The sequence below is a fragment of the Sulfitobacter sp. OXR-159 genome (assembly GCF_034377145.1).
GTDB lineage: Bacteria > Pseudomonadota > Alphaproteobacteria > Rhodobacterales > Rhodobacteraceae > Sulfitobacter.
Genome location: NZ_CP139707.1, coordinates 2547333 through 2767317, shown reverse-complemented (window position 1 = coordinate 2767317; position 219985 = coordinate 2547333). Strand labels below are relative to the sequence as shown.

The window sequence follows — 219985 nt, the reverse complement described above, 5'->3', positions numbered from 1 at the left end:
TTTCCCCAGCCCGAGCGGAGCCAGCCCCATGACCATCACCCATCTCGTCACCCATTCGGGCGGCTTTCACGCGGATGAGCTTTTGTCCTCCGTCATTCTGACGCGGCTCTACCCGGAAGCGACGCTGCTGCGCAGCCGTGACGCCCAGTGGATCACGCCGGGCGCGGGGCGGATCATCTATGACGTAGGCCGCGATTATGACGCCGAGGCGTTGATCTTTGACCACCACCAGCGCCCCGGCCCGCTGCGCGAAGATGGCCAGCCTTTCAGCTCTTTCGGGCTGATTTGGCAGCACTATGGCCGCGACTATCTGCGCAGCTTTGACCTGCCCGAGGCGGATGTGGAGGATATTCACCGCAGCTTCGACCAAGGTTTCGTGCTGCCGGTTGACCTCATCGACAATGGCGCGCTTGAACCCTCGGTGGCGGGGCCGCTGGCGGGCATGACCCTGCCAGTGTTGTTGGAGACACTGAAACCCGTTTTCGATGAACGGGGCGAGGATGCCGACGACCGGGCTTTCATGGCCGCTTTGCCAGTTGCCCGCGCCTTTGTCGAAGCCGCGATCAAAGGCAAAGCCGCCAAACGCCGGGCCGAGTTGATGGTGATGCAGGCCATTGAGGCGGCAGGCAGCGGGCGCGTGTTGGAACTGCCGACGGGCATGCCCTTCCGCTCGGCGGTGGAAAAGGCCGGAGCGGATCATCTGCTTTTCGTCGTGCACCCGCGCGGGGACGATTGGGCCCTGACCACGATCCGCAAAAGCGGCGATAGCTTCGAGGCCCGCGCCGATCTGCCCGAGGCTTGGGCCGGGCTAACGGATGCCGAATTGGAGGCTGCAAGCGGCGTGCCGGGGGCAAAATTCTGCCACAACGCGCGCTTCATCGCCGTGGCGGCAACCCGAGAGGCAGCGCTGCGCATGGCTGAACTGGCGGTCGCGGAAGCCAGCTAAGTCCGAGGCCCCAAAGGGCCCCGGCAGGGGTCACATATAGGCGTCGGAGGTCAGGAAAAACATCGTTTCGCTGACCTGTATCTCATGGGCGAAAGTCCATGTCGGCGCGTGGCGCTGGTAGCGGTCGGAGGCCATGAGCGCGCGAAAGCCCTCTGCGGTCCCCGGCCCCCATGCGCCGTCGATGGCCCCCGTGTAGTAGCCTTCGTGTTTGAGGCTGTCTTGCACCATACGGCGCGCGCCCAGATCGCGGCTCTGGAATAGGGCCTGCACCTCGGCAAGGGTCACCCCCGCCGATTGCGCGTAGAGCGGGCTGACACGGAATGACGCAGCACCGATAGCGGCGGCGGTGAAAAATCCTCTTCGCTTCATCGTAATTCCTCTCAAACTATACCGAAGCCGAAATACGAACTCATCGGCCTCAGCGCCCCTCCCCGGGGCGGCATATACAATGCGGCTTTGATGGAATTGAATTGCGGTTTTTTCTTGTCCGATATTCGCTATTTAGGGGAATTTTCGGAAATAGTTCCCGTAAATGGGTAGACCCGCTAGCGCTGATCGTCGAGCCAGATCGACAGGAATCCTTCGGCCTGGGCAGCCGTTTCGGCCTCTTGCAAAGCCTGCTTGCGGGCCTCGGCGCGGCGGTTGCGGATCAGGTCAATGCGCTTGGCCTCGGCGAAGAGCCCGTTCAGCCTGTCGTGGATGCCCGCGCTGTCGGCGCGCAGCCGCTCGGCTTCGGCCTCTTTCCGGTGGATCGTTTCCGAGACGTTGCGGATGAAGGCCGAGACCACGCGCGTCGATTCCACGGCATCGGGGTCGCCACGATCGTTAAGCTGCTCCATCAGGCTGTGGCGTTCGTTTTCGATCTGGGTCAGGGCGCGGTTCACCTCGGCCATCTCCAGCGCCACATTCTCCATCTCAAAGCGTTTGAGCCGCGAGAGTACAGCCAGCCCGTCGCCGCGACGCGGTTTCACGGCTTTGCGCCCTGCGACAGGACAATGAGCCGCTCGCGCATCCGCTCCAGCACCTCAGGATCAAGCAGCGGTAGCCCCACCATCGGGGGAACATGGCCGATTACCCCGTGCCGACGCATGGAATTGGGCAGGCGGGCTTCCGCTTCGGCGGCCTTGTCGACCTTTTCTGCGTCTTTTTCGTCGTCCGTGCTGGCGGCCAGTCCCGGCCCGGCAAGAAGCGCGGCGAGCGCAATCAGGGCTAGGGGCAGGGGGCGCATCATACCGCGGGCAGTTCGCGCTGCGAGGCCTCCACGGCGGAGAAGTTCGGCTGCTTTGTTGTGGGAATATTGCCGCGGCCCAGCTCGATGCAGATGCTCGGCGGGTGGCCCGCCACGATGGCCACGATCACGTCGCGGATCACGGTATATATCGCGCCGTCTTCCTCTTCGATCTGCTCCAACCGGCCCGCGATGGGCTGTACCATGCAGTAGGCAAGGAAGACCCCAAGGAAGGTGCCCACCAAGGCCCCGCCGATCATTGCGCCAAGGATCTCTGGCGGCTTGTCGATTGAGGACATGGTTTTGATCACCCCCAGCACCGCCGCGACGATGCCGATGGCGGGCAGCCCGTCGGCCATGCTCTGGATCGCGCTGGCAGAGACGAGTGATTCATGGTGGTGTTTCTTGATCTTGCGGTTCAACACGTCTTCCATTTGAAAACGGTCGTCGAATTGCATCGACATCATGCGGAAGCTGTCGGCGATGAGGTCGGTCAGAAAATGGTCTTTCATCAGCTTGGGGTAGCGTTGAAAGATCGGGCTGGCCTCGGGGTTTTCGATATGCTCGTCCATCGCGACGATGCCCTTGGTCTTATAAAGACGCGCCAGTTCGAACATCAGCGCTAGCAGATCGTTGTAATCCGCCGCCTTCCAACGCGGCCCCTTGATCACCCGCATCACCCCGACCAGCGATGACTTCACCACCGAGAAGGAATTGGCGATCACGAAGGCCCCGAGAGAGGCGCCGCCGATCATCATGCCTTCATAGGGAAGGGCGTGCAGGACGATGTCCATATTGCCCCCCGACAGCATGAAGCCGCCAAAGACCAGACCGAAGACCATTACAAGACCAAGCAAGAGTGTCATTGCTGCACACGCCTCCAAAAAGAAACTATTCTTACTTTATCCTTGAGCGAATGGGTCTATACAAGTATTATCTAGGAAAGAACTTGGGTTTCTATGATGAATAGTGGTTTTTCGGTCAAAGAAGAGTTGAGGAATGATGTCGACGCTCTGCAAGAGCCCGACGCCTTCGCCTATTTCGTCGACCCCTCTGAGCTTTCGGTGCTCGTGCAGGGCTGGCCCGAGGAGATGCGGCTGCTGCTTTGCATGGATGCGGGTGGGCTTTGTGAGTTCGTGGTCTTTCACAATGACGAAGAGCACGCGGTTTTCGACCGGGTTGCGGATATCCTTGATCGTCCCGTGGGCAGCTTTGCCGTCAGCCCCGAAGTTGAGGGGCATCCCTGCCGCAGGTTGTTGTTTTCTGAGGAAAACGCGCTGTTGAAGGCAATTCAGGAAAGCAAAACGCTGGAAGAGACTGCGGCGGATTACCTGATCAACTACAACTTCGCCCGCGAAGAGGGCTTGGATTTCGACGAGTTGATGCGCCAGCGCCCTGAATTGGAGCAGTTCCAGCGCGTCAGCACCAACAAGATCTTTCCCATCGGCACCCGCAAACGCCGCAAGCTGCGCACGGGCCCGCCCGAAGGTTATATGCCCTCCGCCGAGGTGCAGCCGGGTGAGTGTTTCTATGTGCGCCTTGAAATGTGGCTCGCCGGAGGGCGGATGCGAATCGCGGCCAGCCCGGAAAAGCCGCTGCCCATGGTGCCGACCTTGGTGCGTGACATTGCGTTTCGTGACGATTTTGCATCAGTCTATATCCCCCGCGACACGCTCGCGGCGGAGTGGCGGCCCAAGGATAACATGGTGATCGACATCCCGGCCGAGCTTTTCCCCGCCGGGTTCAGCGACAGTTGTGAGCGGCGCGAAGTGAAGGTCGCGGTCATGCCCCGCGGTATCTTTGTCGAATTCGGCGCACCGATTGACGTGCCTCCGGCACCGGAGCCTGAGTTGCTTGACCCTGCGACGTTGGCACCGCAGCCGCCCGCACCGCGCAAGAGCCTGTGGAAGTCGCTGCATATCCCGCTGATCGCGGTGGCAGGGCTGGGGGTGACCGGTCTGTTCAGCACGATCATCGCGCAGACGACGGGGAATGACGTGGTTCCTGATCCGGCCCCGAAGAGCGCGATTTTCAAAACCGTCGCGCAGATGGAGCCGTGATGCATTCTGCACAATATGGCGGAAAAGTGCTTGCCAATGCTTGCGCGGGTTCCAAATACAATTCGAATCGTGATAAGAATAAACGGCAAAGAATTATTTATCTTTGCTGCGTCCCTTGCGAAGCGCTTCTTGAATGCTTCGCGAACCTTGCAGAAGGCAAGATTAACTTAACAAGGAAGTTGCTTCATGCCTAATGTACCCCCCAAGCAGAATCTAAGCGATACCGCGATTGCGACCATCGTTTCGGGTTTCGCCAGCCGGAGCGACGTGACGATCGACGATATCTTGACTTTGGTCGAGCGTCTGCGTGCCACCCCGGCTGACGCCCCTGCCACCGCATTGGCCAACATCCCCGCCGCCGCCGCGCCCATCGCGCCCAAGGCCCAAGGCATGACCGCCGCACCGGGTGAGCAGCCCATGACCGATGACACGATCTTTTGCCTGTGCTGCGGCAAGGGGTTCAAAATGCTCAAGCGCCACCTCGGGGCCGAACATGGGCTGACCGAAGCGGAATACCGCGTGATGTTCAGCCTGCCCGCCGACGCGCCGCTGGTCGCACCGAGCTATTCCAAGCGCAAGGCCGAATACGCGAAACGCGCCGGGTTGGGCAAGTACAGCCGCGACAAGTCGGACAACAACGCAGAGCTTTCCTGATCTGGCCCCGGGCCCGATCTTGCGTAGTCGGGAGGCCGTGTGATGGCTGACAAAAAGAACGCGATGATCATCATCAAGCGCTACGACGCGGAGGGCGGCCATGCCCACCACGGCGGCGGTTGGAAGGTGGCCTATGCGGACTTCATGACCGCGATGATGGCGTTTTTCCTGCTGCTGTGGATCCTCGCCGCCTCGGATGAGGAAAAGCTGCGCGGTCTGGCCAATTACTTTACGCCGACGGTGTCGGATGGGGGCTCCTCCTCGGATGCGGCGGCGGACCTGCGTCCGCTGATGGCCGCCGGGGTGATGACCGGCGCGGTCGACAACACCGGCAATGTGCAAAAGCCGACCTTTGGCCGGGACAACCCGATGATGGTTTTCGACAGCCGCCTGCGCGACAAACCGGCGGCAGTGGTCGTAGAATATGCCGAAGCGCCCGAGCCCGCAGCAGCCGCCGATCCCGCCACATTGGCCGCGATTGAGGAATCCGAGCGCCGCCAGTCCGAGATCGACCGCATGGCCGAAGATATCGCCGAGCGGATCACCTCGGACAGCACGCTGAATGATCTGGCGCGCAATGTCCGGTTGGAGAAATCGAACGGGGCGCTGACGGTTCAGGTGCTGGATCAGGACGAACGGTCGCTCTTTGCACGGGGCAGTGCTGATGTGACGCCCAAGACCCGTGAATTGCTGCTGGCCATCGGTGATGTGATCGCCGATCAGAACCAGCCGGTTGAGATCGTGGGCCATACCGATGCCGCCGCCTTTGGCGCGAACAACGGCTACACAAACTGGGAATTGTCGGCGGATCGTGCCAACGCCACGCGTCGCACGTTGATGGCCGCAGGCATCGCTGGCGCGCGCTTCATGCGGGTTTCCGGTGTGGCCGACACACAACCGATCAACACAATCGATCCCTTGGCTTCGGAAAATCGCCGCATCTCGATTCGCTTGGTGTACCAGGCCGAGTAGCCCTTTTTTCAAGGCTCTATCGGCCCGGTTGTGCGTAATTCAAGCCTCGGCAAAAGTGCGACATCCCTGCCGCTGATTCCCAAAAATAATATCCGGTCTTGAAAAATTGTTGACGGTCAAGGTCTTGCGATCTAGACCTAAAGCAATAAACGAGCACCGGGCACCTAAAAAACTTTTAAAAAACGCCCGGATAAACCATGGACAGAACGTCCTGAACGAGGCGGAAATGCAGGTAAACTCACTTATAGGTGGCATCTGGAAGGGTGCCTGCCACATGGACTCATCGGCCGATGGCCGTCATTTCAACATGCTGATCCGGGCGCTGATTCCGGTTCAAGCTTCGGTCTTCGAGATGCAAGATTGGGCCGGTCACCCGGTGGCAATGCCAGATTGCATCGAACCGATCCCGGGCATCTGCCTTGGCGATATCCTTGCCGAAGAACTCGACGCCGATGTGCCTTATGGCTCGCTCGTCGTAATTCGCAAAAGCGACAATTTCACAAATATCTCCCAAGCCGCCGGTGCGCTGGTGGGCGAAGTCTTGATCGGGATCATCGGGCGCGGACTGTTCCCGATGATGGACGAAGACAGCGTTCTGCATGCATTGGGTCAGGCATATCATCACGCGGCAGAGGCGGACGAGCTGCTCAAGCTGGGGCTTGAGCCTGCGGCCTTCCGCATGGGGCTGAGCGCGGTTCTGGGGCAGTACTGGGGCCGTCCGGTTGACAGTCATTCGGTCTTTGCAGCACAGCCCGCCGAGAGCGCCCAGATTTCGCTGCGGGCCCTGACCGGTACGGAGACACCCGTGACCCTCAATCAGTGGACTTTGCGGTTGAAAGCCCTTGTTGAAGGCCGCAGCGCGCGCCGCGCCTTCGAAGATCAGCGCGGAAACGTGCGGATCTCCTGATCCCAAAAGGGCCTTCGGATTCCCATGCGGAGGCCCAAGTTGGAGGACGTGAAATGATTGCTCAGCTTCAGGCAGCACCTGCGGTGCAGACAGCCGCAGGTCTCGGGCAGCCGCCCCAAAAAGGGGCGGTCGAAGGCTTTGCCACGTTGATGCAGGGCATGGCGGGCCAAGAGGCCACGCCAGAGCCGCAAGTTCAGGCCATGCAAACCCCCTTGCCGGAAACTGACACCGCCGAGGATGCGCTGCCCGAGGGGATCGACCTTGAGACGGCAGAGGGGCTGATGGCCTTGATGGATCGCACCATCGCGGGGCTGGAGGAGACCAACAACCCGGTCACCCCAAAGGCCGCACTCGCCGCATTTGCCGAAGCCTTGGGCGCGGCGCCGCCCGACAGCGTCGGCGCGTTGGAAGCGGTGGCCCAGTTTGACGACCCCAGCCTTGAGGCCGCGCTGGAAGAAAAACTTGGCCGTGCCATGCGCATCCCGACGCCGGCCAGCCAGCTTAGCATCGCGTCGGCGGTGGTGCCGGTCGTCGGGCGGATCGCCATCGTTAAGGGGCAGGCCTTAGGGATGTCCGAAGGGGCAGCGCCGGCTTTGCAAATCGATGGGATCGTTGGTCAAGTCACCGCCAAGCCGGTAACCTCGGGCGACACGCCGGTCCTGCGATTGGCGCCCGCTTCGACTGCAGAAATGGTCGCCGCGCCCGTTGCGGCTGGCGAGGCCAGTACAGTTCCCGCCGCGCAGGTGGACTTGAGCGCAGAAGCCGCAGACCCCCGCATCACCGCCGCCACCGACCGGTTCAGCGCCGCTGTCGATGTCGCCAAGGCGCCCCAGCCCGGCACGAGCGCCCCGGCAGCCGAGGCCGCGCTGCGCGAAGTCGCCGCTTTGACCGCACCGCAAGCCCCGCAGAGTGAGGGGCTTCGCCTCAGCCCGCCGCAGCCGACACCCGCGCCCGCGCCGAACCCCGCCGCCGCGCCAGATGAGCAACTGCGCCAGCATGTCAGCCAGCAGATCCGCGGCCTCGACACTGCCGACAACAAGCTGCGCTTCTCGCTCTCGCCCTACGGCATGGGCGAGATCGAGATCGAAGTCGTGCGCAGCGAGACGGGCCGGATGCAGATCGCCATGACCACCGAAAGCGCCTCGGTGCTGAACATGTTGCGGCAAGACCGCGAACAACTGCTGGATGCGCTGCAGTCGCGCGGCATCAGCGCCGATAACGCCGACCTTGATTTCCAGACCTTCGACGACCGGGGCCGCAACGGCGGGCAGCAGCAGGGGCCAGAGTTCACCCAGAAAGCAGCGCAGGCCAATGACGCGCCGGGCAGTGACGCCCAGCCCTTGCCGCAACCCCCCAGCTCAAACTTGAGCGCCGGGCAGTTGGATATCCTCACCTGAAAGGCGAGACCATGATTGACGCGACCACAGCAAGCACCCTGAGCACCGCCAACACCTCGGCGGCGGCGACCTCTTCGGCTGAGCTTCAGGAGAGCTACAACAGCTTTCTCACTCTGCTGACGGCGCAGATTTCGAACCAAGACCCGCTAAACCCGGTGGATTCGACGCAGTTCGTTTCGCAATTGGCGCAATTGACTCAAGTCGAGCAAAGCATCGCGACCAACGCGAGCCTTGAGCAGATCAGCACGATGCTTTCCACCGTCGGCGCGATGTCGGACCTGCAATTGATCGGGCGCGACGTGCTTGTCCCCTCGACCCAAGTGCGCATGACCGAAGATGAATTCCCGCTGAGCTATCAACTCAATGCCGGGGCGGAGGATGTGACTGTCCGCATCTATTCCCAAGACGGCAGCCTGATCCGCGAGATGCCCGGCCCCTCCACAGCAGAGGGAGAGGTGATCGACGTGGATTGGAACCGCCTCGATTCAGTGGGCCTGCCGGTGCCGCCCGATACTTTCCGGGTTGAGATCACGGCGACGGATGCCGCTGGCAATGACGTAGGCGTGACCCCGTTGACCCGGTCCGAGGTGACGCGGGTGAACTTCACCGCCCTAGGGCCGGAGTTGGAGTTAGATAACGGGGAATCCGTGCTGTCGAACGTGGTGCGTTCGGTTCTGTAAACCTTCGGCGCGGTGCGGGTCAGAGCCGCGCCACATCCTGTTTGTAGAGCGATACGAACATCACATCGTCGACGCCCTTATGCTCTTTGCTGATCAGATCGCGCAGCAGCCGCGAGAGGGCTTCGCTGTCAATCGCCACCCCGCGCAGCACGGCGCTTTCGGCGGCGAGGTTCATCGCCTGCAAAAGGGAATCGCGCATCCGCGTCGCATCTTCGACCCGGCGGTAGCGTTCGGCCAATTCCAGCGTTCCCATCTTCAGCGCGAAATCCGCCACGATATAAGAGACGCTGTTGGTCTTCTCCACCGGGATCGTCATCTGACCAAGCCGCACCACGGTGCGGTCCTTGGCCAGTTCATAGCTGTCCATCGGCGCTTGGGCCTCATCCTTGGCGGATGCCTCGCCATGGGCATCTTTCTCGGGGGTATGGGCTGCGTCTTTTGCCGCCTCATCCGCGCCATGGGGGGCGTTTTCATCGATCTCTGTTCCCGCCGCTTCGGCTGGGGCAGGGGCAAGGGCCAGACCGGCGCCATAGCCTGCACCCATGCAAAGCAGGGGGAGTGCTACGAATGCGATTGCTGCCTTTTTCATGTTCGACCTTTCCTGAGCTTTCGTCAGGTTTAACGGTCGATTGCGACGGCAATGGTCTCACTTTGTGACCAAGTCGCGAATTAATAGGGCAGGATCACATCCATCGCATCTTCGCCGTAACTCCGCTCTTGGGCGCGCGAAAGCGTGCCCCGGCCCCCATAGGCGATGCGGGCTTCGGCGATCTTGTCATAAGAGATGGTGTTGTCATCCCGGATGTCGGCAGGGCGCACTATCCCGGCCATGCGCAGCTCCCGCAGCTCTTGATTAACCAATATTTCTTGACGTCCCGCGACCACGAGTGCGCCGTTGGGCAGCTTGTCGATGACCAGCGCAGCGACCTTCAACTCGATCCTCTCGTTGCGCGTGATGGCACCAGAACCGCTTGCCTCAGAAGCCGAGCCGACCTCGACAATGTCGCCGCTTGGTAGATCGGAGGCGCTGATTCCGGGCAGAATTGCGGCAATTTTCGCGCCATAACCAAAGAATGTCGGGAATCCGACTGAGCTTGCCCCCTCGCGCTCCCGGTCTGTCGAATTGCGCAGTTGCGCCCGGTCGTCGATGGAGATCACGACCGTGACGATATCGCCGATGTCATCGGCACGTTGATCGGAAAACAGCGGTTGGCTGCGGGCCGAAAAGAGTGAGGCCTTGGCGCTGCCACGGCGCGGCGGCTCCATTGCCACGGCGGGCATCGGCACCTGTACGCGGGCCACTTCAGGGATGGTTTGGCCATCCACCACGATCGGCGAAGGCTGCGGATTGCGGTCGAAGTGATCGGCGGTATCGCAGGCGGACAGGGCAAGGGCCGCGCCCAACATCAAGATAGAGGGGCGCGCAAAAGCGGTGGTCATCGAATGATCTCCACGGTCCCTTCGCCGGTGGCGATGCCGGTGACCGTTTTGTTGCTGACAAGGTTCACGATACGGATTTCCTGCCCCTCATGCGCATCATCAAGTGCGCGCCCCGGAGAGGAGAGGGCCAGAAGCCCGTCGCTGAAATAGATCTCCACCCGCTCACCCCGGTTGATGACCAGGGGCTGGATGATGGACTGGATCTGGATTGGGCGGCCCGGCGTCAGGACGCGGCGGACCTGCTTGCCGATAACCTCTTCCATATCTGTCATCACATAGGTGCCGATGCGGCCCACGGGCAGGCGCATGACGGTCAGGTCGTCTTCCATGATGATGTCATCGGGCAGCAGGCGCGTGATGGGGACAGGGACCGGCATGGTCACAAGGGCATAGCCGCCGATGCGCTGTACCTCGCCCGTCTCAAGCACCGCATTGGCCAGAAACTTGCCGCTGCGCGGGTCCATCCAGAACTCTGCCAGCGTCAACACGGCGTCAGCCGGGGCGTCCTTAACCGTGATCTCAAACTCGCCGTCTTGCGGCAGGCTGTCGGCGTAATCGGCGCGCGCGCGTTCCTCGACCAGCACGCCGATGGGGGCCGACAGGGCAGGGCCTGTCAGCACCATCAGGCCGAGGAAGAGGGCGGCGAGCCGTTTCATTAGCGGATTTGGTTCGCAGCCGAGAGCATCTGGTCTGCGGTCTCGATTGATTTGGAGTTCATCTCATAGGCGCGCTGCGCCGAGATCAGATCGGTAATCTGTTGGATGACATTCACGTTGGACGCCTCAAGATAGCCCTGGCGGATCATCCCCGCGCCCGGATCACCAGGGTTCACCACCTGCGCTTCGCCGGAGGCTTCGGTTGCCAGCAGGAAGTTGTTGCCCACCGGGCGCATCCCCGGCTCGTTGACAAAGGTGGTCAGGCTGAACTGGCCCAGTTCCACCGGCACGGGATCGTTTTCGACATAGGCCATGACGACGCCCTGTTCGTTGATCTCAACCGCCGTGGTGTTTTCGGGCACGACCATGCCCGGCTCGACACGGTAGCCCTGCATCGTGACGATCTCGCCCTCGGGGGAGAGTTGGAACGACCCGTCGCGGGTATAGGCGGTGCCGCCATCGGGCAGCGTGACCGAGAAATACCCACGCCCGTCAATGGCGACGTTCAGCTGGTTCTCGGTGGCGACCATGCCGCCTTGGGTATTCAACCGCACGGTGCCTGCGGTCTGCACGCCCATGCCGATATCGATGCCCACGGGGCGGGTCGATCCGGCCTCGGAAGTGACAGCGCCCTCGCGCTGCATGGATTGATAGATCAGATCCTGAAAGGCTGCGCGGCTGGCTTTAAACCCGGTGGTGTTCGCGTTGGCGATGTTGTTCGAGATTACATCGACATTGGTCTGCTGCGCCATCATGCCGGTTGCGGCGATGCTAAGTGCCTTCATTGTCTCGTTCCTTCCGTTTCACGGATGTCGGGGTCAGACCGCCTGCGCGATCCGTTTGAGCGAGTCGCGGCGCAGGTCGTCCGCATTGCCCATCATGGTATTGGTGCGCTCATAGGCGCGTTGCACGTCGATCAGGCGGGTCATCTCGCGCACCGGGTTGACGTTGCTAAGCTCCAGCGTGCCTTGGCGCACCTGCACGGCTTCGGCCACGGCGGGATTGGCAGCGCCCTCGGGCGCGACCAGCATGCCGCCGCCAAGGCGCTTGTAGCTTTGGATTTCTGGGATGTTGAAAACGCCGATACGGCCCAGCGGGCCGGTCTCACTGCCCGAAATTGTGCCATCTTCGGAAATATTGATGTCGCCCAGTCCTGCGGGTGGCAGTTGGATCGGTGCACCGCCCGCGTCGAGCACTTTGGCCCCCGACAACAGGGTCAGATTGCCCTCCGGATCGAGGACAAAGCTGCCATCGCGGCCAAAGGCCTGCTGCCCGTCGGCGGTTTGATAGCTGAACCACCCCTCACCATGCAGCGCCACGTCCAGCGGGTTGCCGGTCTGCGACAGCGCGCCGGGGCGGGTGTCGATGTAGGAGCCCGTGTCGCTGACGAAAGCCGCCTGATCGTCGCCAAGCGCGGTGTTGTCCTGCAACAGCGCTTCGAACACCACATGTTCGCCCTTGTAGCCTGCGGTACTGGCGTTGGCGATGTTGTTGGCGGTGATGTCGAGTTGGCGCTGCAGGGAAGTCGCCAGCGACATGCTGATATGGCTGGTTTCCGTCATGGCGGGCCTCAGTTTGGGCAAGGATGGCGTGACTTTATTGAAGGTCAGTGTGAAATAAAGAATGGATCTTTACAAGAATAAAGTGCATCTATTCATAGAATGAAGCATCTGCACAACATTGTTCTTGGTCTCTCTTTGATCTTGGCCGCGCCTGTGGCGGGGGAGGAAGGGTCTGTCTTTGCGCCTCTGTCCTTGGTGGAACATGGGCGAGAGGATTTCCTTGCCGCCCGTGAGACGCTGATGACGCAGCTTTTCGCCGCGACCGATCCGGATGCCCCTCAGCGGGCCGCGGCGCTGCTGGACCTTTCGGAATTGCACCTTGCATGGATGATGCGCCCTGAGGCGGCAGGCTTTCTGGCGGCACTCGACGCCGAGGCCCTCAAAGGTGACGCAGCGCGGCGGCATCGAACATTGAGCCTCGCCCTTGCTTTGTTGGAAGAGGACGCGGGCGCGGGCGGAGATTTGGGGCAGGCGGTGTCTTGGTCCGTCGGGTGGAGCGAGGGGCAGGCCCTGCGGGCAGCGGCCTTTGCCCGGCTGGGGGCGGCGGAGGAGGCGGCGCGTTTGATGCCGCGCACGTTGGAGAGTCTCGGCGCCCTGTCACCCGCGATCCAAGCAGCGGTCCTGCCGGACCTGCTTGAGGCGGCTTTGGAGGCCGAGAATTGGGATGTGGCGCAGGCACTGGCCGCGCAGTTTCCCAAACATGCAGAGTTGCGCGATGGCCCCGCCTATCGCTACCTGCTGGCCCGCGCGTCAGAAGTGTCGGGCGATCTTTTGATGGCCTTTGAGGGGTATGTCCAAGCCGCGCAGGGCCGCGATCTCTATGCGCAACGGGCGCGGCTCGCGCTGGTTCGGATGGGGCGAGAAACCGAGACTTTGCCGGGGAAAGATGCGCTGTCGCTGCTCAAAACCGCACGCTGGATGTGGAGCGGGGATGACCTTGGCCGCGAGGGCGCGGTGCTGCTGGCCGAGGTCGCGACACAGCAGGGCGATACCGATACCGCTCTTTGGGCCTTGCATAATTTGCTGCGCAGCGCCCCTGATGATGAGGCCGACGCGCTACGCGCGCAGGCGCGGGACATCTACGGCGCATTCTACGCCGCGGGCGCTGCAGGTGAGCTTGATCTGGGGCCGTTCCTTGAGGGGCACGCCCGCATCAGCGCCCGCTGGCGCTTTGATCCGGGTTTTGTGGAACATGCCGCCGCCGTGCCGCAGCGCTTGCTGGATACGGGTATGACAGCCCTTGCCGCGCGGGAATTTCGCGCTCTGCGTGAGATGGCTGAGACCTTGGAGGGGGTCGGGGCGAATGCCCCGGACGCAGCCCTTTTGGCCGATCTGCGCCGCGGCGAGGCCCGAGCGCTTTTGGCCGGCGGGCAGGCGGATGCGGCCGTAGATTTACTAAGCGGCTATGCCGACGATCAGGGGGCCGAGGCCGAAGCCCTTTTGGTCGAAGCCTTGGCACAGGCGGGCCGCACGGATGAGTTGGCCGCCCTGCGCCTGCGCGCCCAAGACATGGACCTGCGCCGCAGCCGTGCGGTGGCGCTATACGAGACCGGCAAATGGGGCGCGGCCCGGCAAGCCTTTCTTGAAATGTGGGAGGCCCATCCCCCGCAGTTCGCCTTTGCCGATGCCACGCGCCTGACCCTTGCCGCCTATCAGGCGGGCGATAGTGAGACCGTCGCCCGGGCCGCCGCGGCCTTTCCCGCGCTTGCCGAATTGCCCGGCTGGGCAGACCTCGCCACCGGGCTCGGCGCACAGCCCCGAGGGGAGGGACCGCTGGGATCAGACGTGATGCGGCTGAGCATGGAAAGCGCGGACCGTATCCTTGAAGCCGTGACCAAAGTGACGGATGTCAAGGAAAGTCAGTGACATAAATATCAAATTCAAATTTTATTCTTGCTTTGGTCATGAAGAATCGGCTTTCTCATGTATAGGTCAAGAATAACAAGAACGAGCAGGATCAAGTCATGAGCATTACAAGCGCCCTTCAGATCGGGGTCAGCGGGTTGCAGGCCAACTCCTCCCGCGTCCAAAACATCTCTAGCAATATCGCCAACGCCAATACGGTTGGCTATCGGCGGACCTTCTCGGAATTCGTGACGCAGAATACCGGGGCAACGCAGGCGGGGGTGCTCACGGATGTGCGGGCTGATATCTCGGCCAATGGCAACATCATGGGCACGGGTCGCTCAACGGATCTGGCGGTGCAGGGCGACGGCTTTTTCGTCGTGTCGCGCAACCCCAATGATCCTGTCGAATCCAACTACTACATGACCCGTGCGGGCTCCTTTACCCCGGATCAGGACGGCAACCTGCGCAACTCTGCGGGTTATTTTCTGTCGGGCTTTCCCACCGATGCAGCCGGGGCCACCGGCAGTGTCAGCAGCACCAGCTACAATGACCTCAGCACCGTGAATGTGGCCAGCTATCAGGTTCAAGGTACGCCCAGTGCGCGCGTCGGCGTGTCTGGCAATGTGCCTGCGCAGGAAACCGGGGCCGGCAGCACCGGCACGGCCTTCGAATCCACCCTGCGCTACGTCAATCAACTGGGCGGCAGCGACGCGCTGACCCTGTCTTGGGCTCCGGGCACCACGGCCAATGAATGGACCGTCAGCATCAGCGATGAGGCAGGCAACAACTATGGCGATGCAACGGTGAATTTCACCGACAGCGGCGTAAATGCAGGCAGCCCCGAAAGCTACACGCCCGGCACCCTGCCGATTGACCCCGCGACCGGCGTTGTGACCCTGCAGATCAACAACGGCGGCACTCCACAACCGCTTGAGATCGATTTCGGCGCGCCCGGCACCTTTGAGGGGATGACCCAGTTTTCCGGCGACTACACGCCTCCGGCTTTTGCGGATGACGGCACTGAGACCGGCAGCCTCGAGCGGGCCGAGATGAGCGACAGCGGCATCCTTTATGGGGTTTTTGACAATGGTCAGCGCCGTGCGCTGTTCCAAGTGCCGCTTGCCAATGTTGCCAACCCCGACCAGATGCGCTCGGTCGATGGCAACGCCTATGTTGCCACCCGCGATTCCGGCGCGGTGAGCATCGGCAATCCGATGCTGAACGGTCTGGGCAGCATCAACAGCGGCGCGCTGGAAGGCTCCAACGTGGATATCGCCCAAGAGCTTACCGACCTGATCCAAACGCAGCGGGCCTATTCCTCCAGCGCCAAGATCATCACCACCAGCGACGAAATGCTGAGTGAAACGCTAAGTATCAAACGTTAACCCGGTGCATGAATGAGCATCTCATCCGCCTTTAGCATTGCCCGCAGCGGGCTGAGCACGACAGAGGGTCGCGCCAGCCTTGTTGCGGGCAATATCGCCAATGCGCAAACCGAAGGTTACGTCCGCCGTGAAGCGGCGCAGGTCTCCACCAACGGTCAAAGCGGAACGGTGGAGCTGCGCATCGCGCGGCAGGTGGATGAACGCCTTGCAGGCATGTCGCGGAACGCTTCGGCGGAACTGGGCCAAGCCTCTGCCACGAGCGAGATTCTCAGCAGCTATCTGATTACCTTGGGCGAGCCGGGCGATGAGGTTTCCCCCGCCGCCCGTCTGGCGGAGTTTCAGGCCGGTCTCGACCTTTTGGCCAATAACCCCTCCGATCCTGCGGCGCAGAACGACCTGCTGTCGCGGACCGAGACCTTGGTGCACAGCATCAATAAAGCCGCCGTTGAGCTTGAGGCCAGCCGCGGGCAGGCTGGCGATAGCCTTGTGTCGAGCGTGGGCGAGGTGAACGCGGCGCTGTCGGATATTGCCGAACTGAACGAACGTCTGGCGCTTGCCGGGACCGATCCCACCGGCACCAGCGGGCTGATGGATGAGATGAATCGCCGCCTTGATGCATTGGGCACACAGATGGATTTTCAAGGCCGGTGGGAAGCGGATGGAACGCTGACACTACACACCACCGGCGGCACGGAACTGGTCCATGGAGAGACCGCCGTCAAGCTAAGCGCCAACCGCGATACCGGGCGGCTAATGGCCGGGGATGTCGATATTACGCCGAACAGCCCCACCGCGCGCGGGTCCGACAGCGGCCGCCTTGCGGGGCTGAGCGGGTTGATCGCCAATGATTTGCCGCAGATGAAACTGCAGCTGGATGAGCTCGCCCGCGGGCTGGTGCAGAGTTTCGAGGCCGCCGATGCCTCTGTCGGGGCCGGGCAGCCGGGGCTGTTCACCGACGCGGGCGGCGCGTTTGACCCGGCGCAATTGGATGGGCTGGCCGGGCGGCTTTCGATCAACAACAGCGTTCAGCCCGACAAGGGCGGCGCGCTGTGGCGTCTGCGCGATGGCGTTGGGGCCACAATCCCCGGAGAGCCGGGCGACACCACGCAATTGAACGCCTTCGTCGATGTCCTCGAAACGGGGATGACCTTCGACGCGGCGACCGGCCTTAGTACCAATGCGCGTCTGGGGGATTTCGCCGCTGATCTGGTCAGCCAGCAGAACGTCCTGCGGGTCAGCGCCGACGCGCAGGCCGAGACGGCCCGCGTGCGGCTTATCACCTTTGAGGACAACCGCAGCAGCATCGAAGGCGTCAACGTCGACACCGAATTGCAAAAGCTCTTGGAAATTGAACAGGCCTACGGCGCCAATTCGCAGGTGCTCAGCAGCCTGAGCGACATGCTCGATACCCTTTTGGCCAGCGTGTGAGGATAGAATGACCGAGATTTCTCGCACCGTGTCCACCGCCCTGCAAAGCCTGCGCCAGCGCGAGCAGACCAGCCGCCTCGCCGCCGAGATCTCGGATGTGTCGAAAGAGGTGACAACGGGGCTGAAGGCCAACCCCTATGACGATCTGGGCCACCGCTCTGCCGATGCCATCGCCATTCGGATGCAGATCACCCGCAACGATGGTTTCCTGACCTCCAATGCGCTTTTAGATCGTCGCTTTCTCGCCGTGGAAACCTCGCTTGGCGCCATGCGCGATGTCGGGCAAGAGGTGCTTGAACAGGCTTTCACCGCTGACAGCGCGGGCGGGCTTTCGACGAGCTACCTGTCTCAGGCGGCGCGCACGGCGCTTGACCGGGTGTTGGAACGAGCCGCGGTCAGCGACAGTTCCGGTTTCCTGATGTCCGGCACCCGCACTGACACGAACCCGCTGCAGGCATGGGACGAGATCAACCCGCGCACGGGGGAATCCCCGGCCATCGCAGTGGATCATATGATCGGCGGCCCCCTGACGGATATGGCCGACGTGCAGCGCGCCATCGACGATCTTAAGGCGGGGTTTGGCGATAGTTCAATGTTCCCAAACCATAATTTCGAGAACACCTTCTATAACGGTGCGCCCACAGGCAACCCGCCCCTGACCTCACGCACCTCTGAAACCCAAACGCTGACCCAAGGCGCGCAGGCCAACGATCCGGCGATCCGCGATCTGATGCGCGGTCTGGCCATGCTGAGCGCGGTAAACCCCAGCGATATCCCTGATGAGGCCGCCCGTGATGCGTGGCTAACTGAGGCCCGCAGCGCCATCGGCACCGGGCTCGAAGGGCTGACCGATCTGGAAACCCAGACCGGCCTGAAACGGGCGCAACTGGCCGATACGATCTCGGCTCAGGAAAGCCGGGCGCTGTTTCTCGACGCCGAAGTGATGAACCTCGAAGGCGTCGATCAATATGACGCAGCCACCCGTCTGACCCAATTGCAAAACCAGCTCGACTCAAGCTTTGCCGTCACCGCGCGCCTCTCGCGCCTGTCCTTTTTGAACTACCTTTAACCGGAACCGCCGCCCATGAACGCCCTGTTTAAACTCCTGCTGATCGGCCTCACCTTCGCGCTTGCCGCGCCGGCGGCTGCACAGGTGCGGATCAAGGATATCGTCACCGTCGAAGGCGTGCGGTCGAACCAATTGGTCGGCTACGGGCTGGTTGTGGGCCTCAACGGCACGGGCGACAGCCTGCGCAACGCGCCCTTCACCGAGCGCGCGATTGAGGGCATGTTGGAGCGGCTCGGCATCGGCAACCTGACCGAAGACCAGATGCGCACGGCGAATACTGCCGCGGTCATGGTCACCGCATCCCTGCCGCCCTTCGCGCGGATGGGCAGCACCATTGATGTGGTCGTGTCCTCCTTGGGCGATGCGTCTTCTCTGCGCGGCGGCACGCTGATCGTTACGCCGCTGACCGCCGCCGATGGTGAGATTTACGCCGTGGCCCAAGGCCCGATCGCCGTCGCGGGTTTCGCGGCTCAAGGTCTCAATGCCTCCATCGTCGAAGGCGTGCCAACCGGCGCGCGGATCGACAACGGCGCCATCGTCGAGCGCGAGGTCGACTTTGATTTCAGCGAGATGACCAGCATCAAACTCGCGCTGCGCAACGCAGATTTCGTCACCGCGCAGCGGGTCGAGGCGGCCATCAACCAAGCCATGGGCCCGGTCGCCACCGCCATCGATTCGCGCACCATCACCGTATCCGCCTATGGCAAAGGATCGTTGATGGAGACGATGGCCCTGATCGAGCCGCTGCAAGTGCAGCCCGATCAGGTCGCCAAAGTGGTGATCGACGCACGCTCCGGCACCATCGTCATCGGCGCCAATGTCCGTATCGACCGCGTCGCGGTCAGCCAAGGTGGCCTGACCGTCACCGTCCGCGATGATTTTAACGTTAGCCAACCTGAATCGCTGTCCATCGGCGGGACCACCGTGGTGGTGCCGAATTCCTCGGTCGGCGTCGAAGAGAAAGACGCGAAATTCGCCGTCATCGACGGGTCGGTCAGCCTGCAACGTCTGGTCGACGGGCTGAACGCCATTGGCGTCGGCGCGACCGAAACGATATCCATTCTTCAAGCCATCAAGGCGGCGGGCGCTCTGCATGCCGACCTTGAGATCATCTAGGGGTAGGTCATGGAATTCGCATCTTTCCCAATCCCCGCGCCGACCCCGGCAGCCAAGCCCGCAGTGACCCAGGCCGACGCCGTCACCGCTGAAAAGGCGCAGGAGTTCGAGGCGATGTTCCTCGGACAGATGGTCGATGAAATGCTCTCGACCGTGGATATCGGCAGCTTCGGCGGCGGCCATGCCGAAGAGACTTGGCGCAGCTTTCTGTCCAACGCGATCGGCGAAAGCATCGCCGAGCAGAACAGCACCGGAATTGCCCGCAGTATCGAGACCGCCATGCAGCGCTATCAAACGGGGGCAGACCGATGAGCGATCCGCGCAAAGCACTCGCCGCCGTTGACGCCTTGGGCAATCTGCTGCGCCGCGAAATTGCCGCGGTGGAGGGCGGGGCGTTCAATCAACTGGTCGAATTTGCTAGCGAAAAGGCCCGACTCACCGCCGTGCTGGAAGAGCAACTCAGCCACGACCCCGAAGCGGTCAGCAAAGATAAACTGCGCGATCTAAAAGATTTGATCGCGCGCGATCATCACCACCTGCAATTGGCCCGCCAAGCCACGTCAGAGATGATCTCACAGGTTTCCCAAATCCGGGAAAAGCACAGCATTGCAGGCATTTACGGCCGAAGCGGTGCAAAACGTGACAACCGCGCAACACTGATAACAACCGTGGACAAAAGTTTCTGAATTGCCTCAATGTTGCCAAGTTTTAGCGTAAAAACGTAATCAAGCGGGTTCGCCCCGCAGTTGTCAGAACGACGACATAACGAACTAGAATAGTCTGGAATAAGAACATGTCTTCGATCAACACAAACACATCCGCCATGAACGCTCTGTCGACTCTGCGGAGCGTCAATTCGAGCCTGAATCAGACCCAAGACCGTATCTCGACCGGTCTGAAAGTTTCGAACGCTGGCGACAACGCCGCTTATTTTGCCATCTCGGAAACGATGAAGGGCGATAGCGGTATGACCAAATCGATCAACGAAAGCTTGACGTTGACCAAAAATTCTTTGGCGACAGCCAACGTCGGAGCTGATAGCTTTAAGGACCTCGCGCGCCAGTTTTCGGAGCGTGTTGCCTTCGCTCAAGGCGGCGGCAGCATCGAAGACGTCAAGAATGAGCTTGATGAAATTGTTAAGCAGATGGACGCTTCCATCAGCCAAGCAACTTTTAACGGCGATGATCTGATCGGCTCGGGCAATACCGTCGCAACTGGGACAACTGTAGCAGGTGACGGCTCGATTTCTGCTGGGGCTACCACCACCGAACAGGCTCGTTCCCTTAGTGTTGTCACCGGGATTACCCGTAACGCCACTGGTGTAGCAGCAACAACAATGGACGTCAGCGGTGTAGACCTAAAGCGGACCTACACCGATTTCAAAGCAGTCGCGGATGCTTTCAAAACCGGTTATGATGCCGCCGTGGCGGGTGCCGCCACTCCTGCGGCAGCTGAAATTGCCGGTCAGGACTATCTCAAGAACTCTTTGACTGCGTCCGAAGACCTCTTGGGGGAAGCTATTGAAGCTTCGACCACTCTTGGCGTTGGTCAGAAATCCATCGAAAACCAGCAAGAGTTCCTGACCAAGCTGACCGACAACCTCGACACCGGTGTTGGCGCGATGGTTGACGCCAACATGGAAGAAGAAGCCGCCCGTCTTCAGGCGCTTCAGGTTCAGCAGCAGCTGGCATCGCAGTCCCTGTCGATCGCCAACCAGGCGCCGCAGAACATCCTGAGCCTGTTCCGTTAAGGATTAGGGTTTTCGGGGCCAGAGCCTAGCGCTTTGGCCCCGGTCCAACCGCCTCAGAATTTGCGGTTGGCAGGCAGCAATATATAAAAACAAGGAAGAATTCCTATGGGGCTGGCAGCATACAAACGAACAATTCGCGAAAGCGAAACCCCGCGGCAGATCGAACGCCGCATCCTGAGCCGCGTCACACATGAGCTTGCCGATAAGGGCCAAGGTTTTGATGCGACCGAAGACAAAAGCGAGCGGTTGAACATCCTCGCCTCCGGTCTGCGCGACGCAATTTACGAAAATCAACGGTTCTGGTCGGCCCTGCGCTTTGACCTGTCTGAGCCGGAAAACAAGATGCCCGACGGGCTGAAAGCCTCGCTCATTTCCATCGCACTTTGGGTGGACCGTCACAGCACCGCGCTGATGGCTGGCGAAGGCCGCTTGGCGGGTCTTGTCGAGATCAATGGCAACATTGCCGCAGGTTTGGCTGGGCAGGCCGCGCCGCAGATGCAGGAGGTGTAAGATGCTGAAACTCACCCTTCGCCCCCGCGAACGTGTGGTCGTGAACGGCTGCGTCATCCGCAACGGCGACCGCCGCCAAGCGCTGACGGTCGAGAACCGCGCCGACATTGTGCGCGAGTCCGATCTGTTGAAGCCGGATGCGGAATCCACGCCTGTTTCCAAGGTCTATTTCTTGGTGCAAACGGCGCTGATCCGTCCCGATACACGCGATCAAATCTTGCCGATGATCCAGCAAGGCTTGGCCGATCTGGCCTGCTGCTTTGGCACTGAAATGCGTATTCGCATCATGGAAGCGGCGAACTTCGTCTCTATGGCCGACTTTTACAAAGCAATGAGCGAGCTGCGCGCGGTGCTCAAATACGAGACCGAGCTGATGCAGCTTCGCCCGGCCCCTCCGGCGCCTAACCATGAGGCCGCGCACGCATGATTTCGCTGGGCGGCATTGGCACGCAGGTGGCGGTTAAGCTGTTTGACGCAACGCGCGACAAACAGCTCGACCTTGCCGCCAGCAACGCCCTGAACGCTCGGCAAATCGCCGCTTTTGAAGAACGTATCGGCAGCATCTCTTCCCCGCAGGAACTGATTGCCGATACGGAAGTCTATACTTTCGTCATGCGGGCCTTCGACCTCGAAGATCAGATCTTTGGCAAGGCGATGATCCGTAAGACGCTGGAAAGCGATATCACCGACAGTTCCGCACTGGTGAACCGCCTCAGCGACCCCAAGATCCGGGACATGTATCAGACTTTGGGTTTCACCCCCGGGGGGGGGAGCAGCGCGAACCTTGATAAGCTCGACTGGCAAGCCGAGATGATCGACCGTTTCAAAGAGCGTTTCGTGTTGAATGCCGCCGGGGAAGACAACGAAGGCGCCCGGATTGCCTTGGAGTTCAAATCCAGAGCCTCTGAAATCAACACTTGGCTCGACGTGTTGAAAGACGAAGACCTCGGTAGTTTCATGCGCCGTGCACTTGGCGTACCGGATGAGGCGATTGGGGTCGATCTCGACCGCCAGATCGCGCTTTTTGAGCAGAAGTTTGACATCGAAAAGCTGAAAGACCCCGCCGAGGTCGACAAGCTCGTCTCGCGGTTCTCGGCGATTTACGATGCGGTAGAGGGCGTCTCGTCGTCGTCGAGCACCGTGCTTTCGCTGATGCAGGGGGCCGTCTCTATCGGTCAGGGCAGCACCTTTACGGCCATCACCATCGACATCCCCACGATCACCGGCGGCTACAGCGCGTCGAGCGCCTACCGCTAACCCTCTTTATTCGATGAATTCGTCGTCATCGGCTGCCGAGGGCAGTTCGATCACGCCCTCGTCGGCGAGGGTCTTGGCATATTCCACCATCGCAGCCTGTGCGGCGCGCACGTCGCGGCCCCGGACCGGACCGGTGGCGGCCATTTCGTCCATCAGCATCTGACGCGAGCGTTGCGGCAGACATTCCATTAGGTGATCGCGCTGCTCTTTCTTGGCTCCGCGCATCGCCATGGGCAGGGTGGCCCCATCCAGCCCGCGCATCACCTGCGCCAAGTCCTGCATCGGCAGTTTGAACAGATCGTCAAAGACGAACATACGCTGTTTGATGGCTTGGAAGGCGTCGGGAATACGCGCGTCCAGTGCACCGGAAAGCTCTTCGAAGGCCTGCACATCCAACTGGTTGAAAAGGTCCGCCATGCGTTGATGCGTCTCGACCGAATTGGTGTGCATCGCGTTCGACAGAATGTCTTGTTTCAACGTCTCTTCGATCTGCTGCATCATGTGCAGCGGCACGGCCTCCATCGCGATCATGCGTTCGGCGATGTCTTGCATCCGCTCAGGGCCGAGCAGCGGCAGCACTTTGGCGGCCACGCTGGTGTCGACGTTGTTGAGGATCGCCGCCGCAGTCTGGTCGTGCTCGCCCTTGAGATAGTTGGCGATCACCGTCTCATCCAGCGCGCCAAAGCCGCGCCACATGGCGTTCTCGCGCTCGCTGTCCTTGAGCCCGGCCATGATGCTGGTCACCTGTTCTTCGGGCATGAACTTGCGCAGCATGGACTCTGCCGTCGACAGCGACCCTACGACCGATCCTGTGCCGCTGACCACCTTTTGAGTGAACTCTTTAAGCACATGTTCCACCACCTCTGCGGGGATCGGGCCAAGGCGGCTCATGGCGCTGGTGATGCGCTCGATCTCGGCGGTGCCGAGCTTTTGCATGAGTTCCGAACCGGTCTGCTCTCCGAGGCAGAGAAAGGTGATGGCCGCCTTGGTGGGACCGTTCAGATCCTCCACCGTGATGGGCTTTCTGCGGGTTTTGGAAAGGGCATTGGTCGACATGGTTAAATCCTTTCAGTGCAGGTCAGCCACCGGCAAGCGGCACATAGCTTTCGATCAGCGATCCTGCCAGCATGTACCAACCGTCGATCAGCACAAAGAAGATCACCTTGAACGGCAGGGAGATCAACACCGGGGGCAGCATCATCATGCCCGCACTCATCAAGACCGAGGCGATGATGAGGTCGATGGCGACGAAGGGCAGGTAGATCAGAAAGCCGATGGTAAAGGCGCGGCGCAGTTCCGAGATCATGAAGGCCGGAACGAGATGGCGAAAGGTGGCCTCCTCTGCCGAGGCGGGCAGGGGGGTCTCTTCGGCCTCTTCATCCGCCGGGGCGATGCGCAGGAACAGGGCGTAATCCTCGGGCCGGGTGTTGACGTACATAAAGTTTTTGAACGGGGCCGCGATCCGCTCCAGCGCCTGTTCTTCGCCGATGGCGTTTTCCAGCAGCGGCTCGATTCCGGCCTCATAGGCGTCCTCGAACACTGGCTGCATGACGAAGAAGGTCATGAACAGCGCCAGCGAGGTCAGCACGATATTGGGCGGGGTCTGGTTCAGGCCAAGGGCCGAGCGCAGCATCGACAGGACGATGACAAAGCGCGTGAAGCTGGTCATCACCACCAAGAGCCCCGGCGCGATGCTCAGCACGGTGACCAGCGCGATGAACTGAACGATGCGGCCCGACAGATTGGCGTTTTCGTCACTGCCGGGCGCGGTGTCGCCAATCACATCCGACAGCGTGGAGAGAAACCCTCCGTCTTGGGCCATGGCCATGCCGCCACTGGCGAGAAGCACCAGCAGGGCAAGGCCCATGCGGCCCGACGCATAGGCGCGCAGAGAGGGGAGGTCAGTCAGGGACATAGTCCTTGACGATCTGGGTCAGGGACACGCCAAGCCGGTCTTCGCCGACCTTCACAAGATCGCCGCGCGCCACCAGACGGTCAGAGACCATGAGGTCGACCGGCGCGCCGATTTTGCGGTTCAGCTCTACAATGGAGCCTCGGGTGAGTTCCAGCAGGCGCGAAATCGGCATGCGGGCTTGGCCCAGCACGATCTGCACATCTAGGCCGACGTTCAACATGGCGTTGATACCAGCGCCACCGGCCTCGGGGCGGGGGGCAAGGGCGTTGCGCGAGTCTTCAGTGTCGAGTTGCGGGAAGACGCCCGCGTCATCGCTGCCTGTACTGGCGGTATTGCCAAAGGCATCGGCGCGCGGCTGTTCTGGCGTTGCGTCAGGTGCTTTGCCTTCGGCGTTGTTGTCGTCTTTGGGCGATTGCAGGTCAGGCTTGTCCATTTCCGTCCTTCTCCTTTTGTGCTGTCAGCGCCCGCGCATGGGTGTCGCGCAATTCGGCGAGCAGGCGGTCGCAAATCTTTTTGAACCCGTAATCAAGGCTGCCGTGATCCCATTCCATGCGGGCATCCCCATCGGGCAGGCCGGCATCGGCGCGCAGGTCCAGCACGCCGTCGCATTTGTAGTACACAGCGCGTTGGCGCAGGTCTGGGCCAATCTGGTCAAGCGTGGCGGGCGACAGGCGCACTTTGATCTGGCTCGACCCGATGGCCATTTTCAGCGATTGGGTCACGGTCTTTTTCACCCGCGCGGTCGACAGGCGTTCGATCACCTCGGGCAGGACGATCTCGCAGGTTTGCAGGGTAAAGCCCACGATCTGCGCCATCAGCGCCTCTTGATGGGCCTGCATCGCCTGCGACAGCCGCGCCAGTTCCTGTGCCAGCTTTTCAGCCATCACGGCATGTTCGGCCTGCATGGTCTGATGCATCTCGGCCCGGCCCGCGTCGGCCCCGGCCAGATAGCCTTCGATATGGCCTTGCTTATGGGCCTTTTTGATCTTCGCTTCAATTTCTTCGGGCGTGGGCAGCGCCGGATCCTGCGGCTTGCTCTTGCCGTCTTCGTCGAAGTTTTGCAGCTTGAGGGTTGTGATCACAGATCATCCCCTTCCGACAGCCATTGGCCCAGAACCCGCAGGGCGTCTTCGGTGTTGTCTTCGGCCAGTTCGGCCACGGCGCGCAATTGGCTGTGTTGCACCGCGCCCTCGACCGAAGCAAGTTGCACCATGTCGCGGGGCATCTCGTCCATTGGGCCGAGCACCGCACCGGTCTGGACGCCCGCCGGGGTGGGCAGGCGGTTTGGCGGGGTCTCGTTCTGGGTGCCGCCGGTCAACGCTTTGGGGGCGTTATTCTGCTCAGGACCGTCCAGCAGGCCCGCGTCTGCGCCAGCACCGGCCAGCGCGGGTTGGGGCAGGGTGGCATCCAGCACCATGCGCAGCGGGCGCGCGCCCAGCACCATGATGATCGCCACCAGCGCCAAGGCAAAGAGCGAGCGCAGGATGGTCATGGCGTTATCGGCCAGCACCGCGCCCAAGCCACGGCCTGCGGGGCTGCTGAACTCGGAATCGAAATCAAGGAACTGAAGGCTGTCGACCTGCACCTGATCGCCGCGTCCCTGATCAAAACCGATGGCCGTGCTGACCAGTTGGCTCAGACGTTGCATTTCTTCGGGGCTGCGCTCGATATAGCCCTCGGACCCGTCGGGCAGGGTGCCATAGCTGCCGTTCACCAGAACAGCGACCGAGATACGCTCGATATCGCCCGGCTCGCGCACAAGCTCGCTCTGGACCGAGCCGATTTCGTAGTTGATGATCTCGTCGTTCTCGGAGCGGGTGGACTGCCCCGCGCCGCCGCCCGCATCGTCGCGCAGCTCATCGGGGATGTTATTGGCCACATCCACCGTCGCCGCCGCCGGGTCGGTTTCATTGGAGTTGCGCACGCGGGTTTCGATCGACCGCGCCACCTGCTGGGCGGGATCAAACGTGCGGGACACACGCACCTCACGCTCGGTCGTCAGATCGACACTGACCCGCACGCGGGCATTGCCCGGCCCGACGCGGGCGTTGAGAATGGATTCAACCTTTTGCGCCAGTTGCTCTTCGATCATGCTGCGCTGACCTTGGAGGGAGAAGTCAGAGCTGCCGCCTTCATCCTTGGCCAAGATCGTCTCACCCGAGGCCGACAGGACGGTTACGTTCTGCGCTTCCAAATCTGCTACGGCAGAGGCCACCAGAGCCTGGATCGCCTGCGCTTGGCTGCGGGTCATGCTGGCGTTGGCCTGCGAGCGTACGATGACCGAGCCGCTGGCCTCGGCCCGGCTGCGCGAGAAGGCGGCGCGTTCGGGCAGCACCAGATGCACCCGCGCGGCTTTGATGCCACTGATGGTTTGGATCGACCGGGCCAGCTCGCCTTCCAGTGCGCGCAGCCGGTTCACCTTTTGCATGAAGGAGTTCATCCCCATGCCGGACATATTATCGAAAATCTCCCAACCCGGCACGCCCTCGCCCGGCAGCCCCGCATCGGCCAGCGCCATGCGGGCACGGGCGATATCGGTCTCGGCCACCGAAATGGTATCGCCATTGCGCGACAGGTCGACCGTGAGCCCCGCCTGTTCCAACGTCTGCATCATCTGCGATGCGGTGCCGGGGCTAAGCTGGCTGTAAACCGGAACATAGGTAGGGGCGAGGATGGTCCGCGCGCCGATAAAGATGGCCGCGGTGATCGCCAGACCGATGCCGCCCAGAAGAGCCAGCCGCTTTGGACCTAAATCCTTAAGGTTTTCAACGATCTGATTCACGGGCCCTCACTCGATTGGATAGTCCGAGCATTCCCCGCTCGGTCGCCACTATGCAAGCATATATCGGTTTATACTTGCCCGATCCAAAAAATAAACAGGTTTCTGTTGCAATAAAGCTTGTTTGGGGATGTATTTGTTCTTGCATATGGCGCTCCGCGCAGGATCCGATTAAGAGTTGAAGAATGAAAAAGCCTCTTGCTATCCTTGCTGTCGTCTTGCTCTGCCTTCTTGCTGGCGTCGGTGGGGTGACGCTTGCCATCGGTCCTTCGGGGCTGTTGAAAATAGTGGGGCTCGGCGGGGATGAAACCGTCGAGGATACGGTTGAGACCGCTGACAATGCCCATGGTGAGGAAGGCAGCGAAGACGCGCATGGCGAAAAGCCGAAGACCGAGATCAAGATGCCGGTCATGCCTTTCCCCGAGATCATCGTGAACGTCACCGATACCGGGCCGCAGGGCGGGCAAACCAGCCGGTTTCTCAAGCTCAACATGCTGATGGTCTATGACGAAACCGCCGAGGGCGCGGACCGCCTGATCGCGCGTGAGATTTACCTGCGCGACAGCTTCCAAGATTTCTTGCGGCAGTTGCATGTCAGCGACCTGACGGGCAGCTATGGGCTGGCGATGCTTAAAACCGAACTGCTGCGCCGGGCGCGGGCGGTGGGCCACACTGACGCGCCGCATGAAATACTGATTGCCGATATGGTGGTGCAATGACGATAGCGGATTCCTCCGATGCGCTGAGCCTCGAAGAGACGATGATCCGTCAGGCGCGCGAAAGCTTTCAGCGCCTGCCCACGCTTGAGATCATCATCGACCGTCTGTTGCTGGCTTTGGTGCCCGACCTCAAATCCTATTGCACCGTAGCGCCAGAGATCGAGCTGAGCTCGCTGGAATATATGCCCTATGAGGACGCGATGGAGAGCATTCAGGCGCCCTCGCTTATCGCCATCGCCAATGCCGAAGGCTGGGGCAGCCAGATCGCCTGTGTGGTCGAGCCGGACCTGCTGTTTTCGGTCCTAGAAATCATGCTGGGTGGTCGCCGCGCCACGAGCCAACAGTGGAAGCCCCGCGGGTTGACCGCGATTGAGCAGAAACTGGGCCGCAGGCTGGCGGAACTGTCGCTTAAAGGGCTGGCGCATTGCCTGCAGGATGTCAGCCCCGTGCAATTCGACATCCAATCGTTGGAGTCCAATCCCCGGTCGGTCATGCTGGCCGCGCCGCGCACCGCGACGGTGCTGGTCCGGATGCATCTGCAGTTCGAAGACCGCAGCGGCCATATGGCGCTGGTGCTGCCCTATGGCACGCTGGATGAGGTCAGCGCGCAGTTGGCGCAGCCGTTCCTTGGCGGGCGCTCGCCCACCGACAGCAACGCGCGCAAAGATATGAACAGCCAGATTTCCAGCACCACGGTCACCATCACCGGCGTGCTCCAAGAGGTGACGATCCCGCTGCATGAGGTGCTGGAATGGAAGCCCGGTCAGGTGATTGATCTGGGCATGACGGTCGATACCCCCGTGGTCGGCATGGTGAACGCGCAACCGATGTTTCGAGCCGCCTTTGGCCAGCGCAGCAATGGCGCCTTGGCGCTGCGGGTGATCCAATCCTTGCTCCCTAAGGAAAATCAGGAGGACAGCGATGATGATGCCGGCCTTGATTGATATCCTCATCATCGTGCTGCTGGTCGGCACGCTGGTCTATGCCTTTATCCTTGACCGCCGGGTTCGCGCTCTAATGGCGACCCTGAAAGAGATGGAGCCAATGGTTGGCGCCTTTTCCAATGCCGTCGATCAATCGGCCCGGTCGGTCGAAGACCTGCGCGACCTCAGCACAAGGGTTCAACGCGCCGAGCCGCCTGTGCAGCGTGACGCCCCACAGCACCGCAAAGCCGCCGCGGCTGAACCTACTCCGGCAGGCCAAAGCCCGGCAGAGATGCGCGCCGCGCGCCTGAAGGGGCGTTCCCAAGTGCGCGGGCAGGCGGCGGTGCAGGGCAAATCCGAACTGGTCCGCACCTTTTTCGACATCACCAAGGAGCGTAAGGAATGAGCCGTATCTCCCTACCAAAGATCGCACTGTTTGGCCTTGGCGTCGCTGGTGTGCTCAAGCTTACGGTTGAGTTCATGCCGATGATGGCTATCGCCGAGACGCCCAGTGACACGCCTCCGGTCCCGATTGAGCTGGCCGCCGCCCCTGCGCCGCCCAGCTATGACGCCAGCGCCCCGGGCGAAAGCGGCATGTGCGAGCCGAGCCATCTGATCGCCGAGGCCATCGCCGAAGAGCGTGCGCTGTTGAAAGACCAACGCGATACGATTGCCGACCGTGAAGCCAAGCTGGCGCTGGCCGAGCAAAGCCTCAAAGCCGAGCAGACCCGGCTAGCCAGCCTGCGCGATGAGATCGGCGCGCAGTTGAAGGTGATCGAAGAGGCCAACAATCAGGACATGACCAAGCTGGTCGAGCTCTACCGCAACATGAAGCCACAGGTGGCCGCAGGCATCATGGATGAAATCGACGTGGAAACCGCCGTGCAAGTGATCGGTGCCATGCCCGAACGGGACGCCGCGCAGATCATGGGCTCGTTCAGCCTTGTCCGCGCACGGTTGATCACCAAAATCCTGCTGGAACGCTCCAAACTCCCCGCCGACCGCAACCTCGAAGGGCTGCGCCTGCGCTGAGCAGACGGGTTAATCCTCGCGGATCGACGACCCTGCAGGCGGTTTGCGACGGACGTTCCGGCGCAGATCCATGACAAAGCCGATGATCTCGGCCACCGCCTGCCAATGTTCCATTGGGATACGGTCATCCACTTCCACCGCTGCATGTAGCGCACGGGCCAGCGGGCGGTTTTCGATCATCGGAATATCGTGCTCCTTGGCCAGTTCGCGGATGCGGTGGGCCATCACATCGGCGCCCTTGGCCACGCAGATCGGCACATCATCCACGCCCTGTTCATATTTCAGCGCTACGGCGTAATGGGTCGGGTTGGTCAGGACCACGCTGGCGCCCGGGATCGCCTGCGCGATGCGCTGGCGTGCGCGAGCGCGGCGCAATTCGGCCCGGCGGCCTTTGATCTGCGGATCGCCCTCGCTGTCCTTATGCTCGTCGCGGATTTCCTTGAGGCTCATCATCTGCTTCTTCTTCCACTGCGCGCGTTTCCAAATGATGTCGGCAATGGCAATGGGGACGAGGAAGGTGGTCGTTACAAGGAAAATCCAGCGCACCTTTTGCAAAGTGGCATCAAGTAAAGTCTCAGGCACAAAGGCCTGCGTCTGACCCAGAGACTGCGCAATATCCCGCACGGCCCAGACGGTGATAAAGCCGATCACCAGCACCTTGGCGGTGTTCTTGGCAAATTCGACAAAGGCATCGGCGGAGAACAGGCGCTTGAAGCCCGAGAGGGGGTTTAGTTTCGATATCTTCGGTTTGATCCGCTCGGCTGCAACCACCGTCTCGCCTTGAATCAGCACTCCGAAAAGCGCTGCCAACACCATAATTCCGACTACGGGCATCATCGCCAGCCCCACCGTAAAGCCCAGCGATTTAAGGACACCGCCGGCTTCAACCAATCCGGTGCCGCCGGTGCCGATCGCGGTCACACCTGCGCCCAAAAGCGGGCGTTGCAGTGCGTCGACAATGCCGCCAATCGAACTGGGCAGCACGAAGATCAGGATCAGCAGTAAGGCAAAGACCAGCATCGCCGTGCCGGTCTCACGCGATTGTGGCACGTCGCCTTTCTTGCGCGCGTCGCGGAGCTTTTTCTCCGTCGGCTCTTCGGTCTTACTGCTCTTGTCCTCTTCCGACATGGCCTAGAACCCGTAGGTGGTGAGCCATTCCGCGAATGGCTCCAAAAACCCGCGCATCATGGTCGGAACCGCCAGCACCATCAAGGCCAGCCCGGCGGCGATCAGCAAAGGCTGCGCGATAAAGAAGACCTGAAGGCTCGCCATCATGCGGTTCGCCAGACCCATCCCGACGTTCAGCACCAGACCCGCCACATAGAAAGGCGCGGCGATGGACAGCCCAAGATACAGGCTGACCTGCGTCGCGCGGGCAAACTGATCGGTAAGATCGGCCAGCATGAAGGTGCCGGGGATGAAAACCTGATAGGACATCAGAAGCGATTCAATAATCAGGTGGTGCAGGTCAGTGATGAAAATCAGCGCCGTGGCCCCGATGAGCAGCATCGTGGCCATGCTCGTTGCCCCCTCAAAGGCCCCAATGTTGGGTGCCAAGGCGTTGGCCAGCCCCGACATCAAGGCCATCTGATAGCCTGCAAATTGCAGCGCCGAGAGCAGCGTGCGCGCCACCAGCCCGATCCACAGCCCCACGGTGATTTCCGAGCCAAAGATCAACAACAGGGCACCGGGGCGATCTTCGGCCACCGGGCCAAGGCCGGTGACCGGATAAAGCGCGGCACTCAGGATCAGGCCAAAAAACAACCGGTGCCGCGTGGGCACCGAGGTTTCAGCAAAGCCCGGCATGAATAAAAGCGCGCTGCCGATGCGGGCGAAGACGACGAAGTATCCCATCAGCGCGTCGGTCAAAAGGGCAGAGAGGTCCATCTCTAGCCCCCGATGGTGGCGACGGTCCGCAGTGACACCTTGCGGTGGATTTCGGCGTTGGAAATGACCGGCGTCATCGGGCTGACCCGCTCCAACATGGAGCGCACATAGGACCGCGCCTCGGGGTTGACCATCAGCGCGGGCCAGCTGTCCTCAGAGGCGAAGCGCTGGATCTGCTGGCGGGCTTGCAGCACGAATTCCTGTACCCGTTTGGGCGACATGACGAATGTGCGGTCATCACCGACCATCTTGACCGCGTCAATGAACTCGGCCTCCCACGAGGGCGACAGGGTGATGACAGGCACGAAGCCCTGCCCATCGGACAGACCTTGGCAAATCTGGCTCGACAGGCGGCGGCGCACGTTTTCCAGCACCAGCGCGGGCTTGCTGGTCTGTCGTGTGGCCTCGGCCATGGCCTCAACGATCAGAGGCAGGTTGCGGATCGACACACGCTCCAGCAGCAGTTCCTGCAAGACCTGCTGCACCAGAATGGCGGGGGAGGGGACGGGTAGATCGTTGACCAGCTTTTGATAGTTCCGGTCCAGCCCCTCAATCGCCTCTTTTGCCGAGCCGTAGGTGAGCAGTTCGGACATGTTTTCCTTGACCACTTCGGTCAAATGCGTGGTGATCACGCTTTCGGGGTCCACCACCGTATAACCCTGGGCCTCGGCCTGATCGGCGACCTTGCTGTCGACCCAAAGCGCGTCGAGCCCAAAGGTGGGTTCGCGCGTGGCCTCACCGGGCAGTTGCAGTGGCGCGCCTTCGGGGTTGATCACCATCATCTGGTTGGCGCGGATGTCGCCCTTGGCCACATCAACGCCGTGGATTTGGAAAGAGTAGCTGTTGATCGGCAGGCTCACGTCATCCTTGATCCGCACTGAGGGCATGGGGAAACCGAACTCTTCGGCGAAATGTTTGCGCAGGGATTTGATCTTGCTCGGCAGCACCGCGTCGGGGCGGTTGGCCAGCGCCACCAGCCCTTCGCCCAGCACCAGCCGCAACTCGTCGAGGTGCATGGGGTTGGCATCGACCTCCGGCATGTCCTGCTTTTTCTGTGCCTCTGCATCAGCCTGCGCCTTGGCCTCTGCCGCCTCTGCCGCGCCGCGCTGGATCACCACGCCCAAGCCCACCATGGCAGCGGCCAGAAGGGCGAAGACCAGCAGCGGAAAGCCCGGCAAAAGGCCGATGCCGAACAGCAGCAAAGCCGCCATGTAAAGCGCCTTGGGGAAGTTCGACAGCTGGTCAAAGACCGCCTCGTTCGCCGCGCCGCGCGTGCCGCCTTTGGTCACGATCAGACCGGCGGCGAGCGACACTACCAGCGCCGGAATTTGGCTCACCAGCCCGTCGCCGATGGTCAGCGAGGTAAAGACGTTAAAGGCATCGCCCACACCCATGCCGCGCTGCACGACGCCGATGAGGATGCCGCCGATGACGTTGATCAACGTGATAATGAGCCCCGCCACCGCATCGCCGCGCACGAATTTCGACGCACCGTCCATGGCACCGAAAAACGCGCTTTCGTCTTCCAGTTCCTTACGGCGGCGACGGGCCTCGTCTTCGTCGATCAATCCAGCGCCCATATCGGCATCGATCGCCATTTGTTTGCCCGGCATCGCATCGAGCGAGAACCGCGCGGCAACCTCGGCGATACGGGTCGAACCCTTTGTAATCACAACGAAGTTGATGATCACGAGGATGGCAAAGATCACCACGCCGATGACGAAATTGCCCGCCACGATGAACTTGGAGAAACCCTGGATTACATCCCCCGCCGCATGGAGACCCGCATGGCCTTCGCTGAGGATCAGCCGGGTTGAGGCCACGTTGAGCGACAGGCGCAACATGGTCGTGACCAGCAGCAGCGTCGGGAAGGAGTTGAACTGCAACGGCGAAGGGATCCAGAGCGCCACCATGAAAATCAGCACGCTCAGCGACAGTGATAGCGCGAGCCCGAAATCGAGCAAGATCGGCGGCAGCGGCAGGAACAGAACCGCCAGCACCAGCGCCATGCCGACGGCAAAGCTGACGTCTTTGTTTGCGCCGAACATGCTCAGCTGCGGCAGGATGGTGTTCGGTTTCGTACTCATCCCGCATCCTCCGCGTGGACGGTGGTGAACTGTGGCAGGACGGGCTGCATCTCATGGGCTGAATAAAGCGAGCGGCGCGCATTCGCCGCCCCGCCGATCTGCGCACCCCATGTGGCCTTGGCCGCCAACCTGTCATAACTGCCCGAGCTGCTGCGAGGCGTCTTGCGCGGACGCGCGGGAACGGGGCTGGCACTGGCCAGCGCCTGAAACTCCGGCAGCCGCGCATTGGCGGCAGAGATGTTCTTTTGCAGACGGTCAAGGTAGGTGTCGCGGTACTCAGGCTCGAATGAATGGTACGACCCCGCGGCCTGCATCCAACTTCCCGTGCGGCGGTGCAACCGTTTGAGGAAACGCGCGGCGTAATCGACGTTCACGCGCGGATCGAACCCTTGGGCGGGGTTGTCGAAAGCATCCGGGTGCCAGCGCATGTTGATCTGCATACAGCCCACGTCAATGGAGCGGATGCCACTCGCCTGCCGCTCTGCGATCCAATCAAGCGCGGCGTTGCGGCTGTCGAAGAGCCGCCCTTCGCCCGCCGCGTTGACCGCGTAGGGCCAGACGGTGAAATGCCCGTTGCGCCGGGTGCCCGCCTCTTGCAGGCCGATGGCCAGCAGCAGGTTATCTGGAATGCCATGCCGCGTTTGCGCCGCCAGAATTTCGCGGATGCAGACGCCTTCGGGCCCGCCTTTGGCGGCCAGCGTCCGGGCTGTCTTGGTCACCGCGTTTTTCTGCGATGGCTCATAGAACGACCCCCAGCCTTGGGCGAGGGCAGGGGTCGCAAGCACCGCCCCCAGCAGCGCCGCACGGGCCATATGCCAAAGCGCTCTCACAGCCCACCGTTCTGCACGAGGTCAAAGACCGTATCTGACAGGTTCTTCAGCGTGGCATACATGAACGGCGTCGCGGCCAGCAGGGTGACAAAGATCATCACGATCTTGGGCACGAAGGTCAGCGTCATTTCTTGAATTTGCGTGAGCGCTTGGAAAAACGCGATCACCAGACCAATCGCCAGCGCCACCCCCAGCACCGGACCCGAGGCCAAAAGCACGGCCCAGACGGTAGCAGAGATGATGTCATAGGTCTGGGTTTCGGTCATGGCCTAGATCGGCATCCGCAAGATTTCCTGATAGGCTTCGACAAAGCGGTCGCGCACCGACACGGCGACTTTGACTGTGCTTTCCATCGCCAGCATCGCTTCGACCACCTGCTGGGTATCCGCCTCACCGCGCAGCCCGGCTTGGGCCACGGCCTCGCCCTCGCGCACTGTTTCCAGCGCGTTTTCCGAGGCTTGCTGCACCATATTGGTGAAGCTATTGGCGCTGGCGCCTGCCTCTTCGGCGATAGCTTCGCCTTTTTGCGCCGTTAGCGATTGCGAGGTGCGATAGGCACCGCGAACCGCGGCGGTCGAGATCAGGGAGGCGGGATCGCTCATCTCAGGTTACCTCACTTCAGCAGGTCGAGCATCTGACCGCGCATCCGGCGGCCTGACTCGAACATGTTCATGTTGGCCTCGTAGTTGCGCGAGGCCTCGCGCATGTTGGCCATCTCAATGATCGGATCGACATTGGGCCGATTGACATAGCCGGTGTCATCCGCCGCCGGATGCGACGGGTCATAATCGCGGCGAAAGGGGGATTGGTCGCGCCCGATCCGATCGACCTCAACCAATGACCCGCCGCCATTGCGGTCTATCAACTCGGAAAAGCTGATGGTCTTGCGCCGAAACGGATCGGCGCCGGGCGTGGTGCCCGTGGAATCGGCGTTGGCCACGTTTTCCGAGATCACCCGCAAACGCGCGGTCTGCGCGGTCATCCCGCTGGCGGCGATTTTGGCGATAGACTGAAGCGGATCCATGCGTTTTCCTTACCTGTTCCCGGTGACGGCCATGGTGAGCAAGTCATAGCTTTTGCGGTAAAGCTGTGCTGCCAACCTGTAATGGTCACCGATCTCGGCGGCCTTCACGGCCTGTTCTTCGAGGTTTACGGTATTGCCATCCAGCGTGGTGCCAATGGCGCTGCGATCCGTCACCTCACGCACGCCGGGCGTTCCTTGGGCGACACCGGTGAAATGCTTGTCATGGGTCGTCACCAGCCCTTTATCGCGCGACAGCTCTCCGCTCAGCATCGATTCAAAGGACGATACATCACGTGCTTTGAAGTTCGGTGTCGACGCATTGGCGACGTTTTCAGACACGACCTTTTGCCGGGCCGAAAGCCACTGCATCCGGTCCGAAGCGAGTCCAAGAATAGAAAGATTAGACAAGTTCATTTTTTTGCCTATAGCCTGTTTAATCCTTGTATAGTAAATATTAGCTTGCTCTCCTAGAGGAAATTTATCCATGCAGACACTCTTTTCCGAGCTGACAAGCTTTGCCCGCGAAGCGGGCGAGGCCGAGATCACCGGCGAAGTGCGCGCGATCACCGGCATTACCCTGACCGCCGTGGGGCTGGAGCGGGTGCTGGGCATCGGCGAGCGCTGCATCGTGCATGGCTCTGACGGGCCGGTTCATGCCGAGGTCGTGGGCCTTGGCACCCATGGCACCGAATTGCTCCCCTTCGGCTCATGGCGCGGGGTGGCGGCGGGCGACCGGGTGGAGGTCGCGGTTGGCCGCGATGTGATCCGCCCGGACGAAAGCTGGAAGGGCCGTGTCATCAGCGCCTCTGCTGCACCACTTGATGGAAAGGGGCATCTGCCCGAGGGCAACGAGCCCCGCCCGCTGCGCGCCGCCCCGCCGGGTGCGTTCGACCGCAAACGCATCGGCCCGAAACTGGCGACCCATGTACGCGCGCTCGATGTCTTTACCCCGCTTTGCCAAGGTCAGCGCTTGGGCATTTTCGCAGGCTCCGGTGTTGGTAAATCGACGCTGATGGCCATGCTGGCACGCTATACGGACTGCGATGTGGTGGTCATGGCACTGGTCGGCGAACGCGGGCGCGAGGTGCAGGATTTCATTTCATCCGACCTTGGCCCCGAGGGGATGGAGAAGGCGGTTCTCGTCGTCGCCACGGGTGATGAGCCACCGCTGACCCGCCGCCAAGCCGCTTGGACCGCCATGGCCGTGGCCGAGCATTTTCGCGATCAGGGCCAGCACGTGCTGCTCTTGATGGACAGCGTAACCCGTTTTGCCATGGCACAGCGCGAAATCGGCCTCGCCTCGCGCGAACCGCCCACCGCCAAGGGCTATCCGCCGACGGTGTTCTCGGAGCTTCCGCAGATGTTGGAGCGCGCCGGGCCGGGGCCGGTGGGCAAGGGCGACATCACCGCGATTTTCACCGTTCTGGTGGATGGCGACGATATGAATGACCCCATCGCCGACGCCGTGCGCGGGATCACGGACGGGCATATCGTGTTGGATCGAAAGATTGCCGAAAAGGGGCGTTATCCAGCGATTGATCTGCTGGCGAGCGTCTCGCGAACGTTGCCGGATTGCCACAGTGATGTGGAGTATACGCTGCTCACTGCCGCTCATAAGGCGCTGGCAGCCCATGCGGATATGGAGGAATTGATCCGCATCGGCGCTTACCGCAGCGGCAGCAACCCCGAATTGGACCGCGCCATTGCCTTTGCCGGGCCGTGCGAGACATTCCTTAGCCAGCGCAAGGCCGAGCATACCCCGCCGCAATCCTCGTTCGCCGAGGTGGCAGGGATGCTCGACCGGGCCGGAATCAGCCCCGGCTGATACCTCCTATTGCAGGCGGCGCAGCAGATCGACCGAAGGCTCGCCCGTCGCAGGTAGGCCCACGCTGGCCTGATAAGCGCTGATCGCCTTGCGGCTGTTTGGCCCGATCACCCCGTCGGTGCCATCGGTGTCAAACCCCCGCGCGGTCAGCCGCTGTTGCAGCGCCATCCTGTCGTCCTTGGTCAACCCGTTGGCATCAGGGGGGAAGCTGCCGCGCAGCGGCCCGCCCCCGGCGATGCGATCGGCCAGATGGCCCACGCCGATGGCGTAGCTGTCGGAGTTGTTGTAGCGCTTCAGCGCCCGGAAATTGCTGGTCACGACAAACTGCGGCCCGCCTGCCTGCGGCTGGATCACGGACCCGGCGCTGGCGGGGATGCTGCCCACTTCGCCGCCCCATTTCACGCCGCGCGTCCAGCCGTTGCGCGACAGATACGCGGCGGTCGAGGCTAGTGCATCGCTGGGGTCTTCCGACCAGATGTCGCGTCGCCCGTCGCCGGTGAAATCCACCGCGAAAGCTTGATAGGAGGTGGGAATAAACTGCGTATGCCCCATGGCCCCGGCCCAAGATCCGGTCATGCGGTCGGCAGTGATATCGCCGTTTTGCAGAATTTTCAGGGCCGCGATCAGCTGCTTTTCAAAGAACGCCCCGCGCCGCCCGTCAAAGGCCAGCGTCGAAGTGGCCGAAACGACAGGTACATTCCCGCGCCGCTCCCCGAAATAGCTCTCCAGCCCCCAAACCGCCGCGACGATCTCTGCCGCCACACCGTAGCGGTTCTCAATCGCGTTCAGCGTGCTGCGGTGCCGTGCAAAAGCCGCGCGCCCCTTTGATACACGCTCGTCCGAGGCCGCGATCGCGAGGTAATCTTCCAAGCTGCGGCTGAATTCCGTCTGGTTACGGTCCCGCTTCACGACGCCGGGCAGGTAGCCCGCGCCGCGAAACCCTTGAGCCAAGGTGTTGGCGGAAATACCTTGTGCCGATGCACGCCCCTTAAACGCCGCGACCCAAGCATCATATCCCGCGTTGGGCACCGGGCGCAGATCGTCCGGCACCCCCGCCGCCGCTGCAGGGCCAAGCGCGCCGCCCCCAGTTGAGCAGGCCGAGGTCAGTCCCAGAGCGGCGAGGCCGAATGCGAATGTTCTGCGTGAATGTCTCATAAAACCTGCCTGTCGCTGCATTGTTGCGTTTTGCGCAGCATATCGCAGGCAGGTCGCCCGACAAGGCGGGATCGCCAAGATGGCAAGCCTTCGCCGAGGAAAAATTGACCCTTGGGCTTATTGTCCGGGCTGGAACAGGGGCACGGTCGACATCGACATCTTGGCCGAACCGTCCTGCACCTGCTGGCTGTGGCTGATGTAGATCAGCGTATTGTTCTCTTTGTCGAAAATACGCTTCACCCGCAGGGTTTTAAAGATGATCGAGCGGCGTTCGCTAAAGACATTCTCGCCTTCATCATCCATCTCGATATCGCCAACTTCAATCGGGCCGGTCTGGCGGCAAGAGATGGAGGAGTTCGACGGGTCTTCGAACCAGTTGCCCTTTTGCAGCCGGTCAATCAAACCGCGTTCGAAATAGGCCAGATGACAGGTCACGCCCTTGACCTTGGGGTCGGCCACGGCTTCGACGATGATGTCATTACCCAACCAGTCCACATCGACATTCCCAACCTGTTCGGCAGGGGCGGCAGTGGCGAAAAGGCAGGCGGAAAGGGCGGCGGCGCGCGCGAATATCTTGTTCATGGCAGGCAAACGCGCGACGGGCAGGGCGGTTCCCTAGGCTCCGCCGAATTTTCGACAGTCTCTACCGCCGCTCTGCCAAGGCGCAAACGGCTTCGTGCTGGCTTAGAAAGACCTCGCCGGTGAGGTCATCCAGAAAATGACTGCGCTTCAGTCTGTCCATCACCGGACCTTTCACCTCGCTCAGATGCAGCCGGATATCGGCATCCCGCAGCCGTGTGTTGATCGCCTCAAGCGATTCAAGCGCCGACAGGTCGATCTCATTCACCGCCGGGAACATCAGGACCACATCGGTCAGTTCGGGCTTTTCGGCGGCATGGCGTGCAAGCTGGTCTTCAAGGTACCGCGCGTTGGGGAAGTAGAGGCTTTCGTCCACCCGCAGCGACAGCACATGGGGCTGGGTCTCAACTTCATGGCGCAAGACATTGCGGAAATGCTCAGTCCCCGGCACCCGGCCCACCACGGCCATATGCGGGCGCGAGGTCTTGTAAAGATGCACGAGGATCGAGGTGACGACCCCTGCGCTTACGCCCGCTTCCACGCCGAAGACCAGCGTCAGCAGGATCGTCACGCTCACGGCGGCGAAATCGGCATGGCTGAAGGCCCACGCGCGTTTGAGGATTGAGAAATCAACGAGGCTCAGCACCGCGACGATGATCGTGGCGGCCAGCGTGGCTTTCGGCAGGAAGTAGATCAGCGGCGTCAGAAACAGCGCCGCGAGCGCGAGCCCTACGGCGGTGAAGGCCCCCGCGGCGGGCGTCTCGGCCCCCGCGTCGAAATTCACCACAGAGCGAGAGAAGCCCCCGGTGACCGGAAAGCCCCCGGTGAAGGCCGCGCCAAGGTTCGCACTGCCCAGACCGATGAGTTCTTGATCCGGGTCGATGCGCTGGCGTTTCTTGGCGGCCAAGGTCTGCGCCACGCTGATGCTTTCCACAAAGCCGATAATCGAAATCAGCAGCGCGGGGATGAACAGCTGCGACAGTAGGTCGGGCGAGAAGGAAGGCAGCGTGAGCGGCGGCAGGCTTTGCGGCACTTCGCCCACGATGGCCACGCCGCGGCTGCCCAGATCAAAGGCCCAGACCGCCAGCGTGGTGCCGACGATCGCCAGCACTGGCCCCGTTTTGGCTCCGATATCGGCCAAGCGTGGCCCCAGCCCCATACGCAAGAGCAAGGGCTTAAGCCCGCCCCGCACCCAGAACAGGAAAGCCGTCGCGGTAACGCCCAGCAGAAGGGTGATGGGGTTCACCTCCCCCAGATCCGCCCAAAGGCTGGCGAGGATTTCGACCAGCGTATGGCCTTCGCCTTCGATCCCCAGAATATGACGCAATTGGCTGGCGGCAATCAGGATGCCCGAGGCAGTGATGAACCCCGCGATCACAGGGTGAGACAGAAAATTCGCCAGAAAGCCCAGCCGGAACAGCCCGAGCGCTAACAGCATTGCGCCGGATAGAAACGCCAGCGTCAGCGCCGCCGTGACATAGCCCGCCGTGCCCGCTTCGGCGATATTGCCCACCGCCGCTGCTGTCATCAGCGACACCACGGCCACCGGCCCCACCGCCAGCGCCCGGCTGGTGCCGAAGATGGCATAAAGCACAATCGGCGCGATGGAGGCGTAGATACCCGCCTCAGGCGGCATCCCCGCAAGCAGCGCATAGGCCAGCGATTGCGGGATCAACATGATGGTGACGATCACCGCGGCCACCATATCTCCGGTGAACTGGCCGCGATCATAGCGCCGCCCCCAGTCGAGGATCGGCAGATAGTGCGCAAGGGGCCGCAGGGTCATGTAAGGCAATCCGTCAAGGGGAAAGGGCCGCCCCGAAGGGCCGCCCGGTCTGGTTTAGTCGAAACGGTTAACCGGCAATTTCAGGTAGTGGTTGCCGTCATCCTCGGCATCGGGCAGGCGCCCGCCGCGCAGGTTGATCTGCAAGGCCGCAAGGATCCGATTGGGCAGCGAAAGCGTCGCGTCTCGCTTCTGGCGGCGCTCGATATAGTCCTCGCGCTTGGTGCCGTCCTTGACGTGGATGTTCTTGGCCTTGTGCTCATCAACCGTGGCTTCCCACGTCGGTTCCTTGCGGTCATCGGTGCCATAGTCATGGCCGATGTAAAGCCGTGTGTCGCCGGGCAGGGCGAGGATGTCTTGGATCGAATCCCAAAGCTCTGCCGTTTTGCCCCCCGGAAAATCCGACCGCGAGGTGCCCGCATCGGGCTGCATCAATGTGTCATGCACGAAAGCCGCATCGCCGCAGACGTAAGTGATCGACCCCAGCGTGTGACCGGGCGACAGCATCACTTTGGCGTCCAATTCACCGATCTTAAACGTCTCGCCTTCTACGAACAGATGGTCAAAGTCGCGATCGGGGTCAAAGGCGTTCGGCAGGTTGTAGAGGTCGGCCCAAATCTTGGCGATCTCAGGCACCAGCGCGCCGATGGCATTGGGCGCGCCAGTTCGTTCTTTCAGATGGGCAGAAGCCATGACGTGGTCCGCATGGGGATGCGTATCAAGCACCCATTCCACGCTCAGGCCGTGCTCTTTCACAAGGTCCAAGACCTGATCCATGCTTTCGGTGCTGAACTTGTAGTTCTTCGGGTCAAAGTTCCAGACTACGTCAATCAGCGCGGCCTTCTTGGTCGCCGGATCGGCGCAGATGTATTGGATCGAGCCTGTGTCGGGCTCATAGATGCCCCAGACATCGGGGCTGCCCGCACCGGTTGAAGGGGAATGGCGCACGACGGGTGTATTCAGAGGGTCGCTCATCAGGCAGGTCCTTTCTTGGTTTTGGTCATCAAATCAGGGGTGTGGCGGGCGATCCACATGCCGCCCAGCATGAAGGGCACAAAGATCAACGTGCCGCTGGCCGCCAAGGGCAAGGCGGTCAGCGCAGGGCCGGGGCAGAAGCCGCCCAAGCCCCAGCCCACGCCAAAGATCGCAGCACCGGTCAGCAGTTTGGGCTCAAGATCGTTGCGGGTGGGGACGCGGAATGTGCTGTCGAAATAGGGGGTCTGACGGCTGCGGAACAGCCATGCAAAGCCCGGTGCGGTCACGGCGATGGCACCGCCCATGACAAAGGCGAGGCTGGGATCCCACGTGCCAAAGACATCAAGAAAGTTCAGCACCTTGGCAGGGTCCGCCATGCCAGAGACGATAAGGCCGATGCCAAAGACGAGGCCGGAGAGGAGGGCGAATATCTGTTTCATATCACGCCCCTAACACATGCCGCATGACAAACACGGTCACGAAAGCCGTTGCCATGAAGGTCACCGTTGCCACGATCGACCGCGCCGAGCCACGGCTGATGCCGCAGACCCCATGGCCCGAGGTACACCCATTGCCATAGGTCGCGCCAAAGCCGACCAGCAGCCCGGCCAGAGCCATCAAAAGCGGGTTCGACGGCACCCACTGCTGCGGCCAGCCGCCCGAGACAATCAACCAAAGCGGTGCTGCCAGCAAAAGCCCCAGCACGAAAAAGAACGAAACGCCCCGCGCTTCGCCGTCACTGCTGCGCGCAAATAGCCGTGAGGTCAGCCCGCTGATGCCCGCGATGCGCCCGTTCGTCGCCATCAGCAGCACCGCCGAGGCCCCGATCAATGCGCCGCCGCCCAGCGACAGCCAAGGTGTGAATTCGGTTTCCATCTCTCAACTCCTTACGCGCCCGCCTTGGCGGCTGGCTTGTCTCAGACTGCTGTTCAGTATATATTACCAATTCCTAATATTCAATGATGCTAATATGAAAAACTCGGACGATTTCTTGGACGGTGACATTGCCGGAGCGGCTGCCCTGATGACGATGCTCGCATCAGAGGCGCGGCTGCAGATCCTGTGCCGACTGCTGGGCGGAGAGCGTTCGGTTGGGGATTTGGCGCAGGCCTGCGGGTTGTCGCAATCCACCATGTCGCAGCAGCTCAAAAAGCTGAAAGAATCGGGGTTGGTCGATAGTCGCCGCGCGGGGCAGACGATCTTTTACCGGGTCAAAGGGCAGGAGGCCGTGGCCGTTCTGGAAACGCTGCACGGCCTCTACTGCGCGCAAAAATAAACGTCCGGCAAAACCGGACGCCTCTTTCATGCTTTGCTATCCGCGTAGGATTTGACCAACTGGCCGATCTTCTCTTCGGTCAGGTCAATACCGCGTGATTTGCCTTCTTGCAGGGCCGTGTCACCGTCCCATCCCTTGTCTGCCGCAAGGGCCATCAGCGTCATCGCCCCGGCCCGTTTGCCCGAGGCGCAATGCAAGAACACGGGCTGCGGCAGGTCATCCAATGACTTGCGGAATTCGTCCACCGTATCGGGGCCAAGCGTATCGGGCGTGACCGGATGGTGCAGGTAGTTCAGCCCCAGCTTCTCTGCGACCAAACGTTCTTCATCCGGGGAAAGGCCGCCTTTCTCATCCGAAGCACGGAAGTTCACCACCGTTTTCATTCCGGCAGAGGCCGCCTGTTCCAGCGCTTTGGCGTCCGGCGTGAATAGGGCCACATTATGCGTGGGATCAATGGTCGCGATCTTCTGGCTGTTGTCGGTCATTCTGGCCTCCTTCTCTGCGCGGGCGATATTGCCGCGCGCGATGGTTTCAGCAGCACAACACCAGATCGACGCAACTGTTCCCTGCGCAGAAGGCGGGCAGCGAGGGATTGCTTTATCCGAGTATTAAAGTCAGGATTGTCACCGCTGACCGATTTTGCTAGGCAGCACAAAGTAATTCCGCTTGGCGTGACAGCTGCTTTGACGATTCTGCCCGGCCGTGGCAGGCGCCCCAGCAGTGCGCCGTGATCAAAGATAAACCCATCGGGAGCCACCCCATGCCGCATTTTCGTTCCGCGTTCCTCGCGGCCCTGTCCCTGACCATAGCTCAAGGTACCGCCGCCGAGACGCCTGCCGCCACAGCGGCGACAGCGGCCCCCTCGCTTAAGGTCGAATTGAACGCCGCCGACACCACGGAGGCCAATTGCAAGCTGACCTTTCTCATCACGAACGACCTCTCCGCGCCCTTGGACAAGGCCGTTTATGAAACCGTGCTGTTCGACCGCGAAGGCACCGTGAACCGGCTGACCCTTTTCGACTTTGGACAACTGCCCGTAGGCCGCCCGCGCGTGCGCCAATTCGTGGTGCCGCAGACCACCTGCGAAAACCTTGGCCGTATCCTCTTTAACGGTGCGCAAAGCTGTGACGGGGCGGGGATCGAGGCGGGCACCTGCGAAAACGCGCTGGCCCCGGCAACCCGGACCGAGATCGAGGTGCTGGGCTGATGAACCAACTGGATGAACTGCTGACCCCTCTGCGGGGCATTGCCGAAACCGGTGGCCCGGTTGTGGTAATCCTCATGGCCGTGGCGGTGCTGACCCTCGCCGTGGCACTTTATAAAACATGGCAGTTCCGCGCCGCCGCCGTGGGCCGTCACCGGGCGCTTTCAGAAGCGGTAAATGCTTGGGAGCGCGGCGATGCCGCCGCTGCACGCTCAGCGCTGGGCCGGTCGAAAAGCTACCTCGCCCCGGTGATCGAACTGGCCATGTCTGCGCCCGACGCGGGCGCTTCGCGCTTGCAGGCCGAGGCCGAGTTGCGCTTTGCCAAGCTGGAGCGTGGCTTTCGTCTGCTCGATTCCGTGGCGCAGCTTGCCCCGCTCTTGGGCCTCTTTGGCACGGTTCTGGGCATGATCGAAGCCTTCCGCGCCTTGCAAGACGCAGGGTCGCAGGTGGATCCTTCGATCCTCGCGGGGGGCATCTGGGTGGCGCTTCTGACCACTGCGGTGGGCCTCGTCGTTGCCATGCCGACCGCGCTGGTGCTCAGCTGGCTGGAGCAGCGGATGGAGACCGAGCGCGTCATCGCCGACAAGGCGATCCTCACCGTGCTGCACCCCGGCCAAAACGCGGCCCCCGCCGCCACACCTGCCGCGACCCAATTTGCCGCCGCCGCGCCCCGGCCAGCCCATGGCTAGGCCACGCCGGCGGCGCAACCGCCTCTCCATGACCTCTCTGATCGATGTGATCTTTCTGCTGTTGTTGTTCTTCATGCTAACCTCGACCTTCTCAAAATTTGCCGAGATCGAATTGGCCGCAGCGACATCCGGGGCAGGGGCCGAGACGGGGGCGAAACCCTATTTCCTGCAACTGACCACCGAGGGGCTGCGCCTCAACGGCGATGCGCTGGCGCTCGACGCGCTGACCGCCAGCCCCTTGGCCGAGGCCGAGAAGGGCACGCCGCTTCTGGTCTCGCTCGGGGCCGAGGTCGAGGCGCAGGCGCTGGCCGATCTGCTCATCGCGCTGCGCGCCCTGCCGGGGCTCAGCGTCTCGGTTCTGGAGGGCTGACCATGCGTCCTATCGCCAAGGCTAAACCGCAACGCGAACCGACCATCGCGCTGATCAACATCGTCTTTCTGATGCTGGTCTTCTTTATGGTCGCAGGCACCCTGTCGCAGCCGCTGGATTCCGATCTCAACCTCGTCGAAACCCACGAGCTTGAGGGCCGCGCCCCGCCCAACGCGCTGGTGGTCCATGCCGATGGCCGCATGACATTCGCAGGCCAAGACCGCGCCAGCGTGGCTGAATTCATCGACGCGCTCCCCGAAGAAGAGCGCGACACCGTGCGGCTGCTGCCTGACCGCGCGCTGCCCGCCCGCCGCCTTGTGGAGCTGACCCGCGAGCTGCGCGGGGCCGGGGCAGAGCGCGTCATGCTTGTCACCGAAAGGGCGCTGCAATGATCCCCCGTTCTGGTCTCGCTAAAACACTTTCCATCGGCGTCGCGGCCAGCCTTGTCGTGGGCGTGTCGCAACTGGCGCAAATTGACGACAGCGCCAAGATCGCGGGCGGCGGAGCGCCTGCCGCGGCCCAGCTTGGCACCCGGTTTGAGGATATGGCCGTCGGCACTCTAGAGGCAGAACCGGTGGAAGAGATCACGCCGACCCCCGAGCCCGAACCCTTGGAGACCGCCGAGGCGCTGCCGCCGACCCCCGCGCCAACGGTTACGCCCACGCCCGCCGCCGAGCCCGTGCAAGCGGTGAAGGCAGAGCCCATGCCCGCGGCCCCACCTCCCACCACTGCGGCGCAGACACCCGTCTTGCCCGCCCTGACTCCGGTCGAAACCCCGCCCGAGACCGCCAGCGCCACGCCGACCATCACAGCCGCGGCCCCGGTGCCGCCGGTCGAGACCCTCACCGCCGAGGCCGAGGATGATGCGCCGCGCCTGTCGCAGCGCCCGCAGCGCCGCGACCCCGAACGCGCCGCCGAGGCCGCCAAGAAGGCCAAGCCCAAGCCGCAGCCGAAACCCAAGCCCAAGCAGACCACGCGCGGCAATGCGAAGCGCGACAACACCAAGGGCGCGCAGACCGCCGCCCGTGCGGGCAACGCCGCGCAGTCCGGCACCCGTCAGCGGGCCGCAGCACCTGCGGGCAATGCGGCGGCCAGTAACTATCCCGGCCAAGTGATGAGCCGCATCGCCCGCGTCGGCAAACCGCGTGTTCGCTCACGCGGGACCGCCGTGATCGCCTTTTCCATTGGCGGGGGCGGGCAGTTGGCAGGCGCACGGGTGGCGCGCAGTTCCGGGTCGGCGGCGCTGGATCAAGCGGCGCTTGGCATCATCCGGCAGGCCGCACCCTTCCCGCGCCCGCCCGCCGGGGCGCAACGCAATTTCTCGATCCAGATCAAAGGTCGGTAACCGGGCGGAGGGCTCAGCCCTCCGCGATCACCTGATCCACTGCCGTGCCGAGCATTTCGACGGTCATCTCGATCTCCTCGGGCGGCGAGGTGAAGGCCGGGGCCAGCAACACATGATCTCCCACAGTACCATCAGCACAGCCCTGCGACGGATAGCAGATCATCCCCGCCTCCATCGCCGCGCGTTGAATCTTGCCCGCAAGGTTGCGGCTGACGTCGAAGGGCGTCTTGCTGTCACGCTCGGCCACCAGTTCGATGGACCAAAACAACCCGCGCCCGCGAATGTCACCGACATGGGCATGCTGGCCGAACCGCTCGCGCAGCGCCGTTTCCAACTGCCGCCCCCGCGCGCGCACCGCGCTCAGCAAATCGCGGCTCTCGACCTCTTGCAGCACCGCCAGCGCCCCCGCCGTCGCCACGGCGTGCGACATATAGGTATGCCCGTTCCACAGATTGCCGCTGCCCGCCATGATCGCGTCGATCACGCTTTCGCGGGCCATCACCGCCGCGATGGGCTGGTAGCCCGCGCCGAGGCCTTTGGCCATGGTGGTGATGTCGGCACAGATACCTTCCTGCTCCAACGCGAAAAGGCTTCCCGTCCGCCCCATGCCGCACATCACTTCGTCGGCGATGAGCAGCACGCCGTGGCGGTCACAAATCTCACGCACCCGCTTGAAATACCCCGCAGGCGCGGGTTGTGAGCCGAGCGATGCGCCCACCACCGGCTCAGCCACAAAGGCGGCGACTGTCTCCGGCCCCAGTTCAACGATCCGCGTCTCCAACTGATCCGCCAAGCGTTGCGCGAAATCCGTCTCGCTCTCGCCCTCGCGTTGCAGGCGGTAGGCATAGGCCGCGTCGATATGTTCGACATCCATCAGCATCGGCGCAAAGGGCGCGCGGCGTCCGGCATGGCCGCCCACCGCCAGCGCGCCGAGCGTGTTGCCGTGATAGCTGGGCTTGCGCGCGATGATCTTCGCCCGCGCTTTGTCGCCCCGCTCCAGATGATACTGCCGCGCGAGCTTCAGCGCCGCTTCCATCGCCTCGGACCCGCTGCCCAGATACATCACCCGCCCTTCGCCGGTGCCCTCAGGTGCGCGGGCAATCAAATGGTCGGCCAAAGCCTCTGCCGGGGTATTGGTGAAGAGGCCGGTATGCGCAAAGGCGAGCTGGTCCATCTGCGCGGCGACAGCGGCGCGCACGGCGGCATTGTCATGTCCAAGGCTCGACACCGCAGCGCCGCCGCAGGCATCCAGATAGCGTTTCCCCTTGTCATCAATAAGGAAATTTCCCTCTCCGCGCACGATCACAGGTTGCGTGGCGCGCAGGTTACGGTGCAATACATGGCTCATCGTAGAATCCGATCCTTGGGGTCGACCCTATTTACCGCTTCGCTTGCTGACTGCCACAATAATCAGCACACCGCGCGTATTCGGAAAAGCTTGGGCTGACCTAGGGTCAGGAGAAGCTTGACAGGTAAATTATTTTATCAAACGGTAAAATACCTAACCAACGGGGGATATAATATGACACAACGCAATCTCACACGCCGCTTCCTATTGGGCACGGCGGCCATGCTGGCCGGGGCCAGCCTTTTGCCACAGGGCGCGCTGGCTGCCGAGCCGCTTAAAGTCGCTGGCGTCTATACCGTGCCGGTCGAACAGCAATGGGTCAGCCGCATCCACAAAGCGGCCGAAGCCGCACAGGCGCGCGGCGACATCGAATATACCTTCACTGAAAACGTCTCCAACACCGACTACGCCCGCGTGCTGCGCGAATATGCCGAGGCCGGGAACCAGTTGATCGTCGGCGAAGTCTTTGGTGCCGAAGCCGAAGCGCGCGAAGTTGCTGCCGATTACCCCGAGGTCGCTTTCCTCATGGGCTCCAGCTTCAAGCAAGACGAGGCGCTGCCCAATTTCGCGGTCTTCGACAACTACATTCAGGACGCGGCCTATCTGTCGGGCATCATCGCCGGTGCCATGACCGAGAGCGGCAACATCGGCATGGTCGGTGGTTTCCCCATCCCTGAGGTCAACCGCCTGATGCATGCCTTCATGGCGGGTGCTGCGGAAATGAACCCCGATATCAAATTCCAGGTCAGCTTCATCGGCTCTTGGTTCGATCCGCCCAAGGCCAAGGAAACCGCCTTTGCCATGGTCGAGCAGGGGGCCGACGTGCTCTATGCCGAACGTTTCGGCGTGTCGGACGCGGCGCAGGAAAAAGGCATTCTGGCCATCGGCAATGTGATCGACACGCAAGCCGAGTACCCCGAAACCGTCGTCGCCTCCGCCCTGTGGCATTTCGAGCCAACTCTTGATGCCGCCATTGCCGCCGTCAAAGCAGGCGAGTTCATGGCCGACGACTATGGCCGCTATTCCTTCATGTCCGAGGGCGGGTCTTCACTGGCTCCGCTTGGCACCTTCGAGGACAAAGTCCCGCAAGAGGCGCTTGATCTAGTCAAGGAACGCGAGCAGGCGATCAAGGACGGCTCCTTCACCGTCGACATCAACGACGAAGAACCGAAGTCCTCTTAATGACCGATCCAAGATCCGAGGCGCAGGTTGTCCTGCGCCTCGATAATATTACCAAACGATTTGGCAAACTCACCGCCAATGACGCGATCAGCTTTGATCTGCGGCAGGGCGAAGTCATTGCCCTGCTAGGCGAAAACGGCGCAGGCAAGACCACGCTGATGAATATCCTGTTTGGACATTACACCCCCGACGAAGGCCATGTTGAGGTTTTCGGCCAACGTCTGCCTGCGGGCAATCCGCGTGCCGCGCTGGCCGCGGGCGTCGGCATGGTGCACCAGCATTTCACGCTGGCCGACAATATGACCGTGCTGGAAAATATCGTGCTCGGCACCCGTTCGATCTGGCGCCCCGGTTTCGGCCGGGCGCAGGCGCGGCAGCGGGTTGTTGCGCTAATGGAAGACTACGGGCTGAGGGTGGACCCCGATGCACAGGTCGGCAGCCTCAGCGTGGGCGAGCGGCAGCGGGTCGAGATCCTCAAAGCCCTCTACCGCGAGGCGCGTATCCTGATTTTGGACGAACCCACCGCCGTTCTCACTCCGCAAGAAACCGACGACCTCTTCGCCACCATGCGCAAAGCCGTGGCGCTTGGCCTCTCGGTGATCTTCATCTCGCATAAACTGCATGAGGTCATGGCGATCTCATCGCGCGTCGTGGTGCTGCGCCATGGCAAGCTCGTGGCCGAAGGCAAGACAGCCGAGACTGACCGTGCAGCGATGGCGCAGATGATGGTCGGCTCAGAAGTCGCCGCCCCCGTCGTCCGCCGTGCCGATCCGGGTGCCGCGTTGGTCACGCTGTCAGGCGTCTCTACGCCCGATATCGGCTCTGCACCGGGGCTAAAGAACGTCGATCTTGAGTTGCGTGCGGGCCAGATCACTGGCCTTGCCGGGGTCTCCGGCAACGGCCAAACCGCGCTGGCCGACCTGATCGGCGGGTTGATCCGCCCCGCGTCGGGCACGTTTCACGTGAAAGGCGACGCCCCGCGCGGTTGGTCGCCCCATGCCGCCATCAGCGCAGGCATCGCCCGCATCCCCGAAGACCGCCACAAGACCGGCACCATCGCCGATTTCGACCTCACCGAAAACGCGGTGCTTGAACTCTACTCCCGCCCCGGTTTCTCCCGCCACGGCTGGATGAACTGGCGCGCCGCGCGCGACTTCGCGGCCAAGATCATCAAGGGATACGACGTGCGCTGCCCCGGTCCGGAAACCCGCATCCGGCTGCTCTCGGGCGGCAACATGCAAAAGCTGATCTTGGGGCGCGTGCTTGAGACCGCGCCTTCGGTGGTGCTGGCCAACCAGCCGGTGCGCGGCCTCGACATCGGGGCGCTGACCTACGTGCATGAACAACTGCTCGCCGCCCGCGACCGGGGGGCGGCGGTGCTGCTGATCTCCGAAGACCTTGACGAGGTCACGGCGCTGTCGGACGTGATCCACGTGATCTCCGAAGGCCGTCTCTCGCCCGGCTTCGCCCGCGGCGCGCTCACCCCCGCCGAACTGGGCGTCTGGATGGCGGGCGATGGATTCGAGGAGACCTCCCATGCGGCTTGAGCCCATCGCCAACCCCACATGGACCCGCTCGCTGGGCCTGCCTGCGCTGGCACTTTTCGCCACGGTCGTCGTGGCGTCTTTGCTGGCCATGATCGCAGGCGCGCAGCCGTTCTCGGTGCTGGGCTTGATCGTCAAAGGGGCCTTTGGCTCCAAATTCGCCACGCTGGAAACCCTCAACCGCGCCACGCCGCTGATCTTTACCGGTCTGGCTGTCGCGGTCGCCTTCCGCGCGAAGCTGTGGAATATCGGGGCCGAAGCGCAGCTTTACATGGGCGCGGTGGTCACTGTGGTACTGGGCACCGGTGCGCTGGCCTGGCCCAACTTTGCGCTGCTGCCGACCATTGCGCTGGCCGCGATGCTCGCGGGGGCCGTGGTGCTGTTGGTGCCGACCTTCCTCAAGACCCGCTTTGGCGTCGATGAAGTTGTCACCACGCTGCTGCTGAATTTCGTCGTGCTGCTCTGGGTCTCCATGCTGCTCGAAGGGTCATTGAAAGACCCGATGGGCCTCGGCTGGCCCAAGTCCGCGCGGCTGATCGCAGAGGCACGACTGCCGCGCATCGCCGAGGGGTTGCGGCTGCACTGGGGCTTCGGCCTCGCGCTGATCTCGGCCTTTGTCGTCTGGGTGATCCAGCGCCGTACCACGCTGGGTTACGAGATGCGCGCGGTGGGGCTGAACCCTGCGGCAGCGCGGTTCGCGGGCATTCCGGTCAACGCCACGCTCATCAAAACCGCACTGCTGTCGGGTGGCCTCGCGGCCCTCGCAGGGTTTTCCGAGGTGGCGGGGCTGAAGGGCAACCTCACCTTGGATATCTCGCCGGGCTTTGGCTACACGGGCATCATCGTCGCCATGCTGGCGCTGCTGAACCCGCTTGGCGTGGTGGTCGCCGCCCTCTTCGTCGCGGGCATCTTCGTCGGCGCCGACAGCATGAGCCGCGCGGCGGGCGTGCCGACCTACCTCGCCGACATCATGCTGGCGCTAGCGCTTCTGGCGATGGTGCTGGCGATCATGCTGACCAAATTCCGGGTGAGGCGCGACTGATGGATATTCTCGACATTCTCCTTCAGGCGAGTTTCTGGACCGCCGCGATCCGCATCGCCTCGCCGCTGATCTTTGCCGCTCTGGGCGAGCTCATATGCGAGCGGGCAGGGGTGTTGAACCTCGGCATCGAAGGCATCATGGTCGTCGGCGCTTTCGCCGGCTGGCTCACCGTCTATCTCGGCGGCGGGCTGTGGTTCGGCGTGGCGGTGGCGATGCTCTCGGGCATGGCCTTTGGCTTGGTGCATGGGGTGCTGACGGTGCCCTTTGGCCTCAGCCAGCATGTCGTCGGCCTTGGCATCACGCTGCTGGCGACCTCGCTGACCTACTACTGCTACCGTCTGGCGCTGCCCGAGGTCACCTCGCCGCCGAAGATCGAAGCCTTCCAACCGCTTGAAATCCCGATCCTCTCCGACATCCCCGTGATCGGCCCCGCGCTCTTTAACCAAACGCCGCTGACCTATCTCGCCTTTGTGCTGGTCGTCGCTGTGACGCTGGTCCTTTACCGCACGCCCATGGGCCTTGCCCTGCGCGCGGCGGGCGAAAACCCGGCGGCGGTCGAGGCGCAAGGGCTCAGCGTTTCCGCCATCCGCATCGGCGCGGTGATGGTCGGCAGCGGGTTCATGGCCGTGGGCGGGGCGTTCCTGACGATGAGCGCGTTCAACTCCTTCTTCTTCGAGATGGTCAACGGACGCGGGTGGATCTGCATCGCGCTGGTGGTCTTTGGCTCGTGGAAACCGGGCAAGACGCTGCTCGGCGCGGTACTGTTCGCGGCCTTCGACGCGTTGCAAATCCGCGTGCAGCAGACGCCGCTCGGGGCCGACATTCCCTACCAGATCTTCCTGATGGCGCCTTATATCCTGTCGATCCTCGCGCTGGTCGTGATGTCCCGCCGGGCACAGGTGCCAGCGGCCCTGATGGTGCCGTTCAACAAGGGGGAGCGCTGAGTTGACGCTTCCCTCCACGCCCTTCGCCGGGCCAAATCAAACACACGAGTAACCCCATGTTCGACCTCATCATCAAAGGCGGCACACTGCCCGATGGCCGCAGCACCGACATCGGCATCAAGGCCGACAAAATCACCGCCATCGAAGACCTCTCTACCGCTGAAGCGCGCGAGACCATCGACGCCAGCGGCGACCTCGTCAGCCCGCCCTTCGTCGATCCGCATTTCCACATGGATGCCACCCTCAGCTACGGGACCCCGCGGATCAACGCTTCGGGAACCCTGCTCGAAGGCATCGGCCTCTGGGGCGAACTCAAAGAGGTCATGACCCAAGACGAGGTCAAAGCCCGCGCGCTAGAATACTGCGACTGGGCCGCCTCGCTGGGCCTTCTCGCGATCCGCAGCCATGTCGACACCTGCGACGACCGGCTTCTGGGCGTCGAAGCCCTGCTCGACGTGCGCGAGGCGGTGAAGGACTACATCGACCTGCAACTCGTGGCTTTCCCGCAGGATGGGCTCTACCGCGACCCGACGGCGCATGAAAACACCATCCGCGCGCTCGACATGGGCGTCGACGTGGTCGGCGGCATCCCGCATTTTGAACGCACCATGGCCGATGGCGCTGCTTCCGTCACCGCACTTTGCGAACTCGCCGCCGAACGCGGCCTCATGGTCGACCTGCATTGTGATGAGACCGACGACCCCCATTCGCGCCACATCGAGACGCTGGCTTTTGAGACCCAACGCCTCGGGCTGCAGGGCAGGGTGGCCGGTTCGCATCTGACCTCGATGCATTCGATGGACAACTACTACGTCTCAAAACTGCTGCCGCTGATGGCCGAAGCCCAAGTCGCCGCGATCCCCAACCCGCTGATCAATATCACCCTGCAGGGCCGCCACGATACCTATCCCAAACGCCGTGGTCTGACCCGCGTGAAGGAGATGCAGGCCATGGGCATCGACGTCGGATGGGGGCAGGATTGCGTCATGGACCCGTGGTATTCCATGGGCACGGGTGACATGCTGGATGTGGCCTTCATGGGGCTGCATGTGGCGCAGATGACCTCGCCCGAGGAAATGCACCGCTGTTTCGACATGGTGACGAATGTGAACGCGCGGATTCTGGGCTTGCAGGACTATGGCCTCAAGGTCGGCGCGACCGCCTCACTGGTGGTGTTGGACGCGGGCAACCCGATTGAGGCGCTGCGCCTGCGGCCTGACCGACTCTGCGTGGTGGCCAAGGGCCGTGTCATCTCACAACAGGCGCGCAACGACGCGCGGCTGAACCTGCCCGGGCGGCCCGACAGCGTGCGCCGCCGCCATAGCGCACATTCATAAACCTAGCGTTTACCGACACCTAGGACGGCGCCCCCCAGCGGGCGCCGTTTTCGTTTCTATGGCCGATTGAACTCCTCTGCACCTGCTGTTATGTTAGCGCTAACCGCGCCAATCTGCCCGAAACTGGGCCACCGGAGGATTCACCATGACCACAAAAATCGCCATCAACGGCTTTGGCCGCATTGGCCGCTGCGTGCTGCGCGCGCTGATCGAGAACGGCTTTGACGGGATCGAAGTCGTTGCCATCAACGACCTGACCGATGCCGAGAACCTGCTGCACTTGCTGAAATACGACTCCGTGCATGGCCGCCTGACCGCGGATGCGGAATTGAAAGACGGCAGCCTGCATGTCGCAGGTCAGACCATTCGCATGACGGCAGAGCGTGATCCGGCGAAACTGCCGTGGGGCGATGTCGATGTCGCCTATGAGTGCACCGGGTTCTTCACCACACGCGACGCGGCGGCGAAACATTTGGAAAACGGCAGCAAGCGGGTGCTGATCTCCGCCCCCGGCAAGGGCGTGGATCGCACCGTGGTCTACGGCGTGAACCATCAAGATCTGACCGCCGAAGACGTGATCGTTTCCAATGCCTCTTGCACCACCAACTGCCTCGCCCCGGTGGCCAAAGTGCTCGACGACACCTTTGGGATCGAGACTGGCTATATGACCACGATCCACGCCTATACCGGCGACCAGCCGACCCATGACAGCCCGCACCGCGACCCCTATCGTGGCCGCGCCGCTGCCCTGTCGATGGTGCCCACATCAACCGGTGCTGCTGCCGCGATTTCCGAAGTGATCCCGCATCTCAAAGGGGTTCTCGAAGGCTCCGCCGTGCGGGTGCCGACGGCCAATGTCTCGCTCGTTGATCTCTGCGTCATGCCCAAGAAAACCGCTACGGCAGAGGCGGTGAACGCGGCGATGCAAGAAGCATCTAACGGCGCGCTTAAGGGCGTGCTGGCCTATGAGCCCGCGCCGCTGGTGTCGGCAGATTTCAACCACGATCCGCATTCGTCGACCCTCGCGCCCGAACAGACGCGGGTGACCGATGGCGGCATGATCCGTGTGGTCAGCTGGTATGACAATGAATGGGGTTTTTCGAACCGCATGAACGACACCGCGCGTGCCATTGCCGCGTTGATCTAAGCTTTAGCTGGCGCGGGGGGCAGCCCTCGCGCCCATGCTCTACAGCGAGGCCGCAGCCCGGCTCGCTTGGTCATATTGCCCCGACATCGCCCGAAGCTGCGCCGCAATCTTTCGCAGTTCCTCGCCCGAGATATCGGTGCGCGGCAAGCCATCCAGAAAACACGCCTGACGGATCGCGCGATAGGCCTCACACAGCTCGGCCCCGGCGGGGGAGGTGCGATAGAACACCTCCTTACCGCGTTTTTCGGCACTCAGCAGTTCCGCTTTCACCAGCTTGCGCAGCGCATAGTTCACCGTATGCGTGTCTTCAATGTTCAGCAGAAAACAGATATCCGTCAGCCGTTTTTCCCGGCCCCGGTGATTGGCGTTATGCAGCACGAGGATTTCCAGCGGCGTCAGATCCCCATTGCCCGCCGCCGCCATGCAGCGCGACATCCAACGGGTGAAAGCGTTATAGGCGATGATCATCCCGTATTCGAGTTCAGAGGCTTCCCAGCCGTCGCCCTCGGCCAAATGCCGGGACGAAACGATGCGGCGCGACGGGGTGGGGGGAATTTCTTCCGACATGCGGTGCCTCCGGCTGCTTGACCTGAATAACGTTACCAAGACGCTGGCGATTTACAAGCGTTCGGCGTGTCTTTGTCCGTCTGGGCGCATGAAGATCAATTTGCAACAGATTGAAATGCCACATTCATGCCATCTTTCGCGAGGGCAGCGGCTTTGGTAGGCTGGGGTTAATAAAAATACGTGAGGCAGGCAGAGCAGCAATGAAAACGGGCTTTCGAGGCACGTTTGTTATCAGCTGGTCGCAAACAGAGATCGACGGTCTGGAGGCCGCACCGGTGCAGTCGCTCGAACTGGGCGCGGCCTGGGCGTGGCGCGGGGACACTCTCCGTGTGGATGGGCCGAACGATGTGTTGCGGCTGGATATGGCGGACGGGGCAGAGCAGCTGCGCAAGCGCGCGGCCCGCAAGGTGCAGCGCCTGATCGGCGCGGCGCTGGAGGAGGGCGGCGTGATGCCTTCCAAACCCCAGCGTAGAGACCATACCGCCCCACCGCTCGACAACAGTTTTATGGTCACCAACGGCGCGCGGACCTACACGGTTACGTTGATCGACGCAGGCCAAGGTCGCACACCGCTGTTGATGTTTGTCGATGAATTGCCGCCGCGTGACTGTGAACTCTGGGTGATGCACAGCACGCTCAAGCCGCAGCGCGATGAGCTTTCAGAGGCCGAAAGCGGTGGTGTGATTTGCTTTACCCCCGGCACCCGCATCCGCACGCCCATGGGCAGCGCCCTGATCGAAGATCTGCGCGAGGGGGATCTGATCCAGACCAAAGACAACGGCGCGCAGCCGCTGGAGTGGATCGGCAGCCGCCGGATGAGCGGCGCACGGCTCCACGCCATGCCGCATCTGCGCCCCGTGCGGTTCCGCCCCGGCGCTTTGGGGATCACACGGCCCGATGCCCCGCTGCTGGTCTCGCCGGATCACCGGATCGTGCTGCAAGGCCCGCAGGCCCGTGATCTGTTCAACTGTGATGAGGTGCTGGTCGCGGCCAAAGACCTGATTAACGGGCGCAGCGTGGCCAGCGATATGTCTCTGCGCGAAGTGACCTATATCCACGTGTTGCTGGCCGAGCATCAGGTGATGTGGGCCAATGGGGTCGAGACCGAGAGCTTTCATCCCGCCTCGGCCCCGCTCACCAGTCTTGGCGCGCAGGACCGGGCGCGTCTGCTTGCGGCGCATCCGCAGTTGGCGGCTGATCCGCACAGCTACGGCGGGTTCGCGCGGCGCAATCTCAGCACGTCAGAGGCGGCGATCCTGCGGCATGTGGCGTAAGGGCCGGGCCCGGACGCCCGACCTTGCGGCTAAACTTTAGCTCTCTGCGTCTTCTTTGATCAGCGCTGCGATAATCGCCCGCGCGCTCTCAGAGTCCCATTCCGCATCGCCCTGCAACCGGGCGATCTCGCGCCCTTCACGGTCCAAAAGCACGCTGATCGGCAGGCCGAAAACGCCCATCTGGCTGGCGAGCTTCTGCTTCGGGTCTCGGTGGCGGGGCAGGCTGTCGACGCCGGCTTCCTCGAAGAAACGCTTGATCCCTTCTTCAGAGTTGCGGCCCGTGGCGATGGTCAGCACCTGAAAATCGTCGCCGCCAAATTCCTTTTGGAGCGCGTTCAACTGCGGCATTTCCTTGCGGCAGGGCGCGCACCATGTGGCCCAGAAGTTCACCAACACGACCTTGCCTTCGTAATCCGCCAGCGACATCGCTTCGCCATCGTCCTCACGCTCAAAGGTCACGTCAGAGGCCGCTTGCGGCGCGTCATGGATCACAAGTTTCTTCATGTCCCCGTCGCGCAGCCCCGCGATGTCAGCCGTTCCGGCAAGGGCGGGGTTTGCACCTGCGACAAGCAGCGTATAAACGAAGCCGAGCACGAGATTTTTCATACGTCCCTCCAAGGGTATTCAACATGACCGACACGACCTCGAACAAAATGTGGGGTGGCCGTTTCGCCGCCGGACCGGACGCGATCATGGAGGCGATCAACGCCTCGATCGGGTTCGACAAACGGATGGCCGCACAAGACATCAGTGGGTCGCGTGCCCATGCCGCCATGCTGGCAGCCACGGGCATCCTGACTGATAACGACGCGCAAGCGATACGGGAAGGGCTTCTCACGATCTTGTCAGAGATCGAAGAGGGCCGGTTCGAGTTCTCGGCAGCCCTCGAAGACATCCACATGAACGTCGAGGCGCGGCTGAAAGACCTGATCGGTGAGCCCGCAGGCCGCTTGCACACGGGCCGCAGCCGGAACGACCAAGTCGCCACCGATTTCAAACTCTGGGTCCGCGATCAGTTGGACGCCGCTGATGAAGGTCTCCAAGCGCTGATCCGCGCGCTTTTGTCTCAGGCAGAGGCCGGGGCCGATTGGGTCATGCCGGGCTTTACCCATCTGCAAACCGCGCAGCCCGTGACGTGGGGCCACCACATGATGGCCTATGTCGAGATGTTTGGCCGCGATCTCTCGCGCATCCGCGATGCGCGTAAACGAATGAACGAATGCCCATTGGGCGCGGCAGCCCTTGCTGGCACGTCATTCCCGATTGACCGGGACATGACAGCCGAAGCGCTCGGCTTTGACCGCCCCGCCGCCAACAGTCTTGACGCCGTCAGCGACCGCGACTTCGCGTTGGAGTTCATGGGTGCGGCCAGCATCTGTGCGATGCACCTGTCACGCTTTGCCGAAGAGCTGGTGATCTGGTCGTCGGCACAGTTCCGTTTCGTGGCGCTGTCGGACCGCTTCTCGACCGGCTCCAGCATCATGCCGCAGAAGAAAAACCCCGACGCCGCCGAGCTGATCCGCGCCAAGGTAGGCCGTATCTTTGGTGCAAATACCGCGCTGATGATGGTGATGAAGGGCCTGCCGCTGGCCTACTCCAAGGACATGCAGGAAGATAAAGAACAGGTCTTTGACGCCGCGGACAACCTGATGCTGGCGCTGGCCGCGATGACCGGGATGGTGGGCGACATGACTGCGGAGCGCGAGAACCTCGCCGCCGCCGCGGGCTCGGGATTCTCCACCGCCACCGATCTGGCCGACTGGCTGGTGCGGGTGCCGAACCTGCCGTTCCGCGACGCGCACCATGTGACCGGCACGCTGGTCGCCATGGCCGAGGCGCAGGGCTGTGATCTGCCGGACCTCACGCTGGAACAGATGCAATCGGTGCACGCCGAGATCACGCAGGACGTTTTCGATGTGCTTGGCGTCGAAAACTCGGTAAACTCGCGCATGTCCTATGGCGGCACCGCCCCTGCGCAGGTGCGTGCCCAAGTCGAGCGTTGGAAGGAAATCCTGAAGTGAAACGCGCCCTCGCGACCCTTGCTTTGCTGAGCCTTGCCGCCTGTGGCGCGGATGGCGAACCTGTGAAACCGACAGCCAGCAGCACGATCACCATGTCGTCTTCGGACGTGTCGGTCGGCACCGCTGTCGGGCTGCGCCGCGGGCCGTTTTCGCTGGCGCTTGGGGTCGGGTCGTGAGGCCGCTTTTGCAGATTACGCTGGTGGCCGGGACACTTAGCTTGGCCGCCTGCACCCCGCCGCAGCCATCGGCGCGGCAAGATGCGCCGCCGCCAGCCGAACCGGGGATCAGCCTGTCGGGCTATGCCACCGTCGGCGTGGCAAAGACTTTCTGATGTCACCGCTGCGCATGCTCTACCTCGCCCTTGCGGTCTGGGGCACGGTGCATCCGATGTATTACTTCATCACTTGGTTCAACGCCGAAGGCTGGAGCCTGAGCGCCATGGTGGACGCATGGCACGCCAATGCCGCCGCCAGCGGGCTGGTCTGGGACCTGACCATCGCTGCCGTGACTTTGACCATCTGGATTATCGCTGAGGTCGCCGTGCGCCGGAATTTCCTCAGCTTGATTGCCATTCCCGCCACGTTCTGTATTGGGGTGAGCTGTGGCCTGCCGCTCTATCTTTTCCTGCGGACAGCGCCGATCAAATAGGGCCGGGACGACATAAGGCGACGCGCAAATGGATCATTTTCTCTATAAAGACGGTGTGTTGCACGCCGAAGACGTAAGCTTGGCCGAGATCGCCGCCGCTGTCGGCACGCCGGTCTACGTCTATTCCACCGCGACGCTGCTGCGCCATTTCCACCTGTTCGACGATGCGCTTTCGGGCATGGATCATCTGGTCTGCTACGCGATGAAGGCCAATTCCAACCAAGCCGTGTTGCGCACGCTGGCGCAGGCGGGCGCGGGGATGGATGTTGTCTCGGGCGGGGAATACCGCCGCGCCAAGGCGGCAGGCGTGCCGGGCGACAGGATCGTCTTTTCCGGCGTAGGCAAAACCCGCGAAGAGATCGAATTGGCTCTGACGGGCGGCATTCGCCAGTTCAACGTCGAGAGCGAGCCGGAGATGATCCTGCTTGATATCGTGGCGCGTGAATTGGGCAAGGTCGCGCCGATCACCATCCGCGTGAACCCCGATGTCGATGCGAAAACCCACGCCAAGATCGCCACCGGCAAAAGCGAAAACAAGTTTGGCATCCCCATCGCCCGCGCCCGCGAGGTCTATGCCATGGCGGCCAATCTGCCGGGGTTGGAGATTGTCGGCATCGATGTGCATATCGGCAGCCAGTTGACCGATCTCGCCCCCTTTGAGCAGGCCTATGGCAAGGTCGCGGAACTGACCGAAGTGCTGCGCGCCGATGGTCATAACATCCGGCGGCTGGACCTTGGCGGCGGCTTGGGCATCCCTTACGAGCGCTCCAACTCTGCCCCCCCATTGCCGACAGATTACGGCGCGATGGTGCAGCGCACGCTGGGGCATCTGGGCTGCGAGGTCGAGATTGAACCGGGCCGCCTGATCGCGGGCAACGCGGGTGTCTTGGTCAGCGAAGTGATCTACCTCAAATCCGGCGAGGGCCGCGATTTCCTGATCCTTGATGCCGCGATGAACGACCTGATCCGGCCCGCCATGTATGACGCATGGCATGACATCGTGCCGCTGAATGAACCCGCTCCGGGGGCCGAGCCGCGTCCGGTGGATATCGTCGGCCCGGTTTGCGAATCCGGCGATACGTTCGCCAAACAACGCATGATGCCGGTGCTGGGGTCAGGCGATCTGGTGGCCTTCCGCTCTGCCGGAGCCTACGGCGCGGTGATGAGCAGCGAATATAATTCGCGGCCCCTGATCCCCGAGGTGCTGGTCAATGGCGATCAATTCGCGGTTATCCGCCCACGGCCAAGCTTTGACGAAATGATAAACCGCGATACCATCCCTGAATGGCTCTGACGGCATTCCGCCGCCGGGCCACCGGAGCGTGACGCATGGAAACATCCACTGACAGGACAGACGGGCTGCGCGCATTGCGGCGGCCCTTGCGGCTGACTTGGGCGGGGATGTGGGCCGAGGCGCTGGTGCAGGCGCTTTGGCCGATGCTGACGCTGGTGCTGGCGGTGCTCGCGGCGCTGATGATGGGGGCGCAGGACGGTCTGGGCGGTAATCTGCTTTGGGCCGTATTTGCCGTTCTCGGTATCGCATTTCTGGGCACCTTGGTGTTCGCGCTGCGGCGTTTTCGGGTGCCCTCACGCGCCGATGCGCTGGCCCGGCTGGATGCCAGCCTGCCGGGGCGGCCCATTCGGGCGCTGTTGGACGATCAGGCAATCGGCGCGGGTGATGCGGCGTCGGCGGCGGTCTGGAAGGCCCATCAGAAACGGATGGCGGCACGGGCGGCGGCAGCCAAACCGGTAAAGGGTGATCTGCGTGTGTCGCGGGCTGACCCCTATGCGCTGCGCTATCTGGCGCTGCTGGCGTTCACTGTGGCATTGGTCTTCGGCTCGGTCTGGCGGTTGGGTGAGGTCACGCAACTGACCCCCGGCGGCGCGGGCGGCGCGTTGGCCTCTGGTCCGGTTTGGGAAGGCTGGGCCGAGCCGCCGCGCCATACTGGGAAGCCAACACTTTATTTGAACGACCTTGAGGCCGGGGCGCTGTCGCTGCCTGCGGGCACGTTGATCACCCTACGCCTTTACGGAGAGTTGGGCGCGCTGACGGTCGACGAAACCGTATCGGGCCGCGAGGGGGGCGCGACCTCTGAGCCCGCGCAGGATTTCACCCTGCGCCAAAGCGGCGAGATCAGCATCGAGGGTCCGGGCGCGCGGGCATGGCAGATCACGATGCTGCCCGACGCCGCCCCGCAGATCGAGCGACAAGGCCCGCCCGAGGTGACTGCTTTGGGCGAAATGAGCCTGCCTTTCATCGCGCGGGATGACTATGGCGTCGAAGCAGGCGAGGCGCGGATCAGCCTTGATCTGGCCTCCGTCGACCGTCGCTATGGGCTGACCATCGACCCAGACGCTTGGCCCGAGATTGTTGTGCCGCTGCCCATGCCGATCACGGGCGATCGGCGGCAGTTCGAAGAGAACCTGATTGAGAATTTCTCTAAGCACCCTTGGGCCAATCTGCCGGTGTCCCTAGAGCTTTCCGTGCTCGACGCTGCCGAACAGCAAGCCGTGACCGAGGTGAGCCAATTGACCCTGCCGGGGCGGCGCTTTTTTGATCCCGCGGCGGCAGCAGTCATCGAGATGCGCCGCGATCTTTTGTGGTCGCGGGCCAATGCGCCGCGCATCGCGCAGGTGCTTCGCGCTGTGACCTATGCGCCGGGGGAGGACCTGCGATCGGATGTGACGGTTCTGCGGCTCAAGCAATTGATCCGCCGTCTGGAAATCCGGGCGCGCTATGGGTTGGACGAAGAAGTCCAGACCGAAATGGCCGAAGACCTTTGGGCGTTGGCGATTGAACTGGAAGAGGGCGTGTTGGCCGATGCGCTGGCGCGGATGCGCCGCGCGCAGGATCGGCTGAACGAGGCGATGAAGAACGGTGCTTCGTCGGCAGAGATTGCCGAGCTGATGGAGGAATTGCGCCGCGCCACCGAAGAGTATCTGGAGCAACTCCAGCGCCAACAGGCGCAGGGGGGCGAGGGCGAAGGCCAGCAGCCCCAAGGCGAGTCCATGCAGATGACGCAAGATGATCTGCAACGCATGATGGACCGCATTCAAGAGTTGATGGAGCAGGGCCGCATGGCCGAGGCTGCAGAGGCGCTGCGTCAGTTGCAGGAAATGATGGAGAACATGCGCGTCACCCAAGGCCAGCCTGGCGAGGGCGGCAATTCACCGGGTGAGCAGGCGATGGAGGGGCTCTCGGAAACGCTGCGCGAGCAACAGGGGCTGAGCGATCAGGCCTTCCGCGACCTGCAAGAGCAGTTCAACCCCGGCACCGGGGCGGGCGAGAATGAGGGCAACGAAGGCCGCAACGGCGGTCAGGGCCGCGGTCAGAGCCATGAGGGCCAGCAGGGGCAGGGCGGCCAATCCGGCGAAGAGGGCGCCGAAGAGGGGCTGGCCGGGCGTCAGCAAGCGCTGCGCGATGAGTTGCGCCGTCAGGAAGGCCGTCTACCGGGGCAAGGCACGCCCGAAGGGGATGCCGCGCGTGATGCACTGGACCGCGCCGGTGAGGCGATGGACCGTGCCGGAGACGCCCTGCGCCGCGATGAGTTGGCCGAGGCAATCGACAATCAGGCACAGGCCATGGAAGCATTGCGCGAAGGGATGCGGTCGCTTGGCGATGCGATGGAGCAAGAACAGGGCGAGGGCCAGCCCGGTCAAGGCACTGCCGAAGGCGACCGCCGGGCCGAGGCGCGCGATCCGCTGGGGCGCGAGCAGGGCGGCAATGGGGCCAATAGCTCGGACGCGCCGCTGGCGCAGGGGCCCGACGATCAGGGCCGCGCACGGCGTCTGTTGGACGAAATCCGCCGCCGCTCGGGCGAGGCGGAGCGGCCAGAGGTCGAGCGGGATTACCTCAACAGACTGTTGGATCGGTTCTAGGCGGGGTTAGCCCTGCGATTGGGTCGCCACGGTGTCGAGCCAGACCAGCAGATCCTGCAACTGCCCATCGAGCCAAATTCGCGCGTCGTCCATCCATGCCACATAGGACGATAGGTAAGGATCGGCCTGCGGCAAGGATTGCGCAATCTGCGGCGCATAGACATAGACCGCCGCCAAAATGGCCGCCAAGGCGATCATCACGGTGAAGCCGCGCATGAACCCCCCGGATTTGCGCGGTCTTTCAGGGCGGTCGAGCGCGGCGGTGGGCGTTGGCCCTGCCTGCTGGCCCTGCGTGCGGTCGTGGCGCAGGGTTGAGTTGATCTCTTCGATATCGGGCAGCAGATCCCGGCGCGACGCGCTGCCGTAGGCGTCATTCTCGCGTTCGGGAACCGGCTCTCCGCGCATTTTGGCCATGCGCAGACGGGCCTCATGGGCGCGGCGGGCGTCTTCGTCCTCGGTCACGTGGTCATCTTCGGCGATGTCGGGACTGGGGGCTTGTTTGGGCGCGGGACGGGGCGCGTCGTCTAGACCGAGGTCCGGCTGGCTTTCCAACGGCTCTGACGGACGGCGACGGCGGGCTTCCTGCTCGGCCGCGGCCTCCTGACGCAGGATTTCCGCGATCGCAGGGTCGAGCGAGCGTCTGACAGGCGCGGCGGCGGAGGCCGGGCGCGCGTTTTCCTCCTCCGGCGCGAAGGCAGCGTTTTCGAAGGCGTCGGTATCAGAAGCGTCGATTTCGAAGTCGTCTTCTTCAAATGCGCCCTCTTCAAATCCGTCGTCCTCGTAATCCTCATCCCCGAAGGGCTGGAGATCAGGCAGGCTATTGGCCGCAGACTGCTCTTCGCCGGTGTCATCCGACGCGCGTTGCTTCATATGCATCACGTCGTCATCGAAATCCGGGTCGTCGAATTCACTGTCGTCCTGTTCGGGCGCATTGTCGGGATGATGCTGAAACCACGTCTGCCCGCAGTTGGAACATTGCACGTCACGCCCTGCCACCGGCATCACCTCATCGGGGACTTCGTATTGCGCGTCGCAGTTGGGGCAGATCAGCCGCATGGTCATTCCTGGGTTCGTTCGGTGCTCTCGGATCGTAACGGACAGCATATGTCCTAGAATAACGTAGGAAAAGTGATATCTGGGCAGGGTGCTGGGGTTCTGAGTGATTGAATCCTTTCCGATGCTGAGGCACAACAGGTCGAAGTGTTTTAAGGTGGTTGCGTGATAGAGCTCGAAAATGTGGCCTACAGCTATGGCGGGGGCGAATTGCTGTCCGACATCACGCTGAAACTCGCCCCCGGATCGTTCCATTTCCTCACCGGCCCCTCGGGCGCGGGCAAGACCACCTTGATGAAGCTCTGCTACGGGGCCTTGCTGCCCACGGCGGGACATCTGCGGATTTTCGGCACCGATGTGCGCGGGCTGGGCCGAGATGACATCGCACTGATGCGCCGCCGGGTTGGCGTGGTGCATCAGGACGTGAAATTCCTCGACCATCTGCCGTTGAGCGAGAATATCGCCCTGCCGCTGAACGTCTCTGGCCGTCAGGCCGAGGCGGGGGGCACCGATCTGGAAGAGCTGATGTCATGGGTCGGGCTCACCAACCGCGCCGACGCCCTGCCGCCTGAGCTGTCGGGCGGGGAGCGGCAGCGGGCCGCCCTTGCCCGCGCGGTGATCATGTCGCCCGATGTGATCTTGGCGGATGAGCCAACGGGCAACATCGATTGGGAGATGTCGCAACGGTTGCTCCGCCTGTTGATCGAGTTGAACCGCATGGGCAAGACCGTGTTGATCGCCACCCATGATCTGGGCCTGATCCGCGCCACCAAAGCGCATGTGCAGGCCCGCGTGCTGCGGATCGCCAACCGGCGCATTCAACTGGCGGGGGCGGATTTGTGAAGCGGTTCGACATGGGCGCGCTGCGCGCGATTTTCAAAGGCGACAGGCAAGCGGATCGCGTGGTGCCGCCCTCGGGGTTCACGGCGCAGCTGACGTTGTTTGCGGCGGGCGCAATGGCCTTTCTCGCGGTATTCGCCCTGGCGCTGTCGCTTGCTTCTGGCCGGTTGGCGCAGGTCTGGGGGCAGGAGTTGACGCAGTCGGCGACGGTGCGCATCGTGGCTCCGCTGGACCAACGCGCGGCCCAGACTGAGGCCGCGTTGAAGGTGTTGCAGACGACCAAGGGCGTCGCCTCGGCCCGTGCGCTGACGGATGCGGAGCAGGAAGAGTTGCTCTCCCCGTGGTTTGGCCCTGAACTGGCGATGGAGAGCCTGCCGGTGCCGCGCTTGATCGAAGTGGTTGAGGAAGGCGAGGGGCTGGACCCGGTGGGCCTGCGCCTGCGTCTCTCTGCCGAGGTGCCGGGCGCGGTGCTGGATGACCACAGCCGCTGGCGCGCGCCGTTGGTTGCGGCGGCAAGCCGGTTGCGCCTGTTGGGCTGGATTTCGACCCTGCTGATCGGGGCTGCGGTGGCGGCCATGGTGACGCTGGCCGCGCAGGCGGCCCTTGCGGCGAATGCGCAGGTGATCGCGGTGCTGCGGCTGGTGGGGGCGACCGATGACTATATCGCCCGAGCCTTCATTCGGCGCTTTACCCTGCGCGCGCTGTTGGGTGCGGCGGCGGGCACGGCGCTTGGTATGGTGGCGGTCGTTCTGTTGCCCGATGCCGGCGAGGCGGGCGGCTTTTTGACCGGCTTGGGCTTTCGCGGCTGGCACTGGGTGGTGCCCCTTCTGGTGCCGATCTTGGTCGGGGCGGTGGCCTTTGCCGCAACCGGGGCAGCCGCGCGGCGTACATTGAGGGAACTGACATGAAGCTGCTGCAATGGGTCCGGTCGATCCTCTATATCGTGCAGGTGACCGTGGCGATGCCGGTGCTCGGGTTGGCCTTTGCGCCTTGGGCGATATTTTCGAAACGCGGGGCCTATCGGGCCTGCAAGACCTATGCCGCTTGGGTCATGTGGTCGGCCCGCTGGCTGATCGGCCTACGCTGCGAAGTGCGTGGTACGGTGCCGGATGGCGAGGTTTTGGTGGCCGCAAAACACCAATCGTTTCTGGATATCTTGATGATCTTTCACGCTCTGCCGCGTGCAAAATTCATTATGAAACGTGAGGTGCTTTGGACCCCGGTGATTGGCCAATACGCCAAACGGATGGGTATGATTGCCGTCAACCGTGGCAAACGCGGGCAGGCGATCACCAAGATGATGGCCGACGTGAACGCCGGTCGGGTCGAGCCGGGGCAGTTGGTGATCTATTCCCAAGGCACCCGCGTGGCACCGGGCCTCAGCGCGCCCTACAAGGTTGGTACGGCGGTGCTTTACGACCAGATGGGGCAGGTTTGCGTGCCGGTAGCGACTAATGCGGGCCACTTCTGGCCACGCCGGGGGCTGTACCGCAAACCGGGTTTGGCGGTGGTCGAGTTTCTTGAGCCGATTGAGCCGGGGCTGGATAAGCGAAGCTTTATGGCGCGGTTGGAAGAAGAGGTCGAGAGCCGTTCGAACGCCTTGCTGCATGAGGCTGGGTGGCGGCCTGTGGTCACGGCTTAATGCTTTCGGCATGATCTGCGCCTTCTAAGCTGCTGCCCTTTGTTATCTACTAGCACAGGTAGAACCACCGCCGAAGCCAATGCTTCGCGGGCTATCGTTATTTTATACTGGGAAGCCGTTAAAGTGGCGGCGCCGCCTTGGGGAGGTGGAAAAGACAGGCGTCACCCTGCATGTCTCTACGTATCGACATGACCCGCGAAGGGCCTCGTCTTCCGTGTGTGTCGCGACGGGAGAGGTTGTAGAGCAGGGGTGTTAACGCCTGATGCGCTCGCCGCGCGCACCCTGCGCAACGAAAAAGGGCGGACCCTTTGGCCCGCCCCCTCGGTCTTACATGTGGATCGGCCCGTCGCCGCAGGCCAGTGCGGCTTCGCGCACGGCTTCGGAATAGGTCGGGTGCGCGTGGCAGGTCATGGCCAGATCCTGTGCCGAGGCGCCGAATTCCATCGCCACGCAGACCTCGTGGATCAGGTCGCCCGCGCCGGGGCCGATGATGTGGCAGCCGAGGATGCGGTCGGTTTCCTTGTCGGCGATCAGCTTGACGAAACCGTCACCGGCAAAGACTGCCTTGGCCCGCGCGTTGCCCATGAAGGAGAACTTTCCGACTTTGTACTCGCGGCCCGCTTCCTTGAGCGTCGCCTCGGTTTCGCCGACGCTGGCGACCTCGGGGTGGGTGTAGATCACGCCGGGGATCACGCCGTAGTTCACGTGGCCATGTTTGCCCGCGATCACCTCGGCGGCGGCCATGCCTTCGTCCTCGGCTTTGTGGGCCAACATCGGGCCCTCGATCACGTCGCCGATGGCATAGACGCCTTTGACGGAGGTCTTCCAATGCTCGTTCACGGCGATCTGGCCGCGCTCGGTCATCTTGATGCCGAGATCGTCCAGCCCCATGCCTTTGATGACCGGCTTGCGGCCCGTGGCGACGAGAACGGTATCGGCCTCAATCTCATGCTCGCTGTCGTCTTTGCGCAGCTTGTAGCTGACCGTGGCTTTGCCCTTGGCGACTTCGGTCTTTTGCACGGCGGCGCCCATGACGAAGTTGATGCCCTGCTTTTTCAGCATCCGCTGGAAGGTTTTTTGCACCTCGGGGTCCATGCCCGGAGTGATCGCATCAAGGAATTCAACCACGGTGATCTCGGTCCCCAGACGCGCGTAGACGCTGCCCAGTTCCAGCCCGATGACGCCCGCGCCGATCACGACCATCTTCTTGGGAATTTTGCCCAGTTCCAGCGCGCCGGTGGAGGTCACGACGGTTTTCTCGTCAACCTCGACGCCGGGCAGGCCCGCAGGCTCGGAACCGCTGGCGATAATGATGTTCTTGGCCTCATGGACCTCATCGCCGACCTTGACCTTACCCGCCTCGGGGATCGAACCCCACCCCTTGAGCCAGTCGATCTTGTTCTTTTTGAACAGGAATTCGATGCCCTTGGTGTTGGTCTCGATGGTCTTGTCTTTGTAGGTCAGCATCTGCTTCCAATCGACGGTCGGCGCTTTGGCCTTCAGACCCATCTCTTCGAAGTTATGCTCGGCCTCATGCAGCATATGCGTGGCGTGCAGCAGGGCCTTGGAGGGGATGCAACCCACGTTGAGGCAGGTGCCGCCGAGGGTCTCGCGGCCCTCGACACAGGCGGTTTTCAGGCCCAGTTGCGCGCAACGGATGGCGGCGACATAGCCGCCGGGGCCGGAGCCGATCACGATGACATCATAGCTCGACATGGGGGGTCTCCTTAGCAGTCGGGTGTTACAGGCAAGGTAGGAGGCGCGGTTTTCAGGTGCAAGCGCCGCTGCCTGCGGGTGTGGGGGAAAGGGTTAAATGAGGGCCGCCAGCAGCATCAGCATGGTCGCAGCAAAGCCGATGACCCAGATGAGCGACCGATGCGGGCGCAGGCCGAGCGCATAGGCGGGAACATAGAGCACGCGGGCGATGAGATAGACCCAAGCGCAGGCGGCGGTGAAAGCGGTGTTCTGCGCCGACATCTGCACCACGCCCACGGCGATGCCGAACAGGATCAGCCCCTCGAAGTGGTTGTCCAGCGCGCGGCCCAGACGGGCGGTACGGTCCGACAGCTTGCGGCTCGGCTCGCGGTCGCGGGCCGACATGGTATAGCCGGGGCCGATCTCGCGGTTTGCGGGGACGGCGTAGAGCACGAATTGCAGCCCTTGCAGCAAGGCCGCGAGGGTCAGGACGGTGAGTTCGACGCTCATGCGGATTTCACGAAATAGGCGGTGGAGCCGGTCACGGTGCCCTTGTCATCGCTGCTGAGCGCGTTGGAGCGGGCGAGCCAGACGTCGGCCTTCTTACGGTCATTCATGTCCAGCAGGACGGAAGCCTTGCTGTTGCTGTCGGCGTGTTTCCAGATTTGCAGCACCGAAAGCCCCGCGTTGCGCCGCGCCTCGGCATCGGCGTCAAAGGCGTCTTTCCAAGCGGCGAAGTCGGTGACGTCGAAGTGGCAGATCATCTGCATGGGAATGCCTTTCAAAGCGCGTGGAAATAGAGAACGGCGGTGGCGGCATAGCCCGCGAGCCATGCCAGTGTGCGGATCGTCGGCACGCCAAGGGCGTAGACGATGACGTAGATAATGCGTGCGAGCAGGAAGACCTGCGCGGCCAGCAGCGTGGCGCTGTTGTTCCGGCCCAGCATCTCGATCAGCAGCACGGCAGGCGCGAAAAGCGCCATGGCCACGACGGAGTTATCAACCGCGCGGCCCAGACGGGCCGTCATGCCGGTGGTGGTCCGCGTCTCATCCCGCGAGGACATCAGGTAGCCCATCGACAACTGCCGGGTGGCGCCCAGCACTTGCAGGAGGATCGTCAGCATGACCAGAAGGCCATAGGCGGCGAGGAGGGTGGTTTCGGTCATGGTCTGTATCCTTCGGTAGCTTTCGTTGAAGATAAGAGATCGGCATATGCCGCGATCATTTCGTCAACCGTTCCCAGAATTCCTTTGGCATAAGTCCAGAAAATTAGTGGACCCCCAATGGTTGTAGCTAACGCAAGAACTGCTCTCAACAGATTACATTCAAAGAGCGAAATTGCCAAAGAGAACAGGCCTCCCAGTAAAGCTAAAAGGCCAATACCTTCGAGAAGTTCTGCCCATTCGATCATTCTCATTGACTGAGTCGTAAGCAGGTCATTGTTTTGAAAGGCAAGCTTGGCGTACCGCTTTGCTAAGTGCTTCTGGCTTTCAGTGTCAGAACCTCTTCTTATGCGAAAGCCGCCAAGTATGAAAATTTCGCCAAAGAGGTATGCCACAAAGAGAGCTAGCAAACTTATTGCGGCGAGGGCCGTTGATGGCAACATCGAAAGAAAGGAAGCAAATTCCACCAACGGATCCGCTAATTCCGATGACGAGACTTCGTCATCGGAATGTTTTGCAAACACCGACGCTCCCCTTACCGCTATCATGACCAACAGAATAGCAGCACTGCCCCCTAGGCCTAAGACCGAGAATATTCTAGGCCAACGCGCAGGTACGCCGGTCAGCATATTTTTTACAGATCCATCAACAGGCGGCGGGGATCTTCGAGCATCTCTTTGACGCGGACGAGGAAGGTGACAGCGCCCTTGCCGTCGATGATCCGGTGGTCGTAGCTGAGCGAGATATACATCATTGGACGGATGACCACTTCGCCGTTGATCGCCATCGGGCGGTCCTGAATTTTCGCCATGCCGAGGATACCGGACTGTGGCGGGTTCAGGATCGGCGCGGTCATCAGCGAGCCGTAGACGCCGCCGTTGGAGATGGTGAAGGTGCCGCCGGTCATGTCGGCCATGGTCAGCTTGCCGTCACGGGCCTTTTTGCCCATGGCGTTCACGGCCTTTTCGATCTCGGCAAAGGACATCGCGTCGGCGTCTTTGATCACCGGCACCACAAGGCCCGTGGGCGTGCCTGCAGCGACACCCATGTGGACGTAGTTCTTGTAGATGATGTCGGTGCCGTCGATCTCGGCGTTGACCTCGGGGATTTCCTTCAGCGCGTGACAGCAGGCCTTGGTGAAGAAGGACATGAAGCCCATGCGCACGCCGTGTTTCTTTTCGAAATCAGCCTTGTACGTGTTCCGCAGCGCCATGACCTCGGTCATGTCGACCTCGTTAAAGGTCGTCAGGATCGCGGCGGTGTTCTGGGCCTCTTTCAAACGGCGCGCCATGGTCTGCTTGAGACGGGTCATCTTGACCCGCTCTTCGCGCGACGCATCGTCGGGGGCGGAAGCGGGCCGCGGTGCGGCGGGCTTGGCCTCGGCCTTGGGCGCGGCAGAGGTGCCAGCGGCCACGGCTTTGGCCACGTCCTCCTTCATCACACGGCCATCGCGGCCCGAGCCTGTGACCTGATCGCGGCTGATGCCCGCTTCGGCCATCGCCTTTTTGGCGGAAGGCGCGTCTTCGACGTCTTTGCCGTCGGCGGGCTTGGTCTCAGGCGCAGCACCGGCACCGGATTTAGCGTCTTCGCCCTTGGGGGCCGCAGCGCCCGCGCCAGTGGTCAGAACGGCCAGCGTGGCTGAGGCTTCAACCGTGCTGCCTTCTTCGGCAAAGATTTCGGCCAAGACACCAGCGGCGGGTGCGGGGACTTCGACGCTGACTTTGTCGGTCTCCAACTCGCAGAGCATCTCATCGGCTTCGACCTTGTCGCCGACCTTTTTGAACCAAGTGCTTACGGTCGCTTCGGTTACGGACTCGCCCAAAGTAGGCACCTGTACGTCGATGCTTTCGCCTTCGCGGGCGGCGACTTCGGCGGCGCCTGCGTCGATGGCTTTGGGCGCATCGCCGCCACGGTCGGACTGGGAGGCGGCATCGGGGTCTTCTGCGGCTTCTTTGGCTTTGGGCGCGGCGGCAGAGCCGCTGTCACCTTCGCTGACATTGGCCAGCAGGGCGTCGACGCCGACGGTGTCACCCTCTTGAGCAACAATCTCGCTTAAGGTGCCAGCTACGGGGCTGGGCACTTCGACGGTGACCTTGTCGGTCTCCAACTCGCAGAGCATTTCATCCACCGCGACGGTATCGCCGGGTTTCTTGAACCATGTGGCAACGGTGGCTTCGGTGACGGATTCGCCCAGCGTGGGTACGCGTACTTCGCTTGTCATGGTCTTAGTTTCCTTTGATGGTCAGCGCCTCGTCGACGAGGGCGGCTTGTTGTGCTTTGTGCTGGCTGGCCAGACCCGTCGCGGGCGAGGCCGAAGTGGCGCGGCCCACATAGGAGGCGCGGCCGTGTTTCGCGTCGATGCGGCCCAGAACCCATTCGATGTTGGGCTCGATGAAGGACCATGCACCTTGGTTCTTGGGCTCTTCCTGACACCAGATCATCTCGGCCCCTTTGAAACGCTCCAACTCTCTGACCGCGGATTGCGCGGGGAAGGGATAGAACTGTTCGAACCGCAGGATGTAGACATCGTCGATGCCGCGGGCGTCACGCTCTTCCAGCAGGTCGTAATAGACCTTGCCCGAACACATCACGACGCGCTTGATCTTGTCATCTGCCAGCAGTTTGGTGTCGGAATTGCCTTTCTCGGCGTCATCCCAGAGCACGCGGTGGAAGCTGGAGCCGGTGGTGAAATCCTCGGCCTTGCTGACGGCCAGCTTGTGGCGCAGCAGCGACTTGGGGGTCATCAACATCAGCGGCTTGCGGTAGCTGCGGTGCAGCTGGCGGCGCAGGATGTGGAAGTAGTTGGCGGGCGTGGTGCAGTTCGCCACGATCCAGTTGTCGCCGCCGCACATGGTCAGGAAACGCTCCAGACGTGCAGAGGAGTGCTCAGGCCCCTGACCCTCATAGCCATGCGGCATCAGGCAAACGAGGCCCGACATGCGCAGCCATTTGCTTTCACCTGATGAGATGAACTGGTCAAACATGATCTGCGCGCCGTTGGCGAAGTCGCCAAACTGCGCTTCCCAGAGCGTCAGCGCATTCGGCTCGGCCAGCGAGTAGCCATATTCAAAGCCCAGCACCGCGTATTCGCTGAGCATGGAGTCGATGACTTCATACTCGGCCTGACCCTCGCGGATGTGGTTCAGCGGATAGTAGCGGTCTTCGTTGTCTTGGTTCACGAAAGCGGAGTGACGCTGGCTGAAGGTGCCGCGCGTGCTGTCCTGACCCGAGAGGCGCACTTTGTAGCCTTCGGTGAGCAAGGAACCAAAGGCCATCGCCTCAGCCGTGGCCCAGTCAAAGCCCTCACCCGTCTCGAACATCTGCTTTTTCGCTTCGAGCAGACGCCCGATGGTCTTGTGCAGCGGGAATTTGTCCGGCGCGGTGGTGATCGCCTTGCCGACGTCTTGCAGGGTTTCGGGCGCGATGGCCGTCTTGCCACGCTGGTAGGACTTCTTCTTTTTGTCCATGCCGGACCACTTGCCGTCCAGCCAGTCGGCCTTGTTCGGGCGATAGTCCTTACCGGCCTCGAACTCATCTCCCAGATGGTTCTGGAAGGCGGTCTTCATGTCTTCGATCTCACCCTCGGGGATCAGACCGTCGGCCACCAGACGTTGGGTATAGAGGCTGAGCGTGGTTTTCTGTTTCTTGACGCTCTTGTACATCACCGGGTTGGTAAACATCGGCTCGTCGCCTTCGTTGTGACCAAAGCGGCGGTAACAAAAGATGTCGATGACCACGTCTTTGTGGAACTTTTGACGGAACTCTGTCGCTACGCGGGCGGCGTGCACCACGGCTTCGGGGTCGTCGCCGTTGACGTGGAAGATCGGCGCCTCAACCACCAGCGCGTTGTCAGTGGGGTAGGGCGAGGAGCGCGAGAAATGCGGCGCGGTGGTGAAGCCGATCTGGTTGTTCACCACGATATGCATGGTGCCGCCGGTCTTGTGGCCTTTGAGACCCGAGAGCGCGAAACATTCCGCCACGACGCCTTGGCCCGCAAAGGCCGCGTCACCGTGTAGCAGGATCGGCATGACGGCGGTGCGGTCCTTGTCGTTCAGCTGGTCCTGCTTGGCGCGGACCTTGCCCAAAACCACGGGGTTCACCGCTTCGAGGTGGCTGGGGTTCGCGGTCAGCGACAGGTGAACCGAATTGCCGTCAAACTCACGGTCCGACGAGGCGCCGAGGTGGTATTTCACATCGCCCGAACCATCCACATCGTCAGGCTTAAAGCTGCCGCCTTGGAATTCGTTAAAGATCGCCCGGTAGGGCTTTTGCATCACATTGGCCAGCACCGAGAGGCGGCCCCGGTGCGGCATGCCGATGACGATGTCCTTGACGCCCAACTGGCCGCCGCGTTTGATGATCTGCTCCATCGCGGGAACAAGGCTTTCGCCGCCATCAAGGCCGAAGCGTTTGGTGCCCATGTATTTGACATGGAGGAACTTCTCAAAGCCCTCGGCTTCGACCAATTTGCTCAGGATCGCCTTGCGGCCTTCCTTGGTGAAGTGGATTTCCTTGCCGTAGCCTTCGATCCGTTCCTTCAGCCAACCGGCCTGCTCAGGGTCGGAGATATGCATGTATTGCAGCGCGAAGGTACCGCAGTAGGTGGAGCGCACGATGTCGACGATCTGCTTCATGGTGGCCACTTCGAGGCCTAGCACCTGATCGATGAAGATCGGGCGGTCCATGTCGGCATCGGTGAAACCGTAGGATTTCGGGTCAAGCTCGGGCTGGTTGCCAGTGTCGCGCATGCCCAGCGGGTCGAGATCGGCGGCCAAGTGGCCCCGGATGCGGTAGGCGCGGATCAGCATCAGCGCGCGGATGCTGTCGAGTACGGCTTGTTTGACCTGTGCGTCGGAAACCTCAACCCCCTTCTCGGCGGCTTTGGCCTTGATCTTGTCGCCCGCGGCCTGTGCTTCGGTCGGTTCGGGCCAAACGCCGGTCAGCGCGCCCATCACCTCGCTTTGGGGGGCGGGGGGCCAATCGGGCCGCGCCCAAGAGGGGCCAGCGGCCTCGGCCTGTGCGGTTTCGGCGTCATCGCCCATCGCCGCAAAAAACGTCTGCCATGCCTCGTCGACCGTGTTGGGGTCGTTGGCATAGCGGGCGTACATCGCCTCAAGATATTCCGCGTTTTCGCCTTCCATGAAGGAAGAGGCGTGGAACTGTTCGTTGGCGGGTTGGTCGGTCATTGGGTCACCTTTGTTCGGCGGGGCAGACGGGACAGGGTCAGAATCAGGGTCGGTCTATAGTCAGGCCCGGGGCGGGGGGCCATAGGTATTGAGGGCGGGGTCACAAGGTCAGCCAAGGCCGCCGGTTCGGGCGTTTGCCCAAGGGCCAGCGCCACGCGGGGGCGGGAGGGAATGAGCGCGGTCTGAATGTGCATCTTACCCTCCTTCACAAGCGGGCGGCGCCGGGTGGTTCTTTTCAAGACCCCGCAAAACGTAGTGCTTTGCAGAGTGGGTCAATGGGCGGGCCAAGGCCCGCCCGGCGGGCATCAGCCCTTGTCGATCGCTTCCTTGACCGCTTCGCCCAGCGTCGCGGGGCTGTCAGCCACAACGATACCGGCTTCCTTCATCGCTTCGATCTTGCTCTCCGCGTCGCCTTTACCACCGGCGACAATCGCGCCTGCGTGGCCCATGCGGCGGCCGGGAGGGGCCGTGCGGCCCGCGATGAAGCCAGCGGTGGGCTTCCAACGGCCTTTTTTCTTCTCATCGGCAAGGAACTGTGCCGCTTCTTCTTCGGCGGAGCCGCCGATTTCGCCGATCATGATGATCGACTGGGTCTCGGGGTCGGCAAGGAACATTTCCAGCACGTCGATATGCTCGGTCCCTTTGATGGGGTCGCCGCCGATGCCCACGGCAGAGGATTGGCCAAGGCCCATGTCGGTGGTCTGCTTGACCGCCTCATAAGTCAGCGTGCCCGAGCGCGATACAACGCCAACCGAGCCGCGGCGGTGGATGTGGCCCGGCATGATGCCGATTTTACAGGCGTCAGGCGTGATCACTCCAGGGCAGTTGGGGCCGATCAGGCGCGACTTGGAACCTTCGAGCGCGCGGGCGACGCGGGCCATGTCGAGCACCGGGATGCCTTCGGTGATGCAGACGATCAGCTCCATCTCGGCGTCGATCGCCTCAAGGATCGAGTCGGCGGCGAAGGGGGGCGGGACGTAGATCACGGAGGCGTTCGCCTCGGTCACATGCTTGGCTTCGTGCACGGAGTTAAAAACGGGCAGGTCGAGATGCGTCTGACCGCCTTTGCCGGGCGTGACGCCGCCAACCATCTTGGTGCCATAGGCGATGGCCTGTTCGGTGTGGAACGTCCCCTGCGAGCCGGTCAGACCCTGACAGATGACTTTGGTGTTTTCGTTGACTAGTACGGCCATGATTTCTTCCTTGGTCGGTGATATTTAATCCCGGGGGCGGGCCCCGGGGGCGTCAGACGCGGTGCGCCCGGTTGGTGGGATGCGCCGTGGTCAGCGAAGGGCCGGGCCACAGCAGGATGGCGGCGAGGAACATGACCGGGATGCCAAGCTCCCCGATCTCCTCGACGACGAAGGCGGTGCGTTCGGCATCGGCGCTGACCTCGATCCCCAAGGGGGCGAGTTTGCGGGCGATGCCGTCGAGCAGTTTGTAAGCGACGGTGAAACCGATCCCCATCAGGACGGCCCCGGCCCATGCACGGCCGTGCCAAAGGGCCGAGAGATAGGGCCGAGCGTGACGCCAGAGCATGAGGAAAATCGCGGTGACGATCGACGCAAGGATCAGGGCGGCGATCAGCCGTTCGGCCAGCGGGACGCCCTCACCGGTATATTGCCGGGCTTTGAAGAGACCGCGAGTGAAGAGGCTTTTGTCGAGGTCCAACTCGCGCGCCGCCATGACCGCCAGCACCAGCGGCAGATACCAGACCCGCAGCACTGCGCCGCGCAGCGTCCAGACCAGCGCCACAATGCAGAGCAGGTAGCCCACGACCGAAAGGTTTTCGTAAAAACCGCCTTCGGCCAGCAGGGTGGTTTGCGTGGCAACCGGGAGGGCGTTCACGACCACCATCTGCACGGCAAAAGCCACGATAAGGGCGAGGATCACCCACCAGCCGGTGCGAGAGGAGGAGAGCGCCCGCGTCATAGGCCCGCCTTTTGCGCAGCGCGGTCGCGCTTGGCCGCTTGGGGCATAAGGGGAGCGGACGACAGGACAGGCATCAGTAAAGCTGCTCATCTTGATCAGCCAGCAGATCCAGCAGTCGCAGGGTCAGCAGACCCGCGCCCATGATCATCAGGCTGCGCCCAATGGAGCCGGTGAGGTTCGACGGCAGGATCATCGCCAACCCGTTGCGCGACTTGCGCGCGGCGCGCCGCAGACCGCGGTCGCGGCGGTGATGGTTGGCAGGCTCAGGCAGACGCAGGGCATCGGGGTGCCATTGCCGGATCAGAATGCCGGCCCCCAATAGCGCAATGCCCGTCAAGACGGGGGAGGATTTGGGAGATTGATCCATACTGACCTCATTGCTCATCGGGGCATCATTGGGTGGGCGCGGCGCTGCGTCGTCGCATTTGCCCCTGCCGCACGGGGGCGGCAAGAACGGTGATATCGGCCACCCCCGACCGGCGCGAAAGCCGTGCGGGGATGGCCGGGGAAGGGCTTAGCCTTTGACCGCTTTCACGATCTTCTGTGCGCCATCTTTCAGGTCGTCGGCGGCGATGACATCAAGACCGGAGTTGTTAATGATCGCTTTGCCTTCTTCGACGTTGGTGCCCTCAAGGCGAACAACCAGCGGCACTTTCAGACCGACTTCTTTCACCGCAGCGACAACGCCCTCGGCGATGACGTCACAACGCATGATGCCGCCAAAGATGTTAACCAAGATGCCTTTGACGTTCTCGTCGGAGGTGATGATCTTGAAAGCTTCGGTGACTTTCTCTTTGGTCGCACCGCCGCCCACGTCGAGGAAGTTGGCAGGCTCGGCACCGTAGAGTTTGATGATGTCCATGGTCGCCATGGCAAGGCCCGCACCGTTCACCATGCAGCCGATTTCACCGTCGAGCGCGATGTAGTTCAGATCATACTTGGAGGCTTCGAGTTCCTTGGAGTCTTCCTCGGTCTCGTCGCGCAGGTTGGCAATGTCGGGCTGGCGGTACATGGCGTTGCCGTCAAAGCCGACTTTCGCGTCGAGCACTTTCAGGTCGTTGCCGGGCATGACGATCAGCGGGTTGATCTCAAGCATCTCCATGTCTTTGTCGACGAAGGCTTGGTAAAGCTGACCCATCAGTTTGACGCACTGTTTGACGGCTGTGCCTTCAAGACCCAGCGAAAAAGCGACGCGGCGGCCGTGGTAGGGCTGGTAGCCGGTGGCCGGATCGACAGAGAAGCTAAGGATTTTCTCAGGTGTCGCGTCGGCGACTTCTTCGATGTCCATGCCGCCTTCGGTGGAGCAGACAAAGGAGATGCGGCGGGTCTGGCGATCCACCAGCAGGGCGAGGTACAATTCGCGCTCAATGTCGGAGCCGTCTTCGATGTAGATGCGGTTGACCTGCTTGCCTGCGGGGCCGGTCTGGTGCGTGACCAGCGTTTTGCCCAGCATCTTTTTGGCTTCTTCAGCGGCTTCTTCCACGGATTTGGCAAGGCGCACACCGCCCTTTTCGCCAGCGGCGGCTTCTTTGAAGCTGCCTTTGCCGCGACCGCCTGCGTGGATCTGCGCTTTTACAACCCAAAGCGGTCCGTCCATTTCGCCGGCTGCGTTCTTGGCATCTTCTGCCTTCAGCACAACGCGGCCGTCGGAGACAGGGGCGCCATAGCTGCGCAGGAGGGCTTTTGCCTGATATTCGTGGATGTTCATGAAAACGGTCCCGTTTCTGTTCCAGTTGCCCCGTAGTATGGGGATGACTTTCGTTCCTGTAAGGGTTTTTTCGGAGAAAGCCGGGATTGACCAGCTAAAAATGCGTTTTGTGATCACACGATAAATACATGTGATCACAAATGCGCTCAACGGCTCCGAATCGGCTGATTTTTGCTTGTATTGCGGGGGATAGCTGGCCCGGCCAAAGGGGCGGGCCAGCGCTTTAGCGGGGCATGAGCGCCCAGTAATCGAGGTCAAGCAGAACCTCGGGGCGGTATTTGCCCGCCGCGTCACGCAGTTCGAACGGCGCGCCGCCTTTGGTCGCGACCAGCCGCAAACGCACAGCGCCAACACCGGGGGCTGAAGTCTCGGCCTTGTCGAGCACTTCGGACCAAGCGCGAATGGTATCACCGGCAAGGCAGGGGTTCGCATGCGCCCCGCCGTTCAGACCCACGACCATCTGCGCATTGGCCAGCCCGTTGAAGGACAGCGTCCGCGCCATTGAGATCACGTGACCGCCATAGATCAGCCGCGACCCATCCGGGCGGGCGGAGGTGTCGAAATGCACTTTGGCCGTGTTCTGCCACAGGCGCGTGGCCATCATGTGCTCGGCCTCTTCGATCGTGACGCCGTCAACGTGGTCGATCTTTTCACCCACGGCGTAGTCGCCCCAGCGGTGCGGTTCTCCGGCTTGGGCGAAGTCGTAGTTGGAGAAGTCGAGGCCCTGCGGGATGTGCAATTGATCCACGGACAGGGCGTCGGGCAGATCGGGCACGATGGTCTCGGGCGCGGGGGCGTCGATATCGCCTTTGCGGACCATCACCCAGCGGACATAGTCGAGCACCTTTTCATCGTTTTGGTTCAGCCCCGTGGTGCGGACCCAGACAACTCCGGTCTTGCCGTTGGAGTTCTGCTTAAGGCCGATGACCTCGCTTTCCGCGCGCAGCGTGTCACCGGGCCAGACGGGCCGCAGCCAGCGGCCCTGGGCATAGCCCAGATTGGCCACTGCATTGAGCGAGACATCGGGCACGGTTTTCCCAAAAACGATGTGAAAGGCGATCATATCGTCGAGCGGGCTGGCCTTCAGCCCGCAGGACTGGGCGAAACTATCGGCAGAATAAAGCGCGTGCCGCGCGGGGTAGAGCGCGTGATAAAGCGCGCGTTCGCCCGCGCCGACGGTGCGGGGCACCGCGTGATGCAGCACCTCGCCCAGTTGGTAGTCTTCGAAAAAGCGGCCGCGGTTGGTCTTGCTCATCACTGCTCGCCCAGTTTGGTGTCGGGCGAATAGGTGCCGGGGGCGTCTTTCACCACCGCTTGGCCGCAGCGCATGACACCGGCCTTGTGGTCCCATGTCTGGGTCGGGGTGCCGTAAAGCTCCCAGCCTTTGTTCAGCGCGTCGGTGACCTTGTGGCAAAAGGCGGATGTGTCTTCTTCGGAGAGGAAGCGGTAAACTTTCATGGAAGGCTCCGGGATCAATGGGGGAAGGGGATAACGCCGAGCCATGTGTGAATGCCGGCGACGAGGACAAAGAGGATCGTGGAGATCACGATGAGACGGATATAGGTGGCGCGGCCTGCGTGGGGCGGGGGTGTCCAGCCCGGCTCGGCGCGGTTGATGAGGATCACCTCGCTCACCGCCCAGCCCAGCATGGTGCCAAAGAGCAGGATGGAGGCGAGATCACCGTTGACCAGTAGGTGTGCCGTGGCCCAGATTTTCACCGCCAGCAGTTGCGGGTGGCGGGTTTTATAGGCGGGCCAGGCCTTGGCCCCCTTGGCGGCGCTGGAGCCGAAGACCCAGAAGGCCAGCAGCATCAGAAGGTTGTTAAGGTGCGTCAGGAAGCTCGGCGGGTTCCAGACCGGAATGAACTCCGCCGCACGATAGCCCCAGATGATGAGAGCAAGCGCCACGACCAGTGCGGCGGCCACTGCGCCCCGGCCCGCGGTGCCCATCTGCGCCCGTTGGGCGGGCATCAGGCGTTTGAAAAGATGGGCACCGATCCAGAGGATCAGACCGAGGATAAGGATTGTCATGGCGAGGGCTCCGGGCTCATGGCTGCAATTGCCGCCAGTTTTGCCAGTGTTTCGCGGGCGGTGGCAACATGGAGATTTTCCACGATCTTGCCATCGACAACGGCCACACCTTGGCCCGCCGCCTGTGCCTCTTCATAGGCGTCAATCTGACGGCGGGCGAGGGCGGCTTCGTCTTCCGACGGGGTGAAGGCCGCGTTAGCGATGTCGAGTTGGGCGGGGTGGATCAGCGTTTTACCGTCAAAGCCCATGTCGCGGCCCTGTTGGCATTCGGCTTGCAACCCGTCGTCATCCTTAAAGGCGTTATACACCCCATCGATGATTGCCACGCTATGCGCCTTGGCGGCCAGCAGGCAAAGGCCAAGCCCAGTGATCAGCGGCAGGCGGTCGGGGCGGAAGCGGGTTTGCAGGTCTTTCGCCAGATCGTTGGTGCCCATGACCATGGCCTGCAACTGGCGGTGTCCGGCGATGGCGGCGGCGTTAAGCATGGCGCCGGGGGTTTCCATCATCGCCCAGAGCGGGATGTCGCCCACAATCTCGGTCAGCGCTTCGAGATCGGCGGGGGATCCGACCTTGGGCAAGAGAATCGCGTCGGGCTTCATCGCGGCGGCGGCACGGGCGTCATCGACGCCCCATTCGGTGTCCAGCCCATTGATCCGCACCACCCGCATCCGCGCGCCGTAGCCGCCTGTGGCAAGCGCCTCGGCCAGCGTCTCACGGGCGGCGACCTTTTCGTCGGGGGAGACGGCATCTTCGAGGTCGAAAATCACCGCGTCGCAGGCCAACCCCCGCGCTTTGTTGAGCGCGCGGGGCTTGGAGCCGGGGATGTAGAGAACGGAACGCAGCGGGCGGGTTGTGGCGGTCATGTAAGGCTCCTCGGGCAGGGCGGCGCATTGACCGCCTAACATTGTTGCGCACAGAGGGGCATTTTTGTGCGAAAACTTCAAGGCAAAATATGCCGCAATGCAGCGAACCCGTTGCGCTGTTTTGCGGGCGGCAGATTAACCAGTCCTTCAGGCTTGAGGCGCAGTCTCTTGCGCATCGCATCTGCTGCACCCTTTTTGCAAAGCGGATGCAGTCATTTCAACCAAGGCTGCCTAAGGGCCGGTGCGAAAGACGCGCATTGTCATCCCCAAGGGTCACGCCTTTTGATGCAAAGGCAGATGCTATGTCAGGTTTTGTTAAATTTATCCACCTCGCGGCGCTCACCGCCGCCTCTGCAATCGTACTGGCCACGACAACAGAGGCGCAGACCCCGCGCAACTGCGCGCCGCGCGATCATGTGGTGCTGCGGCTGGCCGATGGTTATGGGGAAACGCGCCAGTCGATGGGGCTCGGCGGCGACAACGCGGTGATGGAGGTTTTCGCGTCAGATCAAACGGGCAGCTGGACGATCACGGTGACCGGGGTCAATGGGATCACCTGTCTGGTCGCCTCGGGGCAGGGGTTTGAGGCATTGGCCGAAGCATTGCCTGCCAAGGGCGAAGACGCCTGAAAAGGGCGATATTGACTGAATGCACGGGCGGCCATTGGCCGCCTTTCCTGTATCCGGGCCAAGGTGGCGCGATCTATTTATTTGCGTGGCAGTGGAACTGGATAGGGCCATCCGGGTTGTGGTTCCAGAAGAGCAATTAACGCTCAATTTTGGAAGGAGTACTACAATGAAACGTTTTCTGAGCACCACAGCCATCGTACTGACAATGACCGGCGCAGCCTTTGCGGAAGCGCATTCCGAAGGCTTTGGCAACGTTGCTGTTGAACAAACAGACTTCCTTGCATCCGACCTGATCGGCATGCGCATTTACAACTCTGAAGCCGAAGTCGATGCGGCCACCCCCGTTGCCAATGGCGCAGAGCAGGAATGGGATGACATCGGCGAGATCAACGACATCATCGTGTCGAAAGACGGCGAAGTGACTGCCGTTATCCTCGGCATCGGCGGTTTCCTTGGGCTGGGCGAACGTGACGTTTCCATCTCCATGGACAAGATTCGCATCCTGAACGACGAAGACGGCGACCGTTTCCTCGTTGTGAACACCTCGAAAGAGATGTTGGAGCAAGCGCCTGAATTCGAACGCCCCATGATGGACGGCGAAGCGATGGAAGGCGAGGCGATGACCGAGACTGACGACAACGTCACCGTCGTCACCAACGGCGAAACCGAAACCGAGGAAATGGCCAACGAAGTAGAGGCCGAGACCGAGGAAATGGTTCAAGATACCGAGAACGCGGCCGAGAACCTTGAAGCCGAAACCGAAGAGATGGCCAACGAAGTAGAGGCCGAATCCGAGGAGATGGAGCAAGAAGCCGAAACCATGATGGAGAACGCCGAAGCCGAGACAGAAGAAGCTGTCAACGAAGCGGAAGCCAACACCACCGTGATCACAGGCGACGAAACTGTTGAGCGTGAACTGCTGCCGCGCCCCGAGGTTGAGCGTGAAGGCTATGCCGCTGCCGAAGCGGACATGATCCAGCAGATGAGCGCTGACGACCTCGAAGGTTCCTATGTCTATGGTGCCAACGACGAAACCGTGGGTGAGATCGACACTCTGCTGATCGGCGACAACGGCCAGATCGACCGTGTTGTCATCAACGTCGGCGGTTTCCTTGGTCTGGGCGAAAAGCCAGTAGCCGTGACATTTGACGAACTGCAGGTTCTGAAAAACGTAGAAGGTGATGATGTACGTATCTACATCGACAGCACCGAAGAGCGTCTGGAATCGCAGCCTGAGTACCAAGGCGACTAATCTTTCGCCTTAAGTTTCAGCAATTGGCCGCCCCACGGGGCGGCCTTTTTCGTGGCAAGGGCGGGGGTTAGCCGCTATTCAATGCTGCAACTTGCACGGGACCGTGCATTTCGGTATCTCCGGCGCAAATGAAACCTCTGTCGGAGACATGACCATGGCCAGACCCAAGATCGCGCTTATTGGCGCGGGGCAAATCGGCGGCACTCTCGCCCATCTCGCAGCGTTGAAGGAATTGGGCGATGTCGTCCTTTTTGACATTGCCGAGGGCACACCCGAGGGCAAAGCTCTCGATATCGCGTCGTCGGGCCCTTCAGGCAAGTTCGACGCCACCTTGTCGGGCACCCAAGATTACGCCGACATCGCAGGCGCGGATGTCTGTATCGTCACCGCCGGTGTTGCACGCAAGCCGGGCATGAGCCGCGATGACCTGCTGGGCATCAACCTCAAGGTTATGAAATCCGTGGGCGAGGGCATTGCCAAACACGCGCCGGACGCTTTCGTGATCTGCATCACCAACCCGCTTGATGCGATGGTCTGGGCGCTGCGTGAATTCTCCGGTCTGCCACACAACAAGGTTTGCGGCATGGCAGGCGTGCTCGATTCCGCGCGTTTCCGTCACTTCCTTGCGACCGAGTTCAACGTGTCGATGAAAGACGTCACTGCCTTCGTTCTGGGCGGCCACGGCGACACAATGGTGCCGCTGGTGCGCTACTCCACCGTTGCAGGCATTCCGCTGCCCGATCTGGTCAAGATGGGCTGGACCACGCAGGACAAACTTGACGCGATCGTGCAGCGCACCCGTGATGGTGGCGCCGAGATCGTTGGCCTGCTGAAGACCGGGTCGGCCTTCTATGCGCCTGCGACTTCCGCCATTGAGATGGCCGAAGCTTATCTCAAAGACCAAAAGCGCGTGCTGCCCGCAGCGGCGCATGTCGATGGTGCCTATGGTCTCAACGGCTTTTACGTCGGCGTGCCCACCGTGATCGGTGCTGGCGGTGTCGAGCGCGTCGTCGAGATTTCGATGAACAAAGACGAGCAGGCGATGTTCGACAACTCCGTCAACGCGGTCAAAGGTCTGGTTGAAGCCTGCAAAGGCATCGACGAGAGCCTCGCGTAAGCGCCAGAGCATCCCAACTGGAAAGCGCGTCCCTAGCGGGGCGCGCTTTTTCGTTCGGGGGGATGCTGGATTTGTGATCACACGATAATCTGCTGTGATCACAAAAGCGGGCAGGACCACATCAGTCTGCCATTTTTCCACCGAAACACTGGCCAAACCCCGCAGATTCCCCGCAGTTCCCCGTGACAGTCCTGTAAAAACCGCTATCAAGATGCAAAGCACAGGACAAAGGACCGCGCCATGGCCGATGTGAACCGGGGTAACCGCCCGCTTTCCCCGCATTTGACGATCTACCGCCCACAGTTGACCTCTATGACGTCGATTCTCACCCGGATCACCGGCAACGCGATGTTGATCACCGCGCTGTTGATCGTGTGGTGGTTCCTCGCTGCGGCGACCTCGGCGGAGTATTTCGATACCGTGAACGGGATCATGACCAGCTGGTTCGGTGATCTGGTGTTCACCCTGTCGCTCTTGGGGCTGTGGTATCACACGCTGGCCGGCATCCGGCACCTGATCTGGGACACGGGCCGCATGCTCGACGTGCCGACCGCGGAAAAGCTGGGCTGGACCGCGCTGATCGGGTCGGTCGTGCTGACCATCCTGACCATCATCATCGTTTGAGGAGCGACACCATGGCATACATGACAGATCGCAAACGCGCCCGTGGCCTTGGCTCGGCGAAAACCGGTACCGCGCATTTCTGGGCGATGAAAGTCTCCTCGCTGGCGCTTTTGGTGTTGATCCCGCTGTTCGTCTTTACCTTCGGCAGCGCGCTTGGTGGCACATATGAAGAGATCCTCGCCTATTACGCGCGGCCTTTCCCGGCCATCGTGGCGGCTCTGACGCTGATCGTGGGCTTCAAACATTTCAATGACGGCGTGCAGGTTTTGATCGAGGACTATGTCCACGGGCTGGCCAACAAGATTGCCCTCATCGTGATGACCATCATCAGCTACGGCGCAGCAGCGGTCGGCGTTTTCGCCATCGCCAAGCTCGCCCTGTAAACAATACGCCCAAACGGGAGACCGATTAAATGGCAGCATATGAATATGAAACCCACGAATATGACGTTGTCGTGGTGGGGGCAGGCGGTGCTGGTCTGCGCGCGACTTTGGGCATGGCCGAACAGGGCCTGCGCACGGCCTGTATCTCCAAGGTTTTCCCAACCCGTTCGCACACCGTGGCGGCGCAGGGTGGCATCGCCGCGTCCTTGAGCAACATGGGCCCCGACAACTGGCAGTGGCATATGTATGACACGGTCAAGGGGTCGGACTGGCTGGGTGACACGGATGCGATGGAATACCTCGCCCGCGAAGCGCCCAAGGCGGTTTACGAGCTTGAGCATTACGGCGTGCCCTTCTCGCGCACCGAAGAGGGCAAGATCTATCAGCGTCCTTTCGGCGGCCACACGACCGAATTTGGCGAAGGCCCGCCCGTGCAGCGCACCTGTGCCGCCGCTGACCGGACCGGCCACGCGATCCTGCACACGCTTTACGGCCAGTCGCTGAAGCAAAATGCGGAATTCTTCATCGAATATTTCGCCATTGACCTGATCATGTCGGACGACGGCGTCTGCCAGGGCGTGCTCTGCTGGAAACTCGACGACGGCACCATGCACCTGTTCAGCGCCAAGATGGTCGTGCTGGCGACAGGCGGCTATGGCCGTGCGTACTTCTCGGCCACGTCGGCGCACACCTGCACCGGCGACGGTGGCGGCATGGCGGCCCGTGCGGGCCTGCCGCTGCAAGACATGGAATTCGTTCAGTTCCACCCCACCGGCATCTACGGCGCGGGCTGTTTGATCACCGAAGGTGCGCGGGGCGAAGGCGGGTATCTGACCAACTCCGAAGGCGAGCGTTTCATGGAACGCTACGCGCCGACCTACAAAGACCTTGCGTCGCGCGACGTTGTCTCGCGCTGCATGACGATGGAAATCCGCGAAGGCCGCGGTGTGGGTGAAAACAAAGACCACATCCACCTGCACCTGAACCACCTGCCGCCAGAAACGCTGGACCTGCGCCTGCCGGGCATCTCGGAATCCGCGCGTATCTTTGCAGGTGTGGACCTGACGAAAGAGCCGATCCCGGTGCTGCCGACGGTGCACTACAACATGGGCGGCATCCCCACGAACTACTGGGGCGAAGTGCTGAACCCGACCGCCGACAACCCCGACGCCATCGCACCCGGCCTGATGGCCGTGGGCGAAGCGGGCTGTGCTTCGGTGCATGGTGCGAACCGTCTCGGCTCCAACTCGCTCATTGACCTCGTGGTCTTTGGCCGCGCCGCTGCAATCCGTGCGGCCAAGATCGTCGACGCCGACAGCCCGGTGCCCGCGCCGAACCTCAAATCGGTCGAGAAGGCATTCGATCGCTTCGACGGTCTGCGCAACGCCAAGGGCGGCACGCCCACCGCCGAGCTGCGGCTTGAGATGCAGAAAACCATGCAGGCCGATGCCGCCGTTTTCCGCACCGATAAGACGCTGGAAGAGGGCCGCGAGAAGATGATCGAAGTCGCTGACAAGCTGAAGGACCTGCATGTCACCGACCGCAGCCTCGTGTGGAACTCGGACCTGATGGAAACGCTGGAGCTGACCAACCTCATGCCCAACGCCACCGCCACGATCACCGCCGCCGCTGCGCGGAAAGAGAGCCGTGGTGCACACGCCCATGAGGACTACCCGGATCGGAACGACGACGAGTGGCGCAAGCACTCGCTGGCGTGGTTCGATGGCAATGACGCGAAACTCACCTACCGCGCCGTGCACCTCGATCCGCTGACCAAGGAAGACGAGGGCGGGATCGACATGAAGAAGATCGCCCCCAAGGCACGGGTGTATTGATGGTTCGCACAGCACTCATCGCGGCCACGTTGTTCGCTCTCTCGGGCTGTGTCGAAGTCCAGCAGGCGGTGGATGACACCGCCCGCCAAGGCTCCAAAGGCGTGGTGACCGAAATCTTGGCCACCCGCTTTCCGCAGGTCCCCAAAGAGCTGATCACCCCCTTCACCGACTGCATCATCGACAATGCCGACGCGCTGGAACTGCGCGAATTGGCCCGCGCCGCCGTGGTCGGCGTGGATGACACAACAGCGGGCACCGTGCGCACCATCCTGTCGCGCCCCGAGACCCGTACCTGCCTGCTGGCCGCCGCGCCCGCAGCCGGTCTGACGCTTTAGGAGACGCACAATGGTTCAACTGACGCTTCCGAAAAACTCCCGCATGACCAGCGGCAAGACATGGCCCAAGCCGCAAGGCGCTACCAACCTGCGTGAGTTCCACATCTACCGCTGGAACCCCGACGACGGGAAGAACCCGGCGCTCGACACCTATTTCGTCGATATGGACGATTGCGGGCCGATGATCCTTGATGCGCTGATCAAGATCAAAAACGAGATTGACCCCACGCTGACCTTCCGCCGCTCCTGCCGCGAGGGCATCTGTGGCTCCTGCGCGATGAATATCGACGGGATCAACACGCTGGCCTGCACCTACGGCATGGAAGAGATCAACGGCGTGGTCAAAATCTACCCGCTGCCGCATATGCCGGTGGTCAAAGACCTGATCCCCGATCTGACCCACTTCTACGCCCAGCACGCCTCGATCCAGCCTTGGCTGGAAACCGAGACGCCTGAGCCGCGCAAGGAGTGGAAACAGTCGATCGACGACCGCGCCAAGCTCGATGGCCTCTATGAGTGCATCATGTGCGCCTGCTGCTCGACTTCCTGCCCCAGCTACTGGTGGAACGGCGACCGCTACCTTGGGCCAGCCGCCTTGCTGCACGCCTACCGCTGGATCATCGACAGCCGGGATGAGGCCACGGGCGAGCGACTGGACGACCTCGAAGACCCGTTCAAGCTCTACCGTTGCCACACGATCATGAACTGCGCCAAGACCTGCCCCAAGGGGCTGAACCCGGCAGCGGCGATTGCCAATATCAAGAAACTGATGGTCGAACGGACCGTCTAAAGACAACAGGGCCCGGCCAAGCGCCGGGCCTTTGGTTATCTTATGATCCTGCCCTTCATCATCGTTATCGTCTTTGTGATCGTGCTGATCTTTGCCCGCCGCAATGCGCCCACACGCGATTGCCGCTGGCGCGAAGACCGGACCGGCGACAAGGGCGCTTTGCGCAAATACCACTGCGTGGCCTGCGGGGCCGAAGCCTACCGCAGCGAAGGCCCGCCGGATCGCTGCCTCAAAGGGCTCGACACGCCGCGCCTGTGACATTGCCTTTGCCGTGAACTCGCCGCACACTCCTTTCAAAAGGGGAGAGGCGCGATGGGCAGTGAGACTTTCAACGCAGATGTGATCGTGGTCGGCGCAGGCTTGGCTGGCATGGTGGCCGCTCACGAAGCGGTGCTGCGCGGGCGCCGGGTTCTGCTGCTGGATCAGGAAGGGCCACAAAGCCTTGGCGGACAGGCGTTCTGGTCGCTTGGCGGGCTCTTCATGGTCGACACGCCCGAGCAGCGCCGCATGGGCATCCGCGACAGCGCGGAACTGGCTTATCGCGATTGGATGGGGTCCGCGCAATTCGACCGACCCGAAGACGCCAATCCCCGTGCGCTGGCAGCGGGTTTCCTCGAATGGGCCGCGGGCGACATGCGCAACTGGCTCCAAGGTTTCGGCATGCGCTGGTTCCCGGTCGTCGGCTGGGCCGAACGCGGTGGGGCAGGGGCAGAGGGCCACGGCAACTCCGTCCCGCGCTTCCACATCACATGGGGCACCGGTACCGGCGTCGTCGCCCCCTTTGCGCGGCTCATGCAGGAACATGCGGCCGCGGGCAAGCTGCGCCTTGCCTTCCGCCACCGGGTCACGCGGCTGAACGTGACCAATGGCGCCGTGACGGGCGTCGCGGGGGATGTCCTGGACGACAGCAGCGCCCCACGCGGCCACAGCACCTCGCGCTCCATCAAGGCCGATTTCGAACACAGCGCCGAAGCGGTGATCCTCACCACCGGCGGCATCGGCGCGAACCATGATTTGGTGCGAAAACACTGGCCAACCGACCGCCTCGGCCTCGCGCCGCGCCAGATGGTCAGCGGCGTGCCCGACTACGTCGATGGCAAAATGCACGCCATCGCCGCAAAAGCCGGGGCAGGGCTGATCAACGAAGACCGCATGTGGCACTATTGCGAAGGCGTCCAGAACTGGGACCCGATCTGGCCAAACCACGGCATCCGCATCCTGCCCGGCCCCTCGTCGATGTGGTTCGACGCCGCGGGCAACCGGATGGAGGCCCCCTGCCTGCCCGGTTTCGACACGCTCTCAACCCTGCGCCGCATCCTGCAAGCGGGTGAGCACAGCTGGTTCATCCTCACACAAAAGATCATCGAAAAAGAATTCGCCCTCTCGGGCTCTGAACAGAACCCCGACCTCACCTCTGGCAGCTGGCGCGAGGTGCTCAAAGCCCGCCTCGGCAAAGGCGCCACCGCCGCAGTAGAGGCATTCAAGGACAAGGGCGCAGACTTTATCGTCGCTGACGACCTCGACACCCTCGTCACCCGGATGAACGCGCTCACCCCCGACGCGCCCGTCCGCCCTGACCTCATCCGCGCCCAGATCGAAGCCCGCGACGGTCAACTGGACAACCCCTTTGCAAAAGATGCCCAGATCACCGCAATCCGCGGAGCCCGCGCCTACCGCGGCGACCGGCTGATCCGGACTGCCAAACCTCACGCTATCCTCGACCCTGCCAACGGCCCGCTGATCGCCGTGCGCCTCAACATCCTCACCCGGAAATCCCTCGGCGGGCTGCACAGCGATCTCCAAGGCCGCGTGCTCACCCCCGAAGGCACGGTCCTGCCCGGCCTCTTCGCCGCCGGGGAGGTCTGCGGCTTTGGCGGCGGCGGCTACCACGGCTACAACGCCCTCGAAGGCACCTTTCTGGGCGGCTGCCTCTACTCCGGGCGCCTCGCCGGTCAAAACGCCTGATACCAGCCCCACAAAAGCAAAAGGCGCGACCCCCGCCGCGCCTCTTCATCCTTTTTCAAATACCGTCCGCACTCTCAGCGGACGCGACGGTCAGGCAAAGGCCGCTTCCAGCGCAATCTCAACCATATCACCAAAGCTTTTCTCCCGGTCTTCCGACGGCAGCGCCTCACCGGTCTGCAAATGGTCGCTCACGGTCAAGACCGCCAGTGCCCGGCGCTTGTGCCGCGCGGCCAGCGTGTAAAGCTCCGCCGCTTCCATCTCGACACCCAGAATACCGTGGCGCACCATCTGCTCGTCCAGATCGGGGCGTTCGGCATAAAAGACGTCCGAAGAATAGATCCCGCCGACATGGGTTTTCGCCTCCAGCTTCTCGGCCGCTTGCACGGCGGCACGCAGCAGGCCCCAATCGGCGCAGGGGGCGTAGTTTAATTCGCGGAAAATACCGGAGGAGGGCGAGGTGATGGTGCTGGCGGTCATCGCGATGATAACATCGCGAATGCCGACATGGCTCTGCATCCCCCCACAAGAGCCGATGCGAATCAGAGTTTGCGCGCCATATTCCGTCATCAGCTCATTGGCGTAGATCGACAGCGAGGGCATGCCCATGCCGGAGCCTTGGATTGTGACGCGGTTGCCGCGCCATGTGCCGGTGAAGCCCAGCATGCCGCGCACTTCGTTGACCAGTTCGGCCCCTTCCAAAAAGGTCTCTGCCGCCCATTTCGCGCGGTAGGGGTCGCCGGGCATCAATACGGTTTCGGCGATATCGCCGGGTTTCGCGCCAATATGGACGGTCATCTCTGTCTCCTGATGTTTGCCGCATTTTGCCTGCCCGAAGCGGGCTTCACAAGGGCCGCGATGGGGGAGGGGGCGTGACGTAAAGCGGACAGGGGCGCGGCAATTGGGACGGTTGCCCAATTCACATTTCCGTCAAAAATAAAAAGGGCGCCGGTGAATTTCCATTCACGCGGCGCCAAATTCCCGTAATTCGGGAAATGGTTAAATCCGCATCGTTTCCGGATCGGCACCATTCTCTACTTGGGCGCGAAACCAATTCGGCTGACGGCCCTTTCCGGTCCAAGTCTGGGACGGGTCTTCGGGGTTGGAAAACTGCGGTTTCGATTTCGGGCCCGCAGCCGCTTTGCGCGGTTTCTTTGCCTTTTTGGGCGCGGGCTGTTCATCAGCTAACTCATTCAGGGAAAAGCCATATTCCGCCGCTGCCTTTTCGGCCGCCTTGCGTGCCGCCCGGCGTTCGCGGGCCTGCGCGGCCTGCAATGCCTTTTTGACATCCGACAGAAGTTTCTCCAATTCCTTGCGGCTCATGGATTTCAGGTCTTTTTCCATATCTGATATTTCCTTTCCAGATTGTGCTGGTACGGGGAATTATAGAGCCAATTGATTAATTGCACGTTGTATTTTGTGTCAGCCTATTCTGCGGCCACCGCTTTGGGGTCGGCAAGCGCAATGATATCTTTCATGATCACGTTCAATTCAAAATCTTTCGGGGTATAGACCTGCGCCACTCCGGCTGCGCGCAAACGGGTTGCGTCAGCCTCGGGAATGATACCGCCGACGATGACCGGGATATGGGTCAACCCTGCCTCGGCCATGCGCTGCATCAGGTCTTCGACCAATGGCACATGCGAGCCTGAGAGGATCGACAAGCCGACCACATGGGCGGCTTCCGTTTGCGCAGCTTCCACGATTTCCGCGGGCGTCAGGCGGATGCCTTCATAGCTGATGTCCATGCCGCAATCGCGGGCGCGGACGGCGATCTGCTCTGCCCCGTTCGAATGGCCGTCGAGCCCCGGTTTGCCGACGAGGAATTTCAGCCTGCGGCCCAGTTTATCGCTGACCGCATCCACCGCGTCGCGCAGATCGTCCAGTCCTTCGGTCTTGTTGGACTGACCTGCGGAAACCCCTGTCGGGCCACGATATTCCCCGTGAACGGCACGCATCTGCGCGGCCCATTCGCCGGTGGTGACGCCCGCCTTAGCGGCGGCGATGGAGGCGGGCATGATATTGTCGCCCGCGCTGGCGGCGGCACGTAGGTCGGCCAATGCTTGTTTGACGGCGGCGTCGTCGCGTGCGCTGCGCCATGCGTCGAGCCGGGAGAGTTGGTCGGCTTCGGCACCGGGGTCTGATTGCATGATATCGCCCGCCCCGGTCATCAACGGCGAGGGCGCGCCTTGTTGCCATTTGTTCACACCGACGACGACTGTTTCGCCGCTTTCGATGCGGCGCAGCCGGTCGGCGTTGCTTTCGACCAAGCGGCCCTTCATGTAATCGATCGCGGAAATCGCACCGCCCATACCGTCGAGATTTGCCAATTCAGCGCGCGCGCCTTCTTTGAGCAATTCGACCTTGGCATCGACTGCCGGATTGCCGTCGAAAAGATCGTCGAATTCCAGAAGGTCGGTTTCATGGGCCATGATCTGCTGCATCCGCATCGACCATTGTTGGTCCCACGGGCGGGGCAGGCCGAGGGCTTCGTTCCATGCGGGCAATTGCACAGCACGGGCGCGGGCCTTTTTCGACAGGGTCACGGCGAGCATTTCGATGAGGATACGGTAGACGTTATTCTCGGGCTGTTGTTCGGTCAGACCCAATGAATTGACCTGAACCCCATAGCGGAAACGACGGAATTTGGGGTCTTCGACCCCATAGCGGTCGCGGCAAATCTCATCCCAAAGGTCTACAAAGGCGCGCATTTTGCACATCTCGGTGACGAAACGGATGCCCGCGTTCACGAAGAAGGAAATGCGACCCACCAATTTCGGAAAATCCTCTGCCGGGACGCGCGGTTTCAGCGCGTCGAGCACGGCGGTGGCAGTGGCAAGTGCAAAGGCCAATTCCTGTTCCGGCGTCGCACCTGCTTCTTGCAGGTGGTAGGAACAGACGTTCATCGGGTTCCATTTCGGCACGTTGGTATAGCAGTATTCGGCCACATCCGCGATCATCTTGAGCGAGGGCGCAGGCGGGCAGATATAGGTGCCACGGCTGAGATATTCCTTGATCAGATCGTTTTGCACCGTGCCTTGCAGGGCGGAAATATCCGCGCCCTGGTCTTCGGCCACGGCGATATAGAGCGACAGCAGCCAAGGGGCCGTCGCGTTGATCGTCATGGAAGTGTTCATCTGTTCAAGCGGGATGCCATCGAAAAGCGCGCGCATGTCACCGAGGTGATTCACCGGCACGCCGACCTTCCCAACCTCGCCACGGCTGAGCACATGGTCGCTGTCATAGCCGGTCTGGGTGGGCAGGTCGAAAGCCACGGAAAGCCCGGTTTGCCCGCGCTCCAAATTCGAGCGATAGAGCGCGTTGGACGCGGCGGCGGTAGAATGGCCCGCATAGGTGCGAATGAGCCAGGGGCGGTCTTTCTGCTGTTGGGTCATTTTGGCCTCTTGAATCTGAATGGCAATAAAGTTGCGTCATGACGTTGATAGGGGAAATAATATGCCTCTGTCAATTCGCTGCGTTGCGGCATTGCGCGCGCCCGGCCGGTGGGCGGAAACCAGATAATTATTGTTCTCTCGCCTGCGCGCTGTAAGGGTTAAGCCATGACGCAGACTGTGCAATTGCCCCTTTGGCTGTTCATCCTCATCGTGGTTTTCGCAGCCGTCACGGCGCTGAGCCATTTTCTGCTGCCTTCGGTGCGTTGGTTCTTTCGCAGACGGCTGGAACGGGCAGTGGAGCGGCTGAACAAGCGGCTGACCCGGCCCATCGAGCCCTTCAAGCTGGCCCGGCGGCACGACATGATCCAACGGCTGATCTATGATCCGGAGGTCAGCCAAGAGATCGTGAACTACGCCCGCAGCAATGGCGTGCCCGAGAACGTCGCCTTTCAAAAGGCCCGCGAATATGCGCGCGAGATCGTGCCGCGGTTTTCCGCCTTTGCCTACTTCAGCTTGGGCATCCGGCTGGCGCGGTTGTTGACCAACACGGTCTACCGGGTCGAGACGGCCTCGAGCAACGAGTCGACATTCGCCGCGCTGCCGCGTGATGCGACGGTGGTTTTCATCATGAACCACCGGTCGAACATGGATTACATGCTGGTGACCTACCTCGCCGCGCGGTCTTCGGCGCTGAGCTATGCGGTGGGTGAATGGGCGCGGGTTTGGCCGCTGAGCATGCTGATCCGCTCCATGGGCGCCTACTTTATCCGGCGCCGTTCGCGCGGGGCGCTCTATCGCAAGGTCTTGGCGCGCTACGTGCAGATGGCCACGACGGGCGGGGTGACGCAGGCGTTCTATCCCGAGGGGGGGCTGAGCCTCACCGGGGCTTTGCAGCCGCCAAAGGTGGGCTTGCTGTCTTATGTGGTGGAGGGGTTCGACCCCGAAGGGGAGCGTGACATCATCTTTGTGCCCGTGGCGATTAACTATGACCGGATCTTGGAAGATCGGGTGTTGATCGCTGCCGGCGAGCGGGGCGACCGGCGTTTTGGCGCGCGGATCACGGTGGTGGTGGGCTTCGTGCTGCGCAAGATTTGGCGGCGGATGCGCGGGCGGGACACGCGCTTTGGCACGGCGGCGGTGACCTTTGGTGATCCGCTTTCCCTGCGCCGCACGGGGGGGGATGTGCCGGTCACGGATCTGTCGGAGATGCTGATGGACCGGATCGCGCAGGCCATGCCCGTGTTGACCGTACCGCTGATCGCCCGGGTGATGCTGCAGGCGAAAGGGCCGCTGAGCGAGGCGGAATTGCTGGCGAAAGTGGCCGCCACGCTTGAACAGATGCCGCTGCGCAACCGCGTGCCCAAGCCCGACGTACTGCCGGACCGCGTCGCCCGTGCCACGGCCCGCCTTAAGAAACGTGGCGTCATTTCCGAAGACGCGCAGGGGCTGCAAATCGTGCGGGGGCAGGAGCCTGTTTTGGCCTTTTACGCTAATTCTGTCGTGCATTTTCCGAGCGAAGATGCTGCACCTGCGGCGGAAATTGCTGCAACTGCTGGGTCATAAAATTACAAAAGTAGAGCGGCAGGGGTTGCAATGTTGCGCGGCGGGTCATATCCCAAAGGGGAGCCGCCGCGATTCTGCAGTGCGGCACAGACCTTGTAGACACCGATCACCGGCAGGAGGCCCACATGGCACTGGATACGAAACACGCCGACTATGACGCCCCGCAAAAAGACCTGTATGAAGTGGGTGAAATGCCCCCGATGGGTCATGTCCCGAAACAGATGTATGCTTGGGCCATCCGCCGCGAGCGGCACGGCGACCCGGATAGCGCAATGCTGCAGGAAGTCGTCGATGTGCCCCAGCTCGACAGTCAGGACGTGCTGGTCTTGGTCATGGCGGCGGGCATCAACTACAACGGTGTCTGGGCCGCGCGCGGCGTGCCGATCAGCCCCTTTGATGGCCATGGTGAGCCCTATCACATCGCAGGTTCCGACGCCTCTGGCATCGTCTGGGCGGTGGGCGACAAGGTGACCCGCTGGAAAGTCGGCGACGAGGTTGTGATCCACTGCAACCAAGACGATGGCGACGATGAGGAATGCAACGGCGGCGACCCGATGTATTCGTCCAGCCAGCGCATCTGGGGCTATGAGACGCCCGATGGGTCGTTCTCTCAGTTCACCCGCGTGCAGAGCCAGCAGCTTATGCCGCGCCCCAAGCACCTGACATGGGAAGAGAGTGCATGCTACACGCTGACGCTGGCCACCGCCTACCGGATGCTTTTCGGCCACGAGCCGCATGACCTGAAGCCCGGCCAGAACGTGCTGGTCTGGGGTGCGTCGGGTGGCCTTGGCTCCTATGCGATCCAGCTCATCAACACCGCGGGCGCCAATGCAATTGGCGTGATCTCGGACGAGAGCAAGCGGCAGTTCGTGATGGATCTGGGCGCCAAGGGCGTGTTGAACCGCAAGGACTTCAACTGCTGGGGCCAGCTGCCCACGGTGAACACGCCGGAATATAACGAGTGGTTCAAAGAGGCCCGCAAGTTCGGCAAGGCGATCTGGGACATCACCGGCAAGGGCGTGAACGTCGACATGGTGTTCGAACACCCCGGCGAGGCGACTTTCCCAGTTTCGACCTTCGTGGTCAAAAAGGGCGGTATGGTGGTGATCTGTGCCGGGACAAGCGGATTCAACCTGACCTTCGACGTGCGCTATATGTGGATGCACCAGAAGCGTTTGCAGGGCAGCCACTTTGCCCATCTGAAACAGGCGAGCGCGGCGAATAAGTTGATGATGGAACGCCGCCTTGATCCCTGCATGTCCGAAGTCTTTAGCTGGGCCGATCTGCCCGAGGCGCATATGAAGATGATGCGAAATGAGCATAAGCCGGGCAATATGTCGGTGCTGGTGCAGGCCCCCACGACCGGGCTGCGCACACTCGAAGACACGGTGATGGCGCGCGACTGAGCGAGACCGATAGGCTGAGGTAAGATCCCCCCGTGGCCCCGGCCGCGGGGGTTTTCGTTTGCCCGCAACCAGAACAAGGCCTTACCGCAGCCAACCCCGCCATTTATGGGGGGACGAAAAGCGCGGATGGTGCGAAATCGTGCACATGCTATGGTTGTATTAATCTGCCATTAACCAAAGCTGGGCGACCCTCATGCAAGATGATTGGATATTGGACGTATTGGCCGATCTCAGGGCTTTTGCCATGGCGAACCAACTGCCGCGCACGGCGGAACAGTTGGACGACGCGGCGCTGATCGCTCTGGCCGAGATGTCCTTGCAACGCGAAAGGGCCATAGGCCGGACGCATGAGGATAGAGCCGCATCTGGAACAAATTTGGGAAAGGCTGGCACAGGCTGACGGCCAACCCGATCTTGGCCAAGCCTGCGAAGACCTGCGCGATCACTACGGCATTTTGCATGTGGTCTATCACTGGGTCGACACGGCGGGCGTGCAATATGGCTGCGGCACCTATGGGCCGCTCTGGTCCGAACGCTATCAGGCGCACAACTACCTCCGCATCGATCCGGTTGTCGCGGGCTGTTATCGCCGGTTTGAGCCGGTGGACTGGAAAGACCTCGATTGGTCCTCCCGCGCGGCGCGGCAGTTCCACCGGGATGCCTTGGACCACGGGGTCGGCAATCAAGGATTCTCGGTCCCGATCCGGGGGCCGCATGGGCAATTTGCGCTGTTTACCACGAACCATAGTTGCACGGATGGGGTCTGGGCCGCCTTCACCGCGCGGCACCGGCGAGATCTGATCTGGGCGGCGCATTGCTTTAACGAAAAAGCGCTGGCACTGGCCCCGGACCGCGCGCCCTGCGCAGTGCAGGCGCTGTCCCCGCGTGAGGTGGACGCGATGACGCTGCTGGCGGTGGGCTATAGCCGCGCGCAGGTGGCCGACCAGTTGTCGATCTCGGAACACACGCTGCGGGCCTATGTAGAAAGCGCGCGGTTCAAACTGGGCGCATCGAACACGACCCATGCCGTCGCACGCGCGCTCAGCCGGGGGCTGATCGTCGTTTGAGCCGGATAATTCGCGTGAATCGCGGGCGGTCAGGGCAAAGCGATCTGGCCCCCGGCGCGGGGCTCAATTAGGGTCGCCCAATGACATCTACTGCGCTCACCTACTCCGAAGACCAAGCCGCCGCCCATGACAAGGTGGCCGAGATGCTGCGCTCTGCGGGCATTGATCTGGACGATTCATTGCTGATGCCGCCTGCGGGCGGGCCGGATCAGGTGATGGCGGTGACCGGCAAGGCCGGATCGGGCAAAACGCTGCTGCTGGCCGAGCTTTATCGTGCCTTGGAAGCGGCGGGCGTCGACATCGTCTCGGGCGATTACGAATCGCGCAAGAAACGCGAGAAACGCACGCTGGCGATCCTTGCGCCGACCAATAAAGCGGCCAGCGTTTTGCGTCTGCGCGGCGTGCCTGCGACGACGATCCACCGTATTCTCTATACGCCGGTTTACCACCCCGAATACGAGCGCATCGCGGAATGGCTGACCGGGAACGGCGAAAAGCCGGACATCGAAGGGCTAAGTGAAGTCGCGCTCGACCGGGCCGCGGCGTTTTTCGCGAACAACAAATCTGTGCCCGGGGCGCTGGCGGCAGCAGGGCTGCGTGGCAGTGATTTTATCACCGGGTGGAAACGCCGGGAAGAGCCGCTCGACATTGGCTTTGTCGACGAAAGCTCGATGCTGGATGACAAACAATTCGAAGACCTGAAAGAGATTTTCCCGACGCTGCTTCTGTTCGGCGATCCGGCGCAGCTCGCGCCGGTGGGGCAATCAGGCACGATGGTGTTTGAGAAGCTGCCCGAAAAGCGGGTGCTGAACCTCAACCGCATTCACAGGCAAGAGGCCGATAACCCGATCCTCGATATCGCCCATGCGCTGGCCGATCCGCAGCTTGAGTTTCACGACTTTGAGCGGATGATCGAAGACGCGGCGCGCAAAGATGATCGCGTGGTCTGGGGGCAGCGGGTTGAGGTTGATCTGATGGCCCGTAGCCCGGTTCTGGTCTGGCGGAATGCCACGCGCATTCGGCTGATCAATGCCTTCCGCGCCGTGCATGGCGCCCCCGAAGATGCGCTGCTGGCAGGCGAGCCGCTGATCTGCGACGGGATTGAACTGCCGCTCAAGCACCGCAAGAAACGCCTCGACCTAGAAGCGCGCGGCCTGATTAAAGGCGCGCAGGTGGTCTATCTGGGCGAGGGGCGCAAGCCGGGGTTCAGTCGGTTGCACGTCATCGGTGCCGAAGACCCGCAGGTAAGTGCGGCGTCGATCGTGAAAATCGAAAAACCGGATGAGGAAGAGCCCTTTATTCCCTTCGCCGCGCGTATGGGGGCCACGTTTCTGCACGGCGCTGCTGTGACGATCCACAAGGCGCAGGGCAGCCAGTGGGAGAACGTGCAGGTCTTTGCGCCCGATCTTTATGCGGCCGCGCGGATGGGGCGCTCTGAGGCCGGGCAACCGCTGTGGAAACGGCTGGCCTATGTGGCTATCACCCGCGCGCAGGAGCGGTTGATCTGGGTGGTGCGAAATCGGCTTAGCAAACCATCCGGCCCGCTGCGCGTGGATGACCTGCGCGCCGCCCCGGCAGCCGCGCTGACGCTTAAGGCGACCGAGGATGGCGCGGCTTAGCGGCGCAGCAGCCCAAAGACGGCAGAGGCGCCCCAGCCCGCGGTAATGGCGATAAAGAGCGACAGCAGCCCGTAGATAAACGCCTGCTCATGGGCGAGGTTGAACAGCCACCGCTCCATCCCGACCTTGCGCACGTCAATCACCGTTTCATATTGCGCCACCACATCGCCGCCACGGGTCAGGAAAATCCGGGTGTCATAGGCGCCTTCGGTGAGCGAGGCAGGCAGCGCAACGGCGGCGCGGAAGAGGGTCTGTTCATCGACCTTCACGCCGTCTTCGATGACTTGGTAAAGGTTGGCATCCTTGCGCACGCGGATCAGCGCATCGGTGAACTGGGTCGGGTCCGCGATCTCCATCGGCGCGCCGACAGAGCGGATGGCGCGGGGGATGGAAATGCGGTGGCGCAGGTCTTCGATGCGTTTGAGCACTTCGGACAGCGGGCCAGAGGTGACCACGGCATAGAAACTCGGCGCGCGGTCGACCTCAACCGCGTCGGTGTTGACCCAGATGCCAAAGCGCCGTTCCTTGCGCCGCACCATGATCGGGGTCGAGGGGCCAGAGACGGTCACGACCACCTCAAGCGGCGCGCCCTCAGGGATTGGCGTTTCACGTTTGACAGCGCCGTAAACGAGGATTTCGGACCCGTCGAAATTGGTGGTGATGGAGACTTCGGCTTGGCTGAGGCCCAGCACGATCTCCTCTTCCGCCGCGGCGGTGAGCGCGGTGAACATCAGGCCAGCGAATGCGAGAATTGCGCGGATCATTCTGCCGCCACCGGGCTGAGGGAATAAAGCTCGGACGGCTCCAGCAGCAGATCAAGCGCCAGCTTGCCGCAGACCGCGAGAACCAGCACCGCCAGCAAAATACGCAGCTGTTCGGCCTGCATACGCACGCCGATCCGCGTGCCAACCTGTGCACCCAGCACCCCGCCGACCAGCAAGAGCACCGCCAGCACGATGTCGACCGTCTGGTTGGTGGTGGCGTGCAGCATGGTGGTGAAACCGGTCACGAAAATGATCTGCAACAGCGAGGTGCCGATCACCACTTTGGTGGGCATGCCAAGCAGGTAGATCATCGCGGGCACCATGATGAACCCGCCGCCGACGCCCATGATGGCCGAGAGCATCCCAACCGCCGCGCCGACAAGCACCGGGGGGATCACCGAGATATAAAGCCCCGATACCCGAAACCGCATTTTGATTGGCAGGCCGTGGACCCAGTAGTGTTTCTTGCGCTGCACGCGCCCGCCCTTGCGGGTGCGGCGGATCGCGCGGAGCGATTCAAAGAACATCAGCCCGCCGATGATGCCCAGAAAGATCACATAGCAAAGGGTCACCAGCAGATCGACCTGACCCAGCGATTTCAGGTAGTTAAAGATGAACATGCCGATGCCCGAGCCGACAAGACCCCCGGCCAGCAGGACCCAGCCCATTCGGAAATCCACCGTGCGCCGTTTGAGGTGCGCCAGCAGGGCCGAAAAAGACGACGCGACGATCTGGTTGGTCGAGGTGGCCACAGCCACGGCGGGGGGGATGCCAACAAAGAACAACAGCGGCGTGATCAAAAACCCGCCGCCGACGCCAAACATGCCCGATAAGATGCCCACGATTCCGCCCAGTCCCAGAAGGAGGAAGGCGTTAACCGATACCTCGGCGATGGGCAGGTAGATTTGCATGACGTTTCCTAGCCTCTAACGGCCGCGCTTTTCAACATAGCTTGCCGCGACAAGGCGACCACTGAGATAGGTTGCGCCGATCCGGCCCTCGGGTGCAAGGGCCGGAGGGGGATGTCAGCGTTCTTTCACATAGGGTTCGCCGCCCGCGCGGGGCGGGATCGCCTTGCCGACGAAGCCCGCGAGGATCACCACAGTCATCAGATAGGGCAGCGCGCCCAGAAGTTGGCCCTGCACCTTGATGCCGATGACCGACTGGATCACATCAGGCCGCGTCTCTAGCGCCCCGAAAAGGCCAAAGAGCAGCGTGGCCCAGAGCGCGTACCATGGGCGCCACTTGGCAAAGATCAGCGCGGCCAGCGCGATAAAGCCACGGCCTGCCGACATGTCTTTGACGAAGCCCGCCTGCAGCGCGGTGCTGAGGTAGGCCCCAGCCACGCCACAGAGCAGCCCGGCGATGGCCACGGCGGCATAGCGCAGACCGACGACCGAGACGCCAGCGGTGTCCACGGCGGCAGGATTTTCGCCAACCGCCCGCAGGCGCAGGCCGAAACGGGTGCGGAACAGAATCCACCATGTCAGCGGCACGGCGAGGAAGGCGGCATAGACAAGAATCGAATGGCCCGAGATCAGCTCTTCGTAGAAGGGGCCGATGATTGGCACATCGGCCATGGCATCAGCGAAGGGCAGGGTGATCGGCTCGAACCGTGCGCCGCCAAAGAGCGAGGGTGTGCGGCCGCCTTGGGCGAACCAGTCTTGGGCAATCAGCACCGTCATGCCCGCGGCGAGAAAGTTGATCGCCACGCCGGAGATCAGCTGGTTGCCGCGGAAGGTGATCGAGGCCAGCCCGTGGACAGCGCTGAGTGCCAGCGAAGAGGCGATGCCCGCCGCAAGGCCAAGCCAGACCGACCCGGTGAGCGATGCCACCGCGGCGGAAAAGAACGCCGCCGCCAGCATCTTGCCCTCAAGCCCGATATCAAAGACGCCCGCGCGTTCGGAGAAAAGACCGGCAAGACAGGCCAGAAGCAGCGGCGTGGCCAGCCGAACGGTGCTGTCGAGCAATTGGATGAGCGTGATATAGTCCATAGGTCAGACCCGCTTTCTCAGGGGGGTATAAGGGCTCATTCCGCGCTCTCCGACTGGGCGCTACGGGGGCCGGGTTTGGGCTCGCTGTCAGCGGAATTGGCGGGGAGGCCGGGGCGGCGGAACATCAGGAAAAGACGCTCCAGCGGCATCCGCACCATATTGTCGAGCGCGCCGGTAAAGAGGATCACCAGCGCTTGGATCACGACGATCAATTCGCGCGGGATCGAGGTCCAGAGGGCCAGTTCCGCGCCGCCTTGGTAGAGGAAACCAAAGAGCAGCGCTGCAAAGAAGACGCCAACCGGGTGGCTGCGGCCCATCAGCGCCACGGCGATGCCGATAAAGCCTGCGCCTTCGGTCGCGTTCAGCACCAGACGTTCGCTTTCGCCCATGACGTTGTTGATCGCCATCAGCCCCGCCAGCGCGCCCGAGATGATCATCGTGACCATGGTGATGCGCACGGGCGAGATGCCCGCGTATTTGGCGGCAGGTTGCGAATGGCCATAGGCGCGGATTTCATACCCCAAACGGGTGCGCCAGATCAGCAGCCAGACCACGATACAGGCCGCCGTGGCGACGAGCAGTGAGACGTTGGCGGGGGCGGACTTGGAAAAGGCAATGCCAAGCGGGGCCAACAATTCATGCAGCGTGGGCAGATGCACGGCCTCGGGAAAGCGCGCGCTGGCCGGGTCCATGCTGCCGGGCGGGCGCATGACGTTGACCAACACATAGTTCAGCAAGGCGGCGGCGATAAAGTTGAACATGATCGTCGTGATCACGACGTGGCTGCCGCGTTTGGCTTGCAACCAGCCGGGGATCGCGGCCCAGATCGCGCCCAAAAGCCCGGCCATCACACCGCAGCCGATCAGCGCCAGCGTCCAATGCGGCCAAGGGATATAGAGCGCGGCAATGGCGACGCCCAAACCGCCCAGCATCGCCTGACCTTCGCCCCCGATGTTGAACAGCCGCGCGTGAAAGGCCACGGCAACGGCAAGCCCGGTGAAGATGAAGTTGGTGGCGTAGTACAGCGTGTAGCCCCAGCCATAGGTCGAGCCGAGCGCGCCTTTGACCATCAGTGTCACGGCGGCAATCGGGTCTTCACCGATGGCAAGGATCACCAGCGCCGAGAGCAGGGCGGCCAGCAACAAAGAGATCAGCGGCACGAGGATCACCTCGGCCCATTTTGGCATCACGTCCATCTCAGACCTCCTTGCTGGCGTCGCCGCCGGCGCGGGCGAGATTGGCTTCGACCTCGGCCACGCTGTGTTCGTTTTCGGTGTCGGTGATGCCAGCCATGAGCAGCCCCAGTTCTTTCTCATCGGTCTGGTCGGCGGCGCGTTCGCCCATGATCTGCCCATCGAACATCACCGCGATGCGGTCCGACAGGGCAAGGATTTCTTCGAGTTCGACCGAGACCAGCAGGATCGCCTTGCCCTGATCGCGCAGGGCGATGATCTGCTCGTGGATGAACTCAATCGCGCCAATGTCGACGCCGCGTGTGGGCTGGCCGATCAGCAGCAAGTCGGGATTGCGCTCGATCTCGCGGGCCAGAACGATCTTTTGCTGGTTCCCGCCGGAAAAGTTTTTGGCTGCCAGCGTCGGGTCGGGCGGGCGCACGTCGAAGCGTTCCATCTTGTCTTCGGCATCGGCGCGGATCGCGGCGTGGTCCATCAGGAGCCCGCTGTTGAAGCGGTCGTCGTGGTGGTAGCCGAAGACGTTGTTTTCCCACGCCTGAAAATCCATGATCAGACCTTCGCGCTGGCGGTCTTCGGGCACATGGGCCACGCCGCGGGCGCGGCGCGATTGGCCGTCGGATTTCTTGCCCGAAAGGTCCAGCGGCGTGCCGTTTAGCGTGACGCTGCCGGTGCCATCGGCATAGCCGCCCAGCACTTCGAGAAGTTCGGATTGGCCGTTGCCCGCAACACCCGCAAGGCCCAGCACTTCGCCCGCGCGGATCTGCAGGTCGATGCCGCGCAGACGCTCGACGCCCTTGTCGTCAACCACGCGCAGACCTTTGACATCAATGATCACATCGCCCGGTGTGGCAGGCTTTTTATTCACGCGGAGCAATACCTTACGCCCGACCATCAGCTCGGCCAGTTCCGGCGGCGAGGTCTCGGCGGTTTTCACGGTCGCGGTCATCTTGCCCCGGCGCATGACCGACACGGTGTCGGTGATCTCCATGATCTCGCGCAGTTTGTGCGTGATGAGGATGATGGTTTTACCCTCAGAGCGCAGGCGCCCGAGGATGCGGAACAGCTGGTCGGCCTCGGCAGGGGTCAGCACGCCGGTCGGCTCGTCCAAGATCAGAATATCGGCCTGCCGGTAGAGCGCCTTGAGGATTTCCACGCGCTGCTGCATGCCGACGCCGATGTCCTGCACCAGCGCGTCGGGATCGACGTTGAGGCCGTAGTCCTCAGACAGGCTGATCAGCGTTTTGCGGGCTTTGGAGAGCGAGGGCTTCAGCAGTCGGCCATCTTCGGCGCCCAGAATGATGTTTTCCAGAACGGTAAAATTCTCGACCAGCTTGAAATGCTGGAACACCATGCCGATGCCCGCCGCAATGGCGGCCTGGCTGTCGGGAATCTCGGTCTTTTTGCCACTGATGAAGATCTCACCCGCGTCGGCTTTGTAGAAGCCATAGAGGATCGACATCAGCGTTGACTTGCCCGCGCCGTTTTCGCCGATAATTCCGTGGATCGTACCGGGCATCACGCGGATCGAGATGTCTTTGTTAGCCTGCACAGGGCCGAAGGCTTTGGAGATGCCTTTGAGTTCGATCGCTGGCGCGGTGCCGGTAGCGGGGGCAATGCCGGTAGCGGGGGCGGTATCGGTCATATCAAAAGGTCCTGCGGGCGTGGCGGCCCTTGATCTGGGAATGAGCCATCTTTGTCCGTGTCACGCTGTCATGTTCGGAAAGGGCCGCGCCGGTGGAACGGCGCGGCCCTTGTGGTCATTTTGGTTAATCTAAGTTCAGAAGTCCAGCGCCGGGCAGCTGTCATTCTCGTAGTAGGAAACCACTTTGATCTCACCGTCGATGATCTTCTGGCGCGCTTCGTCTACGGCAGCCTTCATTTCTTCGGTCACGAGATCGGCGTTATGCTCGTCCATGGCGACGCCGACACCTTCTTCGGCAAGGCCGAGGGTCACGACTTCGCCAACTTCGAGGTCTTCGCCCGCCATCATCGCGTCATAGACCGCGACATCGACACGTTTCAGCATCGAGGTCAGAACTTTGCCCGGGTGCAGGTGGTTTTGGTTGCTGTCCACGCCGATCGACAGGATGCCTTCGTCGGCGGCGGTTTGCAGCACGCCCACGCCGGTGCCGCCTGCTGCGGCGTATACCACGTCAGCGCCTTGGTTGATCTGGGCTTTGGTGATCTCAGACCCCTTTACCGGGTCATTCCAAGCGGCGGGGGTTGTGCCCGTCATGTTGGCGATCACTTTGGCATCGGGGTTGGTCGCCATAACGCCTTGGGCATAGCCGCAGCCAAAGTGGCGGATCAGCGGCACGTCCATGCCACCGACAAAGCCGACGGTATTCGATTTGGAGGCCATCGCGGCCATCACGCCAACGAGGTAGGACCCCTCATGCTCAGCAAAGCTGACCTGACGGACGTTGGGCAGGTCGAGCCAGTTCACGTCGACCACGGCGAATTTCGTGTCTGGGTAGTCAGGCGCGACGGTCGAGAGCGGATCGGCCATGGCAAAACCCATGGTGATGATCGGGTTGGCACCGGATTCGGCGAAGCGGCGCAGAGCCTGCTCACGCTGCGCTTCGGACTGCATTTCGATCTCGGCGAATTTGCCACCGGTTTCTTCGGCCCAGCGGGTCGCGCCGTTGAAGGCCGCTTCGTTGAAGCTTTTGTCGAACTTGCCGCCGAGGTCAAAGATCAGCGCGGGTTCGGCCAGCGCGGCGCCCGATGTCAGGGCCAAGCCTGCGGCTGCGCCGAGGAATTTCGTCATGAGGGTCATTTATCGTCTCCCGGTTTGTGGTGCCGGGCGGTCGGGCAGGTGCTGCCGCCACGGCGTTTGTGGATCATATGATCAGGTGTAATTTAGGGCGCAGGCAGGGGGTAGGGTCAACCGCTTTTTGCGGGCTGGGCGGCGGGATCGCCACAGTGACCACGGGTCAACATGCGCCGCAGAATGCAGGCATCGACCGCCGCCGCACCCTTGCGTGCGTAATAAGCACGGCGGGTGGCAATTTGGGCAAAGCCTTCATCCGCATAGAGCGCGCGGGCGGGAAGATTGTCGGCGGCAACCTCAAGAAAGGCGCTGTCACAGTCGGCGGGCAGGGCCGCCAACCAGTCGTGTAGCAGGGCGCGGCCCAGCCCTTGGCGCTGCCGGGCAGGGTCGACGGCGAGGGTGAGCAGTTCAGATTCGCCCGCGATGGTCCGGGTCAGGGCAAAGCCGCCGGGGCGGGTGAAAAGCTGCACGAAGGGGCTGTCCAGCAGGCTGGCGAACTCTGCCTCCTGCCACGGCCTTTCTTGGGTAAAGGCGGCAGCGTGGAGGGCCGCAAGCGCGGCTGGTGTCACGGCAGCAGCACCGGGGCCGCGTCGCGCGCCGGGGCGGCATCGGCGGGGCGCAGGTAAAGTGGCGCGGGGCGGGCTGGACTGTCGGCGAAACGGCGGGCCGTGATGCGGGCGATGGCTTCGGCCACCGACATGGCGGGAGGCTCTCCGCCCGCGCCGATGAGGGGCCCGGTGAAGGCCGGAAGAGCGGATGCGTCGTAAAGGGCGGGGGTGGAAATGCCTGCGTTGTCATAGCCTTGGAGGAAGACCTGATCGCGGCGTGCATCCACGGCGCAGGCGCAGGGGCCATCGTGACCCTCGCGCAATGCGTCAAAGGCATCGACCCCGACCGCCGGAATGCCAAGGCCAAGTGCCAGCCCACGCGCGGCGGAAACGGCGATGCGGATGCCGGTGAAATTGCCCGGTCCGATGCCAACGCCAAGCGCGTCAAGATCGGCGTAGGCCACCCCCGCGTCACTCAGCAGTTCCTCGCAAAGCACCAACAGCCGTTCGGCTTGGCCCTTGGTCATCGGCTCCACGCGCGCCGCCAATACCCGGTCGCCCGACAGCAAAGCGGCCGCGCAATGCGCGGCCGATGTGTCGAAGGCCAGAATGAGCGGCCCGCTTGCGCGATGGTCAGGCAACCGGACGAACCTCTGTCACCTCGGGGATGTAGTGGCGCAGCAGGTTTTCGATGCCCATTTTCAGCGTCAAAGTGGACGAGGGGCAGCCCGCGCAGGCGCCTTGCATGTGTAGATAGACAACGCCACGCTCAAACCCGTGAAAGGTGATGTCGCCGCCATCTTGGGCTACGGCAGGGCGCACGCGGCTGTCGAGCAACTCTTTGATCTGACCGACGATTTCACCGTCTTCGCCATCATGGGCGGCGTGGCCCGATGTGGGCTGGTGGTCAGAGGCCATGACCGGCTCACCGGATTGGAAATGCTCCATGATCGCGCCCAGCAGGGCGGGTTTCACATGGTCCCATTCAACCGCGTCTTGCTTTGTCACGGTGACGAAATCGGTGCCGAAGAACACGCCCGTCACACCCTCAACGGAAAAAAGCCGTTGGGCCAGCGGCGATGTCGCACCGGCGTCGGGGGTCGGGAAATCGGCGGTGCCCATTTCCAGCACGGTCTGACCCGGCAGGAACTTGAGCGTTGCGGGGTTCGGAGTGGATTCGGTCTGGATGAACATGGGGTGTACCTCGCTTTCGGCGTGGGTTCTGATATGCGCCCGCGCGGGCGGCAAGTCAAGGTTTAGAACCGTTCTAAATTGTGTGTGGCCCACACGGAGGGGCGGGATGCAGGGCTGGGTCAGGCGTGGGCTGCGGTCAAGTGATCGCTTCGAGCCGTTCCTTGCTGAGATCGCCGGGCACGATGGTGATCGGCACAGGCAGTGCCCCGGCAGAGCGCGACAATTGCGTAACAAGCGGGCCGGGGCCTTTCTTGCGGTCGCCGCTGGCGCCGAGCACCAGCACGCCGATGTCTGGGTCATCTGAAAGCTGTTGGATGATCTCATCCGTGGGCTCACCCTCGCGGATGATCAACTCAGGATCGACACCCTGTTTGTCGCGCATCCATTTGGCGAAAACCTCGAAATGCACCTCGATCCGCTCACGGGCCTCTTCGCGCATCAGGTCGCCGACGCCGATCCAATGGTTGAACTCTTCGGGCGGGATCACCGACAGGACGGCCACGCCGCCCCCGGTACGCGCCGCGCGCAGGGCGGCGAAACGCATGGCGTTCAAGCATTCGGTGCTATCGTCCAACACCACTAGGAATTTCCGCATCAAACCCTCTCTCCGCACCTCCTCCCGGTGCGGTGTGATCATGGCGCGGGCGGGCGGCGCTGGCAATTGCTTTTGCGCGCCGCTGCCGCCCGTACCTTCAGCCGCGCTGACTTGCGGCCCAATCCCAATACATTTCGCGAACGCGGCGGGTCACCGGGTTCTGGTTGTCCCCGGTGCCATATTGCGTGTCGTCAAAGGCGCGGACGGGCGTGACCTTCATCATATTGCCCGACAGGAACACCTCATCGGCGGCATGGAAATCGTCAAAGCTGAGGACGGTCTCATGCACCTTCATGCCCGCGTCGCGCATGTTCGACATATGCCGCGCGCGGGTGATCCCGGCGAGGAAGGTGCCATTGGGAATGGGGGTAAATACCTCGCCATCCTTGACCATAAAGACGTTCGCACTGGCGCTTTCGGCCACATTTCCCATGGCATCGGCCACCAGTGCGTTGCCGAAGCCTTTGGAACGCGCTTCGACCATCATCCGGGCGTTGTTGGGATAGAGGCAGCCCGCCTTGGCGTTGACCACGTTGTCTTCCAGCACCGGGCGGCGGAAGCGGGTGCGGGTGAGGGTGGTCGCGGCCTCTGGCGGGGCCATGGGGATCGCCTCCAAGCTGATGGCAAATCCGGTGGCGCCTTCGCGCGGCACGATGCCCAACTCGTCGCCGGCCAACGCCCAATACATCGGACGGACATAGACCGCCTGGTCGCGCGAATAGCTCTTCAGCCCCTCGCGGCACATCTCGATCATGTCCTCGGTTTCAACCGTGGGGGTGATCATGAGGGCCCGGGCAGAGCGGTTGATCCGCGCGCAATGCGCCTCAAGATCGGGGGCCAGCCCGTCAAACAGCCGCGCCCCGTCAAAGACGGTGGTGCCGAGCCATGCGCCGTGATCGGCAGCCTTGATGGTGGGCAGATCGCCGTCGTGCCATGCGCCGTTGAAATAGGTCTTGATGTCTGTGCCGGTGGCCATGTGACGATCCTTAGGAATTGCTTCGGTAGATGCCCTCGGGCAGGTTCAATGCCGCTGTCAGATCGCTCAGTTGCGCGGGGGATAGGGTGATCTTGACCACCCGGTCAGTGCGCGCGTCCCATTGCTCGATCGTGATCTGTCCCGCAAAGGCAGAGACGGTCACGTCCTCGCGCAGGGGGGCGTCGGATTCGTCGATCAGGGTGATGACGGTGGCGTCGAATTCGTGCTCGATGGTAAACATGAGGGCACATTAGGCTTTGTGCTCGCGAGCGCAAGACAGGCTTTGTGCTCGCGAGCGCAAGACAGGCTTTGTGCGGCCAAGCGCAAGACCGCCGTTGGGACGTCAAAGCTCTGTGAACGGGGGTGGCAGCGCCGGGGCGTCATGATAGACAGGTGGGCGAGGAAAAACCGAGCGAGGACTTGCCGTGAAATTGTTGAATGCCCTTGGCGCATTTGCCGTCATCGCCCTGCTTTCGGCCTGTGGGGTGGCACCGGTTCAGACAGGGCCGATCCAGGTCGACCGGCCGCAGACCACGGGGCAGCAGACCACCGGGCAGCAAACCACTGGGCAGTCGGGCCCACGGCTAAGCGCGAACGCCGCCGCGCGGAGCTTTGTGCAGGTGGTTCGCACGCTTGAGCCTGTGGCCGAGCGGGAGTGCCGCAACCGCACCACGGGGATGAATTGCGACTTTAACATCGTTGTCGATGATCGCCCCGGCCAGCCTGCCAACGCCTTTCAAACGCTAGATAAAAACGGCCGCCCAATCGTGGCCTTTACCTTGGCGTTGATTGCCGATGCCCGCAACGAAGACGAGCTGGCCTTTGTGCTGGGCCATGAGACCGCGCATCACATCGCGGGCCATATTGGTCGCCAGCAGCAAAACGCCATGGCGGGCGCGGTGATTTTTGCCGGGATCGCCACACTCAGCGGTGGGGACGCGACCGCTGTGCGCACGGCGCAAGAACTGGGTGCTGAGGTCGGCGCGCGGCGGTACTCCAAGGACTTCGAGCTTGAGGCTGATGCCCTTGGAACGATCATCACCGCGCGGGCGGGCTATAATCCGCTGCGCGGGGCGGAATTCTTTACTCGCATCCCTGATCCGGGTGATCGTTTCCTTGGCACGCACCCGCCCAACAGTTCGCGCATTGATATCGTGCGGCGCACCATGGCGGGGCTGTGACGGTTTGCGCAAACTGGGGCAGGTACTGAACGACCGCGGATCGAAATATGCGGTGTCGGGCTGCCCCGCGCGCAACCGTGCCGAGGTCGACGCCGCGCTGAAAGACCTTAAGCGCGAGAAAGCCTATGCCAAGGCCACGCATAACACATGGGCGGTGCTGCTATCAGACGGCGGCCCGCTGAAAGGGGATGATGGCGAATCCGGTGCCGGGATGGTGATCCTGCGCATGTTGGAGCGGGAAGGGCTGGAAGATCACCTCATCGTCGTCACCCGTTGGTACGGCGGCAAACATCTGGGCGGAGATCGGTTTCGCCATGTCCAGACCTGCGTGCGGGACTATCTGGATGCGGTCGCGGCCTAAAGGCTTAGCGCGATGGCGGCAAAGAAACAGGCCGTGGCGATGAGTACGAAAGCATGCCAGATGGCGTTCTGATAGCGCATGCCGGGGTGGGCATAGATCAATGTGCCCGCCGAATAGGTTAGCCCGCCCGCGGCCACCAGCGCTAAGGCGGCACCGGGCAAATTGTGCCACATTGGGTAGATCAACAGGACCGAGAGCCAGCCCATCCCGAGGTAGAGCGCCAGTGACCCCCGCGCATCGGTCCGCCAGAACCAGAGCTTGGCCACCGCGCCGATCACCGCGAGCGCCCAGACCACGCCCAAAATGCCATAGGCAAATCCCGAGCCGATCACCATGACAAGCGGCGTGTAAGTGCCCGCGATCTTGAAATAGATCGCCGCGTGGTCGACGCGACCCAGAAAAGCGCGGCTGCGGTCGAAGGGCAGCAGGTGGTAGACGGCGGAGGCGGTGAAGGAGGCGAGGATACACACCGCATAGATCACCGTGGCGGTCAGCGTGCCCTCCTGACCTGCGGCATGCATCATCAGAAAGATGCTGGCCGGGATAGCGAAGCCGAGGCTGAGCAGATGTACTGTGCCATCAGCCAAGGTTTCAGAAATGGAGGTCGGATAAGCCATGCCGAAAAGGTAGCAGCGTCGTTCTGCCATGCCATAGATGACGCCGCGTCAGTCGGGCGACCCGACGGATCAGCGCGGTTTGTTGCCGTCGATCCAGCGCGACATCAGGGTTTTGTCGCGAAAACATTCTTGCGGCACATCGCGGCGTTTTAGGCGCGCGATGCGTTCGGCAAAGGCGACCTGTTTGGCCGAGGGGTAGGCGGCAAACGGCCCCTCCAGCGCCTGCGGCCTATGGGCGTCGATCCATTCCGAAACCGCTGCGCGGTCTGCTTCGATCCCTTCGGGCAACGTGCTGCCCGTTCTCTTGGCAAGGGTCCGGGCGTATTGCATCTGTTTTTCGGTCGCGGGCATGCGGCGGTCGGCCTGTTTGGGCTGTGCACTGTCACTGCCGCGCGGCGGGCGACCCTGTTGGTCAGGATCGAAGATGCCGGGAAACTGAGGTTGAAAAGACATGTGGTCATTCCTCTGCTACTGCGTTCTACATATAGAACAGAAAGGGAACATGTTCAAGTCTCTCCGTATTCTCGCCCTTCCTTAAGGGTATATCTAGTAGCGAGGTGGTTTGGTTCCACAATATCGGCGAAATGTAGGGTTAGCGCAGGGACGCTGCGGCCTCGGCGATAAGTTCCGCCGCTCTGCGCATTCGCGCAGGCAAGGGCCGTCCCCGACGTGAGGCGAGCCAAAGATCATGCCAGCGCCGTTTGGGCAGAGACAGCAGCCGAAGCTGGTCCTTCTCGGCAAAAGTCTCGACCCCGCTGCGGGGCAAAAGCGTGTAGCCCACCCCCCGCGCCACCGCTGCCGGAATCTGGCCGATTTGGTTCACATAGCCACGTAGGCGGATCCGGTCGGCCCCCGGATAACTGCCCGGAAAGTTTAACTGTAACAGATCGTCGGCATAGGCAAAGCCATCGGGATGCGCGATGAAACCGCGCGCTTCAAGATCGGAGAAACTTTCTATTTGTTCCAAAGCGTTAACCGGCAGAACAAGGCAAAGTTCCTCGCGTCCCAGGTGCTGGGCTTCCAGTCTGGCATGGGCGGGATCATCGGCGAGCACGCCCAGATCGAACCGCCCATCCAGCAACCCGGCGCGGATCGTGGCTTGGGGTGCGGCTTCGAGGTGCAGGGAGAGGTCCGGCGCGTTGGCCATCCACTCTAGCAGCAGGGGCTGGAGCAGCATGGCGAAACTGCCGGAACAGGCGATATGCACCACGCCCCAGTCAGGCAGATCGGTGGCGATCCGTTCGCGCAGCCGTTGCTCTTCGCGGCGGCGGGCAAGGCCGGTCTCCAACAGCGCTTCACCCGCCGGGGTCAGGGTGAAACTTTTCCCGTCGCGCGCGATCAGCGGCTGGCCCAACTGGTCCTCCAGCTTGCGCAGATGCTGCGACACGCCGGGTTGCGTCATGTTGAGCCGCTCTGCCGTGCGGGTGAAATGGCCCGCCTCGCAAAGGGTGGTGAAGGTCTCAAGCCAAGTGGCATTCAGCATATCAAACGTTTCGTTATGATTTAGATGAGGTTTGATAATTTCACATGCGGGGCGTGCCTGTCTATCTCAAGCTCAACGCAAACAGGAGATACCCCATGACCACCCCCCGTACCTTTTCCCACATCGGCCTATCCGTGCCGGACCTCGACGCTGCGGTTAAATTCTATTCCGAAGTGTTGGGCTTTTACGTCGTGATGCAGCCCACCGAAGCGGTAGAAGAAGACACGGCCATCGGCGTCATGTGCACCGATGTCTTCGGCCCCGGCTGGGGTTCGCTGCGCATTGCCCATCTTGCCACGGCGGATGGCATCGGCATCGAAATCTTTGAATTCCCCGGCAATTACGCCCCCGAGGAGAAGCTAGAGCACAAGCGCCACGGCACGTTCCATTTTGCCATCCAAGACCCGGATGTTGAAGGGTTGTTGGAGCGGATCGTCGCGGCGGGCGGCAAGCAGCGGATGCCGGTGCGGGAGTATTTCCCGGGCGAGAAACCCTACCGCATGGTCTATGTCGAAGACCCCTTTGGCATCGTGTTCGAGCTTTACAGCCACAGCTATGAACTGACCTATTCGGCAGGTGCCTACGCCTGATCGGCCACCGGGGGCGTCAGGTGATCTGACGTCCCCAAAGGTCGTATTCGCCTGCTTCTTCGACTTCAACGGTGACGATATCGCCGACTTTGAGGTTCTGGAAATCCTCGTCGATGAAAAGGTTGCCGTCGATCTCAGGCGCGTCGGCTTTGGTGCGGCAGGTGGCAGCGTCTGCGTCGATCTCGTCAACGATCACGTCGATGCGCTTGCCGACCTTGGCGGCGAGCTTGGCCTCGGAAATGGCCTGCGCCTTTTCCATGAAGCGATCCCAGCGGTCTTGTTTGACCTCTGGCGCGACATGGTCAGGCAGGGCGTTGGATCGCGCACCTTCGACGTTTTCGTATTGGAAGCACCCGACCCGGTCGAGCTGCGCCTCGTCGAGCCAGTCAAGCAGGGTCTGGAACTCTACCTCAGTCTCGCCCGGATAGCCGACGATGAAGGTCGAGCGTAGGGTGATATCGGGGCAGGTATCGCGCCATGCGGCGATCTCATCGAGGGTTTTCGACGCGGCGGCGGGGCGGGCCATGCGTTTCAGCACGTCCGGGTGGGCGTGCTGGAACGGGATGTCGAGGTAGGGCAGCACCAGACCTTCGGCCATGAGCGGGATCAGTTTGCGCACATGGGGGTAGGGGTAGACGTAGTGCAGCCGCACCCATGCGCCCAAGCTGCCGAGGTCGCGCGCCAGATCGGTGATATGGGCGCGGTGGCCGCGATCTTCGGCGTGTTTGATGTCAACGCCGTAGGCGGAGGTGTCTTGGCTGATGACCAGCAGTTCTTTCACGCCATTGTCGACCAGCCGCTCGGCTTCGCGCATCACCGCATGGGCGGGGCGGCTTTGCAGGCGGCCACGCATGTCGGGGATGATGCAGAACTTGCACTTGTGGTTACAGCCCTCGGAAATCTTGAGATAGCTGTAGTGGCGCGGGGTGAGCGATACCTGTTGCGCAGGCAGCAGGTCAATGAATGGATCCGGGCTGGGCGGCACCGCGCCGTGCACCGCGTCGAGTACCTGTTCATATTGATGCGGGCCGGTCACGGCGAGGATCTTGGGGTGGTGTTCGCGGATGTAGTCCGGCTCGGCCCCCAGACAGCCGGTGACGATCACCTTGCCGTTTTCGGTCAGCGCCTCGCCGATGGCGTCGAGGCTTTCGGCCTTGGCGCTGTCCAAGAACCCGCAGGTGTTCACGATCACCGCATCGGCTCCGGCGTAATCGGGCGATACGCCATAGCCCTCGGCGCGCAGCCGCGTCAGGATGCGTTCCGAATCCACCAGCGCCTTGGGGCAGCCAAGGCTGACCATGCCGATTGTCGGCTGGCCGGGGCGGGCGGGGTTGCTGATCTTCGCCTGTGGGGCGAGGTCGGGGCGCAGATTGGGTGGGTTTGTGCTCATGCATTGCGCTATAAGGCATGCAGGTGAGCGGGGAAAGAGCCGCCGGGCAGGAGGAGAGAGCCATGAGATGGATTATACGCGGCATCGGCGCGCTGTTGCTGATTATTGTGGTCATGCTGGGGTCGTTGTTCTTGCTGCCGGGTGACCGGATCGCGCGGATCGCCAGCGACCAACTCAGCCGAATGACCGGGCGCGCGGTGTCGATCACCGGCGATGTGGGCGTGACGCTCTGGCCGGTGTTGGGGGTGACGGCAGGCGGGCTTGAGGTCGGCAATGCGGATTGGACCGATAAGGGTGCGATGCTGACGGCGGCCAATGCGGCAATTGGGGTGGATGCGGGCGCGCTTTTGCGCGGTGAGATACGCATCACCAATATCGCGGCGCAAAGCCCGGTGATCCGGCTGGAGCAGCGCCGCGACGGGCGGGCGAGTTGGCAGTTCACCGACAGCAGCAGCGGTGCGCGGATTGAGACGCGGAGCGAACCGACCGCCAGCCGCCGCCCCCTGAGCATTCAGAAGCTGACGGTGACCGATGCCACGCTGATCTATGACGCCGAAGGGGCCGATGTGCTGCGCTATGAAGGTGTCGATCTGGCGCTCGATTGGCCCGAGCGGGGCGGGGCCGCGGATATCACCGCCAGCATGGCCCCGGCGGGGGAGGCGGTTCAGCTTGCCGCGCGGATCGAAGGCTTTGCGGATTTTCTGGAGGGCGGCGTGCAGCCGCTGCGCGCGGATGTTGCGACGCGCGGGGGCGAAGTCTCTTTCGATGGGCGCGGATCGCTCAATGGTGCGCTGGCGGGGGATCTGCGGGTCGATAGCCCCGATACGGCGCGGTTTCTGGCGTCTTTCGGGGCGGGCGGTGTCACCCTGCCACGGGGGTTGGGCCAGTCGGTCGATCTGCGCAGTGGGCTGACATTGACGGCGGATCGGCGTTTGGCGCTGCGCAATATCGCGGTGGACTTGGGCGGCAACAGCCTGACCGGGCAGGCCGATCTGGCGCTGAATGGCACGCCGCGCATCACCGCCAATCTGCGCACCGGGGCGTTGGACCTCTCGGCCCTGTCGGACGAAACGGCAGAGACGGGCGGCAGCGGCAGCCCGACAACGGCGGGTCTGGAGGGCTGGTCCCGGCAAGAGATCAACGCGGATTGGCTCGCTGCCTTTGACGGGAACATCGCCCTGAGCGCGGAAAGCATCGATCTGGGGCAACTTGACCTCGGCGCCACCCGCGCCGTGCTGCGCAATGACCGTGAGCGGATCGTGTTCGATCTGCAGGATATGAACGCCTATGGCGGCAAGGTCGCAGGCGAGTTCGTGATGAACAACCGCAGCGGCCTGTCGGTGGGCGGCAAGCTGACGGCGCAGGGCGTCCAGATGCGCGACCTGCTGGAAGATACCGCCGGGGTGACGCGCTTTACTGGGGATGGGACAGCGGCGCTGTCTTTCCTCGGCTCCGGGCAATCGCTGGATGCGATCATGCGCTCGCTCAGCGGCAATGGGACGCTGAGCATGGGGCGCGGCACGATTGCCGGGATCGATCTGGATGCGCTCTTGGGCTCTGTCGATGCCGAGGGCGGCAGCACGGTTTTCGATTCCGTTGAGGCGACATTCGACATCGCCGGGGGCGTATTGCGCAATGACGATCTGCTGATGCTGCTGCCGAACTTCAACGCGACCGGGGCGGGGCAGGTCAATCTGGGCGCGCGCACTCTTGATTATACGGTCATCCCCAAGGCGCTGCGCGTCAATGCCGCGCGCGGCGGGCTGGCGGTGCCGGTGCGGATCACCGGGCCATGGGCGGACCCTGAGATCAAGGCCGATCTGCGCGCTGCGATCGACTTGAATTTCGCCGAGGAAAAGCAGCGGGCCGAGGATGTGGTGCGCCAGAAAATCCAAGAAGAGTTGAACATCGCACCGGATGACAGCCGCTCAACCGAGGATATCGTGAAGGATGAGTTGGAGAATGCGTTGAAACGCGAGCTGTTCAAACTCTTCGACTAGCCGCCGACCGCAGCCGCTTGGCGAAACTCATGGTGGCGCATGGAGGCAGGCTGCGGTAAGGCTGACGCGACATTCTAGGAGAGGCGCAATGGCCAACGATCTTTTCAACAGCTTCATGACCGGCCCCGACGAACAGGGCCGTTTCGGCGATTTCGGCGGGCGTTTTGTCTCGGAAACGCTGATGCCGCTCATTCTTGAGTTGGAAGAGCAATATGAGAAGGCCAAGACCGACGACAGTTTCTGGGCCGAGATGCATGATCTGTGGACCCACTACGTTGGCCGCCCCAGCCCGCTTTATCACGCCGAACGGCTGACCGAGCATTTGGGCGGTGCGAAAGTCTATATGAAGCGCGACGAGTTGAACCATACCGGCGCGCACAAGATCAATAATGTGCTGGGCCAAATCATTCTGGCGCGGCGCATGGGAAAGAAGCGCATCATCGCGGAAACCGGGGCGGGCCAGCACGGCGTGGCAACGGCGACGGTCTGTGCCAAGTTCGGGCTGAAATGCGTGGTCTATATGGGCGCGCATGATGTTGAGCGTCAGGCGCCCAACGTTTTCCGCATGCGCCTGCTGGGCGCCGAAGTGGTGCCCGTGACTTCGGGCCGTGGCACGCTGAAGGATGCGATGAACGACGCGCTGCGCGACTGGGTGACCAATGTGCGCGACACCTTCTATTGCATCGGCACCGTGGCCGGGCCGCACCCCTATCCGGCGATGGTCCGCGATTTCCAAAGCATCATCGGCAAGGAAGTCCGCGAGCAGATGCAGGAGGCCGAGGGCCGTCTGCCCGACACGCTGATCGCCGCTATTGGCGGCGGGTCGAACGCCATGGGCCTGTTCTATCCCTTCCTTGACGACAAGTCGGTGAACATCATCGGTGTCGAGGCTGGCGGCAAAGGCGTGAACGAAAAGATGGAGCATTGCGCCTCCCTCACCGGGGGCCGCCCCGGCGTGCTGCATGGCAACCGCACCTATCTGTTGCAAGACGACGATGGGCAGATCCTCGAAGGCTTCTCGATCTCAGCAGGGCTGGACTATCCGGGCATCGGGCCAGAGCATTCGTGGCTGCACGACATTGGCCGCGCCAAATACGTCTCGATCACCGACCGTGAGGCGCTGGAAGCGTTCCAGCTGTGCTGTTCCCTCGAAGGCATCATCCCGGCGCTAGAGCCCAGCCACGCGCTGGCCCATGTGATGAAGATCGCGCCGGAACTGCCGAAAGACCACCTGCTGGTGATGAACATGTGTGGCCGTGGCGACAAAGATATCTTCACCGTGGCCCGGGCGTTGGACTTCGACATGGGTGAATTCGCCTAAATCCGCTTCCGAATCTGAGTGGAATTTGACGGGCCCGCGTGAAAACGCGGGCCCGTTTTTTGTGGGCCGAAGCCAATCGCCCAATTTTCGCATAAACTTTGCGCAGGGGGCGAAGTTCTTTGCCGAAAACGAGCGAAAAAACTTTCACATTGAGAAAAGACCCGCTAGCCTTCGCCTACAGCCCGCGCGCCTGCCCGCGAAACTCTGTTTCGCCCTTGCAGGCTTGACGCTAAGGCATCTTTCCCTCGTTTTTCGCTCTGCCATGGCTCCGTAAACCAAAGTTTATGACGCTCTTACAGGGGTTTAGATCGGATGATTTAAACCCGGGGCAGATAGCCAATACCCCCTCGAATGCCCTTTTCCATGTCATCCCAACGACGCCGCATCACTGATGATCGGCTCGCAACCCACCCCGGGACTGAAAAGGAACACGATATGAAAAACGCATTCGCAACCGCCGCACTGATCCTTGCCACAGCAGGCACAGCCGCCTTCGCACAGGGCATGGAAGGCCAACAGGTCGGTTATACCGCAGATAACGCAGACGCTGCCTATTCCACACGTAACGTCACATCCGACGCTCTGAGCTTTGACGATCTGCGCGCCGAGACACCTGCCGAAGCTACCGCAACCGTATTCGTCACAACCCAAGACGCACAAAAAGACGGCCGCTTCGTCCGCTAATCGCGAACGACGGCTCCTCCCCCCAACTTTCCTCCCCGAAAGGCTAAGACTATGAAAAAGACACTCGCAACAACCGCCCTGATCCTCGCCACAGCAAGCACCGCTGCTTTTGCTCAAGGCATGGAAGGCCAGCGCATCGGCTACAACGACAAGACCGACAATGGCGTTTCCTACTCCAGCCGCAGCGAAGCTGTGGATGAGACCAAACTGGAAATCTTCAAAGACGGTATCCTGCGCGCCGAAGACCTGTCCGACGTGACCATCACCGTTTTCCCGACCGCGCAGAGCGACGCTTCGGTCAACCGCTTCCCGCGCTGATCACGGCGCGACCCCAACTTTCCCCCGAAAGGACACGACATGAAAAAGACACTCGCAACCACCGCCCTGATCCTTGTCACAGCAGGTTCCGCTGCTTTCGCCCAAGGCATGGAAGGCCAGCAAATCGGCTATAACGACAAAGCGGATGCAGGCGTTTCCTACTCCAGCCGCAATGACGCGGTCGACAATGTGAAACTGGACATCTTCAACAGCGGCACCTTCCGCGCCGAAGACACATCCGACGTCACCGTCACCGTCTTTCCCGCTGCGCAAGACGCTGCAAAAGTGAACAGCTTCCCGCGCTGACTGCGGGCTGATGCCAGCTAAGGCATTGCGCTAAAACAATCTTCCGGCCAGCGAAGTCTCCCTCAAACTGGCCTCAAGACAATGCACTCGCCCTTCGGGGCGGGTGCCAAATCACTAAGGGTTGATCATGGCGCATGGCCGCCATCCCTTGCACTTCGGTGTGCCGCGGTTAAATACGGCGGATACCAAGGCAAGGCTTCACCATGAATAATAAGAAAAAGATCGCACTGTGGGTTATCGCCGCTCTACAGTTTAACGCCACTGTCTATTTCGTGCTCGTTTTTGCACTGGAGGGTCGGGGCGTGACACTTTTTGGCACCCCTCTGGCTGACATCGGGCCGAATAAAGGGATCCAGGTTTTGGGTCTGATCCTTGGGGTCGTTCTGGGCTGGATGGCCCTGCGAATGAGCCTCCAGCGCGCCGAACGGGCAGAGACGGCGCTGCGTCATTGCACGGTGGAATTCGCTGATGTGCTCGAAGAACACTTTCGCGAATGGCACCTCACCCCGGCAGAGCGCGACGTGGCGATTTTCCTGACTAAGGGTCTGAACACGCGCGATATTGCTGAGATGCGCGGCACTTCCGAAGGCACCGTGAAAGCGCAGACCAACGCGATTTACCGCAAGGCCGGCGTGACCGGACGGACCCAGCTTCTAAGCACCTTTATCGAAGACCTGATGGACGATGCGCTGATGCCGCGTCCGAAGTCGAAACTGCAACTTTGCCACGCGGCCTAAGGGCGGCGTGGCGCCTTAGCGCGTCAGTTCCAGAATATCGAAATCGCTCTCAGTCGCCGGTGACGGAAACAACAGCCGCGCCCGCGTGGGGCTGACCCGCTGAAAGACCGCCACGTCGCTTTGCACCTTGCCGCCAGAGGTGAAATCTTCGGGCAGGTCGGCATAATCGGGAGGTGTTTCGCCCCGGACATAGCCCACCCCAGCATAGATCGCACGGCCCGCGCGCAGGGTGATCTCCCCCCGCGTCAGTTGCGAGCCGGTAAGCTTTTCAAAGGTGAACCCGCGATCACTGGCGGTGAAGCGGCATTTGAACGGGGAATAGGCCACCAGCGGGCTGATCCCGCCAAGCTTGATCGTGCGGCAGGACCATTCCCCCTGCAAATCGGCGGAAAAGGCGACCTGTGGTTGCCCGGAGAGCGCGCGTGTCAGGGCCGCCACGTCCCCCGCTTCGCCCCCCGCCAAGCCCTGCATCATGGCATCGCCAAAGGCAGCGTCAAAGTTGTCCAGCCGGGCGCTATCGGCGGGGCGGAGCGTGGTTTCCGCCCATGCGGAGACAGGCAACAGCAGCAGAAGGGGCAGGAGGCGCAGGCGCATGATTATCCCTCGCTTTCGTCGATGGCATGGTCGCGCAGCACGTCCAGCGGCACAATATCGAGCGCGCGCAGATGCGTGGCGGCCAAGTGCACCCGCGGCGCGCAGCCCTCATCCGCGGCTTGCAGGAACCGCGCGGCACAGAGGCACCAAGGATCGCCCGGCTTGAGCCCGGCAAAGCCGAATTCGGGGCGCGGGGTGCTGAGATCGTTACCGACATATTTCGAATAGGCCAGAAACTCTGCCGTCATCACCGCGCAGACCGTATGGCTGCCCTGATCCTGCGCGCAGGTGTTGCAATGCCCGTCGCGAAAGAAGCCCGTCACCGGGTCGGTCCCGCAGATCACGAGGGGCTGGTTCAGGACGTTGATGCTGCTGTCGGGTGTCATATCTTCCCTTTCTGCCTTAGGTCCCGCCAGAGACGGAGGTCGCGATCTCGCGGAAAATCTTGATGTTTAGTTCCGAAACCCCGGCTTCGCGGAATTTGCGGTCGGCGGCATTGGTGGCGATGACCACATCACGGGCGGTGTCGACATAGATGTACTGCCCATAGATGCCGCGCGCCATATATTCCCCTTCTGCCGCGCCTACGGGGATCCACCATTGGTATCCATATCCGATCTGGCCCGCCGCTGTCGGGGCGGTGGGGCTGGTTGATGCTGTCACCCAGTCTGCGGGCACGACCTGCTTGCCGTTCCATTCACCGCCTTGGGCATACATCTGTCCGAAGCGGGCGTAGTCGCGTGTGGTCATGTTCAGGCCCCCCAGCACGAAGGCGGTGCCCGAACCATCAACGATGTAGTAGGGCGCATGTTCCAGACCCAAGGGCGCGATGACCTTTTCGCTCAGCAACTCGGGCACGCTGCGTCCGGTGGCCCCGCGCACCACCATGCCGATGACATGGGTGTCGATCGAAACATACTGCCACTGGCTGCCCGGCTGGGCGAAAGTCTCGGTCAGTTCGGCAGTGAAATCATCCAGCCGGCCGCCCAAGGCGACGACCCGGCCCATATGGTTGATGTCTGAATCGTAGTCGAGATAGTCTTCATCGAAGGTGACGCCGCTGGCCATATGCAGCACGTTGCGTAAGCTGGCCCCGTCATAGGCGCTGCCCCTGAGATTGGGCGCGTATTTCGTGACCGGATCGTCGAGGGATGCGATCTGTCCCTCCTCCAGCAGGATGCCCACCAGTGCGGAGAGATAGCTTTTCGCCACCGACCAGCTGATCCGGCGGTCTTCGGGGCCGGTGCCTTTGAAATAGTTCTCATAGACGATGGCACCGTCTTTCAGCACCACCAGCGCGGTCACGTCGCGCGCCGCGATCCAGTCGTCGACGGCATCGGGCAGTTCGGTCTCAGGGCCGTAGGCAAGTTCGCTGGTCAGCCCGTCCCCGCGCGAAACCGGGGCAGAAAGAAACGCGCCGTCCATATGGCTGAAGTTGTGCACGATCTTCTCTTCGGAGAAGAGAGAGTTCACCGCCAGAAGCCGCTCAATCTCTTCGCGCTTCCAAAGTCCGATGACCACTGCCGCGACCAAAAGCGCGAGCAAGACCCGGCCAAGCCATTTTCCGAATGTACGCATGATGTCCCCCCTGTTCAGTTTCAGTGAACCACGGCGCAGGGGCGGGGGCCAGCCCGACATTGCGTCAGTCAGGCTGGGCGTCAGTCAGGCTGGGCGTCAGGCTGGGGCGTTCAGCGAAAGCGGTCCATCAGCTTTTGCAGCGGCGATTGGGCCTCGGCCTCCGGCTCGGGCTTGCTGGGGGCGGGCTTTGGCTGGGCTTCGGCAGGTTTCTTTGGCCCTTTGCTGCCGGTGCCCGACCGAGGCGGGGCCACACGCAGCGCCACGGCATTCATAAAGCGCCCGGTGTCGCCCCGCGCCAGATCGGCGGCCCCGTCCGAGACGCCGCGCAGCACATCGTCCAGCCAGCCTTCGTCCGCCTTGGGGAAGTCGCGCAGCACATAGCCCGCGACCGCGTCCTTGTGGCCGGGGTGGCCGATGCCCATGCGCACGCGGTCATATTCTGCCCCGATATGCGCGTGGATCGAGCGCAGGCCGTTGTGGCCCGCATGGCCGCCACCGGTCTTGCATTTCACGCGGCCCGGGGCGAGGTCGAGTTCGTCATGAAAGACGATCACATCCACGGGGTCGATCTTGTAAAACTTCATCGCCGCCTGCACCGATTGGCCGGAGTTGTTCATGAAGGTCTCAGGCTTAAGCAGCGCCGCCCGGTCAGAGCCAAAGCGCCCCTCGCTGACACTGCCCTGAAACTTGCCCTTCCACGCGGCAAAGCCGTGATCGTCGGCAATGCGGTCCAGCGCCATGAAGCCGATGTTGTGGCGATTTCGGGCGTATTTGCCGCCCGGATTGCCAAGGCCGACGATGAGTTTCATTGGCTTTCTCCTGTGGTTCGGTGGAGTTTAGCAAGAGGGGCAGGGGGATGGAATGGCCTGCTGTGTGCCGGAATTTTTTGAAAATTCCGCAGTGATTTCTTTTAAAGAAATCATTCCCTAAACGCAAAACGGGGCCGCGTGATGCGACCCCGTTCCAGCATTGCCTTGCGGCTGATGCTTATTCTTCACCGTCGGGCGGACCCATTTCGGTTGTCGGTACTTCGTCCGCTGCAGTCTCGTCTTCGTCGTCATCCGACGCGGCAAGGCCAGCAGGAGCCGAAATCGTGGCCACAACGAAGTCACGGTCGATTGTGGGCTTGGCACCTTCGGGCAGGTCGACACGGCTGATGGTCGCGCTGTCGCCGATTTCGAGGCCAGTGATGTCCACGGTCACGTACTCAGGGATGTCCGCAGCCGTCACAACCAGTTCAACTTCCGGACGGACCAGAGTGAGCACGCCACCCTTTTTCAGGCCGGGGCATTCTTCTTCGCCTTTGACTTCGACGTTGATGAACAGGTTGATCTTGGTGGTCCGCTTAAGGCGCATCAGGTCGATGTGCGTGGGCAGGTCTTTGACAACGTGGCGCTGAACGTCGCGGCAGATCACACGAACGTCGTCGTGGCCTTCAACCTTGAGGTTGAACAGAGTCGCCTTAAAGCGGCCCTGACGCAGACGGGTCAGCAGCTTGTTGAATGGGATGTTGATCGGCAGCGGCTCTTTGTCGCCACCAAATACAATACCAGGAACCATGCCGTCACGACGTGCTTGGCGAGCGGCGCCCTTGCCTGTCCCCGCGCGTACCTGGGCTTCAAGATCAGGAATCTCTCCGGCCATTTTAGTCTCCAAATTTGTTAGGGCGGGAATCCTCCAAGGCTGTATTCCCGCGTGAAGCCGCGCGTATAGACCGGTTTTGCCCGGCTGGAAAGGGCAAAAGGGCCGGGAAGCCCGCTATTCCTGTGGCGTATGCAGGTAGCCATCCGCGGCCATCAGCCGGTCATAGAGGGCGAACTCCTTGGCTCGTGCAGCGCGCAATTGGGATTCGACGTTCCCTGACAGGGGTGCGGGCAGATCGGGGGAGACGTTCTTGGGCTTCAGCTTGACCTCGCGCCCCAGCCTGTCGGCCAGAAAATCGCGAAACGTCGGTTGGCGTTCATAGGCAAAGAGGTGCTGCACCAAAAGGTCATCTTGGTCGGAGGTCAGAAAGGAAAATTGGCTGCCGATCTGCGCGCGGGGCGGTGGCGCGTCAGAAATCACTTCCAACGCGAACGCCTCGAAGGTCAGCCCCTTGGTGCTGAGCTTCTTGCCATCCAGCCGGGGCTGGCTGCGGTAGCGATACCAGCTTCGGATCTGCTCTACGGGATCGCGCATCACGGCCAAGGGTTCGGGCGAGGCTGAAAAGGTCTCTTGCAAAAAGGGCAGCACGCGGCGCCGATAGCGCAGCGCGGTCAAATGCTTGCGACTGCGCGAAAAGACAATCTCGGCCTCGGGTTTCAGCGCCATTTCAACGGCGGTGGTCCCGGTTTTCGGCGTGGCGAGAAAGGTGAGGTTGCGGTTGAGAAAGATCAGCATTTGCCCGGATCGCGCGGCCATTCCTGCCAGTCGCCGCCGAAATTGCGCGGGATCAGCAGATTGTGCCGCCCGAGGTTGGCGATTTGGGTTTCCCCGCAAAGCGCCATGGTCAGGTCCAACTCGCGGTGGATCACCTCAAGCGTCCGGGTCACGCCCGGTTGCCCCATCGCGCCCAGCCCATAGATAAAGGCGCGGCCAATATAGGTGCCTTTGGCGCCCATCGCCATGGCTTTGAGCACGTCCTGGCCCGACCGGATGCCGCCGTCGAGATGCACTTCGATCTGGTCGCCCACGGCGTCGAGGATCTCGGGCAGCATACGGATCGAACTCAGCGCCCCATCCAACTGTCGCCCGCCGTGGTTGGAGACGATGATCGCATCTGCCCCGACTTTGAGCGCCATCCGCGCGTCTTCGGCATCCAAGATGCCTTTGAGGATCACCTTGCCGCCCCATTGCTCTTTGATCTTCGCGATCTTGTCCCAATCAAGCGAGGGGTCGAACTGTTCTGCCGTCCATGCGCCAAGGTCGGCATTGTCGGTCACCCCATGCACATGGCCGACGATATTGCCGAAATGCCGCCGCTTGGCGCCCAGCATCTCGCGGCCCCAGCCCCATTTGGTGGCAAGGTTGGCAAGGGTTTTCACCGTCAGTTTGGGCGGGGCGGAGAGACCATTTTTCAGGTCTTTATGCCGCTGCCCGAGGATTTGCAGGTCCAGCGTGATGACGAGCGCGGAGCATTTCGCGTCTTTGGCCCGTTGGATCAGGCGGCTGACATAGTCCTGATCGCGCATGGTATAGAGTTGAAACCAAAACGGTTTTGTCGTCGCCTCGGCCACATCTTCGATTGAGTTGATCGACATGGTCGACAGGGTGAAGGGCACGCCAAAGGCCTCTGCCGCGCGGGCGGCTTTAATCTCCCCATCCGCGCATTGCATGCCCGTCAGACCCACGGGGGCGAGCGCCACGGGCATGGCGACATCTTCACCGATCATCTGCGTTGCCGTACTGCGGCCCGACATATCCACCGCCACGCGCTGGCGCAGGCGGATTTGGTCGAAATCACTGCAATTCTCGCGAAATGTCTGTTCTGTCCAGCTCCCGGATTCCGCATAGTCGTAAAACATCTGCGGGACACGGCGTTTGTAGATGCGTTTGAGATCGTCGATGCTGGTGATGACGGGCATGGGCCACCTGTGCTGAATGGGTTAACTTTTGGTAGCAACTGGCGCGGGGCTTGGCAATTGAGAAGGCCGCAGCAAGGAAAAAGCCCGCGCGGCCAGTGGGGCAGCGCGGGCTTTGGGCCATTGCTTGAGGCGAAGGGGTTACGCCGAATGCGCCCCGTCGGCGAGGGTTTTGACGAAGGCCAAAACATCTTCGGGGCTGTCGCCATTGGCGATGCGGTTCACGATGGCCGAGCCGATCACCACGCCGTCTGCCACTTCGGCGATGGCGCAGGCTTTTTCAGGGGTGTTCACGCCAAAGCCTACGATCACGGGCAGGCCGCTGGCCTTTTGGATGCGCTTAACCTCGGGCGAAACATCCGCGGCATTCGCCTCGGCCGAGCCGGTGATGCCGGTAATTGAGACGTAGTAGACAAAGCCAGAGGTGTTTTGCACCACGCGCGGCAGGCGTTTGTCATCCGTGGTCGGCGTGGCAAGGCGGATGAAGTTCAGACCGGCATCCTGCGCGGGCAAGCACAGTTCGATGTCTTCTTCAGGCGGCAGGTCAACCACGATCAACCCGTCGATCCCGGCGTTTTTGGCTTCGGTTAGAAATTTCTCAACACCCATGGAATAGATCGGGTTGTAATAGCCCATCAGCACGATCGGGGTCGTGTCGTCATTCTCGCGAAATGCGCGGACCATTTCTAGTGTGCGGTTCAGCGTCATCCCCGCTTCGAGGGCGCGTTGACCGGCAAGCTGGATCGTGGGGCCGTCGGCCATTGGATCGGTGAAAGGCAGGCCAAGTTCGATGATATCCACCCCGGCGGAAGGCAGGCCGCGCACGATCTCAAGGGAGCGGTCGAAATCAGGATCGCCGGCCATCACATAGGACACAAACGCCTTTTTGCCGCGGGCGCGGAGGTCTTCGAATTTGGCGTCGATACGGGTCATGTGGCTTGCCTCATTTGGTGCTTTCCTCGGCAATGCCGAATGTCGCGGTGAAAATCAATCCACCGTGGGGCAGGGGGCGGCAAAATTCCCCTATCAGGGGCGCATGGCAGGCCGCGCCCTTCCATTTTGCGCAAAGCCGCCTATCTCATGGCGCATGAACTATGTACTCGCCCTTTTCCTGCCGCCGCTGTCGATCCTGTTGATCGGTCGGCCGATCCTGTCCATCGTGGTCTTCCTGATCTGGCTGCCCGCGATCATCTTTTCGGGCGGGCTGACACATCCGATGTTTATCCTGCTGGCTTGGATCTTGATCTATCAGGCGCATCAGGACCGCCGCGCGCGCTGAGCCTTGCGCTTTGCGCCCGCTACCCCTAACACACGCGCAGCTTTTATAGGGGTATCGTCATGGGTTTCAAAATGGGCATCGTCGGTTTGCCGAACGTCGGCAAATCGACCCTTTTCAACGCGCTGACCCGCACCGCAGCGGCGCAGGCGGCGAATTTTCCGTTCTGCACGATCGAGCCCAATGTCGGCGAAGTCGCTGTGCCCGACGCGCGGCTCGACACGCTGGCCGAAATCGCCAAGTCGAAAAGCATCATCCCAACGCGCATGACCTTTGTTGATATCGCTGGTCTGGTGAAGGGCGCGTCGAAAGGCGAAGGCTTGGGCAACCAGTTCCTCGCCAATATCCGCGAAGTTGACGCCATCGCCCATGTGCTGCGCTGCTTTGAAGACGGCGATGTGACCCATGTCGAAGGCCGCGTGGACCCGGTGGCGGACGCCGAAACCATCGACACCGAACTGATGCTGGCCGACATTGAAAGCATCGAGAAACGCTTGCAAAACATCGTGCGCAAAGTGCGCGGCGGGGACAAGGAAGCGGTGCAGCAGGAGCGTCTAATGCGCATGGCGCTTGAGGCATTGGAAGCTGGCAACCCCGCGCGTGTGGTCGAGGTCGACGAAGACGACGCCAAAGCCTGGCGTATGCTGCAATTGCTGACCACAAAGCCGGTGCTCTACGTCTGTAACGTGGGCGAATCCGAGGCCGCCGAGGGCAACGCCCATTCCGCCAAAGTGGCCGAGATGGCCGCAGCGCAGGGCAATTCGCACGTGGTGATCTCTGCCCAGATCGAAGAGGAAATCAGCCAGCTTGAGGCCGAAGAGGCCGAGATGTTCCTCGAAGAAATGGGCTTGAAAGAAGCTGGCCTCGACCGTCTGATCCGCGCGGGCTATGAGCTTTTGCATCTTGAGACCTATTTCACCGTTGGTCCCAAGGAAGCACGGGCTTGGACAATCAAAACCGGCACCTCGGCGCCCAAAGCAGCGGGCGTTATCCATGGCGATTTCGAGAAAGGTTTCATTCGCGCAGAAACCATTGCCTATGATGATTTCGTTGGCCTCGGCGGCGAGGGTCCCGCGAAGGAGGCGGGCAAGATGCGCGCCGAAGGCAAAAGCTATATCGTCAAAGACGGTGACGTGCTGCACTTCCTGTTCAACACCTGATCGATTTCGCAGGGGTCTTTGACCCCGCCAACAAAAAAGCCCGACAGCTTGCGCTGCCGGGCTTTTTTTGTGGGAGGTGACAGCTTATCTGCTGTCGTTGCCCGGGCCAAAGCCACCGTAGACATAGCCTTCACCTGGGCTGCGCAGGGCGTTGCGCGTGCTCATCACGGTGTCGCGGTTCTTATCGGCGTCGGCGGTGTTCAGCATGATGTCATTCGCTTTGGTCGAAGCGTTCGGGTTCCGCATGCGGTCATTGTTGCCATAGACATCGCTTGTCTCAGCAGTCACCGAGGTGTCGAGAAAAATGTCGTTGTAGCGGGTGGAGTTGTCGGCAACGGCAGCGGTAGAAATCAAAGCGGCGGCGGCGGTGGTCATAATAAGTTTCATAATGTGTTCCTTTGGTTTTCTCTTAAATCGCGTCATTGCGATGTCATCGTTTGTGGTGAAGTAACGGGTGTCCGATCATGAAAGTTTCGCCCCTGCAGCGAGATTGGGTGCGATCTGGGGTATTTAAGCGGCGCAGGGATCGCTTTTCGCGGAAATATATGTTATATATCAGGTGGTTGTAGTGATTGCCGCGGCGTTTCACAAGTCATTCACGCTCCTGTGTTAGTTGCTACAGCCGCTTCGCATGCCCCGGGAAACGGCCTCATACAAAGCAGCGCAACAGCCATCTTTCTGCAAAGCAGCATGACCAAGCGCGCTTCACGGCGGCTCGGCCTCGCGCGCCAGCCAGATGAAATGAAACCAACCTAGAAAAATGCAGAAATACCTGTGAATTTCGCCTTGTCACCCGGGCGCGACCTCTCTAAACGGGTCGACGGAGACGTGGCCGAGTGGTCGAAGGCGCTCCCCTGCTAAGGGAGTAGGCCCGGAAGGGTCTCGAGGGTTCGAATCCCTTCGTCTCCGCCACCCCGACCAAACCTGTGGCACTGCGCCCCGCGTGGGCCTTCATCCCCCCCCGATTTCACCCAGCGCACCCTCGCTTTGCAAATTCGTTACATTTGCGCAGCACGGTTTTGGCAGCCCTCCGCCTTATTCTCGGCAGATTTTTAGGTGAGCATTCTCACCATCCGGGGGGACCAAATCCTAGGCGGTTACAGTGGCGCGATGCCCTGTCGCCATGCGAAAGGGAGGTTCCAGATGTTGGTTAACGTTAGAGACTGGTCTCGCATTCTGCACAATTGCATCTTTTCCGATGCCGACCAGTCGCTTTGTGCAAGGGCATGGCAATATCGAGAGGCGAGCCGTCTTTGGGCCCTCTGGGTCGTGGTTTTCACCCCCTCTCATTGCGAACGAAGTTTCCGTCACCATCGCAAAATACTGCGGCTCAAGGCGCGCAGGTCGCAAGGCAACCGCGGTTGGCGCGACAGCAATCGGCCCACTCTCTGACTTCGGAATTATTCTGCTGGGCAGTTGCATGCAGATGCATTCACGTTCACTTTGCCGGCAACGCCACAGGCGGCCGGTTTGACCGCGCCGCTGGCCTTACCCAAGCAAAGGACAGCTATGCTTCGTCACGATCCCATCTACCCGTCCCACCGATCCCCCGTGGTTGCTGACAATGTCGTCGCGACCTCTCAGCCACTGGCCACGCAGGCCGGGCTTTTGATGATGCAGCAGGGGGGCAATGCGGTGGATGCGGCGATCGCCACCGCCGCGGCGCTGACGGTGGTGGAGCCGACGGGCAATGGGCTGGGGTCTGACGCCTTCTGTATCCTATGGGATGGCGAGAAACTGCATGGGCTCAACGCCTCGGGTCGGGCACCAGCGGCATGGTCGCCCGAGCGTTTTCCGGATGGCATGGTCGAACATGGTTGGGACAGTGTCACCGTGCCGGGCGCGGTCAGTGCTTGGGTTGAATTGATGGAGAAGTTCGGCAAGCTTGATCTCGCGACCGTGCTGGCCCCGGCGATCCGCTATGCCGAAGAGGGCTTCCTCGTTTCGCCCACCATCGCGACGCTTTGGGCGCGCGGGGCCGAGGTTTTGGGCAAGCAGCCGGGCTTTGCCGAGACATTTCTGCCCGAGGGCCGTGCCCCGCGCGCGGGCGAGCGGTTCCGCAACCCCGGCGCCGCACGTACCCTGCGTTTGATCGCTGAAACCAATGGCCGAGCCTTTTACGAAGGCGAGATCGCGCAAGAGATCGTGGCCCATGCCAAGGCGAATGGAGGCGCGATGAGCATGGACGATCTGGCCGCCAACAAGCCCGAATGGTGCGGCACGATCAGCCAAAGCTTCGACGATGTGGAGCTGCATGAGATTCCGCCAAACGGGCAGGGGATCGCCGCGCTCATGGCGCTTGGTATTCTGGAGCATAGCGACATTCGCACCCACGGGGCTGATGACCTGATGGCGGTGCATTTGCAGATCGAAGCCTGCAAACTGGCCTATAGCGATCTGCATGCCTATGTGGCAGATCGGACTGCCATGACGAAGGTGGACGAAAAGGCGCTGCTTGATCCGGCGTACCTCAAATCTCGCGCGGCGCTGATCTCAGCCGACAAGGCGCAAGATTTCGGCGCGGGTGCGCCGAAACAGGGCGGCACGGTTTTGATGAGCACGGCGGATGCCTCGGGCATGATGGTCAGCTTCATCCAGTCGAACTTCGCGGGCTTCGGCTCGGGCGTGGTGGTGCCGGGGACGGGGGTCTCGATGCAGAACCGTGGCTTTGGGTTCACCACCGAGGCGGGGCACCAGAATATCGTGGCGGGGGGCAAGCGGCCCTTCCATACGATCATCCCCGGTTTCGCGATGAAGGACGGCCAGCCCTTGATGGCCTATGGCATGATGGGCGGGCCGATTCAGGCGCAGGGCCATATGCAACTGCTGCTGCGTACGCAGCTTTGGGGGCAGGACGTTCAGGTCGCCGCCGATGCGCCGCGCTGGCGGATCCTATCGGGGCTGGAGGTGGCCTGCGAACCGGCGATGGCGCCCGATCTTTTGCAAGGGCTGCGCGATCTGGGCCATGTCGTCCATGTCGAAGCACCTGACAATGCTTTCGGTTTCGGCGGTGCGCAATTGGTGCAGCGCTTGCCCGAAGGCGGCTATTCCGCCGGGTCCGATCCGCGCAAAGACGGGCAGGCGGCGGGTTTCTGAGCCCCAAGGCATCCGCCCCCCGCCCGTAGGATTGGCATGGCCCGGTATCGGGCCATGCCAGTTTAATCTAAACGCTCAGCCCTGAGTGCGTTTCGCGTCAACAGACCATGGCCCCGGACCGGCAGCCGCTAGGTAGAGGAAGCCAAAGCTGTAGAGCGCAGCCAGTTCACCGCCGTTCAGCATCGGGAAAAACCCCTGTGGCATATGTGCGATGAAATAGGCCACGGCCATCAGACCGCTCAGGATAAAGGCCGACAGCCGCGAGAGCAGGCCGATCACCAGCAAGACGCCGAAGATCAGCTCGATGACCCCGGCGATGCCACCTAAGGAGGCGATCGACACGCCGCTCATCTGGCTGGTCGGGAAGCCGAGAATTTTGCTCGTGCCATGTTGTAGGATCAATAGGCCCGACATGATGCGGAAAAGCGATAGTATCTGCGGCCGGTATGGGGAGAGGAAGGTCATGATTTTTCCTTTCAGGACTTTGGGTTGTGCTCACCGGGCCAGTATCAATCCCAGTCCGCGCGACCCGTCCACCCTCAAGCGCGGGGGTGGGGGATTTGTAACGTATCTGTGATTTAGGCGCGCCCGATACCGCGGGTGACAGAGGCTAATTCCAAGCGGAGGCAAATAATCGAAAAAAAATCGCCACAATGGACCAATTGCACTTGCGCACCCCGGACTGCCCGCGTTAAAGAGCCGCTGTCCGAAGGCGTTGCCCGAAAGACAGACATAGGCATTCCGGCGTAGCTCAGCGGTAGAGCAGTTGACTGTTAATCAATTGGTCGTAGGTTCGATCCCTACCGCCGGAGCCAATCCTTCAGCAAGTCGCTGAAGTTAAAGCAAAAACCCCCGGGTCCTCAACAGAGGCCCGGGGGTTTTGCGTTTTGCTTTGCACAAGTTGTTGCACAGAGCTCTGCACAGGCCCTCGGGAAATCGCGACACCTCCAATCCGAGGAGTCCTACATTTTGACGACACATCAAGCCCATCTCGAACTCCGATCCACCGGTTTTTACTGGCGACGTCGCGTGCCCGCGGCTGCAAAAAATAGATTCAAACCGCAATTCTTCTGTTTTCCACTGCGAACGCATGTCCCCCGCGATGCCGCAGAGCTCGCCCGGCGACTAACCGCCGTCAGCGAAATCTGCTTCAAAGCGGAGCAGCAGATGCCCCCAGAGTTCATGACCGAGATTTTGGTCACCTATGCGCAAATGGAGATCGAGCTTTCTGATCGCTTGCGCGCGCTGACCGGCCCGCGCACGCGCGAAGCTGGCGAAGCCGCATTGGCGTTGGAGGGTGCTGCACGTGCGTCTTTGCGGGATGCGATTTTTCTTTGTGACAAGAGCCCAGCGCTTCAGCCTATTAGGGATACGGCAGAGCGACTTGGGCTTGTTCTCGACGAAGCAGAAGATGATTTTGCAATCTTAGCAGACAAAATGGTCCGGACCATGATTGCGGTCAGTGAAGAGCGTGAGCGTCGCGCGCAAGGCATCTGCAACGAACAGGATGCCAACTTAGCCGAGGCACTGCGTCGAATGAGCGTGCCAAACTTGCCGTTGGGAGGCGAGGCACCTCGCCGTTCCCTCGAACAAACTACACCTTCAACCGCGAGTCCAACGCAGAAACCTATCGTTTCTACGCACCCGGCTTCAAGCAAGGAAGAACAGGAGCTTACACCCGCTGCAACTGATGAACGGTCGGATCGTATTGAGGTCCTGCAACAGCCAGAAATGCCGCAAGAGGACGCCTCAAAGACAGCAGAGCCGGCGCTGATTTCCATTCACAACATCAATGGTCGATCGGTCAAAGTTCGGACAGGCCACTTGGAGCAAGTGCGGATCCTCGATGGGACTGATCCGCGCGTTCTGGATCTCTGGGATGATTGGTTTGATGACAAGATGGCAGGGCTCACTCTCAATGGGGCCTATGTAAGCAAAGACGCGGGTAAAGGCGCACGGTTCCGCAAGTCCGCTGATACAGTTCGGTCGACCCGTAAGATCGTTAGCGATGTATTCGGTGATATCCGGCTTTCTCAAACCACAAACGAACTATGGAGTAAGTTTAATGATCTTTTGCTTGAACTTCCCAATACCCAAGGTCGGTCCCCAAAGCTAAGGCATTTAACCTGCCGAGAGTTTGTTGAGCATGAGCGGGCTGAAGAGGGAAAGCGGCTGCTGAAAGCGGAGCAGCGTATCAGTAAAGAAGGGCTTTCGGGTGAGGAAGCGGAAGCCGTCCGCGAAAAATCAAGAACGAAGGTAATTTCGCCGCGCACGTTTCAGCGCCATCAAAAATATCTTTCTTCCCCCTTGGACCATGCGGTCGAAAAAGGGTTGATTTCGCACAACCCGTTCAAGCCCTTCGTGCTGGGAGAAGAAATGATTGATGACATGCGCGCTTCGCTTCCTGAGACCAAGCGGAAAACGTGGACGAGTGAAGAGCTTGCTGTTCTGCTTTCGACCGAGAAATGGCATTCAGCAGACACAAGTATTGATGATCCGATTTACTGGGTGCCCCTGATCGCACGTCTACTGGGCTTGCGCAGCGAGGAAATCTTGCAATTAAAGCCGGAGAATGTCCGTTGCGACAATGGCATTCACTTCCTCGACATCGAACGTGGGACAGGACAGTCGATCAAGAGCAATAACGCGCGTAGGTTCGTGCCGGTTCATAGCCAACTGATTGAGCTGGGTTTTCTTGAGCTCGTGGAGCAACAGAAACAGCTTGGCAAGACCCGTATTTTCTCTCAAGTGGCGCGGTCTAAATGCTCCAGTCAGAACTATACGAAGACATTTACTAAAAAGCTCACCTACTACCGAAAGACGCGCAAAGCCTATGCGAGCCGTCAGGATCTCCATTCTATGCGAACCACCTTTAATACCGAATGCGTGGGGCGTTCAGTTCCCGATACAGCGCGTCGCTACCTAATGGGCCATCGCAACGACGATGTCGGGATCACCAATTACCTGCCGGAAGGATTTCCACTCGCGACGCTCAAGGAATACATCGAGCAAGAGCAACTTAATTTGGCAATGGTCACAAAAAGGTTTGGGGTTGCGGCACAGACCCCGGATGGGCCGCGCCTTGCAACCCAGAACGGAATCGCACTGTCTGCTTAGGATTCATTGCATTATGGAAGAGCCTGGGCACTGAGGTCAGCTCTTATCAAAGGGGGGATCGGGGAACCAGTCAGCGGTGCGATCTTACCAGCTGCATGGCCGGAAGGAAGTTATCCTTCGCCGGTCGTCCGCCGACGGGGCGGCGCTCATAGTCTATTTGAAACGCCGGTGGCCGCATTTTTGTGAACCTGCCCAGGCGCTCAACCGTTCGCTGTGGAAGTTAATTTTCCTCAGGGGTTGCTAAAACCTCGGGGCGGAACCGGCGGACTGCGGACATTCTTTGCGCCAAGCGCCGAGGCCTGCAATGCCGACTGTCCTGCCGTTCGCTGCGGAAGCTCAGATTTCGCTGCGGGTGCGGAGGTCTTTGGGATGAAGGGCGGTAGGCCGAACTTCGCCGCGCTTTGGATGACCAGCATCGATGCGCAGGAAGTCGATGTAGCCCGAGTAACAACTTTGGCCCCGCAGCCTGCAGATTCCGGTTCAGACATTCAGACAAGACGTAGTGGAAGATCAAGCTAAGCGGCTTATGGAAGCCCAAACAAACTGGAATTTTCGCGGAAATGATGTCAACGTCATACTCGACTGCGATTTCCTGAAGATCAGAGAAATTGTTCATAAGTTGCCAGTAGTTTAGGCCCATGATATCGAAAATATGAGTGTCGACGAGCGCTGCTTCTCAGCAACTTGGCTGGTTCACGTCTGCAAGAATACTGGATAAAAAATGCTGCAATCATTCGGCTTAAAGTCGTTCAAGAGCTACCGGGAGGGCAACCTACCTCTCGCACCACTCAGCGTCTTGATTGGAGCAAACGCGTCCGGAAAGAGTAATGCTATCGAGGGGCTTCGTCTCATGTCTTGGCTCGCGCAGGGACAGCGCCTCTCCGCTATCCAATACAACGTAAACAGCGGTGAGCAAGTTGTCAGGGGCACCGCCAGAAATTTACCCAATGAGGGAGCCGATAGATTCGGTTTTTCTTGCTCTTTCTCGGGTGCCCTCTGGAAAGAATGGAATATTGAGATTGAACTTCGTGAAGATGGTCTTCACATCCTTTCGGAAGCAGTGACTTCGCCTTTCGAGAGTGTTCCTTTATATACTTTAGATCAACCGTCTTCGGGCCGGGGCACTGATGTAGGAGTGGCCTACAACAATTTTGCGAGGGGAGGGAAGAAGCCGCACATTACCTGTATCGACCAGTTTCCAATTTTTTCTCAGTTGGTCACACCCGCATCAATCTCAGTAAATCACAGGAAGTCCCGAAGAGAAATTCCTTCCGTTTCGAGGGTTCTTGAAGAACTTCTTTCAAATATACTTTTCTTAGACCCGAATCCGCAGCTTATGCGGAATTATTCTTTTCCTGCGGGCGAAAAGCTACGAGGTGATGGAGTAAACCTTTCCGCAGTTCTCTATGATTTGTGTGGTCAGCCGGAAGAAGAAGTTGAGCTAAGCGATTTCTCGGACATCATGGAAGGAAACGAGGCGGCACCAGAGTTGCTTAGCCTTATACAAAGCCTTCCGGAACAAAACATAGAAGGAATCAGCTTTATCAAGGAACCTCGGGGGGGAGTCATGGTATCGCTAACTGAGAGTTTTGGCGGTCAGTTGAAACGCTATGATGCTTCTCTTCTCTCGGATGGAACTTTGCGTGTTCTTTCTATCGCGGCAGCGCTGCTTTCAGCTCCTGTCGGCACAATGGTTGTAATCGAGGAAATCGACAACGGTGTCCATCCAAGTCGGGCACAGCACCTTCTCAGAAGTATTCGAAGGATTGCTGAAGCGAGACAACTCCGCGTGCTAATGTCGACTCACAACCCCGCGTTACTGGACGCTCTTCCAGATGAGAGTATTCCAGACGTTTTATTTTGTTATAGAAGTAACGACGACGGCTCGAGCAAAATCATGAGACTATCCGACAGTGCATCATACCCTGAAATCGTCGCGCAGGACTCACTCGGAGGGCTTTTGACTTCGGGGTTGCTTGATAGATATGCGAAAATCACCCAAACGCGCGAAGACAGGAAAGATTCCGCACTTGGCTGGCTGAAGAAGGTGCGTCAATCAACATGAGCGAAGTTGTCCTTATCGATACGACGATTTTCCTCAACGTCATAAATGTTCCTGGACTGAATCAGGATCGAGAAGATGTATTCAACGAATTTGAGGCAAGAATTAAACGCGGCGATCACTTTCTCTTGCCTATGGCAACCATATGGGAGTCTGGCAATCACATTTCACGATTGAGCTCTGGGGCGCGGAGGCGCGAATTCGCACGAGTTCTGGCGGATCAAGTTAATATGGCACTTAATGGCGAAGTCCCTTTTAGGGCCACCCACTTTCCAGATCGAAATGAGTTTCATAAATGGCTTGAGGCGTTTCCGGATGCTGCGATGAGAAACAAATCTGAAGAAAAGCCAAACGAAGGAACAAGCTTGGCGGATCATTCTATTATTATGGAGTGGGAGCGAACTGTTTCTCAAAATCCTTCTCGTATTGTCGGCATCTGGTCGTTAGATGTCGATCTTCGCGCATTTCGCAGCGAACCTGATATATAGGCTTCTTCATTAAACGCTTTAAGAGATACGTGACGGGGCGCACGACACTCCGCCATTCCCAATCGAAATAACTGGATATTTATCTGAAGAGTCCGCCTGGCGGTCCAGGCCCAAGCGGATATCCACTTTCCGCTCTACATGTCGCTTTATGGCGTCATGCTGCGTCGGGGACGGACGGCAGCTATGGGCTGTCCGCTACAGGGGCGCGCATACACGCACGAGGCGGTCAGTCGGGCTCGTAGCAGATATCGATTGCGTCGAGTGTCCGAGGCGGCAACGAGGACATAATCGTGCTTCTATTTAAAAAAATTCACTGACTGATAAGGTTCTTGATGGATTGTGCCCAAAGAGTTTCATTCCACGTCATCCAGTCACCAAAAGGCCTTTTCGTTTCCTGGGGGGACCTTTTGGGTTGAAAGTCACTATCGTAAGGGAATATGGAAAGTTCCTATTTCAAACCCCACTCGGCTCGAATGCCTGGAAGAGACTTGGCATTAGGGCACCTCGATTTTTGAACAATTTTTGGTAGTTTGGCGGCGCGGGCGGCCTGAAGCAGGATCGTGGCTTTCGTCTGGCAATTGGCAGAGCCTCGCAACCGCTGTATTGCGGCCTTCAAGCCTTGTTTGTCATGCTTTGACGCGTGATCGGTTCTTGGATCGCCCGGTATTCACGCCGGACACGGGTTGATGCGGCGCAGTTGAACGAGGCGTCGCATGTTATATGCGAGGTTCTTCATCCCGATCCTAGCCTTGGCTCGCACCAGACCAATGCTACGCACAAGGGTGCCACCCATGTCGTTGGTCTGTGCGCCGAATACATGTTCCACCCGGACCCGAACGGTGGATTTGGTCCGATTGCTGCCCTTGGCCTGATCTGTGAGAGGTTTGCCGCGTTTCCCCTTACGGTGGATGTGACTTTTCAGCTTCCGCGCGCGCAATTTCGCCTCCGTCTCCTCGGACCGATAGGCCGCATCCGCCCACACACCGGAGCCGGTATTGCCTCGCATCAGCAGGTGATCCACCGCTTGACTGTCATGCAGCGCGGCATCGCTGACGTGATAGCGCCGGACCAGCTTGTGCTTTCGGTCGACGTTCACATGGTTCTTGTAGCCGTAATGGCTCTTGCCGTGCTTTTTCGTCCAGCGCGCGTCCACGTCCTTCTGGCTGCGCTTGGCGGGCTTGTTTTCCCAATGCTCGGGGTTCTCGCCCTTCTTGATTGACGCGTTCTCGTCGCGCGTGTTGTGATTGCGCGGCACCGCCACAATAGAGGCATCAAGAATTTGCCCACCCCGAGCGATATACCCCTGCCGCGCCAAATACCCGTCAAATTGACGAAACAGCTCTTCCACCTTGCCCGCCTGCGCCAGCGCATCGCGATACAGCCACACCGTCTTTGCATCCGGCACCCGGTCCGCAAGGCTAAGTCCCAGAAACCTCATAAAGGACAGCCGGTCACGGACCTGATATTCGATCTGATCGTCCGACAGGTTGTAGAGTGCGCTCAGCACCAGCGTCTTGAACATCAGCACAGTGTCCATCGGCTTGCGGCCTGCGCGCGACTTGCGCTCCGCATCAGGCTTGCGCCAAACCTCATCCAAAATAGAACGAAACTCCTCCCACGGCACGACCGCATCGATCTCAACCAATGGGTCCTTCTTCGCGTCAAGGCTCGCATAGCGGTCGGAAAGATCAAAGAAACCCATCTGCGTCATTGCCGTCTCCCCTGTGCCGGTTCGTCCCATCAAAGATAACGCAGCACCGGGGTTGGGGCAATTTTTAGAGGTGCCCATTACTGAGTCTGAGATCTTCTTGCCTGGATAAGCTATCCGTAAGCAGCAGGTATCTCTGCCGTCAAGATGACCTCCGAGGAGAATGATTGGTTGCAACAAAGCCGATCATCTTTTTTGGCTATGTCTTTCACCGTCGAGGTTGTATGGCGCATTCGCAATAAACCGGCGCAGGCGCTCCGGATCGTGGGGTCGATCTCGGCCGCTCACCCGAGCCAAGTAGGCCATATAGGCGATGGTCACGGCAGCCAGAACGACCGACGCGATCGACACGATGATGTCAAAAGTAGCCATTTTCCCTCCTTTGAGCCGTCGCCCAGGTTCACACTGAACAACACAGCATATAGCACGGTTCTGTCGCAGAGCATAACGAACCACGCGTTTCTTACAGGGTTCCTTTCGCTTGTTACGAAGACCCGCTGCTACTTAGCGAGTGGCAACGGGAACGGGCAAAGCGTCTGAAAGTGCTTCGCGACCCGCCGCACCTTGTCATGGGGCAGTCCCATCTCTGACACGAAGGACAGCTGAAGCTGCGGGGAGACTTCAGAGAAGAGGGAGAAGGCCGGCCCCATGGCAGACTGAGCGGCCTCAATGTCAGAGATTGCGGCGGCAAGCTGATAAGCGGATAGGTTCGCACCATAGGGTGCGTTCACCGTTCCGAGAATTTTCGATGCGACGTGCACCATCCTTTATCTTCTTTCCCAGATCGCATGGTCGGCGTTCTTTCGCGTTATGATCTCTTGGGTCCCGCAACTCAGCCGCATCGAATGACACGTTAACATACCCTCTCCTGTGCGTTACAGCCAATGTAGCACTTATGTCGCAGAAGGGGGGGCGGCATCCGTTGATCTCGATTTTGCGAACCCTTGACCCACAATCAAGCGCTTAAACCAACTGAGCTAAGGCGGCACTCGGGCAGATTTAGCGCCGGCCGGTTTTAGCGTCAATTTTGTGATAGACTCGGTTCAGCAGAGTAGGAGCATTGGGATGACAGGCCCAAAACCGGATGAATCAGACCCCGAGTGGGAGGAATGGTTTATAGAGAAGATGGGCCAGCCTGGGCCCGATGAGGAAGCGTTTTTCGAACGACTGCGGCGCCTTGGGCTTGGAGTTGGCCTCGATGAGGACGGGAACCTTGTTTATGACAAAGACCTTCCCGAGGCCAAGAACGGGCTTGGAGAGTAGACCCTGCCCGCGGCGCCGTAGTGGTAATAATCTCTGAAAATACCTCACCCGCTGTGGCGTTTCGGATACCGACGGCGACAAGAACTCGTCGACATCTTGCAACGATACGCCGAACACATCGGCCAGCTCCGACCTTGTTAGTTGAAGTTCATCGGTTAATAGGTCACATATGACCAGTAAATCTCTTTTATCAGCTATTTAAGACCGCTAATGACGAATCTTCGTGCCCAGAGGGCTTTGGTAAACCTTGGCCGTAACATCAAACAAGCGCGCCTCGCGCGTCGTCTTGCCATGCTCGATCTCGCCGAACGCGCAGGCGTGTCAGAAAAGACGATCCAGCGTCTGGAGCGGGGCGATGCTGGTGTGGGCATCGGGAAACTGGCCGGGGTGCTTGCGGCGCTCGGCGAGCCCGATGCACTCGCGGAGATCCTACGAATAGAAGAGGATGCTGTGGGCCTGTCCCTCGCAGTCGACGCGATTCCCAAGCGGGGGATATCCTATGTAAAGCGCGGCGGCGCACGAGCTCCGGATAGCCGCCATGAGGCCGGCGGTGATGATGAAGGCGCAGGCTTCTGATGGCCCCGGGCACCCCGGAACAGAAGTTCACCCATGTCTGCCTTGGAAGCGCACTCTTGCCAGTCGGTAAGCTGCGGTTCACCCAAGGGTCGCGCCGCCATCATTCCGAATTTCAATATTTTGAGAGCTGGCAGAACGATGCGCGTGCCTTCGCGAACGCACCTCAGCTGCCACTCGGATTAACGCCCTCCTATGTGTCTAAGGCATCCACAGGCGTTCAGCGCGACAGCCTGCCTTCCGTCCTTCAGGATGCAACGCCTGATGCATGGGGGCGTCTCTTGATGGCGCGTGTTCACGGCGCCGATCTCAGCGAATTCGACATGCTTGCCCTGTTGGATGATGCGACGCGTCAGGGTGCACTTCGGTTCACTGAAGAAGGCGGAGGAATCATTAGTGGACATCGCGCACCGGTGCAGAACCTCGATCAGCTTGACGAACTTAGGGACATTGCGATCAGGGTCCAGCAGCGACGCGAGGTGTCGAACGAGGAATTACGCCTGATTGCAGGCGCCGGCGGCTCGATTGGCGGCGCCCGACCGAAGGCAACTGTGCAGGACCGAGACGCGCTCTGGATTGCTAAGTTCTCGTCCCTGGGGGACCAGATCCCTGTGGAGCGCATCGAGGTCGCGACGCTACAGTTGGCGCGGGAATGCGGCCTGCGTGCGCCCGACGCGCGACTGGTGCTGGAAAACTCTGACCATCCAGTGGCCCTGATCAAGCGCTTCGATCGGCGGGCGGGGAGGCGTGTCCCTTACTTTTCTGCGCGCACAGCTCTTAATCGATCCGGAGCGGAGCAAGGCTCCTATACAGAGATCGCAGAGGCGATCCGGATGATCAGTAAGGCTACGCGGGCAGATCTGCATGAGCTTTGGGCGCGAATGGCCTTCAATGCCCTTGTCACCAACACGGATGATCACCTGAAGAACCACGGATTCATCTATGCCGACAACGGCCTTTGGCGACTCTCTCCGCTCTTTGATGTGAACCCACAGGCGGGACGCCATCGCTATCTCCAGACGGCGATCATTGAAGGAGAGCCGTTTGAGGCGTCACTCGATCTTGCGGTGGCCGCTGCAGAGTTCTTCGATCTATCGGAGAACGAGGCGCGCAAGCGGGCACGCGAAATGGCCTCCCTCATCGCCAACCGGTGGAGACCTCTCATGCGGCAATTCGGTATTGGTGGAGAAGATCTGAAATCTCTCGCAGACGCCTTCGAACATGGCGAGGCAGAGAAGGCTCTCAGCCTTTGATCCACGGTCGTCAATCTCCCGGTGGCTTCGCCACGGTTGAGCGTTTCAGAGCCTTGAGGCGTTACATCCGCTCTGACCTCATAATGACCGCTCTGACGGCAGACTGCTTCGCGCTTGCAGCATGGTCGGGCTCTACGTGGTCGGTCCAGAGCAGCCGCTGGATCGGAGCTCATGGTGTTTGCGGTGTTCCCCAAAGCGGCCATTAGAAGGGGCGGTATCCCGTGCCACTTGCGTTTGCGCAACAAAGCCTGAACGTGATCTTATCCAACCCCGTTCGATCGGCTTTCGAGCGGGCATGCGTTACCGCAGCGGGAACATCCGGGGGTCTGCCGTCCGGCAACACACGTTCCATGTTTTGTTCTTTCGCGAACAACTCTGAAATCTTCTGCACCTGGACCGTGCCTATGTAGATCGATGACACGGGCAGCGACGCGAGTAGCCTGAATCGCCTCGATCGTCGCCTCGATATCCGGCACACCTCCAGTATGCTCCTCCCTTGTTACGGCAGCGATCATATGTGCGGCACCCTCAAGCCCAAGGAGCGTCGAACCGATTGCCGCGGAAATATGATCCTGCCCTATGGCCAGATCCGTAGGAATGGGGCCAAGCGGCATAATCGGGCACCCTGCTTGAAGCATCTGCTCTGCAAGTTCACGGATCGCGCCGGGTGCCGCATGGCCAGGTCCTTCGATCATTACCGAGCAGCCATCGGCGGCAATTTGGCGCGCGAGGTCGATTTGTGCTAAAAACTCCAACCTTTGCGCTCTATCATTCGCGTCAAGGATGGTAGCAGATCGGAATGTCGACCCTATACTGATTGTTGCACCCAAACGTCTTGCGGCGGGAATGAGATCGGGGACGATGTCCATATATGCGTTGCTGGTTGATCCTCGGGAGAGTAGATCTCTGATGACGATCCCGCCGCCACGCGAAGTCCAGGATACATTCCGGTCTGCGCGAGCCACATCGATGATGTCTTGGGCCGCAGTTGGGTGAATCGTGATCATCCCAACCCCGCCCTCGATCTGCTCAAGCGCTCGGTCCAAAAGTTCGGAACGATCAACGCGCATATCGGCTCGTTCGACCGTGTAGATTGGTAAAGTAGCCGCGGGCATCCCCGCCTCGACAATCCGCCGCCAAAGCGGTTTGGCAGAAACCCGAAGGCTGAGATCGGAGATGACATCTGGAGCATCGTTCATACCGCAAAGTCGGTTTATCTTCTCCTCTTCGTTCATCTGATCGCGGCGACTGGTGCTGCCAATCAGGGCCATGACGCGCACCGGCTGAGCACTGCCAACCCGAACGGGACCCCGAGGGCCGGGTATCGTCGCGTTCAATGCCATGACGGCAATTCCGCAAGAACGCATTCGATGACATCCTGAGCGGTGAGCTGGAATTTTTCAGCTTTCGCAACAAAACCCGGCGAACGAGCGTTAAGTGCATTCTTCAACATCTTGTCAGAATGCAGCAATCGAGCTGCCAGCCCTTCGGGCTTCGTTGGCACTGGAATGATACGGCAGCCCAGTTCCTGTGCAATCTCGACCTCGGCGTCAGTCCCCATACCACCGTCGAAGACAAGAACCGTGTGCGCCTTACGCAACATCGGTCTCCTCAGATCCTTCAGCATGGGTAGAAGTGCGCGGTCGTTCGAGAAACTTCTATTTGACGCGTAGGGATTGGGAAAGAAACGTATCCGCTTGTTTAAATCTATCTTGTTGGTAACGCATTTTCCCTGAAATTCGAAGAGCAGATCTCGACTAACTCCAGCGGACTGGCCATCGAGCATAATCACACGTTCGGATTCTGGAGCCGCGAAAAGCGCGCCGACTTCTTTCGCGAGCTCGCTCGAGGTTTCATGCCCTCCCGTAACGTATACCGTCGGCCCGCGTGATTGCAGTGTTACCTGTTTGACCACACTCTCTATATCGGAGAAATTCGGCATTAGAACGCATTCAATACCGATACGTCTAAGATCCGCCTGCCACAATCTCTGCCGCTGCGCTTTCTCCGGGTTTGCAGGATCCTCTTCAACGGACAGCATGATATGGGAGTGTCCAGCGCGCCCTGCCAGTCTTCGCGCCTCAAGCAGAACGGATTGGATATTTGAATCGCTATAACCGTAACCGATAAACAGGAAGCACTTCCGAAGTAGGTCGCTCCGTAACCGCTCAACAGTTGCCGGTTTTTTATGAGAGAAATCTTCGTAATCCTCCTTTGCGATTACGAACTCATGAGGCTTCGAAACACCGAACGAACCATGCGCCTTGATGACTTCCACACCATCGAAAAGACCCAACTCGGCCATGTCGCCATCTCGTGCACGGACACGCGTGCTAAGACCGGCCAAGTTTAGTGCATCTTCGATGAGGCGGTCGTAATTGGTCGTCCAGATTGTAGAGACATTGCTGCGCGCAAGTTCATGGTGATAGACGCTCGGCGCGGCAGATACATCCAAGACACGTTTGAGGTGCTGGATAAGCGGTCCGCGATTGCCGGACATCCGATTTATATAATACTGTGCAATGGCAGGCAGATCATCTTCGCCCCCGACTGTTATACCCAGATCAGCCCCAAGAGGCCCAAGAAGTTCGACCCAACCAGCCACTTTCGAGGGGCGAGAAGCACCAGCGCCAACGAACCAAGCTGCATTGCCGAAAAAGGCCTCGCGCGAAAAATATTTCACAAGTCGTTCAAGTTCGACCGGCTGAGATACATCTGTCGCCATGAACTAATTCCCCATAGATTTGCCAACGACAAAGATGCCCTTGGCGAGCGGCATATGCCAGCGATAATTCTAACGGGCAGAAACTCACCGCAGAAGGAAAATGAGGCAACTCCCAAAAGGGTAAATTATGGCACCGCTCCTCCCGAGCGCATCGAAGGGCGAGACCACCAGGCAGCCAATGCGAAGAGCCGCTATTGAACCCTTTATTGATCGTTGTGACGAGTGCAGCGAAAGCCCTTTCCGCCGATTGTGTTGAAAAGCTATTTGCTGCAACTGCAAGTCTCTTAAAAGTAGGAAGCTGTTCTCCGACGAGCGAATTGCATCTCCGGGTGCCGCCGGGATTCCCATAGTTTGGAATCTTGTCTTGCCGAATTTGGCTTCGGCGCGCTGTAGTAGAGTTTTTTAACACAATCCGCCTTTGTTCCAGAGGGCTTCGCAGCCGCAGCGAAAATTTTGCCTCTGCATCTAACAGCAGGAAAGACCCGCCAAGCCGACCTTCAGCCTTGGTCAGACATAGAGTCATGTCCACGAGGCCGGCCGCGAGTTGCACCACGAAATGCAAATGGTTGGCATAAGTTGGCGCAGTTGCGATTTCATAATCCTCGTGTTGGTGATCCTTCAGATATTGTAGATACCGACCTTGATCGGCATTTCGCTCTTCAGCGCATAGCAGTGCGCATCAAGCTCGGCATCCTCCTCTTTATCGTCATGACATTGCAGGTCGCGCACTTCGGGCAATGCGATGCCAGTGTGATGTGCTGTGTCTTCGGGGCTATGACCTGCATCGCGCAAGTTCAGCGTGTCGCGCCCGGTTTTGGTCATGCATTTCTTCTCACATACGTGCCATTGGCAACTTAAACGCTATCGTCCTCTGACGGCAGGGACGCAGCGAGTGCCTGAATGCGCTTTGATGGGCCCTTGTAACGCGCCCCTCGGACGGAACCGCCGTTAGTGCGCGCCATATCAGCGTGTGAAACCTGACCAGAGCGAAGTAGTTCTTCATCGCGTTCGCGCGCGGCGGCTTTCTCAGCTGCGCGTTCCTGGAACGAATATCTGGGCACCTTGGGTTTCATGTTGTCTCCCTCAAGTAAGCTTATCACATCGATGTCGATTTCTTTCGAGGAAACCGCGCCACCTGCGGCCAGCCTGTGCCGCACTTACAGACAGACCGGCGCTCGAATTCGTGCTGGGTAATGCCCTCAGGCACCTCGCTGGACCATGCGCAGCTCCGGGCGGGGCAGGGGCTGCCGGTCGGGCAGGGCTGGGTCGACCCGCGTATCAAGGTAGTCGCCCTTTAGAATATGATCGGCAAAAAGCCTCAGCTGCCCAGTGGTGCGCCCGCGTTTACCGTTCAGCCGCGCTTCGGGTAGGCCGGTTTCGCGCGTGCCGATATCGGTGATCGCCTCGGCGCGGGCTTCGATTTCGTCGGCGATGGTGTTGAGGAATGCGGCCCGCGCCTCGCGGGTGCTATAGCCGTAGGACCAGAACGCAGCCTCGGCCGCTTCGCAGGCCTGATCGACGAGCGCCGTTGTCCCGACGCTGAAATCATGCGCCGGACCGCTGGCGGGTTCGGAGGGGAAGGTCTGCTCAGCGCCGACCCATGTGCCGGCGATCAAATGTTTACCATGCGGGGTGAAGCTCATGCTGCTGTCTCCTTTTGCGAATTTCTGACCATCTTGCAGGCAATCTCGAAAGCGGCACGGGTGGCACCGAGGTCGGCTGTACCTTGGCCTGCGATGTCAAATGCCGTGCCATGCGCCGGGGTGGTGACGGGCACCGGCAGCCCGCCTTGAACGGTCACGCCACGGTCAAATCCCAGCAGTTTAAGGGCGATCTGGCCTTGGTCGTGATACATCGTGACCACGGCGTCGATCTCGCCTTTCGTGACCTTGAGAAAGACGGTGTCTGAGGGCAGGGGGCCGGTGACAGCCATCTGCCCGCCTGCCATGCGACGCACCGCGGGTTCGATCACGTCGATTTCCTCTCGGCCAAAGTTGCCGCCGTCCCCGGCATGGGGGTTGAGCGCTGCAACGGCGATGCGGGGCCGCGCGTGACCGGCTTGCCGCAGGGTGCGGTCGATCAGGCGGGTGGCTTCTTGGATGCGGTCGGGGGTGATCGCGTCGGCCACGTCCCGCAGGGCGATATGGCTGGTGACCCGGCTGGTCCACATATCGTCGAGTGTGTTGAGTTCGGAAATATAGTTGGTCACGCCGAGCTTTTCGGCGATGTAATGCAACTCATCGGAATGCCCGATCCCGGCCATATGCATCGAGGCCTTGTTGAACGGGGCGAAGACAATCGCGTCGATCACCCCCTCCTGCACAAAGGCGAGCGCTTGGTCGAGGACCCGTAGCGTGGACCGGCCCGAGGCTTCGGTGCTTTGCCCAATGACGACATCCTCGGCCGCGATGGTTTCCATCTCATGCAGGGCGATTGGCGCATGCGCCGTCCAATCCTGTGTCGCCGCATCCACCGCCGTCATCGCGTGGTCGCACCCGGCTTGGCGCTGCCCCATCTCAAAGACATGACGGTCGCCGATCAGCAGGATTTGCGCCTGATCGCAGCAATCATCGGCCAGCAGCCGGGCGACAAGTTCCGGCCCGATGCCGCTGGGGTCACCGGGGATAACACCAATTCTTGGGGTCATGTTCACTCCGTTTCTGTATTGTGGTCCTTGGCTTTGCCGTCTTCTTGCAAAGCGTTTTTGGTATTGGTGACGGCCGAGACGAGGTGATGACGCAGCGCCTCGGATGTGGCTTTGGCGTCGCGCCGCGACAGGGCGTCGACGATGGCGCGGTGTTCGGCCAGGGTCTGGCCGCGGCCCGAGCGACGTTGCGAGGATTGAAACCGCGCCCGCCACAGCCGCGCATTAAACTTAAGATGCGTATCGATCAGCGGGGCATTGCGGCTTGCCTGCACGATCGCTTCGTGCATCTGCATATCGAGGCGAAAGGATTCCAGTGGGGAAAGCGTGCTGTCTCCTGCCTCAATCTGGCGCTGATACTCGGCCACTTGAGCGATCTCGGCATCGGTGATGCAGGCGCAGGCCAACTCCCCGGCCAAGGCTTCGAGCGCGCCCATAACTATCAGGTTTTGTTCGATCTCATCCAGCCGGGGGTTGGCCACTTGCGGGCGACGGGTGACCGAATATTCGATCAACCCGTCCTGTTCGAGAATGGTCAAAGCACGGGTCAGGGGGGTGCGGCTGATGCCCAAGGCAGCGGCCAGATCACGCTCCGAGATATGCGCCCCGGCGGGCAGTTTCTCTAGCAAAATCAACTCGCGCAGCTTGTCGGCGGTGACCTCTACCAATGTGGCGCGGGGCCGCGCGAGGGCAAGCTCGCCCGTGTCGAGGTCCGTGATGTCGGTCTTCTTGCTCATGTCATTTTCCCCAGCTCAGCACCACCGGCTCAAGCGGCCGGATCAAGCGGAGTAGGGACTCTCGTGTCTGAGGATGCAATGGGGCAATCGGGTGACGACAGAATTCCGAGCGGATCACGCCGCCTTCGACCATCGCCGCTTTGGCAGACCGAAAGCCGCATTGACGGTTTTCATGGTTCACTGCGGGCAAGACGCGGGCATAGGCATCGGTCGCGGCCCGGAGGTCGCCAGCGGCGAAATGGTCAATCACCGGCTTGATCTGGTCGGGGATTATCGCGCTGGTCATGGCGCCAGTGGCCCCGGCTTCGAGATCAGCGAGCAGCGTGATCGCCTCTTCGCCGTCGAAAGGGCCTTCGATGGCGTCGCCACCTGCCGCGATCAGGTCACGCAGCTTGGTTGCGGCCTGCGGACATTCGATCTTGAACAGACGCACCTCTTCGATTTCGCGCGCCATGCGCACCAGCAGAGGGACCGGTAGGTCCACCCCCGAAAGCGGCGCGTCTTGCACCATGATCGGGATGCCGACTTCGCCCACTTGGGCAAACTGCTCAAAGCTCTGTTCCGCCGAGCCCTTCAGCAATGCGCCATGGTAGGGGGGTATCATCATGACCATCGCGGCGCCGTGGTCTTTCGCGTGCTGCGCGCGGGCCACCGCGATTTGGGTGGCGTAATGGCTGATGGTGACGATGACGGGCAGGCGCCCCGCCATATGCTTAAGCGAGACCTCGGTCAAAAGGCGGCGTTCCTCATCGGTGATCAGGAACTGTTCAGAGAAGTTGGCGAGGATGCAGATGCCATCGCTGCCCTGATCGACCATACAGTCGATCACACGTTTCATGCCCTCATAGTCGACCGTGCCGTCATCGTTGAACGGGGTAGGGGCGACGGGCCAGATGCCGGAGTATTTGGTCATTCTGTGATCTCGAAATTGGAATGATGCTTGTCGGAGATGGTGATGCCGAGGCCGGGTTTGTCGTCGTCAAGCTGCAAGAACCCGCCCTGCGCCTCCGGGTCGCCTTCGAAGATATAGTAGAACAACTCATTGCCGACCTCGACATCGAAGACCGGGAAGTATTCGGACATCGGACAGTTAATATTGGCCATGGTCAGGTGATAGTTATGCATCTGCCCGGCATGTGGGATGACCGGGATCTGCGCCGCCTCGGCGATGGCGTTGATCTTTTGCGCCGCCGTGATGCCGCCGACGCGGTTGGTGTCATATTGCAGCACACTGACCGCGCGGCGATTGATCAGTTCGGCGCAACCGATCACGCTGTATTCATGTTCGCCGCCCGAGATTGGGACGATCCCCATGGCGTTCAACTCGGCATAGCCTGCCACATCATCGGCGATCACCGGCTCTTCGAGCCAGCGCGGCTCGTATTTCGCCAGTTTGGGCAGCATCCGCTTGGCGTAGTCGAGGTTCCAACCCATATAGCATTCGAGCATCAGGTCTTTGTCATAGCCGATCACCTCGCGCAGCGCTTCGACCCTTTTGAGGTTCTCGCGCATGCCTGCCATGCCGTCCTTCGGGCCAAAGCCAAACCGCGTTTTAAAGCCGGTGTAGCCGTGCTGCATCGCCTCTTCCGCTTCGGCCTGCATGCTTTCGACAGACCCCGCGTAAAGCTTGGAATAGTAGACCGGGATTTTCTCTTTGGTGCGCCCGCCCAAGAGTTTGAACACGGGTTTGTCGACCAGTTTGCCCATCAGATCCCAGATCGCGATGTCGACGGCCGAGATCGCGGTCATCCCGATCCCCTTGCGGCCCCAAGCGTGGCTGCGGCGGTACATTTTCTCCCACAGATAGGCGTAGTCGAAGGGGTCTTCGCCGACGACCAGCGGGGCGAACCATTCGTCGATCGCCTGTTTCACCAGCGTCGGTGCCAAGGCTGCATTGCCGATGCCGATCGTGCCGTCTTCAGTCTCGATCTCGCAGGTCAGCCACTGGTGAAAACGAAAGCTCGCCATGGCATCGCCCTTAATCCAAAGGGCATCCGACGCATTGGTGCAGAAATTCCCCGAGGGGGGCACGGTCGGCCCTTTCCAGTTCCAGACACGGGTGCGGACGGATTTGATCTTAGTCATCAGGGCCTCTCTTTTTTCGCTGTTTCTCGTTCTGCCGGACACTTCCGAAGACGAATCATGTTGACATCACTCTTAGCATCATATTGGAACTTTGGAATGCCAAAATTATAGAGCGCCAAATTACGGAGGGGAAGAAATGAAAAATCAACGACTGCACAAGCTGCCGTGCGTTCGTGGCTCATTTCCCGATAGGCAAAGGTGCAATGGATGCGGCAGAACTTTCTTAACCAACGGAGGAGATACGATGAAAACCCTTACAAAGAGCCTGAGCGCCAGTCTGGCTGCGGCGACCTTTGCACTTGTGACACCCGTGGCCGCGGACACCTATGTGGTGGCCGTGGGTGCGGCGTCGAACAGCCTGCAGGGCAAAAGCGCCGCACGCTTTGCCGAACAACTGCAAGAGCAACTGGGCGACGCCCACACGGTGGAATTCTATGCCGATGCACAGCTCGGCAACGAAAAGGAACTGATGCAAAAGCTGCGTCTGGGCACCGTGGATTTCACGCTGATCTCTTCCATCATGGCCAACATTGCGCCCGAATTTGCGCTCTTTGACATGCCGTTTTTGGTACAGGATCGCGCGCACCTAAAAGCAATCGACGCCGAGATCGTGCAGCCCGATTTGGCCCCATTGGCGCGCAAAGCCGGGCTTGAAGTGCTTTCTACTTGGGAAAACGGTTTCCGCCAGATCACCAACAACGCCCGCCCGATCAACACCCCCAGCGATTTGGATGGGCTCAAAATCCGCACGCCCTCTTCTGAATGGCGGGTTTCGATGTTCAAAGAATGGGGCGCAAACCCGACGCCGATGTCTTTCTCTGAAGTGTTCGTCGCCCTTCAGACCGGCACAATGGACGGGCAGGAAAACCCGCTGACCAATATCGTCGGCGCGAATTTCCAAGAGGTGCAGGGCTACCTGAGCCTGACTGGCCACGTCTATTCACCTACCTATCTGACTACCGGGGCCGAAACCTGGTCGAAACTTCCCGATGAGGTCAAAACCGCCGCGACCGAAGTTGCTGCATCCGTTCAGGACTGGTCGCTGAACCAGGGCGAAACCGCCGACGGTGAATTGGTCGAGAAGGTCCGCGCAGCGGGGGTAGAGGTCAATGAGGCTGACAAGGCCGCCTTTATCGAAGCCTCCGCGCCGATCTACGCTGCCTTCTCCAGCCAAGTGCCGGGGGGCGAAGCGCTCGTCTCGCGCGCGCAAGAACTGGCCAAGTAAACGCAGCTTCGCCCCGGTTGGCATGGGCTGGCCGGGGCCGCTTAGAACAGGAGACAGGCATGGTCGCTAAGATCGAGCGTTTACTTCTTTGGGCAATCGAAACGGCTTGCCTCGCGCTGTTGGTGACACTGGCGGGAGCGGTCGTTTATTCGACCACCATGCGTTACCTCGGTGCATCGCCCGCATGGTACGATGAGATTGCCAGCGTCCTGCTGGCTTGGCTCACCTATTTCGGCGCCGCCTATGCGGTGTTCATGCGCCAACACATGGGCTTTTCGGGCATCGTCATCGCCTTGCCGAAATCTGCGGCCATCGTGCTGACTTTATTTTCCGAGCTGCTCGTCATCATTTATTTCTCCGTCACAGCTTATTACGGCAATGCCGTCCTGGCGGTGGCGAAATGGGATTCACTGCTGTCCTTGCGCTGGATGACTTTGGACATCGTGCAATCGGTGATCCCGATCGCTTCGGTCTTGATGATCATCGGCACCCTGTTGACCCTGCCGCGCGCCCTGCGCTTGGCCGCGCAAGGGATTGATCCCGAACATGCAGAAATCGACAAAGCCATTGCCGAGGCCGAAACCGCCACGCTCGACCTAAAGGACACCGCCAAATGATCCTCCTTTACACCACCATTGCCCTGATCACCCTGATCTTGATCAACGTGCCCATCGCCGTCGCGATCGGGGTGACCTCTATGGCGGGCTTTCTGCTGACTTCCGGGCCAGACGCCTTCTATGACATGGTGATCAAGCTCTATTCCGGCTCGACCTCCTTTCCGCTGATTGCCATTCCGTTGTTCATTCTGGCGGGCAATCTGATGAACACCTCCGGTATCTCTCTGCGGCTGATCAACTTTGTCACCGCGCTGATCGGTTTTATTCGCGGCGGGCTTGGTATGGTAAACATCGGCGTCTCGATGGTCTTTGCCGAGATCTCTGGCTCGGCTGTGGCCGATGTGGCCGCAACCGGCACCGTCTTGATCCCCGAGATGAAGCGGCGCGGCTATTCACGGACACTGGCGGCGGCGATTACGTCCTCTTCGGCATCGCTTGCCATCATCATCCCGCCCTCGATCCCCTAGATCCTCTACGGGGCCATTGCCGAAACCTCGGTGATCAAGCTTTTTGTCGCGGGGGTCGTGCCCGGCCTTTTGGGGGCCTTTCTGTTGATGACGGTGACCTATGTGCTGGCCGTCCGCTATGACTTGCCGCGTGCCGAGAGCTTTGATCTGGGCCATGTGGGCCGGACCTTCAAAGAGGCGTTCTGGGCCTTGACCATGCCGGTCATCATCCTTGGCGGTATCTTTTCTGGTCTTGTCACCGCCACCGAAGGGGCGGGGCTTGCGGTCTTGGCGGCCTTGGTGATCGGGCTGTTCATCTACCGTGATCTGGATGTCTCGCGGCTCCGCAAGACCATGCTCGAAGGCGTCAGCCAGACTGGCGTGGTGATGCTGCTGGTGTCCACCTCCGCCGCCTTGGGGTTGTTCCTGACCCAAGCGCAGGTGCCGCAAACCTTGGCGGCTCAGATCACCGAAGTCACCACGAACCCGCTGATCGTTCTGGCGCTGTTGAACCTGCTCTTGCTGGTCTTGGGGATGTTCCTGCATGGGGCCGCCGCGATCATCTTGGTCGTGCCGGTGGTGATGCCGCTGGTCAATGCGGTGGGGATTGATCCGATCCACTTCGGCATCATGGTAACGCTGAACCTTGCCATCGGTCAGCAGACCCCGCCTGTGGCATCGGTGCTTATCACCTCCTGCTCAATCGCCCGCGCGGGCATCTGGGAAACCTCGCGCACCAACTTGCCGTTCATTGCCGTGCTGGCGTTTGTCCTGCTCTTGGTGACCTATGTGCCCGAAGTCTCCCTCGCGCTGACGCACTACCTTGATTGAGCAAGATCAATGCATTCTCGGGTGGGTGATCCTGCCCGGGACTGCATGCGTTTTGCTGGGACTACGATGGTTTCGCCTCCCGGCGCGGCCATCATCCCTGCGGTGATTGCCTGCATATTTGAAAGGGTTTTGCCCAGATGCAGCACCCGGCTTCGACCCCCAGCAAGGCTGTTTTGCAATCCGGACGCTTTGGCGTTTGTGTGAACAAGGCCGCAGAAGCTGCGGGCCCACGGCGCGCCTAGGGCCGCAGCAAACCTGCCAAAACAAACGGCATTTTCCGCCTCTGTCACAAATGTTTTGCATTGTCAGGCCACAAGGGGCCGCAATGCGTCGAAGTATAAATTGACCAAATGGTCTAACGCGCGCATTCTGCCGACAATTAGTACACTAGAAAGAGGATTTCCCATGACACGAACCATTCTGCTGGCCGGCACCATGCTGGCGGGGCTCGCCTCCGTGGCCCAAGCCGACACGCTGCGTCTTTTGACATGGGGCGGCTACGCACCTGAGGACGTGGTCGCGAAATTCGAAGAAGTGACCGGCCATACCGTCGAAGTCACGAAATCCAACAACGAAGAGATGATCGCCAAGCTGCGCGCCACGGGCGGCGGTGGTTTTGACCTCGCTCAGCCATCGCAAGACCGCATCATGGGCCCGCAGATGGAATTTGGCATCTACAAACCGATCGATGTCTCCAAGCTGAACAAAGAGCTATTCATCACCTCCATGCTCGACTCGACCATGGCGAACACCACCGTGAACGGTGATGTCTACGGCGTGCCGCATGTCTGGGGCACCTCCGGTCTGGTGATGAACACCGCCGAAGCAGGTGAGACGGTCAAGGATTACACTGACCTCTGCGCGCCGGAAGTGGCGGGTAAGGTTTCTTACCGCCTCAAGCGTCCGACCCTGATCGGTTTCGCCTTCGCCATGGGCGAAGACCCCTTTGCCGCCTATGGCGACGAAGCCAAATACGCCGAGATCATGGGCAAGGTCGAAGAGAAGCTGATCGAATGCAAAGAGAACGTCAAAACCTACTGGGGCGGCGGTGATGAGCTGATGAACCTGCTGCGCTCGGGCGAAGTGACCGCGTCGATGGCATGGGACACCGGCGGTTGGAAGCTGAACGACGACAACGCTGATCTGACCTTCGTGGCCCCGGCCTCGGGCGCTCTGGGCTGGATCGACACCTTCGTTCTGCCCGCCAAAGGGCAGGCCGATGATGTGGCCTATGAGTGGATCAACTTTGTCATGCAGCCGGAAATCGCGGCGATGATCACCGCAGCGGCGGGCAACTTCACCGCTTCTGCAGGCGCGGATGAGTTTGCCGAAGACAGCCTGAAAGCCAAGTATCAGGCCAGCTTCCCCCAAGAAGCCATCGACAACATCAAATGGTATCCGCCGGTGCCTGCCGGTCTGGAAACCATCGAAGGCGAAGTGCTGGACCGCGTCCAAGCTGCCAACTGATAACTGACCATCGGGCGGCACCCTCATCTCGGGGGTGTCGCTCCTTTATACGGAATTCACATGACCCCAGATCTGGAATGCGTCGACCTCGTTAAGCGGTTCGGCGATACCACCGCTGTTAACAACGTCTCCTTCACGGTGCCGCCCGGCAGTTTCTTCTCCATCCTCGGGCCTTCGGGCTGCGGCAAGACGACGATCATGCGGATGATCGCGGGGTTTCTTGACCCGACCTCCGGTGACATTCGAATCAAGGGCGGATCGGTGCTCGACACGCCGCCGAACAAGCGGCCCGTGAACATGGTGTTCCAACATCTGGCGCTTTTCCCGATGATGACGATTGCCGAGAATATCGGCTACGGGTTGCGCCGCCGCGGCATGGCCAAGGGAGAGATCGCGCGTAAAGTCGATGAGGCGCTCGACCGGATCGGCCTGCCGGGGATCGGCGCGCGCAAGACGGATGAGCTTTCGGGCGGGCAGAAACAACGGGTCGCCATCGCGCGCTGCATGGTGCTGGAGCCTGACGTGCTACTGTTGGATGAGCCACTGGGGGCGCTGGACCTCAAGCTGCGCGAACATATGAAGGTAGAGCTGAAGGCCCTGCAAGCTGCCTTTGACACGACATTCGTCTATATCACCCACGACCAATCCGAAGCGCTGGTGATGTCTGACCAGATCGCCGTCATGAGCAACGGCCAGTTCGAGCAGGTGGGCCGGGGGCAAGACCTCTACTACCGCCCCGAGACGCCCTTCGTCGCGGGTTTCATCGGGGAATCGAACCGCTGGAAGGGCCGGATCGAGCGGGTGGAGGGCGACGCGCTGCAACTGCGCACCGACAGCGGGTTGGCGATGCGGGCCACGGGGACGGGCCTTGCCCAAGGCGCGCGCGCCGAGATTTTCGTGCGGCCTGAATCCATTCGTCTTGCCGCCAGCGCCGATGCGCTTTCGGGTTTTGACAATCGACTGGCGGGCACTGTGACGAGCCTGCTGTTCAACGGCGCGGCTTCGCGCGTGTTGGTACAGGACGATGTTGGTGAGACGCTCGAAGTCACGCTGCCGCAATCAGGTGAATTCTCAAGTCTGAAACGTGGCGATGCGGTGCATATCGGCTGGGGCGCGGGGCAGGCGACCTGCTTTGGGGCCGCCTGATGCGCAGCCAATCCCGCATTACATTCTACCTGCTGCTGACGCCTTTGGTGCTGTGGCTGGGTCTGCTCATCATCATTCCGCATATCGACATGCTGCTGATTTCCCTGCGCGAGCGGATCAGCTTTGGCGTCTATGAAACCAGTCTGGCGCAATATGAAAAGGCGTTGACCGAACCACTTTACCTACGCACCTTTTGGCGCACGGCGGTGATGTCGGTGCTGGCAACCGCGCTGACGCTGCTGATCGCCTTTCCGGTGTCCTATTACATCGCCAAGATGGCCAAGGGGCGCTTGCAACAGGTGTTGTTCCTGCTCTGCCTGATCCCGTTCTATGTCTCTGAATTGGTGCGTACTTTCGGCTGGATGATCCTGCTGCGTGAGACCGGTCTCGTCTCGAACCTGTTGCAATGGGTGGGGCTGGCGGATCGCCCAGTTGAGATGCTCTATACAGATGCCACAATGATGGTGGGGCTGGTCTATACCTCCATGCTCTTCATGGTAGTGCCGCTTGTCACTACGCTGGAAAGCCTCGACGACAGTGTGATCGAGGCGGGCTATGATCTGGGCGGCAGCGGGCTTTCCGTCCTGCGTGAGATCATCATCCCCCACGCCATGCCCGGCATCGTGTCGGGCTGTATCGTGGTCTTCATGCTGAGCTTGGGCAACTATCTGACGCCGACGATGCTGGGCGGCAAGGACAGCCTGTGGTTCACCGAAATGATCTATAACCAGTTCATCGTGCGCTCCAATTGGGAGCTGGGCGCCGCCTTTGGCTTTATGCTTCTGGTGCTGTCTTCGGTGATCGTCTGGGGGATGCTCTGGCTCACGGGCCGGACCCTCAAGGAAACGATGGGGTGATCCAATGATCCCGACAATCCCGCAATCGCGCAGCTTTCGCATCCTCTATGGCGGCTATGTGGCGCTGTTCTTTCTCTATCTGGCCCTACCGCTGACCGTGGTGGCGGTCTTTGCCTTCAACGACAGCCAGTTCCCGTCTCTTCCGTGGGAGGGATTCACGTGGAATTGGTTCTTCGGCGAGGAGCGCCCGCAGATCGGCGTCTTTCATGAACGTGGCATCCTGCGGTCGGTGGGCACATCGGCATTCGTGGCGCTTTGCGTGGCGATCATGTCGGTCTGCGTTGGCACGACGAACGCCTTTCTGTTCAACCGCTATGAGTTTCGCGGCAAGGGGTTTCTCTATGTGTTGATGCTGCTGCCGCTGGTGATCCCCGGCATCGTGCTGGGCATCTCGGTGCTGGTGTTTTCCTCCACGCTGGCCAACGGCGTCTGGGACATGGCGCAGATCGACATTCAGGCGCTGCGCCCCGGTCTATTGTTGGTGATCTTGGGACAGTTCAGCTTTATCACCACCATCGCCACGCTGGTGATCTCGGCCCGGTTGCAAAAGTTTGACCGCACGTTGGAAGAGGCGGCGCTGAACCTTGGCGCGGATCGTTTGACCGCCGTGCGCACGATCACCCTGCCGTTCCTTGCGCCTGCAATGGTCGGGGCGGTCGTGGTGGCGTTTCTCATGAGCTTTGAGAACTTCAACACGACGCTGATGCTGGTGGGCTCTGACGCGCCGCTGACCATCGCCATGTTCGATCGGTTGAAAGAAGGCTCAACGCCGTTGCTGAACGCCGTGTCGCTGTTGTTGATGCTGGGCTCGTCGCTTCTGGCGCTGATGGTGATCTTGTTTCAAAAACGAAGCTAAGACCTCGGCAGGCCCGTGCTGGGCCTGCCGCCTTTGGCTAAAGCGCCTCGCGCACCGCCAGACAAAACCTCTCTAACATATCCGCATCCTCGGCGAGGGCACGCCGCAGCGACCGAGGCAGTTCAAGCTGCACCCCTTCGCCAGAGCGGGTGCGGTTGCAGATGTTCGTCTCATGCACGCCGGGCAGGGTGGTGTTGGGCGCCGCGTCAAACCCCGCGTCGCGCAGGGCCGCGCCGATGGCATCGCGTAGCGCCTCGGCGCGCCCACCAAGCCAGACCGTTTCGGTGCCATCATCCCTGCGCCCATGGATCGCCACGGCCACCGTCGCCTCCGCCACAAGCTTCAACGCCTGCGGCTCGTCAAAGCGGTGCGAGGTGATGTGGAAATCCCCATGCGCCCCGGCTTTCAGCGCCTCGAACAAATAGTAGGAATAGTCGCTTCCCGCGATGGCCTCGGCGATCAGGCTGGTCTCAGGCTCAATCGTACCGCCGTGGGGCGCGATGATGATGACTGCGCTGCCTCGATCCTCGGCGCGTATCTGGTAATCATCATCGCGCAGCATCTCTGCAGAGAGGTCGGCATAGTTCTGGAAACGATCCGTCATGATATGGCTCCTATCGGCTGGGGAGGGCGATCAAACGTCGAGCTTGCGCACCGTTTTGGAGATAAGCCCGTCTTTCCGCTCCAGAAACACGATCTCGCCAAACTCGATTTCCTGCCATTCATCCCCATCTTCGGTCAGCGGCTCGGAGGCAAAAATCGCCGATTCGGCTTCGCCCTCGGGGCAGGGGTCGACCTTATAGGAGTCCGCATGATCCTCAAAGTTCGCGCCTGTCAGTACATAGACCGGTTCAAGCAGCATAGAGAGGGGTAAGTCCTCGTCGCGCAGTTTCTTCCAGTCGCCGGTCACATCGGTCTCGCCGTCATGCCCGCAGCCATAGTTTACGCCGATAATACGATCTGAACTGACAAGCGCGATTTTTAGCTTGGTCAATGCCGCCAGATCAAGTTTTCGCGCGGCCTCACAAATGACCCGCAATAGTTTTTCAAACCCGCGCTGCACATCGTCATCGCTGTCGCCTTCCAGCAATGACAGCAACAGAACATAAAGAAATTCCGTATCCGTCGTGCCGCGCATCTGGGTGAGGTATTGATCTTTGCAATGGGGCAGGAGCTCACGTTGCAACTGCCGCCAATGGGGCAGGGCACCGTTCTGCGCGATGATCCACGGGGTATGGTCAAAGGAAAACGGGTGGCAGTTTTCATCGGCCTGCACGACGCTGGCGTCATAAGAGGCCGCGCGGATATGCGACAGCATCGTATGGGCCTGCAGGCTGGGTATCAGGGTCTTGGCATTGTCGTCGTGAAAGGCCGCTTTGGGTCGGTGATAAAGCAGCGGCGCGGCGGGTTTCAGCAGATGCGCGCTCCAGGCGGCAAAGCCCCAACCGGCCAGTTGCAGGCTGGGGTGAAGTTCCGGATCAAGGCTTTGGTTCAGCAGGCTGTTCTCTGGGGCAAGGAGCAGCGCCTCGATTGGCAGTTCAGGTCCGATATAGGCGAGGAAGCGGCACATGGTTTTCCTTACTCTTGAGATATTTCAGCGGTTTCACGAAGGGTGTGAAGGGCTGAGATAGAGCGGTGCACGCGGAAATCGACAGGTGGGCCGAACAGGGGGGGGGGCGACAGGGGGCTTGCAGGGGGCGAATGCCCCACCCTGTCGACGACAGGCGCCGCCAACTAGGCTGGGGCGCGGTGGCTTGACCAAAGAGCGCCGCGGGCGGCACCAAATGCGCGCCACCCGTAGTCTGACCTATAGATCAGACGTCAGAGATATAGTCCGCCGAGACATAGCCCTGCACCTCTGGCGCATCGGCCAAGGACACCCGGCACCAAAGCTGGCCAATCTCGGTCACGCAATCGCGGCGGTTCAAGATGGTGCCATCGGGCAGCCCCATGATGACCCCGAAATCAAGCCCCGGCCCAGACCGCAGCTTCAAAAGCTCGTTTGGCCCGGTGCGGTGAACCATTACTTGGTCGGCGGCGATGCCTGCGCAACCTGCGACGAAGATAAGGGTGGAAACTGCTGCGAATGTAATCCTGCGCATGATCTGCCTCTCATTTGTTTTCTCACGTCATAGATCGAAAACCGGGCTGATCCTAGCCGCCTTATCCTGCCGGCTCTTTGCACTGGTCCAAGGCGCGCTTCAAAGAATGCTCGTCATAGGGTTTCATCAAGCTGACATAGCGCGCGGGCTCGGCCTCGCCTTCGGCATATTCTCGCGGATCGGCCCCCGAGGCGATGATGACCGCGATCTCGGGGCGCAGTTGCGTGACGTGCTGCACCAGATCCATGCCAGAGCCGTCGGGCAGGCCGAGATCGGTGAGCATGATGTCGAACCGCTCGGCCTCAAGGCTGCGTTCGGCGGCGGCGACGCTGTCGGCTTCGGTCACGGCATAGCCCAGATCGGCAAGCATATCCGCGGTCGCCATGCTGATCAGCGCATCGTCTTCGACCAGCAAAATTTTAGGTGCGTCATCGGGGGCGCTGTGCGCGTCTTCCTGCGCCCCGTGGGCGGCATCGCTGCCGGATTGGCGAGAGAGAATCTCATGAATTTTCAGGGCCAGCCGCTCGCGGGTGTAGGGCTTGCTCAGCAGATCGACCCCTTCGTCGAGCCGCCCGGCGTGGACAATCGCGTTCTGGGTATAGCCCGAAGTAAAGAGCACGCCGACATTCGGCAGATGCGCCTTGGTCTCGCGGGCAAGCTCGGGGCTGCGGATTTTGCCAGGCATGACCACATCGGTAAAGAGCAGATTGATCTGCACACCGCTTTTGACAATCGCCAGCGCGCTATCGGCGTTCTCGGCGGTGAGCACGCCATAGCCAAGATCGCGCAGCTGATCGACGGCGGTCTCGCGCACGGCGGCGTCGTCTTCGACCACAAGGATCACCTCACCGCTGCCCGTGGGCGTTTCGGTGGTGGCAGGCAACGGGGCGCTTTCTTCCTGGCGCTGCGTGCGCGGCAGATAGACCCGCACGGTCGTGCCTTGGTTCTCTTCGCTGTAGAGTTTGATATGCCCGCCGGACTGTTTGATGAAGCCGTAAACCATGCTGAGGCCAAGCCCCGTGCCTTCGCCCGTGTCTTTGGTGGTGAAGAAGGGATCAAAGACCTTTTCCATGATCTCCGGTGCAATGCCTGCGCCGGTATCGGTGATCGCCAGCATGACATATTGGCCGGGGGCCACATTCGGGTGACTTTGGGCATAGGCGTCGTCAAGGGCGGCGTTGCCCACTTCGATTGTCAGCTTGCCATGGTGGGCCATCGCGTCGCGCGCGTTGATCGCAAGGTTCAGGATCACGTTTTCCAACTGCGCCGGATCGACAAGACAGTTCCACAGCCCGCCCGAGATCACCGTCTCGACCTCGATCCCTTCGCCAAGGGTGCGGCGCAACATGTCGTCCATGCCCCGCACCAATCGGCCAAGGTTTTGCGGCTTCGGCTCCAAGGGTTGCTGCCGCCCAAAGGCGAGCAGTTGCGCGGTCAGCTTTGCGCCGCGCGACACCCCCGCCATGGCGTTGTCGACAAACCGCCGCTTGGCGTCGACCTCGGCCAGTTCCTTTGACAGAAGCTGAAGGTTGCTGCCCACCACCTGAAGCAGGTTGTTGAAATCATGCGCAATGCCGCCAGTGAGTTGGCCCACGGCTTCCATCTTTTGCGCCTGTACCAACTGCGCCTCAAGCCGGTCCCGTTCGGCCATGGCCTCTTCGACCTTGGTTTTCAGCGCGTTGTTGAACTCAATCTCGGCATTGCGTGCGCGCAGTTCCTCGCGCAGGTCGCGGACCTCGATCACGGTGCCCACGGTTTTGCCCGTCTCATCCTTCATCGGCGAGGCGGTGAAGCCCACGGGATAGAAACTGCCGTCCTTATGGACAAAGGTTTCCTCACCCTGCGTCTGGTGGTTTTCCGGAAAAGCGCGGTCGATGGCGCAGTCTTCGATTGGGAAATGCCGCCCGTCGGGGTGGGTGTGGTGGATCACATCATGCAGCGGTCTTTTGACGGTTTCCTCGAATTTATAGCCGGTCAACTCTTCGGCTGCGCGGTTCATAAAGACGCATTGCTGTTTGTCGTCCATCATGAAGATGGCCATCGTAGTGTTGCTCAGGATCGCGTCCAGCCGGGCCGAGACTTTAGTCAGCGCCGCGTTGGTCTCTTTCTGTTTGGTGATGTCCTGAATGGCCGCATAAAGGACCTTTTCGCCTTCGGTTGAGATCAGCTGCAAATGGGTCAGAACGCAATACCGCGAGCCGTCCCTGCGCTGGTGGACCGTCTCATATTCAAGCGTTGTCGTCTTGCCGTTGATCAGCGGCTCAACGAGGTCCAGAAACGCCTCGCGCGACAGTTCGGGCTTGATGTCCCACGCCGCCATGCCGCGCAGCTCTTCCATCGAATAGCCAAGGTTCTCCCGCGCGCCGCGATTGGCGAGGGTGAAGGTAAAGTCTTCGACTGAAAACAGGTAAACTTCGCTTGCCGCGTCTTCTACGATCTGCCCAAGGCGATCGCTCGCCAATCTCAATGCTTCTTGCACTATTTTCCTCAAGCTTGTCGGTCGCTGGACCCGGCTAAATTCGACCTGCAAGTTGCAGGGTATATGTAACCTAGTGCTCTGAGTCTGACACTTCCTACCTGTTTCCGCGAGTTTCATCGAGCTTGTCCAGCGCGCGACGTTCCCGGGTGAGGATATCCTCTGCGGTTTTGGTCCATTTGAAGGGCCTTGGCTTCTCGTTGTGGTGGGCCAGATAGTCGTAGATCGCGGCCTCAAGATCATCGACGCTGGAATAGCTGCCGCGCCGGATGCGCCTTGATGTGATCTCGGCAAAGAAGCGCTCCACCAGGTTCAGCCATGACGCGCTGGTGGGCGTGAAGTGCAGCTTGAAGCGCGGATGCTTTTCGAGCCAGGCCTTTACCTCAGGCGTCTTGTGGGTGGCGTAGTTGTCGAGCACCAGATGCACATCGCGCCGCGTGGGCACAGCCTTGTCGATCTGTCGGAGGAATTTCAGGAACTCCTGCGCACGATGGCGTGGCATGCAATCGCCAATGACGGTGCCTGATTTCACATCCAGCGCAGCAAACAGCGTGGTCGTGCCATGGCGTTTGTAATCGTGCGTTACGGTCGCGGCACGGCCCTTCTTGAGCGGCAGTCCGGGCTGGGTGCGATCCAGCGCCTGGATCTGGGATTTCTCATCGACGCAGAGCACCACGGCACGGTCTGGCGGGTCGAGGTAGAGCCCGACGATATCGGTGACCTTCTCCTCGAACTTTGGGTCGTTCGAGACCTTGAACCCCTTCGTGAGATGCGGCTTCAAGCCAGCTTCTGCCCAGATGCGGCCGACGCTCGACGGCGAGATGCCCATGGCTTCGGCCATTAGCGCGCGGCTCCAGTGCGTTGCATTGGGCGGGGTTTCCTGCACCGTCTTGGCGATCACCTTCAGCCTTGTTTCCACGGGCAAAGGCGGCACCCGCGAGGGTCGCGTCTTGTCACGCTTGAGACCGGCCACGCCCTCATCGAGATACCGCTGCTGCCAGCGCCAGACCGTGGGTTTCGACGTGCCCGCGCGTCGCATAATCTCGAACGTGCCATGACCGTCCGCTGTGGCCAGGACGATCTCGGCCCGCCAGACAAGCTTGCGCGCAGTGTTGCGGTTGCTGATCAGGGCTTGAAGCTCAGTACGGTCGGCGGGGCCAAGGTAAAGGCAGATGTCATGGCGTCTCATGCCTCAAATATGGCACATCACGTTGCCGATGGGAATCTCCTGTCAGGTGGAGAACACTAGTCTTATGAAGCGGCAAGACGAGCGCAAAAAGCACATTCTTTCAAGGGGCGGGTTTTCGGGCAGAAAAACGCGGGCCAGCACCCGCCAAGCTGGCGGATGCCGTAGAGGATGAGAGGCTACGCGACGCGATGGCCCATGGCGTAGACCGACCGCAGGATCGGCGCGTCTTTCATCACCTCGAACAGGATCAGATCAGCCCGCGCGCCCAAGGCGATCTCGCCCCGGTCGGTCAGGGCTACGTGATGCGCGGGCGTGCGAGTGACGGTCGCCAGCCCCCGCGCCATATCGCCCCATAGATTGCCCAGTTGCACCGCCCCCAGCAGCAGGGCCGCGGGGACATAATCCGACGACAGGATGTCCAGCAAGTCCAGTTCCGCCAATTCCTTTGCCGCCACATTGCCAGAATGCGACCCGCCGCGGACGAGGTTCGGCGCGCCCATGATCGTTGCGATGTCTTGGGCGTGACAGGCCTCTGCCGCCGCGCGGGTGGTGGGGAATTCGGCCAAGCGCACGCCATGAGCGTGGCTGGTCGCGACCTGCTCGGCCGTGGTGTCATCATGGCTGGCCAGCGCCGCGCCATAGCGCGCCGCCGCCGCCACCGCTGCCGCCTCATGTTTCGCGCCCAGCCGTTCTTGCAGCCCATGCAGGAAGGTGACGTAATCGCCGAAATCCTCACGGGGCAGACCGTTCTTGCCGCAGACGTAATCCTCGAACTTTTGCACATCGCGGAATTGCCGCTGGCCCGGCGTGTGATCCATCAGGCTAACGATGCCGACTTTGTCGTCGGGGCCAAACTCGGCCAGTTCTTCCACCAGCGTTTCCGAACAGATCTCGGCGCGCAGGTGGATATGGTGGCTGATCGCCAGCGCCCCGCTGTCGCGCATCATCAGAATTTCATCGGCCATGTCGCGGGCGTATTTCCCGTAGCGTTTGCGCCCTTCGTCCGACAGGATCGACCCGACCCGGATCGCGTCGAAAACCGTGGTGATCCCGGTGCCTGCCAGCTCGCGGTCATGGGCGATGATCGCCGCGCGGTGCGGCCAGTCGACCTTGGGGCGCGGCTTCATGTGGCGCTCAAGGTTGTCGGTGTGCAGCTCGACCAGCCCGGGGGCGAGGTAGCGGCCTTCGCAATCGACCGCCCCCTGTGGCACGGCGGTGCCTTCGGCGATATCGGCGATCACCCCATCGCGCAGCACCACGCTGCCGGGGATCACCGCATCGGGCAGGATGATTTTGGCATTGGCGAGAATGGTTTCTTTTGTCATGTGAACGTCACGCTTGTTGCGCATCCATGGATGCAGGGAGAAGATGAATGAAGTTCGACCGCTACGCGATCTATTACACGCCGCAGGGCAGTTTGGCCGAGGCTGGGGCCGCTTGGCTGGGCTGGGATGTGGCACGCGGGCGCGCCGTTGCGCACCCAGAGGTCGCCGGGCTGGACGTGGCCGCCCTGACGCAGACGCCGCGCAAATACGGGCTGCATGCGACGATCAAGCCGCCCTTTGTGTTGGCCGAAGGCACCACGGCTGACGGGTTGCTGGCCGAGTTCGAGGCGCTTTGCACGCGGCTTTCGCCGGTCACGCTCGACGGGCTTGCGCTCACCCCGCTGGGCCGCTTTCTGGCGCTGACGCCCGAGGGGGACACCGCCGCGCTCAACGCCATGGCCGCCGAGGTGGTGCGCGGCCTCGACACGTTCCGCGCGCCCCCTTCCGAAGCCGATCTGGCCCGCCGCCGCCAAGCCAATCTGACCCCGGCGCAAGAGGCGAACCTCAGCCAATGGGGCTACCCCTACGTGATGGAGGCGTTTCGCTTCCACGTCACCCTGACCGGCAAACTGCCGAAAAGCGATCTGCCACGGGTCACAGCGGCGCTGGCCCCTTATATCGCGCCGCACCTGCCGCAGCCCTTTATTCTGGACAGCCTGACGCTGGTGGGGCAGGCCGAAGACGGTATGTTCCACGAGGTTCACCGCGCCGCCCTCTCGGGATAGAGCGCCGCCAGCGCCTGCGCCACGGTCTGCTTGAGCGGGCCGGAGTTGTCGATCTCTATCGCCGCGATATGGTCGGGCAGGGCGCGGTCGGCCCGGGCTAGCCGTGCGGTGATTTCTGCTTCGGTTTCGCGCCCACGGCCCCGCAGCCGGTCCGCCAATACATCGGGCGAAGCGGTCAGCGACAGCACTTCGAACCGCGCAAACCGCATTTTGGCCTCGGTCAGCATGCTGCGAGAGAGGTTCGCCAGCACGTCGCGCCCCTCGGCCAGCGCCATTTCAACCGCGATGGGAATGCCATAACGTAGCCCATGCGCGGCCCAACTCAAGGCAAAGGCGCCCTCCGCTTCGAGCCGCAGAAACGCCGCCTCGCTGATCCCGTCGAAATCCTCGCCCCCGGCCTCACCGGGCCGGGTGATGGCGCGGCGGGCGAGGAAGAGGTCGGGCAGGGTTTCGGCCAGTCCTTCCATCACGCTGTCCTTGCCCACACCCGACGGGCCGACCACCGCGATAAAACGCCCGCTCATGCGGCCAGTCCGGGGGTGAAACGGGTCACGTCCACTTCGCGGTCACAGATCTGGTCGCGGGCGGCCTCATCATGGAAGATGCCCAAGATCGCCGTGCCGCGGGCTTTGGCTTCTTCGATCAATGCCAGCACAGTGGCGCGGTTGGTGGCGTCAAGGCTCGCCGTCGGCTCATCCAGCAGCAAGACCGGGTAGGGATGCGCAAAGCCGCGCGCGATGTTCACCCGCTGCTGCTCCCCGCCGGAAAAGGTCGTGGGACTGAGCTGCCAAAGCCGTTCGGGGATGTTGAGCTGCGCCAGCAATTCTCCGGCCCGCGCCCGTGCGTCGGCCTCGCTGCTGCCCACCGCCCGGAGCGGCTCGGCCACCACATCAAGCGTCGCCACCCGTGGCACGACGCGCAGGAACTGGCTGACATAGCCCAGCACATGGCGGCGTAACTCCAGTATCTCGCGCGGGGCGGCTTGGGCGACATCCAGATCGCCCACCATGACCCGGCCCGAGGCGGTCAGGTAGTTGCCATAGATCATCCGCATCAGCGTCGATTTCCCGGCCCCCGACGCTCCGGTCAGCGCCACGCATTCGCCCCGTGCCACGGTCAATTCACCGCCGCGCATCACCGGGATCACCGCAGCGCCCTGATTGTGCAGGGTGAAGGATTTGCTTACATTTTCCACGCTTATCATGGGTTCAACCTTGTTTAACCTATTGTTAACGTTTGTCATTTGTTTCGCGTGCGAAACAATTCCCTGCACCGTCAAACCTGTAGCACGCTAGAGACCAAAAGCTGGGTATAGCCATGCTGCGGGTCGTCCAAGACTTGATCGGTCAGTCCGGTTTCCACCACATGGCCGTCTTTCATCACCATCAGCCGATCCGCCAGCAGCCGCACCACCGCCAGATCATGGGTCACGATGATCGCGCTCAGCCCCATCTCGCGCACAAGCCCGCGCAGCAGGTCGAGCAGCCGCGCTTGAACGCTCACGTCCAGCCCGCCGGTGGGTTCGTCCATGAAGACCAGCCGCGGCCCGGTCACGAGGTTGCGGGCGATCTGCAAGCGCTGCTGCATCCCGCCAGAGAAGGCCGAAGGCCGGTCGTCGATCCGGTCCTCGTTGATCTCCACCCGGCCCAGCCAGTCGGTGGCGCTGGCGCGGATGTCGCCGTAGTGTCGCGCGCCCACGGCCATCAGCCGCTCGCCCACATTGCCGCCTGCGCTGACGTTCATGCGCAGCCCGTCGCGGGCGTGTTGGTGGACAAAGGCCCAATCGGTGCGCGACAGCATCCGGCGCTCCGGCTCGCTCATCGTCACCGTGTCGCGCAGCCCATCGGCGCGGGTGTCGAAACGCACCGCCCCGCGATCCGGTGTCAGATGCCCCGCCAGTGTGTTCAGCAGCGTGGATTTGCCCGAGCCGCTTTCGCCGACGATGCCCATCACCTCACCGGGGTAGAGGTCAAAGCTGACATCGGTGCAGCCGATCCGCGCACCATAGAATTTCGCGATGTTTTCAACTTGCAACAAGGGGGTCATGCCACGCTCTCCAACACAGGGGCCACTTCCGCGCCGCGATGCCCAGCCGCCTGACGCGCCGCGCAATAATCGGTGTCGGAGCACATGAACAGACGCCCACCTTCGTCATCGACGATCAACTCATCCAGATAGCTGTCCTCCGCCCCGCAAAGGCCGCAAGGATGATCGGCCTTGCTCGCCTCGAAAGGGTGGTCCTCGAAATCCAGCGATACGACCTGCGTATAGGGCGGCAGCGCATAGATACGCTGTTCGCGCCCCGCGCCGAAGAGCTGGATCGCGGCCATTTCCAGTTTCGGATTGTCGAATTTCGGGATCGGCGAGGGGTCCATGACATAGCGCCCCTCGACCTTGACCGGATAGGCATAGGCCGTGGCAATCGCACCATGCTGGGCGATATCTTCGTAGAGTTTCACATGCATCAGCCCGTATTCCTCCAGCTCGTGCATTTTGCGGGTCTCGACCTCTGAAGGCTCAAGAAAACGCAGCGGTTCGGGGATCGGCACCTGATAGACCAGCACCTGATCTTCGCGCAGCGCGGCTTCGGGAATGCGGTGGCGGGTTTGGATGACGCTGGCCTCGGTCGTGGCTTCGGTCACCGCGACACCGGCGGTCTTTTGAAAAAAGCGGCGGATCGAGACGGCGTTGGTCGTGTCATCCGCGCCTTGGTCGATCACCTTGAAAGTATCCTCGGGCGTCAGCACGGCGGCAGACACCTGCACCCCGCCCGTGCCCCAGCCGTAGGGCATCGGCATTTCGCGGCTGGCAAAGGGCACCTGATAGCCCGGGATCGCCAGCCCTTTCAGGATCGCGCGGCGGATCATCCGTTTGGTCTGCTCGTCCAGATAGGCAAAATTGTAGTCGTTCATGCCCCGGTCCTCATGCCTGTCTTGGTCACTCTGTGTCATGGCAGGGCTCATTCTGCGGCCTCCCGGGGCGCGTCTTGGGCCGCGGCTGTCGCCTCGCGGCGCAGTTTGCGGATCAGTTCGAGTTCGGATTGGAAATCGACGTAATGGGGCAGCTTGATATGCTCCAAGAACCCCGTCGCTTGGATGTTGTCGGCGTGATAGAGCACGAATTCCGCATCCTGCGCAGGCGCGCCGAGGTTGTCTTCGCCCAACTCCTCCCAACGCAATGCCCGGTCCACCAGCGCCATGGAAATCGCCTTGCGCTCGGACATGCCGAAGACCAGCCCATAGCCACGAGTGAACTGCGGCGGCTCGGTCTTGGAGCCCGCAAATTGGTTCACCGTCTCGCATTCGGTGAGCTCGACCTCGCCGATCTCAATGGCAAAACCCAGTTCGGGAATGTCCATTTCCACCGCCACTTTGCCAATGCGCAGTTCCGCGACGAAGGCGTGGTTGCGCGCATAGCCGCGCTGCGTGGAATAGGCCATGCCGAGGACAAAGCCCTCGTCGCCGCGGGTCAGCGCTTGCAGGCGTAAGTCGCGGGTGGCGGGCAGTTCCAGCGGCTCGCGGGTTAGATCGCGCGGCGGAGTCTGACTGTCCGTGTCGCGCTGCATCAGCCCTTCGCGGTCGAGGAATTCCATGATGTGCGGCGTGTCTTTAGGCAGCTCGGCATCGGCCACCTCGGGCGCGGACGGCACCTCACCATCGGCGGCCAGCTTGAAATCCAGCAGCCGGTGCGTGTAGTCGAAGGTCGGCCCCAAGACCTGCCCGCCCGGCGCATCCTTGAAGGTGGCCGAGACGCGGCGGTCGCAGGCCATGGTGCCGGTGTCCATCGGGCGCGAGGCCCCGAAACGCGGCAGGGTGGTGCGATAGGCGCGGATCAGAAACACCGCTTCGATCAGATCGCCCCGCGCCTGTTTGATCGCCAGCGCGGCGAGGTCGGGATCATAGAGCGAGCCTTCGGCCATCACCCGGTTCACCGCCAGCATCATCTGTTCGCGAATTTGCGCAACGCTCAGTTCCGGCACGCTTGCGTCGCCGCGCCGCTCTTCGGCAAGCCATGCGTGGGCGTTGTCAATCGCCCGCTCGCCGCCTTTTACCGCTACATACATCAGGACACCTTTGTGCTTCGGGGCAGCGCCGCCAGACGGTCGCCGCAGGTGAAAATGAAATCCAATCCACGCGGGAAGAGCGCCGCGTTTTGTTGGAAGGCCATGCGGTCGGGCAGCGACAGCGCAGCACTATCCTTGATGCCGGGGCCGGAGAGGGTCGCGCCATCGCTGCGCAGATCATCCACCTCGACGATCAGCGTGGCAGAGCGGTCGGGGTAGGCGGCGGTCCCGAGGGGGAAGTCGCCGCGCGGCAGGTCGTCCCAAGCGCCTAAGGCGAAGTGCGCCGCATTGGCCGGGGCGAAGGGCGCGCCGGTGTGGAAGGTGATCCAGTCGCGCACTTCGGGCCGGTCAAAGCCGGGGGCGAGGTAGAGCGGCGTTTCGGGGTCGCAGAGTGTCAGCAGGACGACCCCGGCGGCGATGGAGAGGCCCGCAGGCGGTTCGGCCCCGGTCACGCGATTGATCTCACCCGGTTTGGCCATGGCGTTCATCACCGCGCGAAAGGCGAAAGCGGCGTCTTTGGGCGCGTCGCGAAACCCGCCAGTCAGCGATAGGGTCTGCATCAGTCTTCTCCTCTGACCATGGTGAAAAAATCGACCTTTGTGGCGGCGGCCTTGGCAGCGCGGCTGGCGCGGCGTTGGCTCTCGACCTCGGCCAGTGGGTCGAGCAGTTTGCTGCGGACCTCATCGGCGGCATCACTTTGCATCAGGGCATCAACGAGGGCGGCTTGCAGCGCCTTGTCGCGGCTGCGGCCTTGGATATAGGCGTGGCCGTCAGGCCCATCCGCAAGCCGCACCGAACAGCGCGTGACCGACATTTCGCCCATGTTAAAGGCATCGCCCAGAGCGCCCATCCGGCCCCGCAGCATGACGCCGCCGATCTCTGGCGCGCGGAGGAGGTCATGGGCTGGAACCGCGCCGTAGCGCGCCCAGAGCCGGGCCAGATCAGCGGCCTCGGCCCGCGCGAGCAGGCCCATCCGAGCCTGCCGATCGCGGGTCTTTTCTTTGATTTCAACCGTCATCTAGACACCTTGTGCATTTGTCTAATTTACTATACAACTAGACAAGTATTAGCCGCTGGCCTCCCGCTGGCGCAAGCTTGGATATGTGAAACTTCTGCGACATGGCCCGAACTGCGATCTGGAAAACCATCACCGCCACGCTGACCCATGACATCGCCACGGGGAAATACGCCCCCGGCGATCGGCTCCCGACCGAGGCGCAATTGGCGGCGCGGTTTGGGGTCAACCGTCACACGGTGCGCCGGGCGATCAGCGACATGAACGAGAGCGGGCTGACCTATAGCCGTCGCGGAGCGGGGGTCTTCGTGGCGCAGCGGCCCACGGATTACCCCATCGGCAAGAGGGTGCGGTTTCACCAGAACCTCGCGGCGGCGGGGCGGGTGCCGGCCAAGCAGATTTTGATGCTGGAGACCCGCGCGGCTTCGGCCCATGAGGCCGAGCAGCTTGGGCTGGAGGGTGAGGCGCTCGTGCATGTCTATGAGGGGCTGTCGCTGGCCGATGACCAGCCCATCGCGATTTTCCGCAGCCTGTTTCCTGCCGCGCGGTTCCCTGATCTGTTAAAAGCGCTTGAGACCAGCCGCTCGGTCACCTCGGCCTTGGCGCAGGGCGGGGTGGCAGATTACACCCGCGCCTCGACCCGGCTGACGGCGAAACTGGCCAATGCCACGCAGGCGCTGCATTTGCGGCTGACCGAAGGCGCGCCGATCTTGCGGTCTGCCGGGATCAACGTGGACCCGGAGGGTGTGCCGGTGGAATATGGGGTGACATGGTTCGCCGGGGACCGCGTGACGCTGACGCTGAACCCCGGCGATTGATCCGCGGCCTTAGTGGCCCGCCTCATTGCCCGCGATCAGCTTGCGGCGCAGCCAGCCCGAGAAGCTGTCCATCGCCACGACCATCAGGATGATCAGTACGATGTAATAGCTCACTTCCTCCCAATCCTTTTGGGTGATGATCGCTTGGGTCAACAAAAGGCCGATGCCGCCGCCGGTGATCGCGCCGATGATGGTGGCAGAGCGGGTGTTGGACTCCAGATAGTAGAGCACTTGGCTGAGCAGGACCGGGGTGATCTGGGGGATGACGCCAAAGCGGTAGCGTTGCACAGGTGCTGCCCCGGTGGAGGCGATGCCCTCGATCTGCTTGTCGTCCACATTCTCCAGCGCTTCTGAGAAGATTTTGCCGAAGGTGCCGGTGTCTGTCAGCAGGATCGCCAGCGACCCGGTCAGCGGGCCGGGGCCAAAGGCACGGGAGAGAACGATGGTCCAGATCAGCCCGTCGACCCCGCGCAGGAAGTCGAAGAGCCGCCGTGCCGCGAAGCGCAGACCGCCCAGGGGCGAGAAGTTCTTGGCGGCCAGAAAGCCCAACGGCAGGGCGATCATCGCCGCGCCAAAGGTGCCGAGAAAGGCCATCAGGACCGTCTCGACCAGCGCCCATGCCACATCGCCATGACGCCACATTTTGTTGGTCCAAAAATCCTGCCAGATCGCGCCGTATTCACCACTGCGCAGCAGCTCTAGCGGGGACATGCCGTGATAGGAGCTGTCGAGCGTGAAGAAGAACAGCTCCCACCCATTGAAATAGCGGAAAACCTCGGCCCGGTTGCGGGTGATCGTCAGGCGGCCTGCCTCCGTGGTTATGGCAAGGCGGTTTTTCGAGGCGTTGATCCAGTCAGGCAGGGGGCCGTCGGGCAGGGTTGCGTTGACGCCGCTGCGGCCCGGTGTGGCGGTGATCAGCCCGTAGCCCGGCACGTCATAGCGCACTTCCGGCCCCAGTTCGACGGTATGGCCGTTGCCCAGCTCGACGATAGAAGTCTCGCCTAAGGTGACCCAATAGGGGGCGGTGCCGGGGGCGTAGCGGCCCTTGCGTTCGCCTTCGATGGCGATCTCCATCTCGCCATTGCGGTTGTCGCGGGCGACATGGGTCTTGTAGCTGTAACTGTCGGCGACCAGTGTCTTCATGTTCGACACGTTGATGCGATCGCCCAGCCCCGCCACGTCAAAGGCGAAGAAGACGTAAGCGAGGTAGGCAAGGATCAGCACCGGCGCGGCGAGGCTTGCCATCCGCTTGCGGCGGAAGCTGCGGCTGGCGGTCTGCTGAGCGGGGAGGGTGGAAGCGGTAAGGTCAGTCAAAGGATGGCTCCCTTGTCCTTATAGGCGCGGCCATGGGTCAGCCGGTCGCGGAAATGGCTTGAGACTTGGTCAACGATGATGATGGTGCCGAAGAGCAGCAGAAAGATCGCGGCTGCCTCGTCGAATTTGCCTTGGCCCCAAGACATCGTGTTGCGCAGGTCATAGCCGATGCCGCCTGCGCCGACGAAGCCGAGGATGGCCGAGGCGCGGATGTTCACCTCGAACCGCAGCAGCGTGTAGGAGAGGTAGTTGGGCGCGACCTGTGGCACGACGCCCAGCACCATGCGTTGCAGCCAGCCCGCCCCGACAGAGGCAAGGCCGTCGACGGGTTTGAGGGAGGCGTTCTCGTTCACCTCGGAAAAAAGTTTGCCAAGCGCGCCCACGGTATGCAGCGCGATGGCGATCATCGCAGGCACCGGGCCACCGCCGAGCAGGAAGATCAGCACAAGGGCGACGACAATTTCAGGCACAGCGCGCAGCACGTCCAACAAACGGCGCAGGGGGCCGACGAGCCATGGGGCGGGGGCAAGGCCACGGGTGGCCAGCAGGGCGGCGAAGAAGGCAAAGAGCGCACCGATTAGCGTGGCAGCCCCGGCGATGTTCACGGTCTCAATCAGAGAGGGGAGGTATTTGACGAAATAGCCGGGCAGCAGATGAATGCGCTCCCATGCCTCGCTCAGCACATCGGCGGGGAAGTCAAAGACATTGGGCAGCCCGTTCCAGAACCCGCCAGCGTTGCGGGCATTGGCGGTGCCGAAACCGCCGATCAGCAGGGCCACGAAAACGACCAGCAAGATCATATTCATCACCCGCTTTTGTCGGGTATGGGCAAGGTAATCCGCCGTGATATCAGGCGCGGTAGTGGTCTGGTGCATCTGTCGTCCCCCTATGACGACAGGCCCCGACAATCGTTGCCGGGACCTGCCAGATGTCTTTTGTCCCTTAGGATCAGTTGGATTTCGCCTTGCGCGCTTCGACGATCGAGACATAGGCGTCATGGGCAATCGGATCGAAGCCGAGGCTTTCGCCCGCGGCCACGCCATAGGCGCAGTCGGCGTCCATCTCGTGCAGCTCATCCACCAGTTGGGTCATGGTCGTTTTGACCTCTTCGGGCAGGTCTTTGCGCAGCACGACCGGGCCTTCGGGGATCGGCTTGGAGCGCCAGATTTCCACCAGATCGTTCATGTCGATCAGGCCCGCATCCACGGCTTTGCGCAGCGCGCCGGAGTTGTAGCCGTCTTCCCAATTGCCCTGACCGTCGGCCCATGTCACGCCGCCCGCCACGTCACCGTTGTTGACCGCGACGATGGTCTGCTCATGCCCGCCGGTAAATTTCACTTCGCCGAAGTAGTCACCAGATTCCATGGTGGCACCGGTCGTCTGGGGGATTTCGATGGAAGGGATCAGGTAGCCAGAGGTGGAGTTCGGATCGCCAAAGCCAAAGACCTTGCCCTGCATGTCTTCTAGCGTGTTGATGCCCGCATCTTTGCGCGCGAAGCCGATGGAGTGGTAGCCGTAGGAGCCATCGAGGTTGATCTTGACCAGCACCGGCTCAACCGCTTCGGGGTCTTGCAGGTGAACGGCGGCATAGGCCGAGGCACCCAGCCACGCCATGTCGAGCGTGCCGCCCAGCAGACCTTGGATCACGCCGTTATAGTCGGCAGGGGCAAAGAGCTTGGCCGGAACGCCAAGGCGCTCTTCGGTGTAGCCGCGCAGACATTCGTAGGAGTTCATCCGGTCCTGCGCGTTTTCCCCGCCGAGGATGCCGATGCGAAATTCGGTAACATCTGCGGATTGAGCCAGTGCAGCGCCGGTCAGGGCCGTGGTTGCCAGTGCGGCGGCGATGAGCTTCTTCATTTTGTCGTCTCCAGTTTGAAAATATGCCCCTTGGGGCGGGTCGTGTCAGGCGGGCACCTTGTCCAGCGTTTCGATCTCGGTTGAGGTGGCGGCTTCGGAAAAGCTGCTGTCTGCGCCGTAGATTTCGCGGGCCATGCTGGTGGTCAGCTGCTCGGGCGTGCCGTCAAAGACGATCTTGCCGTCGCGCATCCCCACCACGCGGTCGCAGTAGCGGCGCGCGGTATCCAGCGTGTGAAGGTTGGCGATGACCATGCGGCCATCTTCCTCGTGGATGCGGCGCAGCGATTGCATCACCACCTGCGCGTTCATCGGGTCGAGGCTGGCGATGGGTTCATCGGCCAAGATGATCTGCGGGTCCTGCATCAGGGCGCGGGCAATGGCGACGCGCTGCTGCTGGCCACCCGACAGCGCCTCGGCCCGTTTCGGCGCATGCTGCGCGATGCCCAGACGGTCGAGGATCTCAATCGCGCGGGTGATGTCGGCATCGGGGTAGAGGTTGAAGATGCTGCTCAGCGTCGAGCGGCGGTTGAGCGTGCCGTGCAGCACGTTCGACACCACATCCATCCGTGGGACGAGGTTGAACTGCTGAAAGATCATTGCGCATTCCGCCTGCCAGCCGCGCCGGGCGGCGCCGCGCAGAGCAGTCACATCGCGCCCTTGGAACAGGATCTGCCCCGAAGAGGAATCGGTCAGCCGGTTTAACATCCGCAGCAGCGTGGATTTCCCCGCGCCGGAGCGGCCGATGATCCCGATCATCTGCGGTTTGTCGACCTGCAGGTTGGCGCGGGCTACCGCTGTGTTCGCGCCGAATGTTTTGGTCAGTTCAGAAATGACGAGCATAGGTCCCCCGGGGTTTGCGGGGCGAGCTATCGCAGCGGTGAATGTCACGAATGTTTAAGTTTGACGAAGCTTTTGTAACGCGCGGCTTTTTCGGGAACGGCTGCCCAGGTGTGGGCGTTTGTGCTTGCTTTATAGGCGGTTGGGTGGCGCGGCTGCCCCCGCGCGGGGCAGTGCGCAGGCTGGGGAATGTGCGGCGCGAGGGCCAGCCAACCTCAATAAAACAAGGGCCAGCCGAATAGAGCTTGCGGAACAAAGCCCCCGGATTAATGCTTTCTCTTACAGGGCGGTTCGGATAGGGCCGCATTGGGTCAGACCGCGCAGCCTCGCGCGGCGGACCGTACTATCTTTGGCCGGATCACCGGTCGCGCAGTGCCACTTAGCCGCGCCCCCTTCGGTGATACAGGCCCCCGACAAGCATCTAAAGGAGCGCGTTTATGGACGCCCAGATTATCGCATTTTTGATTCTGTTGCCGATCACATTGGTTTTTGTCTACGCAGGCATCCACGAATTCCGGCGCTACAAAAGCGAGGGCAAGGCGAACTATGGGCTGGTTTTCGATGAAGAAAGCGGCACCACCCATGTCAGCGGCATCGCCGAAGACGAAGACCCCTTCGACCCCGACGATTTTGACCCCAACGACTATAACGATCCCGAAGTGAAAACCGACACGGATGAGCGCAAATCGTGAGCGGTAAGATCCGCAGCGCCGCCTTGCTGCTCTGGCTCGCGCTGCCCGCGGGTGCCGACATCCCCGCCGAGATCGTGATTTTGGGGGAGGTGCATGACAACCCCCATGCCCATCTCGAACAGGCCGCCGCGCTGGCGACGCTGCGCCCCACTGCTGTGGTGTTCGAGATGCTCACCGCCGCGCAGGGGGCGAAAGCCGATGCCGATCGCAGCCAGATCGCGCAGGCTTGGGCGGCAAGCGGTTGGCAGGATTTCGACATCTACGCGCCGATCTTCGATGCTTTGGGCGAGGCGCGGATCATCGGTGCCGCCGCCCCCCGCGAGGCGGTGCGCAGTGTGTATCTTGAGGGCGCAGCCGCGCTTTTCGGGCCGGAAGCGGCGCGCTTTGGCCTTGATCAACCGCTGCCCGACGATCAGCAGGCGGCCCGCATCGAGGTGCAGTTCGCCGCTCATTGCCGGGCCATGCCGCGCGACATGATGGGGGGCATGGTCGCCGTGCAACGCTACCGCGACGCCACATTCGCGCGCGCGGCGCTCAAGGCGCTTGAGACCTACGGCCCGCCCGTGGCCGTGATCACCGGCAACGGCCATGCGCGCACCGATTGGGGCATTCCCGCGCTGATCGCGCAAGCGGCCCCCGAGGTCACGACCCATGCCATCGGCTTTGTCGAAAAACAGACAGAGATGCCTTTTGACGAGACACACCTGATCCCGCCCATCAAGCGCGAAGACCCCTGTAACGCCCTGACCAAGAATTAAAGGACCCGCCCATGTACCTTGCCATGAACCGTTTCACTGTACTGCCCGAGAATGCCGCCGCATTCGAAGAGCTATGGCTGAACCGCGAAAGCCATCTGAAAGAGACGGAGGGGTTTGTGTCCTTCCACATGCTCAAGGGGCCGGAAGAGGAAGGGACGATCCTCTATGCCTCGCACACGATTTGGGAAAGCGAAGCGCATTTTCGGGCATGGACCACCAGCGACGCCTTTCGCGCGGCGCATGCGCGGGCGGGGCAAACCCGCAAGCTGCACGAAGGCGCGCCACGGTTCGAGGGCTTTCAGACCATTCAGCAAATCGAAGCGGTCTGACGCGGGGCAGGCTGGGCCTTTCTATACTTGACTAAAATAATCGGATTAAGTAGCCGTTATAAGAGCCCGGTATTTTGGCCGGGGTATGAACGACTTTACGCCGAAACTGTCCAAGCCACCGCGCGTCGGAAGCCCGGATGTCAATGGAAAGGAGCCCGCCCCCGTGAGGACACCCGTGACCACGCCCGAGCCAATGGCCCATGCCCGGCTACAGACTCAATCCAACAACAGCTGGCGCGATATCGCGCTTGGCAGCAACGATACCGCGCCCTGCGATGGCTTTGGCCTTGAGCACCTCATTGATCTGCAACGCGCCCGCCAGATGGGGGACGCAGGATGAGCCTGATGCAAAAGCTGCCCGTTCCCTCGCCCGCAGGCCAACCGGTCGAAGACGCCGTGCATGATGCGCGTGCCTTGGTGCCCAACGGCTCGACGGCGAATATCGTGCTGGACGGCCAAACCTATACGCTGCGCATCACGCGGGCAGGGAAATTGATCCTGACGAAGTAGGCCGCGCAGTTGCCCAAGTGCGGCGCGGAACGCCTAAGGCGCGGCTGCGGCTTGCCCTCGCGCCACGGCGTCTTTACTGACGCGATATGCCCGGCCTTTTTGCCTTTTCCGTCCTTCGCCGCTGACATGCTGGCCCTGCTGAGCCTGTTCTTCGCGGCGCTGCTGGCGGCGACGCTGATCCCCGCGCAATCCGAAGCGGTGCTTTTGGGGCTGATGTGGTCGGGTGCCCATGCCGCGGCGCTGTTGTGGCTTGTGGCGACGCTGGGGAATGTGCTGGGCTCGCTGCTGAACTGGCTGCTCGGGCGCTACCTCAGCCATTTTGCCGATCACCGCTGGTTTCCTTTCTCGGCGCGGCAAATGGCGCGAGCCTCGGGCTGGTATCAACGCTGGGGCTATTGGAGCCTGCTGGCCAGTTGGGTGCCGATCATCGGCGATCCGCTGACCTTAGCTGCGGGCATGATGCGCGAACCGCTTTGGCGCTTTTTGCTGATTGTCACCCTTGCCAAAGGCGGGCGCTATTTGGTGCTGATCCTGCTCGCGCGTGGGGTTCTGTGAGGCTCAGAGGGGGGTGATCCCTTCGAGCGGCGGCAGCGGGCTGGGCGTGGTCACAAGGGCCGGACGGCGCTTTTCGTAAAAGGCATTGCCGCCTGCGGTCACCACGTAATGCATGTTGTTGTAATTGGCATTGTACCACGCGGCGTGGAAGAATTTCGCGCGGGTGACCTTGGGGTGCCGCTCACCTTGAAGCACCGCCAGCGCCGTGGCGCGGGCCAATGGGGCCCCGCGGTCGCTCATCGGTTTCGTCATCACGCCCGGTGCGAACTGATTGCGCTGGCCGACCACCCCGCAGACCGTATCGGGGAAGGCTTCGGAATGGACTCGGTTCAACACCACCGTGCCCACGGCGACCATCCCGTCGCGGCTGGAGCGGTTGGATTCGAAATACATCGCCCGCGCCATACACTCCACCTCACCCACCGGGACCGCGACCACTTCGGTCTGCTTACCGCCACAAGCGGCGAGCAGGCCAAGGCCCAGCATCAAAGCGGCGGTGCGGATTTTCGGGGGCTGAACGCGCATGGGCGGCCTTTCTGGGTGAGGGGGCAGGTGGCGCGTAATTTTCCAGCAAACGCGGGGCGAGGCAAGACCCGCGCCCCGGCTCAGGCGGTTTCTCTCCGGGTGGGGCGCGCGGGGGCGCTTGGGCTGACGATTGATCTAGTGTAATGCTTGATAAAACAGTCATGAACCCAGCAGGGCCGTTCTTATGAAAGTCACCTACCGGGATGTGAAAACCGACATCCTGTCAAAGATCACCAAGGGGGAATGGCCTCTGGGTAGTCTTGTGCCCAATGAGGTCGATCTGGCCGAGACCTATGGCTGCGCCCGCGCGACGGTCAACCGCGCCATGCGCGAATTGGCCGACGAAGGGTTTATCGAACGCCGCCGCAAAGCCGGGACGCGGGTGCGCATGGCCCCGGTGCGGCAGGCGCGCTTCGACATTCCGCTGGTCCGGGCCGAGATCGAAGAGAAGGGCGCTGATTATCGCTATTCGCTGGTGAGCCACGCGGTTGAGCCTGCGCCGGACTGGTTGCGCGCGCGGCTGAAACTGACCGCAGGCAGCGAGGCGCTGCATCTGGTCTGTATGCATTACGCCGATGGCGATCCCTATCAATATGAAGACCGCTGGATCAACCTTGCGACCCTGCCGCAGGCGCGGGAGGAGGATTTTGCAGAGGTGGGGCCGAACGAATGGCTGATCTCGGCAATACCTTTTTCGGATGTTGAGATCAGCCTCTCCGCCGGACTGGCCGATCAGCGGCTGAGTGAGTATCTCGCCTGCGCCTTGGGTGATCCGGTTTTCACGGTCGAGCGTTCGACATGGTGGGAGGGGCAGGCGGTGACCTATGTGCGCCTGTCGCATCGCCCCGGTCACCGGCTGACGACCCGCTATTGATGCACCGCCACGCTAAGGCGGCGGCGCGTGAGGTTCAAAGGATGCCCGGCAGGTTCAGCCCGTGTTCGCGGGCGCAATCAAGCGCTTCGTCATAGCCCGCATCCGCATGGCGCATCACGCCCGTCGCCGGATCGTTCCACAGAACCCGTTCGATGCGACGGTCAGCGTCTTCGGACCCGTCACAGCAGATCACCATGCCGGAGTGCTGCGAGAAGCCCATGCCAACCCCGCCACCGTGGTGCAGAGATACCCAAGTGGCCCCCGAGGCAGTGTTCAAAAGCGCGTTTAGCAGCGGCCAATCCGACACGGCATCAGAGCCGTCTTTCATCGCCTCTGTCTCGCGGTTGGGCGAGGCGACGGAACCACTGTCGAGGTGGTCGCGCCCGATCACGATGGGCGCGCTTAGCTCGCCAGTGCGGACCATCTCGTTGAAGGCGAGACCGAGCTTGTGGCGCACACCCAGACCCACCCAGCAGATCCGTGCGGGCAGACCTTGGAAGGAAATACGCTCGCGGGCCATATCGAGCCAGTTGTGCAGGTGCGTATCTTCGGAGAGGATTTCTTTCACCTTGGCATCGGTCTTGTAAATATCCTCCGGATCGCCTGACAGCGCCGCCCAGCGGAACGGCCCCACGCCCCGGCAAAACAGCGGGCGAATGTAGGCGGGGACAAAGCCGGGGAAATCAAAGGCGTTGTCTAACCCTTCCTCCAGCGCCATCTGGCGGATGTTGTTGCCATAGTCGACCGTGGGGATGCCCGCCGCGTGAAAATCGACCATCGCTTTGACTTGTACCTTCATTGAGGCGCGGGCGGCGCGTTCGACCGCCTTGGGGGCACTCTCGCGCTTCTCGCGCCAGTCGGCCATGCTCCAACCCTGCGGCAGATAGCCGTTCACCGGGTCATGGGCGCTGGTCTGATCGGTCACGATATCGGGGCGCATGCCGCGTTTCACCAGTTCGGGAAAGACATCGGCGGCATTGCCCAAGAGGGCCACGGATTTCGCTTCTCCGGCAGCGGTCCAACGCTCGATCATCTCCAGCGCTTCGTCGAGTGTTTCGGCTTTTTCATCGACGTATTTTGTGCGCAGACGGAAATCGATGCTGTCGGGATTGCACTCGACCGCGAGGCAACAAGCCCCGGCCATCACCGCCGCCAAAGGCTGCGCGCCGCCCATGCCGCCAAGCCCGCCGGTGAGGATCCATTTGCCGGTCAGATCGCCGCCATAATGCTGGCGGCCCGCCTCGACAAATGTCTCATAGGTGCCCTGCACGATGCCTTGGGAGCCGATGTAGATCCACGAGCCTGCGGTCATCTGGCCGTACATCGCCAGACCCTTTTTATCGAGTTCGTTGAAGTGATCCCAATTCGCCCAATGCGGCACGAGGTTGGAGTTGGCGATCAACACGCGGGGCGCGTCTTTATGGGTTTGGAAGACACCCACGGGTTTGCCCGATTGCACCAGCAGCGTTTGGTCGTCTTCGAGCGCGCGGAGCGAGGCGACGATCTGGTCGTAATCTTTCCACGTCCGCGCCGCACGGCCGATGCCACCATAGACGACCATCTCATGCGGGTTCTCGGCCACGTCTGGGTGCAGGTTGTTCATCAGCATCCGCAGGGGCGCTTCGGTGAGCCAGCTTTTCGCCGAAAGCTCGGTGCCGGTGGCGGGATAGACGTCACGGGTGTTCTTGCGCGGATCGCTCATGATGTGCCTTTCAGGGTAGGGGCCAGGACGGCCAGAGTTGTCAGGATGTCCGTCAGGTGCCCGCGCAGCCGCGCGGCTTTGTCGGGGTCATAGGGCCAAGGTGGGGCTTCTGTGTCGAGGTAGGTGCTTTGCGCCAACTCCATCTGGATCGCGTGGATCCCTTCGGCGGGGCGGCCATAGTGCCGGGTGGTCCAGCCGCCTTTAAAACGTCCGTTGGTGACAGAGGTATAGCCGGGGGCGGCGGCGCAGATGTCCGCGACGGCGGCTTCGATCTCAGGCGCGCAGGTGGTGCCGAGGTTCGTGCCGATGTTGAAATCGGGCAAGGGGCCGTCAAAGAGGAAGGGGATCAGCGAGCGGATGGAGTGACAGTCATAGAGGGTCGCGACCCCGTGCAGGTCGCGCACGCGGGCCAGTTCCGCCTCGAGCGCCGCGTGATAGGGGGCGTGGAATGTCTTGCGGCGGGCCTCGATCTCGGCTTCGCTGGGCGGGGTGGTCCAGATGTCCTGCCCGTCGAAATCGGTCAACGGCACCAGCCCGGTGGTGTTCTGACCGGGATAGAGCGATGCACCCGAAGGGTCGCGGTTGGCGTCGATCACATAGCGGTGGAAGGTCGCGCGCACGGTGGTCGCGCCGGGCAGCAACCCTTGGTAAAGTCGATGAATATGCCAATCGGTATCTGCCAGTTCGCGCCCGCGCGGGTTCAGATCGCGGCGCACAATATCGGGCAGATCGGTGCCGGTATGCGGCAGGCCAAGCACGATGGGGCTGTCGCTTCGGGTGATCTCGACAGGTGTGATCTCAGCAGAGGTCATGTGGAAAGCTCCGGCATGTCGAGGGCGGCGGCGCGGGTGATCTCGCCCTCGGCCACCATCCGCGCGGCCCGTTCCAGATCGGGGGCGAGGTAACGGTCCTCATCCAGCGTCGCGACATCCTTGCGGACCCGTTTCACCACACGCTGCAATGTCTCGCTGGTCGCCAACGGCGCGCGAAAGTCGATGCCTTGTGCCGCGCAGAGCAACTCGACCCCCAAGATGCGGTTTAGGTTGTCGATCATCTGCCCCAGCCGCCGCGCGCCATGGGCGGCCATGCTGACGTGATCCTCTTGGTTGGCCGAGGTCGGCGTGCTGTCGGTGACGCACGGATTGGCGAGGTGCTTGTTCTCGCTCATAAGGGCGGCGGTGGTGACTTCGGCGATCATATAGCCGCTGTTGAGGCCGGGGTTTGGCGTGAGGAAGGGCGGCAGGTTGAAGCTGAGCACCGGGTCCACGATCAACGCCACGCGGCGCTGCGCGATGGCTCCGATTTCGGCCACGGCCAGTGCGATCATATCGGCGGCAAAACCCACCGGTTCGGCATGGAAATTCCCGCCAGAGACGATCAGGTCAGCGCCGACCAGCACCAGCGGGTTGTCGGTGGCGGCGTTGGCTTCAACCTCAAGCGTGCGGGCGGCCATGCGCAGCACGTCCATCGCGGCCCCGGTCACCTGCGGCTGGCAACGGATGCAATAGGGGTCTTGGACGCGGACATCATTCGCCACATGGCTTTCGCGGATTTCCGAGCCGTTGAGCAGGGTACGCATCGTCTCGCCCGCTTCGATCTGGCCTCGATGGCCGCGTAGGGCATGGATCTCCGGTTGTAGGGGCGCGGTGGAGCCCATGATCGCATCGGTCGACAGGGCCGAGATCACCAACGCCGAGTTTGCCGCCCGCCATGCGTCAAACAGCCCCGCCAGCGCGAAGGCGGTCGAAAACTGCGTGCCGTTGATCAGCGCCAGCCCTTCTTTCGGGCCGAACTCCAGCGGGGTGAGACCCGCGGCGGTCAGCGCCGCGCCGCCGGGCATGACGCGGCCCTCAATTTCCGCCTCGCCGTGGCCCATCATCGCGGCGGCCATATGGGCCAAGGGGGCCAGATCGCCTGAGGCACCGACCGATCCTTGCGCCGGGATCACCGGGGTCACGCCACGCTCCAGCATGGCTTCGATCAGGTCAACGACCGCCAGCCGCACGCCTGAGGCGCCGCGCCCAAGGCTCAGCAGTTTGAGCGCCATCAAGAGCCGCGCATGGCCGCGCGGGATCGCCGGGCCGACGCCGCAGCAATGCGACAGGATCAGGTTGCGTTGCAGGGTGGCCGTGTCATCTGAGGCGATCTTGACCGAGGCGAGCTTGCCGAAACCGGTGTTCACGCCGTAGACGGCATCCGCGCCCGCCACCGCTTTGGCAATGCGCGCATGGGCCAGTTCAATCGCTGGGCGGCAGGCGGGGTCGAGCCTCACCGATGCCTCTTCGCGGTAGATGCGGGCCAGATCGTCCAAGGTGGCCGCGCCGGGGGTGAGGGTCAGGGTGGTCACGATTGGCCTCCGAAAATGCGAGAATGAAGCGGGTTGAAGCCGATGCGATAGGCAAGCTCGGCAGGGTGTTTGATATCCCAAACGGCGAGGTCGGCGCGCAGGCCGGGGCGGATCATGCCGCAGCCGCCCAGCCCAAGCGCGCGGGCGGCGTGCTGCGTGGCACCGCGCAGCGCCTCTTCGGGGGTCATGCGGAACAGGGTGCAGCCCATGTTGAGCGTCAGCAGCAGGGAGTTCAGCGGCGACGACCCGGGGTTGATATCCGTCGCCAGCGCCATCGGCACGCCGTGTTTGCGCAGCAGATCAATCGGGGGCGCTTGGGTTTCGCGCAGGGTATAAAACGCACCGGGGAGGATGACGGCGACGGTGCCCGCCTTGGCCATCGCTTTCACGCCGTCCGCGTCGAGGTATTCGATATGATCCGCCGACAGCGCGCCATAGGAGGCCGCGAGTTTCGCGCCGCCTAAGTTCGACAGTTGCTCGGCATGGAGTTTCACCGGCAGCCCCAATTCCCGCGCTACGTCAAAGACCCGCGCGATCTGGGCAGGCTGAAAGGCGATGCCCTCGCAGAATCCATCGACCGCATCGACCAGCCCCTCGGCATGGGCGGCGCGTAGGGCGGGGATGCAGACTTCGTCGATATAGGCGTCAGCGCGGCCTGCGTATTCGGCTGGCACGGCGTGCGCGCCGAGGAAGGTCGTCCGCACCCGGATCGGGCGCTGCCCGCCAACGGCGCGGGCGGTGCGGAGCATGCGCAGCTCGGTCTCGATGTCCAAACCATAGCCGGATTTGATCTCGATCCCCGTGACGCCTTCGGCGATCAACACATCGACGCGGCGCAGGGCATCCGCCAGCAGATCGGCATCACTGGCGGCGCGGGTGGCGGTGACGGTTGAGACGATGCCGCCCCCGGCGCGGGCGACTTCTTCGTAGCTGGCTCCTTCAAGGCGCATTTCGAACTCGCGCGCGCGGTCGCCGCCGTGGACGATATGTGTGTGGCAGTCGATCAGACCGGGGGTGACGAGGCGGTGGCCCAGTGATTCTGTCGGCTGGTGGCGGTAGGCCCGTGGCAGGTCAAGGCGCGGGCCGACCCATGCGATCTGGCTCCCGGCAATCGCAATCGCTGCATTCTCAATCATTCCATAGGGTTCTGCGCCGTCCAAGGTCGCGGCGGTGAGGTCGATCAAGACCCGGTCATGCTCTGCCATCTCTGTCGCCCCCTCCTGAGGTTTTACTTTTCTAACGCGGTTTTAATTGTTATATGTCTATACATAAAAAACCGAAAGGCCGTCAAATGATTTTCGCAAAACACGCAAGACTGCCGCAGGGCTGGGCGCGGGACGTTCGGATTACGGTTGCCGAGGGCCGCATCACGGCGGTGCAGACCGGACAAACGCCCCATCCTGACGACAGCCGCGTCGATACCCTGCTGCCTGCGCTGGCCAACCTGCACAGCCACAGCTTTCAACGCGCCATGGCCGGGATGACCGAGGTGCGGATGGCGGGGAAAGACAGTTTCTGGACGTGGCGGGACCTGATGTACCGCTTTACCGCCCATCTCACGCCCGCGCATATTGAGGCCATCGCCGCCTTTGTTTTCCTTGAGATGCAAGAGGCGGGTTTTGCCAGCGTGGGCGAGTTTCATTACCTGCATCACCAGCCCGACGGCACGCCCTATGATGATCTGGGTGAGCTTTCGGCCCGGATCGCGGCGGCGGCGGCGGAGACGGGGATCGGGCTAACCCATCTGCCGGTGCTCTATACCTACGGTGGCGCGGGGCAGGTGCCCTTGCAGCCGGGTCAGGCGCGTTTTGGCAATGGGGTGGCGCAGTTCAATGCGCTGGTGGAGCGGGCGAAACGGGCGGTAGTTGATCTCCCCCCAGACTGCCGCGTCGGCATCGCGCCGCATTCGCTGCGCGCCACAGCCCCGGCGGAACTGGCCGAGGTGCTGGCCGCGCATCCCGAGGTGTCGACTCATATCCACATCGCCGAACAGCCCAAGGAAGTCGCAGACGTCTCTGACTGGCTCGGCGCGCGGCCGGTGGACTGGTTGCTGGCGAACGCTGAGGTGACCGGGAACTGGTGCCTGATCCATGCGACCCACATGACCGAAGCAGAGACGGCGGCCTTGGCCCGGACCGGCGCGGTGGCGGGGCTCTGCCCGGTAACAGAGGCGAATTTGGGCGATGGGCCGTTCAACGGGCCGGGGTACCTTGCTGCCGGGGGGCGGTTTGGCATTGGGTCGGATTCCAACGTGCTGATCTCATTGACCGAAGAGTTGCGCACTTTGGAGTATTCCCAACGCCTGCGCGATCTGGCGCGCAACGTGATGGTGCCGGGCGAAGGCTCGGTCGGGGAGACGCTTTATACCGGGGCCGCGCGCGGTGGTGCGCAGGCGCTTGGCCGGGGCCGGGGCGAGATTGCAGTGGGCGCATGGGCCGACCTGACGGCGATCGACAGCCAAGACCCGGCACTTTGTGCGCTGCGGCCCGCGCAACTGCTCGACGGTCTGGTCTTTGCCGCGAAGGATCAGGTTGTGACGGATCTGTGGTCAGCGGGCCGGCATGCGGTGACGGGCGGGCGGCACCGGCAGCGTGACCGGATCGTGGCGGGCTACCGGCGCGCCATGGCAGAGTTGACGGCGCTTTTGTGAAACCTTCCAGCTTCCGGGAACTTTGCCGCAGCCTGCCGGGTTTGCCTCCTAACGAGGGCCGCGCGCGGCGTGGTGTTGCGCGGCATAGCCCGAAGCCAGCGAAAGGGAGCGGATCATGAGTCCACCAGACACAAATCTGAAAAAGCAGGAAGGCCGTCACAAGTGGCCGTTGATCGGCATGGCGATTGTCGTGATCTTTGGCATCGGCATCATTGTCTTCTGGACGGGCGAGGAAGTCGCCACCGCCCCCGGTACCGAAGACGAGGTCATCGTCGACGAGGGCACCGCGATTGAGGGCGATGATACGGCGACCGTGCCTGTCGCACCCGATTGACCCCCAGCCAACTGCGTTGACCGCCAAGACCCGGAAGCCTTTGCTTCCGGGTTTTTTGTTGTTTGCCTTGGTCGCGCGGGCGGGCCATCTTGCACCGGTAACAAGGGAATTGGGGCAGACATATGTGGTATCTTGTAGGGGACATTGGCGGCACCAACCTGCGGCTTGCGGCGGTGGACCCGGCAGGCGCGGTGGTGCGGCGCTGCACGCATCGCACCGATGGGCTGACCACATTGCCAGACGCCTGTGCGGCGCTTTGTAGCGAGATGCGCGGCGCGCCCGAGGGGGTCGCGATGGCGGTGGCCGGGGTGGTTGTCGACGGGCAGGTGCGCATGACCAACGCCGCGCGCAGCATCTCGCGCGATGATCTGGCGCGGGCCTGCGATGTGGCGCCCGGTAAGGTACTGCTGCTCAATGATTTTGAAGCGGCGGCCTGGTCCTTGGCCACGCTGGATGCGGCAAAGGTGAGCTTTCTTCAGGGCGGCCCTGCGCCGCAACCGGGCGCGCGGGTGATTGTCGGGCCGGGAACGGGCTTGGGCGTGGGGTCTTTGGTCTGGCAAGGGGCGCGGCCCACGGCGGTGCCGGGCGAAGGCGGGCATCTGCGGCTCACCCCTCATAGCGCCGAGGAAGTGGCCTATTTCGAAGCCCTGATCGCGCTTTGGCCCGAGGTCCAGATGGGCGACGCGCTTGCGGTAGAGGCCGAGGCGATCCTGTCGGGCACCGGCATCCCCTATTGGTACCGCGCCATCGCAGCAGCCCGCGGCGAGGCAGCGCATCTGGAGGGGGCGGCGGCGATCTTTGCGGCGGCCAAGGTTGGGGAGGACACGAGTGCCTGCCGGGCGGTGGCCTTGATGGCGCGATATCTTGGCGGGGTCGCGGGGGACTTGGGTTTGGTCTTGGGCGCGCGCGGTGGGGTTTTCATCACAGGGGGCGTGGCGCAGCAGAACCCTTGGATGTTGGATGAGGCCTTCCTCGCTGCCTTCAACGCGGGCGGGCGGCACAGCAAATGGCGCGCGGCGCTGCCGTTGGGCCTGTGCAATGACCCCGATTTTGGCCTCATGGGTGCGCGCAACTGTCTGTTTGTGCAACACGATCGCCCCCTGCCGGATTGACAGCAGGCAGCGGGCCGCCATGATCGCCACAGCAGCCGGAGTGCCCTATGCCCAACCTCAATGATCCGAAACGCCAGTTCTTGGCCAACCTGTTCGACACCGCCGTCGCCGCCGCCGATCCGCGGCTGATCTTGAAAGACAGGCTGCCGCCGCCCCCCAAGGGCCGAACGGTGGTGATCGGCGCGGGCAAAGGGGCGGCGCAATTGGCGCAGGCGTTCGAGGCGCTTTGGCCGCATCCCTATGACGGTGTCGTGGTCACCCGCTATGGCTATGGCGCGCCCTGCCAGCGCATCAAGGTGTTGGAGGCCGCCCATCCGGTGCCAGATCAGGCCGGGATCGAGGCCGCCCGCGCCTTGCAGGATGCGCTGCGCGGGCTGGGGCCGGAGGATCAAGTGATCGCGCTAATCTGCGGCGGCGGGTCATCGCTTTTGCCCGCCCCACCCGAGGGGCTAACGCTGGAGGATTTGCAGGCGTTGAATTCCGCGCTTCTGGCCTCAGGCGCGCCGATCTCGGTGATGAATGACATCCGCAAACAGTTCAGCACGGTGAACGGCGGGCGTCTGGCGGAACTGGCCTATCCCGCGCAGGTGGTGAGCCTTGTCGTCTCGGATGTGCCGGGGGATGATCCGGGGGCCGTGGCCTCTGGCCCTACGGTGCCGGGGCGGCGGGCCGCGGCGGAGGTTTTGGAGGAGGTGGCCGCGCGGGGGCTGGAACTGCCGCCCCGTTGCATGGCTTTTCTGCAAAAGGCCGCGCAGCAGCCTGCGCAAGACGCGCACAGCAAAACGGCCACGCATGTTATTGCCTCTGCGGGTCTGTCCCTCACCGCGGCGGCCAAGGCGGCACAGGCGCGGGGGGTGACCGCATGGATACTGTCGGACGCGATCGAAGGCGAGGCGCGCGAGGTGGCGCTGGTGCATGCCGCGCTCGCCCGGCAGGCGCAAGAGAGTGGTTTCCCGCATCCCGCGCCGCTGGTGCTGCTCTCAGGCGGAGAGACGACGGTCACCCTGCGCCACAAGGGGCGCGGCGGGCGCAACAGTGAATTCGCGCTGTCCTTGGCACTGGCGCTCGACGGGCAAGAAGGCATCACCGCCTTGGCGGCGGACACCGACGGCATCGACGGGTCAGAGGATAACGCGGGCGCATTCGTCGCGCCGGGCACGGCGGGCGCGATGCGCGCGGCAGGGGTGGACCCACGCCGCGCCTTGCAACACAACGATGCCTACGGTGCGTTTGCGGCGGTAGACGCCCTGTTTCACACCGGCCCCACCGGGACCAATGTGAATGATTTCCGCGCCCTGCTGATCGGCGATCTACCCGAAAGCTGAGCCGGTTCTGGGTCCGCCTAGGTGCGGTCGAAGATAATCACGTTGCGCTTCGCAGCGCCGGTCTTGGTGTCGGCAATCGCCTCGTTGATCTGATCCAGCCGCCAGCGCCCGGAGATCAGGTTGTCGAGTTGCAAGCGGCCCTGAAGGTAAAGGTCGACCATCCACGGGATATCGCGCTGGATCACCACGTCGCCCATTTTGGAGCCGACCATGCCTTGCCCCAAGGCGGCAAGGACCACCGGCTCATAGCTGGCCTCGGCCCCGCTGTGGGGCATGCCAACCATGATCACCCGGCCCCCGGCCGCAAGGTAGCGCGGCGCGGTTTCATAGGCGGGGATCGCGCCGACGGTGACGATCACGGCATCCGCCCCGCGCCCCATGGCCTTGAAGGCCGCGCGCCACGGTTTCGCCTCGGTCGCGAGCACGGTGTCGGTCGCGCCGAATTCGCGGGCGATGGCGAGTTTTTCTTCGGTCATGTCCACCGCCACGATCCGCCGTGCGCCCGCGATGCGCGCCCCTTGGATGGCATTAAGGCCGACCCCGCCCGCGCCGATCACCACCACATCTTGGCCTGCGCGCAGGCCCGCTGCATTGACCACGGCACCCACGCCGGTGATCACGCCGCAGGCGATCAGACAGGCGGCGTCTTTGGGGATGTCATGCGAGATTTTCACGGCCTGGGAGCGGTCGACCACCACTTTTTCGGCGAAACCGCCGGTGTTCATGGCCTGAACAAGCGGTGCGCCATCTGCTGTTTGCAGCGGCCCATCGGGCGCCTGCGGTGTTTCGCAGATCGTCGGCTGACCCGAGGCGCAGTTGGGGCAGCTGCCGCAGGCGCGGATCAGGGTGACCACCACGCTGTCGCCTTCGACCAGCCCCTGTACATTCGGCCCCACGGCGCTGACCCGGCCTGCGGCCTCATGGCCATAGACGGCAGGCAGGGTGCCGCCCCAGCCGCCTTCGGCAAACAGGATGTCGGAATGGCAGATCGCCACCGCATCCAAGGTCACCTCGACCTCGCCCGATTGCGGAGCCCTGATGCGGATGTCTTCGACGCTCAGCGGGCTGTCAAAGGCATGGCAGACGGCGGCTTTGATGGTTTGCAATGGCCTGTCCCTTTCACTTGGTTTTCGCCAGCCTGACGCGGAAGGGCCGGTGGTGCAAGGCGGGGAATGTACTAATGGGGCGAAGTGCCGGTTTGTGACGTGAGGGGAGGGCGGCTGGCAAAGATCACCAGCCCGCCGAGGGTCAGAAACAGCGCCAGCAGGAAGGGTGCGCCGGGCAGGTAGAGCGCAGCCTCCGGCGCGGTGAAATAGGCGAAAACCGCCGTCATCGTCAGCGGTGAGAGGATCATCGTCAGCGCGGTGGAGGAACTGAGCGCGCCGTGCAGCTCGCCTTGGGCATCGGCGTTGACGCGGGCCGACATGATGCCTTGAAGCGCAGGCGGGATCACCCCGGCGAGCGCGGCGAGCGGGGTCATGATCAGCGCCCAAGTGCCTGAGGTCAGTACGGTCAGCGCGGCAAAGGCGGCAAGGGCAAAGACATGGCCCAAGATCACCGTGGTGCGCGCGCCCAAGCGGCGGATCACGGGGCCGATCAGCATGCCTTGGACAAGAGCCATCTGCACGCCAAAAAGACCCAGTGACAGGCCGATCATCGTAGGGGACCAGCCAAACCGCTCAACCCCGAAATAGGCCCAGACCGCCGGATAGGCGGCAAAGCCCACATGATAGATGAAATAGACCGCCAGAAGCCTGCCAACCTCGGGCAGGCGGCCAAGGGCACGCAGCGCGCCTAGCGGATTGGCCCGCCGCCAGTCAAAGGCGCGGCGTTGCGTCTGGGGCAGGGTTTCGCGCAGCACAGCCCAGCCGAGGGCCGCATTGCCCGCCGCCAGCACCGCCGCCGCCCAAAACGGCGCGCGGGTGCCATATTCGCCCAAGATGCCGCCCATCAGCGGGCCCAGAACAAAGCCCGCGCCAAAGGCCGCGCCGATGAGCCCGAAACGCGCCGCGCGGTCCTGCGCCGGAGAGATGTCGGCCATATAGGCCGAGGCCGTGGCATGGGTTGCCGCCGTCACACCGCCCACCAGCCGCCCGATCAGCAGCAGCCAGACACTGCCCGCCAGGGCCATGACGCCGTAATCAACCGTCATCACGACCAGCGCCAGCAGCAAGACCGGACGGCGGCCAAAACGGTCGGACAGCCCGCCCAGAACCGGGCCGAAGAGGAATTGCATCGCGGCAAATCCCGTGGCCAGCACGCCGCCCCAAAGGGCCGCATCACTCAGCCCCCCGCCGCGCACTTCGCGGATCAGGTCGGGCATCACGGGCAGGATCAGACCGACGCCCATGGCATCGATCATCACCGTCACAAGGATAAAGATCAGTGGCAGCGGCATTCGGTCAGATCTGGTCCGCGCAGGGGGCGAAGGCAAGGGTGGACGTCGCGATAGGGCGCGAATGCGGCAGGCGTTGCGGGCGCATGGCCCGCTTGCCGCCAGAGACACCTGCCGCCACGCTCAGCCCTGTGCCTTCGGGATATGCCCGACACTGGCAAGAAAATCGTTTAGCGTATCAGCGTATTCCTGCGGCTGCTCCACACAGGGCAGGTGCCCCGCGCGGCGGATCAGTTTGAATTTCGAGGCCGGGATCAGGTCCATCAACTCGCGCACCAGATCGGGCGGGGTGGAGCCGTCTTCCGACCCTGCGATGCCGAGCGCGGGCAGGCGCAGGCCGGAGGTGGGGGTCATGAAATCGCTGTGCGAGATCGCCGCCGAACAGCCCGCATAGCCCGCGTCCGGCTGGCGGGTGAGCATGTTGCGCCAGAGCGCCATTTCCGGCGTGGCGCGGAATTGTGGGGAGAACCAGCGCTCCATCACCGCATCGGCAAGGCTTTCGATGCCGCCCTGTTCCACGGCCGCGATCCGCTCAGCCCAGATGTCGCGGTTGCCGATCTTGGTGGCGGTGTTGCTCAGCACCAGCGCGCGGATCATGTCGAGCCGTTTGACAGCCAGCCCCTGCGCGATCATGCCGCCGATCGAGAGCCCGACAAAGACGCAGTTGCGCACCTGCAGGTGATCGAGCAGCCGTTCGGTATCGGTAATGAGCGACCCCATCGAATAGGGCGCGGGCGGGCAGGATGAGAGGCCATGGCCGCGTTTATCAAAACGGATGATGCGCAGACCGGGGGCGAGGAGCGGTAGGATCGGATCCCACAGGCGCATATCGGTGCCGAGCGAATTGGCAAAGACCACAGGCGCGCCGTCTTCGGGGCCATCGACGCGGTAGTGAAGTTGGACGTCACCGGTATCGAATATCTGCATGGGTGGTCTCCTGTGAGCGGCGGTGGTGGCCAGCATATAGCGCGCGCGGCGCAGGTCAAAGGCGGGACAGATCAAAAATGCCCCCTAGGCCGGCGCTGCCCTTGTCTTTACCCCAACGTCTGCAGCGCCCGCGCGAACATATCCGCATCCACGTTCCCGCCAGAAATAGTGACGATCACATCGTCGCCCTCAATCTCAGCCCCACGGAACAGTGCCGCCGCCAGCGCCACGGCACCGCCCGGCTCGGCCACGACCTTCAGCCGGTTGAAGGCATGGCCCATCGCCTGCAGCGCCTCGTCGTCGCTCACCACCAGCCCCGGCCCGACAAGCCGTTGCATGATCGGAAAGGTCAGCTCGCCCGGCGCGGGTGTGACGATGGCGTCGCAGATTGATCCCAAGGCGCTTGGGTTCTGCTCGATCTTGCCAGAGGCCAGTGACCGGGCCGCATCGTCAAAGCCTTCCGGCTCTGCCGGGCGCACGCGAAAGCCGGGGGCCTCGGCCTCCAACGCCAAGGCGATGCCCGAGGTCAGGCCACCGCCGCCGCAGCAGACGATGACTTCGGCGGAGTTGATCCCCGCCTCGGCTGCCTGCTGCGCAATCTCCAGCCCCGTGGTGCCTTGGCCCGCGATTACCTGCGGATTGTCGTAAGGTTTGATCAGCGTCAGGCCGCGTTCTTCGGCCAGTTGCGCGCCGATCTCTTCGCGGCTCTCATTCGCGCGGTCATAAAGCACCACCTCGGCCCCATAGGCGCGGGTGTTGGCTATTTTCAGGCGCGGGCTGTCTTTGGGCATGATGATCACGGCGGGGGCACCGTGCATTTTCGACGCCAGCGCCACGCCCTGCGCGTGGTTGCCGCTGGAATAGGCGATGACACCCTTCGCCCGCGCGTCAGGATCCAGCGATGACAGCGCCGACCACGCACCGCGAAACTTGAAACTGCCGGTATGTTGCAAGCACTCTGGCTTGACCCAAATGCGACGGCCCGCGATCTCATCCAGAAAGGGCGAGTTCAACAGGGGCGTGCGCCGCACATGGCCCTCTGCGCGGGCGGCGGCGGCGCGGATCATGTCGATATTCATTGCAGTTGTCCTATCCATTCGTGGAGCGCGGCCCGCGCCTCGGGTTCGTCGAGAAACGGCACATGGCCGCGATCCGGCACTTCGGCCACGATCATATCCGGCCGCCGCGCCTGCATCTGCATCAGCGTTTCGCGGCTGAGCAGGGTCGAATTGGCCCCCCGGATCGCCGCGAGCGGCATGCCCTGAAGCGCGTCGAAAAACGGCCAGAGGTCGGGCGTCGGCTGCCCTGCTGTGGCGATGGCATCGCGCAGATGCGGGTCATAGGTGATTTTCAGCCCGTCGTCGGTGGCTGTGTAATGGCGCTGCACCTCTTCCAGCCAACGGCCTTCCGGCACGCCGCGAAATTCGGGGAAGGCACGGGCCATGGCGGCGGCGGCCTCTTCATAGGTCTTGGCGGCGGGGTTGCGGCCCAGATAGCCCATGATGAACTCGACGCCCTTGGCGTCAAGCTCGGGCCCGACATCATTCAGCGCCACGCCCAGAAGGTGGTCATGGGCGATCATCGCCAGTCCCATCGCATTAAGCCCGCCGCGCGAGGTGCCGATGATGGCGACCTGCTCCAACTCCAGATGCGCCAGCAGTTCCAGCACGTCGCGGCATTCAACTGGAAGTGTGTAATTCTTCCAATTCTTGTCGAAATCCGAACGCCCTCGGCCCCGGTAATCCATGCGGATCAGGCGGTGATCGGCCAAATGTGGGGCGAGGTACTCGAAATCCGCCCCGGTTCGGGTGAGGCCAGCAAGGCAGAGGATCGGCAGGCCGGAGCCTTCGTCCGTGTAGTGAAGCGACAGCCCGTCGGAGGTGGTGAACCGTGCCATCAGAGGCCCGCCAATGCAGGGATGCCGCTGAGGTCTCGCAACTGATGCGCCGGTTTCCATGGCAGCCGGTCCACCGGATCGCCGCCCCGGTTCACCCATGCGGTCGTGAAACCATAGCCCGTCGCCGCCGCCGCGTCCCAGCCGTTGGAGGAGACGAACAGCACCTCGTCTTTGGCGCAGCCGTAGTGCTGCCCGACAAGATCATAGACCGAAGCGTGCGGTTTGAAGACACCGACACTTTCGACCGAGAGCGACACATCCAAAAGGTCACTGATTCCCGCAGATTGCACCGCCCCGTCCAGCATCGCGGGCGAGCCGTTGGATAAGATTGCGGTGTTCAGGCCGCCGTCTTTCAGCGCACGCAGCATCGCAGGAACTTCGGCAAAGGCCTGAAGCTCCCAATAAAGCGCCAACAGGCGCTCGCGCAGGGCAGGGTCGTCAGCGACGCCCATCTTCTCCAACGACCAGTCCAGACCCTCTTGGGTGACCTGCCAGAAATCGTCATGCGCCCCGGTCACGGCGCGCAGCCATGAATACTGCAACTGCTTGAGGCGCCAGTGTTCTGCCAGCTGCGGCCAAGTCTCGGCGATGGCGGCAAAGGCGGGCTCCCGCGCGGCCTCGCGGGCGGCGGCGGCCACGTCGAACAGGGTTCCGTAAGCGTCGAAAACGCAGGTTGTGATGGGCATCTGACAGGCTCTCCCTTTCCGTGTCGCGGCAGAGTGGCACGGGGGCGCAGCGGCGGAAAGGGGCGAATTCCCCAATCGGCCGGGACTGGGGGTTTACTCTCGGGATCACAATCTTCATGCTGTCGCGGAATTTGGAGCACCCGTGCAGATACGCGGCCTCCTTCCCTTTTCCCCCGACAAATTGGAGACAACAATGGCTGAGGTCAAATCCGGCGACACAGTACAGATTCACTATACCGGCACGCTGCAGGACGGCACCACATTTGATAGCTCTGAGGGTCGTGACCCGCTGGAGTTCGTTGTGGGTTCGGGTCAGATCATTCCCGGCCTCGACAGCGCGCTGCCCGGCATGACCGAAGGCGACAAGAAGGTCGTTCAGGTGCCCAGCGAAGAAGCCTACGGCCCGGTGAACCCTGAGATGCGCCAGTCTGTGCCGCGCGAAGGCATTCCGGCGGACATCCCGCTTGATCCCGGCACGCAGTTGCAGATGCAGACGCCCGAAGGTCAGGCGCTGCCCGTGACCGTGGTGGAAGTAGACGAGACCACCGTGACCCTCGACGCCAACCACCCGCTGGCAGGCAAAGACCTGCAGTTCGACATCGAACTGGTCAAAATCGCCTAAGCGATCTGACACTGCCTGCCGGGGGGATGTCTCTCCGGCGGGCCTACAAGGCGCGATGTGCGTCTTTTTCCCCTCGCACCGCAGCGCGCAGGCGCTTATGCAGGGGCCATGGATACCCCAGATACATTCGAGATTTTCCTTGTCTGCCCGCCCGGGCTTGAGGATTTGCTCTGCGCCGAGGCGCAGGAAAAAGGTTTTGTCGAAGCGCAGGCGCAGCCCGGCGGCGTGACGGTTCAGGGCGGCTGGCCCGAGGTCTGGCGCGCGAACCTAGAGCTGCGCGGCGCGGGCCGGGTGCTGGCGCGGATTGGCGGGTTTATGGCCTTCCATCTGGCGCAGTTGGACAAACGCTGCCGCAAGTTTCCCTTTGGTGACGTGCTGCGCGCCGATGTGCCGGTGAAGGTGCAGGTGACGTGCAAGGCGTCGAAGATTTACCATGCCGGGGCGGCGCAGCAGCGGGTCGAGACGGCGCTGCGCGAAAGCCATGGGATCACGGTGGATTCCGAGGCAGCACTGGTGCTCAAGGTGCGCATCCATGACAACGCGGTGCAATTCAGCCTCGATACCTCTGGCGAGGCGCTGCACAAACGCGGGCATAAAGAGGCCGTAGGCAAGGCGCCGATGCGCGAGAATATGGCGGCGCTGATGCTGCGGTCTTGCGGCTATGTGCCGGGCGAACCGGTGGTTGATCCGATGTGCGGCTCAGGGACGTTTCTGATCGAAGCGGCGGAGATCGCGGCGGGGGTGAAGCCGGGACGCAGCCGGAGCTTTGCCTTTGAGGACTTGGCGAGTTTTGATGCTGGAGCTTGGGAAGAGATGCTTAGCGGTGGGGCAGTGGCCGAACCTGCGGCGCGGTTCTACGGCTCGGATCGGGACGCAGGCGCGATCCGGATGAGCACGGCCAACGCCGAGCGTGCGGGTGTTGGTGCGTGGTGTCATTTCGCCTGCCACGGGGCAGGGGAGTTGCAGCCGCCCGAAGGCCCGCCCGGTCTGGTGATCGCGAACCCGCCTTATGGGGGGCGCATCGGGAATAAGAAGCTGCTTTATCCACTCTATGGGACGCTGGGCGAGACGCTGAAGACGCGTTTCCGCGGCTGGCGCGTGGGGTTGGTAACGTCAGAGCCGCCCTTGGCGCGGGCGACAGGGCTGCCGTGGAAGCCGCAGGGGCCGGCGATTGCGCATGGTGGGATGAAGATCTGGCTCTGGCAGACGGATGTGCTGCGGTAGAACCTACCACCTGAGCCCGGAATCAAGCCGCAGGCGCCGGGCCATCGCCTGCCCGCCCCCCGGGTAGGCGATTTGGTGAGGCTAGGCGCGACTTGGCGAAGTCACGTCACGGCTGAACCATAAAGTGGCAAGGTCCAGCCGTTGCATCGCCGACCCGCGGGCAGGCGATGGCCCTCAGTGCGTGTTTAAAGATGATCCGCCTGCGGCATCCCCAACACGTGGAACCCGCCATCGACGCGGATGATCTCGCCCGTTGTGCAAGCCCCCGCATCAGACACCAGATAGACCGCCGTGCCACCCACAGCTTCCAGCGTCGCATTGGACCGCAACGGCGCGTTCTGATCCGTGTGCTTATAGGTCTTGCGCGCGCCACCGATGGCAGCCCCCGCCAGCGTCTTCATCGGCCCCGGCGAAATCGCGTTCACACGGATGCCTTCCGGCCCCAGATCATTCGCCAGATAGCGCGTGGCACTTTCCAACGCCGCCTTGGCCACACCCATCACATTGTAATTCGGCGTCACCCGGTTCGACCCCATATAGGTCAGCGTCAACAGCGTGCCGCCGTTCTCCACCATCAGCGGATGGGCCCGGCGCGCCACGTCGATGAAGGAATAGGCCGAGATGTCCATCGAGTTCTTGAAGTTCGCCCGGCTGGTGTTCAGGAACCGCCCCGTCAACTCGGATTTGTCCGAGAAAGCAATGGCATGCACGACGAAGTCAATCGTCGGCCAGCGCGCGCCCAATTCTTCAAAGGCGCGGTCGAGCGAGGCGTCATCGGTCACATCGACATCGACCATGAAGTCCGACCCGACACTCTGCGCCAGCGGCTCAAGGCGTTTGCCAAAGGCTTCGCCCTGATAGGTGAAGGCCAGTTCGGCCCCGGCTTCGGCCATCGCCTTGGCGATGCCCCAAGCGATGGAGCGTTCGTTGGCCACACCCATGATGAGGCCGCGTTTTCCTGCAAGCAATCCTGACATAACGCGCCCTCAGCCTTTGTATTTCGACAGGATCATCGACCCATTGGTGCCACCAAAGCCGAAGGAGTTGGTCATCACGGAATCGAGCCCCGCATTGTCCACCCGCGCCAGCGCGATTTCCGACGGATCAAGCGCCGGATCGAGGTTTTGCACGTTGATCGAGCGGGCAATGAAGTCATTGTCGAGCATCAGAAGCGAGAAGATCGCCTCCAAGGCGCCCGCCGCGCCCTGCGCGTGACCGGTCATTGACTTGGTGGAACTCACCGGCGGCGTGCTGCCTTTGCCGAAGACCCGGCGCACCGCTTCGATCTCACCCACGTCGCCGACGGGGGTCGAGGTGCCGTGCGCGTTGATATAGCCGACCTTGCGGCCTTCGGGCAGGGTGTCGAGCGCCAGACGCATCGCGCGCTCGCCACCTTCACCGGAGGGTGCCACCATGTCGTGGCCGTCGCTGGTGGCGGCATAGCCGGTCACTTCGGCATAGATTTTCGCACCGCGCGCCAGCGCGTGGTCGAGGTCTTCAAGCACGAGCATACCGCCACCGCCGGAGATCACAAAACCGTCGCGGTCCGCGTCAAAAGCGCGGCTCGCTGTTTCGGGCGCGTCGTTGTACTTGGAGGACATCGCGCCCATCGCGTCAAAGAGGCACGACAGCGTCCAGTCCAACTCTTCGCCGCCGCCCGCAAACATCACGTCTTGCTTGCCCAGCATGATCTGCTCGGCCGCGTTGCCGATGCAATGCAGCGAGGTGGAGCAGGCGGAGGTGATGGAATAGTTAATGCCTTTGATCTTGAAAGCGGTCGAAAGGTTCGCGCTGACTGTCGAGGACATGCACTTCGGCACGGCAAACGGCCCGATGCGCTTGGTGGCCCCAGTATCTTTCACGATGTTATGCGCGGCGAACATGGCGGAGGTCGATGGCCCGCCTGAGCCTGCCACCAGACCCGTGCGCGGGTTGCTGATTTGATCTTCACTCAGCCCGGCATCCTTGATCGCCTGATCCATCGCCACATAGGCATAACCTGCGCCCGGACCCATGAAGCGCAGGGTGCGCTTGTCGATGTGATCGGCCAGATTGATCTTGAGCGTCCCGGCCACGCGGCTGCGGAACCCGTGTTCGGCCATCTCCGGGCTTGCTTCGATCCCGGAGGTGCCGTCCTTCAGCGCGGCAAGCACTTCTTCGGCGTTGTTTCCGATGGATGAGACAATTCCCAACCCTGTGACGACGACGCGGCGCATGGGCAGCACTCCTTTGTTTTATCAGCCCCGGTGTATGACAGCACGGCGGGACGGCGCAAGCGGTTTGCCAAAACCACCTGCGCAGAAGTTGCCGGTCAAGGTTCTGTGATGGAACGCGCAAGGGATGGGCGGTGTTTGCCCAGCGAGACATAGAGGAGAACAGAATGCCCGAGATCAAGACGGTAAACCCCGCCACCGAAGAGGTACTGAAAACCTACAACGTCATGTCAGAAGCCGAGGCGATCCGCGCGGTCGAAGCCACGCATGAGGCCTTTAAGGATTGGCGCAAGCTCTCCCATACTGAACGCGCCCCCTATCTGAAAAAGATTGCGGAAAAGCTGCGCGAGAATAAAGAGGAACTGGCCGAGTTGATGACCCGCGAGGTGGGTAAGCTTTATCAAGACAGCCTTGACGAAGTTGACCTCTGCGCCGCGATCTTCGACTGGACCGCCGATGCGGGCCCGGAAAAGCTCAAGGACGAGACCCGCGAGTTGATGGATGGCAAGAAAAACGGCGTGGTGACCTATCAGCCGATTGGCGTGATCTATTCGGTCCAGCCTTGGAACTTCCCCTTTTACCAGCCGGTTCGCGTTCTGGCGGCAAACCTGATGGCAGGCAATGGTAACGTCCTGAAACATGCCCAGATTTGTACCGGCAGCGCGCTGCGTCTCAAAGAAATTTGCGAAGAGGCGGGCCTGCCGAAAGACCTGTTTAACGTCGTCATCATCGACCATGACACCAGCGACAAGCTGATTGCGCATGATGTGGTGCGCGGCGTGACCATGACAGGCTCTGACAAAGCGGGCAGCCACATTGGGTCGCTGGCGGCAAAGCATCTCAAGAAATCGGTGCTGGAGCTGGGCTCGAATGATGCCTTTATTGTGTTGGATGACGCGGATATCGACACGGCGGTGAAATTCTCTGCTGCTGGCCGGATTTACAACAATGGCCAGACCTGCATCTCGGCGAAACGCTTTATCGTGACTGACAAAAATTACGATGCCTTCGTGAAAGCCTTTGTCGAGCAGATGAAATCGATCGAGATGGGCGACCCGATGGACAAAAGCACCGGCCTTGGCCCGTTGTCGAGCCAAGAGCAGTTTGAGACGGTGCGCGATCAGGTCAAAGAAAGCGTCGAGAAGGGCTGCGAACTGCTTTGCGGGGGCGAAGTGCCTGACCGTACTGGTGCCTATTATCCTTCGACCGTTTTGGGCAATGTGAAGCCCGGCTCGCCTGCCTATGACGATGAAATCTTTGGCCCCGTTGCCTCGGTGATCCGTGCCAAGGATGACGAAGATGCGATGCGCATTGCCAATGACAGCCGCTATGGTCTTGGCGGCGGTATCTTCTCGAAAGACGAAGACCGCGCGTTGGAGTTGGCCCGAGCCGAGTTTGACACCGGGATGATCCGGATCAACGGTTTTGGTTTGGCGGATCCGAATATGCCCTTCGGCGGGGTCAAGAACTCCGGTTATGGACGGGAACATGGCGGTTTTGGCATGAGCGAATTTGTCAACGCCAAGGCGATTTTTCTGCCGTCCTAAGCAGCACAGACCACCAAACAACTGAGGGGCGGCCTTGGCTCGCCCCTTCATTTTTTTTCACAGCGAACAAAGAGGTTTAACATGTCACATACTGTTCTCGTCGCCGGTGCCACCGGCAAGACCGGGCGGCTCTTGGTCGCTGAATTGCAAGACCGCGGCGCCACTCCGATTGCGCTGGTCCGCGATGGCTCTGACACATCGGTGCTGCCTGAAGGCACTCAGACCCGCAAAGGCGATCTGACCAACCTGCAGGACGGCGTCTGTGCGGGTGTGGATGTGGTTATCTTTGCGGCCGGCTCAGGCGGCAGTACTGGGCCGGAAATGACCGAGAAGGTCGACCGTGAAGGCGCGAAGCGCTTGGTTGATCTGGCCAAGGAAGCTGGCGTCGATCGTTTTGTGATGCTGAGTTCAATCGGCGCGGATAATCCGCCAGAAGACAATGAGATTGCGCATTATCTCAAGGCCAAACAGGCGGCGGACCAACATCTAGAGGCTTCCGGGTTAACTTATGTGATCCTGCGTCCCGTGGCCTTGACCGATGACCGCAAGACGGATGCGGTGAAGCTGGGCGATGATGTCGACCAAAGCGCCAAGGCGCACCGCGCCGACGTCGCCGCCGTGCTGGCCGAGGCTGCTGTTTCGGGCCGCCATGACGGCAAGGCGATGGACATGCAAACCGCCTGATATTTTGGCGTCATTCAATCAAAAAGGGGGCCGCGTGCCCCCTTTTTTCGTCTCAATGTCAGCAAGCTCAGCTTTCGCTCAGCGCGACCTTCATGTCTTTCACCTGATAGATCACCTCGCCATCGGCTTCGACGATGCCATCGGCCACGCCCATGGTCAGGCGGCGGGTCTGGATCGCCTTGGTGAAATCAATCTTGTAGGTCAGCATCTTGCGGTCGGGGCGTACCATGCCGGTGAGCTTCACTTCGCCCACGCCAAGCGCATAGCCGCGGCCCTGCCAGCCACGCCAGCCGAGGTTGAAACCGGTCAACTGCCAAAGACCGTCAAGGCCCAGACAGCCGGGCATGATCGGGTTGCCGGGGAAGTGACATTCGAAAAACCACAGGTCGGGCGTGATGTCGAATTCGGCGGTGATATGGCCCTTGCCATGGGCACCACCGTCGGCCGAGACATCGGTGATCCGGTCCATCATGAGCATCGGCGGGGCGGGAAGCTGTGCGTTGCCGGGGCCGAAAAGCTCACCGCGGGCGCATTTCAGCAGATCTTCCTTGTCGAAACTCGTGGGGTAGTCGGCCATCCTGCGGCTCTCCTGCTGCTCTGTTATAACACCGGCCCCGTTTAGCACCGCGTCACCGCGTGCTGCAAGGGCCGCGCAAGGGCGGCTGTGACGATTGGCGCGAGGTTTTCAATTGAAAACCGGGGATTTCATCCTTTATATGGCTCTGAAAGGCAGGGAACTGATGTCCGAACAGGAACAAGAGGTCGGAACGCGCTGGCTGGCTCAGGCCGGGCTGCGCCCTACGCGCCAACGTGTCACGCTGGCGAGCCTTCTGGTGGGCGATGGCCAAGATCGCCACGTTACCGCTGAAAGCCTGTTTGAGGCCGCAAAGGGGCAGGGCGAGGCTGTGTCGCTGGCCACGGTCTACAACACGCTGCGCGCCTTTTGTGATGCGGGGCTGTTACAGGAAGTGACCGTTGATGGCTCCAAAAGCTATTTCGACACCAACACCCACGACCACCCGCATTTTTTCTGGGAAGACGACAGCAAGCTGACCGACGCGCCGTCAGAGCAATTGGTGATCGCCCAGCTTCCCGATGCGCCCGATGGGGCCGAGATTGCCTCGGTCGATGTGGTGATCCGCCTGCGCCGGAAATCCTGAACGGGCGGGGCACGCCCCGCCGCGTGAAAGATCAGCCGCGTTTGCGCAGCACCAGAAATGTCATCATGCCCATGGGCGGCAAGGCACGTTCGTCTTCGACCTGCAGCGCGTCTTGTTGCAACACGGTTTCCATCTCGAAATCCGAATGCCAGCCAAGCGTATTGGCGAAAGGGGCGGAGACCTTCTCTAGGAAACCGAGTACGCCTGTCGTGCGCATGAAGTGGTTTGCGATCACCACCTGACCGCCTGGCTTTAACACGCGGGCAATCTCTTCCATGACACGTTCCGGCTCGGGCACGACCGAAAGGACATGCATGGCGGCGATGGTGTCAAAGCTGGCGTCGGGGAAATCGAGGTCGCGGGCATCCATTTGGCGCAGGTCGGCTACGTGCTTTAGCCCCTCGCGAGTGACCCGCTGACGGGCTTTGGCGAGCATCTCGTCACTAAAATCAATGCCGGTGATCGATAGATGCGGCGCGTAGTGGGGCAGGGAGAGGCCCGTGCCAACGCCGACTTCCAGCACCGAGCCCGCGCCCTTGTTGATATGGGCGACCACATGACGGCGACCACCGCTGGTCAGCGCGCCAAAGGTTTTGTCATAGATCGGCGCCCAGCGGGCATACGAAGTCTCGACCGCCTTGATATCCATCTTAAATCCTTTTGGTTTTATTCGTTTTCTTCGCCCGCAATAGGCCCCAGATCACCATGCCGATATAGGCCACACAGAGCACGACGAGCGTGGTCCATGCGTAGGTCGCGAGGGCGGCGGCGAAAATTGCCACGCCTACCAGCAGGTATTTCACATGCCGCCGCGAGATTTTGGTGGTCTTGAATGACCATGTCGGAATGCGGCTGATCATTAGAAAGCCGATCAGCACCATATGCGCGGCAATCATCCAATCCGGTACGATGGGCCGGTTGTGAAAGGCAAAAGAGGCGGTCATCGGCAGCAGCACCAACAAGGCACCGGCAGGTGAGGGGATGCCCGTAAAGAACGAGCCGCTTTCGCCCACCGCGTCGCCGTTCTTGGCCTTTTCGGCTTCGGCTTTGTCGTTCACGTTAAACCGCGCCAGTCGCACCACGCAGCAGACCGCATAGACCAGCACGGAAATCCACGCCGCGCTGCGCATGTCTTGCAACGCCCAGAAATAGAGGATCAGCGGCGGGGCCACCCCGAAGTTCAGAAAATCGGCCAGTGAATCCAGTTCCGCGCCCATCGGGCTGGAAGAACGCAAAAGCCGCGCGAGCCGTCCGTCCAACCCATCGAGCACACAGGCCAGCAGGATCAATTGCACCGCCAGCACATAGTTGCCCTGCACCCCAAATCGGATCGCCGAAAGCCCTGCGCAAATCGCGGTGATCGTCAGCGCATTGGGCAGGAGTTGGATCAGCGCAAGGTCTGCGCCGGTCTTTTCAGAAGGGGGGCGCATGGAGGCTTTCCTAAAGTGGGGCGGTGTCGATCACCGGTTGTTTCAACTCGGCCAGCACGGTTTCCCCGGCGACCATGGTCTGCCCAATGCGCACCATCGGGTCGACGCCTTCGGGCAAATAGACATCTAGCCGGGAGCCGAAGCGGATCAAGCCAAAGCGTTCACCGGTTTCCAGCCCGTCGCCGGATTTGACGAAGCAAACGATACGCCGCGCCACAAGGCCCGCAATCTGCACCACGGCCAGATCGCGCCCGTCGTCCATACGGATACACAGGCTGTTACGCTCATTATCGGCGCTGGCCTTGTCGAGCGAGGCGTTGAAGAACTTGCCCGGGCGGTAGGCCACGGCCTGCACCTTGCCTGCAACGGGGGCGCGGTTGATGTGGCAGTTGAACACGCTCATGAAGACGCTGACGCGGGTCAGCGGCACATCCGGCATGCCCAGTTCGGCGGGTGGCACGGCAGGTTCAATGAGCGAGACGATGCCGTCGGCGGGGCTGACGATCAGATCGGGCCTATCCGGCGTGACGCGCTCTGGGTCGCGGAAAAAGTAGTAGCACCAGATGGTGAGACCGACGCCGATCCAGCCCAGCACCTCTTCGATGGCGAAGAGTACCAGTGTGACGGCGGCGAAGATCGCCACGAATTTGATGCCCTCGCGGTGCATCGGCTTGATGAATGTATCGAGCATGTTGACGGACATCGGACCCTCCCGTTCAGGCTGTCTTCCGTCATAGGTGCATGGCGGGTGAGTGCAAGGAGGTTTTGATCTTGGGGGCGGCATCGGCGGGTCGGTGCAGGGATCATGCTGAGGGTGTCGCCCTCCGGGGGAGGGAGAGCGATGCCCGGTGTGCCACCGGGCGGGACAGTTCGAATAGGTCGCGGCTCCAATCGGCGCCTTTAGAACCGGCGGGTCCCGCTCAAAACCACTGCCCCGGCTCCATCAGCCCTAAATCCATTAGCTGCCGGGAATGCCACTCGAACGGCTCGGAATTCTGCCACTGGAATGTCGGAATACCATAGCGGCTGCCCGGATTGCTCTTCAGTGCCTTCGCCGTGCGGAAAGAGCAGACCGCCGCGGTGACATTGTGATGCCACGCGCAGGCGTAGGTATTGTATTCCTCGTTGTTGAACGTGTGATCGTCGCGCAGCAGCAGCCCCGGTTTGGCGCGAAACAGGGGGATGCGGTCGATCTTGCGGCTCTGCGGTGGCACATGTTCCTCAAACCGCCAACGCAGCCCGCCAAAGAAATCAAGCTGCCGTTCCTTGGGATGCCCCTGCCGCGATGGATCCTTGCGCGCCAGCGCGTAATAGCCCGACCGGTCCAGATGCGCCTGATCGAGTGAGACGGCATCGGGATGCCTTTGGAGGTCCAGCGCATAGAGGTCGACCACATAGGCCAGCATGGCATCGCGCCGCTCCTCTCCGTGAAAGGCCAGCAATTCCTTGACGTTGCGCGTCTCGCTGAAGGGGTGGAACAGATATTCGGCGTTGTAGCAGTAATAAAGCCATTGCCCCGGCACTGCGGCAATCATGCGGTTCACCGCCGCCTCCAGCGCGGCTTCGGCGGTGGTGTCATAGTCCACCCGCAGCACGCTGTCCTGTAAGTCGCGGGGCAGGTCAAAAGCGGGGGGCATCAGCGCCACCACACTGTCAAAGCCCGCTTGCTGGTGGTGGCGCAGGGTGGTGTCGACCTCGACCTCATCCTCGACCAAGATCATGGCGATGGGGCCTGCCTCCAGCGCCGGGCGGGCCTCTTTGATAAGATGATCTAGATCGCGATACCGCATAGGCCCCCGCTGGTATTTCCGTGCCGCAAGGTCGGTCAATTCCGGGTCCATTGCAAGACGCGGCCACCGCTGTTAGACGACGCCATCTGCCCGAAATCCGTCAAAACCCTTGGATGCCCGCCATGACACAACCGAAAAAGCTGTTCATCAAGACCTATGGTTGCCAGATGAACGTCTATGACAGCGAACGCATGGCCGAAAGCCTTGGCGGTCAGGGCTATGTCACGACCGACCGGGCCGATGATGCGGATATGATCCTGCTCAACACCTGCCACATCCGCGAAAAGGCCGCAGAGAAGGTCTATTCCGAACTGGGCCGCCTGAAGCCGTTGAAAGACGCGCGCCCCGATCTGAAGATCGGCGTGGCGGGCTGCGTGGCACAGGCCGAGGGCGAAGAGATCATGCGCCGCCAGCCGGCTGTCGATCTGGTGGTCGGCCCGCAAAGCTACCACCGTTTGCCAGAGATGGAGGCGAAGGTGCAGAGCGGGCAGAGCGCGCTCGACACCGATTTCCCGGCAGAAGACAAATTCGACCACCTCAAGGGCCGCCCCAAGATGAAGCGCGCGCCTGCGGCCTTCCTCACCGTGCAAGAGGGCTGCGACAAGTTCTGCGCCTTCTGCGTGGTACCCTATACGCGGGGGGCCGAAGTCTCTCGCCCCGCCGAGAAGGTGCTGGAAGAAGCCCGCGATCTGGTCGAGCGCGGCGTGCGCGAAGTCACCCTGCTGGGCCAGAACGTAAACGCTTACCACGGCGGCATGACGCTGGCCGGTCTGATCCGCGCACTCGCCAAGGTCGATGGGCTGGAGCGTATCCGCTACACTACCAGCCACCCCAACGACATGGGCGACGATCTGATTGCGGCGCACGGTGAGGTGCCTGAGTTGATGCCTTACCTGCACCTGCCAGTGCAGTCGGGCAGTGATCACATCCTGAAACGGATGAACCGCAGCCACACCGCCGAGAGCTATCTGAAGCTGCTCGAACGCATCCGCGAGGCGCGGCCTGATATTGTGCTGTCAGGCGATTTCATCGTCGGCTTCCCCGAGGAAAGCGATGCCGACTTTGAGGCCACGATGGAGCTCGTCCGGCAGGTGCGCTACGGCTATGCCTATTCGTTCAAATATTCCACCCGCCCCGGCACCCCGGCGGCCGAACGCCCGCTGGTCGATGCATCCGTGGCCGACGATCGCTTGCAGCGCCTGCAAGGGTTAATCACCCAGCACCAACAAGAGATCCAGCAGTCGATGGTGGGCCGCGAGGTGTCGGTTCTGGTTGAGAAGAAGGGCCGTTTGCCCGGTCAGATGCTTGGCAAGTCAGAGTATCTGCACGCGGTTCATATCGAGAACTGCACGGCGCAGATCGGTGACATTCAGCGCGTAAGGGTGACCGAAGCCAAGACAAACTCTTTGGCGGCTGTCTTGGTCTAACGGGCCGCGACTAGGGCCGTTGCGGGTGCGCGTTGCCGCGCACCCTAAGCTTGTCAGTAGTTGTGCTTGCGATGCGAAGCGGCATCCGCAAAGATCCGTTTCATCGTCGCTTTCAGCCCCTCAGGGTTGCCCACCAGCGTGTGATCCCGGCAGACACGCTCGGCCACAGCATGGGCGGTGGAGAAGTCATAGCCGACGGCCACGAGGCTATCCACGAAGACCGAGTTTGGCCGGTCCCAGATCACATCATTCCACGGGCCACGGTAGCAGCTGACGTGGATCACATTGCCCGTTGGGTGCGCCTTGCCTTGGTTGTGGTAGGCGTATTTCACACCCCCGGCAAAAGCGGGCATGGCAAGCAGGCCAGTGACGGCGGTGGCGAGTAGCATTTTCATCATGAGTTGGTCCCCCAGTTATCATTGCAGCAATCAAGATCGGCAAAGCCGCGCGAAGTCCCACCCTCGCGATCCGATGGATAGAGGTTTAGGTCTAAAGGTGCGTATTTCAAGAAGATTCGAAGGCACTGTCAGGGGGTTGAGAACAATCTCAAGGGCTTGCGGGGGATTGTCGCCAGGGCATAGGCAATAGGGTAATTTCAGCCGTTCCGGCGAACAAAGAATGGCTGCCGCCGTCACTGGTTTCACCGTTATTGCGCGAAGGATTCGTTGTAATCGGTCAAGGCTCGGCCACAAAATGTTGATTTCACAGCTTCACAGCAGGGCAGTTTTTACCTAACCTAACCCTATACTAACAAGGCGCGGGTCCGGGGAGGGGTCGCATTTGCCAAAAATAAGAACCAATATTTAGAATAGGACAAAAGCTGTGGGACCCACTATTTCCAAAGCACTGCGCGCCATGGCCAGCCTGACGATGGCGGCGGCGCTGACTGTGGCCAGCACGTCGGCCGATGCGCAGACACCCTCGCAACAGGGCCGTGACAAGGGCGTCTACACGCCGACCATCTGGGTCGATCCCGATGGCTGTGAACATTGGGTCATGGATGACGGGGCCGAGGGTTATATGACCCCGCATACGACCCGTCAGGGCATCCCGGTATGCCGCCGTGGCGATGTCTGCGGTGTGATGGAGGCGGACCAGTTCTTTGCCACCGACAAATACAACATCTCGGCCCAGGGTCGCGCGCGTCTGGCGAATTTCTTCCAGTCGACCGGCGCGGTGTCCTACATCATCACCGGCCATACCGACAGCCGTGCCTCGGATGCCTATAACATGCGTCTGTCCTACAACCGCGCAAACTCGGTGGCGCGTGTCGCCAACCAAGTCGGGGCCAAGATCGCTGATGTGCGTGGCTATGGTGAACGGATGCCTGCCGTGCCGAACAATTCCGCTGCGAACATGGCCAAAAACCGCCGTGTCGAAATTATCTGCATTCGCTGAAGGGACTGTAAAAGTGATTAAGACGAAACTTCTCATGGTCACCGCCTGTGCCGTCGGCCTGTCGGCCTGTACCGATTACGAAGGCGGTCTGGGCCGGGGGTATCCTTCGGACAAGACCGTTGACCGCGGCATCGACACAAAGCACCTCAGCACCCTTCAAGCGGGCATCTGGGTTGATCCAAACGGCTGCGACCACTGGATCATCGATGACGGGGTCGAGGGCTATCTCTCGGCGCGGCTTGATAAATTCGGCAAGCCGGTCTGCTCGGGCGTGGCGCCGCCGACACATACCGCGGGCCACTTCAAGGGTGGCTCCAAGATCAAAGACCCGAACTGACCTTGGCGGGCCATATCAAACACACCGGGCCGGAGCGCGTTGCGCTTCGGCCCTTTTTGTCGCTACGGGTTGGTAAATCCTGCTCGCCTGACTATCTCACCAATTAGTGCTTCACAAAGGATACGCGCATTGCCTTCAACTGATCTGATGACACCGGAAACCGCGGCCGAACGGGTGGTGGAGTTTCCCGATAACCGCCTTTTGATCGACCTCTGCGGCGCCTATGACGCGCATCTGGCTGCCATCGAGAAATCGCTCGAGGTGCAGATCATCCGGCGCGGCAATCACCTGCAGATCTTGGGTGAGGGCGAGGCCGTCGAGAAAGCAGAAAGCCTGCTCAACGCGCTTTATGTGCGGCTGGAAAGCGGGCGCTCGGTTGAGCCTGCGGATGTGGACGGAATGTTGCGCATGGGCAATTCCAGCGCGGGCACTGGCGTGCGTCAGGGCGATCAGTTGGAAATGCCGATGGGCGACGCGATTGAAATCCAGACCCGCAAGAAACGGGTAGAGCCGCGCACCGATGCGCAGAAGGCTTACGTGCAATCGCTGTTCGACAATGAACTGGCCTTTGGCATCGGTCCTGCGGGTACCGGCAAGACCTATCTGGCCGTAGCCGTGGGCGTGTCGATGTTCATCGGTGGCCATGTGGATCGGATCATCCTGTCCCGTCCTGCGGTCGAAGCGGGAGAGAAGCTGGGCTATCTGCCGGGTGATATGAAGGACAAGGTCGATCCTTACATGCAGCCGCTCTATGATGCGCTGAACGACTTCCTGCCGGGTAAACAATTGGCCAAGCTGCTGGAAGAAAAGCGCATCGAGATCGCGCCGCTGGCCTTTATGCGGGGGCGGACGCTGTCGAACGCCTTCGTCGTGCTGGATGAGGCGCAAAACGCCACGTCGATGCAGATGAAGATGTTCCTGACACGTCTTGGGCAAAACTCCCGCATGGTGATCACCGGCGACCGCACCCAGATCGACCTGCCGCGTGGCGTGCAGTCTGGGCTTCAGGATGCCGAACGGCTGCTCAAGACGATCCCGAGTATTAGCTTCAACTACTTCACCTCCAAGGACGTTGTGCGCCACCCGCTGGTTGCGGCGATTATCGAGGCTTATGAGGCGGATAGCGGTGCCGCTTGACGTAATGCTTGAAGATTTCGATATCGTGATTGAGGACGACCGCTGGGAGGCGGTCGACCTTGAGCCGCTGGCGCATGCTGCCGCGCAAGCCACGCTTGGGCATCTGGGGCTGGACGCGGAAACCGCTGAGATGACCCTGCTGGCCTGTGATGACACACGTATCGCCGCGCTGAACGAAGACTTTCGTGGCAAGGCGCGTGCCACTAATGTGCTGAGCTGGCCCGCAGAAGAGCGGGGTGCCGCCGCACCGGGCGGCGATCCGCTGCCCGCCATCCCCGGCATTGACGGAATGCTCGAACTGGGCGACATCGCTTTGGCCTATGAGACTTGCGCCGCCGAAGCCGAAGCGGCGGGCAAGCCTTTGGCCGCACATGTAACCCATCTTACCGTGCATGGGCTATTGCATCTTCTGGGCTATGACCATGAAAATGACCCCGACGCGACGTTGATGGAAGGGTTAGAGCGCGAAATACTTGGCAAAATGGGTTATGATGACCCATATAAGGAAAATGGGCCTTAAGGGGCTTTGCAACACAGACGGGACCCAATGGGCGATACAGACGGATCATCTGACGCGGCGCAGAGCGCGCTTGCGGATGAAGATAGACATGAGCTGCCGGACGATAGCGCAATGCGCACCGGCAATTTCTTTTCTCGGGTGTTCGAGGCGCTAAGCCCATCGGACAGCGAAGATGACACCCCAGAGGCATCGGCAGAGGCCGAGCGGCCCACGGGTCACGGCATGATCAATCTGCGCCGGATGCGGGTCGATGATGTGGCGGTGCCCAAGGCGGATATCACCGCCGTGCCGGTCAGCGCCACGCTGGATGAGCTGGTGGCGGTGTTTAAGGAAAGCGGGATGACCCGCTTGCCGGTTTACGACGGCACGCTGGACACGCCCGTCGGCATGGTCCACCTGAAAGACCTTGCGCTGAACCACGGTTTTAACGGCAAAAACACCAAGTTCGATTTGCGCGCCATGCTACGCCCCTTAGTCTATGTGCCGCCGTCCATGACCATCGGCGTGCTGCTGACCAAGATGCAGGCCGAGCGGCGGCATATGGCCTTGGTGATCGATGAATATGGCGGTGTTGATGGGCTGGTCACCATTGAAGACCTGATCGAACAGGTCATAGGCGAGATCGAAGACGAACATGACGTTGATGAGGGCACCTACTGGACGGTCGAAAAGCCTGGCACCTATCTGGCGCTCGCCAAGACCCCGCTGGGCGATTTTGAGGCTGAGATTGGCCATTCGTTGACCGACCATGAGACGGTGGATGAAGAAGAGATCGACACCCTCGGTGGGCTGGTCTTCATGCTGTCGGGTCGTGTTCCCGCGCGGGGCGAGGTTGTCTTGCACCCTGACGGCCCTGAGTTTGAGGTGATCGACGCCGACCCGCGCCGCATCAAAAGGTTACGGGTCCGCACCCAAGGGGCCGGGGGATGATGCAACGGCTGGCGATGCGGGGCCGGATGTTGCTGGCTCCGATCGCCGGCGCCATCGCAGCCTTCGGGCAAGCGCCCTATGAACTGCCGCTTTTGCTTTTTGCCGGGCTGGTGGCGGCGTTTTGGCTGTACCGTGCGCGATCTGGCGGCCCGTTTCGCGCGGCGCTGTTGGGTTGGGGCTTTGGCTTTGGCTATTTCCTGCACGCGCTGCAATGGATCGTGTCGCCCTTCTTGGTCGATGTGGCCCGCCACGGCTGGATGGCGCCCTTTGCGCTGATCCTGCTGGCGGCGGGCATGGCGCTGTTTTGGGGGCTGGCATTCGGTCTGGCCCGCTGGATTGCACCACGGCGCGGGCTGGCCTTGGCGCTGGCTTGGGCGGCGGTGGAACTGCTGCGCGCCTATATTTTCACCGGTTTCCCATGGGCCATGCCCGCGCAGGCGCTGGTCGGCGTGATGGCCGGGCAGGGGTTGGCTTGGGTCGGCCCCTATGCGCTGAACCTCTGGCTCTTTGCCATCGCCGCGATCATGCTGCTGCGCGGCCCTTTGGCGCTGCGATTGGGGCAGGGGACGCTGGCGCTGTCGACCGTTCTGCTCTTGCTGCTGCCACCACAAGCGCCGCCAGCGGTATTGACCGATCAGGTGGTGCGCCTGGTCCAGCCCAATGCGACCCAGCGGGAAAAGTGGAACGCGGACAAATTCGAATTCTTTTTCACACGGCAACTCGACTACACCGCCGCCGCGCCAAAAGACGAGAGCCTAGCGCCTGATCTGGTAATCTGGCCCGAAACTGCGATCCCTTGGGCGCTGGATATGGCGGGCAGTGCGCTGGCCGAGATTGGAGCCGCCTCTGACGTGCCGGTGGCTCTGGGCGTGCAGCGCCGGTCGAACATGCGCTATTACAATTCGCTGGTGGTGCTGGATGCCGATGGAGCGGTCGGACAGGTCTATGACAAACACCATCTCGTGCCCTTTGGCGAATATATGCCGCTGGGCGATCTGATGGCGCGTTTCGGGATCCACGGGCTCGCCGCGCAGGAGGGCAACGGCTTTTCCAGCGGGCCGGGCGCGCAGCTTTTGGATATGGGGCCGCTCGGCGCGGCATTGCCGCTGATCTGCTATGAGGCCGTCTTTGCCCATGACGTGAACGCCGCCCCGGCGCGGCCCGCGTTTTTGATGCAGGTCACCAACGATGCGTGGTTCGGCAAGGCCGCAGGCCCGCGCCAGCACCTTGCCCAAGCGCGGATGCGGGCAATTGAGCAGGGGCTGCCGATGGCCCGTGCGGCCAACACTGGGATCTCGGCGATGATCGACCCGCAGGGGCGTGTAACCGCATCGCTGGCGCTGAACACCGAAGGGTTCATCGACGCGCCACTGCCCGCGCCCTTGCCGCCCACACTCTATAGCCGGAGCGGAGATTTGCCGCTTTCTGTGCTCTTGGCGCTGTGCCTTGCGGGGCTTGCCGTGGCCCGCCGCCGCAGCCCCGGGAATGCCGATTGACCATCCACCAGCGGTTGTCTAAGCCATTGGCAGAGCACCACAACGGCTTCCTGACGTGGTGCGTAATTTTTATTGGAGCACTACATGTCCCGTCAGAACTACACTTTCACTTCGGAATCCGTTTCCGAGGGGCACCCGGATAAGGTCTGCGACCGGATTTCCGATGCGATCCTCGACGCTTTCATCAGCGAGGAACCCGAAGCACGGGTCGCCGCCGAGACCTTTGCCACCACCAACCGCGTCGTGATTGGCGGTGAGGTCGGTCTGGCCAATAAGGCCAAGCTTGACGAATATCTGGCCGGTGTCGAAGACATCGCCCGCGCCTGCATCAAAGACATCGGCTATGAGCAGGATGAGTTCCACCACGCGACATGTGAGATCACCAACCTGCTGCACCCTCAATCCGCCCATATCGCCCAAGGCGTTGATGCGTCGGGTGAAAAGGAAGAGGGCGCAGGCGATCAAGGCATCATGTTCGGTTTCGCCACCGACGAGACGCCCGAGCTGATGCCCGCGCCGATCCATTACGCCCATGCGGTGCTGCGGCGTCTGGCCGAAGTGCGCAAGGACGGCACCGAGCCCACCCTGCGGCCCGACGCCAAAAGCCAGCTTTCGGTGCGCTATGAAAACGGCAAACCAGTGGGGGTCAGCTCCATCGTGCTCTCGACCCAGCATGAGAGCGAACGCCAGACCAGCGCCGATATCCGCGATATCGTTGAGCCTTACATCCGCGAAGTGCTGCCCGAGGGCTGGATCGACGATGACACCGTCTGGCACGTGAACCCCACGGGCGTTTTCGTCATCGGCGGGCCGGATGGCGACGCGGGCCTGACGGGCCGCAAGATCATCGTGGACACCTATGGCGGGGCCGCTCCGCATGGCGGCGGTGCGTTCTCGGGCAAGGATCCGACCAAGGTTGACCGCTCAGCCGCTTATGTCGCGCGCTATTTGGCCAAGAACGTTGTAGCAGCGGGGATGGCCAAGAAATGCACCATCCAGCTTAGCTATGCGATTGGCGTCAGCGAGCCGCTGTCGATCTATTGCGACACCCATGGCACCGGCGATGTGCATGACGCGGCGATTGAAAAGGCGATCCGCCAGATCATCGACCTGACCCCGCGCGGCATTCGCGAGCATCTGCAGTTGAACAAGCCGATCTACCAGCGCACGGCGGCCTATGGTCACTTTGGCCGCGCGCCGGATGCGGATGGCGGTTTCAGCTGGGAGCGTCGCGATCTGGTCGAGCAGCTTAAGGCGGCAGTATAGCGATATAGGGGTGGGGGCGGTCGCGCCCACCCTCTCGGCTTCGCGGCACTTAGCCCCGCCGGGCCTGTTTGGCCTCAATGAGAGCCACCGCGGCGGCGACCGCATCTTCAATCGCCATCTCAGTCGTGTCGATCTGCTTGGCATCGTCGGCCGGTTTCAGCGGCGCTTGGTCGCGGCTCATGTCGCGAAGGTCGCGCTGTTTGACGTCTTCCAACACGGTTTCATAGGTGATCTCAATCCCCTTGCCCGCAAGCTCTGCAAAGCGGCGCTGCGCGCGCACTTCGGGGCTGGCGGTGATGAAGAGTTTCACCGGCGCATCGGGGCAAATCACCGTGCCAATGTCGCGCCCGTCCAGTACGGCACCGCCCGCGCGGGTGGCAAAGCTGCGCTGGAACCGCACGAGGGCGGCCCGCACCGCTGGGATCACCGCCACTTTGCTGGCTTCCTGCGCGACATCCGGGTTGCGCAGGCTGGGGTCTTCAAGGTCAACAGGGGCGAGGGTTTGCGCGGCCTCTTCGGCGTCCATCCCGGTAAGGGTTTTCGCGGCCACCGCCCGGTACAAAAGCCCGGTGTCGAGATGCGCAAAGCCGAAATGCGCCGCGACGGCCTTGGCGACCGTGCCTTTGCCCGCCGCTGCGGGGCCGTCGATGGCGACGGTCATGCCGCCGCTGGTGTTCTTCGTCATTGCACATTCCTTTCGTTGCGCGCCCGTAGACCAAGCAGCAGGGCTGCTCCGAAACAGGCCGCCAGTATCATCCATTTCGCCTGCGTAAACAGGCTGGCGGTCGCGACCGCTTGTTCAGTCAGCCGTTCTGGCCCCAGTTCAATGAGCCGCCCGATCAGCATGTTCTCGGTGTAATCCGCCCCGAGGTAGAGCGCGACGGCCAGCGTCAGCGCCAGCCGAAGCCCGCCCGCCGACCAACGCCGAAACCAGAGCAACAGCGCCAGCGCCAAAAGCGCAGGAAAGGCCGTGTCAGCCAGCCGGAACTGGCCGAGGTAGAGTGCGGTCTGCCTCGGGTCGAGAGCGACAAGATAGCCGCGTGCCTCGGCCAGATCATAGCCCAGAAGCCGCCCATCCAAGACCCCCATGCCCCCCGCGCGCAGGTAGGTTTCGGCAAAGCCCGCAAGGGCTGCAAAGGCCAATGCGGCGCAGAGGCTGAGCCAGATGAGCCGGTCGCCTATCACGCAGGCAGCCGTTCGACCTGCGCCCCCAAGGACGCCATCAGCGGTTCGAAAATCGGGAAAGACGTGGCAATGGGCCCGCCGTCATCCACCTGCACCGGGTTTTGCGCGACCATGCCGAGGATCAGGAACGACATGGCGATGCGGTGGTCGAGATGGCTTTGGCAGGTCGCGCCTCCGGGAATATTGCCGTGGCCCAGCCCTTTGACGATCCACCAATCCGGCCCGTCTTCGACCTCAACCCCATTCGCGCGCAGCCCGCTGGCCATGGCCTCAATCCGGTCGCTTTCTTTGACGCGCAGCTCTTTGACGCCGCGCATCACGGTGTCGCCCGTCGCACAGGCTGCCACGACCGAGAGCACGGGGTATTCGTCGATCATGCTCGCCGCCCGTTCGGGTGGCACTTCGATGCCTTTGAGGTTTGGTGAGAACTTCGCGCGCAGGTCGGCAACAGGCTCGCCGCCCTCGGTCCGTTCGTTTTCATAGGTCAGATCCGCGCCCATCTCGCGCAGGGTGGTGAACAGCCCCGCTCGCGTGGGGTTCAGCCCAATGCCCGGCACCAGCACGTCCGAGCCGGGCACGATCAGCGCGGCGCAAACGGGGAAGGCGGCGGAGGAAGGGTCGCGCGGCACGTCGATATGTTGTGGTTTCAACTCGGGCTGGCCAGTCAGGGTGATGATGCGGCCCTCGTCCGTGTCCTCAACCGTGATCTCGGCGCCGAAGCCTGCCAGCATCCGCTCGGTATGGTCGCGCGTGGCTTCGGCCTCAATCACGACGGTTCTGCCGGGGGCATTCAACCCCGCCAGCAGCACGGCGGATTTGACCTGCGCGGAAGGGACCGGGACAGTATAGCGCACCGGCACAGGTTCAGCCGCGCCCACCAATGTCATCGGCAGGCGGCCCCCGGCGCGGCCCACGGATTGCGTGCCGAATAGCGCCAGCGGATCGGTCACCCGCGCCATCGGGCGGCTGTTGAGGCTGGCATCGCCGGTGAAGGTGACAGAGATCGGGGAGGTTGCCATGGCCCCCATCAGCAGGCGCACGCCAGTGCCGGAATTGCCGCAGTCGATCACGTTGTCAGGCTCCGCAAAGCCGCCGACGCCGACGCCGTGAACGGAGTAAGAGCCGCCGCCGTGGTCAATCACCTCGGCCCCGAAAGCGCGCATGGCTTTAGCGGTGTCGAGCACGTCTTGCCCTTCCAAAAGCCCGGTGATCGTGGTCTCGCCCACGGCCATGGCGCCAAGGATCAGGCTGCGGTGCGAGATCGACTTGTCGCCGGGCACCTCGGCGGTGCCGCTAAGCGGCCCGCAGGCGCGCGATGACATGGGAATGGGGCTGCCGTGACTGGACATGAGGTACCTCTAATCTGCTTGAGGCCCCTATTATCGCAGGCGGGCGGCAGCGTCCATCGCCGCGCGTGCAATGGATTGTAATCAGGGTGGTATCAGGCGCTCGGGCTCAGCGTTTGCGGAAGGTCAGGTAATGCGGGGTGCGCCCTTCGCGCAGCGCTTTTTGCTCGTAGCGGGTCGAGATCCAATCATCCCAAGGCGCACGCCAGTCCTGCGGCCCTTCGGCCAGCCAGTCAAACCCGTGCTGCGGCACCTGTTCAAGGGTCTGGCGCACGTAGTCTTCGATATCCGTCGCCACGCGGAAAATCGCACCGGGTTTCAACACGCGAGCCAGAGGCTGCAGATGCTCGGGCGTGACGAAGCGGCGGCGGTGGTGGCGGGTTTTTGGCCAAGGGTCGGGATAGAGCAAAAACGCCCGGTCGATGGAGGCTTCGGGCAGCACATCGAACATATCGCGCACGTCACCGGGATGGATGGCAAGGTTATCGACGCCCGCCCGCCGGATTTTGCCCAGCAGCATCGCAACACCGTTGATATAAGGCTCGCAGCCGATGATGCCGACGTCCGGATTCTGCCCCGCCTGATGCACCAGATGCTCACCGCCGCCAAAGCCGATTTCCAACCAGACCTTGCGCCCGTCAAAGAGCGTGTCGAGGTCCAGCGGTGTGCGGTCGGGATTGGCGTCCCAATCAACGGCCCCCGGCGACAATGCGTCGAGATCCTCGTCGATATAGGTCTTTTGCGACTTCTTCAGGGATTTGCCTTTGAGGCGGCCATAGAAGTTGCGGCGGGGGCGTTCTGTTTCACTCATGGCGGCTCATGTAGCGGCCCCGCCGCGTCACCGCAACATTCCTCTGCAGGGGCGGTGGCGAATAGGTGGGGGTTAATCATTTGTTAGGCTCCATGCGCCTAGATGTCGGGGCAATGCAGGGGGACAGCTGATGAGCGTGGCAAGGCATGAGGCCGGCGCGGGCGATACGGCAGGCGGTACGACTACGCCGGGCACTGTGGCGCGCATTCTGATCGTGGATGATCAGCGGTTTGATCGCATGCGGATCAAACGGCTTTGCGGTGGGCTCGACTTTCCCATCCGAATGACCGAGGCGGAGAGTATCGCCGCCCTAGCCCAGCAGTTGGATGAGGGGGAGTTTGACCTGATCTTACTGGATTACAACCTGCCCGATGGGGACGGGTTGCGCGGGCTGCAGATGATCCGGGCACATCCGCAGAACGGTGCCGCGGCAACCGTGATGGTTACCGGGACGGATCAAACCGAGGTGGCGATCGAGGCGCTGCGCGGCGGGTGTAGCGATTACATCGCAAAGGATGAGCTTTCGCAAAGCACTTTGCGGCGCTCGGCTTTCAACGCCCTGCAAAAGACAGCACTGCAACTGGGCATCACCACGCAGGAGCAGAAACGCTCTCAGGTTCAGAGTGTTCTGCGGCGCTTTGCCGGGGAATGTGCGCAGGAGATAAAGCCGATGGTCGGCGATGTGATGCGCGACCTGCGCGCGCTCGACCGGTCGAACCCGGCGCTGGTGGAGGAAGAGCTGGCAAAGGTCGATTATACCTTCCTGCGCCTGTGGGAGTTTGTAGAGGATCTGGCCAGCTTTCAAGGCAGCGAGCTTGCCGAAGGCGATCTTGCCGATCCGCCAAAACCAACACCGGGTCTGTGTGCCGGATGGGGTGGGGCAGTCGGGTGACGGGGCTGTCTACGGTGAGGCTGTTCGCGCAGGCGTCGTAGGGCGCGCTTGGTGGCGCGTTGGCGTCGCGGGCCCCGCCTGCCTTTTCCGCTCGCGTGGATCGTGCCGAGCATCCCTGATTTTTGCCACTCCTCGCAGCGCCTCCACCCGGCAGACCCCCGCATATCACCGGCCAAACGCATGCATAGCCCTTGCAGGAGCGGCAAAATTGGCCTATACGCGCCCTGTCTAAGGGGCGGTTACAGCTTCGGGCGCGATATAACGGGCAGGGTCGGTACCAACCGGCCCTCTTTTGTTTGCGTTCGGCTGCGGGTTTACCGCTGTGCCTTTGCTTCGGAGCTTCTCCGGCGTGATCTGCACGGTGCCGCCACGACGACCAATTGCAACTCCAGACCGGCGGAGACAACCGCGCGGCCAGAAACATTTGATAAGGATACGAAAAGCTACATGACTAAAGCAATGGACGAATTCGAAGCGCTTCTGAACGAAAGCTTCGAAATGGACACGCCCCAAGAGGGCACAGTCGTCAAAGGCAAGGTGATCGCTGTCGAAGCGGGCC

239 protein-coding genes, 2 tRNA genes, 2 pseudogenes and 1 riboswitch (1 of these 244 running past the window's edge) are annotated in these 219985 nt (G+C 61.8%); of the genes and pseudogenes, 114 read left to right on the top strand and 129 right to left on the bottom strand.

The window, feature by feature from the left end; all coding sequences use genetic code 11:
* The first annotated feature begins 28 nt into the window (after positions 1-28).
* Complete coding sequence (locus T8A63_RS14270; RefSeq protein WP_322344178.1) at positions 29-946, top strand: MYG1 family protein; 918 nt, start codon at positions 29-31, stop codon at positions 944-946.
* A gap of 30 nt (positions 947-976) precedes the next feature.
* Here the strand turns inward: T8A63_RS14270 and T8A63_RS14265 are convergent, their stop codons facing one another.
* The 4 genes from T8A63_RS14265 to motA all read right to left on the bottom strand — a co-directional run bounded on the left by T8A63_RS14265 (position 977) and on the right by motA (position 3040).
* Entirely contained in the window at positions 977-1315 is a 339-nt protein-coding gene (locus tag T8A63_RS14265) for a peptidoglycan-binding domain-containing protein (protein ID WP_067629260.1), read from the bottom strand.
* A 176-nt stretch (positions 1316-1491) separates the two neighbouring features.
* Entirely contained in the window at positions 1492-1917 is a 426-nt protein-coding gene (locus T8A63_RS14260; protein ID WP_067629259.1) for a hypothetical protein, read from the bottom strand.
* A complete protein-coding gene (locus T8A63_RS14255; RefSeq protein ID WP_322344177.1) occupies positions 1914-2177 on the bottom strand; it encodes a hypothetical protein in 264 nt (87 codons plus the stop codon). The genes T8A63_RS14260 and T8A63_RS14255 overlap by 4 nt, the downstream gene beginning before the upstream one ends.
* Entirely contained in the window at positions 2174-3040 is an 867-nt protein-coding gene (motA, locus tag T8A63_RS14250) for a flagellar motor stator protein MotA (RefSeq protein WP_269343584.1), read from the bottom strand. The genes T8A63_RS14255 and motA overlap by 4 nt, the downstream gene beginning before the upstream one ends.
* A gap of 93 nt (positions 3041-3133) precedes the next feature.
* On the opposite strand from motA, the gene T8A63_RS14245 reads away from it, so the two are divergent.
* From T8A63_RS14245 to T8A63_RS14220, 6 genes are all read left to right on the top strand, one after another.
* Positions 3134-4234, top strand: coding sequence for a hypothetical protein (locus T8A63_RS14245; protein ID WP_322344176.1), 1101 nt, complete (start codon positions 3134-3136; stop codon positions 4232-4234).
* Positions 4235-4420: 186 nt separating this feature from the next.
* Complete coding sequence (locus T8A63_RS14240) at positions 4421-4888, top strand: MucR family transcriptional regulator (protein WP_067629253.1); 468 nt, start codon at positions 4421-4423, stop codon at positions 4886-4888.
* A gap of 42 nt (positions 4889-4930) precedes the next feature.
* Positions 4931-5860, top strand: coding sequence for a flagellar motor protein MotB (locus tag T8A63_RS14235; RefSeq protein ID WP_269343590.1), 930 nt, complete (start codon positions 4931-4933; stop codon positions 5858-5860).
* A 274-nt stretch (positions 5861-6134) separates the two neighbouring features.
* Positions 6135-6767 (top strand): hypothetical protein, encoded by a 633-nt coding sequence (locus tag T8A63_RS14230; protein WP_067938894.1) that lies wholly within the window; start codon positions 6135-6137, stop codon positions 6765-6767.
* A gap of 53 nt (positions 6768-6820) precedes the next feature.
* Positions 6821-8164, top strand: a complete 1344-nt coding sequence (locus T8A63_RS14225) for a flagellar hook-length control protein FliK (RefSeq protein ID WP_322344175.1) — start codon at positions 6821-6823, stop codon at positions 8162-8164.
* An 11-nt stretch (positions 8165-8175) separates the two neighbouring features.
* Complete coding sequence (locus T8A63_RS14220; protein ID WP_067629244.1) at positions 8176-8844, top strand: flagellar hook assembly protein FlgD; 669 nt, start codon at positions 8176-8178, stop codon at positions 8842-8844.
* 19 nt (positions 8845-8863) lie between these two features.
* Here the strand turns inward: T8A63_RS14220 and T8A63_RS14215 are convergent, their stop codons facing one another.
* From T8A63_RS14215 to flgF, 5 genes are all read right to left on the bottom strand, one after another.
* The gene (locus T8A63_RS14215) at positions 8864-9433 is read right to left on the bottom strand and encodes a hypothetical protein (RefSeq protein WP_067629242.1); all 570 of its coding nucleotides are present in this window, start codon (positions 9431-9433) and stop codon (positions 8864-8866) included.
* 80 nt (positions 9434-9513) lie between these two features.
* The gene (locus tag T8A63_RS14210) at positions 9514-10284 is read right to left on the bottom strand and encodes a flagellar basal body L-ring protein FlgH (RefSeq protein WP_322344174.1); all 771 of its coding nucleotides are present in this window, start codon (positions 10282-10284) and stop codon (positions 9514-9516) included.
* Positions 10281-10940, bottom strand: a complete 660-nt coding sequence (flgA, locus tag T8A63_RS14205; protein ID WP_322344173.1) for a flagellar basal body P-ring formation chaperone FlgA — start codon at positions 10938-10940, stop codon at positions 10281-10283. Before flgA ends, T8A63_RS14210 begins: the two co-directional genes overlap by 4 nt.
* Positions 10940-11725: a flagellar basal-body rod protein FlgG gene (gene flgG / locus T8A63_RS14200; RefSeq protein ID WP_067938908.1), complete on the bottom strand. Its 786-nt coding sequence runs from the start codon at positions 11723-11725 to the stop codon at positions 10940-10942. The genes flgA and flgG overlap by 1 nt, the downstream gene beginning before the upstream one ends.
* 33 nt (positions 11726-11758) lie before the next feature.
* Positions 11759-12502, bottom strand: a complete 744-nt coding sequence (gene flgF / locus T8A63_RS14195) for a flagellar basal-body rod protein FlgF (protein WP_067629234.1) — start codon at positions 12500-12502, stop codon at positions 11759-11761.
* A 99-nt stretch (positions 12503-12601) separates the two neighbouring features.
* On the opposite strand from flgF, the gene T8A63_RS14190 reads away from it, so the two are divergent.
* The 11 genes from T8A63_RS14190 (at position 12602) to T8A63_RS14140 (ending at position 22865) form a co-directional block, all read left to right on the top strand.
* Positions 12602-14368, top strand: a complete 1767-nt coding sequence (locus T8A63_RS14190; RefSeq protein WP_322344172.1) for a hypothetical protein — start codon at positions 12602-12604, stop codon at positions 14366-14368.
* A gap of 98 nt (positions 14369-14466) precedes the next feature.
* The gene (locus T8A63_RS14185; RefSeq protein ID WP_322344171.1) at positions 14467-15735 is read left to right on the top strand and encodes a flagellar hook protein FlgE; all 1269 of its coding nucleotides are present in this window, start codon (positions 14467-14469) and stop codon (positions 15733-15735) included.
* A 12-nt stretch (positions 15736-15747) separates the two neighbouring features.
* The gene (flgK, locus tag T8A63_RS14180; RefSeq protein ID WP_322344170.1) at positions 15748-17163 is read left to right on the top strand and encodes a flagellar hook-associated protein FlgK; all 1416 of its coding nucleotides are present in this window, start codon (positions 15748-15750) and stop codon (positions 17161-17163) included.
* A 7-nt stretch (positions 17164-17170) separates the two neighbouring features.
* Positions 17171-18232 (top strand): flagellin, encoded by a 1062-nt coding sequence (locus tag T8A63_RS14175; protein ID WP_322344169.1) that lies wholly within the window; start codon positions 17171-17173, stop codon positions 18230-18232.
* Between the two features lie 15 nt (positions 18233-18247).
* Complete coding sequence (locus T8A63_RS14170; RefSeq protein ID WP_260011716.1) at positions 18248-19348, top strand: flagellar basal body P-ring protein FlgI; 1101 nt, start codon at positions 18248-18250, stop codon at positions 19346-19348.
* Positions 19349-19357: 9 nt separating this feature from the next.
* A complete protein-coding gene (locus T8A63_RS14165) occupies positions 19358-19660 on the top strand; it encodes a rod-binding protein (protein WP_322344168.1) in 303 nt (100 codons plus the stop codon).
* Entirely contained in the window at positions 19657-20034 is a 378-nt protein-coding gene (locus T8A63_RS14160; RefSeq protein ID WP_067938943.1) for a hypothetical protein, read from the top strand. The genes T8A63_RS14165 and T8A63_RS14160 overlap by 4 nt, the downstream gene beginning before the upstream one ends.
* Positions 20035-20141: 107 nt before the next feature.
* Complete coding sequence (locus tag T8A63_RS14155) at positions 20142-21098, top strand: flagellin (RefSeq protein WP_067938946.1); 957 nt, start codon at positions 20142-20144, stop codon at positions 21096-21098.
* 105 nt (positions 21099-21203) lie between these two features.
* Positions 21204-21608 carry a flagellar biosynthesis regulator FlaF gene (gene flaF, locus T8A63_RS14150; protein WP_322344167.1) on the top strand — a complete coding sequence of 135 codons (405 nt, stop codon included), beginning with the start codon at positions 21204-21206 and terminating at the stop codon, positions 21606-21608.
* A gap of 1 nt (position 21609) precedes the next feature.
* Positions 21610-22035: a flagellar biosynthesis repressor FlbT gene (locus T8A63_RS14145; protein WP_067629214.1), complete on the top strand. Its 426-nt coding sequence runs from the start codon at positions 21610-21612 to the stop codon at positions 22033-22035.
* Positions 22032-22865, top strand: a complete 834-nt coding sequence (locus T8A63_RS14140; protein ID WP_067629212.1) for a DUF1217 domain-containing protein — start codon at positions 22032-22034, stop codon at positions 22863-22865. Before T8A63_RS14145 ends, T8A63_RS14140 begins: the two co-directional genes overlap by 4 nt.
* 6 nt (positions 22866-22871) lie before the next feature.
* Here the strand turns inward: T8A63_RS14140 and T8A63_RS14135 are convergent, their stop codons facing one another.
* Genes T8A63_RS14135 through fliF form a run of 5 tightly spaced genes read right to left on the bottom strand, consistent with a single transcriptional unit; the run spans position 22872 to position 27562 of the window.
* Complete coding sequence (locus tag T8A63_RS14135; RefSeq protein WP_067629210.1) at positions 22872-23921, bottom strand: flagellar motor switch protein FliG; 1050 nt, start codon at positions 23919-23921, stop codon at positions 22872-22874.
* A 22-nt stretch (positions 23922-23943) separates the two neighbouring features.
* The gene (gene fliP / locus T8A63_RS14130) at positions 23944-24780 is read right to left on the bottom strand and encodes a flagellar type III secretion system pore protein FliP (protein ID WP_322344166.1); all 837 of its coding nucleotides are present in this window, start codon (positions 24778-24780) and stop codon (positions 23944-23946) included.
* Positions 24767-25213 (bottom strand): FliM/FliN family flagellar motor switch protein, encoded by a 447-nt coding sequence (locus T8A63_RS14125; RefSeq protein ID WP_269343620.1) that lies wholly within the window; start codon positions 25211-25213, stop codon positions 24767-24769. Before T8A63_RS14125 ends, fliP begins: the two co-directional genes overlap by 14 nt.
* Positions 25200-25862: a FliH/SctL family protein gene (locus tag T8A63_RS14120; protein ID WP_322344165.1), complete on the bottom strand. Its 663-nt coding sequence runs from the start codon at positions 25860-25862 to the stop codon at positions 25200-25202. The genes T8A63_RS14125 and T8A63_RS14120 overlap by 14 nt, the downstream gene beginning before the upstream one ends.
* Complete coding sequence (fliF, locus tag T8A63_RS14115; protein ID WP_322344164.1) at positions 25859-27562, bottom strand: flagellar basal-body MS-ring/collar protein FliF; 1704 nt, start codon at positions 27560-27562, stop codon at positions 25859-25861. The genes T8A63_RS14120 and fliF overlap by 4 nt, the downstream gene beginning before the upstream one ends.
* A gap of 182 nt (positions 27563-27744) precedes the next feature.
* On the opposite strand from fliF, the gene T8A63_RS14110 reads away from it, so the two are divergent.
* From T8A63_RS14110 to T8A63_RS14095, 4 genes are read left to right on the top strand one after another with little or no spacing between them, the layout of a single operon-like run.
* Positions 27745-28278: a flagellar basal body-associated FliL family protein gene (locus T8A63_RS14110; RefSeq protein ID WP_322344163.1), complete on the top strand. Its 534-nt coding sequence runs from the start codon at positions 27745-27747 to the stop codon at positions 28276-28278.
* Positions 28275-29222, top strand: a complete 948-nt coding sequence (locus T8A63_RS14105; RefSeq protein WP_322344162.1) for a flagellar motor switch protein FliM — start codon at positions 28275-28277, stop codon at positions 29220-29222. Before T8A63_RS14110 ends, T8A63_RS14105 begins: the two co-directional genes overlap by 4 nt.
* Complete coding sequence (locus T8A63_RS14100) at positions 29200-29607, top strand: flagellar motor switch protein (protein WP_322344161.1); 408 nt, start codon at positions 29200-29202, stop codon at positions 29605-29607. The genes T8A63_RS14105 and T8A63_RS14100 overlap by 23 nt, the downstream gene beginning before the upstream one ends.
* Positions 29604-30233, top strand: coding sequence for a MotE family protein (locus T8A63_RS14095; RefSeq protein WP_300053957.1), 630 nt, complete (start codon positions 29604-29606; stop codon positions 30231-30233). The genes T8A63_RS14100 and T8A63_RS14095 overlap by 4 nt, the downstream gene beginning before the upstream one ends.
* A 9-nt stretch (positions 30234-30242) precedes the next feature.
* Here the strand turns inward: T8A63_RS14095 and flhB are convergent, their stop codons facing one another.
* Genes flhB through flgB form a run of 8 tightly spaced genes read right to left on the bottom strand, consistent with a single transcriptional unit; the run spans position 30243 to position 36475 of the window.
* Positions 30243-31361, bottom strand: a complete 1119-nt coding sequence (gene flhB, locus T8A63_RS14090; protein ID WP_322344160.1) for a flagellar biosynthesis protein FlhB — start codon at positions 31359-31361, stop codon at positions 30243-30245.
* A 3-nt stretch (positions 31362-31364) separates the two neighbouring features.
* Positions 31365-32120 carry a flagellar biosynthetic protein FliR gene (locus T8A63_RS14085; protein WP_067630390.1) on the bottom strand — a complete coding sequence of 252 codons (756 nt, stop codon included), beginning with the start codon at positions 32118-32120 and terminating at the stop codon, positions 31365-31367.
* A gap of 2 nt (positions 32121-32122) precedes the next feature.
* The gene (flhA, locus tag T8A63_RS14080; RefSeq protein ID WP_322344159.1) at positions 32123-34207 is read right to left on the bottom strand and encodes a flagellar biosynthesis protein FlhA; all 2085 of its coding nucleotides are present in this window, start codon (positions 34205-34207) and stop codon (positions 32123-32125) included.
* On the bottom strand, positions 34204-35037 hold the full coding sequence (locus T8A63_RS14075; RefSeq protein WP_322344158.1) for a lytic transglycosylase domain-containing protein: 834 nt from the start codon (positions 35035-35037) through the stop codon (positions 34204-34206). The genes flhA and T8A63_RS14075 overlap by 4 nt, the downstream gene beginning before the upstream one ends.
* Positions 35034-35303: a flagellar biosynthesis protein FliQ gene (gene fliQ / locus T8A63_RS14070; RefSeq protein ID WP_067630399.1), complete on the bottom strand. Its 270-nt coding sequence runs from the start codon at positions 35301-35303 to the stop codon at positions 35034-35036. Before fliQ ends, T8A63_RS14075 begins: the two co-directional genes overlap by 4 nt.
* Positions 35304-35306: 3 nt before the next feature.
* Complete coding sequence (locus tag T8A63_RS14065) at positions 35307-35639, bottom strand: flagellar hook-basal body complex protein FliE (protein ID WP_120350438.1); 333 nt, start codon at positions 35637-35639, stop codon at positions 35307-35309.
* An 11-nt stretch (positions 35640-35650) separates the two neighbouring features.
* A complete protein-coding gene (gene flgC / locus T8A63_RS14060; protein WP_067630405.1) occupies positions 35651-36061 on the bottom strand; it encodes a flagellar basal body rod protein FlgC in 411 nt (136 codons plus the stop codon).
* 9 nt (positions 36062-36070) lie between these two features.
* Positions 36071-36475, bottom strand: a complete 405-nt coding sequence (flgB, locus tag T8A63_RS14055) for a flagellar basal body rod protein FlgB (protein WP_067630407.1) — start codon at positions 36473-36475, stop codon at positions 36071-36073.
* 70 nt (positions 36476-36545) lie between these two features.
* Here flgB and T8A63_RS14050 point away from each other — a divergent pair, with 70 nt between their 5' ends.
* A complete protein-coding gene (locus T8A63_RS14050; protein ID WP_322344157.1) occupies positions 36546-37886 on the top strand; it encodes a FliI/YscN family ATPase in 1341 nt (446 codons plus the stop codon).
* Between the two features lie 6 nt (positions 37887-37892).
* Here the strand turns inward: T8A63_RS14050 and T8A63_RS14045 are convergent, their stop codons facing one another.
* The 6 genes from T8A63_RS14045 to T8A63_RS14020 form a co-directional block, all read right to left on the bottom strand.
* Positions 37893-39041: a lytic murein transglycosylase gene (locus tag T8A63_RS14045; RefSeq protein WP_322344156.1), complete on the bottom strand. Its 1149-nt coding sequence runs from the start codon at positions 39039-39041 to the stop codon at positions 37893-37895.
* A 117-nt stretch (positions 39042-39158) separates the two neighbouring features.
* Entirely contained in the window at positions 39159-39623 is a 465-nt protein-coding gene (locus T8A63_RS14040; RefSeq protein WP_067938983.1) for a CreA family protein, read from the bottom strand.
* 61 nt (positions 39624-39684) lie between these two features.
* The gene (locus tag T8A63_RS14035; RefSeq protein ID WP_322344155.1) at positions 39685-41406 is read right to left on the bottom strand and encodes a SulP family inorganic anion transporter; all 1722 of its coding nucleotides are present in this window, start codon (positions 41404-41406) and stop codon (positions 39685-39687) included.
* Positions 41407-41460: 54 nt separating this feature from the next.
* Positions 41461-42378, bottom strand: coding sequence for an MBL fold metallo-hydrolase (locus T8A63_RS14030; protein WP_300053985.1), 918 nt, complete (start codon positions 42376-42378; stop codon positions 41461-41463).
* Positions 42378-42818, bottom strand: a complete 441-nt coding sequence (locus T8A63_RS14025; RefSeq protein WP_067628501.1) for a YeeE/YedE family protein — start codon at positions 42816-42818, stop codon at positions 42378-42380. Before T8A63_RS14025 ends, T8A63_RS14030 begins: the two co-directional genes overlap by 1 nt.
* Before the next feature lies 1 nt (position 42819).
* Positions 42820-43254 (bottom strand): YeeE/YedE family protein, encoded by a 435-nt coding sequence (locus T8A63_RS14020; protein WP_067628499.1) that lies wholly within the window; start codon positions 43252-43254, stop codon positions 42820-42822.
* A 94-nt stretch (positions 43255-43348) separates the two neighbouring features.
* Here T8A63_RS14020 and T8A63_RS14015 point away from each other — a divergent pair, with 94 nt between their 5' ends.
* On the top strand, positions 43349-43654 hold the full coding sequence (locus T8A63_RS14015) for an ArsR/SmtB family transcription factor (RefSeq protein ID WP_067938992.1): 306 nt from the start codon (positions 43349-43351) through the stop codon (positions 43652-43654).
* Positions 43655-43680: 26 nt separating this feature from the next.
* Here the strand turns inward: T8A63_RS14015 and T8A63_RS14010 are convergent, their stop codons facing one another.
* On the bottom strand, positions 43681-44139 hold the full coding sequence (locus tag T8A63_RS14010) for a beta-lactamase hydrolase domain-containing protein (protein WP_067938994.1): 459 nt from the start codon (positions 44137-44139) through the stop codon (positions 43681-43683).
* 275 nt (positions 44140-44414) lie between these two features.
* Between T8A63_RS14010 and T8A63_RS14005 the strand changes: the two genes are divergently transcribed.
* The 5 genes from T8A63_RS14005 to T8A63_RS13985 are packed head-to-tail and all read left to right on the top strand — an operon-like array spanning position 44415 to position 47262.
* On the top strand, positions 44415-44861 hold the full coding sequence (locus tag T8A63_RS14005; protein ID WP_322344154.1) for a hypothetical protein: 447 nt from the start codon (positions 44415-44417) through the stop codon (positions 44859-44861).
* Positions 44861-45547 (top strand): MotA/TolQ/ExbB proton channel family protein, encoded by a 687-nt coding sequence (locus T8A63_RS14000; RefSeq protein ID WP_322344153.1) that lies wholly within the window; start codon positions 44861-44863, stop codon positions 45545-45547. Before T8A63_RS14005 ends, T8A63_RS14000 begins: the two co-directional genes overlap by 1 nt.
* The gene (locus tag T8A63_RS13995; RefSeq protein ID WP_082849554.1) at positions 45540-45917 is read left to right on the top strand and encodes a biopolymer transporter ExbD; all 378 of its coding nucleotides are present in this window, start codon (positions 45540-45542) and stop codon (positions 45915-45917) included. Before T8A63_RS14000 ends, T8A63_RS13995 begins: the two co-directional genes overlap by 8 nt.
* Before the next feature lie 2 nt (positions 45918-45919).
* The gene (locus tag T8A63_RS13990; RefSeq protein WP_322344152.1) at positions 45920-46309 is read left to right on the top strand and encodes a biopolymer transporter ExbD; all 390 of its coding nucleotides are present in this window, start codon (positions 45920-45922) and stop codon (positions 46307-46309) included.
* Positions 46306-47262 carry a TonB family protein gene (locus T8A63_RS13985; RefSeq protein ID WP_322344151.1) on the top strand — a complete coding sequence of 319 codons (957 nt, stop codon included), beginning with the start codon at positions 46306-46308 and terminating at the stop codon, positions 47260-47262. The genes T8A63_RS13990 and T8A63_RS13985 overlap by 4 nt, the downstream gene beginning before the upstream one ends.
* Before the next feature lie 13 nt (positions 47263-47275).
* Here T8A63_RS13985 and T8A63_RS13980 read toward each other — a convergent pair whose 3' ends face one another.
* Positions 47276-48610 carry an aspartate aminotransferase family protein gene (locus tag T8A63_RS13980; RefSeq protein ID WP_322344150.1) on the bottom strand — a complete coding sequence of 445 codons (1335 nt, stop codon included), beginning with the start codon at positions 48608-48610 and terminating at the stop codon, positions 47276-47278.
* A 174-nt stretch (positions 48611-48784) separates the two neighbouring features.
* Between T8A63_RS13980 and T8A63_RS13975 the strand changes: the two genes are divergently transcribed.
* From T8A63_RS13975 to gap, 6 genes are all read left to right on the top strand, one after another.
* On the top strand, positions 48785-49792 hold the full coding sequence (locus tag T8A63_RS13975; RefSeq protein WP_322344149.1) for a BMP family protein: 1008 nt from the start codon (positions 48785-48787) through the stop codon (positions 49790-49792).
* Positions 49792-51339 carry an ABC transporter ATP-binding protein gene (locus T8A63_RS13970; RefSeq protein WP_322344148.1) on the top strand — a complete coding sequence of 516 codons (1548 nt, stop codon included), beginning with the start codon at positions 49792-49794 and terminating at the stop codon, positions 51337-51339. The genes T8A63_RS13975 and T8A63_RS13970 overlap by 1 nt, the downstream gene beginning before the upstream one ends.
* Positions 51329-52378, top strand: coding sequence for an ABC transporter permease (locus tag T8A63_RS13965; RefSeq protein ID WP_322344147.1), 1050 nt, complete (start codon positions 51329-51331; stop codon positions 52376-52378). Before T8A63_RS13970 ends, T8A63_RS13965 begins: the two co-directional genes overlap by 11 nt.
* Positions 52378-53322 (top strand): ABC transporter permease, encoded by a 945-nt coding sequence (locus T8A63_RS13960; protein WP_322344146.1) that lies wholly within the window; start codon positions 52378-52380, stop codon positions 53320-53322. The genes T8A63_RS13965 and T8A63_RS13960 overlap by 1 nt, the downstream gene beginning before the upstream one ends.
* A 56-nt stretch (positions 53323-53378) precedes the next feature.
* Complete coding sequence (locus T8A63_RS13955) at positions 53379-54659, top strand: amidohydrolase family protein (protein WP_322344145.1); 1281 nt, start codon at positions 53379-53381, stop codon at positions 54657-54659.
* A gap of 145 nt (positions 54660-54804) precedes the next feature.
* Positions 54805-55806, top strand: a complete 1002-nt coding sequence (gene gap / locus T8A63_RS13950; RefSeq protein ID WP_322344144.1) for a type I glyceraldehyde-3-phosphate dehydrogenase — start codon at positions 54805-54807, stop codon at positions 55804-55806.
* Positions 55807-55845: 39 nt separating this feature from the next.
* Here gap and T8A63_RS13945 read toward each other — a convergent pair whose 3' ends face one another.
* Positions 55846-56373 (bottom strand): winged helix DNA-binding protein, encoded by a 528-nt coding sequence (locus tag T8A63_RS13945; protein ID WP_322344143.1) that lies wholly within the window; start codon positions 56371-56373, stop codon positions 55846-55848.
* A gap of 200 nt (positions 56374-56573) precedes the next feature.
* Between T8A63_RS13945 and T8A63_RS13940 the strand changes: the two genes are divergently transcribed.
* Positions 56574-57647 carry a Hint domain-containing protein gene (locus T8A63_RS13940; RefSeq protein WP_322344142.1) on the top strand — a complete coding sequence of 358 codons (1074 nt, stop codon included), beginning with the start codon at positions 56574-56576 and terminating at the stop codon, positions 57645-57647.
* 36 nt (positions 57648-57683) lie between these two features.
* On the opposite strand, the gene T8A63_RS13935 is transcribed toward T8A63_RS13940, so the two are convergent.
* The gene (locus T8A63_RS13935) at positions 57684-58253 is read right to left on the bottom strand and encodes a TlpA family protein disulfide reductase (RefSeq protein WP_322344141.1); all 570 of its coding nucleotides are present in this window, start codon (positions 58251-58253) and stop codon (positions 57684-57686) included.
* 23 nt (positions 58254-58276) lie between these two features.
* On the opposite strand from T8A63_RS13935, the gene argH reads away from it, so the two are divergent.
* The 6 genes from argH to T8A63_RS13905 are packed head-to-tail and all read left to right on the top strand — an operon-like array spanning position 58277 to position 64195.
* Positions 58277-59668, top strand: coding sequence for an argininosuccinate lyase (gene argH, locus T8A63_RS13930; protein ID WP_322344140.1), 1392 nt, complete (start codon positions 58277-58279; stop codon positions 59666-59668).
* Complete coding sequence (locus T8A63_RS13925; RefSeq protein WP_322344139.1) at positions 59665-59844, top strand: hypothetical protein; 180 nt, start codon at positions 59665-59667, stop codon at positions 59842-59844. The genes argH and T8A63_RS13925 overlap by 4 nt, the downstream gene beginning before the upstream one ends.
* Positions 59841-59999: a hypothetical protein gene (locus tag T8A63_RS13920; protein WP_259948011.1), complete on the top strand. Its 159-nt coding sequence runs from the start codon at positions 59841-59843 to the stop codon at positions 59997-59999. Before T8A63_RS13925 ends, T8A63_RS13920 begins: the two co-directional genes overlap by 4 nt.
* Positions 59999-60316, top strand: a complete 318-nt coding sequence (locus T8A63_RS13915) for a DUF2834 domain-containing protein (protein ID WP_322344138.1) — start codon at positions 59999-60001, stop codon at positions 60314-60316. Before T8A63_RS13920 ends, T8A63_RS13915 begins: the two co-directional genes overlap by 1 nt.
* A gap of 28 nt (positions 60317-60344) precedes the next feature.
* Positions 60345-61610: a diaminopimelate decarboxylase gene (gene lysA, locus T8A63_RS13910; protein WP_120350465.1), complete on the top strand. Its 1266-nt coding sequence runs from the start codon at positions 60345-60347 to the stop codon at positions 61608-61610.
* 35 nt (positions 61611-61645) lie between these two features.
* Entirely contained in the window at positions 61646-64195 is a 2550-nt protein-coding gene (locus T8A63_RS13905) for a DUF4175 domain-containing protein (RefSeq protein ID WP_322344137.1), read from the top strand.
* A gap of 6 nt (positions 64196-64201) precedes the next feature.
* Here T8A63_RS13905 and T8A63_RS13900 read toward each other — a convergent pair whose 3' ends face one another.
* Positions 64202-65251, bottom strand: coding sequence for a zinc-ribbon domain-containing protein (locus tag T8A63_RS13900; RefSeq protein ID WP_322344136.1), 1050 nt, complete (start codon positions 65249-65251; stop codon positions 64202-64204).
* 162 nt (positions 65252-65413) lie between these two features.
* Here T8A63_RS13900 and T8A63_RS13895 point away from each other — a divergent pair, with 162 nt between their 5' ends.
* The 3 genes from T8A63_RS13895 to T8A63_RS13885 are packed head-to-tail and all read left to right on the top strand — an operon-like array spanning position 65414 to position 67730.
* Positions 65414-66091, top strand: a complete 678-nt coding sequence (locus T8A63_RS13895; RefSeq protein ID WP_322344135.1) for a cell division ATP-binding protein FtsE — start codon at positions 65414-65416, stop codon at positions 66089-66091.
* Positions 66092-66102: 11 nt separating this feature from the next.
* Positions 66103-66996 carry a cell division protein FtsX gene (locus T8A63_RS13890; protein WP_322345738.1) on the top strand — a complete coding sequence of 298 codons (894 nt, stop codon included), beginning with the start codon at positions 66103-66105 and terminating at the stop codon, positions 66994-66996.
* Positions 66993-67730: a lysophospholipid acyltransferase family protein gene (locus tag T8A63_RS13885; RefSeq protein ID WP_322344134.1), complete on the top strand. Its 738-nt coding sequence runs from the start codon at positions 66993-66995 to the stop codon at positions 67728-67730. Before T8A63_RS13890 ends, T8A63_RS13885 begins: the two co-directional genes overlap by 4 nt.
* Before the next feature lie 327 nt (positions 67731-68057).
* Here the strand turns inward: T8A63_RS13885 and lpdA are convergent, their stop codons facing one another.
* From lpdA to T8A63_RS13805, 16 genes are all read right to left on the bottom strand, one after another.
* The gene (gene lpdA / locus T8A63_RS13880; protein ID WP_322344133.1) at positions 68058-69446 is read right to left on the bottom strand and encodes a dihydrolipoyl dehydrogenase; all 1389 of its coding nucleotides are present in this window, start codon (positions 69444-69446) and stop codon (positions 68058-68060) included.
* Between the two features lie 93 nt (positions 69447-69539).
* On the bottom strand, positions 69540-69935 hold the full coding sequence (locus T8A63_RS13875; protein ID WP_322344132.1) for an MAPEG family protein: 396 nt from the start codon (positions 69933-69935) through the stop codon (positions 69540-69542).
* Positions 69932-70195, bottom strand: a complete 264-nt coding sequence (locus T8A63_RS13870) for a hypothetical protein (protein WP_300054056.1) — start codon at positions 70193-70195, stop codon at positions 69932-69934. The genes T8A63_RS13875 and T8A63_RS13870 overlap by 4 nt, the downstream gene beginning before the upstream one ends.
* A gap of 11 nt (positions 70196-70206) precedes the next feature.
* Positions 70207-70590, bottom strand: a complete 384-nt coding sequence (locus T8A63_RS13865) for an MAPEG family protein (protein ID WP_067623194.1) — start codon at positions 70588-70590, stop codon at positions 70207-70209.
* A complete protein-coding gene (locus T8A63_RS13860) occupies positions 70587-71111 on the bottom strand; it encodes a hypothetical protein (RefSeq protein ID WP_322344131.1) in 525 nt (174 codons plus the stop codon). Before T8A63_RS13860 ends, T8A63_RS13865 begins: the two co-directional genes overlap by 4 nt.
* Before the next feature lie 110 nt (positions 71112-71221).
* Positions 71222-72808, bottom strand: coding sequence for a 2-oxoglutarate dehydrogenase complex dihydrolipoyllysine-residue succinyltransferase (gene odhB, locus T8A63_RS13855; RefSeq protein ID WP_300054059.1), 1587 nt, complete (start codon positions 72806-72808; stop codon positions 71222-71224).
* A 4-nt stretch (positions 72809-72812) separates the two neighbouring features.
* Positions 72813-75773 (bottom strand): 2-oxoglutarate dehydrogenase E1 component, encoded by a 2961-nt coding sequence (locus T8A63_RS13850; protein WP_322344130.1) that lies wholly within the window; start codon positions 75771-75773, stop codon positions 72813-72815.
* Positions 75770-75967, bottom strand: a complete 198-nt coding sequence (locus T8A63_RS13845) for a hypothetical protein (protein WP_300054065.1) — start codon at positions 75965-75967, stop codon at positions 75770-75772. Before T8A63_RS13845 ends, T8A63_RS13850 begins: the two co-directional genes overlap by 4 nt.
* A 111-nt stretch (positions 75968-76078) precedes the next feature.
* The gene (sucD, locus tag T8A63_RS13840; RefSeq protein ID WP_067630488.1) at positions 76079-76966 is read right to left on the bottom strand and encodes a succinate--CoA ligase subunit alpha; all 888 of its coding nucleotides are present in this window, start codon (positions 76964-76966) and stop codon (positions 76079-76081) included.
* Positions 76967-77018: 52 nt separating this feature from the next.
* A complete protein-coding gene (locus tag T8A63_RS13835) occupies positions 77019-77705 on the bottom strand; it encodes a hypothetical protein (protein ID WP_322344129.1) in 687 nt (228 codons plus the stop codon).
* 73 nt (positions 77706-77778) lie between these two features.
* Complete coding sequence (locus T8A63_RS13830) at positions 77779-78072, bottom strand: hypothetical protein (protein ID WP_067630494.1); 294 nt, start codon at positions 78070-78072, stop codon at positions 77779-77781.
* 147 nt (positions 78073-78219) lie between these two features.
* A complete protein-coding gene (gene sucC / locus T8A63_RS13825; protein ID WP_322344128.1) occupies positions 78220-79413 on the bottom strand; it encodes an ADP-forming succinate--CoA ligase subunit beta in 1194 nt (397 codons plus the stop codon).
* A 223-nt stretch (positions 79414-79636) separates the two neighbouring features.
* Positions 79637-80668: a MaoC family dehydratase gene (locus tag T8A63_RS13820; RefSeq protein WP_067630479.1), complete on the bottom strand. Its 1032-nt coding sequence runs from the start codon at positions 80666-80668 to the stop codon at positions 79637-79639.
* Positions 80668-80871, bottom strand: coding sequence for a DUF1737 domain-containing protein (locus T8A63_RS13815; protein ID WP_067630476.1), 204 nt, complete (start codon positions 80869-80871; stop codon positions 80668-80670). The genes T8A63_RS13820 and T8A63_RS13815 overlap by 1 nt, the downstream gene beginning before the upstream one ends.
* A gap of 14 nt (positions 80872-80885) precedes the next feature.
* Positions 80886-81443, bottom strand: a complete 558-nt coding sequence (locus T8A63_RS13810) for an NnrU family protein (RefSeq protein ID WP_067940272.1) — start codon at positions 81441-81443, stop codon at positions 80886-80888.
* A complete protein-coding gene (locus tag T8A63_RS13805) occupies positions 81440-82306 on the bottom strand; it encodes a CoA ester lyase (RefSeq protein WP_322344127.1) in 867 nt (288 codons plus the stop codon). Before T8A63_RS13805 ends, T8A63_RS13810 begins: the two co-directional genes overlap by 4 nt.
* A 302-nt stretch (positions 82307-82608) precedes the next feature.
* Between T8A63_RS13805 and T8A63_RS13800 the strand changes: the two genes are divergently transcribed.
* The 10 genes from T8A63_RS13800 to T8A63_RS13755 all read left to right on the top strand — a co-directional run bounded on the left by T8A63_RS13800 (position 82609) and on the right by T8A63_RS13755 (position 91236).
* Entirely contained in the window at positions 82609-82935 is a 327-nt protein-coding gene (locus T8A63_RS13800; protein WP_067630467.1) for a hypothetical protein, read from the top strand.
* Between the two features lie 166 nt (positions 82936-83101).
* Complete coding sequence (locus T8A63_RS13795) at positions 83102-84187, top strand: PRC-barrel domain-containing protein (protein ID WP_067630464.1); 1086 nt, start codon at positions 83102-83104, stop codon at positions 84185-84187.
* 154 nt (positions 84188-84341) lie between these two features.
* Positions 84342-85304 carry a malate dehydrogenase gene (gene mdh, locus T8A63_RS13790; protein ID WP_067630491.1) on the top strand — a complete coding sequence of 321 codons (963 nt, stop codon included), beginning with the start codon at positions 84342-84344 and terminating at the stop codon, positions 85302-85304.
* Positions 85305-85544: 240 nt separating this feature from the next.
* Positions 85545-85928: a succinate dehydrogenase, cytochrome b556 subunit gene (gene sdhC / locus T8A63_RS13785; RefSeq protein ID WP_259948049.1), complete on the top strand. Its 384-nt coding sequence runs from the start codon at positions 85545-85547 to the stop codon at positions 85926-85928.
* Between the two features lie 11 nt (positions 85929-85939).
* Positions 85940-86311: a succinate dehydrogenase, hydrophobic membrane anchor protein gene (gene sdhD, locus T8A63_RS13780; RefSeq protein WP_067940260.1), complete on the top strand. Its 372-nt coding sequence runs from the start codon at positions 85940-85942 to the stop codon at positions 86309-86311.
* Positions 86312-86340: 29 nt separating this feature from the next.
* Positions 86341-88146 carry a succinate dehydrogenase flavoprotein subunit gene (sdhA, locus tag T8A63_RS13775; RefSeq protein WP_322344126.1) on the top strand — a complete coding sequence of 602 codons (1806 nt, stop codon included), beginning with the start codon at positions 86341-86343 and terminating at the stop codon, positions 88144-88146.
* A complete protein-coding gene (locus T8A63_RS13770) occupies positions 88146-88481 on the top strand; it encodes a hypothetical protein (RefSeq protein ID WP_132446574.1) in 336 nt (111 codons plus the stop codon). Before sdhA ends, T8A63_RS13770 begins: the two co-directional genes overlap by 1 nt.
* Positions 88482-88491: 10 nt before the next feature.
* Complete coding sequence (locus T8A63_RS13765; RefSeq protein ID WP_132446576.1) at positions 88492-89271, top strand: succinate dehydrogenase iron-sulfur subunit; 780 nt, start codon at positions 88492-88494, stop codon at positions 89269-89271.
* A 42-nt stretch (positions 89272-89313) separates the two neighbouring features.
* A complete protein-coding gene (locus tag T8A63_RS13760) occupies positions 89314-89529 on the top strand; it encodes a hypothetical protein (protein ID WP_067630449.1) in 216 nt (71 codons plus the stop codon).
* A gap of 54 nt (positions 89530-89583) precedes the next feature.
* Positions 89584-91236: an FAD-binding dehydrogenase gene (locus T8A63_RS13755; protein ID WP_322344125.1), complete on the top strand. Its 1653-nt coding sequence runs from the start codon at positions 89584-89586 to the stop codon at positions 91234-91236.
* Between the two features lie 90 nt (positions 91237-91326).
* On the opposite strand, the gene deoD is transcribed toward T8A63_RS13755, so the two are convergent.
* The 3 genes from deoD to T8A63_RS13740 all read right to left on the bottom strand — a co-directional run bounded on the left by deoD (position 91327) and on the right by T8A63_RS13740 (position 94628).
* Entirely contained in the window at positions 91327-92031 is a 705-nt protein-coding gene (gene deoD / locus T8A63_RS13750; RefSeq protein WP_067630444.1) for a purine-nucleoside phosphorylase, read from the bottom strand.
* Between the two features lie 201 nt (positions 92032-92232).
* Positions 92233-92577 (bottom strand): H-NS family nucleoid-associated regulatory protein, encoded by a 345-nt coding sequence (locus T8A63_RS13745; RefSeq protein WP_067630441.1) that lies wholly within the window; start codon positions 92575-92577, stop codon positions 92233-92235.
* Positions 92578-92660: 83 nt separating this feature from the next.
* Positions 92661-94628 (bottom strand): protein meaA, encoded by a 1968-nt coding sequence (locus tag T8A63_RS13740; RefSeq protein WP_322344124.1) that lies wholly within the window; start codon positions 94626-94628, stop codon positions 92661-92663.
* 165 nt (positions 94629-94793) lie between these two features.
* Between T8A63_RS13740 and T8A63_RS13735 the strand changes: the two genes are divergently transcribed.
* From T8A63_RS13735 to T8A63_RS13720, 4 genes are all read left to right on the top strand, one after another.
* Entirely contained in the window at positions 94794-96191 is a 1398-nt protein-coding gene (locus T8A63_RS13735; RefSeq protein WP_322344123.1) for a 1-acyl-sn-glycerol-3-phosphate acyltransferase, read from the top strand.
* A gap of 125 nt (positions 96192-96316) precedes the next feature.
* The gene (gene ccrA, locus T8A63_RS13730; RefSeq protein WP_067630432.1) at positions 96317-97597 is read left to right on the top strand and encodes a crotonyl-CoA carboxylase/reductase; all 1281 of its coding nucleotides are present in this window, start codon (positions 96317-96319) and stop codon (positions 97595-97597) included.
* Between the two features lie 347 nt (positions 97598-97944).
* A complete protein-coding gene (locus T8A63_RS13725) occupies positions 97945-98664 on the top strand; it encodes a LuxR family transcriptional regulator (RefSeq protein ID WP_322344122.1) in 720 nt (239 codons plus the stop codon).
* Between the two features lie 80 nt (positions 98665-98744).
* Positions 98745-100283 (top strand): ATP-dependent DNA helicase, encoded by a 1539-nt coding sequence (locus tag T8A63_RS13720; protein ID WP_322344121.1) that lies wholly within the window; start codon positions 98745-98747, stop codon positions 100281-100283.
* On the opposite strand, the gene T8A63_RS13715 is transcribed toward T8A63_RS13720, so the two are convergent.
* The 12 genes from T8A63_RS13715 to T8A63_RS13660 all read right to left on the bottom strand — a co-directional run bounded on the left by T8A63_RS13715 (position 100280) and on the right by T8A63_RS13660 (position 110561).
* Complete coding sequence (locus tag T8A63_RS13715; protein WP_322344120.1) at positions 100280-101047, bottom strand: TIGR02186 family protein; 768 nt, start codon at positions 101045-101047, stop codon at positions 100280-100282. The two genes, T8A63_RS13720 and T8A63_RS13715, sit on opposite strands and share 4 nt — an antisense overlap.
* On the bottom strand, positions 101044-101958 hold the full coding sequence (locus T8A63_RS13710) for a sulfite exporter TauE/SafE family protein (protein WP_120350492.1): 915 nt from the start codon (positions 101956-101958) through the stop codon (positions 101044-101046). The genes T8A63_RS13715 and T8A63_RS13710 overlap by 4 nt, the downstream gene beginning before the upstream one ends.
* A gap of 114 nt (positions 101959-102072) precedes the next feature.
* Positions 102073-103041 (bottom strand): ABC transporter permease, encoded by a 969-nt coding sequence (locus T8A63_RS13705; RefSeq protein ID WP_322344119.1) that lies wholly within the window; start codon positions 103039-103041, stop codon positions 102073-102075.
* 35 nt (positions 103042-103076) lie between these two features.
* Positions 103077-104237, bottom strand: coding sequence for an ABC transporter permease (locus tag T8A63_RS13700; protein ID WP_322344118.1), 1161 nt, complete (start codon positions 104235-104237; stop codon positions 103077-103079).
* A 1-nt stretch (position 104238) separates the two neighbouring features.
* A complete protein-coding gene (locus T8A63_RS13695) occupies positions 104239-105876 on the bottom strand; it encodes an ABC transporter ATP-binding protein (protein WP_322344117.1) in 1638 nt (545 codons plus the stop codon).
* A gap of 135 nt (positions 105877-106011) precedes the next feature.
* On the bottom strand, positions 106012-107013 hold the full coding sequence (locus tag T8A63_RS13690; protein ID WP_067942733.1) for a BMP family lipoprotein: 1002 nt from the start codon (positions 107011-107013) through the stop codon (positions 106012-106014).
* A gap of 107 nt (positions 107014-107120) precedes the next feature.
* The gene (locus T8A63_RS13685; RefSeq protein ID WP_322344116.1) at positions 107121-107576 is read right to left on the bottom strand and encodes a GNAT family N-acetyltransferase; all 456 of its coding nucleotides are present in this window, start codon (positions 107574-107576) and stop codon (positions 107121-107123) included.
* Positions 107573-108196 (bottom strand): tRNA (adenosine(37)-N6)-threonylcarbamoyltransferase complex dimerization subunit type 1 TsaB, encoded by a 624-nt coding sequence (tsaB, locus tag T8A63_RS13680; protein ID WP_322344115.1) that lies wholly within the window; start codon positions 108194-108196, stop codon positions 107573-107575. The genes T8A63_RS13685 and tsaB overlap by 4 nt, the downstream gene beginning before the upstream one ends.
* Positions 108189-108749, bottom strand: a complete 561-nt coding sequence (locus T8A63_RS13675) for a NifU family protein (RefSeq protein WP_067942740.1) — start codon at positions 108747-108749, stop codon at positions 108189-108191. The genes tsaB and T8A63_RS13675 overlap by 8 nt, the downstream gene beginning before the upstream one ends.
* Positions 108750-108885: 136 nt before the next feature.
* Positions 108886-109344, bottom strand: coding sequence for a universal stress protein (locus T8A63_RS13670; RefSeq protein WP_040700546.1), 459 nt, complete (start codon positions 109342-109344; stop codon positions 108886-108888).
* Between the two features lie 97 nt (positions 109345-109441).
* Positions 109442-110320 carry a branched-chain amino acid aminotransferase gene (locus T8A63_RS13665; protein ID WP_322344114.1) on the bottom strand — a complete coding sequence of 293 codons (879 nt, stop codon included), beginning with the start codon at positions 110318-110320 and terminating at the stop codon, positions 109442-109444.
* 10 nt (positions 110321-110330) lie between these two features.
* Positions 110331-110561, bottom strand: a complete 231-nt coding sequence (locus T8A63_RS13660; RefSeq protein ID WP_067625976.1) for a hypothetical protein — start codon at positions 110559-110561, stop codon at positions 110331-110333.
* A 184-nt stretch (positions 110562-110745) separates the two neighbouring features.
* On the opposite strand from T8A63_RS13660, the gene T8A63_RS13655 reads away from it, so the two are divergent.
* Both T8A63_RS13655 and T8A63_RS13650 read left to right on the top strand, forming a co-directional pair.
* Positions 110746-111501, top strand: coding sequence for a M48 family metallopeptidase (locus T8A63_RS13655; RefSeq protein WP_067625974.1), 756 nt, complete (start codon positions 110746-110748; stop codon positions 111499-111501).
* Positions 111502-111505: 4 nt separating this feature from the next.
* Positions 111506-111862 carry a YigZ family protein gene (locus tag T8A63_RS13650; RefSeq protein WP_322344113.1) on the top strand — a complete coding sequence of 119 codons (357 nt, stop codon included), beginning with the start codon at positions 111506-111508 and terminating at the stop codon, positions 111860-111862.
* On the opposite strand, the gene trhA is transcribed toward T8A63_RS13650, so the two are convergent.
* The 3 genes from trhA to T8A63_RS13635 form a co-directional block, all read right to left on the bottom strand.
* Positions 111859-112479 carry a PAQR family membrane homeostasis protein TrhA gene (trhA, locus tag T8A63_RS13645; protein ID WP_067626001.1) on the bottom strand — a complete coding sequence of 207 codons (621 nt, stop codon included), beginning with the start codon at positions 112477-112479 and terminating at the stop codon, positions 111859-111861. The genes T8A63_RS13650 and trhA overlap by 4 nt on opposite strands.
* Before the next feature lie 69 nt (positions 112480-112548).
* Entirely contained in the window at positions 112549-112932 is a 384-nt protein-coding gene (locus T8A63_RS13640; protein WP_322344112.1) for a hypothetical protein, read from the bottom strand.
* A gap of 139 nt (positions 112933-113071) precedes the next feature.
* On the bottom strand, positions 113072-113962 hold the full coding sequence (locus T8A63_RS13635; protein ID WP_322344111.1) for a LysR family transcriptional regulator: 891 nt from the start codon (positions 113960-113962) through the stop codon (positions 113072-113074).
* A 95-nt stretch (positions 113963-114057) separates the two neighbouring features.
* Here T8A63_RS13635 and T8A63_RS13630 point away from each other — a divergent pair, with 95 nt between their 5' ends.
* A complete protein-coding gene (locus T8A63_RS13630; RefSeq protein WP_067625967.1) occupies positions 114058-114552 on the top strand; it encodes a lactoylglutathione lyase family protein in 495 nt (164 codons plus the stop codon).
* 16 nt (positions 114553-114568) lie between these two features.
* Here the strand turns inward: T8A63_RS13630 and rimO are convergent, their stop codons facing one another.
* Complete coding sequence (gene rimO, locus T8A63_RS13625) at positions 114569-115942, bottom strand: 30S ribosomal protein S12 methylthiotransferase RimO (RefSeq protein WP_322344110.1); 1374 nt, start codon at positions 115940-115942, stop codon at positions 114569-114571.
* Positions 115943-116004: 62 nt separating this feature from the next.
* Between rimO and T8A63_RS13620 the strand changes: the two genes are divergently transcribed.
* The 6 genes from T8A63_RS13620 to T8A63_RS13595 all read left to right on the top strand — a co-directional run bounded on the left by T8A63_RS13620 (position 116005) and on the right by T8A63_RS13595 (position 121308).
* On the top strand, positions 116005-117942 hold the full coding sequence (locus T8A63_RS13620; RefSeq protein ID WP_322344109.1) for an AsmA family protein: 1938 nt from the start codon (positions 116005-116007) through the stop codon (positions 117940-117942).
* A gap of 88 nt (positions 117943-118030) precedes the next feature.
* Positions 118031-119263, top strand: coding sequence for a tryptophan synthase subunit beta (trpB, locus tag T8A63_RS13615; RefSeq protein ID WP_067625961.1), 1233 nt, complete (start codon positions 118031-118033; stop codon positions 119261-119263).
* A gap of 435 nt (positions 119264-119698) precedes the next feature.
* Complete coding sequence (locus tag T8A63_RS13610) at positions 119699-119947, top strand: hypothetical protein (RefSeq protein ID WP_067625958.1); 249 nt, start codon at positions 119699-119701, stop codon at positions 119945-119947.
* A gap of 51 nt (positions 119948-119998) precedes the next feature.
* Positions 119999-120265, top strand: coding sequence for a hypothetical protein (locus T8A63_RS13605; protein ID WP_067625955.1), 267 nt, complete (start codon positions 119999-120001; stop codon positions 120263-120265).
* Positions 120266-120304: 39 nt separating this feature from the next.
* Complete coding sequence (locus tag T8A63_RS13600) at positions 120305-120571, top strand: tryptophan synthase subunit beta (RefSeq protein ID WP_322344108.1); 267 nt, start codon at positions 120305-120307, stop codon at positions 120569-120571.
* A gap of 203 nt (positions 120572-120774) precedes the next feature.
* Entirely contained in the window at positions 120775-121308 is a 534-nt protein-coding gene (locus T8A63_RS13595) for a helix-turn-helix transcriptional regulator (protein ID WP_067625949.1), read from the top strand.
* 15 nt (positions 121309-121323) lie between these two features.
* Here the strand turns inward: T8A63_RS13595 and T8A63_RS13590 are convergent, their stop codons facing one another.
* The 8 genes from T8A63_RS13590 to trpA form a co-directional block, all read right to left on the bottom strand.
* On the bottom strand, positions 121324-121902 hold the full coding sequence (locus T8A63_RS13590) for a DUF4893 domain-containing protein (RefSeq protein WP_322344107.1): 579 nt from the start codon (positions 121900-121902) through the stop codon (positions 121324-121326).
* 2 nt (positions 121903-121904) lie between these two features.
* Entirely contained in the window at positions 121905-122288 is a 384-nt protein-coding gene (locus tag T8A63_RS13585; protein WP_067623006.1) for a DUF2237 family protein, read from the bottom strand.
* A 16-nt stretch (positions 122289-122304) separates the two neighbouring features.
* Complete coding sequence (locus T8A63_RS13580; protein ID WP_322344106.1) at positions 122305-123480, bottom strand: serine hydrolase; 1176 nt, start codon at positions 123478-123480, stop codon at positions 122305-122307.
* A 110-nt stretch (positions 123481-123590) separates the two neighbouring features.
* Positions 123591-124289 (bottom strand): aminoacyl-tRNA hydrolase, encoded by a 699-nt coding sequence (gene pth / locus T8A63_RS13575; RefSeq protein WP_322344105.1) that lies wholly within the window; start codon positions 124287-124289, stop codon positions 123591-123593.
* Between the two features lie 178 nt (positions 124290-124467).
* On the bottom strand, positions 124468-125124 hold the full coding sequence (locus tag T8A63_RS13570) for a 50S ribosomal protein L25/general stress protein Ctc (RefSeq protein ID WP_067937515.1): 657 nt from the start codon (positions 125122-125124) through the stop codon (positions 124468-124470).
* A gap of 114 nt (positions 125125-125238) precedes the next feature.
* The gene (locus tag T8A63_RS13565) at positions 125239-125880 is read right to left on the bottom strand and encodes a hypothetical protein (RefSeq protein WP_322344104.1); all 642 of its coding nucleotides are present in this window, start codon (positions 125878-125880) and stop codon (positions 125239-125241) included.
* Positions 125853-127043, bottom strand: a complete 1191-nt coding sequence (locus tag T8A63_RS13560; protein ID WP_322344103.1) for an alpha-hydroxy acid oxidase — start codon at positions 127041-127043, stop codon at positions 125853-125855. The genes T8A63_RS13565 and T8A63_RS13560 overlap by 28 nt, the downstream gene beginning before the upstream one ends.
* Positions 127044-127181: 138 nt before the next feature.
* Entirely contained in the window at positions 127182-127973 is a 792-nt protein-coding gene (gene trpA, locus T8A63_RS13555) for a tryptophan synthase subunit alpha (protein WP_322344102.1), read from the bottom strand.
* Between the two features lie 154 nt (positions 127974-128127).
* On the opposite strand from trpA, the gene T8A63_RS13550 reads away from it, so the two are divergent.
* On the top strand, positions 128128-128319 hold the full coding sequence (locus T8A63_RS13550) for a hypothetical protein (RefSeq protein ID WP_067261693.1): 192 nt from the start codon (positions 128128-128130) through the stop codon (positions 128317-128319).
* Between the two features lie 59 nt (positions 128320-128378).
* Positions 128379-129476 (top strand): redox-regulated ATPase YchF, encoded by a 1098-nt coding sequence (ychF, locus tag T8A63_RS13545; protein WP_067623025.1) that lies wholly within the window; start codon positions 128379-128381, stop codon positions 129474-129476.
* An 84-nt stretch (positions 129477-129560) separates the two neighbouring features.
* Here the strand turns inward: ychF and T8A63_RS13540 are convergent, their stop codons facing one another.
* Positions 129561-129863, bottom strand: a complete 303-nt coding sequence (locus tag T8A63_RS13540) for a hypothetical protein (RefSeq protein WP_300054183.1) — start codon at positions 129861-129863, stop codon at positions 129561-129563.
* A gap of 435 nt (positions 129864-130298) precedes the next feature.
* On the opposite strand from T8A63_RS13540, the gene T8A63_RS13535 reads away from it, so the two are divergent.
* Positions 130299-130388, top strand: a tRNA-Ser gene (locus tag T8A63_RS13535).
* Positions 130389-130985: 597 nt separating this feature from the next.
* Positions 130986-132572 carry a gamma-glutamyltransferase family protein gene (locus T8A63_RS13530; RefSeq protein WP_322344101.1) on the top strand — a complete coding sequence of 529 codons (1587 nt, stop codon included), beginning with the start codon at positions 130986-130988 and terminating at the stop codon, positions 132570-132572.
* A 75-nt stretch (positions 132573-132647) separates the two neighbouring features.
* Here the strand turns inward: T8A63_RS13530 and T8A63_RS13525 are convergent, their stop codons facing one another.
* The gene (locus tag T8A63_RS13525) at positions 132648-133037 is read right to left on the bottom strand and encodes a DoxX family protein (RefSeq protein ID WP_322344100.1); all 390 of its coding nucleotides are present in this window, start codon (positions 133035-133037) and stop codon (positions 132648-132650) included.
* A 275-nt stretch (positions 133038-133312) separates the two neighbouring features.
* On the opposite strand from T8A63_RS13525, the gene T8A63_RS13520 reads away from it, so the two are divergent.
* From T8A63_RS13520 to T8A63_RS13505, 4 genes are all read left to right on the top strand, one after another.
* A tRNA-Asn gene (locus tag T8A63_RS13520) sits at positions 133313-133387 on the top strand.
* A gap of 154 nt (positions 133388-133541) precedes the next feature.
* Positions 133542-135689 carry a site-specific integrase gene (locus T8A63_RS13515; RefSeq protein ID WP_276154469.1) on the top strand — a complete coding sequence of 716 codons (2148 nt, stop codon included), beginning with the start codon at positions 133542-133544 and terminating at the stop codon, positions 135687-135689.
* A gap of 721 nt (positions 135690-136410) precedes the next feature.
* Positions 136411-137754, top strand: a complete 1344-nt coding sequence (locus T8A63_RS13510) for an ATP-binding protein (RefSeq protein WP_322344099.1) — start codon at positions 136411-136413, stop codon at positions 137752-137754.
* Positions 137751-138239 carry a hypothetical protein gene (locus T8A63_RS13505; protein WP_322344098.1) on the top strand — a complete coding sequence of 163 codons (489 nt, stop codon included), beginning with the start codon at positions 137751-137753 and terminating at the stop codon, positions 138237-138239. The genes T8A63_RS13510 and T8A63_RS13505 overlap by 4 nt, the downstream gene beginning before the upstream one ends.
* A 667-nt stretch (positions 138240-138906) precedes the next feature.
* Here T8A63_RS13505 and T8A63_RS13500 read toward each other — a convergent pair.
* From T8A63_RS13500 to T8A63_RS13490, 3 genes are all read right to left on the bottom strand, one after another.
* Positions 138907-139950 carry an IS5 family transposase gene (locus tag T8A63_RS13500; RefSeq protein ID WP_174857890.1) on the bottom strand — a complete coding sequence of 348 codons (1044 nt, stop codon included), beginning with the start codon at positions 139948-139950 and terminating at the stop codon, positions 138907-138909.
* A gap of 183 nt (positions 139951-140133) precedes the next feature.
* A complete protein-coding gene (locus tag T8A63_RS13495; RefSeq protein WP_322344097.1) occupies positions 140134-140319 on the bottom strand; it encodes a hypothetical protein in 186 nt (61 codons plus the stop codon).
* Positions 140320-140447: 128 nt separating this feature from the next.
* Complete coding sequence (locus T8A63_RS13490) at positions 140448-140711, bottom strand: hypothetical protein (protein WP_322344096.1); 264 nt, start codon at positions 140709-140711, stop codon at positions 140448-140450.
* Positions 140712-141012: 301 nt separating this feature from the next.
* Here T8A63_RS13490 and T8A63_RS13485 point away from each other — a divergent pair, with 301 nt between their 5' ends.
* The 3 genes from T8A63_RS13485 (at position 141013) to T8A63_RS13475 (ending at position 143036) form a co-directional block, all read left to right on the top strand.
* On the top strand, positions 141013-141210 hold the full coding sequence (locus tag T8A63_RS13485; RefSeq protein ID WP_322344095.1) for a hypothetical protein: 198 nt from the start codon (positions 141013-141015) through the stop codon (positions 141208-141210).
* Between the two features lie 210 nt (positions 141211-141420).
* Positions 141421-141786 carry a helix-turn-helix transcriptional regulator gene (locus T8A63_RS13480; RefSeq protein ID WP_322344094.1) on the top strand — a complete coding sequence of 122 codons (366 nt, stop codon included), beginning with the start codon at positions 141421-141423 and terminating at the stop codon, positions 141784-141786.
* Entirely contained in the window at positions 141786-143036 is a 1251-nt protein-coding gene (locus tag T8A63_RS13475; protein WP_322344093.1) for a HipA domain-containing protein, read from the top strand. Before T8A63_RS13480 ends, T8A63_RS13475 begins: the two co-directional genes overlap by 1 nt.
* Before the next feature lie 260 nt (positions 143037-143296).
* On the opposite strand, the gene T8A63_RS13470 is transcribed toward T8A63_RS13475, so the two are convergent.
* The 8 genes and pseudogenes from T8A63_RS13470 to T8A63_RS13435 form a co-directional block, all read right to left on the bottom strand.
* Positions 143297-144379: a phosphomethylpyrimidine synthase ThiC gene (locus T8A63_RS13470; RefSeq protein WP_322344092.1), complete on the bottom strand. Its 1083-nt coding sequence runs from the start codon at positions 144377-144379 to the stop codon at positions 143297-143299.
* Positions 144370-145761: an SIR2 family protein gene (locus T8A63_RS13465; protein ID WP_322344091.1), complete on the bottom strand. Its 1392-nt coding sequence runs from the start codon at positions 145759-145761 to the stop codon at positions 144370-144372. Before T8A63_RS13465 ends, T8A63_RS13470 begins: the two co-directional genes overlap by 10 nt.
* Before the next feature lie 618 nt (positions 145762-146379).
* Positions 146380-146583, bottom strand: a complete 204-nt coding sequence (locus tag T8A63_RS13460) for a hypothetical protein (RefSeq protein WP_322344090.1) — start codon at positions 146581-146583, stop codon at positions 146380-146382.
* Between the two features lie 386 nt (positions 146584-146969).
* Positions 146970-147404 (bottom strand): annotated as a pseudogene (locus tag T8A63_RS13455) (aldehyde dehydrogenase family protein); the annotation flags it as partial.
* Entirely contained in the window at positions 147401-148408 is a 1008-nt protein-coding gene (locus T8A63_RS13450) for a 4-hydroxythreonine-4-phosphate dehydrogenase PdxA (RefSeq protein WP_322344089.1), read from the bottom strand. The pseudogene T8A63_RS13455 and the gene T8A63_RS13450, both read right to left, overlap by 4 nt.
* A 2-nt stretch (positions 148409-148410) precedes the next feature.
* Entirely contained in the window at positions 148411-149142 is a 732-nt protein-coding gene (locus T8A63_RS13445) for a GntR family transcriptional regulator (RefSeq protein ID WP_067623213.1), read from the bottom strand.
* A 1-nt stretch (position 149143) separates the two neighbouring features.
* The gene (locus T8A63_RS13440; RefSeq protein ID WP_322344088.1) at positions 149144-150055 is read right to left on the bottom strand and encodes a dihydrodipicolinate synthase family protein; all 912 of its coding nucleotides are present in this window, start codon (positions 150053-150055) and stop codon (positions 149144-149146) included.
* Complete coding sequence (locus T8A63_RS13435) at positions 150052-151227, bottom strand: L-rhamnonate dehydratase (RefSeq protein WP_067939763.1); 1176 nt, start codon at positions 151225-151227, stop codon at positions 150052-150054. Before T8A63_RS13435 ends, T8A63_RS13440 begins: the two co-directional genes overlap by 4 nt.
* A 244-nt stretch (positions 151228-151471) precedes the next feature.
* Between T8A63_RS13435 and T8A63_RS13430 the strand changes: the two genes are divergently transcribed.
* The 7 genes and pseudogenes from T8A63_RS13430 (at position 151472) to T8A63_RS13400 (ending at position 158672) form a co-directional block, all read left to right on the top strand.
* Positions 151472-152452, top strand: a complete 981-nt coding sequence (locus T8A63_RS13430; RefSeq protein WP_067623219.1) for a TRAP transporter substrate-binding protein — start codon at positions 151472-151474, stop codon at positions 152450-152452.
* A gap of 59 nt (positions 152453-152511) precedes the next feature.
* Positions 152512-153069 (top strand): TRAP transporter small permease, encoded by a 558-nt coding sequence (locus T8A63_RS13425; RefSeq protein ID WP_067623221.1) that lies wholly within the window; start codon positions 152512-152514, stop codon positions 153067-153069.
* Positions 153066-154346 (top strand): annotated as a pseudogene (locus tag T8A63_RS13420) (TRAP transporter large permease). The gene T8A63_RS13425 and the pseudogene T8A63_RS13420 overlap by 4 nt, the downstream one beginning before the upstream one ends.
* A 405-nt stretch (positions 154347-154751) precedes the next feature.
* Positions 154752-155813, top strand: a complete 1062-nt coding sequence (locus T8A63_RS13415) for an extracellular solute-binding protein (protein WP_322344087.1) — start codon at positions 154752-154754, stop codon at positions 155811-155813.
* A 60-nt stretch (positions 155814-155873) separates the two neighbouring features.
* Entirely contained in the window at positions 155874-156959 is a 1086-nt protein-coding gene (locus T8A63_RS13410) for an ABC transporter ATP-binding protein (protein WP_322344086.1), read from the top strand.
* On the top strand, positions 156959-157816 hold the full coding sequence (locus T8A63_RS13405; RefSeq protein WP_067623229.1) for an ABC transporter permease: 858 nt from the start codon (positions 156959-156961) through the stop codon (positions 157814-157816). Before T8A63_RS13410 ends, T8A63_RS13405 begins: the two co-directional genes overlap by 1 nt.
* A 4-nt stretch (positions 157817-157820) precedes the next feature.
* Positions 157821-158672 carry an ABC transporter permease gene (locus T8A63_RS13400; protein WP_132445651.1) on the top strand — a complete coding sequence of 284 codons (852 nt, stop codon included), beginning with the start codon at positions 157821-157823 and terminating at the stop codon, positions 158670-158672.
* Positions 158673-158709: 37 nt separating this feature from the next.
* Here the strand turns inward: T8A63_RS13400 and T8A63_RS13395 are convergent, their stop codons facing one another.
* The 6 genes from T8A63_RS13395 to T8A63_RS13370 form a co-directional block, all read right to left on the bottom strand.
* On the bottom strand, positions 158710-159276 hold the full coding sequence (locus T8A63_RS13395) for a poly-gamma-glutamate hydrolase family protein (RefSeq protein WP_322344085.1): 567 nt from the start codon (positions 159274-159276) through the stop codon (positions 158710-158712).
* A 30-nt stretch (positions 159277-159306) separates the two neighbouring features.
* A complete protein-coding gene (locus T8A63_RS13390; RefSeq protein ID WP_322344084.1) occupies positions 159307-160242 on the bottom strand; it encodes a class II glutamine amidotransferase in 936 nt (311 codons plus the stop codon).
* A gap of 244 nt (positions 160243-160486) precedes the next feature.
* Positions 160487-160774: an SH3 domain-containing protein gene (locus tag T8A63_RS13385; RefSeq protein ID WP_322344083.1), complete on the bottom strand. Its 288-nt coding sequence runs from the start codon at positions 160772-160774 to the stop codon at positions 160487-160489.
* A 61-nt stretch (positions 160775-160835) separates the two neighbouring features.
* On the bottom strand, positions 160836-163235 hold the full coding sequence (locus T8A63_RS13380; protein ID WP_322344082.1) for a PAS domain S-box protein: 2400 nt from the start codon (positions 163233-163235) through the stop codon (positions 160836-160838).
* Positions 163236-163347: 112 nt separating this feature from the next.
* Positions 163348-164439, bottom strand: coding sequence for an IS630 family transposase (locus T8A63_RS13375; RefSeq protein ID WP_067931132.1), 1092 nt, complete (start codon positions 164437-164439; stop codon positions 163348-163350).
* Positions 164440-164615: 176 nt separating this feature from the next.
* The gene (locus T8A63_RS13370) at positions 164616-165764 is read right to left on the bottom strand and encodes an alpha-D-ribose 1-methylphosphonate 5-triphosphate diphosphatase (RefSeq protein WP_322344081.1); all 1149 of its coding nucleotides are present in this window, start codon (positions 165762-165764) and stop codon (positions 164616-164618) included.
* Between the two features lie 47 nt (positions 165765-165811).
* Between T8A63_RS13370 and T8A63_RS13365 the strand changes: the two genes are divergently transcribed.
* Positions 165812-166489: a DUF1045 domain-containing protein gene (locus tag T8A63_RS13365; RefSeq protein ID WP_322344080.1), complete on the top strand. Its 678-nt coding sequence runs from the start codon at positions 165812-165814 to the stop codon at positions 166487-166489.
* Here T8A63_RS13365 and phnN read toward each other — a convergent pair.
* From phnN to phnG, 7 genes are all read right to left on the bottom strand, one after another.
* Positions 166465-167013: a phosphonate metabolism protein/1,5-bisphosphokinase (PRPP-forming) PhnN gene (gene phnN, locus T8A63_RS13360; RefSeq protein ID WP_067623260.1), complete on the bottom strand. Its 549-nt coding sequence runs from the start codon at positions 167011-167013 to the stop codon at positions 166465-166467. The genes T8A63_RS13365 and phnN overlap by 25 nt on opposite strands.
* Entirely contained in the window at positions 167010-167693 is a 684-nt protein-coding gene (phnL, locus tag T8A63_RS13355; RefSeq protein ID WP_300055081.1) for a phosphonate C-P lyase system protein PhnL, read from the bottom strand. The genes phnN and phnL overlap by 4 nt, the downstream gene beginning before the upstream one ends.
* A 71-nt stretch (positions 167694-167764) precedes the next feature.
* Entirely contained in the window at positions 167765-168535 is a 771-nt protein-coding gene (gene phnK, locus T8A63_RS13350; protein WP_007117460.1) for a phosphonate C-P lyase system protein PhnK, read from the bottom strand.
* Positions 168532-169401: an alpha-D-ribose 1-methylphosphonate 5-phosphate C-P-lyase PhnJ gene (locus tag T8A63_RS13345; protein WP_322345736.1), complete on the bottom strand. Its 870-nt coding sequence runs from the start codon at positions 169399-169401 to the stop codon at positions 168532-168534. Before T8A63_RS13345 ends, phnK begins: the two co-directional genes overlap by 4 nt.
* Before the next feature lie 47 nt (positions 169402-169448).
* On the bottom strand, positions 169449-170552 hold the full coding sequence (locus T8A63_RS13340; RefSeq protein WP_322344079.1) for a carbon-phosphorus lyase complex subunit PhnI: 1104 nt from the start codon (positions 170550-170552) through the stop codon (positions 169449-169451).
* Positions 170552-171112 (bottom strand): phosphonate C-P lyase system protein PhnH, encoded by a 561-nt coding sequence (gene phnH / locus T8A63_RS13335; protein ID WP_093928510.1) that lies wholly within the window; start codon positions 171110-171112, stop codon positions 170552-170554. Before phnH ends, T8A63_RS13340 begins: the two co-directional genes overlap by 1 nt.
* Complete coding sequence (gene phnG, locus T8A63_RS13330) at positions 171112-171570, bottom strand: phosphonate C-P lyase system protein PhnG (RefSeq protein WP_322344078.1); 459 nt, start codon at positions 171568-171570, stop codon at positions 171112-171114. Before phnG ends, phnH begins: the two co-directional genes overlap by 1 nt.
* Before the next feature lie 101 nt (positions 171571-171671).
* Here phnG and phnF point away from each other — a divergent pair, with 101 nt between their 5' ends.
* Positions 171672-172385, top strand: a complete 714-nt coding sequence (gene phnF / locus T8A63_RS13325) for a phosphonate metabolism transcriptional regulator PhnF (protein WP_132445684.1) — start codon at positions 171672-171674, stop codon at positions 172383-172385.
* Positions 172386-172394: 9 nt separating this feature from the next.
* Here phnF and phnE (T8A63_RS13320) read toward each other — a convergent pair whose 3' ends face one another.
* The 4 genes from phnE (T8A63_RS13320) to phnC all read right to left on the bottom strand — a co-directional run bounded on the left by phnE (T8A63_RS13320) (position 172395) and on the right by phnC (position 176396).
* Positions 172395-173630, bottom strand: coding sequence for a phosphonate ABC transporter, permease protein PhnE (phnE, locus tag T8A63_RS13320; RefSeq protein WP_322345734.1), 1236 nt, complete (start codon positions 173628-173630; stop codon positions 172395-172397).
* Between the two features lie 65 nt (positions 173631-173695).
* Positions 173696-174574 (bottom strand): phosphonate ABC transporter, permease protein PhnE, encoded by an 879-nt coding sequence (gene phnE, locus T8A63_RS13315; RefSeq protein WP_322344077.1) that lies wholly within the window; start codon positions 174572-174574, stop codon positions 173696-173698.
* 73 nt (positions 174575-174647) lie between these two features.
* Entirely contained in the window at positions 174648-175556 is a 909-nt protein-coding gene (gene phnD / locus T8A63_RS13310) for a phosphonate ABC transporter substrate-binding protein (RefSeq protein ID WP_322344076.1), read from the bottom strand.
* A gap of 45 nt (positions 175557-175601) precedes the next feature.
* Positions 175602-176396 carry a phosphonate ABC transporter ATP-binding protein gene (phnC, locus tag T8A63_RS13305; protein ID WP_067623287.1) on the bottom strand — a complete coding sequence of 265 codons (795 nt, stop codon included), beginning with the start codon at positions 176394-176396 and terminating at the stop codon, positions 175602-175604.
* A 434-nt stretch (positions 176397-176830) separates the two neighbouring features.
* Between phnC and T8A63_RS13300 the strand changes: the two genes are divergently transcribed.
* The 6 genes from T8A63_RS13300 to T8A63_RS13275 all read left to right on the top strand — a co-directional run bounded on the left by T8A63_RS13300 (position 176831) and on the right by T8A63_RS13275 (position 179237).
* Entirely contained in the window at positions 176831-177085 is a 255-nt protein-coding gene (locus tag T8A63_RS13300; RefSeq protein WP_067935896.1) for a hypothetical protein, read from the top strand.
* Entirely contained in the window at positions 177082-177843 is a 762-nt protein-coding gene (locus T8A63_RS13295) for a ChaN family lipoprotein (RefSeq protein ID WP_322344075.1), read from the top strand. Before T8A63_RS13300 ends, T8A63_RS13295 begins: the two co-directional genes overlap by 4 nt.
* Positions 177844-177854: 11 nt before the next feature.
* Positions 177855-178172, top strand: a complete 318-nt coding sequence (locus tag T8A63_RS13290; protein ID WP_120350552.1) for an antibiotic biosynthesis monooxygenase family protein — start codon at positions 177855-177857, stop codon at positions 178170-178172.
* Positions 178173-178335: 163 nt separating this feature from the next.
* A complete protein-coding gene (locus T8A63_RS13285; RefSeq protein ID WP_161487453.1) occupies positions 178336-178512 on the top strand; it encodes a hypothetical protein in 177 nt (58 codons plus the stop codon).
* Positions 178513-178517: 5 nt separating this feature from the next.
* Complete coding sequence (locus tag T8A63_RS13280; RefSeq protein WP_322344074.1) at positions 178518-178682, top strand: hemin uptake protein HemP; 165 nt, start codon at positions 178518-178520, stop codon at positions 178680-178682.
* Between the two features lie 126 nt (positions 178683-178808).
* Positions 178809-179237 (top strand): YqaA family protein, encoded by a 429-nt coding sequence (locus T8A63_RS13275; RefSeq protein WP_322345732.1) that lies wholly within the window; start codon positions 178809-178811, stop codon positions 179235-179237.
* A 3-nt stretch (positions 179238-179240) separates the two neighbouring features.
* Here the strand turns inward: T8A63_RS13275 and T8A63_RS13270 are convergent, their stop codons facing one another.
* Positions 179241-179762, bottom strand: coding sequence for a cell wall hydrolase (locus T8A63_RS13270; RefSeq protein WP_254693962.1), 522 nt, complete (start codon positions 179760-179762; stop codon positions 179241-179243).
* Positions 179763-179946: 184 nt separating this feature from the next.
* On the opposite strand from T8A63_RS13270, the gene T8A63_RS13265 reads away from it, so the two are divergent.
* Positions 179947-180636 carry a UTRA domain-containing protein gene (locus tag T8A63_RS13265; protein WP_120350553.1) on the top strand — a complete coding sequence of 230 codons (690 nt, stop codon included), beginning with the start codon at positions 179947-179949 and terminating at the stop codon, positions 180634-180636.
* A 34-nt stretch (positions 180637-180670) separates the two neighbouring features.
* Here T8A63_RS13265 and hutU read toward each other — a convergent pair whose 3' ends face one another.
* From hutU to hutI, 4 genes are read right to left on the bottom strand one after another with little or no spacing between them, the layout of a single operon-like run.
* Complete coding sequence (gene hutU / locus T8A63_RS13260; protein WP_322344073.1) at positions 180671-182338, bottom strand: urocanate hydratase; 1668 nt, start codon at positions 182336-182338, stop codon at positions 180671-180673.
* Positions 182335-183150 (bottom strand): N-formylglutamate deformylase, encoded by an 816-nt coding sequence (hutG, locus tag T8A63_RS13255; RefSeq protein ID WP_416153214.1) that lies wholly within the window; start codon positions 183148-183150, stop codon positions 182335-182337. The genes hutU and hutG overlap by 4 nt, the downstream gene beginning before the upstream one ends.
* A complete protein-coding gene (gene hutH, locus T8A63_RS13250) occupies positions 183147-184685 on the bottom strand; it encodes a histidine ammonia-lyase (protein ID WP_322344072.1) in 1539 nt (512 codons plus the stop codon). Before hutH ends, hutG begins: the two co-directional genes overlap by 4 nt.
* Positions 184682-185890 (bottom strand): imidazolonepropionase, encoded by a 1209-nt coding sequence (gene hutI, locus T8A63_RS13245; protein WP_322344071.1) that lies wholly within the window; start codon positions 185888-185890, stop codon positions 184682-184684. The genes hutH and hutI overlap by 4 nt, the downstream gene beginning before the upstream one ends.
* Before the next feature lie 86 nt (positions 185891-185976).
* On the opposite strand from hutI, the gene T8A63_RS13240 reads away from it, so the two are divergent.
* From T8A63_RS13240 to T8A63_RS13225, 4 genes are all read left to right on the top strand, one after another.
* A complete protein-coding gene (locus tag T8A63_RS13240) occupies positions 185977-187335 on the top strand; it encodes a formimidoylglutamate deiminase (RefSeq protein WP_322344070.1) in 1359 nt (452 codons plus the stop codon).
* Positions 187336-187450: 115 nt separating this feature from the next.
* Positions 187451-187669 (top strand): hypothetical protein, encoded by a 219-nt coding sequence (locus T8A63_RS13235; RefSeq protein WP_300055138.1) that lies wholly within the window; start codon positions 187451-187453, stop codon positions 187667-187669.
* Positions 187670-187791: 122 nt separating this feature from the next.
* Entirely contained in the window at positions 187792-188781 is a 990-nt protein-coding gene (locus T8A63_RS13230; protein WP_322344069.1) for an ROK family protein, read from the top strand.
* 47 nt (positions 188782-188828) lie between these two features.
* Positions 188829-190106 carry a glycerate kinase gene (locus T8A63_RS13225; RefSeq protein WP_322344068.1) on the top strand — a complete coding sequence of 426 codons (1278 nt, stop codon included), beginning with the start codon at positions 188829-188831 and terminating at the stop codon, positions 190104-190106.
* 17 nt (positions 190107-190123) lie between these two features.
* Here T8A63_RS13225 and T8A63_RS13220 read toward each other — a convergent pair whose 3' ends face one another.
* From T8A63_RS13220 to T8A63_RS13195, 6 genes are all read right to left on the bottom strand, one after another.
* Positions 190124-191212: a Zn-dependent alcohol dehydrogenase gene (locus T8A63_RS13220; RefSeq protein ID WP_322344067.1), complete on the bottom strand. Its 1089-nt coding sequence runs from the start codon at positions 191210-191212 to the stop codon at positions 190124-190126.
* A 71-nt stretch (positions 191213-191283) separates the two neighbouring features.
* Positions 191284-192504, bottom strand: a complete 1221-nt coding sequence (locus T8A63_RS13215; RefSeq protein ID WP_322344066.1) for a TCR/Tet family MFS transporter — start codon at positions 192502-192504, stop codon at positions 191284-191286.
* A gap of 120 nt (positions 192505-192624) precedes the next feature.
* Positions 192625-193428 (bottom strand): 3-oxoadipate enol-lactonase, encoded by an 804-nt coding sequence (pcaD, locus tag T8A63_RS13210; RefSeq protein WP_322344065.1) that lies wholly within the window; start codon positions 193426-193428, stop codon positions 192625-192627.
* A gap of 107 nt (positions 193429-193535) precedes the next feature.
* Positions 193536-194507: a threonine/serine dehydratase gene (locus tag T8A63_RS13205; protein WP_322344064.1), complete on the bottom strand. Its 972-nt coding sequence runs from the start codon at positions 194505-194507 to the stop codon at positions 193536-193538.
* The gene (locus tag T8A63_RS13200) at positions 194504-195325 is read right to left on the bottom strand and encodes an alpha/beta hydrolase (protein ID WP_322344063.1); all 822 of its coding nucleotides are present in this window, start codon (positions 195323-195325) and stop codon (positions 194504-194506) included. The genes T8A63_RS13205 and T8A63_RS13200 overlap by 4 nt, the downstream gene beginning before the upstream one ends.
* Entirely contained in the window at positions 195325-196011 is a 687-nt protein-coding gene (locus tag T8A63_RS13195) for a haloacid dehalogenase type II (RefSeq protein WP_243265162.1), read from the bottom strand. Before T8A63_RS13195 ends, T8A63_RS13200 begins: the two co-directional genes overlap by 1 nt.
* 193 nt (positions 196012-196204) lie before the next feature.
* Between T8A63_RS13195 and T8A63_RS13190 the strand changes: the two genes are divergently transcribed.
* Positions 196205-196633 (top strand): FKBP-type peptidyl-prolyl cis-trans isomerase, encoded by a 429-nt coding sequence (locus T8A63_RS13190; protein ID WP_120350568.1) that lies wholly within the window; start codon positions 196205-196207, stop codon positions 196631-196633.
* A gap of 108 nt (positions 196634-196741) precedes the next feature.
* A complete protein-coding gene (locus T8A63_RS13185; protein ID WP_322344062.1) occupies positions 196742-197857 on the top strand; it encodes a class I SAM-dependent RNA methyltransferase in 1116 nt (371 codons plus the stop codon).
* Positions 197858-198042: 185 nt separating this feature from the next.
* Here T8A63_RS13185 and T8A63_RS13180 read toward each other — a convergent pair whose 3' ends face one another.
* Entirely contained in the window at positions 198043-198834 is a 792-nt protein-coding gene (locus tag T8A63_RS13180; protein WP_322344061.1) for an enoyl-ACP reductase, read from the bottom strand.
* A 9-nt stretch (positions 198835-198843) separates the two neighbouring features.
* The gene (fabB, locus tag T8A63_RS13175) at positions 198844-200073 is read right to left on the bottom strand and encodes a beta-ketoacyl-ACP synthase I (protein ID WP_322344060.1); all 1230 of its coding nucleotides are present in this window, start codon (positions 200071-200073) and stop codon (positions 198844-198846) included.
* 164 nt (positions 200074-200237) lie between these two features.
* On the opposite strand from fabB, the gene T8A63_RS13170 reads away from it, so the two are divergent.
* Together T8A63_RS13170 and T8A63_RS13165 are read left to right on the top strand one after the other, a co-directional pair.
* On the top strand, positions 200238-201617 hold the full coding sequence (locus tag T8A63_RS13170) for an NAD-dependent succinate-semialdehyde dehydrogenase (protein ID WP_322344059.1): 1380 nt from the start codon (positions 200238-200240) through the stop codon (positions 201615-201617).
* An 81-nt stretch (positions 201618-201698) separates the two neighbouring features.
* Positions 201699-202301 (top strand): SDR family oxidoreductase, encoded by a 603-nt coding sequence (locus T8A63_RS13165; RefSeq protein ID WP_322344058.1) that lies wholly within the window; start codon positions 201699-201701, stop codon positions 202299-202301.
* Between the two features lie 67 nt (positions 202302-202368).
* Here T8A63_RS13165 and fabA read toward each other — a convergent pair whose 3' ends face one another.
* Positions 202369-202878: a bifunctional 3-hydroxydecanoyl-ACP dehydratase/trans-2-decenoyl-ACP isomerase gene (gene fabA, locus T8A63_RS13160; RefSeq protein WP_067261401.1), complete on the bottom strand. Its 510-nt coding sequence runs from the start codon at positions 202876-202878 to the stop codon at positions 202369-202371.
* Positions 202879-203041: 163 nt separating this feature from the next.
* Between fabA and irrA the strand changes: the two genes are divergently transcribed.
* Positions 203042-203461 carry an iron response transcriptional regulator IrrA gene (gene irrA, locus T8A63_RS13155; protein WP_120350574.1) on the top strand — a complete coding sequence of 140 codons (420 nt, stop codon included), beginning with the start codon at positions 203042-203044 and terminating at the stop codon, positions 203459-203461.
* Positions 203462-203492: 31 nt separating this feature from the next.
* On the opposite strand, the gene T8A63_RS13150 is transcribed toward irrA, so the two are convergent.
* From T8A63_RS13150 to T8A63_RS13135, 4 genes are all read right to left on the bottom strand, one after another.
* Positions 203493-204110: a class I SAM-dependent methyltransferase gene (locus tag T8A63_RS13150; protein ID WP_067627313.1), complete on the bottom strand. Its 618-nt coding sequence runs from the start codon at positions 204108-204110 to the stop codon at positions 203493-203495.
* Between the two features lies 1 nt (position 204111).
* Complete coding sequence (gene pssA, locus T8A63_RS13145) at positions 204112-204891, bottom strand: CDP-diacylglycerol--serine O-phosphatidyltransferase (RefSeq protein ID WP_067627311.1); 780 nt, start codon at positions 204889-204891, stop codon at positions 204112-204114.
* Between the two features lie 10 nt (positions 204892-204901).
* A complete protein-coding gene (locus tag T8A63_RS13140) occupies positions 204902-205594 on the bottom strand; it encodes a phosphatidylserine decarboxylase (RefSeq protein WP_300055189.1) in 693 nt (230 codons plus the stop codon).
* A 217-nt stretch (positions 205595-205811) separates the two neighbouring features.
* The gene (locus T8A63_RS13135; protein ID WP_322345728.1) at positions 205812-206681 is read right to left on the bottom strand and encodes a hypothetical protein; all 870 of its coding nucleotides are present in this window, start codon (positions 206679-206681) and stop codon (positions 205812-205814) included.
* A gap of 122 nt (positions 206682-206803) precedes the next feature.
* Between T8A63_RS13135 and miaB the strand changes: the two genes are divergently transcribed.
* Positions 206804-208108 carry a tRNA (N6-isopentenyl adenosine(37)-C2)-methylthiotransferase MiaB gene (miaB, locus tag T8A63_RS13130; RefSeq protein WP_322344057.1) on the top strand — a complete coding sequence of 435 codons (1305 nt, stop codon included), beginning with the start codon at positions 206804-206806 and terminating at the stop codon, positions 208106-208108.
* Between the two features lie 53 nt (positions 208109-208161).
* On the opposite strand, the gene T8A63_RS13125 is transcribed toward miaB, so the two are convergent.
* Positions 208162-208506, bottom strand: coding sequence for a hypothetical protein (locus T8A63_RS13125; RefSeq protein WP_067627307.1), 345 nt, complete (start codon positions 208504-208506; stop codon positions 208162-208164).
* 457 nt (positions 208507-208963) lie between these two features.
* Here T8A63_RS13125 and T8A63_RS13120 point away from each other — a divergent pair, with 457 nt between their 5' ends.
* The 7 genes from T8A63_RS13120 (at position 208964) to metK (ending at position 215192) form a co-directional block, all read left to right on the top strand.
* Positions 208964-209506 carry an OmpA family protein gene (locus T8A63_RS13120; protein ID WP_386283763.1) on the top strand — a complete coding sequence of 181 codons (543 nt, stop codon included), beginning with the start codon at positions 208964-208966 and terminating at the stop codon, positions 209504-209506.
* Positions 209507-209540: 34 nt separating this feature from the next.
* Positions 209541-209843 (top strand): hypothetical protein, encoded by a 303-nt coding sequence (locus tag T8A63_RS13115; protein ID WP_386283760.1) that lies wholly within the window; start codon positions 209541-209543, stop codon positions 209841-209843.
* A gap of 147 nt (positions 209844-209990) precedes the next feature.
* On the top strand, positions 209991-210980 hold the full coding sequence (locus T8A63_RS13110; RefSeq protein ID WP_067627305.1) for a PhoH family protein: 990 nt from the start codon (positions 209991-209993) through the stop codon (positions 210978-210980).
* Entirely contained in the window at positions 210955-211500 is a 546-nt protein-coding gene (gene ybeY, locus T8A63_RS13105; RefSeq protein ID WP_322344056.1) for an rRNA maturation RNase YbeY, read from the top strand. Before T8A63_RS13110 ends, ybeY begins: the two co-directional genes overlap by 26 nt.
* A gap of 27 nt (positions 211501-211527) precedes the next feature.
* Positions 211528-212430, top strand: a complete 903-nt coding sequence (locus T8A63_RS13100) for a hemolysin family protein (RefSeq protein WP_243261077.1) — start codon at positions 211528-211530, stop codon at positions 212428-212430.
* Positions 212427-213926 (top strand): apolipoprotein N-acyltransferase, encoded by a 1500-nt coding sequence (gene lnt / locus T8A63_RS13095; RefSeq protein WP_322344055.1) that lies wholly within the window; start codon positions 212427-212429, stop codon positions 213924-213926. The genes T8A63_RS13100 and lnt overlap by 4 nt, the downstream gene beginning before the upstream one ends.
* Positions 213927-213957: 31 nt before the next feature.
* A riboswitch (SAM-SAH riboswitch) is annotated at positions 213958-214006 on the top strand.
* A gap of 4 nt (positions 214007-214010) precedes the next feature.
* A complete protein-coding gene (metK, locus tag T8A63_RS13090; RefSeq protein WP_132445761.1) occupies positions 214011-215192 on the top strand; it encodes a methionine adenosyltransferase in 1182 nt (393 codons plus the stop codon).
* A gap of 49 nt (positions 215193-215241) precedes the next feature.
* Here the strand turns inward: metK and T8A63_RS13085 are convergent, their stop codons facing one another.
* The 4 genes from T8A63_RS13085 to trmB form a co-directional block, all read right to left on the bottom strand.
* Positions 215242-215877, bottom strand: coding sequence for a (d)CMP kinase (locus tag T8A63_RS13085; protein WP_067627297.1), 636 nt, complete (start codon positions 215875-215877; stop codon positions 215242-215244).
* Positions 215874-216377 carry a hypothetical protein gene (locus T8A63_RS13080; protein ID WP_322344054.1) on the bottom strand — a complete coding sequence of 168 codons (504 nt, stop codon included), beginning with the start codon at positions 216375-216377 and terminating at the stop codon, positions 215874-215876. The genes T8A63_RS13085 and T8A63_RS13080 overlap by 4 nt, the downstream gene beginning before the upstream one ends.
* The gene (aroA, locus tag T8A63_RS13075) at positions 216374-217726 is read right to left on the bottom strand and encodes a 3-phosphoshikimate 1-carboxyvinyltransferase (protein WP_322344053.1); all 1353 of its coding nucleotides are present in this window, start codon (positions 217724-217726) and stop codon (positions 216374-216376) included. Before aroA ends, T8A63_RS13080 begins: the two co-directional genes overlap by 4 nt.
* A gap of 106 nt (positions 217727-217832) precedes the next feature.
* Positions 217833-218534 (bottom strand): tRNA (guanosine(46)-N7)-methyltransferase TrmB, encoded by a 702-nt coding sequence (gene trmB, locus T8A63_RS13070; protein ID WP_322344052.1) that lies wholly within the window; start codon positions 218532-218534, stop codon positions 217833-217835.
* Between the two features lie 130 nt (positions 218535-218664).
* Between trmB and T8A63_RS13065 the strand changes: the two genes are divergently transcribed.
* Together T8A63_RS13065 and rpsA are read left to right on the top strand one after the other, a co-directional pair.
* Positions 218665-219426: a response regulator gene (locus tag T8A63_RS13065; protein ID WP_322344051.1), complete on the top strand. Its 762-nt coding sequence runs from the start codon at positions 218665-218667 to the stop codon at positions 219424-219426.
* Between the two features lie 180 nt (positions 219427-219606).
* Positions 219607-219985: the 5' portion of a 30S ribosomal protein S1 gene (rpsA, locus tag T8A63_RS13060; RefSeq protein WP_322344050.1), read on the top strand. 1565 nt of this gene lie beyond the right edge of the window; 379 of the gene's 1944 nt are visible here — the first part of the coding sequence; the start codon lies at positions 219607-219609; its stop codon lies beyond the right edge, outside the window.

Excerpts from the sequence above, each read along its gene's own strand:
- T8A63_RS14270 (WP_322344178.1), top strand. The coding sequence starts at position 29 with ATGACCATCACCCATCTCGTCACCCATTCGGGCGGCTTTCACGCGGAT.
- T8A63_RS14265 (WP_067629260.1), bottom strand. The coding sequence starts at position 1,315 with ATGAAGCGAAGAGGATTTTTCACCGCCGCCGCTATCGGTGCTGCGTCA.
- T8A63_RS14255 (WP_322344177.1), bottom strand. The coding sequence starts at position 2,177 with ATGATGCGCCCCCTGCCCCTAGCCCTGATTGCGCTCGCCGCGCTTCTT.
- motA (WP_269343584.1), bottom strand. The coding sequence starts at position 3,040 with ATGACACTCTTGCTTGGTCTTGTAATGGTCTTCGGTCTGGTCTTTGGC.
- T8A63_RS14245 (WP_322344176.1), top strand. The coding sequence starts at position 3,134 with ATGATGAATAGTGGTTTTTCGGTCAAAGAAGAGTTGAGGAATGATGTC.
- T8A63_RS14240 (WP_067629253.1), top strand. The coding sequence starts at position 4,421 with ATGCCTAATGTACCCCCCAAGCAGAATCTAAGCGATACCGCGATTGCG.
- T8A63_RS14235 (WP_269343590.1), top strand. The coding sequence starts at position 4,931 with ATGGCTGACAAAAAGAACGCGATGATCATCATCAAGCGCTACGACGCG.
- T8A63_RS14230 (WP_067938894.1), top strand. The coding sequence starts at position 6,135 with ATGGACTCATCGGCCGATGGCCGTCATTTCAACATGCTGATCCGGGCG.
- T8A63_RS14225 (WP_322344175.1), top strand. The coding sequence starts at position 6,821 with ATGATTGCTCAGCTTCAGGCAGCACCTGCGGTGCAGACAGCCGCAGGT.
- T8A63_RS14220 (WP_067629244.1), top strand. The coding sequence starts at position 8,176 with ATGATTGACGCGACCACAGCAAGCACCCTGAGCACCGCCAACACCTCG.
- T8A63_RS14215 (WP_067629242.1), bottom strand. The coding sequence starts at position 9,433 with ATGAAAAAGGCAGCAATCGCATTCGTAGCACTCCCCCTGCTTTGCATG.
- T8A63_RS14210 (WP_322344174.1), bottom strand. The coding sequence starts at position 10,284 with ATGACCACCGCTTTTGCGCGCCCCTCTATCTTGATGTTGGGCGCGGCC.
- flgA (WP_322344173.1), bottom strand. The coding sequence starts at position 10,940 with ATGAAACGGCTCGCCGCCCTCTTCCTCGGCCTGATGGTGCTGACAGGC.
- flgG (WP_067938908.1), bottom strand. The coding sequence starts at position 11,725 with ATGAAGGCACTTAGCATCGCCGCAACCGGCATGATGGCGCAGCAGACC.
- flgF (WP_067629234.1), bottom strand. The coding sequence starts at position 12,502 with ATGACGGAAACCAGCCATATCAGCATGTCGCTGGCGACTTCCCTGCAG.
- T8A63_RS14190 (WP_322344172.1), top strand. The coding sequence starts at position 12,602 with ATGAAGCATCTGCACAACATTGTTCTTGGTCTCTCTTTGATCTTGGCC.
- T8A63_RS14185 (WP_322344171.1), top strand. The coding sequence starts at position 14,467 with ATGAGCATTACAAGCGCCCTTCAGATCGGGGTCAGCGGGTTGCAGGCC.
- flgK (WP_322344170.1), top strand. The coding sequence starts at position 15,748 with ATGAGCATCTCATCCGCCTTTAGCATTGCCCGCAGCGGGCTGAGCACG.
- T8A63_RS14175 (WP_322344169.1), top strand. The coding sequence starts at position 17,171 with ATGACCGAGATTTCTCGCACCGTGTCCACCGCCCTGCAAAGCCTGCGC.
- T8A63_RS14170 (WP_260011716.1), top strand. The coding sequence starts at position 18,248 with ATGAACGCCCTGTTTAAACTCCTGCTGATCGGCCTCACCTTCGCGCTT.
- T8A63_RS14165 (WP_322344168.1), top strand. The coding sequence starts at position 19,358 with ATGGAATTCGCATCTTTCCCAATCCCCGCGCCGACCCCGGCAGCCAAG.
- T8A63_RS14160 (WP_067938943.1), top strand. The coding sequence starts at position 19,657 with ATGAGCGATCCGCGCAAAGCACTCGCCGCCGTTGACGCCTTGGGCAAT.
- T8A63_RS14155 (WP_067938946.1), top strand. The coding sequence starts at position 20,142 with ATGTCTTCGATCAACACAAACACATCCGCCATGAACGCTCTGTCGACT.
- flaF (WP_322344167.1), top strand. The coding sequence starts at position 21,204 with ATGGGGCTGGCAGCATACAAACGAACAATTCGCGAAAGCGAAACCCCG.
- T8A63_RS14145 (WP_067629214.1), top strand. The coding sequence starts at position 21,610 with ATGCTGAAACTCACCCTTCGCCCCCGCGAACGTGTGGTCGTGAACGGC.
- T8A63_RS14140 (WP_067629212.1), top strand. The coding sequence starts at position 22,032 with ATGATTTCGCTGGGCGGCATTGGCACGCAGGTGGCGGTTAAGCTGTTT.
- T8A63_RS14135 (WP_067629210.1), bottom strand. The coding sequence starts at position 23,921 with ATGTCGACCAATGCCCTTTCCAAAACCCGCAGAAAGCCCATCACGGTG.
- fliP (WP_322344166.1), bottom strand. The coding sequence starts at position 24,780 with ATGTCCCTGACTGACCTCCCCTCTCTGCGCGCCTATGCGTCGGGCCGC.
- T8A63_RS14125 (WP_269343620.1), bottom strand. The coding sequence starts at position 25,213 with ATGGACAAGCCTGACCTGCAATCGCCCAAAGACGACAACAACGCCGAA.
- T8A63_RS14110 (WP_322344163.1), top strand. The coding sequence starts at position 27,745 with ATGAAAAAGCCTCTTGCTATCCTTGCTGTCGTCTTGCTCTGCCTTCTT.
- T8A63_RS14105 (WP_322344162.1), top strand. The coding sequence starts at position 28,275 with ATGACGATAGCGGATTCCTCCGATGCGCTGAGCCTCGAAGAGACGATG.
- T8A63_RS14100 (WP_322344161.1), top strand. The coding sequence starts at position 29,200 with ATGATGATGCCGGCCTTGATTGATATCCTCATCATCGTGCTGCTGGTC.
- T8A63_RS14095 (WP_300053957.1), top strand. The coding sequence starts at position 29,604 with ATGAGCCGTATCTCCCTACCAAAGATCGCACTGTTTGGCCTTGGCGTC.
- flhB (WP_322344160.1), bottom strand. The coding sequence starts at position 31,361 with ATGTCGGAAGAGGACAAGAGCAGTAAGACCGAAGAGCCGACGGAGAAA.
- T8A63_RS14085 (WP_067630390.1), bottom strand. The coding sequence starts at position 32,120 with ATGGACCTCTCTGCCCTTTTGACCGACGCGCTGATGGGATACTTCGTC.
- flhA (WP_322344159.1), bottom strand. The coding sequence starts at position 34,207 with ATGAGTACGAAACCGAACACCATCCTGCCGCAGCTGAGCATGTTCGGC.
- fliQ (WP_067630399.1), bottom strand. The coding sequence starts at position 35,303 with ATGACCGAAACCCAGACCTATGACATCATCTCTGCTACCGTCTGGGCC.
- T8A63_RS14065 (WP_120350438.1), bottom strand. The coding sequence starts at position 35,639 with ATGAGCGATCCCGCCTCCCTGATCTCGACCGCCGCGGTTCGCGGTGCC.
- flgC (WP_067630405.1), bottom strand. The coding sequence starts at position 36,061 with ATGGATCCGCTTCAGTCTATCGCCAAAATCGCCGCCAGCGGGATGACC.
- flgB (WP_067630407.1), bottom strand. The coding sequence starts at position 36,475 with ATGAACTTGTCTAATCTTTCTATTCTTGGACTCGCTTCGGACCGGATG.
- T8A63_RS14050 (WP_322344157.1), top strand. The coding sequence starts at position 36,546 with ATGCAGACACTCTTTTCCGAGCTGACAAGCTTTGCCCGCGAAGCGGGC.
- T8A63_RS14045 (WP_322344156.1), bottom strand. The coding sequence starts at position 39,041 with ATGAGACATTCACGCAGAACATTCGCATTCGGCCTCGCCGCTCTGGGA.
- T8A63_RS14040 (WP_067938983.1), bottom strand. The coding sequence starts at position 39,623 with ATGAACAAGATATTCGCGCGCGCCGCCGCCCTTTCCGCCTGCCTTTTC.
- T8A63_RS14035 (WP_322344155.1), bottom strand. The coding sequence starts at position 41,406 with ATGACCCTGCGGCCCCTTGCGCACTATCTGCCGATCCTCGACTGGGGG.
- T8A63_RS14030 (WP_300053985.1), bottom strand. The coding sequence starts at position 42,378 with ATGAGCGACCCTCTGAATACACCCGTCGTGCGCCATTCCCCTTCAACC.
- T8A63_RS14025 (WP_067628501.1), bottom strand. The coding sequence starts at position 42,818 with ATGAAACAGATATTCGCCCTCCTCTCCGGCCTCGTCTTTGGCATCGGC.
- T8A63_RS14020 (WP_067628499.1), bottom strand. The coding sequence starts at position 43,254 with ATGGAAACCGAATTCACACCTTGGCTGTCGCTGGGCGGCGGCGCATTG.
- T8A63_RS14015 (WP_067938992.1), top strand. The coding sequence starts at position 43,349 with ATGAAAAACTCGGACGATTTCTTGGACGGTGACATTGCCGGAGCGGCT.
- T8A63_RS14010 (WP_067938994.1), bottom strand. The coding sequence starts at position 44,139 with ATGACCGACAACAGCCAGAAGATCGCGACCATTGATCCCACGCATAAT.
- T8A63_RS14005 (WP_322344154.1), top strand. The coding sequence starts at position 44,415 with ATGCCGCATTTTCGTTCCGCGTTCCTCGCGGCCCTGTCCCTGACCATA.
- T8A63_RS14000 (WP_322344153.1), top strand. The coding sequence starts at position 44,861 with ATGAACCAACTGGATGAACTGCTGACCCCTCTGCGGGGCATTGCCGAA.
- T8A63_RS13995 (WP_082849554.1), top strand. The coding sequence starts at position 45,540 with ATGGCTAGGCCACGCCGGCGGCGCAACCGCCTCTCCATGACCTCTCTG.
- T8A63_RS13990 (WP_322344152.1), top strand. The coding sequence starts at position 45,920 with ATGCGTCCTATCGCCAAGGCTAAACCGCAACGCGAACCGACCATCGCG.
- T8A63_RS13985 (WP_322344151.1), top strand. The coding sequence starts at position 46,306 with ATGATCCCCCGTTCTGGTCTCGCTAAAACACTTTCCATCGGCGTCGCG.
- T8A63_RS13980 (WP_322344150.1), bottom strand. The coding sequence starts at position 48,610 with ATGAGCCATGTATTGCACCGTAACCTGCGCGCCACGCAACCTGTGATC.
- T8A63_RS13975 (WP_322344149.1), top strand. The coding sequence starts at position 48,785 with ATGACACAACGCAATCTCACACGCCGCTTCCTATTGGGCACGGCGGCC.
- T8A63_RS13970 (WP_322344148.1), top strand. The coding sequence starts at position 49,792 with ATGACCGATCCAAGATCCGAGGCGCAGGTTGTCCTGCGCCTCGATAAT.
- T8A63_RS13965 (WP_322344147.1), top strand. The coding sequence starts at position 51,329 with ATGCGGCTTGAGCCCATCGCCAACCCCACATGGACCCGCTCGCTGGGC.
- T8A63_RS13960 (WP_322344146.1), top strand. The coding sequence starts at position 52,378 with ATGGATATTCTCGACATTCTCCTTCAGGCGAGTTTCTGGACCGCCGCG.
- T8A63_RS13955 (WP_322344145.1), top strand. The coding sequence starts at position 53,379 with ATGTTCGACCTCATCATCAAAGGCGGCACACTGCCCGATGGCCGCAGC.
- gap (WP_322344144.1), top strand. The coding sequence starts at position 54,805 with ATGACCACAAAAATCGCCATCAACGGCTTTGGCCGCATTGGCCGCTGC.
- T8A63_RS13945 (WP_322344143.1), bottom strand. The coding sequence starts at position 56,373 with ATGTCGGAAGAAATTCCCCCCACCCCGTCGCGCCGCATCGTTTCGTCC.
- T8A63_RS13940 (WP_322344142.1), top strand. The coding sequence starts at position 56,574 with ATGAAAACGGGCTTTCGAGGCACGTTTGTTATCAGCTGGTCGCAAACA.
- T8A63_RS13935 (WP_322344141.1), bottom strand. The coding sequence starts at position 58,253 with ATGAAAAATCTCGTGCTCGGCTTCGTTTATACGCTGCTTGTCGCAGGT.
- argH (WP_322344140.1), top strand. The coding sequence starts at position 58,277 with ATGACCGACACGACCTCGAACAAAATGTGGGGTGGCCGTTTCGCCGCC.
- T8A63_RS13915 (WP_322344138.1), top strand. The coding sequence starts at position 59,999 with ATGTCACCGCTGCGCATGCTCTACCTCGCCCTTGCGGTCTGGGGCACG.
- lysA (WP_120350465.1), top strand. The coding sequence starts at position 60,345 with ATGGATCATTTTCTCTATAAAGACGGTGTGTTGCACGCCGAAGACGTA.
- T8A63_RS13905 (WP_322344137.1), top strand. The coding sequence starts at position 61,646 with ATGGAAACATCCACTGACAGGACAGACGGGCTGCGCGCATTGCGGCGG.
- T8A63_RS13900 (WP_322344136.1), bottom strand. The coding sequence starts at position 65,251 with ATGCGGCTGATCTGCCCCAACTGCGACGCGCAATACGAAGTCCCCGAT.
- T8A63_RS13890 (WP_322345738.1), top strand. The coding sequence starts at position 66,103 with ATGGGCGCGCTGCGCGCGATTTTCAAAGGCGACAGGCAAGCGGATCGC.
- T8A63_RS13885 (WP_322344134.1), top strand. The coding sequence starts at position 66,993 with ATGAAGCTGCTGCAATGGGTCCGGTCGATCCTCTATATCGTGCAGGTG.
- lpdA (WP_322344133.1), bottom strand. The coding sequence starts at position 69,446 with ATGTCGAGCTATGATGTCATCGTGATCGGCTCCGGCCCCGGCGGCTAT.
- T8A63_RS13875 (WP_322344132.1), bottom strand. The coding sequence starts at position 69,935 with ATGAGCGTCGAACTCACCGTCCTGACCCTCGCGGCCTTGCTGCAAGGG.
- T8A63_RS13870 (WP_300054056.1), bottom strand. The coding sequence starts at position 70,195 with ATGCAGATGATCTGCCACTTCGACGTCACCGACTTCGCCGCTTGGAAA.
- T8A63_RS13865 (WP_067623194.1), bottom strand. The coding sequence starts at position 70,590 with ATGACCGAAACCACCCTCCTCGCCGCCTATGGCCTTCTGGTCATGCTG.
- odhB (WP_300054059.1), bottom strand. The coding sequence starts at position 72,808 with ATGACAAGCGAAGTACGCGTACCCACGCTGGGCGAATCCGTCACCGAA.
- T8A63_RS13850 (WP_322344130.1), bottom strand. The coding sequence starts at position 75,773 with ATGACCGACCAACCCGCCAACGAACAGTTCCACGCCTCTTCCTTCATG.
- T8A63_RS13845 (WP_300054065.1), bottom strand. The coding sequence starts at position 75,967 with ATGCACATTCAGACCGCGCTCATTCCCTCCCGCCCCCGCGTGGCGCTG.
- sucD (WP_067630488.1), bottom strand. The coding sequence starts at position 76,966 with ATGGCCGTACTAGTCAACGAAAACACCAAAGTCATCTGTCAGGGTCTG.
- T8A63_RS13835 (WP_322344129.1), bottom strand. The coding sequence starts at position 77,705 with ATGACGCGGGCGCTCTCCTCCTCTCGCACCGGCTGGTGGGTGATCCTC.
- T8A63_RS13830 (WP_067630494.1), bottom strand. The coding sequence starts at position 78,072 with ATGGATCAATCTCCCAAATCCTCCCCCGTCTTGACGGGCATTGCGCTA.
- sucC (WP_322344128.1), bottom strand. The coding sequence starts at position 79,413 with ATGAACATCCACGAATATCAGGCAAAAGCCCTCCTGCGCAGCTATGGC.
- T8A63_RS13820 (WP_067630479.1), bottom strand. The coding sequence starts at position 80,668 with ATGAGCAAGACCAACCGCGGCCGCTTTTTCGAAGACTACCAACTGGGC.
- T8A63_RS13815 (WP_067630476.1), bottom strand. The coding sequence starts at position 80,871 with ATGAAAGTTTACCGCTTCCTCTCCGAAGAAGACACATCCGCCTTTTGC.
- T8A63_RS13810 (WP_067940272.1), bottom strand. The coding sequence starts at position 81,443 with ATGACAATCCTTATCCTCGGTCTGATCCTCTGGATCGGTGCCCATCTT.
- T8A63_RS13805 (WP_322344127.1), bottom strand. The coding sequence starts at position 82,306 with ATGACCGCCACAACCCGCCCGCTGCGTTCCGTTCTCTACATCCCCGGC.
- T8A63_RS13800 (WP_067630467.1), top strand. The coding sequence starts at position 82,609 with ATGTCAGGTTTTGTTAAATTTATCCACCTCGCGGCGCTCACCGCCGCC.
- T8A63_RS13795 (WP_067630464.1), top strand. The coding sequence starts at position 83,102 with ATGAAACGTTTTCTGAGCACCACAGCCATCGTACTGACAATGACCGGC.
- mdh (WP_067630491.1), top strand. The coding sequence starts at position 84,342 with ATGGCCAGACCCAAGATCGCGCTTATTGGCGCGGGGCAAATCGGCGGC.
- sdhC (WP_259948049.1), top strand. The coding sequence starts at position 85,545 with ATGGCCGATGTGAACCGGGGTAACCGCCCGCTTTCCCCGCATTTGACG.
- sdhD (WP_067940260.1), top strand. The coding sequence starts at position 85,940 with ATGGCATACATGACAGATCGCAAACGCGCCCGTGGCCTTGGCTCGGCG.
- sdhA (WP_322344126.1), top strand. The coding sequence starts at position 86,341 with ATGGCAGCATATGAATATGAAACCCACGAATATGACGTTGTCGTGGTG.
- T8A63_RS13770 (WP_132446574.1), top strand. The coding sequence starts at position 88,146 with ATGGTTCGCACAGCACTCATCGCGGCCACGTTGTTCGCTCTCTCGGGC.
- T8A63_RS13765 (WP_132446576.1), top strand. The coding sequence starts at position 88,492 with ATGGTTCAACTGACGCTTCCGAAAAACTCCCGCATGACCAGCGGCAAG.
- T8A63_RS13760 (WP_067630449.1), top strand. The coding sequence starts at position 89,314 with ATGATCCTGCCCTTCATCATCGTTATCGTCTTTGTGATCGTGCTGATC.
- T8A63_RS13755 (WP_322344125.1), top strand. The coding sequence starts at position 89,584 with ATGGGCAGTGAGACTTTCAACGCAGATGTGATCGTGGTCGGCGCAGGC.
- deoD (WP_067630444.1), bottom strand. The coding sequence starts at position 92,031 with ATGACCGTCCATATTGGCGCGAAACCCGGCGATATCGCCGAAACCGTA.
- T8A63_RS13745 (WP_067630441.1), bottom strand. The coding sequence starts at position 92,577 with ATGGAAAAAGACCTGAAATCCATGAGCCGCAAGGAATTGGAGAAACTT.
- T8A63_RS13740 (WP_322344124.1), bottom strand. The coding sequence starts at position 94,628 with ATGACCCAACAGCAGAAAGACCGCCCCTGGCTCATTCGCACCTATGCG.
- T8A63_RS13735 (WP_322344123.1), top strand. The coding sequence starts at position 94,794 with ATGACGCAGACTGTGCAATTGCCCCTTTGGCTGTTCATCCTCATCGTG.
- ccrA (WP_067630432.1), top strand. The coding sequence starts at position 96,317 with ATGGCACTGGATACGAAACACGCCGACTATGACGCCCCGCAAAAAGAC.
- T8A63_RS13725 (WP_322344122.1), top strand. The coding sequence starts at position 97,945 with ATGAGGATAGAGCCGCATCTGGAACAAATTTGGGAAAGGCTGGCACAG.
- T8A63_RS13720 (WP_322344121.1), top strand. The coding sequence starts at position 98,745 with ATGACATCTACTGCGCTCACCTACTCCGAAGACCAAGCCGCCGCCCAT.
- T8A63_RS13715 (WP_322344120.1), bottom strand. The coding sequence starts at position 101,047 with ATGATCCGCGCAATTCTCGCATTCGCTGGCCTGATGTTCACCGCGCTC.
- T8A63_RS13710 (WP_120350492.1), bottom strand. The coding sequence starts at position 101,958 with ATGCAAATCTACCTGCCCATCGCCGAGGTATCGGTTAACGCCTTCCTC.
- T8A63_RS13705 (WP_322344119.1), bottom strand. The coding sequence starts at position 103,041 with ATGGACTATATCACGCTCATCCAATTGCTCGACAGCACCGTTCGGCTG.
- T8A63_RS13700 (WP_322344118.1), bottom strand. The coding sequence starts at position 104,237 with ATGGACGTGATGCCAAAATGGGCCGAGGTGATCCTCGTGCCGCTGATC.
- T8A63_RS13695 (WP_322344117.1), bottom strand. The coding sequence starts at position 105,876 with ATGACCGATACCGCCCCCGCTACCGGCATTGCCCCCGCTACCGGCACC.
- T8A63_RS13690 (WP_067942733.1), bottom strand. The coding sequence starts at position 107,013 with ATGACCCTCATGACGAAATTCCTCGGCGCAGCCGCAGGCTTGGCCCTG.
- T8A63_RS13675 (WP_067942740.1), bottom strand. The coding sequence starts at position 108,749 with ATGTTCATCCAGACCGAATCCACTCCGAACCCCGCAACGCTCAAGTTC.
- T8A63_RS13670 (WP_040700546.1), bottom strand. The coding sequence starts at position 109,344 with ATGCGGAAATTCCTAGTGGTGTTGGACGATAGCACCGAATGCTTGAAC.
- T8A63_RS13665 (WP_322344114.1), bottom strand. The coding sequence starts at position 110,320 with ATGGCCACCGGCACAGACATCAAGACCTATTTCAACGGCGCATGGCAC.
- T8A63_RS13660 (WP_067625976.1), bottom strand. The coding sequence starts at position 110,561 with ATGTTTACCATCGAGCACGAATTCGACGCCACCGTCATCACCCTGATC.
- trhA (WP_067626001.1), bottom strand. The coding sequence starts at position 112,479 with ATGGCTTATCCGACCTCCATTTCTGAAACCTTGGCTGATGGCACAGTA.
- T8A63_RS13640 (WP_322344112.1), bottom strand. The coding sequence starts at position 112,932 with ATGTCTTTTCAACCTCAGTTTCCCGGCATCTTCGATCCTGACCAACAG.
- T8A63_RS13635 (WP_322344111.1), bottom strand. The coding sequence starts at position 113,962 with ATGCTGAATGCCACTTGGCTTGAGACCTTCACCACCCTTTGCGAGGCG.
- T8A63_RS13630 (WP_067625967.1), top strand. The coding sequence starts at position 114,058 with ATGACCACCCCCCGTACCTTTTCCCACATCGGCCTATCCGTGCCGGAC.
- rimO (WP_322344110.1), bottom strand. The coding sequence starts at position 115,942 with ATGAGCACAAACCCACCCAATCTGCGCCCCGACCTCGCCCCACAGGCG.
- T8A63_RS13620 (WP_322344109.1), top strand. The coding sequence starts at position 116,005 with ATGAGATGGATTATACGCGGCATCGGCGCGCTGTTGCTGATTATTGTG.
- trpB (WP_067625961.1), top strand. The coding sequence starts at position 118,031 with ATGGCCAACGATCTTTTCAACAGCTTCATGACCGGCCCCGACGAACAG.
- T8A63_RS13610 (WP_067625958.1), top strand. The coding sequence starts at position 119,699 with ATGAAAAACGCATTCGCAACCGCCGCACTGATCCTTGCCACAGCAGGC.
- T8A63_RS13605 (WP_067625955.1), top strand. The coding sequence starts at position 119,999 with ATGAAAAAGACACTCGCAACAACCGCCCTGATCCTCGCCACAGCAAGC.
- T8A63_RS13600 (WP_322344108.1), top strand. The coding sequence starts at position 120,305 with ATGAAAAAGACACTCGCAACCACCGCCCTGATCCTTGTCACAGCAGGT.
- T8A63_RS13595 (WP_067625949.1), top strand. The coding sequence starts at position 120,775 with ATGAATAATAAGAAAAAGATCGCACTGTGGGTTATCGCCGCTCTACAG.
- T8A63_RS13590 (WP_322344107.1), bottom strand. The coding sequence starts at position 121,902 with ATGCGCCTGCGCCTCCTGCCCCTTCTGCTGCTGTTGCCTGTCTCCGCA.
- T8A63_RS13585 (WP_067623006.1), bottom strand. The coding sequence starts at position 122,288 with ATGACACCCGACAGCAGCATCAACGTCCTGAACCAGCCCCTCGTGATC.
- T8A63_RS13580 (WP_322344106.1), bottom strand. The coding sequence starts at position 123,480 with ATGCGTACATTCGGAAAATGGCTTGGCCGGGTCTTGCTCGCGCTTTTG.
- pth (WP_322344105.1), bottom strand. The coding sequence starts at position 124,289 with ATGAAACTCATCGTCGGCCTTGGCAATCCGGGCGGCAAATACGCCCGA.
- T8A63_RS13570 (WP_067937515.1), bottom strand. The coding sequence starts at position 125,124 with ATGGCCGGAGAGATTCCTGATCTTGAAGCCCAGGTACGCGCGGGGACA.
- T8A63_RS13565 (WP_322344104.1), bottom strand. The coding sequence starts at position 125,880 with ATGGCCGCGCGATCCGGGCAAATGCTGATCTTTCTCAACCGCAACCTC.
- T8A63_RS13560 (WP_322344103.1), bottom strand. The coding sequence starts at position 127,043 with ATGCCCGTCATCACCAGCATCGACGATCTCAAACGCATCTACAAACGC.
- trpA (WP_322344102.1), bottom strand. The coding sequence starts at position 127,973 with ATGACCCGTATCGACGCCAAATTCGAAGACCTCCGCGCCCGCGGCAAA.
- T8A63_RS13550 (WP_067261693.1), top strand. The coding sequence starts at position 128,128 with ATGAACTATGTACTCGCCCTTTTCCTGCCGCCGCTGTCGATCCTGTTG.
- ychF (WP_067623025.1), top strand. The coding sequence starts at position 128,379 with ATGGGTTTCAAAATGGGCATCGTCGGTTTGCCGAACGTCGGCAAATCG.
- T8A63_RS13540 (WP_300054183.1), bottom strand. The coding sequence starts at position 129,863 with ATGAAACTTATTATGACCACCGCCGCCGCCGCTTTGATTTCTACCGCT.
- T8A63_RS13530 (WP_322344101.1), top strand. The coding sequence starts at position 130,986 with ATGCTTCGTCACGATCCCATCTACCCGTCCCACCGATCCCCCGTGGTT.
- T8A63_RS13525 (WP_322344100.1), bottom strand. The coding sequence starts at position 133,037 with ATGACCTTCCTCTCCCCATACCGGCCGCAGATACTATCGCTTTTCCGC.
- T8A63_RS13510 (WP_322344099.1), top strand. The coding sequence starts at position 136,411 with ATGCTGCAATCATTCGGCTTAAAGTCGTTCAAGAGCTACCGGGAGGGC.
- T8A63_RS13505 (WP_322344098.1), top strand. The coding sequence starts at position 137,751 with ATGAGCGAAGTTGTCCTTATCGATACGACGATTTTCCTCAACGTCATA.
- T8A63_RS13500 (WP_174857890.1), bottom strand. The coding sequence starts at position 139,950 with ATGACGCAGATGGGTTTCTTTGATCTTTCCGACCGCTATGCGAGCCTT.
- T8A63_RS13495 (WP_322344097.1), bottom strand. The coding sequence starts at position 140,319 with ATGGCTACTTTTGACATCATCGTGTCGATCGCGTCGGTCGTTCTGGCT.
- T8A63_RS13490 (WP_322344096.1), bottom strand. The coding sequence starts at position 140,711 with ATGGTGCACGTCGCATCGAAAATTCTCGGAACGGTGAACGCACCCTAT.
- T8A63_RS13485 (WP_322344095.1), top strand. The coding sequence starts at position 141,013 with ATGACAGGCCCAAAACCGGATGAATCAGACCCCGAGTGGGAGGAATGG.
- T8A63_RS13480 (WP_322344094.1), top strand. The coding sequence starts at position 141,421 with ATGACGAATCTTCGTGCCCAGAGGGCTTTGGTAAACCTTGGCCGTAAC.
- T8A63_RS13475 (WP_322344093.1), top strand. The coding sequence starts at position 141,786 with ATGGCCCCGGGCACCCCGGAACAGAAGTTCACCCATGTCTGCCTTGGA.
- T8A63_RS13470 (WP_322344092.1), bottom strand. The coding sequence starts at position 144,379 with ATGGCATTGAACGCGACGATACCCGGCCCTCGGGGTCCCGTTCGGGTT.
- T8A63_RS13465 (WP_322344091.1), bottom strand. The coding sequence starts at position 145,761 with ATGGCGACAGATGTATCTCAGCCGGTCGAACTTGAACGACTTGTGAAA.
- T8A63_RS13460 (WP_322344090.1), bottom strand. The coding sequence starts at position 146,583 with ATGACCAAAACCGGGCGCGACACGCTGAACTTGCGCGATGCAGGTCAT.
- T8A63_RS13450 (WP_322344089.1), bottom strand. The coding sequence starts at position 148,408 with ATGACCCCAAGAATTGGTGTTATCCCCGGTGACCCCAGCGGCATCGGG.
- T8A63_RS13445 (WP_067623213.1), bottom strand. The coding sequence starts at position 149,142 with ATGAGCAAGAAGACCGACATCACGGACCTCGACACGGGCGAGCTTGCC.
- T8A63_RS13440 (WP_322344088.1), bottom strand. The coding sequence starts at position 150,055 with ATGACCAAATACTCCGGCATCTGGCCCGTCGCCCCTACCCCGTTCAAC.
- T8A63_RS13435 (WP_067939763.1), bottom strand. The coding sequence starts at position 151,227 with ATGACTAAGATCAAATCCGTCCGCACCCGTGTCTGGAACTGGAAAGGG.
- T8A63_RS13430 (WP_067623219.1), top strand. The coding sequence starts at position 151,472 with ATGAAAACCCTTACAAAGAGCCTGAGCGCCAGTCTGGCTGCGGCGACC.
- T8A63_RS13425 (WP_067623221.1), top strand. The coding sequence starts at position 152,512 with ATGGTCGCTAAGATCGAGCGTTTACTTCTTTGGGCAATCGAAACGGCT.
- T8A63_RS13415 (WP_322344087.1), top strand. The coding sequence starts at position 154,752 with ATGACACGAACCATTCTGCTGGCCGGCACCATGCTGGCGGGGCTCGCC.
- T8A63_RS13410 (WP_322344086.1), top strand. The coding sequence starts at position 155,874 with ATGACCCCAGATCTGGAATGCGTCGACCTCGTTAAGCGGTTCGGCGAT.
- T8A63_RS13405 (WP_067623229.1), top strand. The coding sequence starts at position 156,959 with ATGCGCAGCCAATCCCGCATTACATTCTACCTGCTGCTGACGCCTTTG.
- T8A63_RS13400 (WP_132445651.1), top strand. The coding sequence starts at position 157,821 with ATGATCCCGACAATCCCGCAATCGCGCAGCTTTCGCATCCTCTATGGC.
- T8A63_RS13395 (WP_322344085.1), bottom strand. The coding sequence starts at position 159,276 with ATGACGGATCGTTTCCAGAACTATGCCGACCTCTCTGCAGAGATGCTG.
- T8A63_RS13390 (WP_322344084.1), bottom strand. The coding sequence starts at position 160,242 with ATGTGCCGCTTCCTCGCCTATATCGGACCTGAACTGCCAATCGAGGCG.
- T8A63_RS13385 (WP_322344083.1), bottom strand. The coding sequence starts at position 160,774 with ATGCGCAGGATTACATTCGCAGCAGTTTCCACCCTTATCTTCGTCGCA.
- T8A63_RS13375 (WP_067931132.1), bottom strand. The coding sequence starts at position 164,439 with ATGAGACGCCATGACATCTGCCTTTACCTTGGCCCCGCCGACCGTACT.
- T8A63_RS13370 (WP_322344081.1), bottom strand. The coding sequence starts at position 165,764 with ATGACAAAAGAAACCATTCTCGCCAATGCCAAAATCATCCTGCCCGAT.
- T8A63_RS13365 (WP_322344080.1), top strand. The coding sequence starts at position 165,812 with ATGAAGTTCGACCGCTACGCGATCTATTACACGCCGCAGGGCAGTTTG.
- phnN (WP_067623260.1), bottom strand. The coding sequence starts at position 167,013 with ATGAGCGGGCGTTTTATCGCGGTGGTCGGCCCGTCGGGTGTGGGCAAG.
- phnL (WP_300055081.1), bottom strand. The coding sequence starts at position 167,693 with ATGATAAGCGTGGAAAATGTAAGCAAATCCTTCACCCTGCACAATCAG.
- phnK (WP_007117460.1), bottom strand. The coding sequence starts at position 168,535 with ATGACCCCCTTGTTGCAAGTTGAAAACATCGCGAAATTCTATGGTGCG.
- T8A63_RS13345 (WP_322345736.1), bottom strand. The coding sequence starts at position 169,401 with ATGAACGACTACAATTTTGCCTATCTGGACGAGCAGACCAAACGGATG.
- T8A63_RS13340 (WP_322344079.1), bottom strand. The coding sequence starts at position 170,552 with ATGTATGTAGCGGTAAAAGGCGGCGAGCGGGCGATTGACAACGCCCAC.
- phnH (WP_093928510.1), bottom strand. The coding sequence starts at position 171,112 with ATGCAGACCCTATCGCTGACTGGCGGGTTTCGCGACGCGCCCAAAGAC.
- phnG (WP_322344078.1), bottom strand. The coding sequence starts at position 171,570 with ATGACGGTTGAAATCAAAGAAAAGACCCGCGATCGGCAGGCTCGGATG.
- phnF (WP_132445684.1), top strand. The coding sequence starts at position 171,672 with ATGGCCCGAACTGCGATCTGGAAAACCATCACCGCCACGCTGACCCAT.
- phnE (WP_322345734.1), bottom strand. The coding sequence starts at position 173,630 with ATGGCAAGCCTCGCCGCGCCGGTGCTGATCCTTGCCTACCTCGCTTAC.
- phnE (WP_322344077.1), bottom strand. The coding sequence starts at position 174,574 with ATGCACCAGACCACTACCGCGCCTGATATCACGGCGGATTACCTTGCC.
- phnD (WP_322344076.1), bottom strand. The coding sequence starts at position 175,556 with ATGAAGAAGCTCATCGCCGCCGCACTGGCAACCACGGCCCTGACCGGC.
- phnC (WP_067623287.1), bottom strand. The coding sequence starts at position 176,396 with ATGCTCGTCATTTCTGAACTGACCAAAACATTCGGCGCGAACACAGCG.
- T8A63_RS13300 (WP_067935896.1), top strand. The coding sequence starts at position 176,831 with ATGGACGCCCAGATTATCGCATTTTTGATTCTGTTGCCGATCACATTG.
- T8A63_RS13290 (WP_120350552.1), top strand. The coding sequence starts at position 177,855 with ATGTACCTTGCCATGAACCGTTTCACTGTACTGCCCGAGAATGCCGCC.
- T8A63_RS13280 (WP_322344074.1), top strand. The coding sequence starts at position 178,518 with ATGCAAAAGCTGCCCGTTCCCTCGCCCGCAGGCCAACCGGTCGAAGAC.
- T8A63_RS13275 (WP_322345732.1), top strand. The coding sequence starts at position 178,809 with ATGCTGGCCCTGCTGAGCCTGTTCTTCGCGGCGCTGCTGGCGGCGACG.
- T8A63_RS13270 (WP_254693962.1), bottom strand. The coding sequence starts at position 179,762 with ATGCGCGTTCAGCCCCCGAAAATCCGCACCGCCGCTTTGATGCTGGGC.
- T8A63_RS13265 (WP_120350553.1), top strand. The coding sequence starts at position 179,947 with ATGAAAGTCACCTACCGGGATGTGAAAACCGACATCCTGTCAAAGATC.
- hutU (WP_322344073.1), bottom strand. The coding sequence starts at position 182,338 with ATGAGCGATCCGCGCAAGAACACCCGTGACGTCTATCCCGCCACCGGC.
- hutG (WP_416153214.1), bottom strand. The coding sequence starts at position 183,150 with ATGACCTCTGCTGAGATCACACCTGTCGAGATCACCCGAAGCGACAGC.
- hutI (WP_322344071.1), bottom strand. The coding sequence starts at position 185,890 with ATGGCAGAGCATGACCGGGTCTTGATCGACCTCACCGCCGCGACCTTG.
- T8A63_RS13240 (WP_322344070.1), top strand. The coding sequence starts at position 185,977 with ATGATTTTCGCAAAACACGCAAGACTGCCGCAGGGCTGGGCGCGGGAC.
- T8A63_RS13235 (WP_300055138.1), top strand. The coding sequence starts at position 187,451 with ATGAGTCCACCAGACACAAATCTGAAAAAGCAGGAAGGCCGTCACAAG.
- T8A63_RS13230 (WP_322344069.1), top strand. The coding sequence starts at position 187,792 with ATGTGGTATCTTGTAGGGGACATTGGCGGCACCAACCTGCGGCTTGCG.
- T8A63_RS13225 (WP_322344068.1), top strand. The coding sequence starts at position 188,829 with ATGCCCAACCTCAATGATCCGAAACGCCAGTTCTTGGCCAACCTGTTC.
- T8A63_RS13215 (WP_322344066.1), bottom strand. The coding sequence starts at position 192,504 with ATGCCGCTGCCACTGATCTTTATCCTTGTGACGGTGATGATCGATGCC.
- pcaD (WP_322344065.1), bottom strand. The coding sequence starts at position 193,428 with ATGCAGATATTCGATACCGGTGACGTCCAACTTCACTACCGCGTCGAT.
- T8A63_RS13205 (WP_322344064.1), bottom strand. The coding sequence starts at position 194,507 with ATGAATATCGACATGATCCGCGCCGCCGCCGCCCGCGCAGAGGGCCAT.
- T8A63_RS13200 (WP_322344063.1), bottom strand. The coding sequence starts at position 195,325 with ATGGCACGGTTCACCACCTCCGACGGGCTGTCGCTTCACTACACGGAC.
- T8A63_RS13195 (WP_243265162.1), bottom strand. The coding sequence starts at position 196,011 with ATGCCCATCACAACCTGCGTTTTCGACGCTTACGGAACCCTGTTCGAC.
- T8A63_RS13190 (WP_120350568.1), top strand. The coding sequence starts at position 196,205 with ATGGCTGAGGTCAAATCCGGCGACACAGTACAGATTCACTATACCGGC.
- T8A63_RS13185 (WP_322344062.1), top strand. The coding sequence starts at position 196,742 with ATGGATACCCCAGATACATTCGAGATTTTCCTTGTCTGCCCGCCCGGG.
- T8A63_RS13180 (WP_322344061.1), bottom strand. The coding sequence starts at position 198,834 with ATGTCAGGATTGCTTGCAGGAAAACGCGGCCTCATCATGGGTGTGGCC.
- fabB (WP_322344060.1), bottom strand. The coding sequence starts at position 200,073 with ATGCGCCGCGTCGTCGTCACAGGGTTGGGAATTGTCTCATCCATCGGA.
- T8A63_RS13170 (WP_322344059.1), top strand. The coding sequence starts at position 200,238 with ATGCCCGAGATCAAGACGGTAAACCCCGCCACCGAAGAGGTACTGAAA.
- T8A63_RS13165 (WP_322344058.1), top strand. The coding sequence starts at position 201,699 with ATGTCACATACTGTTCTCGTCGCCGGTGCCACCGGCAAGACCGGGCGG.
- fabA (WP_067261401.1), bottom strand. The coding sequence starts at position 202,878 with ATGGCCGACTACCCCACGAGTTTCGACAAGGAAGATCTGCTGAAATGC.
- irrA (WP_120350574.1), top strand. The coding sequence starts at position 203,042 with ATGTCCGAACAGGAACAAGAGGTCGGAACGCGCTGGCTGGCTCAGGCC.
- T8A63_RS13150 (WP_067627313.1), bottom strand. The coding sequence starts at position 204,110 with ATGGATATCAAGGCGGTCGAGACTTCGTATGCCCGCTGGGCGCCGATC.
- pssA (WP_067627311.1), bottom strand. The coding sequence starts at position 204,891 with ATGCGCCCCCCTTCTGAAAAGACCGGCGCAGACCTTGCGCTGATCCAA.
- T8A63_RS13140 (WP_300055189.1), bottom strand. The coding sequence starts at position 205,594 with ATGTCCGTCAACATGCTCGATACATTCATCAAGCCGATGCACCGCGAG.
- T8A63_RS13135 (WP_322345728.1), bottom strand. The coding sequence starts at position 206,681 with ATGCGGTATCGCGATCTAGATCATCTTATCAAAGAGGCCCGCCCGGCG.
- miaB (WP_322344057.1), top strand. The coding sequence starts at position 206,804 with ATGACACAACCGAAAAAGCTGTTCATCAAGACCTATGGTTGCCAGATG.
- T8A63_RS13125 (WP_067627307.1), bottom strand. The coding sequence starts at position 208,506 with ATGATGAAAATGCTACTCGCCACCGCCGTCACTGGCCTGCTTGCCATG.
- T8A63_RS13120 (WP_386283763.1), top strand. The coding sequence starts at position 208,964 with ATGGCCAGCCTGACGATGGCGGCGGCGCTGACTGTGGCCAGCACGTCG.
- T8A63_RS13115 (WP_386283760.1), top strand. The coding sequence starts at position 209,541 with ATGGTCACCGCCTGTGCCGTCGGCCTGTCGGCCTGTACCGATTACGAA.
- T8A63_RS13110 (WP_067627305.1), top strand. The coding sequence starts at position 209,991 with ATGACACCGGAAACCGCGGCCGAACGGGTGGTGGAGTTTCCCGATAAC.
- ybeY (WP_322344056.1), top strand. The coding sequence starts at position 210,955 with ATGAGGCGGATAGCGGTGCCGCTTGACGTAATGCTTGAAGATTTCGAT.
- T8A63_RS13100 (WP_243261077.1), top strand. The coding sequence starts at position 211,528 with ATGGGCGATACAGACGGATCATCTGACGCGGCGCAGAGCGCGCTTGCG.
- lnt (WP_322344055.1), top strand. The coding sequence starts at position 212,427 with ATGATGCAACGGCTGGCGATGCGGGGCCGGATGTTGCTGGCTCCGATC.
- metK (WP_132445761.1), top strand. The coding sequence starts at position 214,011 with ATGTCCCGTCAGAACTACACTTTCACTTCGGAATCCGTTTCCGAGGGG.
- T8A63_RS13085 (WP_067627297.1), bottom strand. The coding sequence starts at position 215,877 with ATGACGAAGAACACCAGCGGCGGCATGACCGTCGCCATCGACGGCCCC.
- aroA (WP_322344053.1), bottom strand. The coding sequence starts at position 217,726 with ATGTCCAGTCACGGCAGCCCCATTCCCATGTCATCGCGCGCCTGCGGG.
- trmB (WP_322344052.1), bottom strand. The coding sequence starts at position 218,534 with ATGAGTGAAACAGAACGCCCCCGCCGCAACTTCTATGGCCGCCTCAAA.
- T8A63_RS13065 (WP_322344051.1), top strand. The coding sequence starts at position 218,665 with ATGAGCGTGGCAAGGCATGAGGCCGGCGCGGGCGATACGGCAGGCGGT.